This is a genomic window from Citrobacter sp. Cpa228 (assembly GCF_030333085.1).
GTDB classification, from domain to species: domain Bacteria; phylum Pseudomonadota; class Gammaproteobacteria; order Enterobacterales; family Enterobacteriaceae; genus Citrobacter; species Citrobacter pasteurii.
The window spans coordinates 172239-347922 of the sequence record NZ_JAOWGQ010000042.1; the positions used below are offsets into that span (position 1 = coordinate 172239).

Sequence of the window (175684 nt, forward strand, 5' to 3'; positions counted from 1 at the left end):
ATACTGAGGCACGCTCTGTTGAAGATGGCGTAAACGCAACGTGAACTGGCTGAGTTGTGCATCATTCATCTGCAAGCGTCTGGCGACAGCCCCCCAACCGCCCAGGTTCAGTCGGGCCTGATCGAGTTGCTCCAGAAACCAACGCGGATCTTTGCCTTCTGCCACATGTACGCCTAACAGCAGCAAAATTTCCACCGACGCCTGACGGATGATCCCCAAACAGTGTTCAAATGGCGCACATGTCGCCTGTAACGCGCTATTGGTCATTATCTTCCCTAAAAGAGCCCAGAAAGGTGCAGCCTCACGATGTATTTCGTTATCTTTTTATAAACGTGGCACAGCGCAGAATTGTGCCGCTGTAGACCAGAATACATTCATATAACAAATAAATGCGTTTTACAGTGACAACGGCAAAATCATTGAAATTTATTCTGGAGATAAACCCGTGTCTGTGTGGAAAACAGCGCGACAATCCCCAATGACGAAGGGTGACTGGCTATGTCTGGTAAGACGCAGCAACGTATCGGGAAAAGTGCCTGAGATGACAGGATGTTCAGCCGGTTAAAACGTGAATGCCGCCCCTTAAGTCGTAAGACGTTTATGGCCAAAAATGGCCATATGGCAACTACGTCTGTTGATAATTATCTTTATACTGTTTTTCTTTTAAGAGAAATCATTATGCCGCATTGCGCCGCTCATTTTACCTCCGCCGGTATTGGATTTATCAAGCAATGGCAGGGCCTGTCGCTGGAAAAGTATCAGGATAAAAATGGTGTATGGGTCATTGGCTACGGGCATGAAATTACACCCGATGAAACCTTTGTTACCCCCATTTCAATGGCGCAGGCAGAATCTCTGCTGCTCACGGATCTGGATATCTGCAAAGCATTAATACGCACAAATAAACCTCAGCTTAACGACCCGTTTCAACAAGAAGTCTTTATTGCGTGGATGTTAAGTGTTGGGATAACGCGCTTTTGTCACGCAGAAATGTGGTCGGTTAATATTTCACAGCCAGATAGCGTCTGACCGTGAAATAAATATCAATTATAGAAATTCATTTAACATCATTGCCGCCTGAGTACGGTTTTTAACTTCCAGGCGCTGATAAAGTGACTCAAGGTGGGCTTTTACCGTTCCGGTACTGATATTTAACAGCCGACCAATTTGTTTATTTGACTCACCAGCCGCCAGCATGGTCAGGATCTCTCGCTGGCGGGCGCTTAATGTTTTTATATTTTGCCTGCTGCTATCGTTTGTCGCTAAGTGATCCCTGGGAAGAAACATCATGCCCATCGCAACGCTGTTAAGCGCCAGAATAAAGGTTTCTGCATCAGAGTCACGTGGTACAATGGCCAGCACGTTTAATTGCATCACATCCTGCAGCCATTTCTTACTGCAATCAGTGGCTGAGATCAGCACCTTCACCGTTGAAAAAGAGTGTGCAATCTGTTGCAACAAGCTGCAGCAAAACTCACCGTCGAGATCACCGTCCAGCATAAGTAGCGCATCCGGGGTGTTTTCCAGTTTTTGCCAAAGGTCATCTGCCTGACTGACACCCTGAACATTCACTCCTGGAATTCGTTGCTGCAAACTTACATTCATTCCATGAATAAATATTGACTGCCTGTCAAACATTATTACCTGCATTATTAACTCTCCGTCTAAAAAAATAGTAGCCTTGAGACGCGAAAGGGTATTCTTCATAAGGAAAAATAAGAACTCACCATTTGGCAGGGGTCATTCTACCGATAAGCAAAGAATAGAAAAGCAAGAGTTATGAATAGTTACAGCTCAAGAAAAAGGATTACACAAAGCGGGCAGAACAGGATAGATTTCTGAGACATTCCTCATTTATCGAGGGTCAGAATTCCTTATTAATATTATTTTTCAGAGAATACATTTTTAGCTTAAAATAAGACATCCTGAACAAATAATAAATATGTTACAAATTACAATATAGCATTAAGTGCTTATTCAACAGCTACCGCAGTCTATTGAATAAGCACGTTGCCGCATTACAGGAACATCCCGCCAGATACCTCAATACGCTGTGCAGTCATCCAGGCGAGTTCATCGCTGAGCAACGCGGCGATGGCATCACCGATGTCATCCGGTAGCCCGACGCGTCCCAGCGCCGTTTGCGAGGCAATATACGCATTCAGTTGCGCGTTATCACGCACATTCCCACCGCCGAAATCAGTTTCAATCGCGCCCGGCGCAATAATATTCGCCGTAATACCGCGTTCCCCCAACTCTTTAGCCTGATACCGGGTAAGCACTTCCATCGCCCCTTTCATGGCGGCATAGGCGCTGTAGCCCGGTAGGGCAAAACGCGCCAGACCGGTCGAGACATTGAGGATCCTTCCCCCTTTGTTCATCAGCGGAAGAAGACTCTGCGTCAGGAAAAATGGCCCCTTAAACTGGATGCTCAGCAGTTGGTCAAATTGCGCTTCGGTGAATGCAGAGTACGGCGCAGTAATGCCGATTCCGGCGTTGTTCAATAAATAATCAAACCCTTCGTTTTGCCACTGCGTCTTTAAGGTTTGCTTCATCTGTTCAACGAAGGATGGGAAAGTTGAAATATCTCCGACATTTAACGGTAATGCCGCTGCTTTTCCACCAGATTGCCGAATTTCATCCACAACCTGCTGCGCCTCTTTTTCATTACTGTTCCACGTCAGGACGATACCCATTCCTTTGTTCGCCAGCTTAAGTGCCGCGTTTTTACCGAGCCCACGACCGCCACCGGTCACTAATGCGATACGTTGCGTCATAAGAAACCTCATTTCAGGTGTTGTGATGATTGAGACAAAGCTTATTAGGTGGTAGAAGAACAATAAATATCGCTAATTGCGCATTACTGTTTCATTCAGAACAACAATAGGGCATGGAAATGGATAAAATTCACGCAATGCAGTTGTTCATCCGCGTCGCAGAACTGGAGAGTTTTTCGCGTGCGGCAGACACCCTTGGACTTCCTAAAGGTAGCGTATCGCGCCAAATTCAGGCCCTGGAAAATCACCTGGGCACGCAGCTTCTGCACCGCACCACCCGGCGCGTTCAGCTGACGCAGGACGGCATGATCTATTACGAGCGTGCAAAAGATCTGTTGAGCAATCTGGATGAACTGGATGGGTTATTCCATCACGATCCAGCCAGTATCAGCGGTAAGCTGCGCGTCGATATGCCGGTTGGCGTGGCGAGAAATCTGGTCATGCCCCGCCTGCCCGCCTTTTTGCATCAATATCCCGGGCTGGAGCTCGAACTCAGCAGCAGTGACCGCCTGGTAGACTTAATTCGTGAGGGTTTCGACTGCGTTGTCCGCGTTGGCACGCTGAAAGATTCAGGCCTGATTGCGCGTCCGCTGGGAAAACTCACGCAGGTCAACTGCGCCAGCCCGCAGTATCTCGCCAGATTTGGGTATCCAGAAAGCCTGGAGGATTTAGCCTCGCACGCGGTGGTGCACTATTCGGTCAATTTGGGAACGCGTGCGCAAGGCTTCGAAGTGGCAACAGACAGCGGCGCTAAATGGGTCAAAACCGGCGGCATGCTGACGGTGAACAGCACCGAAACCTATCATGCCGCATGCCTTGCCGGGCTGGGCATTATTCAGGTACCACGCGTCGGGGTGCGTGAAGCCCTTCGCGCCGGTACGCTGGTTGAAGTGTTGCCGCAATATCGGGCCGAACCCATGCCCGTTTCTTTGCTCTATCCACATCGCCGTAACCTTTCCCGCCGGGTACATCTGTTCATGGAATGGTTGACCGGTGTGATGAAAGACTATGTGGATTAGCCCATTTTTCGGGAAGTGGGTGTGAGCGGCTATAATGTCATGAGTAAACAAAATAAGGACTACCGATCGGATGACGCAGGAACACGACGCAAAGCACCCTACGCCTGAACAACAGCAAACCACCACAACGCCGGTGAAAAACGCCACAGCGAACCAGGCGCTGAAAACGGCCATAACCTTCGCAGATAAAATTCAACGTCAACCTGTTATCGCCCACCTGATCCGCGCAGCAGAGCGTTTTAATGACCGAATGGGGAATCAGTTTGGCGCAGCCATCACGTATTTCTCGTTCCTGTCGATGATCCCTATCCTGATGGTGTCGTTTGCGGCGGCCGGTTTTATTCTCGCCTCACACCCCACGTTATTACAGGATATCTTCAGCAAAATATTGCTCAACGTTAGCGATCCGACGCTGGCCTCGACGCTGAAAAACACCATCAATACTGCCGTTCAGCAACGTACCACCGTGGGTCTGGTGGGACTTGGCATCGCCCTCTACTCTGGTATTAACTGGATGGGAAACCTGCGTGAAGCTATTCGTGCACAGTCGCGGGACGTCTGGGAACGCACACCGCAGGATCAGGAAAAAATATGGGTTAAATACCTGCGTGATTTTGTCTCATTGATTGGATTACTGATTGCGCTGATCGTTACGCTGTCGATTACCTCCATTGCCGGTTCTGCCCAGCAAATGATCATCTCGGCACTATATCTCGACGGTATTGAATGGCTGAAACCCGCGTGGCGATTGATTGGCCTGACGATCTCCATTTTCGCCAACTATTTGCTGTTCTTCTGGATTTTCTGGCGTCTGCCGCGCCATCGTCCACGCAAGAGAGCGTTGATTCGTGGCACATTTATCGCCGCGCTGGGCTTTGAAGCGATCAAAATGATTATGACGTATACGCTGCCATCGTTGGTGCAATCACCGTCGGGCGCAGCATTTGGCTCTGTACTTGGGCTGATGGCATTTTTCTACTTCTTCGCCCGTCTGACCTTGTTCTGCGCAGCCTGGATTGCCACCGCTGAATACAAAGATGACCCGCGCATGCCGGGGAAAACGCAATAGCCACCGCCGGATGAGTTGTGAATTGCCGGATGGCGACGCATGCGTCTTATCCGGCCTACGGGTGAGTTTTGTAGGCCGGATAAGCGCAGCGCCATCCGGCAATTATAATGCCGCCTGCTTTCACCGATTTAGTGAATAAATCCAACCTGTAACTTTTATTTAACTCAAAACCAGTTTTATCATCCAGGTTTTAAATTATGTGAAGCATTTCATAGAAGTGAAAACGCCAGCATAAAAATTATCCCCTTTTTGACTTTATTTTGACCAGACTCAGCGTTTGTTACAGATTGAAATGTCTCTTTTGCTGTGCGTAATATGACCTTTCGTTCGACCCAAAATAAGAAAATATTATGCAAGCAACCGCCACAACACTCGATAACGAACAGGAACACGCCCCGGTCAATTCGCGCAATAAAGTCGTCGTCGCTTCACTCATCGGCACTGCCATTGAGTTCTTCGACTTCTATATTTACGCGACCGCGGCGGTGATCGTGTTCCCCCACATCTTCTTCCCGCAGGGTGACCCCGCGGCGGCAACGTTACAGTCGCTGGCTACCTTTGCTATCGCCTTCGTGGCTCGCCCGATCGGCTCCGCCGTATTCGGCCATTTCGGCGATCGTGTTGGACGTAAAGTCACGCTGGTTGCTTCACTGCTTACCATGGGGATTTCAACGGTCGTCATCGGTCTGCTACCGGGTTATGAAACCATCGGCATTTTCGCCCCGTTGCTGCTGGCGCTGGCGCGTTTTGGCCAGGGTTTAGGCCTGGGAGGTGAATGGGGCGGTGCTGCACTGCTGGCGACGGAAAACGCGCCACCGCGTAAACGCGCGCTGTACGGTTCATTCCCGCAGTTGGGTGCGCCTATCGGTTTCTTCTTCGCTAACGGCACGTTCCTGCTGCTCTCCTGGCTGTTGACCGATGAGCAATTTATGAGCTGGGGATGGCGCGTACCTTTCATCTTCTCTGCCGTACTGGTCATTATCGGTCTGTACGTCCGTGTTTCGCTCCACGAATCGCCGGTATTTGCCAAAGTCGCCGCAGCGAAAAAGCAGGTAAAAATCCCGCTGGGCACTCTGCTGACAAAGCATGTTCGCGTAACCATCCTCGGCACGTTCATCATGCTGGCGACCTATACGCTGTTCTATATTATGACCGTCTACTCGATGACGTTCAGCACCGCCGCAGCCCCCGTAGGGCTTGGCCTGCCGCGTAATGAAGTGTTGTGGATGCTGATGATGGCGGTGATTGGCTTCGGCGTTATGGTACCGGTGGCAGGTCTGCTGGCCGATGCGTTTGGTCGTCGCAAAAGCATGCTCATCATCACCACGCTTATCATTTTGTTTGCACTGTTTGCCTTTAAGCCGTTGCTGGGTTCCGGTAACCCGGTGCTGGTGTTCGCTTTCCTGTTGTTGGGATTGAGCCTGATGGGGCTGACATTCGGCCCGATGGGGGCACTGCTGCCGGAGTTGTTCCCGACCGAAGTTCGCTACACGGGCGCATCATTCTCGTATAACGTCTCGTCGATTCTCGGTGCCTCTGTTGCCCCTTATATTGCCGCATGGCTGCAGGGGAACTACGGTCTGGCGGCGGTAGGAACCTATCTGGCATCAATGGCAGCGTTAACCCTGGTCGCCCTGCTGTTAACCCATGAGACACGGCATCAATCGCTGTAATTTGATTGCCTGATGGCGCTATGCTTATCAGGCCTACAGACTGCAATCCCCCGTAGGCCGGATAAGGTGTTTACACCGCATCCGGCGCTCTCATCACTTCTTCATCTGCGACAGGATCGTCCGGCACTGATTCGCATCCCCCTCTGACGGAGAAATTAGCGCCAGCAGCGCCGCCGCTGGCGTAACCAGCGTTGCCAGCGCGGCAGCCACCGCACCGCGTGCAATCAACGGCCCAGCTTTTACCCCGGCCTGTGGGTTCTTAAATGTCCCGCGAACATACAGCGGTGAACGCAGGGTAATAATACGAATACCCTTGCTCTCCGGGTCGATGGTTAAATCCAGTTGCTCCGATGCAAAGCTTGCCGTACCGGTGACATTGATGACCGCGTTTTCGGTGTCGAAAGCAAAAATTTGTGGACGCGCAACCCCGTTAACAATATCCAGATTCGCTGCCGCGCAGTTTACCCGCACCTCATCATCACCAAATATCTGTCCGACGATATAGTTGCCCAGATTCAGCCCAACGATCTCCATCAGATTGCGACTGACCAATCCATCATTCATCAACAACTTCAGGTTACCGTTGCTGTTACCCAGCAGCGCAGCCACTGAATTTCCGCTACCGCTCAACCTGGCGTCACCGTTCATCTCACCGAGCGTTTTCTGCATCAGCGCCACATCCGGCATCAGCGCTTTTAGCTTCAGGCGGCGAGCCTGAATGTCCGCCTGCCCCCGCATCGGCTTTTTGTCCCCTTCCAGGTGGATGCTGGAGACAATGCTGCCCCCCGCGAGGCCAAATTTCAGCGGCTGTAGGCGCAGGTCGGCATTTTTCAGGATGATATGAGTGGAGAGATCGCTAATCGGCAGACTACTGCCGTGTTCGATACGCCGCCCTTTGAAACGTACGTCGGCGTCCATCACGTTCCATTTGTCGGTTTCAAATCGGTCATACGGCAAGACCTTGTCCGCTGGCTGGACGTTCTTCTCGCCTTTACGCTGCTCAGCGCGTTTTACCCGCTCCGCCCCTTTGCCTGAATCCACACCGATCAGCGGCCCCAAATCTGCCAGCCTCAGTTGGCGCGACTCAACGTCCCCCTTCAGCATGGGTCGCGGTTTACCGGTGGTATAGGTCAACGTTCCGTGAATATCGCTGTCGCCAATGCGGCCATTGAAATCGCGATAATCAAAAACAGAGGATTTTTCCGGATCAATTTTCGCAATCAGACGCCCGTCAGTTTCAAACGGTGGTGTATCCGGGAGCAGCACGCCGGTCAAATCGTATAAATCCCCAAGTGAATCCCCAGAGAATTTAAGCCGTAGATCGACACCGCCCATATTCATCGGGTCATTTATCGTGCCGCTAAATACCACGCGCGTGTTGCCCGAGCGAAAGTCTGCCTGTATCGGAAAAGGGGTACCTTCGCCACGTAACGCCAACATCCCGCCAATTTTTCCCGTTCCGGTTAGCGGCTCACCGTTGTAGCGGCCCTGGGCTTTCAGACCAAAAATGTAATCCTCAACGCTGGTGCCCCCTTCTTTGCTGTTGGTGCCTGTCACTTCGCTAAACGGTAGCGGCTTGCCTAGTGGATCGACCAGGATCTCAAGCTCCGACTTCGTCACCTTATCGTTAATGGCGATCCGCCCTTGATCGAACAAAATGTTATCCAGCCGGAAAGACCACGCGGATGGCGGCGCATTGGGGTCGCGGTTTTCATCCCCAGCAAAGTTAAAGGTCCAGTTGTTGTTTTCCTCCGACAGCCGAATGAGCCGCGCATCGGGTTTCACCAGCTTGGCCCACGGTAACCAGATGGTTTTTGTCAGCAGCGCCAACGGGGCAAGCGTCGCTTCAACACGGGGGAGATGTACCATTGTGACGTCGGGAATATCTGGCGGGTTGCCGAGGATAATATCTTCAGCATGAACATGCGGCCACGGAACCCAACTGCGCCAGCCGGTTTCCTGCTTCTGGCGTTCCCAGACGACGCCCAGATCACCGCGTATGGCGAATGGACGGTTGAGTTCAGTAGAGACTTTCTGGTTGATGGTCGGTTTGAGCCGGTTCCAGTCAAATGTCGCAATCACAATGATGAGCACGACGATCAGCAACAAGAAAAACCCTACTGTAGATATAGCTATTTTGCTTGTTTTTGTCATGTTTTCCTCCTGACTTCCTCCCTTGCCAGTCCTAAAGATAGTCCAGCAGGGCGAAAAGGAGGCACGCTACATCCGCATCAAAGCGACAGAATCACCTCTTCAAGGGTACTCAGCGGTACCGGACGAGAGAGGAAATAGCCCTGAGCAGCAAAAGCCGGTGAGTTTTGCACATCGCGCCACTCTTCCAGGGTTTCAACACCTTCGACAATCACGCCACGGCAATAGCGGTTCATAAGCTGGAGCAGCAAAGTGAAGAGGTTACGGCCTTCCGGCGTCTGACGCAGCATGACAAACAGATCCCGCGCCACTTTAATGTAGTCGTAGCTCACTTCGCTAAGGGCCGAGAAATTGGCCATCCCGGTACCAAAATCATCCAGCCAGAGCGGGCCGAACTCGCACATCGAGGCAAATGACGATCCCTTCGGTAAGCGGATATGCTCTACCAACTCAAAGCGTAACCAGGGCAGGCATTCAATGATTTTCAGGATCTCGGGGTCCTGGCGCATCGCAATGAGCGTCGGGCCATCGACATTGACGGAGGCCAGCAGATCGTGGGCTCTGAAAAAACCACTTTTCAATTCAAGTTGTTCAAGCTGCTCTTTCACTACCTCAACGCGATGCCGAACAGCAACTTCAGCAAAATAACGGTCTGGCGCAATGCGTTGAGCAGGGTTATCAGGATGACTCACGACGGTTAGCAGCTCTACGGCCATCAGCCGACCATTGGTCTGGTAAATGGGCTGATAAGTGTAAGCACGCTCGCACTGCAGCCAATAGCGTCGCTCCTGCAAGCATTCGATACTCGCATCTGGCGTAATTAGCTGCTGGGTGACCTGCTTTATCATCTGAGGTGTCCTGTAAATAAGAGTGTGACTGACCGGACTCGTCAAAGGTTATCGGCGCTCAGGCGCAGAACTTTACGTTCAGCAGTACGCAAAATAAAAACAGCGGTAAAAACGACACAGAACACGTTCTGGCTCAAAAAAATAATGGAACGTTGTTTTAATATAGTTGACCACTTAACACCCACAGCGCACACTAACGCTAATTTTTTTCAGAGCAGGTTACGACTATGTCCAGGAAGATTGCCGTGATTGGCGAATGCATGATTGAGCTGTCACAGAAAGGCGCCGACGTTCAGCGCGGATTCGGTGGCGACACGTTGAATACATCCGTTTATATTGCCCGTCAGGTCGATTCTGCGGCCCTTTCCGTACATTACGTCACGGCGCTGGGCACTGACAGTTTCAGCCAGCAAATGCTGGAATCCTGGCAGGGAGAAAACGTCGATACGTCATTAACCCAGCGTATGGAAAACCGTCTGCCGGGTCTCTATTACATTGAGACTGACAGTACTGGCGAGCGCACCTTCTATTACTGGCGTAATGAAGCGGCGGCAAAATTCTGGCTGGAGAGCGAACAATCCGACGCCATTTGCAAAACACTGGCGACATTCGATTACCTGTACCTGAGCGGAATCAGCCTGGCGATTTTAAGCCCGGCCAGCCGTGACAAACTGCTGTCGCTGCTGCGCGAGTGTCGCGCCAACGGCGGCAAGGTCATTTTTGACAACAACTACCGCCCGCGTCTGTGGAGCAGCAAAGAAGAAACTCAGCAGGTGTATCAGCAGATGCTGGAGTGCACCAATATTGCGTTCCTGACGCTGGACGATGAAGACGCGCTGTGGGGTGAAAAACCCGTAGAGGACGTAATTGCCCGGACTCACGCAGCTGGCGTACAGGAAGTGGTTGTGAAGCGCGGCGCAGACTCTTGCCTGGTGTCCATCGAGGGTGAAGGACTTATCGATGTACCGGCTGTAAAATTACCGAAAGAAAAAGTGATCGATACCACGGCGGCAGGAGACTCCTTCAGTGCCGGGTATCTGGCAGTGCGTTTAACCGGTGGCGATGCCGCTGAAGCCGCAAAACGCGGCCACCTGACAGCAAGCACCGTTATTCAGCATCGCGGGGCGATTATCCCACGCGATGCCATGCCGCAGTAACGTCGATTATCCGGTCTGCATACCGTAGGCCGGACAAGCGAAGCGCCCCCGGCATCTCCAATGCCGGATGGCGGCGTAACCGCCTTATCTGGCCTACAGATTATTGTACCGGCGGGATATCCGTCACTTCAGGATGTGATTCATCCGTTTCAACCGACGTTGCCGCTGCGGTAACCGGCACCATAATGCTATCCCATGTCGCCTGCAGATCCTTCATATTGAATTCAGGCTCACCCTTCGGTTGCAGCAGAATTAACGCCATATCTTGCGACAGTTGTTGACGCAGATCCTGGTTCAGCATCTCAACGCTCAGGCCATTAAGGAAGTTCTGCCGTAAACGCTGATACTGTTCCGGCGCAATATCCACAACCTGGTTTTGCAACGAACGCAAACGCTGGCTGATCAAGATATCGGTGTCGGTGCGGCCATAGGTGGCAAACAGCTTTTGCAGCTCCAGATTCTTTTGCGCTACCAGCGCATTGAACTCTTCCTCCGGCAAGCCCTTATCGCGCACTTTGGCCAGCTCACGCGCAATCGTACCGAGGTTCGCGTTCAGCTTATCGTTCGGCGACTCAACGTTGATGGCGCACTGCGCACGCAGGAATAGCACCCGACAATCAAAGCCAAGACCAATGTCTTTGGTATTATTTTTACTCAGCTCCTGCTGAATGTGCCAGAACAGCGCCTCACGGGCTAAATCCGCGCGCCAGTAACGTAACAGCGCGGCAGATTCACGGATGGGCTGCCACGGCGTATCCCACATAATGGAAAGGCGATCCTGGCGTACCGCATCGGTCATAATGCTCACGGCTTCTGCACGCAGCGGCGAAAGCGTCGGTACTGGCGCAGGCGTTTCACGTTTTCCTTTTAACTCACCGAAGGTTTTATTGATTTGCTCAGCCACGCTACGCGCGTCAACGTTACCGACGATAATTAGCGTCATTGCGTCCGGGGTATACCATTTCTGGTAGAACGACTGAATTTTTGCTGCATCAATCGGCTTTTTCAGCGGATCGGCGGGATCGTGCCCTAACAGCGTGGAGCCTTTCAGACGATAACGCCACCACCCTTCTTTGGTATCCGTCGGCCATGTTGCCACCATATCTTCGCTGCTCAGCGCATGGTTAACCGTTTCAGGGGTAATGGTCAGCTTGCCGGAGATATTCGCCAGATATGAGAGCGACTCTTTCAGCAGGTCATTCCGGCTATTGGGCAAGCTAAGGTTATACAGCGTGGAATCATAGGAAACGATAACGGGCGGCATGGGGCGTTTAGGATCAAACCCCTGCTGCCACAGAGAACGGGCTTGCGTGGCATCAAGGCCACCGCTTTGCGTCAGCGCGATACGTGGGATCGCATGGCTAAAACCACTCTGTTGCGTACTTTCGGTGAGTGAACCGGTATTTACCAGCAGGCGAACCTCAATACGGTCGCTGGGGCGCTGGGGGGTGGCTAACACTTGCCACTGGAGACCATTCGCCAGCGTGCCCTGTTGCCACGCCGGGTCAGGCTGGAGCGCATCTGCCTGCACATAGCCGGCAGAGGCCATCATCAGCAAGCCGCCCGCTAAAAGTCGAATTTTTGTGCCCTGCATGTGAACCCCTGATCAACTATCCTGGTAATAAAAAGACAGCCCTGAGAAGGACCCTCTGAATATGACGTTAAAAACACTTCGTGTTAGACCGCAAGAACATAAAAATGTCACGGAAGAAGTGAAAAAATCCCGAAACCGTCGAACAGACAGTTTCAGGCACAGGGGGTAATTATGCGCAAACGCCCGCAGTCCTGGAAGGGACTACGGGCATAAGTGACGAGATTAAGAGGATAAATCGTGCGTTTTGCCATCCGGCGCACGATTATTCAGCACATCATCAAGCTTTTTGTGGTCCAGTTCTTTCACCCACTTAGCCACAACGACCGTTGCCACACCGTTACCGACCAGGTTAGTCAGCGCACGCGCTTCAGACATAAAGCGGTCAATACCCAGGATGAGCGCCAGACCCGCTACCGGCAGATGCCCTACTGCGGAAATTGTCGCTGCCAGCACGATAAAACCACTTCCGGTCACGCCCGCTGCACCTTTCGAGGAGAGCAGCAGCACCACCAACAGGGTTATCTGATGGAAGATATCCATATGACTATTGGTGGCCTGCGCGATAAACACCGCCGCCATCGTCAGATATATCGATGTTCCATCAAGGTTAAACGAGTAGCCGGTGGGAATAACCAGACCAACGACGGACTTCCGGCAGCCCAGTTTTTCCATCTTATCAAGCATACGCGGCAGCGCTGACTCGGAAGAAGAGGTCCCCAGAACGATCAGCAGTTCTTCACGGATATAGCGTATAAACTTAAAGATGCTGAAGCCGGTTGCGCGGGCAATCGAGCCCAGCACCACGACCACAAACAGGATACAGGTGATGTAGAAGCAGATAATCAACTGACCCAGTTGCACCAGCGTTCCGACGCCATACTTACCGATGGTAAAGGCCATAGCGCCGAAAGCACCGATCGGCGCAAGGCGCATGATCATGTTGATAATGCCGAAAATAACTTGCGAGAAACTTTCAATTACGTTGAAAATCATCTGGCCTTTGCTGCCCAGACGATGCAGAGCAAAACCAAACATCACCGCGAACAACAATACCTGCAGGATGTTGCCGCTGGCGAACGCGCCGATGACGCTACCCGGGATAATATCCATCAGGAAGCCCACGATCCCCTGGTCTTTTGCCTGCTCGGCGTAAATCGCCACCGCTTTGGCATCCAGCGTTGCCGGATCGACGTTCATCCCCGCACCGGGTTGCACCACGTTGACAATGATAAGACCAATGATCAGCGCAATCGTACTAACCACTTCAAAATAAAGCAGTGCAACCGCACCTGTGCGGCCTACTGCTTTCATACTTTCCATACCTGCAATGCCGGTAACGACAGTACAGAAGATAACAGGTGCGATGACCATCTTAATGAGCTTAACGAACGCGTCGCCAAGCGGTTTCATTTGGGCGCCTAATTCAGGGTAGTAATGGCCAAGGAGGATACCAATGGCAATTGCTGTCAGGACCTGAAAGTAAAGGCTTTTGAAGATAGAGGGTTTCATAGGGTGTCCTTAAAGTAAAAACCACAGGTCTTGTAAGGTTTTGTTTAACCTGCGGCCTTAAAGTAACACCCACACAACATGACAGAAATGCACCCGGATCATAATTGATACAAATTTGTTAAAAATTTTGAACTGGCTCGCACAAGCGCTACCTTTTTTAACTTTTGTAATCAGCTGATTCCTTCGCTAAATAGCGTTCTTCGAAGATATCTGCCGGAACCGGACGTGCAAACAGGAATCCTTGCGCGACTTCTACCCCTGCCTGTGATAACCAGTCGCGTTGCGCTTCGGTTTCAACGCCTTCCGCAATCATTTGCAAATTGAGACTATGAGCCAGCTGAATAATGGCAGAAATCATACTGCTATCTTCTGGCAGGCCTTCAACAAACATCTTATCGATTTTGAGCACATCAACTGGCAGTGACTTCATGTGCTGCAACTGCCGCAGACCCGCATAGCCCATACCAAAATCATCCAACGCAATGCGTACCCCCGCATTGCGCAGCGGACGCAGGATAGCGACAGCGGCGTTTGGATCATCTATATGCCGGCTTTCGGTAACTTCCAGAATCAACGTGCCGGGCTTAATACGATAGCGGTTTAGCAATTCCAGCAGATCCGACACCATACTGGGGTGCATCAGCTGTAGCGCAGACAGATTCACCGACAGCGGTAACATCAGACCACGTTCCTGCCAGGCCGCAAGCTGGCGACAAGACTCCTCCAGCACCCAATATCCAACCGTCACCATCAGACCACAGGATTCAATCCTGTCGATTAACCCTTCAGGTAATTCCCAGCTTCCGTCTGCCTGCTGCATCCGCAATAAAGCTTCGGCACTCAACATCTTGCCGCTGGCGATCTCTACCTGCGGTTGCATCCACAGCGCAAATTGCTGGTGATCAAGCGCGGTCAGAATGTCGTTCTCTTCGGTCAAACGCTGCTGTGCTTCTTCCATTTGCTGCGGATCAAAGAATTGGATCTGGTTTTTACCCTTGCGACGCGAGGTTAGCACTGCTGATAGCGCGCGACTGTATAGCTGTTCCGCCGTCAAATCGCCGTAGAACATTGCCACCCCAATATTGCAGCTCGGGCGTAGCTGAATACCCTGAATGGGCAACCGTTCATTCATGATAGTGAGTACTTGCTGACCTAATGTGATTGCATGCCAGGGTTCCTTCACACCGTGCGCGATAATCGCGAAGTCATAACCGCTTACCTGAGTAAGCACCATTCTGGGTGCCAGCACCGATCTCAGTTTCTCAACCAGCGTCAACAGCAGGATTTCCCGCTGGGTCTCGGTCAATACGCCGGCGGTATCACGCAGGGTTTCACAGGTGACAATCATCAGCGCAGTTGTTTGCGGGCCAGTAACAATCTGCTCAAGTAGCCCCATTAAGAACGTCTTATTTGGCAGTTCAGAGACCGGAAAGCGCATCGAATTGTCGTTCTGCTCTTCACTGTGGCGCAGGACCAGTTGCTGATTCAGGTTGTAGCTACGCACCAGCATCCCAATCTCATCATCCTGATGCATAGGCGGCAATGCCAGTTGATAGCCGATCAGATCCTGCTGCGGAATATCGTTCAGTTCGCGAGCAATTTTACGTAACGGGTGCACAATCAGGCGGTTAATGCACCAGGAAATGGCTACCGACAGGATTAACGACAAAAGTAAGTAAATGGTCACTAACGTTGAAAGCGTGCTCGTCACGAATTTGTACATGCGGTATGAATCCGCCTGTAACACCAGATACGCCAGCGGCTGTGGGTTGGCAGAGCGCTCAAGAGAATAGACCGGGAGCGAAATCTGCACCGGCAGTTCAAACAGTCGGGTCACCGGAACCGGAACGGGGCGTTCAGGGATAAAGCTCATCCGCAATGCCTGAAACTGGTTGGGCAGTACCACATCCGCGCGGCTGACCACGCCAGCGGGCTGGATACGGCTTAAAATCATTTCCGCTTCGGGGATATCCCCCTTCAGGATGGCGGCCGACAGAGGTTCACGGACGGAGCGAGCGATGCTTTCCAGTTGCGTAGCCGTGTTATAGCGGTTCTGCTGAACCAAATGGAACAACAAAACGGTGCAAAAAATAAAAACAAACACCATGACAACGGCCGCAACCATCGCCATCTGCTTAATTGTTAACGAGCGACTGACACGCAAACTGACTCTCCACGGATAGACAAAAACTGCCGTCAGAGTATACCCCATCGTAGCGGTATTAAGAGAGGCGGTATCTGAAAACTTCCCAGCGTGCATTATCGCGACAGGATAGGCACCTGGCGACGAGATTTATCTGCATTTAACGCGAAAAAGGCCGCAAGATTAAATCCTGCGGCCTGGTTCGGGCGCATGTTGCCATTACGGCAGGCAGACACCCATGAAGCACATTACTTCCGGTTATGTAGCCAGTTCACAATCAGGCTGGCGATAATGCCAGCGATGATCGGTGCTGCCAGATCGTGCCAGAAGGCTGTGCCCAGTTGCATGAGCGTCATATAGCCGCCTGTGTTGCAATGGCAACTGTTCGCGGCTATTCTTGAGTTGTTGAGGTTCAAGTTAGCCCCCGTTTTGTTGCCAGGTTTATACCGAACAACGTGCGGGGGTTTTCTCTTTCCAGCAACCTATGCCGCCGGGGATCAAGCCCCCGCAACATCGCGCCTCACCGGGTAAACCCGGCTTGCTGCTGATTCTACGGTAACCTTTTCGCCCTGGCACCCCGGCGCCATCCACTCTGCGTGAAGCCTCGCAATTACGGCGCTACAAATTCGATATGACTGGAAAGATTGTTGCCAGTTGGCAACTTTCCTGACGCTCCTCTGAAACAAAAACCATCTAATTCATTGATATTTAAATCTTAATTTTCTGGCACAGCAATTGCTATTTGAGTGTGAGCTGTTCTGTTCCGAATTAAAGGAGATATCATGTCTGACTGTCGTACTTACGGATTCAATACCCAGATCGTTCACGCGGGGCAACAACCCGACCCCTCAACCGGCGCGCTCAGTACGCCTATCTTCCAGACTTCAACGTTTGTTTTTGACAGCGCCGAACAGGGTGCCGCCCGCTTTGCGCTCGAAGAGTCCGGGTACATTTATACCCGTTTGGGTAACCCCACCACCGATGCGCTGGAGAAAAAACTGGCAGTACTGGAAAGGGGTGAAGCCGCGCTGGCAACGGCATCCGGCATTTCCGCCATCACCACAACGCTGCTGACGTTGTGCCAACAGGGCGACCATATCGTTTCCGCCAGCGCGATTTATGGCTGTACTCACGCATTTCTGTCGCACAGCATGCCGAAGTTCGGCATTAACGTGAGTTTTGTCGACGCCGCGAAACCGGAAGAAATCCGCGCCGCGATGCGCCCGGAAACTAAAGTTGTGTATATCGAAACGCCCGCCAACCCGACGCTCTCATTGGTTGATATCGAAACAGTGGCGGGTATTGCCCACCAGCAAGGCGCTTTGCTGGTCGTGGATAACACCTTTATGTCGCCATATTGTCAGCAGCCTCTGCAATTGGGCGCAGACATCGTGGTTCACAGTGTAACCAAGTACATTAACGGACACGGTGATGTGATTGGCGGCATCATTGTCGGGAAACAGGAGTTTATCGACCAGGCGCGGTTTGTCGGTTTGAAGGATATTACCGGTGGCTGTATGAGCCCTTTCAACGCCTGGCTAACCCTACGCGGCGTTAAAACATTGGGCATTCGTATGGAACGTCACTGTGAAAACGCGCTAAAAATTGCCCGTTTCCTGGAAGGACATCCCTCCATTACCCGCGTGTATTATCCAGGTCTGACTTCGCACCCACAGTATGCGCTGGGCCAACGGCAGATGAGCCTGCCAGGGGGAATTATCAGCTTTGAAATTGCCGGCGGCCTCGATGCTGGCAGACGGATGATCAATTCTGTAGAATTGTGCCTCCTCGCGGTCAGTCTCGGTGATACCGAAACCCTCATTCAGCACCCAGCGTCTATGACACATTCGCCCGTTGCGCCTGAGGAACGGCTTAAAGCAGGTATTACCGACGGACTTATCCGTCTTTCTGTCGGTCTTGAAGATCCAGAAGATATTATTAACGACCTTGAACACGCCATCAGAAAGGCAACATTCTGACCATTACGACCTGAACCGACGACGCTCGGTTCAGGTCGTTGAGCATCAAGGCACAACAGTCTGGCTATACGCGCACTCCTTTTTTGGGGAGAACGGGTATTTTGGGCAGGGGGTTCTATGCAGGACAACACAATACAATTAAGCAACAATACAGCAACCGCCGTACCATTCTCAAAGAAAATACCGTTTACAAAATACGATTTTGGCTGGGTATTACTCTGCATCGGCATGGCAATTGGTGCTGGTACAGTTCTGATGCCGGTACAAATTGGCTTAACCGGCATTTGGGTTTTTATTGTCGCCTTTATTATCGCTTACCCGGCAACGTATATTGTGCAGGACATTTATTTAAAAACATTATCCGAAAGTGAAACCTGCAATGACTACACCGATATTATAAGTCATTACCTTGGAAAAAACTGGGGTGTATTCCTCGGTGTAATTTACTTTTTGATGATTATTCATGGAATATTCATCTATTCATTATCGGTTGTTTTTGACAGTGCCTCATATATAAAAACCTTCGGGCTAACCGATACCGACCTTTCGCAATCAATCATCTATAAAGTCGCTATTTTTGCGGTACTGGTCGCCATTGCTTCCGGTGGAGAAAAACTACTGTTCAAAATCTCCGGTCCGATGGTGGTGGTAAAAGTCGGCATTATCATCATCTTCGGCTTTGCGATGGTCCCTCACTGGAACTTCAGCAATATCAGCGCCTTTCCTGAAGCATCGGTCTTCTTTCGCGATGTGCTGTTGACTATCCCATTCTGCTTCTTCTCGGCGGTGTTTATTCAGGTGCTGAACCCCATGAACATTGCCTACCGCAAACGGGTGGCTGACCGGGTGCTGGCAACGCGCATGGCCATTCGTACCCACCGCATCAGCTACATTACGTTGATTGCAGTAATCCTTTTTTTCTCATTCTCATTTACCTTTTCGATTAGCCACGAAGAGGCCGTTTCAGCCTTCGAACAGAATATTTCTGCACTGGCTCTGGCGGCGCAGGTCATTCCTGGTCAGATTATTCACATCACCTCAACGATATTGAATATCTTTGCTGTTCTGACCGCATTCTTCGGTATTTACCTGGGCTTCCATGAAGCGATTAAAGGGATTATCCTTAACGTACTTAGCCGTGTAATTGATGTTGAGAAAATAAACCCACTAGTACTTACATTGGGTATTTGCACGTTCATCGTTATTACGCTGGTGATTTGGGTATCGTTTCGCGTATCGGTACTGGTGTTCTTCCAGTTAGGCAGCCCGCTATATGGAATTGTGTCGTGTATTATTCCGTTTTTCTTGATCTATAAAGTGGCGCAACTGGAAAAACTGCGCGGGCTAAAAACCTGGCTAATCCTGATCTACGGAGTTTTACTGTGCCTGTCACCACTGTTGAAGTTGATTGAATAATCCGATGACAGCGCCGTCAATGTCTGGCGGCGCTTAACTCACGCTCTCAAGCTGGTAGCTACGAATTTTGTTCAATACCGTGGTATGCGATACGCCCAGCGCCTTAGCAATATGCCGCGACGACACATTCTCTTCCACCATCTGCTCAATTAACTGACGCTCGGCGTACTGGACCTGTTCTTTAAACGGACGTTGGGTGTGGCGCAATTCGCCTGACGACAGATTCGCCATCCCCAGGTCTTCCCGGGTTATAACATCAGATTCGGCCATCAGCATCAGACGAATAATCGTGTTTTCAAGCTCGCGTACGTTACCCGGCCAACTGTGCTGATGCAAAGCGTCAAAACAGGCTTTATCCAGAATAATTCGCCGTTGGAACTCCTTCGCGTATTTCTGCACAAAGTGGCGGATCAGCAGACTGATATCCTGCGGGCGCTCGCGTAAAGGTGGAATGGTGAGTGATAGTATGTTGATGCGGTAATAGAGATCGGCGCGCAGCAGACGTTGCTCCACCATCTCTTCCAGATTCGCGTTAGTCGCCACAATAATACGCGCATTAACCGGAATGGTTTGTGCCCCGCCAACGCGACGGATCCCCCCATCCTGAAGGACACGCAACAATTTGGCCTGTAAGCTCAGCGACATTTCACCAAACTCATCCAGAAAAAGGGTGCCTTTATCAGCCATTTCAAACAGCCCTTTTTTGCCTTTACAGTCCGCACCACTGAAGGCTCCTTTCTCATAGCCAAAAAATTCACTTTCCATTAGCGACTCGGGAAGCGCTGAACAGTTAACCGGAATAAACGGATAAAAACGCCGTGGCCCGGAATTATGGATGGCCCGGGCAAGCAGTTCCTTACCAGTTCCGGTTTCACCACGAACCAAAACGGTATATTTGCTATCCGCGATTCTGATCGCTTTTTCTATCAGCAGTTGCATGCTCTGGCTGCTGCAAATAATGTCAGAAAAATAACGCGGACGTTCCGGTTCAGACATCGACAGTTCGCTTATCTCTTCGCACAGATAAGCAACGTTAATAATATCAGCGCGCTGGCTTAAGCAGGATTGTACGCAGGAAATATCCTGCAACTGGCGACACCAGGATTTAATCAGAATGCGTCCAGGCGTAACTTTCATGGAGATGATATTGATATCACAGCAGGAAAATTCCTTCAGGACATCCTCAACCATCGACAGACGATCAATTGTTTTAATATCCCAGCGTATCGTGACCACATTTGCTCCTGGTAGTTAGCAACTGCGAAGTAGATATTTCTGTGACGAAAGCCAACCTGACTACATTCTAGACACTATGGAATAATGTTCTGCCAATGGACTCACATTGTGGGAGTAAAAACGAATTATAAAAAAACCGGAGCACAAGGCTCCGGTTATTGGGTCATAACCCACGTTTATTGCTGCGGGTTTTCATCCTGGTCAACGGCAAAGCACGCCACCAGTTGACCGCCGTAGTCTTTCAGCTGTGGCTGTAGTTGGGTACAAGGGCCAAAGCGACGGCGGCAACGGGCGTTAAACGCACATCCCGGTGGCGGATTCAGCGGGCTTGGCAGCTCGCCGGTCAGCTTAATACGCTCGCGGCGGTCATCCGGATTCAGGCGCGGTGTCGCAGAAAGCAGCGCCTGCGTATACGGATGGCGTGGATTATTGAAGATCTGATCCTTGGTGCCCTTCTCCACACAACGGCCCAGGTACATCACCATCACTTCATCCGCAATATGTTCCACTACCGACAGGTCGTGCGAGATAAAGACGTAGGACAGCCCCAGCTCCTGCTGCAGATCCATCATCAGGTTCAAAACCTGCGCGCGTACGGATACATCCAGCGCGGAAACGGGTTCATCGGCAATCACCACGTCCGGGTCAAGCATCAGGCCACGGGCAATCGCAATACGCTGACGCTGACCGCCGGAGAACATATGCGGATAGCGGTCGTAGTGCTCGGTTTTCAGTCCCACTTTCGCCATCATCGCCAGCGCTTTTTCACGACGCTCCTCTTTGCTGAGCGTGGAGTTGATCAGCAACGGCTCTTCCAGAATCTGCCCAACTTTCTTACGTGGGTTCAGGGAACCGTAGGGGTTCTGGAATACTATCTGGATTTTCTGCCGACGCAGCTTCTGCGCATGCGGGTCGTGCTTGAGTAAATCCTGTCCCTGGTAATACAGCTCACCGCCGGTCGGGATTTCAATCATCGTCAGCAGACGGCCAAGGGTGGATTTCCCACAGCCCGACTCACCTACCACCGCCAGCGTTTTACCGCGATCCAGAGTAAAGGAAACACCATCCAGCGCTTTCACCAGGCGTTCCGGGGCGAACATGCCCTTCTTCACTGGGTAGTGTTTTTTCAGATCAATAGCCTGCAACAGCGGCTGTTGCGCGGCGGCCTTTTGCGTACTCATAGCCCAGGCCTCCCGGCATCATCAAGTGGGTAGTGGCATTTCGACTGACGACCGCCTTCCAGCAGGTTCAGTTCAGGTTCTTCAGCGCGGCATTTGTCGGTCGCATAGGGGCAACGCGGGTTCAGCAAACAGCCGTTCGGGCGATCATATTTACCTGGCACCACGCCCGGCAACGAGGCCAGACGCGCTTTGTCCTGAGCAAACTCCGGCAACGCGCGCAGCAGCGCCTGGGTATAGGGATGGCGCGGCGCGCGGAAAATATCCTGTGCGGCCCCGGTTTCCACGACTTGCCCAGCGTACATCACGATGATTTTGTGCGCCGCTTCGGCCACCAGCGCCAGATCGTGAGTGATCAAGACCAACGCCATGTTCTCTTTTTGCTGCAGTTCCAACAGCAGCTCGATAATCTGTGCCTGAATGGTCACATCCAGCGCCGTTGTCGGTTCGTCGGCAATCAGCAGCTTCGGACGACAGGCAATCGCCATCGCGATCATCACACGCTGGCTCATCCCACCGGACAACTGGTGCGGATAGACATCCAGGCGCGAGGCCGGATCGGGGATCCCCACCAGCGTCAGCAGGTCAATCGCCCGCTGAATACGCGTTTTTTTGTTGCCACCCTGGTGCACCTTGATGGCTTCCATAATCTGGTAGCCGACGGTGTAGCACGGGTTAAGGCTGGTCATCGGGTCCTGGAAGATCATTGCTACTTCCGCACCCACCAGTTGGCGACGCTCTTTCTCAGAGATGCGCTTCAGGTCGCGACCATTAAACTCCAGATTTTCGGCCATCACGCGGCCTGGGTAGTCAATCAACCCCATAATCGCCAGCGAGCTGACGGACTTACCAGAACCAGATTCCCCAACAATGCCAACCACTTCACCCTGGTTCACACTGTAGCTAATGCGGTCCACGGCGCGGAATTCGGAACCCACATCACCAAAGTGCACCGATAATTTATCTACATTTAATAACGCCATCTCGAACCTCTTACTGCTTCAGTTTGGGATCGAGCGCGTCACGCAGACCGTCACCCATCAGGTTAAATGCCAGCACCGTCAGCAGGATCGCCAGACCCGGGAAGGTCACGACCCACCAGGCGCTTTGCGCAAACTGCAACACGTCAGAGAGCATGGTGCCCCACTCCGGCGTCGGCGGCTGCGCGCCCATCCCCAGGAAGCCGAGGGCAGCCATATCGAGAATGGCGTTCGAGAAACCAAGCGACGCCTGAACAATCAGCGGCGCAAGGCAGTTTGGAAGAATGTTGACGAACATCTGACGCATCGCACCGGCGCCCGCCACGCGGGATGCGGTGACATAGTCGCGGTTCACCTCCACCAGTACGGCAGCGCGCGTCAGACGCACATAGTGCGGCAATGCCACGAACGTCAGCGCCAGCGCGGCGTTGCCAATCGAGGGACCAAATACCGCCACCAGCACCAGCGCCAGCAACAGGCTCGGCAGCGCCAGCATGATATCAACCACGCGCATGATGACGTTATCGACAATCCCGCCAAAATAACCAGCGATAAGCCCGAGAACCACGCCCATCAGCAGAGAGAGCACCACCACCAGACAGCCAACCAGCAGCGACAGACGCGCCCCGTACATCAGGCGGGACAGCACATCGCGGCCCACATCATCGGTACCCAACAGATGCGCCATGGAACCGCCTTCCTGCCATGCCGGAGGAGCCAACAGCGTATCGCGGAACTGGTCTGCCGGGTTGTACGGCGCGAGAACGTTGGCAAAGACCGCAATCAGGATCATCACCACCACGTACACCAGCCCAACAACTGCGCCTTTGTTGCGTTTAAAATAGTGCCAGAACTCCTGCAGCGGGGTCATGGGCACCGGTGCTGCAATAACTTTATTTTCAGTAACCTGTGACATGATGGCCCCTTACTTCTTATGCCGAATACGCGGGTTCACCACGCCGTACAGCAGGTCTACCAGCAGGTTGACGAGGATAATCATCGTCGCGACCAGTAATACCCCGCCCTGCACTACCGGATAATCGCGGCGTTGCAGCGCATCGATCAGCCAGCGTCCCAGACCCGGCCACGAGAAGATGGTCTCAGTCAGGATCGCCCCAGCCAGCAATGTACCGACCTGCAGGCCGATAACGGTCACAACGGGCAGCATGGCGTTGCGCAGAGCATGAATGATGATGACACGCATCCGGGTCAGGCCCTTGGCGCGCGCGGTACGGATGTAATCCTCACCCAACACTTCCAGCATCGATGAACGGGTCATACGCACAATGACCGCCAGAGGGATAGTGCCCAGCACCATTGCCGGCAGGACCATATGCGCCAGCGCATCAATAAAGTTGCCCTCTTCACCCCAGATAGCGGTGTCGATTAGCATAAAGCCGGTCAGGGGGTTGGAATCATCAAGGAACACCATGTCGCTCACCCGACCGGAAACCGGCGTCAGGTTCCACTGCACGGAGACCAGCATGATCAGCATCATGCCCCACCAGAAGATCGGCATGGAGTAACCGGTCAGCGCCAGGCCAACGGCGGTGTGATCGAAAATAGAGCCGCGCTTAACGGCAGCAAGAACACCCACCGGGATACCTACTGCGACGGCGAAAATCATCGCGCAGACGCCGAGTTCCAGTGTCGCTTTGAAGCGAGGCACGAACTCTTCCCACACCGGTAAGCGGCTTTTCAGCGAGATACCTAAATCACCATGCATAACCCCCCAGATATAGTGGAGGTACTGCTGCCACATCGGTTTATCCAGACCGAGTTCAGCCAGCAATTGAGCGTGGCGCTCAGGGGAGATCCCACGTTCACCCGCCATGATCATGACCGGATCGCCGGGGATCATATGGACGAAGGCAAAGGTGAGAAGAGTGATACCGATAAACGTGGGGATGACGAGTCCCAAACGTCGGAGAATGAACTGCAACATAACCCGGATTCTCTCTAATGACGCACGGCCTGGAACCGTGAGTCTGTATTGCTCACAAATCTTATCCCACGCAAACTGCATCGTGGGTAAAGCATTACGCCGGATGGCGCTGCGCTTATCCGGCCTACACAATACCGGGGCGCAGCGCTTCCTTGATTGCTTTTAATTATTCGACAGAGACGTTTTCGAAGTGGTGTTTGCCTAATGGATCAACCACATAGCCTTTTACTTCTTTACGCACTGGTTCATACACGGTGGAGTGAGCAACAATCAGAGCCGGGGCCTGATCGTGCATAACAACCTGTGCTTGCTTGTACAGTTCAATACGTTTGTTGTGATCGTCGGTCGCTCGCGCCGGTTGGATCAGGTCTTCAAACGGCTTGTAGCACCAGCGAGAGTAGTTGGAACCGTCTTTCGCTGCCGCACAGCTGAACAGGGTGGCGAAGAAGTTGTCCGGATCCCCGTTGTCACCGGTCCAGCCCATCATCACAGCCTGATGCTCACCCGCTTTGGCGCGTTTCAGGTACTCGCCCCACTCGTAGGTCACAATCTTGGCCTGAACGCCAATTTTCGCCCAGTCAGCCTGAACCATTTCCGCCATACGGCGCGCGTTCGGGTTGTAAGGACGTTGTACCGGCATAGCCCACAGTTCAACGGTAAAGCCTTTGTCCTGACCGGCTTCCTTCAACAGCGCTTTGGCTTTCTCAGGATCGTAGGTGTAGTCTTTAACGTCGTCGTTATAGCCCCACATGGTTGGTGGGATCAGGTTTTTCGCGGCGACGCCAGCGCCCTGATAAACCGCTTTAATGATCGCTTCTTTGTTCACCGCGTAGGTCAGCGCCTGACGAACTTTCACGTCATCAAACGGTTTCTTCTCGGTGTTGAAAGAGAGGTAGCCAACGTTCAGACCGGCCTGCTCCATCAGGTTGATATTTTTATCCTGCTTCATGCGCGCGATATCAGCCGGGTTCGGGTACGGCATCACCTGGCACTCGTTCTTCTGCAGTTTGGCATAACGCACGGAAGCGTCAGGCGTAATGGAGAAGACCAGACGGTCGATTTTAGGCTTAGTGCCCCAGTAACCTTCGAATGCTTTATACAGAATACGGGAGTCTTTCTGGTACTGCTGCAGCTGGAACGGACCGGTACCGATTGGGTTCAGATCCACTTTCTCCGGGGAACCGGCTTTCAGCATGTTGTCTGCATATTCTTTGGAAAGAATAGAAGCGAAGTCCATCGCCAGGTCAGCCAGGAACGGTGCTTCCGGGCGAGTCAGCACGAACTGAACAGTTTTATCATCCACTTTTTTCACTTCGGCGATCAGGTCTGGCAGACCCATCCCTTCGAAGTATTCATAGCTGCCGCCAGACACTTTGTGGTACGGGTTCTGGGCATTTTTCTGACGATCGAAAGAGAACACCACGTCATCGGCGTTTAAATCGCGCGTCGGTTTGAAATCTTTGTTGTCCTGCCACTTCACGCCAGGGCGAAGGTGGAAGGTATAGGTTTTACCGTCTTCGCTGATTTCCCACTTCTCAGCAAGGCCCGGGATCACTTCAGTTGTACCGGTTTTGAACTCGACCAGGCGGTTATAGATCGGCACGGAGCTGGCATCATAGGTGGTACCAGAGGTGAAAAGCTGTGGGTTAAAGCCTTCAGGAGATCCTTCTGAACAATAAACCAGAGTTTTAGCCTGTACGCTTGCTGCGACGGTCATAGCCACCAGGCTCAGACCAAGCTTCAGCATCCCTGACTTCTTCAAGGAAATACTCATTCTTCTGCTCCAAATGTGATGTTTGTTGTTTTACCCTTTGCAGTGGGTTTGCACCGCCTGGCCTTTTTTGTTTTTTACCCGGCCGGGTCGGCGTTAAGAGGATGGGGATTCCGTTCACATAAGCGACTGAGTTGCAGTGCGGATTCTCCATGAAATGCCCCTCATGCCCTACAATCTGTCAACAGAATGTGAAAACGTCAATACAGGTAACCACGATTTACATCAACGGTGAGAATTGGCAAACAAAGATTAAAAAAAGTGCAAGCGGGTATTTTCAGCAGGGAAATTTGTGCTACGCGCACTATGCCAGAATAAACATCTTCATATTCAGAAACATTTAGTGATTAACATTTATGCAAATTATGAAAATTTTCTCAACACATGCTGCATATCTGAGCGATTAATACCATGAACGTTAAAACGCACAGCGGAAAATGCTGGGTTCAGCCATAAGTAACGCAAAAAAAGATTCAAGCAAATATAAAAAAAGGCAATGGAATATGTCACAGAATCGTTAACAGTCAGTGGGAAGTGGTGCACAATTTTTGCAGATAAAATGAAGGTCAAAGGTGGGGTTGGAATAACACCATACACGCCGGGATGAAACTGAGCCTGTAGGCCGGATAAGGCGTCCACGCCGCCATCCGGCAATGTCTCCAATATTGCCTGATGGCGCTGCGCTTATCAGGCCTACAAAGCAAAAAACCCTGCTCGCTGAGCAGGGTTTTGAATTTGGTCGGTGATAGAGGATTACTCGCCACTGCGGGCCGTTGCTGGCGCAACGTTCTCTCGCTCCGCTCGAGTCGAACCTCTTGCCCCCGGAGGTTCTCATCCTCGTGGATTCCGGAAAGCAAAAAGCCCGCTCAAAGAGCGGGCTTTTCTAATTTGGTCGGTGATAGAGGATTCGAACCTCCGACCCCTTCGTCCCGAACGAAGTGCGCTACCAGGCTGCGCCAATCACCGAATGCGGGGCGCATCTTACTGCTCAGCTGCACGCCCGTCAATCCCTTAGTATCAAAATGCCATTCGATCGGCGAGAAAGTCAGCAGCCCACTACTGGACTACAGCCTTCTTGTCGTCCGGGACATGACACCAGTTGTTATTCTCATTTATACCGCCATTTGGCGAGGTATAACCGAGGCAACCGAGAATAGTGTCGTACAGTTCAACATGGCGACGCGGAACCTTCATATCAGCCTCCTGCTTAAGGTGGGCGAAGGCTTTCGCATGATCGGGGTCTTCCAGATACTTATCAGACATCCACACCATCATAGGAACGCGGAACTGCTCTGGCGGTGCCATTTTACGTGGCGTACCGTGCAGGTGCTCCCGTTCGTTAATCGACTCACCGTGATCGGCAGCATAGAACACAATCGCTTTCTTATCGCGCAGCTGGTCAAACACTTTGGTGATAAAGTGGTCAACATAGGTCACCGAGTTATCAAATGAGTTAATCATCTGCGCTTTCGAACAACCGCTGTCAACATTGACACACTCCGGCTTCCACTGGGCGTACTCACGGGTATAGCGCTGCGTGTAGTTAAAGTGCGAGCCTTTGGTATGCAGGATAATCAGGTGCTTACCATTATCGTCCGGTTTGATTGATTGCTGCATCTCAGAGATCAGCAGCATATCGTCAACCGTTTTGCCACGGTTACGCGGCTCAGCGCCAATCTGCTCACGATATGCGATGTTCTCAGCCATCGTGTTGCTGTAAAACCACATCTCACTTTGCATCGCGTAGAGATCGGTATTAAAACCTAGCTGGCTGAGTACGGAAAAGACGTTTTGTTCTTTCAGCGTACGCTGCGGGTTTTCCTCTGCTCCGCCTTCACGAACAAACATACAGCGTAGCGAAAGTTTGGTTGCCGTATCACACGAATATCCGCGGAAAGCGGCCAGGTTTTTTTCCTGAGCCAGCCTTGGCGTAGTATTTCTCTCGTAGCCAAAAATACCCATATGATCCCAGCGGGTCGTTTCGCCGATAATAAAGACCACGTAGGTGTCGTCGAGGTTTTTGGGCGCAACATAGGTAAACTTCTTCGCCGGGTTCATCAGCGATTTGTTGTCTGAAGATTCATCCACCTGCGCCCAGGCATACAGACCCAGCGCGGACAGCCAGTTTGAAGGCAAATATGAATTTGCCACTACGCCACCGTAGCTGGGCAAATCAATACCGGTTTCCCGTTCTACTGATCTCTGCTGTATTCCAAGTAAACGAATCGGCGCCCACACCATCAAACCAGCCAACAGAACAACGGCCACACTACGCCATCTCATACCTGGCGTACGTATTTGTTTTAGCAGGGTATAGCGGCAGCGGTTACTCCAGATAAGCAGCAACGGCAAAATGCTGACCGACACCAACCACACGATAAAATGCCAGCCGACAACTTCTTTTGATAAATCAATATCGGTTGTCATGACCGAGGCAATAATGCCGTAGCCAATGACCACATTCAGGAAGGTCATGTAATAGCTGGCACCAGCGGAACACAGCACCACAAAGGTAGCCAGTACGCGCCATGCCCGCCGACCAAACAGAGACAAAAGACGAAGTAAAAAGAAGGTAACCAGCACGGTGCCGGCCAATTCAACAACCGCAGAGATTCCTTTCAACGCGGTAAATTCCTGCACATAGCTGCCGAAGCGGCGATAAAAAACTGCGCAGTTCATAAACAGACCGATATAGATCGCAAGCAAGAAGCTAAGCTTTTGCTGCGTCATCGATTTAATGTATCTCATGCAAAAAAACCCTGGGAATCGGGATAAAAACACCCTGTGAAGTGGTCAATCGACCAAACAGGGGAAAATGCGACAACAGCAGAGATGAAATGTCTACGGGCGCGGCTAAGTAGACCACAGGAGAGGAGAAAAGTGCTTATGGTGAATGCAAACAGCGCATATATTTTTGTAAATATATGCGCCGGGTATAAATAAGACCGCTAATAGATTCAGGCGTGAGCCTCGGTATAGACGCTACGCTGCGGCTGACGAATGGTGGTAGAAAGCGCCAGCGAGATGATTAACAGCGCAAAGATAACGCAGAAGGTGACATAGAAACCGCCGAACAGCGAGGCGATAATTGACCCGCAGATGCTGCCAATGCCGAAGCCCAGGTAGATGACCCCATAGTTTTTCGCCAGGTTATTCAGGCCGAAGAACTCACTCACCAGTGACGGGAAGACCGTAATGGTGCCACCGAAGTTGAAGGCGACACAGGCAATGGCTGCGAAGAATGTCACTTCATTCAGCGGAGCAAAAAGCAGCGCCGCCATACCCACCAGCGAAACGACCTGACCGATGGTGATCACGCGAATACGGGAGATTTTATCGGACAGAATCCCCAGAACCAGACGACCTGACAGGTTCGCGATAGAAATAACGGTTACCGCATTCGCCGCTGTTGCCACATCCATTTTTGCCAGGCTTTGGGCGATATCTTTCGCGACACCAATCACGTAAAGCCCGCTCATGCACGCCGTCAGGAACATCACTGCCAGCATCCAGTACTGTGGTTTACGCATGGATTGCGCCAGCGTGTAGTCATTCTCTACCACGCCATTTACGGCTTTAACTTCCTGGTTTGGCGCATCTTTCATCAGCGTGGAGCCAAAGACAATCATCACCAGTACAATCGCGCCCCAAATCATAAAGGTCTTTTCCAGACCCACAGTGCTCAGCAGTTGGCTGTCGATAAATTTAAAACCGAGGCTACCCAGGCCGTAAGAACCGATGGCGAAGGCGGAAATCAGCCCCTTACGCTCAGGGAACCATTTCACGCAGTTGGACAGGGTTAACAGGTACCCTGCACCGTCAGCCAGGCCAACCAGTACACCGGCACTCAGCCACAGCATAATCAGGCTGTCAGAATGCGCAGTTAAGAAGAAGCCCACACCCAGTAAGATACCCGATGCCATGGTGACGCGTTTCACACCGAAACGTTCCTGAAGCTTCCCGGCGATGGAAGAAGATATCGCCAGACCCAGACTCAGCAAACCAAAGGAAAATGCAACCTGACTCACCGGTGCATCGAGCTTTGAAGAGAGTGCGCCATTGAACAGGCTCCAGGTATAAACAGAACCTAATGCAAATTGGGTAATGATGGTGCCGATCAGTGTCAGCCACCGGGTACGCTGATAATCAGAAGTTTTCATGGCAGTCTTCCTGCATATACAAAATGGGAAATTCTCTGCCGACAACCATACCGAAACGCTTTTATGACCTGGGGAAAACGGCATGAAATGCCATCAGGACGGAATGAAATGCCTGGATTGCGGAATGAATGACGAGACAAAAAGTCGGGTTACTGAATTTTATTGCCGGAGTTAGTGCACGCTATCGCTGTAATGCGTGTGATTATTGATCCCAACATGTAACAGAGATGTTTTATCCAGGCTTTTTTTCGTTAAAATTTGGCGTTCACTCCCATCGTGTACCGATAATCGCTGTCATTCGTACTGTTTTCTGCCTGAGAAAGTGCCGCATAGGCAGCCATATGCTGATTCAGCAGCATATCTGCACCCACAGTAACATCGACCCAGTTACCATCCTGACTCGCCGCCGTCATGCGGCTGAGACCCGATTGCGCCTTCCAGATATTCTCGCCAAATTGCTGGTTATAACTGATTTGCGCCCATGGCCGTACATCGCCAAACTGCGAGTCGACCCGCCAGCCCAGGGTACTGACGCTGGCATGCCACATCGGATCGGTCAGCGTTAGCGAAGTCACACTGTCGCCAAATTCGTTGTAGGTAGAGGTGGCTGAACCATCATAATGCAGGGCTGCGACGGGTCCCGTCGTCACCTTACGGGAAAGGGGAAAATTCCAGCCCACGCTCATACCGCTGGTCGCATCCAGAGCCGTTTGGTCCGCCAGATTCACCACCGGCCCCGCCACGTTCTGGGTGGAGCGAATGCGCTCTTCCAGAATGTCGTTATAACGTGGTTGGTGATCGCTGTCCCATGTATAGCGTTCCGACGTATGACCGGACAGCGCATCAACGATATATTCTTGTTGCCAGCCATATGCCGTATTGGCAAACAGCGCACAGACGATGACGTTCGCCAGAGTTAACCTCTGACGACCACTACTGTTTCTTATAATCATCAACGCGACTCCAGAAAAGAGCCGAATTCGGCGATATTATTGTCATTGTTTAAAGGATATCGGGCACATGAGACCCTGTATTAAATATTGTCTTTTTAGCGGGCGCGTCAAGGCGGGCCGAATGAAATTTTTACGCCAGTAAAAACAGCGAGGAAGAGTATGCAGCGTTGCGGCTGGGTCAGTCAGGATCCACTATACATTGCCTATCATGACAAGGAATGGGGCGTCCCGGAAACCGATGGTAAAAAGCTGTTCGAAATGATCTGCCTTGAAGGCCAGCAGGCTGGGCTGTCGTGGATAACGGTGCTGAAGAAACGGGAAAACTATCGCCTGGCATTTCACCACTTCGATCCTGTAACCGTTGCGGCGATGACCGAAGAGGATGTAGAAAGGCTGGTACTGGATGCCGGTATTATCCGCCATCGCGGAAAAATTCAGGCCATTATCGGTAACGCTCGCGCTTACCAGACGATGGCGCAAAATGGAGAGTCATTTAGCGAGTTCGTCTGGTCATTTGTTGATAACCAACCGCAACTGACCCGCGCCGCTAACCTGAGCGATATCCCCACCTCAACGCCTGCGTCAGATGCGCTGTCTAAGGCGTTAAAAAAACGTGGGTTTAAGTTTGTCGGCACCACCATCTGTTACTCCTTTATGCAGGCGTGCGGGCTGGTCAACGATCATGTCACCAGCTGCATCTGTTACCCAGGAGAACGACATGATTCGTGAATCAAAGGCTGACGATCTACCGTCGATTCTGGCGCTGTGGATGGAAAGCACGATCCATGCCCATCCGTTTATCGAAAAACGCTACTGGCGTGAGAGTGAGCCTATCGTACGTGATGTCTACCTGCCCGCCGCGCAAACCTGGGTGTGGGAAGAAAACGGTGTGCTCAAAGGTTTTGCCAGCGTGATGGAAGAGCGCTTTTTAGGCGCGCTGTTTGTCAAGCCTGCCGCCATCAGAAGCGGTATCGGTAAAGCGCTGGTGCAACATGTGCAGCAGCGCTTTTCGTTGCTCAGCCTGGAGGTCTACCAGAAGAACCAATCAGCGGTAAACTTTTACCACGCACTGGGCTTTCGCATTGAAGACAGCGCATGGCAGGAAGAGACTCACCATCCAACCTGGATTATGGGCTGGCAGGTGGATCAAACGCGGTAAGTGTCAGAGTAGGCCCACTGTACTTCTCCAGCCACGCCAACGCAGTGTTGCCCGCGCAGCCATTCCCCAGCTTCGAGCTGGGGAGATCTTTGGTCAGCACGTTGACGGCGCCATTTTTACAAATACCGTCAGCTGTCGGTTCCAAATCAGGCCAGGCGCCTTCATGAATACAGATGACGCCAGGTTTGATGCCTTCCGTCACCACGGCACCCGCCAGGATATGCCCGCGGTGGTTCCACACCCTGACCGTATCGCCATCTGCAATCCCCCGCGCTTGCGCATCCTGCGGGTGAATCGTCACTGGCTCCCGATCCGCCACCGCATACTGTTCGCGTAACGCACTGTAGTTGAGCTGGCTGTGCAAACGGTGAGCCGGATGGGCAGAGAGCACCTGCAGTTGGTCGGGTTCGGCATTGCCGAACCACTCATCAGGCTCCAGCCACATCGGGTGTCCTGCACAATCTGCATAGCCGTAACCTGCAATTTTTGCAGAATAGATTTCAATTTTTCCACTGTCCGTTTTCAGCGGATGCGCCTGTGGATCGCGGCGAAAATCCGCAAAACGGATAAACTGCGCGCTGGCGGCGTTTTCCGGCATTTCGATCAGTGCATTCTTTTGCCAGAACTCAGCGAAGGGCGGCAGTGTAACCTGCTGGCTGGCACCACGCTGCGCAGCAATGTCGTAAAAAGTTTCCAGCCACGCCAGTTCGCTTTTCCCCTCAGTGAATCGGGCATAACCGCCCTGTTCCCAGCGCTCGCTAAGCTCGGCAAAAACATCAAAATCGTTGCGCGCTTCAGCCTGTGGCGGCACGACCTGCTTCATCGGCACCAGATGCTGGTTGCTGTAGTCTCCGGTCATGGTCAAATCGTTACGTTCAAAAGAGGTGGTCGCGGGTAACACGATATCGGCATGCTTCGCCGCAGCAGTCCAGAAACACTCTGAGATAACCACCAACTCCGGCTTTTGCCAGGCGCGGATCAAACGGTTGGTATCCTGATGATGGGTGAAGTTGGCGCCGCCTGCCCACCACAGCATGCGGATGTCCGGGAAATGCCGATCCATACCGTTGTGCTGATAGAAACCGCCGGGGTTTTCCAGCGCCTCAACGATACGCGCCACCGGGATTTTATCCACCGCGTCGGTGCCGCCTTTAACGCTACCCTGCATTGAAGCCAGCACCGCAGCACGGCGCGTCGGGTTCCCGCCGTTGGCAAAATGATACGACAGTCCAAAGCCACCGCCGGGCGTCCCAATCTGCCCAAGCATGGCGGCCAGGGTAACGATCATCCAGTGTTTCTGCTCGCCATACTGCTGACGCTGCATACCCCAGCCGGCCATCAGCATGGTGGTATTTTGGTGAAATATTGCCGCAAGTTCGCGTATTTTCGCTGCCGGAATACTACAAATTTCAGCAGCCCATTCTGCAGTTTTCGCTATTCCATCGGATTTACCCAGCAGGTAGTCAGCGAACGAATCATATCCGGTTGTACAACGGGCGAGAAAATCCTCGTCGTGCCAGTCGTTTTCCACCAGCGTATGCGCGATGCCCAGCATCAGCGCCACGTCGGTCCCCATATGCGGGGCAATCCATTCCATCTTTTCGCCAAAGAATTCGACACTTTCCGATCGCATCGGATCGATGCAGATCAGTCGCTTGCCGCTGTCGCGCAAAGCCTCAAAGTAAGCGAGCCCCTGCTCGTCGGAGGCATTCCAGGCAATCTTCAGTGTATTCAGTGGATTAGCGCTCCATAACACCACCACCTCGCTGTTCTCCAACACCACAGGCCAGCTGGTCTGCTGCTGGTAAACTTCATTGCCGCCGACCACGTAAGGCATGATCGCCTGCGCAGCCCCTGTCGAATAATCCCCCAGATGCCCGGTATAACCGCCTGCCAGCGCCATATAGCGCTGTAGCAGGGTCGCCGCTTTGTGTAACACGCCGTTAGAGCGCCAGCCGTAGGAACCGGCAAAAATCGAGGCCGGGCCGTAGCTGTCACGGATGCGTTTATGCTGCGTATGGATAAGATTCAGCGCGTCGTCCCAACTGACGCGAACAAATTCATCCTGCCCACGCACGCCCTGGGGATTCTCCGGCGAGGCGAGAAAGCCTTTACGCACCATTGGAAAACGTACCCGCGTTTTACTGTGCACCTGGTCGCGCACCACGGTTTGCAAAGAGTTGGGATGGGCGGTGGGCAGCGCGCCACGCGAAGAGAAAACCGTCTCTCCATCGGTGTCGACGAGAACAGGTCCCCAGTGGGCGGCGGTTAACACCGGGTAATGTGCGGGTGAATTAGCCAAGATGGCGCTCCTGAATGCGATGTGACGGCTTATTGTTATGCCGTTCAATGTTACTTACAAATTTCAGAGTCTTCCCTGGAATTTTCTTCATGTTCACACGTCATAATCAACCGCCACGGTCGCTGTGGTAAAGAAGAAAAAAGTCATTAAGGAATTAAGATGAAGAAACGTGTTTTTGTTATTGCTGCCATCGTGAGCGGCGCCCTGGCGGTTTCTGGCTGCACAACAAACCCTTACACCGGCGAGCGAGAAGCAGGGAAATCCGGCATCGGCGCGGGTATCGGTTCCCTGGTTGGTGCGGGTATTGGCGCACTCTCGTCTTCGAAGAAAGATCGCGGTAAAGGCGCACTGATTGGCGCAGCGGCGGGTGCGGCCGTTGGCGGCGGTGTCGGTTATTACATGGACGTGCAGGAAGCCAAACTGCGCGACAAAATGCAGGGAACGGGCGTCAGCGTGACGCGTAGTGGCGATAACATCATTCTGAATATGCCGAATAACGTCACCTTCGACAGCAGCAGCGCCAACATGAAACCTGCTGGTGCCAACACCCTGACCGGCGTGGCAATGGTACTGAAAGAGTACAATAAAACCGCCGTCAACGTGCTGGGCTTCACCGACAGCACTGGCAGCCAGGATTTGAACATGCGTCTGTCTCAACAACGCGCGGACTCCGTGGCCAGCGCCTTGATCACGCAAGGGGTTGCCGCTAACCGTATCCGCACTCAGGGCATGGGTCCGGCAAATCCGATCGCCAGCAACAGCACGGCGGAAGGTAAAGCGCAGAACCGTCGCGTAGAGATTACGTTGAGTCCTGTGCAGTAATCGTTGAGCCGGGTGGCGGCTTCGCCTTACCCGGTCTACGTTCGACATGTAGGCCCGGTAAGCGCAGCGCCACCGGGCAAATTACTTGCTTCGTCAGATTTTCCCGCTAAGGTATTCACACGAAATTCAGGGAAATCAGCGATGAGCAAATCAACACGGGCAACCATCAGCGATGTGGCGAAGGCCGCAAAAACCGGCAAGACCAGCATTTCACGCTATCTCAACGGTGAAAAGCATCTGCTTTCCGACGCGCTATTGGCCCGCATTGAACAAGCCATTGCCGATCTCGACTACCGTCCCAGTCTGATGGCAAGAGGCCTGAAACATGGGCGTACCCGCCTGATTGGCCTGATTATCGCTGATATAACCAACCCCTACTCCGTCAACGTGTTAAGCGGTATTGAAGCCGCCTGCCGTGACAAAGGCTTTACTCCACTGGTGTGCAACACCAACAACGAAGTGGATCAGGAGCTGCATTATCTCGACCTACTGCGCAGCTACCAGGTCGAAGGGATTGTGGTCAACGCCGTAGGGATGCGCGAAGAGGGACTAAATCGGCTGCAGCAGTCTGCGCTGCCGATGGTGCTGATTGACCGTAAAATTCCCGATTTCGCCTGTGATATGGTCGGGCTGGATAACACCCAGGCGGCAACGGTTGCCACGGAACATCTGGTCGAACAAGGTTTTGAAGCCATTCTGTTCCTCAGCGAACCACTCGGCATGGTGAATACCCGCCGCGAGCGCCTGAGCGCTTTTCGCGCCACCCTCGCACAGTACCCCGGCGTTATCGCGCAAAATGCCGAAGTCCCGCTCACGGACAATACGCAACTGGACGACACCCTGCGCCAGTTCCACCAGCAGCACCGGGGAATGCGCAAAGCCGTTATCTCAGCTAATGGTGCTCTCACACTGCAGGTTGCCCGCGCCCTGAAACGCATTGGCCTTAACTGGGGCAGCGATATCGGCCTGCTCGGTTTTGACGAACTGGAATGGGCCGAGCTGGCGGGCGTTGGTATTACCACGTTAAAACAACCTACCTGGCAGATTGGCTACACCGCCGTTGAGCAGGTTGTACGCAGGATCGATGGCGGCTCTGCTGCCATTCAGGAACAGGTCTTCTCCGGCGAACTGATCGTTCGCGGCTCTACCGCTCGTTAAATTTCCTTCGTGATGGTGATCATAAATTCAAAATCATAAGCTTTTCTTTGGAACCGGTTCCATCTAGCGTTATAGCAAGAACGCTAGTCTGGAGTTTCCATGAAAAGAAAAATTATGGTGGTCACCGCCGCTTACGGCCACGACCAGGTACGGGCCGCTGGCGGGCAAACGGCAATGCTGCCCATTATCGCTGAAGCCGGTGCTGACGGCGTCGAAATCCGCCGCGAATTGCTGACCGACGCCGAGCTGCACACGCTGTCTACGGTGGCATCTGCTATCGAAATCTTCGGCCTGCTGGCCTGTTACTCAGCGCCTGAGCCGTTGTTCCTTGAGGACGGTAGCCTCAATCCCCGACTTCCTGCACTACTTGAAGAAGCACAGGCCCTGCAGGCGCTGTGGCTAAAAGTCTCCCTCGGCCATTTCTCCCATACCGAACAGTTCAACGTGTTACGTGAATGGCTGGACAACAGCGGAATGGAACTGGTTGTCGAAAACGATCAGACCGCCTGCGGACGCCTGAAGCCGATGCAGCGCTTTAACGAAGCCTGCCAGACGCAAAATCTGCCGATATCTCTGACCTTCGATATGGGCAACTGGCTGTGGGTGGGCGACTCCCCGGAACAGGCGGCGCAGAAACTGGCGTCAACCGTTGGGTATATCCATGTCAAAGCCGCCGTTGTGCATCGCGACAGCTACCGCGCCGTACCGCCTGATGCAGCCGATCCGCGCTGGCTGGCGCTTCTAAAAACGCTGCCCGGCGATGTTCCACGCGGCATTGAGTTTCCCCTGGAAGGGCAGGATTTGACGGCGGTTACCCGCCGTTACGTCGAGTTGTTACGCGAGGAGTAACGCATGAAAAAGTCACTGGATGTGGTCACGATTGGTGAAGCGATGGCGATGTTTGTCGCCACGCAAACCGGCGAACTGGCAGATGTGGAGCAGTTTATCAAGCGCGTTGCTGGCGCTGAACTTAATGTGGCAACCGGACTTGCTCGCCTGGGTCTGAACGTAGGCTGGGTAAGCCGCGTAGGTAACGACAGTTTTGGCCGTTTTATTATTAAGTCGCTGGAGAAAGAAGGGATTGATGCGCAGGGAGTCACTCTGGACGGGCGCTACGCTACCGGCTTTCAGCTTAAATCTAAAGTCGAAAATGGAACCGATCCCATTGTGGAATATTTCCGCAAAGGTTCTGCTGCCAGCCACCTCAGCGTTGAGGATTTTCACGAAGCCTACTTCGCCAGCGCGCGCCACCTGCACCTGAGCGGCGTCGCGGCGGCGCTTTCGGCCAGCTCTTATGAACTGCTGGCCCATACCGCCCGCACGCTGAAAGTGCAAGGGAAGACCATCTCGTTCGACCCGAATTTACGCCCGGTACTGTGGAAAAGCGAAGGCGAGATGGTGGAAAAACTCAACCGACTGGCATTCCAGGCTGACTGGGTACTGCCGGGGTTAAAAGAGGGCATGATTTTAACCGGTCAGCAGACGCCTGAAGCCATCGCCGACTTTTATCTGCGCCACGGGGTGAAGGCCGTGATCATCAAAACCGGGGCTGATGGCGCCTGGTACAAAACCGCCAGCGGTGAACAAGGCTGCGTCGCACCGGTAAAAGTCGACAACGTGGTCGATACGGTCGGCGCAGGCGATGGCTTTGCCGTGGGCGTTATCAGCGCCCTGCTGGAAGGGCGCTCGCTGCATCAGGCGGTGACTCGTGGCAATAAAATTGGCGCACTGGCCATTCAGGTTCAGGGCGACAGCGAAGGATTACCCACACGTGAACAATTAGGGGAATAAATTCCCGGCCAACTCTGTCTCTGTATCCTACATTCAGAGGCGGCGTATCAGCATAACCAGAGGGCAGTCTATGAATAGCTCAACCAATGCAGCAAAACGCTGGTGGTACATCATGCCAATCGTGTTTATCACGTACAGCCTGGCGTACCTTGATCGCGCGAACTTCAGCTTCGCTTCCGCAGCCGGTATCAACGAGGACCTCGGTATTACCAAAGGGATCTCCTCCCTGCTGGGGGCTCTGTTTTTTCTTGGCTATTTCTTCTTCCAGATCCCAGGCGCAATTTACGCCGAACGCCGCAGCGTACGTAAACTGATTTTTATCTGCCTGATTCTGTGGGGCGCCTGCGCGTCACTGACCGGGATGGTCAGCAATATTCCAATGCTTGCCGCCATCCGCTTTATTCTTGGCGTCGTTGAAGCCGCCGTGATGCCCGCAATGCTGATTTATATCAGTAACTGGTTTACGAAGTCCGAGCGTTCGCGTGCTAATACCTTTCTGATCCTCGGTAACCCAGTCACCGTCCTGTGGATGTCCGTGGTTTCCGGGTATCTGATCCAGGCGCTGGGCTGGCGTGAAATGTTCATCATTGAAGGTTTTCCGGCCATCATCTGGGCGTTCTGCTGGTGGGTACTGGTAAAAGATAAACCGTCGCAGGTAGGCTGGTTGTCAGAATCCGAAAAAGCCGCGCTGCAGGCCCAGTTAGAAAAAGAACAGCAGGGTATCAAAGCCGTGCGTAACTACGGCGAAGCGTTCCGTTCACGTAACGTTATTCTGCTGTGCATGCAGTACTTTGCCTGGAGTATTGGCGTCTACGGTTTTGTTCTGTGGTTGCCGTCAATTATCCGCAGTGGCGGTGCCAACCTGGGTATGGTAGAGGTCGGTTGGCTTTCGTCTGTTCCGTATCTGGCGGCGACGGCGGCGATGATCCTCGTTTCCTGGGCTTCCGATAAACTGCAAAATCGTAAGCTGTTTGTCTGGCCACTGCTGCTGATTGCCGCTTTCGCCTTTATTGGCTCCTGGGCCGTTGGCGCAGACCATTTCTGGATTTCTTACACACTGCTGGTTATCGCCGGTGCGGCCATGTATGCCCCTTATGGCCCCTTCTTCGCCATCATTCCTGAGATGTTACCGCGCAACGTCGCTGGGGGAGCAATGGCATTGATCAACAGCATGGGCGCATTAGGCTCATTCTTTGGCTCCTGGTTTGTCGGCTACCTCAATGGCACCACCGGCAGCCCGTCCGCCTCATACATTTTTATGGGGGTAGCGCTTTTTGTCTCAGTATGGCTAACTCTGATCGTTAAGCCTGCTAATAATCAACAGCTACCTATTGGCGCACGCCACGCTTAAATTTTAACTTACGGAGATTCGCATGAAGCCGTCCATTATTCTCTATAAAGCGTTACCTGACGATTTACTGCATCGCCTGGAAGAGCATTTTACTGTCACTCAGGTGCCTAACCTGCGTTCAGAAACCGTAGCACAGCACGCCGAAGCCTTTGCCAGCGCGGAAGGTCTGCTGGGCTCCAGTGAAGCCGTCAATACCGCCCTGCTGGAGAAAATGCCGAAACTGCGCGCGACCTCCACCATTTCCGTAGGCTATGACAACTTCGATGTTGAGGCCTTAAACGCACGTAAGGTGCTGCTGATGCACACGCCAACGGTGCTGACAGAAACCGTGGCGGACACGGTAATGGCACTGGTGTTAAGCACCGCTCGCCGCGTGGTGGAAGTCGCTGAACGCGTGAAGGCAGGCGAATGGACAAAAAGCATCGGGGCCGACTGGTTTGGTACCGATGTTCACCACAAGACGCTGGGCATTGTCGGCATGGGACGCATTGGACTGGCGCTGGCGCAACGCGCGCATTTCGGCTTTAGCATGCCGATTCTCTACAACGCACGCCGCCATCATCAGGAAGCGGAAGAGCGTTTCAACGCGCGCTACTGTGACCTGGATACGCTGCTGCAGGAATCGGATTTTGTTTGCCTGATTCTGCCGTTAACGGACGAAACCCACCATCTGTTCAGTACCGAACAGTTTGCCAAAATGAAGTCTTCTGCCATTTTCATTAACGCCGGGCGTGGCCCGGTGGTGGATGAAAACGCACTGATCGCCGCCCTGCAAAGCGGGGAGATTCATGCCGCGGGCCTGGATGTGTTTGAACAAGAGCCGTTGCCGTCAGACTCACCGCTGCTGTCGCTGCCGAATGTGGTGGCGGTACCGCATATTGGTTCAGCCACGCATGAAACGCGCTATAACATGGCGGCTTGTGCTGTGGATAACTTAATTGACGCACTGCAGGGGAAAGTTGAGAAGAACTGCGTGAATCCGCAAGTGGCCAAATAACACAAAAGGCCGGGTAGCATTGATGCTCACCCGGCCTTTAATTTGTCTTACCGTACGACGATTACTGCGCGGCATTCACCGCAGCAGTCCATGCCTGATTAAATGCCTGATGCTGCGCCGCCAGCGGGCCAATCAGCGTATTGTACTGACTGGCCTGTTGTGAGGTTGGGAACTGGATGCCGTTCGCAACAAAGCTCACTTGTGTATCCTGCTGCGCGATGAAATCGCCCACCTGCACCAACTGCTGCGTGAAAACTTGCGCGGCTGGGATCAGTGGCTGTAACGCCTCTGCAGGTACAGTGACGACTTTATTGTAAACCTGGTCAAAGACCGGCTTCAGATCCTCACCCTGCTTCAGCGCGCCATGGGCAGCATCTGCCTGTAGCTTCGCATTCTGCAACTGTTGTCCTAACACGCCCAGCGCGCCATTTGCCTGACGCAGCGGTTCACGCTGAGTCATATAATCCTGAGGAACACGGATTGCGTTTACGCTATCAACAACCGGGCGCAGACCGGAGTCCATTGCCTGATTAACCTGCTGTGAATAGCCATAAAGAATCGCGTAATCGGACACAAACGGGCCAAACTGTTTTTTCTGATCGGCAGTCAGCGTCGGTAAACGCTCTCCGCTACGCATTGCAGTATTCTGCAGAAAATCGATAAACGCTTTGCGTTGATCGCCTTCTTTATCAAAACACCCACTCAGGCCAACTACCATTAAGAGCGCCAAAACAGGCGCAAACCAGCGAGAGCAGGACTTACCTGTCGCCATTTTAATACTCCTTTCACCCAAAAATGCGCACAACGACACCCGCGTGCCTGACGTTGACAAGGATAGTCCAGGTCAGCCCCGCAAGATACCCTTTCCGCGTAATCTTGTGGGGGAAAATAACCGTTCTCACCACCCTGCATTTTGCGAAACAATGCTCCATTCACATAACGGCGCTCTATTTTAGTCATCTTTACAATCGGGATCGATCGTTCGAGATCCCGACCTTTATCAGTTTGTTAGCCTGCGAAATATTGTTGCCCACCGTTTGCTGAAACGAATCCATCTCTCAAACCCCAAATCCGACTTCATTTTTTGCGACTACTCTTAATGAGCTTCGAGAAAATTCACGATCCCGCTGTGTGATTAATAGGAGTTCTCAATGGAATACAAAGATCCTATGTTTGAACTGCTAAGCAGTCTGGAGCAGATTGTTTTTAAAGATGTATCGCAGACCGTCACTCTGACGCAAAAAACCAACCCTTTCACCGAATTTGAACAGCTACGACGAGGGACAGGTTTAAAAACAGATGATTTTGCCCGGGTAATGGGCGTGACGGTCGCGATGGTTCACGAATGGGAGTCTAAACGCGTAAAGCCTTCCAGTACCGAATTGAAGCTGATGCGTCTGATTCAGGCAGACCCGAGATTAAGTAAACAATTGATGGATTGAGCTATTTTTTAATTTTACTTCATAACGGTCCTGTAAAAGGGCCGTTCCCATACCGAGGTTATCCACAAAAAAGAAAATAGTAGTTGCATCCACATGCGTAAAATGAGTTAATGCCCTCAACGGTTTGACGTACAGACCATTACAGCAGTTAGTAAGGCAAGTCCCTTCAAGAGTTATCGTTGATACCCTCGTAGTGAGCATTTCCTTTACTGTTAAAAAATCTGTAAAGCACGCCATATCGCCGAAAGGCACACTTATTTTTTAAAAGGTAATACACTATGTCCGGTAAAATGACTGGTATCGTAAAATGGTTCAACGCTGACAAAGGTTTCGGCTTCATCACTCCTGACGATGGCTCTAAAGACGTGTTCGTACACTTCTCTGCTATCCAGAACGATGGCTACAAATCTCTGGACGAAGGTCAGAAAGTTTCCTTCACTATCGAAAGCGGCGCTAAAGGCCCGGCAGCTGGCAACGTAACCAGCCTGTAAGCTTAAAAAGCTCAAAATTCTGAATCCCTGCCCAACGGCGGGGATTTTTTTTATCTGTACTTCCTAAAATACCTCGCCCACACGCGTCTTTGCATTACTTTACCCGTCGCCCCTTTGACCTTTCCCTAAGGGCAAGCTTTATAGTGAGCCAGTCTGTATTCCACAATGTTCACAAGGAATTGAAGCTATGTCGAAATCCTCATTGCTGCTGGTTTTAGGTTTACTCACCACCGGTAGCGCGTTCGCCGCAACCCCTGAAGCCACTTTTTTGGCGGAACACGGGCTCAGCGGGAAATCCGTCGAGCAAATCGTCGAGGCGATTGACCAATCTCCCCAGAGCCGACCACTGCCCTACTCGGCATCCATCACCAGCACTGAACTAAAGCTCTCTTCGGGCGATCAGATCTATACCCTGCCGCTCGGCGATAAGTTCTATCTGTCGTTTGCCCCCTATGAGTGGCAAACACATCCTTGCTTCAACCACAGTCTTTCTGGCTGCCAGGGCGAAATGCCGGAGCAGACATTCAATGTCAAAGTCACGGATAACAAGGGTGATGTAGTGCTACAAAAAGAGATGAAGAGCGGTCGAAATGGCTTCGTCGGGGTTTGGCTACCGCGCAATATGGCAGGCACCATCGCAGTAAGCTACAACGGTAAAACAGCGGAGTATCCTATTAAGACCATGGAAGACAGCCAGACCTGTCTGACTAAATTACAGCTGCGCTAACAACATAAAAAAATGCCGGATGGCGCAATGCTTATCCGGCCTACTGGTGTTTATCTCGTAGGCCGGATAAGGCGAAGCCGCCATCCGGCATTTTCTAAGTCAGCTCAGGACCGTTACTGCAGCAGCGAAATATCCGCCACGCGCAGGAACAGTTCGCGCAGTTTTTCGAGCATGGAGAGACGGTTGATACGCAGATCTTTATCTTCTACGTTGACCATCACTTTCTCGAAGAACGCATCAACCGGCTCACGCAGTTCCGCTAACTCAACCAGCGCTTCCTGGTAATGGCCAGCGGCGAAAACAGGCTCCAGCTTATCGCGCAGCACCACAACCTGCATCGCCAGCGCAATTTCTTCCGGCTCTTTCAGCGTTGCCGCATTCACACGGTCATTCAGCGTTTCTTCAGACTTCGCCAGAATATTTGATACGCGCTTGTTGGCTGCAGCCAGCGCGGACGCGGCCTCCAGCGTACGGAAGTGCGAAACCGCCTTCATACGTGCGTCGAAATCAGCCGGACGAGTTGGACGACGCGCCAGCACAGCCTGAATGGTATCGACGGTGTAACCTTCGTCCTGATACCAGGCGCGGAAGCGACCGAGCATAAAGTCGATAACGTCATCAACCACTTTCGCGTTGGTCAGCTTGTCGCCATACAGACGAACAGCCTCTTCCGTCAGCGTTTGCAGATCCAGATTCAGGTTCTTCTCAACGATGATACGCAGCACGCCCAGCGCGGCACGACGCAGCGCAAACGGATCTTTGTCGCCTTTCGGATGCTGACCAATACCGAAGATACCCGCCAGGGTGTCCATCTTATCGGCAATCGCCACGGCACAAGCCACCGGGTTAGACGGCAGGTCATCACCGGCAAAGCGCGGCTGATACTGCTCGTTCAGCGCCACAGCAACATCTTCCGCTTCACCATCGTGACGCGCGTAATGCATCCCCATCACACCCTGGGTGTCGGTGAACTCGAAGACCATGTTGGTCATCAGGTCACACTTGGACAGCAGGCCAGCACGCGTTGCGTGGTTAACGTCAGCGCCAATTTGACCAGCAATCCAGCCCGCCAGCGCCTGGATACGGTCAGTCTTGTCGCGCAGCGTACCTAGTTGCTGTTGGAACAGCACGGTTTGCAGACGCGGCAGATTGTCTTCCAGACGTTTTTTACGGTCGGTATTGAAGAAGAATTCGGCATCCGCCAGACGCGGACGAACCACCTTCTCGTTACCGGAGATAATCTGGGTCGGATCTTTCGATTCGATGTTGGCAACGAAGATAAAGTTAGGCAGCAGTTTGCCGTCGTTTGCGTAAACCGGGAAGTACTTCTGGTCACCTTTCATGGTGTGTACCAGCGCTTCAGACGGAACCGCAAGGAATTTCTCTTCGAACTTCGCGGTCAGCACGACCGGCCATTCAACCAGCGAGGTGACCTCTTCCAGCAGGCTTTCGCTCAGATCGGCGTTGCCGCCAATTTTGCGTGCCGCCTCTTCAGCATCGGCTTTGATTTTCGCTTTACGCTCAGCGTAATCGGCAATCACTTTGCCGCGCTCACGCAGAATTTCCGGATACTGATCGGCAGAATCGATGGTGAATTCCGGTTCGCCCATAAAGCGATGGCCGCGGATCACGCGATCGGACTGGATACCCAGAATCGTTGCCGGAATGACTTTGTCGCCCAGCAGCAGGGTCACGGTGTGAACCGGACGCACGAAGTGAACGTCAGACGCGCCCCAGCGCATCAGTTTCGGGATCGGCAGCTTCGCAAGCGAAGTGGTAATCATGTTCGGCAGCAGCGTTTCTGCGCTTTCGCCTTTCACGTGCGCGCGATACAGCAGCCACTCGCCTTTGTCGGTGGTCAGACGCTCAGCCTGATCAACCGTGATACCGCAACCGCGCGCCCAACCTTCTGCCGCTTTACTCGGTTTACCTTCAGCATCAAACGCCTGGGCAATGGCCGGGCCGCGTTTTTCAACTTCACGATCGGGTTGAGATTCTGCCAGGGCAGCGACTTTCAGCGCCAGACGACGTGGAGCGGCAAACCACTCAACATTGCCGTGCGCGAGGCCAGCGTTGTCCAGCTCCGCGGTAACGTTCGCAGCAAAGGACTCAGCCAGGCTGCGCAGTGCTTTTGGTGGCAGCTCTTCAGTGCCGATTTCCACCAGAAAAGTTTTCTCAGACATGGCCGCCTCTTATTTGTCTTTGTTGCACATCGGGAAGCCAAGGGCTTCACGGGAAGCGTAGTAAGCTTCTGCCACTGCTTTGGTCAGGGTGCGAATGCGCAGGATATAGCGCTGGCGCTCGGTGACGGAGATGGCTTTACGCGCATCCAGCAGGTTGAAGCTATGGGCGGCTTTCAGAATACGTTCATACGCAGGCAGCGGCAGCGGGTTTTCCAGCGCCAGCAGCTGCTGGGCCTCTTTTTCGTACTGCTCGAAGCAGGTGAACAGGAAGTCCACGTCGGCGTATTCGAAGTTGTAAGTGGATTGCTCCACTTCGTTCTGATGGAACACGTCGCCGTATGTGGTTTTACCCAGCGGGCCGTCGCTCCAGACCAGGTCGTAAACGCTGTCTACGCCCTGAATGTACATGGCCAGACGTTCCAGACCGTAGGTGATTTCCCCGGTTACTGGTTTACATTCCAGACCACCAACCTGCTGGAAGTAGGTGAACTGCGTCACTTCCATGCCGTTCAGCCACACTTCCCAACCCAGACCCCAGGCACCCAGCGTCGGGTTTTCCCAGTTATCTTCCACGAAACGAATATCGTGAATGGTCGGGTCCATACCCAGCTCTTTCAGAGAACCCAGGTACAGCTCCTGAATGTTGTCCGGTGACGGCTTAATCACTACCTGGAACTGATAGTAGTGCTGTAAGCGGTTCGGGTTTTCGCCATAGCGGCCATCGGTCGGACGACGGGAAGGCTGCACATAAGCAGTCGCCATCGGTTCCGGCCCCAGCGCACGCAGGCAGGTCATTGGGTGAGATGTCCCCGCGCCGACTTCCATGTCCAATGGTTGAACAATGGTGCAGCCCTGGCGAGCCCAGTAATCCTGTAAGGTCAGGATCAAGCCCTGGAAGGTCCTGGTATCAAACTTTTGCATATTATTTCGTGCTGGATACGTGTGGATTTAAAGGAAGCGGTCAGTATACCCGCTGGCTGCAAGATATACAGTACGAAACGGGAAAAAGGGGGAACTTAGCGCATGGAAAGGTGCAAAAACTGCCCGTCTGCGTCAAATGAGCAGACAAAACTCTCTTTGCGGAAGGTAGAACCGCGCATCTCATAGCTACCCTGAAATTGCTCAAGACCGGTGATAGCAATTTTCTGGACGCCCGTATTATAAAGCTCCGATGCTTCACTTTTGCACAATGACTCCATATCCAGCGAACGCGTGGCAGTAATTTTGCCCTTTTGCGCTTTCTGCACGGGTGTTGACGATTGTGGATCGGCGCACCCCACCAGCAGCAGCGTGAGGATTGCTGGAAAGAAATACTTCATCATCATTTTATTACCGCCTGGTTTGCTGGTCAGTCTTATTATTAGTGTCTGGGAACGGATCCTATTGTGAGAATCTCCCCAGGTCATCACAAGCTTTAGCGTAATAACTCGGATTAATCCAGTGAGCGATGTCCGCAAATACTGGTCAGACTTTTTTTAATGAAAACAGAGGAACTGATGCAGCCCAAAATTTACTGGATTGATAATCTGCGCGGGATCGCCTGTTTAATGGTCGTGATGATCCACACCACGACCTGGTATATCACCAATGCGCAAAGCGTCAGCCCGGTAAATTGGGATCTGGCCAACGTGCTCAATTCCGCCTCTCGCGTCAGCGTCCCGCTGTTTTTTATGATCTCGGGTTATCTCTTTTTCGGCGAACGCAGCGCCAAACCGCGCCATTTCACGCGCATCGCGCTCTGCATTCTGTTTTACAGTAGCGTGGCGCTGGCCTACATCCTGCTGTTTACCTCGATCAACGCTGAGCTGTCGCTGAAGAACCTGCTGCAAAAGCCGGTGTTCTACCACCTGTGGTTTTTCTTCGCTATTGCCGTTATCTACCTGGTATCCCCGCTTATTCAGGTGAAAAATGTCAGCGGAAAAATGCTGCTGGCATTGATGGTGGTGATAGGCGTGATTGCCAATCCCAATACCGTCTCGCAAAAAATTGGCGGCTTTGAGTGGCTTCCCATCAACCTGTACATCAGTGGCGATACGTTCTACTACATTCTGTACGGCATGCTGGGCCGGGCGATTGGTATGATGGACACGCAAAAGCGCTCACTCACCTGGCTCTGCGCAGCGTTGTGTCTCGTCGCCGTGTTTGTTATTTCCCGCGGGACGCTACATGAGCTCCAGTGGCGAGGCAATTTTGCCGATACCTGGTATCTCTACTGCGGACCAGCGGTGTTTATTTGTGCCGCCTCACTTCTGACGCTGATCAAAAACACGCTCAGCACGCGCACACTGCCGGTACTGGGCCTTATTTCCCGCCACTCATTAGGAATTTATGGCTTTCATGCGCTGATCATTCACGCGCTGCGCACCAACGGCATTGAGCTCAAAAACTGGCCACCGCTGGATATACTGTGGATTTTTAGCGCCACGCTGGCAGGAAGTTTACTGTTGTCCATATTGTTGCAGCGCATCGATACGCGCAGGCTGGTAAGTTAATCCCCCGTATTTTGCAGGCGCAACAATAAAATTTGCCCCCATAAACAAACAAAGAACGCCGCCGGGTAAAGCCCCTTTTCGAGGGGCGCTAATGGAGCGTTCCACACCCCCACCAGCAGCAATCCTACCGTGATAAGAGCCACCATCTGACATACAGAGACGAAGCGTTCGTCGTCCTGATCGAGATTTTCAGCACGCTGATAAACATATGTCACAAACATTCCCGTCATCAGCACGCCGAAAAAATAGCCTTTGCCACTCAGCAACGGGCATGCCCGCCATAAGCCAATAACATAAATCAGTGCGCCAGAAAGGAATAATATCCATAGCAACAGCCTTGTTGTCTTCATTGGGATCTCCTTATCCATCATGGATACAATATGAATAACCCGCTAAAGACAACACAGAAAAATGCCACTGCGCAGGACTTTCAGAATAAATTCATGCGCGTTAATTATTTATTGGATTGAAATATATATTTGATAAATCCCCTCTGTTTACCAGAGGGGATTTAGGGTCAGGACATCAGCGGTTGTAATTGCTGATAGATTCGGCGGAAGGTTTCTCGACGCTGTTGGTAAAGAGCATGACGCCCGGCGTCAGGATAATGCGCCTGCTCCAGCGTAAGCTGAGGCAACAGGTCAGATAATGGTCGTTGCGGATTGATGGCAATTTGCGCCAGGCGCGCCGCACCGAGTGCAGGGCCAACGTCACCGCCGGTACGGTAATCCAGCTGCAATCCGCTAATGTCAGACAGCATTTGACGCCAGTATTCACTGCGCGCCCCGCCGCCAATCAGCGTAATACTGGCGGGCTGCACGCCACAGGCATGTACCACATCCATCCCATCAGCTAAAGCAAATCCCACACCTTCCAGTACCGCTCGCGCCAGTTCTGCCGGGCCATGCTGATGCGTCAGGCCAAAAAGGACGCCCTTCGCCTGCGGGTTATTGTGCGGCGTACGTTCACCTGAGAGATAGGGCAAGAACCAGACCGGTTCAGCCTGCTCATTTGCCTGCTGTGCGGCATCAATCAGCGCAGGTACGCTTGCCATCCCGGTTAATTTTGCCGCCCAGTCGAGACAGGATGCGGCGCTCAGCATCACTGACATCAGATGCCACCGTTCAGGCAGTGCGTGGCAGAAGCTGTGTACCGCACTTTCTGGTTTACTGAGAAAACCGTCGCTTACAGCAAAGTAGACACCGGACGTGCCCAATGACAGCATTGCCTGGCCTGCATTCATCATCCCTACGCCAACCGCACCCGCCGCGTTATCGCCACCACCCGCCACAACCGCAACCTCTGACATGCCCCAGGATTGCGCGACACCAGGCAACAGCGTTCCGGTAATCGCACTGCCCTCGTACAAGGTCGGCATATGTGCGCGAGTCAGTTGACACGCAGACAACATGACGTCACTCCAGTCACGTTTCGCGACATCCAGCCACATCGTACCTGCGGCATCCGACATATCGCTGGCAAACTCTCCGGTCATACGCAGACGCAGGTAATCCTTCGGCAGCAGGACTTTATCAACCTGGCCGAAAATGTCCGGTTCATGGCGCTGAACCCACAGCAATTTAGGGGCGGTAAAGCCAGGCATCATCAGATTGCCGGTAATCATACGAGATTGCGGCACCTGATTTTCCAGCATCACGCATTCTTCGGCGCAGCGACCGTCATTCCACAGGATTGCCGGACGCAGAACCTTCTGCTGCTTATCAAGCAGCGTCGCGCCGTGCATCTGCCCGGCAAGACCTAACGCCTTTACCTCGCAGAGTGAATGCTGCTGACCCAACGTTTTTACAGCACGATCCGTCGCCAGCCACCACTGTTCAGGATCCTGCTCCGACCATAATGGATGAGGCCGAGAGACGGTGAGTTTCTCCGTGTGCGAAGCGACCACATCGCCCTGCTCGTTGAGCAGGATGGCCTTTACGCCTGATGTACCAAGATCTATCCCGATATACATAGGGTATCGTTCCTTAAAGAAAGGCCCGGTAGCGAATCGCTATCCGGGCTTACGGACGTACTCAGCAGTCCATTATTTGTCAAACAAATAATGGTTTACCAGATTTTCCAACTGTTCCTGATGGCCGCTCTGATGCACCGGTGCCAGGTTATGTTGTTCAGCGTACTGCGCAATTTCCGTCAGCGTCATCTGACCTTTCAGAATTTGCTGACCCAGCTCACCATTCCAACCGGCATAACGTTTTGCCACGCGCTGATCCAGGCCACCGTCTTCAATCATACGGGCCGCAATTTTCAGCGACAGCGCCATGGTATCCATCGCACCAATATGACCATAGAACAGATCGTATTTATCAGTACTCTGACGACGGACTTTGGCATCAAAGTTCAGGCCACCAGTGGTAAAACCGCCCGCTTTCAGGATTTCGTACATCACCAGCGCATTCTCTTCTACGCTGTTCGGGAATTGATCGGTATCCCAGCCCAGTTGTGCGTCGCCACGGTTCGCGTCGACGGAACCAAATAGCCCCAGAGCAATCGCCGTAGCGATTTCGTGGTGGAACGAATGGCCTGCCAGCGTGGCATGGTTGGCTTCAATATTCAGTTTGATCTCTTTTTCCAGACCGAACTGCTTCAGGAATCCGTAAACGGTCGCGGCATCGTAATCGTACTGGTGCTTGGTCGGTTCCTGCGGCTTCGGTTCGATCAGTAAGGTGCCCTGAAAACCTGTTTTGTGTTTATGCTCGACCACCAGTTGCATAAAGCGGCCAATCTGCTCACGTTCCTGACGCAGATCGGTATTCAGCAGTGTTTCATAACCTTCACGACCGCCCCACAGAACGTAGTTTTCGCCACCTAACTTATGCGTGGCATCCATAGCCGTAACCACCTGCGTGGCCGCCCAGCTGAAGACTTCCGGATCCGGGTTTGTTGCCGCACCCGCGCCGTAGCGTGGGTTGGTAAAGCAGTTTGCCGTTCCCCACAGCAGCTTCACGCCGCTCTGTTCCTGTTTTGCCGCCAGCACATCAACCATCTGCGCAAAGTTGTTTTTGTACTCTTTCAGTGACGCGCCTTCAGGCGAGACGTCAACATCATGGAAGCAGTAGTAAGGCACGTTCAGCTTGTGGAAGAACTCAAATGCCACATCCGCTTTGCGTTTCGCCAGCGCCAGTGCTTCACCCGGCTGCTGCCACGGACGATCGAAAGCGCCCATACCGAACATATCCGCGCCGTTCCAGCAGAAAGTGTGCCAGTAGCAGGCGGCAAAGCGCAGATGTTCTTCCATGCGCTTACCCAGCACAATTTCATCAGGGTTGTAATGGCGAAATGCGAGTGGGTTAGTGGATTTTGTACCTTCAAAACGAACGCGATCGAGTTGGTCAAAATAAGCCTGCATAATAAGCTCCATAATCAGGTAATACGGCAAGTAAACTGCGATACAGTCATACTGGAATTTCCTGATTTATTGCTCAATTACGTTATTTCACACCGCCATTAAGAGAATACCCAAATGTGCGCTGGCTCCCAAAAATGCACACTGAATAAGCAATTAAAAAAGCGATCTCGCTCGGCTCTTCATCAATAAACAAAAAACCGTAATACACAGATAAGAAATGACAATTGTCTTCCTGGTCGTGGTGTGTGAATTTTGCGTAGCGTTACGCAAATAAGAAATTTGTCACGCTTCATCAAGTAGTCGCACCTGCGGTTTTGGTAGTATCGACAGGCCACGTTAACCTTTCAGGATAGGCTCTTATGTTTGATAAACGACACCGCATCACTCTATTATTTAATGCTAATAAAGCCTATGACCGCCAGGTGGTAGAGGGCGTAGGTGAATATTTACAGGCATCACAATCCGAGTGGGATATATTCATTGAGGAAGATTTCCGTGCCCGTATTGATAATATCAAAGACTGGTTAGGCGACGGTGTTATTGCTGATTATGACGATGATGACATTGCGCAATTACTTGCCGATGTCGATGTTCCCATCATCGGCGTTGGGGGTTCCTACCATCTTGAAAGCGATTATCCACCCGTCCATTACATTGCGACCGATAACCATGCGCTGGTGGAAAGCGCTTTTCTGCATCTGAAAGAAAAAGGGGTCAACCGATTCGCATTTTATGGTCTGCCCTCTTCCAGCGGCAAGCGCTGGGCTGCCGAGCGTGAATATGCCTTTTGCCAGTTGGTCGCCAAAGAGAAGTACCGTGGCGTTGTCTATCAGGGGCTGGAAACCGCACCAGAAAACTGGCAACACGCGCAAAATCGACTGGCAGACTGGCTGCAAACTTTACCCCCGCAAACCGGTATTATCGCCGTGACTGATGCGCGTGCGCGGCATGTTCTGCAGGCCTGCGAGCATTTGCATATCCCGGTGCCGGAAAAACTGTGTGTTATTGGGATAGATAACGAAGAACTCACCCGCTACCTGTCCCGCGTCGCGCTGTCATCCGTTGCTCAGGGCGCACGACAGATGGGCTATCAGGCAGCAAAACTTCTGCACCGCTTACTGGCGAATGAAGAACTGCCGCTGCAACGCATTCTGGTGCCTCCGGTACGCGTCGTTAATCGTCGTTCAACCGACTATCGCTCACTGACCGATCCCGCTGTCATTCAGGCAATGCACTTTATCCGCAACCATGCCTGTAAAGGCATCAAAGTCGAGCAAGTGCTGGATGCTGTCGGGATTTCACGTTCGAATCTCGAGAAGCGCTTTAAAGACGAGGTCGGGGAGACCATCCACGCCGTGATTCATGCCGAAAAACTGGAAAAAGCGCGTAGCCTGTTGATCTCCACGACGCTCGCGATAAACGAAATATCACAAATGTGCGGCTACCCGTCGTTGCAGTATTTCTATTCCGTTTTCAAAAAAGAATACGACACGACGCCAAAAGAGTACCGTGACATGAACAGTGAGGTATTGCTGTAGGGGGAATTGGCCGGATGGCGGTTTCGCCTAATCCGGCCTACAGAGCGGCTCACAGGCCTGATAAGCGTCGCGCCATCAGGCCTGTGGAATTACATATGCGCGGCAATTAAACGCTGGTTATCCTGATACATGGCGAACAGATAGTTGTTGTAGCTCTGTCCTTTCGTGGAATAACCCTTCAACTTATGGATCATCGCGGTGGCGGTGACTTCCTGATCGGCCTTTCGCAGCTGCACGCGTGACTTACGGAAAGAAGAGTAAGCCGGATGCGTGTTCAGGTTAATGACATAGGCATTCACCGACTCTTTTACCGATTCAAACTGTGAGTAGCCTTTCACCTTACCGGGTGCATTGTTGCAGCGGCCTTTGACACATTTCATGCCAAACAGGTTGTTATTGCTACGCGCCAGTTTCGATGTGCCCCAACCGCTTTCAGCCGCAGCCATAGTCGCCACCATACTGGTAGGAATGATGTCTACGCGCTCAAGCAGCGTATTCCATGGAATTTTACGCGTGTTACCAGACCAGCTCACCTTGTAGCGTTTCGCGATATCTTTCATACGCGTACGCTCAGTTGGTGACCAGCGATTCTGGTACTGCTTTGAGATCAGCCAGTTACGGTCCGCCGTAATGGCAGCATTTTGACTGGTAATATAAGGCATAACCGTCCGGAGAAACGCTTTTTTCCTTGGTGTTCCGGAAGGGTATTTTCGCAAATCAGGAAGTGAACTACTCTTTGCACTATTGCGAGAATACTCTTGTTTACTGCTTACCTGTGTATTACTTGCCTTGATTACCTGGGGCTTATGATTCGTTGTCGCCGTGTGTGTCTTTGCCAGCACCTCACCCGAAAATGCAACGGTGAGTAACATAAGAATCATTGCCCCATATCGTCGAATGGGAGTCAATATCATTAGGTCTCCTGGTCGGATTTAAACATTCCAACACCTTATATTTTTCACAAAAATGAGAGATGAATCTCAAATCATATCAAAAATAGCCGTCAAGAGCACCCAAAGGAATAGTCCAATTCTGAAACTATGTCACGTACAAACCGTTCCGGGTGCGGTTAATTCGAAGAAAATGTGGAGGTTATCGCAAAACCAGGTCGTTTTTTGCGCGCGATCGCTCACCCTCATCTCTCATCCGGGCAGAATCGACGCTAAGGATGAGTTTCCGCTCTGATTTCACTGGCAAACTGGCGTAAATCGCAGCATCAAGGACAGCATTATGAAACTTGTCGCCGTTGCGCTGGTATTACTGCCCGGCATTGCCATCGCCTCATCATGGACTTCTCAGGAATTTCCTACCTTCGAAGCGGAAGGTACGGGTAAATTCGTCAGCCATGCAGCGTTGACGAAGGGTACTCGCCCTTTGACCCTGAATTTTGACCAACAGTGCTGGCAGCCTACAAATGCCATTAAACTCAATCAGATGCTGTCGCTAAAACCCTGTGAAGGCACACCGCCACAGTGGCGTTTATTTAAAGACGGCGATTACACATTGGAAGTCGATACCCGCTCCGGTACACCGACGCTAATGCTGTCAGTAAAAAACGAGGCTGATCCCGTCACCGCCCAAATCCGCCAGTGCCCAAAATGGGATGGCTCGCCGCTGACGCTGGATGTGAGCCAGACATTCCCGGAAGGCGCCGTGGTACGCGATTACTATAGCCAGCAAACGGCAACGGTGAAAAACGGGTCGATTACCTTACAGCCCGCCGCAACCAGTAACGGGCTGTTGCTGCTGGAACGGGCAGAAACCGATGCCCCTGCCGCCTTCGACTGGCATAACGCCACGGTATATTTCGTCCTGACGGACCGCTTTGAAAACGGCGATCCGACTAATGATCACAGCTATGGACGTCGCAATGACGGTATGCAGGAAATTGGTACCTTTCACGGAGGAGATTTACGCGGGCTGACCAACAAACTCGACTACCTGCAACAATTGGGCGTCAACGCCTTGTGGATCAGCGCGCCGTTTGAACAAATCCACGGCTGGGTTGGCGGTGGTACTAAAGGCGATTTTCCCCACTACGCCTATCACGGTTACTACACCCAGGACTGGACCACGCTCGACGCCAATATGGGTAACGAGGCCGACCTGCGCGCGCTGGTTGATGGCGCGCATCAACGCGGCATCCGCATTCTGTTTGATGTGGTGATGAATCATACCGGCTACGCCACGTTGGCGGATATGCAGGAGTATCAGTTTGGGGCGTTGTACTTGTCAGGTGAGGAACTAAAAAAAACGCTCGGTGAACACTGGACGAACTGGAAACCCGTGTCCGGGCAGAGCTGGCACAGTTTTAATGATTACATCAACTTCAGCGATAAAGCCGGCTGGGAAAAATGGTGGGGGAAAAAGTGGATCCGTACCGATATTGGCGACTACGATAATCCTGGCTTTGATGACCTGACCATGTCGCTGGCGTTCCTGCCCGATCTGAAAACCGAATCCACCACACCTTCCGGGCTGCCAAACTTTTATCAGCACAAGCCGGATACGCACGCCAAAGCCATTGCCGGTTACACGCCCCGGGATTATCTGACGCACTGGCTCAGTCAGTGGGTCCGTGATTACGGGATTGACGGTTTTCGGGTCGATACCGCCAAACACGTCGAACTTGCTGCCTGGCAGCAGCTAAAAACACAGGCCAGCGCGGCGTTAGTCGAATGGAAGAAAGCCAACCCGGACAAAGCGCTGGATGATAAACCCTTCTGGATGACCGGCGAAGCCTGGGGTCACGGCGTAATGCAAAGCGATTATTACCGTCACGGCTTCGACGCGATGATCAATTTCGACTATCAGGAGCAGGCGGCAAGGGTCGTCGATTGTCTGGCAAATATGGATCTCACCTGGCAACAAATGGCGGAGAAACTGCAGGACTTCAACGTCCTGAGCTATCTCTCCTCGCACGATACGCGTTTGTTCCGCGAAGGTGGAGACAAAGCCGCCGAGTTGTTGTTGCTGGCACCTGGTGCGGTACAACTTTTTTACGGTGACGAGTCGGCACGACCTTTCGGCCCAACCGGTTCAGACCCGTTACAGGGTACACGCTCGCAGATGAACTGGCAGGATGTGACCGGGAAATCTGCCACCAGTGTCACGCACTGGCAGCGTATTAGCCAGTTCAGGGCTCGTCATCCCGCAATCGGAGCGGGTAAACAAACCACGCTGTCATTAAAACAGGGATACGGATTTATCCGCGAACACGGCGACGATAAAGTCATGGTCGTGTGGGCCGGTCAACCCTGAACCCAACAGGCTTCTCATGCCCAACGGCGCGGGAAGCCAGATTCAATATAAAAAACTATCCAGAAAAAAATCTGCAGCACAAAACATCAATTCAGCTCTGTAGGCCTGATTTGCACCCCGCCATAGGTAGCGCTATGGTTAGCCACTTTAATACTGAGTTCGACAGACCACCTGCTATGACATTCTCACTTTTTGGCGACAAATTTACCCGCCATTCAGGCATCACACGCCTGATGGAGGACCTCAACGACGGTTTACGCACCCCAGGCGCCATCATGCTCGGCGGCGGTAATCCGGCACAAATTCCAGAGATGCAAAATTACTTTCAATCTCTGCTGGCAGATATGCTGGAAAACGGCAAAGCCACTGATGCGCTTTGTAATTATGACGGTCCACAAGGTAAAACCGAGCTACTGTCTGAGTTGGCGAAACTACTACGTGAGAAGTTGGGTTGGGATATAGAGCCACAAAATATTGCACTGACAAATGGTAGTCAAAGCGCGTTTTTCTACTTATTCAATCTGTTCGCCGGACGCCGCGCTGACGGAACAACACAAAAAGTGTTATTCCCATTAGCCCCGGAATACATTGGCTATGCCGATTCCGGGCTGGAAGAAGATCTTTTCGTCTCCGCACGTCCGAACATCGAACTGTTACCGGAAGGTCAGTTTAAGTATCACGTTGATTTTGAACACCTGCACATCGGTGAAGAGACGGGCATGATCTGCGTGTCACGTCCGACCAACCCGACAGGCAACGTGATCACCGATGAAGAGCTGATGAAGCTGGACCGGCTGGCCAACCAGCATGGGATCCCGTTGGTGATTGATAATGCCTATGGCGTACCGTTCCCCGGCATCATCTTTAGCGAAGCACGCCCGTTGTGGAACCCTAACATTGTGCTGTGCATGAGCCTTTCGAAGCTGGGTCTGCCCGGTTCACGCTGCGGCATCATTATCGCCAATGAAAAAATCATCACCGCCATTACCAATATGAACGGCATCATCAGCCTTGCACCTGGCGGAATGGGCCCGGCAATCATGTGTGAAATGATTAAGCGTAACGACCTGCTACGTCTGTCCGAGACGGTGATCAAACCGTTTTATTACCAGCGCGTTCAGGAGACAATTGCGATCATTCGCCGCTATTTATCTGAAGATCGCTGCCTGATCCATAAACCAGAGGGCGCGATTTTCCTGTGGCTGTGGTTCAAAGATTTGCCCATCACGACTGAACTACTGTATCAGCGCCTGAAAGCGCGCGGCGTACTGATGGTTCCCGGAGATTACTTCTTCCCAGGGCTGGATAAACCCTGGCCGCATACGCATCAGTGCATGCGCATGAACTACGTGCCAGAGCCGGAGAAAATCGAAGCGGGAGTGAAAATTCTGGCTGAAGAGATCGAACGCGCCTGGCTGGAAGGCTGATGATAAACCCGACCCTACCACGGGTCGGGCTCATTTCACAGCGGCTGGGAACGTAGACGCTGTTTCTGGACGCTGACCGCATCTATACACTGCAACGCGCTGGTCGGGCAGGCTTCGACACACGCGGGTCCCGCCTCACGGTGCCAGCACAAATCGCATTTTATCGCCTGCACCCGCGACGAGCGGGCGACGACATTCATTGCCCCAAACGGGCAAGCCAGCATACAGCTTTTACAGCCAATACAACGCGCCTGTTCAACGAAGATATGCCCATGTTCACGACGAATAGCATACGTTGGGCACACGTTAGCGCAGGGAGCATCTTCGCATTGATGACAAGCGACCGCCGTCGTAAAAGCGTCATCTTTGATCACGCGGATCCGCGGAGTAAACGCAGTGGAAGAGACCGATGCGCAGTCCTGGTTTTGCTGATGCGCGACGACACAGGCCACCTCGCAGGTGCGACACCCAATACATTTTGCCGCATCCGCCATAATAAACGCGTTCATTGCCCCCCTCCCTCTGCGTGAAAACCACAGAGTGCCAGAGAGGTTGCCCCTGTCGCTTTGATCGGACAGGGGAAATGGTTAAATTTTGTCAGGTGACTGAACGACGCCAGGCATACGCCTAATCGCGAACGCTAAAACCCAGCTCATTGGAAATGGCCTGCGCGGTTTCCCGCAGCGGCTTGAGTAAATTCTTTTCTCCGACCTGCTTCAGGCGCGAGGTAGAGAGTGAAATCGATACCGAGTACGGCACCCGCCCATGAATATCAAACACCGGCACGGCAATGCAGGAAACGCCCAGCTCGTTCTCTTCCCGATCCATTGCCATGCTGCTTTCGCGGATCTGCGCCAGCTCATCGTACATGGCCGGTAAACCAGTAATCGTATTGCGGGTCAGCGGCTGAATCAGATCCTGATGGCTCTGCCAGTAAGATTCCACATAGTCCGGATGACCAAATGCCATATAAATTTTGCCCATCGCCGAGCAATACAGCGGCATATGCTGACCGATATAAGCGCGGGTACGCAGCATGCCCGTCGTCGGCTCCAGCTTATAAATCAAAATCGCATGGTCGTCTTCACGACTGGAGAAGTTGATAGTTTCACCGGTGGCGATATTCAGCGCTTCAAGGTGCGGCGCAGCAACATGGATGATGTTCAGTGACGACAACGCCTTCTGACCCACGGCAATAAATTTGGTGGTCAGGCGATAACTCCCTGCCGCTGGCGCGGGGGTGACATACCCACAGGATTGCAGCCCTTGCAGCAGTCGATGCACGGTACTTTTGTTCAGCCCTGCCAGTTCAGACAAATGCGCCAACGGGCAACCATTCGGATAGTTGCTCAAAATCTCAATCAACATCAAACCACGGAACAGGCTCTGACTTCCGGCTGGCCTCTCTTTGTCTTGCGTCATCTCACTCTCTTTTGTGCCCATCATTTCCGCTCCCCTTTTCGTCGCGCTCTGATGGTAGCGCAAAGTGTGTTTCAGTTCACGATCTGAACCGAAAAAATACAACCATTTGATTTTAATGATTTTAAAAAACATGGCACCCCGTTGATCTGTCAAAACTTGATCGCTATATTTGAAATCAGATTTCGCATAGTGAAATTTAGAGATAAAAAAGCGATCAAATTTAAACAAGGAAACAGGAATGAAAGTCACTTTTGAGCAGTTGAAAGAAGCGTTCAATCGGGTACTGCTGGCACGCGGTATCGCCGCTGAAACCGCCGATGCCTGTGCCGAAATGTTTGCCCGTACCACCGAGTCCGGTGTGTATTCGCACGGCGTCAACCGTTTTCCCCGTTTCATTCAGCAACTGGATAACGGTGACATCATTCCTGAGGCCAAACCGCAGCGCATTACCAGCCTGGGGGCAATTGAGCAGTGGGATGCCCAACGTTCGATCGGCAATTTGACGGCGAAAAAGATGATGGATCGTGCCATTGAACTGGCCTCCGATCACGGTATTGGCCTGGTCGCGCTGCGTAACGCCAACCACTGGATGCGCGGCGGCAGCTATGGCTGGCAGGCGGCGGAGAAAGGCTACATCGGTATCTGCTGGACCAACTCCATTGCCGTGATGCCTGCATGGGGTTCTAAAGAGTGCTGCATCGGTACTAACCCGCTGATTGTTGCCATCCCCTCCACGCCGATCACCATGGTCGATATGTCGATGTCGATGTTCTCCTACGGCATGCTGGAAGTTAACCGTCTGGCGGGCCGTGAACTGCCGGTGGACGGCGGGTTCGACGATAAAGGTAATCTCACCAGAGAACCTGGCGTTATCGAGAAAAATCGCCGTATCTTGCCAATGGGTTACTGGAAAGGTTCAGGTCTGTCGATTGTGCTGGATATGATCGCCACCCTGCTTTCAGACGGTTCTTCCGTGGCTGAGGTCACCCAGGACAACAGCGATGAATATGGCGTTTCACAGATTTTCATCGCCATTGAAGTAGACAAGTTGATCGACGGCGCCACCCGCGACGCCAAACTGCAGCGCATTATGGATTTCATCACCGCCGCTGAACGCGCAGATGAAAACACGCCTGTCCGCCTGCCGGGCCACGAGTTTACCAAGCTGCTGGAAGAAAACCGCCGCAACGGTATCACCGTTGATGACAGCGTCTGGGCCAAAATTCAGGCGTTGTAAGGAGTCAGAGTATGATCTTTGGACATATCGCTCAGCCTAACCCGTGTCGTTTACCCGCGGCGATTGAAAGGGCGCTCGACTTTCTGCGTAGCACAGACTTCCGCAAACTGGAACCGGGCGTGGTGGAAATCGACGGTAAAAATATCTTCGCGCAGATTATCGATTTAACCACGCGTGATGTTGCCGAAAATCGCCCGGAAGTGCATCGCCGCTACCTGGATATTCAGTTTCTGGCCTGGGGTGAAGAAAAAATCGGTATCGCGATTGATACCGGGAATAACCCAATCAGCGAATCGTTATTAGAACAGCGCGATATTATTTTTTATCACGCCAGCGAACATGAATCATTCATCGAAATGGTTCCGGGAAGCTACGCCATATTTTTCCCGCAGGATGTTCACCGCCCTGCATGTCATAAAACTGTCGCCACGGCGATCCGCAAAATAGTTGTGAAGGTTGCTATTTCAGTTTTATAAAAGGAGCACAACATGAGCGTTAATAATGCCGGTTATATTATCGGTGCGTACCCCTGTGCACCCTCATTTCACCAAAAGAGTGAAGAGGAAGAGAAGGAATTCTGGCGGCTGCTCGCCGATACCCCGGATATTCGCGGTCTGGAGCAGCCCTGCCTTGAACATCTTCACCCGTTAGGCGACGAATGGTTATTGCGTCATACGCCGGGCGACTGGCAAATCGTGGTCACCGCCATTATGGAAACCATGCGCCGTCGCGGCGCAAACAGCGCTTTTGGTCTGGCTTCCAGCGACGAAGAACAACGTACAGCCTGCGTAGCGTATTACCGTCATCTGCAGCAGAAAATCAACCATATCAATGCAATCCACGCCGGAAAAGTGATTGCGCTGGAGTTGCATGCCGCACCCAATGCCAGCAATCCAAATGTTGCGCAGGCCACCGACGCGTTTGCCCGTTCGCTGAAAGAGATTACCTCCTGGGACTGGTCCTGCGATCTGGTGCTGGAACATTGCGATGCCATGACCGGCATTGCGCCGCGCAAAGGCTTTCTGCCGTTAGACAATGTGCTGGAGGTCATTGCCGGGTATGACATCAGCGTGTGCATTAACTGGGCGCGATCGGCCATTGAAGGACAGAACCCCGCTCTGGCGCTGACCCACACACAGCAGGCCAAACGGGCTGGAAAACTGGGCGCGTTGATGTTCTCCGGCACCACAATAACGGGAGACTACGGCGAGTGGCAGGACTTACATGCCCCATTTGCCCCGTTCTGCCCACAAAGCCTGATGACCACCGACCATGCCCGCGAATTATTCGCCTGCGCAGAAGCCGAACCATTGCAATTTGCCGGTATAAAATTGCTGGAAATAAACGCCAATGCAGATGTGAACCATCGCGTAGCAATATTGCGCGACGGTATCGCCGCATTAAATAAAGCAAAACTATAAAAATAAAATACTACTCTACGAGAATATTAATATGAACATGACCTCTCGCCCTACACTCAAAGATATACCCCGTCAGCGCTGGCTGCGGATTATTCCACCTATTCTCATCGCCTGTATTATTTCTTATATGGACCGCGTCAATATCGCTTTCGCGATGCCGGGCGGAATGGATGAGGAATTAGGTATTTCCGCCACCATGGCAGGACTGGCGGGCGGTATTTTCTTTATCGGTTATCTGTTTTTACAGGTTCCCGGTGGAAAAATTGCCGTTCACGGCAGCGGCAAGAAATTTATCGGCTGGTCGCTGGTTGCCTGGGCGGTGATTTCCGTCCTCACGGGGTTAATCACTAATCAGTACCAACTGCTGGTTCTGCGCTTTTTACTCGGCGTTGCCGAAGGCGGCATGTTGCCGGTGGTGCTGACGATGATCAGTAACTGGTTCCCCGACGCCGAGCGTGGTCGCGCCAATGCGATCGTGATTATGTTTGTGCCGATTGCCGGGATCATTACCGCCCCGCTCTCAGGCTGGATAATCACCGTTCTCGACTGGCGCTGGCTGTTCATTATTGAAGGTTTGCTTTCCGTCGTTGTACTGGTGTTGTGGGCCTATACCGTTTACGACCGTCCACAGGAGGCGCGCTGGATCTCTGAGGCCGAGAAAAATTATCTGGTCGAAACGCTGGCCGCCGAACAAAAAGCCATTGCCGGAACCGAAGTCAAAAATGCCTCTCTGGGCGCGGTGCTTTCCGATAAAACCATGTGGCAGCTCATCGCGCTGAACTTCTTCTATCAGACCGGGATTTACGGTTACACCCTGTGGCTGCCGACCATCCTCAAAGAGTTGACGCACAGCAGCATGGGACAGGTCGGTATGCTCGCCATTCTGCCGTACGTCGGGGCCATTGCCGGGATGTTCCTGTTCTCTTCTCTTTCTGACCGCACCGGCAAACGCAAGCTGTTCGTCTGCCTGCCATTGATTGGCTTTGCCCTGTGCATGTTCCTCTCCGTGGCGCTGAAAAATAACGTCTGGCTGGCTTATGCCGCGCTGGTCGGCTGCGGCTTCTTCCTGCAATCGGCAGCGGGCGTGTTCTGGACCATTCCGGCACGTTTATTCAGTGCGGAAATGGCCGGTGGCGCACGCGGGGTCATCAACGCGCTGGGTAACCTCGGTGGCTTCTGCGGTCCTTACGCGGTCGGCGTACTCATCACCCTGTATAGCAAAGATGCGGGAGTTTACTGCCTGGCTATCTCACTGGCTCTGGCCGCGCTGATGGCGCTGCTGCTGCCAGCCAAATGCGACGCCGGTGCCGCTCCGCTAAAGACACTGAATCCACATAAACGTACAGCGTAAAACAATGCCCGGTGGCGCTTCGCTTACCGGGCCTACAAGCTGCAACCGTCATAGGCCGGATAAGCGCAGCGCCATCCGGCAAAAATGAGATAACAAGATGAGTGAGAAAGAGACCTTCTGGCTGGGCATTGATTGTGGTGGTACGTATCTGAAAGCCGGGTTGTATGACGCCAAAGGTCATGAGCATGGTATTAACCGGCAATCGTTGCAGACCGCATCGCCATTGCCCGGTTACGCCGAACGCGATATGCACCAGCTGTGGCAACAGTGTGTAGCCACGATCGCCGGGCTGTTAGCACGCACCGGCGTCTGCGGCGATCAAATCAAAGGTGTCGGTATTTCCGCTCAGGGCAAAGGCCTGTTCCTTCTCGATAAGCAGGATAAACCGCTGGGCAATGCCATCCTCTCTTCCGACCGCCGGGCGATGGAAATCGTCCAGCGCTGGCAGCAGGATGGAATTCCCGAGCAGCTCTACCCGGTCACCCGCCAGACGTTATGGACCGGGCACCCGGCATCATTGCTGCGCTGGGTGAAAGAGAATCAACCCCAACGTTACGCGCAAATTGGCTGCATCATGATGGGCCATGACTATCTGCGCTGGTGCTTAACCGGCGTCAAAGGCTGCGAAGAAAGCAATATCTCCGAGTCGAACCTCTACAACATGACTTCGGGTCAGTACGACTCGCGCCTGACCCAGTGGCTGGGCATCAGTGAGATCGACAATGCGCTGCCGCCGATTGTCGGCTCAGCAGAAATATGCGGGGAAATCACCGCTCAGACAGCCGCCATAACCGGTCTGGCGGCGGGCACGCCCGTCGTCGGCGGACTGTTTGATGTGGTTTCCACCGCACTCTGCGCCGGTATCGAAGATGAATACACCCTCAACGCGGTGATGGGTACCTGGGCCGTCACCAGCGGGATCGCTCACGGCCTGCGCGACCACGAGGCCCATCCCTATGTCTATGGGCGCTATGTCAACGACGGGCAGTACATTGTTCACGAAGCCAGTCCGACCTCTTCCGGCAATCTGGAATGGTTTACCGCCCAGTGGGGCGAACTCTCTTTTGCTGAGATCAATCAGGCCGTTGCCAGCTTACCGAAAGCCGGTAGCGAGCTTTTCTTCCTGCCCTTTTTGTACGGCAGCAACGCCGGGCTGGAGATGACCAGCGGCTTTTATGGCATGCAGGCGATACACACTCGCGCCCACTTATTGCAGGCTATCTACGAAGGCGTGGTTTTCAGCCACATGACCCACCTCAACCGCATGCGCGAACGCTTTACGAAGGCACATACCCTGCGCGTCACCGGCGGCCCGGCGCACTCCGACATCTGGATGCAGATGCTGGCAGACGTCAGCGGTTTACGTATCGAATTGCCGCAGATTGAAGAGACCGGTTGCTTTGGCGCTGCGCTCGCCGCCCGCGTCGGCACCGGCGTTTATTCCAACTTCAGCGACGCCCAGCGCAGCCTACAGCACCCGGTGCGCACGCTATTGCCGGACACCGCCGCGCAGGCGAGCTACCAGCGTAAATACCGCCAATATCTGGATTTAATTACCGCACTACAGGGCTACCACGCCCGCATTAAGGAGCACGAATGATGAGTCGACCATTACTACAACTGGCGCTCGACCACACCAGCCTTGAAGCCGCACAACGCGACGTCGCTCTGCTACACGAAAGCGTCGATATCGTTGAGGCGGGGACGATTCTCTGCTTAACCGAAGGGCTGCGCGCCGTGAAAGCCCTGCGCGCTCAGTGCCCGAATAAAATCATCGTCGCCGACTGGAAAGTGGCCGATGCGGGCGAAACCCTCGCGCAGCAAGCCTTTGGCGCAGGTGCCAACTGGATGACCATCATCTGCGCTGCGCCGCTGGCGACGGTAGAGAAAGGTCATGGCATCGCGCAGTCCTGCGGCGGCGAAATTCAGATGGAGCTGTTCGGTAACTGGACGCTGGATGATGCCCGCGACTGGTATCGCGTTGGCGTTCGCCAGGCGATTTACCATCGCGGGCGCGATGCTCAGGCCAGCGGACAACAGTGGGGAGAAGCGGATCTGGCGCGCATGAAGGCGCTTTCCGATATCGGCCTGGAACTGTCGATTACCGGTGGGATCACCCCCGCCGATCTGCCGTTGTTCCGCGATATTAACGTCAAAGCTTTTATTGCCGGGCGCGCGCTGGCGGGAGCGCAAAACCCAGCGCAAGTTGCTGGTGAGTTTCATGCGCAAATCGACGCTATCTGGGGAACACAGCATGCGTAATCATCCATTAGGTATCTATGAGAAAGCACTCGCCAAAGACCTCAGCTGGCCAGAACGGCTGGTGCTGGCAAAAAGCTGCGGTTTTGATTTTGTCGAAATGTCGGTGGATGAAACCGATGAGCGCCTGTCACGTCTCGACTGGAGCGCAACACAGCGCGCATCGTTAGTCAGCGCGATACTGGAAACAGGCGTGGCGATCCCGTCAATGTGCCTGTCAGCCCACCGTCGTTTTCCCTTTGGCAGCCGCGATAAAACCGTGCGTGAGCGGGCGCGAGAAATAATGAGCAAAGCCATTCGCCTGGCGCGCGATTTAGGTATTCGCACCATTCAACTCGCAGGTTACGACGTCTATTACGAAGAACATGACGCAGGCACGCAGCAGCGCTTTGCCGAAGGACTGGCATGGGCAGTGGAGCAGGCCGCCGCCGCGCAGGTGATGCTGGCGGTAGAAATCATGGATACCGCGTTTATGAACTCGATCAGCAAGTGGAAAAAGTGGGACCAGATGTTGTCCTCGCCGTGGTTCACCGTCTATCCGGACGTCGGTAACCTCAGCGCCTGGGGGAATGACGTCACGGCCGAATTGACGCTGGGTATTGACCGCATCGCTGCTATCCACCTGAAAGACACGTTGCCGGTAACCGAAACCCATCCGGGCCAGTTTCGCGATGTGCCGTTTGGCGAAGGGTGCGTGGACTTTGTTGGCATCTTCAAAACGCTGCATCAGCTGAACTATCGCGGGTCGTTTCTGATTGAAATGTGGACTGAAAAAGCGAAAGAGCCGGTACTGGAAATTATCCAGGCACGGCGCTGGATAGAAGCACGCATGCAGGAAGGAGGATTTCCATGTTAGAACAACTGAGAGCCGAGGTGCTGGCGGCCAACCTGGCGCTCCCGGCACATGGTTTAGTGACCTTTACCTGGGGCAACGTCAGCGCAGTGGATGAAACACGTAAACTGATGGTGATTAAGCCATCCGGCGTGGAATATGAGGTGATGACTGCCGACGATATGGTGGTGGTGGATATTGCCAGCGGCAACGTGGTGGAAGGCAGTAAAAAACCGTCGTCCGACACGCCAACCCATCTGGCGCTGTACCGTCGTTATCCACAGATCGGCGGGATCGTCCATACCCATTCTCGCCACGCGACGATCTGGTCGCAGGCGGGTCTGGATCTCCCGGCATGGGGCACCACCCATGCCGATTATTTCTATGGTTCTATTCCATGTACGCGTCTGATGACCACTGAAGAGATCAACGGCGAATATGAATATCAAACCGGAGAGGTGATCATTCAGACCTTCGAGCAGCGCGATCTCAATCCACTGCAGGTTCCGGCGGTATTGGTGCACTCCCACGGACCGTTCGCCTGGGGTAAAAACGCGGCAGACGCGGTGCATAACGCCGTGGTGCTCGAAGAGTGCGCCTACATGGGGCTGTTCTCTCGCCAGTTGGCCCCGCAGTTGCCGGATATGCAGTCTGAGCTGCTGGATAAACATTATCTGCGCAAACACGGGGCGAATGCGTATTACGGGCAATAACGGGTCAGGCGCTATTGATATGTTCTTTGCAATAGCGCCGTTTCCACGCCGCGGGCGTCAGGCTGGTGTGTTTGCGGAAGATTTTGCGAAACTAGCCCACGTCATTAAACCCACATTTCATCGCCACTTCGGTAAGCGACAACAAATCACTGATCAACAGTTTTTCTGCCGCTCTCACCCGCTGGCGATGCAACGCTTCGATTAACGTCAGCCGGAAAGCGCCACGAAAAACACGCTGTAAATCAAAATGTACGTGGGTAATAGCATGGAAGTTCCCGTTGAGAACAGGACGCGCAAATTACGCATTAGCGGCGATTATCCGTGGCATGAGCAGGTAAAAATCACCATCGACTCAGCCGAGCCTGGCAGGAAGGCGTGAAGCAAAGTAGCGCCGACGCTTCGCGCTTTATCTGGCCTGGCGTACTGAAAAGATTGCCCTCCTCCCTGAGGACAAACGGGTGAGAATCAGAAACGCCAGCTCACCCCTGACAGGAAAGTGAAGCTGTCGTCGCGATCGACCATCGGGCTATTTTTAATATCATCCGGTAGCACGCTATAGTTGGCGCTGGCCAGCAACGTCAGGTTAGCGGTTAACGGATATTTCGCGGTCAGCGCAACATAGGGTGTCCAGCTGTCCCCTGGGGAATAACTTGATAACCCGCTACGGCGGGATTCATTGCCAGAGATGCCGTAATAATATTCGTTAAAGTTTTCGTCATAGTAGAGCACGCCAACCGCCGGGGTTAACATCAGTTTGCCCATCGGCATTTGACGGAACAGAGACATTTCTCCAACCCAGCCGTTGCTGTTATCCAGAACATCTGCAGCTGCGGATACTTTTAAGCTGCCCCATTGTTCATGATGATACCAGGCAGCGCCGACCATTGCGGTACTGTCACGCTTATCGAGCTGTTTCATCGCATGATCGTCGTTATCGGCAGGGTCAAATTGAAGCGGCATCCAGGACGCAGTTACGCTAAATTCATTGCTTTTACTTTTTGACAATATATACCCTAAGGTTGTTTGTCTAAAATAAAAAGATTCACTTTCATAACTGACCAGCGGTGCGGCATGAACATTATCATTATATCCGCGATAAGGTGATTCGTTATATACAGCCCCAGCGCCAAGAGAAAATTCTGCGGCTGATGCACTCGCCATAAAAGAAAAAGCAATTAGCGCCACAACATTGCGTTTAGTTAACATGCCAACTTTCCATTTTAAAATAAGCTACAAAGCGCGTGCATAATAATGCTTACAATTTCATCGATGCAACATTCATATTTATATAGTAATATATAAAATCATATATATATTGGGCTTTGCGATGAATAAATTACAACTCAAACACCGGGAATTGAAGATTATCTCGGTAATCGCTGCCAGTGAAAACATCAGCCACGCAGCGACTATCCTCGGCATTGCGCAAGCCAACGTCAGTAAATATCTTGCTGACTTTGAATCAAAAGTAGGGTTAAAGGTTTTCGACAGAACCACCCGACAACTCACCCTTACTCCGTTTGGCACGGCACTGCTTCCCTATATCAATGACATGCTGGACAGGAACAACCAACTTAATAATTTCATAGCTGATTATAAGCATGAAAAACGTGGTCGTGTCACGGTATATGCTCCAACGGGCATCATTGCTTATTTATCGCAACATGTGATCGCAAAAATTCAGGATATCGGCGATATTAGTCTCTCGCTAAAAACATCTAATCTGGAACGTAAAGCCTTTTATGAAGGAGTCGAATTTCCTGATGACTGTGATGTTTTAATTACCTATGCACATCCAAAAGATGAATCTTTGGTCGCCAGTTTTATTACCAAATATGTGGTTACCGCTTTCGCCAGTAATCAATACCTGGCCCAACATCCCATCAGCACTCCTGAAGAACTTGAGCATCACTCCTGTATTCTGATTGATTCCATGATGATTGATGATGCCAACATTTGGCGATTCTCTTCCTCCGATGGCAAACAAATGCATGACTATCGCGTAACGGGTAATTATGTTTGCGACAATACGCAATCTGCGCTGTCGTTGGCGCGAAACCATCTGGGCATTGTGTTTGCGCCAAATGAAAGTGTAAAAGCCGATATCCAATCTGGGCTGCTGAAGCCGTGCTTTTCTGAACAGCATGAATGGTGGCTGGATCTGGTGGCTATTTTCCGCAAACGTGAATATCAGCCCTGGCGAGTGCAGTACATACTGGATGAAATGTTAAATGAGATTCGCCAGCAGCTTACTCAGGCGCGATATCTGCAGCCTGAGTAAACGAGACCTGGGGATATTTAGTGGTCAAGATACAGATAATGTACCCAACTGGTCATTCGCAACAAGACTTTGCGCATGACGGACACATGTTCGAAGTGGTCTGAATAAACGGCGACCTGCGCGTAAATCCCATCAGGTAACGCGCTAACCTCCGCATTATCATTCAGCTCAATCGTGGCGATCACCCCTTCCGAACCGGGCGTGGAATTTAAAGATTGCAGCGCCCCATTAGACTGGTATGTACCACCCGGCACAGCCGGACTAATCGCAGCCAGTTTACCGCGAAATACCTTACCCGGCAGCGCGTTAAATACCACTTCAGCTTCATCGCCAGGTTCCAGACGCAGCAGCGAGTTTTGACGGAACTGGGCGATAATTTGCCGTTTTTGATCCGGGATAAACACCATCACCGGACGCATAGGCAGCGCGGCGGCATAGGTTCCCGGGCGCATCAGCACCTGCGTAACATAGCCATCGCTGGGCGCGCGAACCACGGTCTGGTCCAGGTTGAACTCCGCTTCGGCTAACTGCGCTTTCAGACTGGCAATTTGCGAATTCTCGCCCAGTATCAGGCTGTCTAACTGGCTCTGTATTTGCTGCTGCTCCGCGACAGAGGATTTCACCGATGCTTCCTGCGCCAGATAGTTTTGCCGCGCCGCATCGATATCGTGTTCAGAAAAAGGATTCACCTTCGCCTGACTCCCCTGCGCATAACGCTGGTAATCTTTCGCCAGCTTGTCACGGGTAGCCTTTGCCCGCTGCGTGTTAGCTTTCATTTCGTCCAGCCGCGCCACCAGCGCCTGCTCTTTGTGTTGTGCGGTGACAATATCGGCTTTCAGGCGATCAACCCGCGCCTGATAACGCCCCGGATTAAGTTTAAACAGCACCTCGCCTTTGTTGATCAGCGTATTCTTCTTATCCGTCACTTCCGTCACGACCCCCGTCACCTGCGGTACTACGGGAATAGAAATGACCGCCTTTTGCGCCTTAAAGGTATACGGATGGTTATAATTCATCAGTAATATCAGTCCGCACACAATAAATATACCGCCCAATGCTGCTGTCGGTACTGTCCATTTGTTGACAGGTATTTTAAAAATTTTAAATATTGACCATGCACACGCCACATAGGTCAAAACGATCAGTAAATCCATCAATATTACTCCGCCGGATAGGTCTTAACCTCACCCAGTTTCTTTTCCAGATCGGCTACCCGTTCCTGCAGTTGAATAAGAGAAGAGTCCGCACTCTGCATACCCCAGCCGCGCTCCGGGCGATACAGTGTTGCCCAGATCCACAAAAAGGGCCAAATAACATGTAAGGTAAACAAACTCACCCAACCCGCGACATGTATTGCGTCGGCATGAGGATGATTACGTTTTTTTGCAATCAGATAGGGAATATCATGCAGAATAATAACCCCATAAAAAATGACCAGGAATACAAAAACAAGCACTCCTAATGCAAAATAATCAAGAAACATATTTGCCTCAGAGATTGAAATAACAAATAAGAACTCTATTTAGATTAACAAATAGATTGAATGATAGTAGATGAGTATGTATATGGAATGCAATTATCTTATTTATATAACGACATATGGGTTTATATATAACTGCAGAATAAAGATATGCCCGGCGCAAAACCGGGCAATAAGTGACGAGAAATTAAAACAGTCCCAGAGGTTTATCCGAGTAGCTCACCAGCAGGCACTTGGTTTGCTGATAATGCTCAAGCATCATCTTATGCGTCTCGCGTCCGATGCCCGATTGCTTATAGCCGCCGAACGCCGCATGTGCCGGGTAAGCATGGTAGCAGTTGGTCCATACACGCCCCGCCTGAATCCCACGGCCCATCTTGTACGCCAAATTACCGTTACGGCTCCAGACGCCAGCGCCTAGTCCATATTGAGTGTCATTGGCGATTTCCAGCGCCTCTTCCATGGTTTTGAAGGTCGTGACGGCCAGCACCGGGCCGAAGATCTCTTCCTGGAAAACCCGCATGTTGTTCTTGCCAAACAGAATGGTCGGCTCAAGGTAATAACCCTCTTTTAACTCGCCATCCAGCTGCTTGCGCCGCCCGCCGGTGAGAACATCCGCTCCTTCTTTCTTACCGATATCAATGTAATTCAGAATGGTTTCCAGTTGACCATGCGACACCTGCGCTCCCATCTGCGTTACGCTATCGAGCGGGTTACCGCTGCGGATACTCTCCACGCGGCGAATGGCTCGCTCCATAAAACGTTCGTAAATGGACTCCTGCACCAGCGCACGGCTCGGGCAGGTACAGACTTCACCCTGGTTGAAGGCAAACAACGCAAAGCCTTCCAGCGCTTTATCAAAGAACGCATCTTCTTCATCCATAACGTCGGCAAAGAAGATATTTGGCGACTTGCCGCCGAGCTCCAGCGTGACAGGAATAATATTCTGCGTAGCGTACTGCATGATCTGCTGGCCGACTTCCGTTGAGCCGGTAAACGCCACTTTCGCAATACGTTTTGACGTCGCCAGATACTCACCGATCTCCCCACCCGCGCCGTTTACCACGTTCACCACGCCAGGCGGGAGCAGATCGCCGATGACTTCCATCAGCAACAGTACGGACAGCGGCGTCAGGCGCGCAGGTTTAAGCACCACGCAGTTACCCGCCGCCAGCGCGGGTGCCATCTTCCAGCTGGCCATCAGCAGCGGGAAGTTCCACGGGATAATTTGCCCTACCACGCCAAGAGGTTCATGGAAGTGATAAGCCACGGTTTCGCTATCAACCTCGCTGATTCCCCCTTCCTGCGCACGAATACAGGAGGCAAAATAGCGGAAATGGTCAATTGCCAGCGGCACATCTGCCGCGCTGGTTTCGCGGATGGGTTTACCGTTATCCCAGGTTTCTGCCGTCGCCAGCAGTTCCAGGTTTTGCTCCATACGGTCGGCGATTTTGAACAGAATCGCCGCCCTGTCCTGCACGGATGTCTGTGCCCACTTGTCTTTTACTTTGTGCGCGGCATCCAGTGCCAGATCGATATCCTTTTTGCCGGAAGAGGCCACTTCGCACAGTAATTGCCCGGTAACCGGCGTCAGGTTTTGGTAATACTCGCCGTCCACCGGGGCGACCCAGTCACCGCCGATAAAGTTATCGTATCGGGCTTTTAACTTCAGAGGGTAACCATACTCGCCGGGATAAATACGCGTTGAAGGGGGGTTGTTGGTCATGACCGTCTCCTTGCTGTAGGGGTACTACAAGGGTAGACGGGGCTGGCGAATTATTCGCCAGCCATTTACTGCTTTACGACAGGTATCACGAATTACATGGCAGCGCGATAAATCGCCATGATTTCTTCATGAGTCGCCTGAATCGGGTTAGTGAAACCGCAGGCATCTTTCAGGGCATTGGTCGCCAGTACGGCAATATCCTCGTCCTTCACGTTCAGCTCACGCAGACCGGCCGGAATATTCACTTTCTGCGCCAGCTCGCGGATCGCCGTGATGCAGGCTTCCGCCCCTTGCTCTGCGCTCAAACCCGCAACGTTCACGCCCATTGCCGCCGCGCAATCGCGCAGGCGGGCAGCAGCAACTTTACTATTAAATACCTGTACATGCGGCAGCAGTACGGCATTACATACGCCGTGCGGCAGATCGTAGAAGCCACCCAACTGGTGCGCCATGGCGTGTACGTAACCCAGAGAGGCGTTGTTAAAGGCCATGCCCGCGAGGAACTGCGCATAGGCCATGGCTTCGCGCGCCTGAGCATTGCTGCCCTCTTCAACGGCGACCGGCAGGTTTTGCGCAATCATGGTGACCGCTTTCAGCGCACACGCATCGGTAATCGGCGTGGCAGCAATCGACACGTAGGCTTCAATCGCGTGGGTCAACGCATCCATACCGGTTGCCGCCGTCAGCGACTTCGGCATGCCGACCATCAGCGAGGAGTCATTAACCGACAGCAGCGGCGTAACGTGCTTATCGACAATCGCCATTTTAATGTGGCGTACTTCATCAGTAATGATGCAGAAACGGGTCATCTCTGATGCCGTGCCCGCGGTGGTGTTAATGGCGATCATCGGCAACTGCGGTTTTGCAGAACGGTCTACGCCTTCGTAATCGCGAATATCGCCGCCGTTAGCCGCCACCAGCGCAATGCCTTTCGCACAATCGTGTGGGGAACCGCCGCCAAGGGAAATTACGCTATCACAGTCGTGTTCTTTCAACATTTGCAGACCTGCGGCAACGTTGCTGGTTGTCGGATTAGGATGCGTACCATCGTAAATTACGCTGAAAATATCACGTTCCTGCAGCGCTTTTTGAATTTCACTCGCCATACCTAATTTCGCCAGCATGGCATCCGTGACAATTAACGTACGACGAAAACCATATTCCGCCATTGTATTCATTGCGTCTTTTAATGAACCAGCGCCAATTACATTCACGGAAGGAATAAAAAATGTTGAAGCAGCCATTGTACGATCCTTAATTACTCAAAAGAGGCAGGAAGCATACGAGTGATAATCCCAACAAAATATGATCGTGGTTGTTATTTTAATAACATTAGAAATTAAAAAGCACATTAGGTTCATAATCTAATGTGCTTATTTCAATCAATATCTATTTTGTATTAATTCATTTATTTTCTGAATTAATTGTTTCATTACTTTTCGGGAAACAGTAATGCATCGCGTAATAAATGATCATTTCCCCGACGACGCGTAAAACCAATACGGTCAAAATATTCCAGAATCTGAATAGCCAATTTACGCCCAACGTTAAGCCTGTCGCGGAAATCGGCAGCGCAGGTCGATCCTCGCTCCTGATCCAGTTCGCGGATCATATTGGCAAAGGCCACAATCCGATCGTTACGGTAATAGCGATCTTTAACGATCGCGGTGATGATGCCTTGCTGCGCCGCTTGCCGTAACGCCATACGCATTATCTGCTCATCCGTACCGGTCTGTTTTGCCAGATCGCGTACCCACCATGGCTCATCGCCAAAAAGCGGTTCTGCTTTTTGCCAGATAGCCTGCTGCTCATCGCTAAAACCGGCCTTATGATCGGGCAAATGCAGCCAGCCATGATGACTATGGATGACGCCGCTCTCACGCATCTTTTCAATCAGCAGCAGAACCAGTGCTTCGTCTTCCATTGGCAAAGCCATCCGGCGCAGGCGTTCGCGCCCGGGCCCTGGCTCATCACGGTGCTGGTCGTGGTAAGTCGCCAGCGTATCAAGGATTTTGCGCTGCCAGAGAGCGGCAACGGTGGCATTCAACAGACTGTATCCCGCCTGAATAAAGCCATGCTGCTCAATCAACGGACGCATGCCGTTACCGTTGAGCTGACGCGCCCAGGCGAAGTCAGGAATATTCACCGCTCCGCGCGTCAGATGCAGCGCCAGGGCGTCGCCGTCATTTTGCGCCTTCTCCAGCGCCGCCAGCCATTGTAAATACTCCGGCTTACGCTTCCCGCGACGCGGCGGATTGAGCGTTACCACGCGCGCACCGGCCAGCGTCGTGCGAGCTGAAATATCACGCAGCACCAGACGGTCGTTATCGGCGAGCCACAGTGGTGTATCAAACACCAGCTCTGCCAGCGTCCCTTCGAGCAGGGAAATACGCCCGGTGACGTGGCTGGCCGCGTGGTGAATATGCAGCGGTTGCCACTGCATCAGCGGTGCAGCGTGTTCTAAAGAGACAATGACGCGTGAGAAGGCCTCCGGCGGCGCATCAGCAAGCAGCCAGTCACCGCGGTTAAGGTCTTCTTTTTGCGCATCACCGGCAATATTCAGGGCAATACGTTGTCCCGCCTGTGCGCGATCGGTGGCGTGATTTTGCGCATGCAGGCTACGTACGCGCATCGGTTTGTTGACGCCCGTGAGCCACAACGTATCACCGACATTCACTTCACCGCTGAGCGCCGTCCCGGTCACCACCAGTCCCGCGCCTTTGACCGTAAAAGCCCGGTCAATCGCAAGGCGAAAGCTGCGATCGCGGGCATGCTCACGCGACGTTAATTGCAGCAAATGTTCGCGCAGTTCTTCGATTCCACGGCCTTCACTGGCGGCCGTCACAAACAGAACCGCATCGGCGAAACCATAGTTCTCAAGCGTAGTGTGCACCTCAGCACGCACCGCGTTGATGCGAGCTTCATCCACGCGATCGGCTTTGGTGAGCGCCACGGTGATCTGCGGATTGCCCGTCAACTGCAGAATTTGCAAATGCTCACGCGTTTGCGCCATCACGCCGTCATCACACGCCACCACCAGCAGCGCGTGATCGATACCGCCGACACCCGCCAGCATGTTGGAAAGAAACTTTTCGTGTCCGGGAACATCGATAAATCCCAGTATCCGCCCGTCCGGCTGCGGCCAGTAGGCATAGCCGAGATCGATGGTCATGCCGCGCTTTTTTTCTTCCGGCAGACGGTCGGCGTTCACGCCGGTAATCGCCTGTAATAACGTTGTTTTTCCGTGGTCAACGTGTCCGGCGGTTGCAATAATCATTTCAGCATCATCTCCATAAACCGGGTCTCGTCTTCAAGGCAGCGCAGGTCCAGCCACATGCGGCCATCATAAATCCGGCCAATGATCGGCACGGGTAGCGCACGCCAGCGGGAGGCCAGGGCTTCGAGGCGGCTACCGCGCCCGTCATGGGGAGTAAACGTTAATGCCGCGCTGGGCAGCCTATCAACCGGTAGCGAGCCGCTGCCAATTTGCGACAGGCAAGGCATGACGTTCAGGGCGAATTCGTCGCCGTAATGCTCGGCAAGCCGTGCCTGTAAGTGTTGCGCCTGTTCGCGGATCGCCTCTGCCGTGCGGGTCAGCTGGCGTAACGTCGGCAACTTCTGCGCCAGCGCTTCCGGGTGAAGGTAGAGCCGCAGCGTCGCTTCCAGCGCAGCCAACGTCATTTTATCAGCCCGTAATGCGCGTTTCAGCGGGTGGCTCTGCAAACGCGCGATCATCTCTTTTTTACCGACGATAATCCCGGCCTGCGGCCCGCCCAGTAACTTATCCCCTGAGAAGCTCACCAGGCTGACGCCCGCGGCAATCAGCTGTTGCGGCATCGGTTCCTGCGGTAATCCATACTGGCTGAGATCGACCAGCGAGCCGCTGCCGAGATCCGCCACCACTGGCACATCCAACGCCTTGCCAATAGCAGCCAGCTCAACCTCATCCACCGAGCTGGTAAAGCCTTCAATGCTGTAATTACTGGTATGGACTTTCATCAGCAGACCAGTGTTTTCATTCACCGCCTGACGGTAATCTTTCGCATGGGTCCGGTTGGTAGTACCTACTTCACGCAGAACACATCCGGCCTGGCACATCACGTCCGGAATACGAAACGCGCCGCCAATTTCCACCAGCTCACCGCGTGAAACAACCACCTCTTTGCCATTAGCGGTTGCAGCCAGCATCAGCAGCACCGCTGCCGCATTGTTATTGACGATACAGGCATCCTCCGCCCCCGTCAGACGGCAGAGTAAATCCGCCAGCGCCCGATCCCGATGCCCACGTCCGGCATCATCCAGGCTGTATTCCAGCGTCACCGGCGTGCGCATTGCTTGCACCACCGCCTCGATCGCTTCTTCGGCCTGCGACGCGCGCCCAAGATTGGTATGCAGCACCGTTCCGGTCAGGTTAATCACCGGACGCAGCGCGCTTTGCGATTCTCGTTCCAGCCGGGCACTGGCTTCTTGCGCCCAGTCCTCACACCATGCCGGGAGCGCGTGCGTGTCGCGAATCGCTTCTCTGGCTTCGTCGAGCATATGACGCAGCAGGTCAACCACCCGGGTATGACCGTGAGACTCACGTAAGGCTGGGAAGGCGCTATCGCGCAATAAACGATCGATAGCGGGAAGCTGGCTGTAGAGTGAACGCATGTCGGTTGTCATGAAAGGGCCTGGCTGTTGGTGGCCCTCTCCACCGTGGAGAGGGCTATCGATATAGGAAGGATTGTACCGTGACTTTGCTCAGGCAGACATACATACACATCAAGCCTTAAGCCTTTGGCGGTTCCGTACGGGCAAAACTTTCACGTTGAAAGAGCGTTTCCACCAGTTTGACCAGACGCGGGCGGTCAACACACCAGCCGGGCGCGACCCGACGGAAATTGAGATAACCGACGGCGCAGGCAATCGCAATGGTAGCCAGGTTAACCGTATCCGTTTTCAGCGTACCGTCCGCCAGATAGCCTTCCAGCATATCCAGGCTACGGGTTATCTTCTCCCGCTGGCGTAACAGTTCAGTTTCTGACTGCTGCGCGGCGGGGCGAGCCTGCTCGCGCACCGAGACTAATCCCGCATCCATAATACCGTCGGCCAGCGCTTCCAGTTGACGAACTTTGAGTGCTGCCAACGGTTCACGCGGCAGCATGGCTGGCGCAATATCCAGCAGCTCTATGTATTCTGCGATGATTGGGGAGTCGTACCAGTACTCACCCTCATCAGTGACCAACGCGGGCACTTTTCCTAATGGATTGTAACGCGCCACGCCGCTATCCGCGTTATAGGGGAGTTCATTCACAAATTCGAAGATGATGCCCTTTTCCAGTAACAGAATAGAAATTTTACGCACAAAAGGGCTGGTATAGCTGCCAATGAGTTTCATGCCGGGTCCTTTTTGCCAACAAAAATATCAGTATGGCTCAGGTCACCATAAATGGCAGGTGATGACGGTCTCAATGATCCAAATAAAGGTAATGCATCCAACTGGTCATACGCAGCAGTACCTTACGCATCACCGACACGTGGGCAAAATGGTCGGAGTAAACCGCCACCTGGGCATAAATACCGTCCGGTAGCGCATCCACATCAGCATTGGGAGCCAGCTCAATTGTGGCCAGCACGCCATCGGTACCCGGCACCACCGTCAGAGACTGCAATGCTCCTTGAGCCTGATAAGAACCTCCCGGCACAACCGGCAGAATGCTGGTGAGCTTGCCGGGGAATACCTGGCCTGGCAGCGCGTTGAAGACAACTTCCGCTTCATCACCCGGTTTAAGACGCAGCAATGAGTTCTGGCGGAATTGCGCCACGATTTGCCGTTTTTGTTCCGGAATAAACACCATCACCGGGCGCAGAGGCAGCGCGGCGGCGTAGGTTCCGGGCCGAATAAGCACCTGCGTAACATAGCCGTTGCTGGGGGCGCGGACGATAGTCTGCTCAAGATTGTATTTGGCTTCAGCGAGCTGAGCGCGCAGGGAGGCAACCTGAGATTGCTCCCCGTTGACCATACTGTCTAACTGACTCTGAATCTGCGTCTGTTCGGCAACGGAACCTTTTACCAGCGCGTCCTGTGCCAGATAGTTCTGCCGCGCGTTGTCGATATCGCTTTCAGAGAAGGGATTAACCTTCGCCTGGCTGCCCTTCAAATAGCGTTGATAATCTTTATACAGACGATCGCGTTCCGCGGAAACGCGGGTAGTATTGGCGACAGCTTCAGAAAGTTGGGCTTTCAGATTGTCGATATTGTGCGTGGCGGTAACAAGATCGGCTTGCAGTCGGTCCACTCGCGCCTGATAACGCACAGGATCGAGTTTAAATAACACCTCGCCTTTTTTAATTAGCTGATTATTTTTATCTGTCACCTCACTCACAATTCCCGTGACCTGCGGGGTTACAGGAATTGAAATAACCGCCTTTTGCGCCGTAAAGGTATACGGATGGTTATAGTTCATTAATAAGATGAGTCCCGCCACAATAAACACCCCACCTAATGCGGCGGTGGCAAGCGTCCATTGGTTTACCGGAATACGGAATATTTTAAAGATGGCCCAGGCAAATGCCACGTAAGTCAGGACAATCAACAAATCCATGATCAAATCTCCGGAAAGGTGGAGTTATCGTCTTTTTTCTCCCCATCCAGTCTTTTTTCCAACTGGGTTATGCGCGTAGCCAGCGCGGCAATGTCAGGGTCAGGTTCCTTCCCGGTCGGCGTAATGTGTGACTGCATCCCCCAGCCTCGTTCTGGCTGATAGAGCGTGGCCCAGATCCACAGGAACGGCCAGATGACGTGCAGCGTAAATAAGCTCACCCAACCCGCAGTATGGATGGCATCGGCATGGGGATGGTTGCGCTTCTTAGCCATGTTATAGGGAATATCATGGATGGCGATGATTCCGTAAAACAGAACCAGAAAAACGAAGATCAGCACACCTAACGCGAAATAGTTTAGAAACATACCCGCCTCGTATTCACGCTAATCAGAGCTTTCAATTGCAGGCAGCCGAAAGGAGTCATGACTGGTAATTTGAACATAATTGCAGTTAGTCATTTCCGCCATACCACCAGGGTATAAATTTGCAGGTTAACGGCTCGCGGGGTAGCAACAAGAAATGGGGGATGAAACAGAATCCGCGCCAGATCACATCAGGAGAAATCCCGACAAATATTTATTGCGAAGTAGATCACAAATACTCAACAAACAGCCAAAGCAAAAACGTGAACAACTTCACATTTAAGTACCTTTTTCAGCCCACTCTCGCGTAATGATGTTTTTTTATACCGGGATTTTGTGATCAAAATCACATTAAGTAATACCGTAAACCCTATATTTACGTGATATTGATCACACTAAAAGTCATCGACTGGACAGTTGAACGATTCAGTGCCAGATTTCGCAGTATCTACAGGGTCCGGCTACCTCCTGCCGCTACATTAACAAACCTCGGGCTTTCAGCCTGCGCGATAGCAAACATAAGAAGGGGTGTTTTTATGTCATCCGATATTAAGATCAAGGTGCAAAGCTTTGGTCGATTCCTCAGCAACATGGTGATGCCAAATATCGGCGCGTTTATCGCGTGGGGTATTATCACCGCATTATTCATTCCGACAGGGTGGTTGCCAAACGAAACGCTGGCGAAGCTGGTCGGCCCAATGATCACCTATCTGCTGCCGCTGTTGATCGGTTATACCGGTGGTAAGCTGGTTGGCGGCGAGCGTGGCGGCGTGGTCGGTGCTATCACCACCATGGGCGTTATCGTCGGCGCCGATATGCCGATGTTCCTCGGCGCGATGATCGCAGGTCCGCTGGGCGGCTGGGCTATCAAACATTTCGACGGCTGGGTAGACGGTAAGATCAAGTCCGGTTTTGAGATGCTGGTGAATAACTTCTCCGCTGGCATCATCGGGATGATCCTCGCCATTCTGGCATTCCTTGGCATTGGCCCATTGGTTGAAGCACTTTCCAAAATCCTGGCGGCAGGCGTTAACTTCATGGTTGTCCATGACATGCTGCCGCTGGCGTCTATCTTCGTTGAACCGGCGAAAATCCTGTTCCTCAACAACGCCATCAACCACGGTATTTTCTCACCGCTGGGTATTCAGCAGTCCCATGAGATGGGCAAATCCATCTTCTTCCTGATTGAAGCTAACCCGGGTCCGGGTATGGGCGTCCTGCTGGCATACATGTTCTTCGGTCGCGGCAGCGCTAAACAGTCTGCAGGCGGCGCGGCTATCATCCACTTCCTGGGTGGTATCCACGAAATTTACTTCCCGTACGTGCTGATGAACCCGCGTCTGATCCTGGCCGTCATCCTCGGCGGTATGACTGGCGTATTTACCCTGACTATCCTGAACGGCGGCCTGGTTTCTCCGGCCTCTCCGGGTTCTATTCTGGCCGTACTGGCAATGACGCCGAAGGGTGCTTACTTCGCCAACATCGCGGCAATTTGTGCGGCAATGGCGGTCTCCTTTGTGGTCTCGGCCATTCTGCTGAAAACCAGCAAAGTGAAAGAAGAAGATGACATTGAAGCCGCAACCCGTCGTATGAACGACATGAAAGCGGAATCCAAAGGCGCATCTCCGCTGGCGGCGGGCGACGTGACCAACGACCTGAGCCATGTGCGTAAAATCATTGTTGCCTGCGATGCCGGCATGGGTTCCAGCGCCATGGGTGCGGGCGTACTGCGTAAGAAAGTGCAGGATGCCGGTCTGTCGCAGATTTCCGTCACCAACAGCGCGATCAACAATCTGCCGCCGGATGTGGATTTGGTCATTACCCACCGTGACCTGACCGAACGCGCTATGCGCCAGGTTCCGCAGGCACAGCACATTTCGCTGACCAACTTCCTCGACAGCGGTCTGTACTCCAACCTGACCGAACGTCTGGTCGCTGCGCAGCGCCACAACGTGAACGAAGAGAAAGTCCGCGATCACCTGCAAGACAGCTTTGAAGAGGGTGATACCCATCTGTTCAAACTGGGTGCGGAGAATATCTTCCTGGGCCGTAAAGCCACCAACAAAGAAGAAGCGATTCGCTTTGCCGGTGAGCAACTGGTGAAAGGCGGCTATGTTGAGCCGGAATACGTCGAGGCGATGCTGGACCGCGAAAAACTGACCCCGACTTACCTCGGCGAGTCCATCGCTGTACCGCACGGTACGGTTGAAGCCAAAGACCGCGTGCTGAAAACCGGCGTGGTGTTCTGCCAGTACCCGGAAGGCGTACGTTTCGGTGAAGAAGAAGACGATATCGCCCGCCTGGTCATTGGTATCGCTGCGCGTAACAACGAGCACATCCAGGTGATCACCAGTCTGACCAACGCGCTGGATGACGAATCCGTGATCGAACGTCTGGCCCATACCACCAGCGTGGATGAAGTTCTGGCGCTGCTGGCGGGTCGTAAGTAAACCCCGTTGCCCGATAGCGCTACGCTAATCGGGCCTACGGTTTCCTCTCCCGCAAGGGAGAGGGTTTGGGTGAGGGGAAATCTATGCAGTCCCTCACCCCAGCCCTCTTGGGTAAAAACATTAATGAAGGTTAATACTATGAAAGCATTACATTTTGGCGCAGGTAATATCGGTCGTGGCTTTATCGGCAAACTGCTGGCGGACGCGGGGATACAGCTGACGTTCGCGGATGTAAATCAGGTCGTGCTCGATGCCCTGAATGCCCGTCATAGCTATCAGGTTCATGTGGTCGGTGAAAACGAGCAGGTTGATACCGTTTCCGGCGTCAACGCCGTGAGCAGCATCGGCGATGATGTCGTTGAACTGATTGCCCACGTAGATTTAGTCACCACCGCCGTCGGTCCGGTCGTGCTTGAGCGTATCGCTCCGGCCATCGCCAAAGGGCTGGTTAAACGCAAAGCGCAGGGTATCGTGACTCCGCTGAACATCATCGCCTGTGAAAACATGGTGCGCGGCACGACCCAGTTGAAAGGCCACGTAATGAACGCGCTGGCAGATGAAGACAAAGCCTGGGTTGAAGAACATGTTGGCTTCGTCGATTCCGCCGTAGACCGCATCGTTCCCCCTTCCGCTTCTGCGACCAACGACCCGCTGGAAGTCACCGTCGAAACCTTCAGTGAGTGGATTGTCGACAAAACGCAATTCAAAGGCGAACTGCCAAACATCCCGGGAATGGAATTAACTGATAACCTGATGGCATTTGTCGAACGTAAACTCTTCACGCTGAACACCGGGCATGCTATAACCGCGTACCTCGGAAAATTGACCGGTCATCAGACCATCCGTGACGCGATTCTCGACGAGAAAATCCGTGCAGTGGTAAAAGGTGCGATGGAAGAGAGCGGCGCGGTACTGATCAAACGCTATGGCTTTGATGCGGCAAAACATGCAGCATATATTCAGAAAATCCTCGGTCGCTTTGAAAACCCGTATCTGAAAGATGACGTTGAGCGCGTTGGCCGTCAGCCACTGCGTAAACTGAGCGCGGGCGACCGTCTGATTAAACCGCTACTGGGCACGCTGGAGTACGGCCTGCCGCACGCGAATCTGGTCACCGGTATTGCAGCAGCGATGCACTATCGCAGTGAAGAAGATCCGCAGGCACAGGAGCTGGCCGCGCTGATTGACGAAAAAGGTCCGCAGGCCGCGCTGGCGCAGGTTTCCGGTCTGGATGCCAATAGTGATGTGGTGGCGGAGGCGGTTAACGCATATAACGCGACCAAATGATTGAGAATGTGGCGCAGGTCAGCCTGCGCCCAAATGACAGATTGTCAGATATGCAGGCAATAATGGAACAAACGCAGGCCTTTGAAAATCGTGTGCTTGAGCGTCTGAATGCTGGCAAAACCGTACGCAGCTTCCTCATCACCGCCGTAGAACTGCTCACCGAGGCGGTGAATATCCTTGTGCTTCAGGTATTTCGCAAAGATGACTATGCGGTAAAATATGCCGTAGAACCGTTGCTCGACGGTGACGGTCCGCTGGGCGATCTTTCCGTTCGTCTCAAACTCATCTATGGTCTGGGCGTACTCAGCCGCCCGGAATATGAAGATGCGGAACTGCTGATGGCGCTGCGGGAAGAGTTAAACCATGACGGCAATGAATACGCGTTCACCGACGACGAGATTCTTGGCCCGTTTGGCGAACTTCACTGCGTGACGGCACTCCCGCCGCCACCGCAGTTTGATACCTCAGACTCAGGTTTGCACGCTATGCAGATCCAGCGCTACCAGCAGATGGTGCGCTCCACGATGGTACTTTCCCTGACCGAGCTGATTTCTAAAATCAGCTTAAAAAAAGCCTTTCAAAAATAAGACCCTGCAGGCTTACTTCTCTTCCTGCTGCGGTCGATACAGTTGCCGATAGTACGCCAGACGTTGCAGATACAGCTGCGCGTTCTCCTGTGGTATTTCAGAAGGGACTACGTCGCGCGGCGGTGTTTTATTCAGATATTCGCGAAAAGCCTGGCTGGAAGCCATAAAATCGACGGTCTTATCAATCAGAACCGAAACGTTATCACCTATTTTCGCCATAATCTTCCCTCCTCCATGTATTAACCGCGCTCAGCCTGTGCGGTTGCTCTTTTAAGTTTAGGATCGGTTGGGCGATTATATTAAGGAAAACGTGCTTCGCTATAAACCCGCCAATAAAAAGCGCCATGGCCAATCTTATCGCTTAAAGTCCCTTATGAATCAAAACAGTAGCATTACCATTAGCTTAATAATACTTGCGGCATTTGATTATTTATCTTCGATGAGTTGTGAATAATCCCGCTCTGCGCGCATACTATAGGATATTCATCCTATTTTTATCAGAAGCTATCCTATGAAAGAAGTCGAAAAAAACGAAATTAAACGCCTGAGCGATCGTCTTGACGCTATCCGCCACCAACAGGCTGACCTGTCCCTGGTTGAAGCCGCCGACAAATATGCCGAGCTGGAGCAAGAGAAAGAAACTCTGGAAACTGAGATCGCACGACTGCGTGAAGTACACGGCCAAAAGCTGAGTAAAGAAGCACAGAAGCTCAGCAAACTCCCGTTCAGCCGTGCCATCACCAAAAAAGAACAGGCCGACATGGGCAAGCTGAAGAAGAGCGTGCGCGGCCTGATCGTCGTCCACCCGATGACCGAGCTTGGCCGTGAAATGGGCCTGAAAGAGATGACGGGCTTCGCGAAAAGCGAGTTCTAATCTGCCACCGGGCAACACTCGCTTGCCCGGTCCTTCTCTTCCCCTCGCAATTGGCCCTACCAATTTCAGTCAGATCCTACCAGCACCTCACATTTCATTAAAATGTGCGTACAATACCGTTGCCAATAAATAACATTTGATTAACCATTCATTGTCATTACCCCTACACAACAATATTGGCAGGGCCACTTTTACACATAGTGTGACGAAGAGATGAGCACAGACTCATTGCATTATGTCAGCGGCCCCCAGGAGACCTGCAATGAATCTCTGGCAACAAAACTACGACCCGGCCGGTAACATCTGGCTTTCAAGCCTGATTGCCTCGCTACCTATTCTGTTCTTTTTCTTCGCGCTGATTAAGCTCAAGCTGAAAGGCTATATTGCGGCATCGTGGACGGTGGTCATTGCCCTGTCGGTCGCCTTATTGTTCTACAAAATGCCGGTCGATCACGCGCTGGCATCCGTGGTGTACGGTTTCTTCTATGGTCTGTGGCCGATTGCCTGGATCATTATTGCGGCGGTATTCGTCTATAAAATCTCGGTCAAGACCGGGCAGTTCGACATTATCCGTTCGTCGATTCTCTCCATCACCCCTGACCAGCGTCTGCAAATGATCATCGTGGGCTTCTGTTTTGGGGCGTTTCTGGAAGGTGCCGCTGGTTTTGGTGCGCCCGTCGCGATTACCGCTGCGCTGCTGGTTGGCCTCGGCTTTAACCCGCTGTATGCAGCAGGTTTGTGCCTGATCGTAAACACCGCGCCAGTCGCTTTTGGGGCAATGGGCATTCCGATTCTGGTTGCCGGTCAGGTCACCGGGCTGGACAGTTTTGAAATCGGCCAGATGGTGGGCCGCCAGTTGCCGTTCCTGACGATTATCGTACTGTTCTGGATCATGGCGATTATGGACGGCTGGCGCGGCGTGAAAGAGACCTGGCCTGCGGTGATGGTCGCTGGCGGCTCGTTTGCTATCGCGCAGTACCTCAGCTCTAACTTTATCGGGCCGGAACTGCCGGACATCATCTCTTCTCTGGTTTCTCTGGTCTGCCTGACGCTGTTCCTGAAACGCTGGCAGCCGGTGCGCATCTTCCGCTTTGGCGACATGGGCGCTTCCCAGGTCGATCAGACGCTGGCTCGCACCCGTTATACCGTTGGACAGGTGGTCCGCGCCTGGTCGCCATTCCTGTTCCTGACGGCAACGGTCACGCTGTGGAGCATCCCGCCGTTTAAAGCGCTGTTTGCCCCTGGCGGCGCGATGTACCACTGGGTGGTCAATATTCCGGTTCCGTTCCTCGACAAACTGGTAGCCCGCATGCCGCCGGTGGTACACGAAGCCACAGCCTACGCGGCGGTGTACAAGTTCGACTGGTTCTCGGCAACCGGTACCGCCATTCTGTTTGCCGCGCTGCTGTCTATCGTCTGGCTGAAAATGAAGCCGTCTGCCGCTCTGCAAACCTTTGGCAGCACGCTAAAAGAGCTGGCGCTGCCCATCTATTCCATCGGAATGGTGCTGGCATTCGCGTTTATCTCTAACTACTCCGGTCTTTCATCAACCCTGGCATTGGCTCTGGCGCACACCGGTAACGCCTTTACCTTCTTCTCGCCGTTCCTCGGCTGGCTGGGGGTATTCCTGACCGGTTCAGACACCTCATCAAACGCACTGTTCGCAGCCCTGCAGGCAACGGCAGCTCAGCAGATTGGCGTCTCCGATGTCCTGCTGGTTGCGGCGAATACCACCGGCGGCGTGACCGGTAAGATGATCTCCCCGCAGTCAATCGCCATCGCCTGTGCGGCCGTGGGGCTGGTGGGTAAAGAATCTGACCTGTTCCGCTTTACCGTGAAACACAGCCTGATTTTCACCTGTATGGTCGGTGTGATTACCACGCTGCAGGCCTATGTCTTAACCTGGATGATTCCATGATTGTGATGCCCAGACGCCTGTCAGACGAGGTCGCATCTCGTGTGCGGGCGCTGATTGAAGAACAACAGCTGGAGGCGGGCATGAAATTGCCCGCCGAGCGCCAGCTGGCCGTACAGCTCGGCGTATCCCGTAACTCACTGCGCGAGGCGTTAGCCAAGCTGGTAAGTGAAGGTGTGCTGATTAGCCGTCGTGGCGGCGGGACGTTTATCCGCTGGCAGCATGAAGCGTGGTCCGAACAAAACATTGTTCAGCCACTGAAAAGTCTGATGGCGGACGACCCTGATTACAGCTTCGATATTCTCGAAGCCCGCCACGCCATTGAGGCCAGCACTGCCTGGCACGCCGCCATGCGCGCCACAGCCGCCGACAAAGAGAAAATCAGGCTCTGTTTCGAGGCCACACAAAGTGAAGATCCGGATCTCGCTTCACAAGCAGACGTTCGCTTTCACCTTGCCATCGCTGAAGCCTCACACAACGTGGTGCTGCTACAGACCATGCGTGGTTTCTTCGACGTATTGCAGTCTTCGGTAAAACAGAGTCGCCAGCGTATGTACCTGGTGCCACCGGTGTTTTCACAGCTCACAGAACAACACCTTGCTGTGCTGGACGCGATTGTCTCCGGAGACGCCGATGGCGCGCGGAAGGCGATGATGGCGCACCTCAGTTTTGTCCATACCACCATTAAACGCTTTGATGAAGACCAGGCCCGCCAGGCGCGTATCACCCGTCTGCCCGGTGACCATAATGAAATTAGCAGGGAGAACAACACATGATTATTTCAGCAGCCAGCGATTATCGCGCCGCAGCCCAGCGCATTCTGCCCCCTTTCCTGTTCCACTACATTGACGGTGGCGCGTACGCGGAGCATACCCTGCGCCGTAACGTGGAAGATTTATCAGAGGTGGCACTCCGCCAGCGCGTGCTGAAGAACATGTCAGATCTCAGTCTGGAAACCACCCTGTTTAACGAAAAACTGTCGATGCCGGTGGCCCTCGCGCCTGTCGGTTTATGCGGCATGTATGCACGCCGGGGCGAAGTTCAGGCCGCCGCCGCCGCTGATGCTAAAGGCATTCCGTTTACGCTTTCGACGGTATCCGTCTGCCCAATTGAAGAAGTCGCCCCGACCATCAAGCGTCCAATGTGGTTCCAGCTGTATGTCCTGCGCGATCGCGGCTTTATGCGTAACGCCCTGGAGCGTGCCAAAGCGGCAGGCTGCTCCACGCTGGTCTTTACTGTCGATATGCCCACGCCAGGCGCCCGCTACCGTGATGCCCATTCCGGTATGAGTGGTCCAAATGCGGCACTGCGTCGCTACTGGCAGGCCGTCACCCATCCACAATGGGCATGGGACGTTGGTCTGAACGGTCGGCCGCATGATTTAGGCAATATCTCGACCTATCTTGGCAAACCCACCGGCCTTGAGGATTACATCGGTTGGCTGGCGAATAACTTCGATCCGTCTATTTCCTGGAAAGACCTCGAGTGGATCCGTGAATTCTGGGATGGTCCGATGGTGATCAAAGGGATCCTCGATCCAGAAGATGCCCGAGACGCCGTGCGCTTTGGCGCCGACGGGATTGTGGTGTCAAACCACGGTGGGCGCCAGTTAGATGGCGTGCTTTCTTCCGCCCGCGCGCTGCCCGCCATTGCCGACGCGGTAAAAGGCGATATTGCGATTCTGGCCGACAGCGGGATCCGCAACGGCCTGGACGTGGTGCGCATGATTGCACTGGGTGCGGATAGCGTGCTGCTGGGCCGTGCTTATCTGTACGCGCTGGCAACCCACGGTCAGGCCGGTGTGGCGAATCTGCTGAACCTGATCGAGAAAGAGATGAAGGTGGCGATGACACTGACCGGTGCGAAAACCATTAGCGAAATCAACCGCGACTCGCTGGTACAGGAACTGGGCAAGAGCCTGCCTGCCGCATTGGCTCCTCTGGTCCAGGGTAGCGCAGCGTAACAATCCCCCCGTAAACCCCCTTTTTCTCAATGGTCGGCCTGTTTTCAGCCCGACCATTTTTTATTCGAAAAATAACGATTGGTTAACATTTACAACCAATATATTTGACAATTATTTTTCCACCTGCCAAATGTATATACAAGCTAATACAACAGCATTTTATACATGTACCCTAAATAATTCGAGCTGCAGGAAGGCGGCGACGCAGCGAATCTCAGGAGCGTACATAAGTACGTGACTGGGGTGAGCGAGTAAAGCCAACGCACATGCAGCTTGAAGTATGACGGGTAGATAACAACCATCATAACGGGCGAGGGTGACATGGCTTATTCCGGAAAAGTGAATATCCAGCAGGCGATAGATGACAGTCCTTTTTCACGCTTTCATTGGGTAATAATCGTCCTGGGATTTCTGGTCCTGGCCATTGACGGCTTCGATACGGCGGCGATGGGCTATATTGCGCCCACGCTCTCAGCCGACTGGGGCATCAAAAAGCAGGATCTTGGACCGGTGTTAAGCGCCGCGCTACTGGGCCTCTCATTTGGCGCCCTGCTGGCGGGACCGATTTCCGATCGTATGGGCCGTAAACGCGTGCTGGTCTTTTCCTGTCTGTTCTTTGGCCTCGCCAGTCTGGGTACAGCGTATGCCGAGACGCTGAATATGCTCACATTTTGGCGCTTTCTCACCGGGCTGGGTCTTGGCGCAGCAATGCCCAATGCCATCACCCTGGTCTCAGAATTTGCCCCTAAACGCTGCCGTTCAATGGCCATTAACACCATGTACTGCGGCTTCCCTCTTGGTGCTGCGGGTGGCGGAGTTATCTCCTCCTGGCTCATTCCCAACTACGGCTGGCATAGCGTACTGCTGGCCGGCGCGATCGCCCCGCTGGCCCTCACCGTACTGTTGGTGCTGTTCCTGCCGGAGTCGGTTAAGTATCTGGTTCATCGGGGTAAAGGGGTTGCACAGGTTAAACGCATTGCTCAACGCTTTATATCGGGAAGTCTGGAACAGGTTACCCAGTTTTATCTGGAAGAAGATCGGGTGGCGGTCAAAAAAGGCAGCGTGGCACAGCTATTCAGTATGCCCTGGCTGCCGGGCACGCTGATGCTGTGGATGACCTACTTTATGGGGTTGGTTATCTATTACGTACTGCTCAGCTGGATGCCTACGCTGATGCTGGGAATGGGCTATCCGCTGGCTGAATCCGCCTGGCTGACGTCACTGTTTACCTTCGGCGGTACTGCGGGGATCCTGCTGGCCGGTTGGTTAATGGATCGCTGGGAAGCACATAAAGTGGTGTCACTCGGCTTTATTCTGACGATGCTGTTTGCCCTCGCTCTCGGGTTTGAACATAACCATATCATCCTGTTCGGCGCACTGATCTTCCTGATGGGGATTACCATGAACGGCGCGCAGTCCGGGCTGCAGACGCTGGCCGCCACGTTTTATCCAACCCACTGCCGCGCAACGGGCATTGCCTGGATGCAGGGCGTGGGCCGCTTCGGTGGCGTAGCCGGAACGATGATGAGCGCCCAGTTGCTTTCCCTGCAATGGCAGGCAGACAGTATATTAATGTTCCTCAGCCTTCCGGCGCTGGTTGCGGCTGCCGCAACGATTTACAAACTGCAACGCTATAAACCGCACGCGCTGACCGTCGCATAGTACCCGCTCTTTCTGCTATTCTGCCCCCCGTTATCAAGGGGGCAGTATGCTTAACATCGTTTTATTCGAACCAGAAATCCCGCCAAATACCGGCAATATTATCCGTCTTTGCGCCAACACCGGCTTTCGTCTGCATATTGTTGAGCCAATGGGCTTTACCTGGGACGACAAGCGCCTGCGTCGCGCGGGGCTGGATTACCATGAGTTTACCGCCGTGCTGCGCCACCCTGATTACGCCAGCTTCGTCGCCGCAGAAAATCCGCAACGTCTGTTTGCCCTGACCACCAAAGGTACGCCAGCGCATAGCGCGGTAAGCTATCAGGACGGGGATTATCTGATGTTTGGCCCGGAAACACGCGGTCTGCCTGCCAGCATTCTCGACGCGTTGCCTGCCGAACAAAAAATTCGTATTCCGATGATGCCGGACAGCCGCAGCATGAACCTGTCTAACGCGGTGTCAGTAGTGGTGTATGAGGCCTGGCGCCAGCTAGGTTATCCTGGCGCGGTATTGCGTAGTTGATTTTTGTCGGATGGCGGCTGACGCCTTATCCGACCTACGGGGTTTGTAGGCCCGGTAAGCACTGCGCCACCGGGCATAGCTCGAAATCAGATGCCATCGCCGTATTCGAAAGTATGATGTATCCCGTTGAAATGCTGATCCATATCCATAGATGGCTTATCGCTGTCAGGCTTGCCGACGATGCGCGCCGGAACGCCTGCGGCGGTTGTATGCGGGGGTACCGGCTGTAAAACGACGGAACCTGCGCCAATTTTCGCGCCACGCCCGACTTCAATGTTGCCGAGAATTTTTGCTCCCGCGCCAATCATCACGCCTTCACGAATTTTCGGATGACGGTCGCCGCCTGCTTTACCGGTCCCGCCAAGCGTGACGGATTGCAGAATAGAGACGTCGTTTTCAATTACCGCCGTTTCGCCCACTACAATACCTGTAGCGTGGTCGAGCATAATACCGCGACCAATTTTTGCCGCCGGATGGATGTCCACCTGGAAGGTAACAGAGACCTGATTTTGCAGGAAGATCGCCAATGCCTGACGCCCCTGATGCCATAGCCAGTGGCCGATGCGGTAGGCCTGAAGCGCGTGAAAGCCCTTCAGATAAAGAAGTGGGGTGGAATATTTATCGACGGCCGGGTCACGCGTGCGTACCGCCTGAATATCGCAAGCCGCCGAGGCAATCATTTCAGGATCGGCCGCGTAGGCCTCTTCCACGACTTCGCGAATCGCAATAGCAGGCATGATCGGAGAAGCGAGTTTATTCGCCAGCATATAGCTCAGCGCACTGCCGAGGTTTTCATGCTTGAGCAGCGTTGCGTGGTAAAAACTGGCCAGCATTGGCTCACATTCCGCCAGTGCCCGGGCTTCCGCTTTAATGTTTTTCCAGACGATATCCAGTTCTTCACACGGCATTGCGTACTCCAGAAGGTAGCAAAACGACCAACCCGTTCTACGCGGGTCGGGTCGTTAGATTGAAACGGTTCCTTACGGCTAGTGGCTGCTTCGCTCGTCCTTGCGCGCACGACCTAATAACGTCAATGCTGCCTCGCGCGCATTTTTTCCGCAATACAATACTTGATAAATTTCCTCGGTTATTGGCATCTCGACACCAAAACGGTGCGCCAATTCACGAACTTCTTTCGTATTGCGGTAGCCTTCAACCACCTGGCCAATCTTGTCCTGCGCACCCTGCACGTCCATACCCTGGCCGAGCATCATGCCAAAACGACGGTTACGCGACTGGTTGTCGGTACAGGTCAGCACCAGATCGCCTAAACCCGCCATCCCCATAAAGGTGGCAGGATCGGCACCCAGCGCCGCGCCAAGGCGAGACATTTCGGTCAGTCCGCGAGTGATCAATGCGGTTCGCGCATTCGCGCCGAAGCCGATGCCGTCAGACATCCCCGCGCCAATCGCAATGACGTTTTTCACCGCGCCGCCAAGCTGCACGCCAATGAAATCCGGGTTGCTGTAGACGCGGAAGCTTTTGCCGCAGTGCAGCAACTGCTGGAGATCGTCAGCAAAGGCGTCGTCCGTCGAGGCCAGAGAAATCGCCGTCGGCATGCCCGCCGCCAGCTCTTTGGCGAACGTCGGACCGGAGATAACCGCCAGCGGGATAGAATCACCCAGCGCTTCGCGCGCGACGTCCTGCAGCAGACGCCCCGTTTCCGCTTCCAGACCTTTTGTCGCCCAGACCAGCCGCGCGTCAGGACGCATCAGCGGTTTGATGTTACGCAGCACTTCGCCAAAGACGTGGCTCGGTACCACCACCAGAATATTACGACTGGCGGCCAGCGCAGTGGCTAAATCACTTTCCAGGCGCAGCGTTTCGGGAAAAGGCACATCAGGGAGGAATGCGACGTTGCAGCGATCGTGCTCAAGGGTCGCGATATGTTTCGGATCATGGCCCCACAGGACAACCTGATGGCCATTTCTTGCCAGGGTGATGGCAAGAGCGGTGCCGTACGAGCCGGCACCAATCACAGTCATTGAAGCATTACTTTGGTTCATCAGGCATCCTGATGTTCTTCAGTACCTTCGCCAGCCTGCTGCTGTAAATAGTTCATGAACAGCGCATCAAAGTTGACCGGCGCAAGGTTCAGTTGCGGGAATGTACCGCGTGAAACCAGGCTGGTGATGCATTCGCGGGCATACGGGAACAGAATGTTCGGGCAGTATGCGCCAAGGCAATGCGCCATCTGAGTCCCTTCGATACCACTGATGGAGAAAATACCGCCCTGCTGAACTTCGCACAGGAACGCAGTTTCTTCACCCAGAGAAGCCGTTACGGTGACACGCAGCACTACTTCATACACGTCATCTGCCAGTTGGGTAGATGCGGTATCAAGATCAAGTTTAACCTCTGGCTGCCAATCTTTCTGGAAAACATGCGGTGCATTTGGCGCTTCGAAAGACACATCCTTGGTATAAATACGTTGGATCTGGAAAGCCATTTCAGTGTTATTTTGTTCTGACATGTTGAGAAAACCCTTTAGTGTTGTCCTTTAAATACTATCCGTACGCCTTAACGCAGCAGGGGATCCAGTCCACCACGCGCATCCAACGCATACAAGTCGTCACAACCACCAATGTGCTGTGCATCAATAAAAATCTGCGGAACCGTTGTACGGCCACTGCGTTTGATCATCTCTTCACGCTTCACGGCATCGCCGTCAATCGGAAGTTCCTGGAAACTCACGCCCTTGCTGTTCAACAGCGCTTTTGCGCGATGGCAAAACGGGCAGGTTGCTTTGGTATAGATCTCAATATTGGCCATGACTTATCTCCAGTGTTCTTTTGCCCTGCAGGATAAAAGACGACGGGTAAATTACTTGCCGCGAACCAGTGGCAGATTCTCACCACTCCAGCCCGCTACGCCGTCTTTCAGTACAGATACCTGCTCAAAACCGGCTTTAATCAGCGCAGTTGCTGAATCCTGGCACTGCATACCAGAGCCATCAACCACAATAACAGGTTTGTTTTTGTGTTTTTCCAGCTCACCAAAGTTGTTGGCTTTGATTTCGCTCGGCAGCAGGTTAGTGGAGCCTGCGATATGGCCTTTGCGGAAGTCGTCGCGCTGACGTAAATCGACGATAACGGCGTCTTCTTTATTGATGAGACGTGTAGCTTCGCCGCGCGTAATCACCTTCACTTTTGAGGTCAGGCTCTTAAACGTGGTAAATAATACAGCCGCCAGTAACGCAATCCAGGCGATACTCAAGACAGGGTGGCGACTAACAAATTGCATAATTTCTTGCATGGGGGGTAACAACTCCCGACTCAGTGATTAAAAAAACCAGGAAAGGAGTATACCTGCGCGTTGGCGCAAATACAGCCAGAGCGTGCATTGGATTGCATTTTTGCGGGGCGCTACGGAAAAAAAAATGTAAATCGGTGTTCCCCCTGGCACGCGATCCCCCATTATTTGATCTTCGGGGGCTACTTTATCGATTCAGCTGTAGTAAAATTACGCAATTATTTTTTATCTCTTGAGTGTGAGGTTGTCGCAATGTCGGTTTCTAAAAAACCTATGGTACTGGTGATTCTGGATGGCTACGGCTATCGCGAAGACAGCCAGGATAACGCCATTTTTAGTGCTAAAACCCCGGTAATGGATGTGCTGTGGGCAAAACGTCCGCATACCCTGATTGATGCGTCCGGTCTGGAAGTCGGCCTGCCCGATCGCCAGATGGGCAACTCCGAAGTGGGTCACGTCAACCTGGGCGCGGGCCGCATCGTGTATCAGGACCTGACCCGTCTGGACGTTGAAATCAAAGAACGTACTTTCTTCGCTAACCCGGTGCTGACCGATGCGGTCGACCAGGCAAAAAATAGCGGCAAAGCGGTACACATCATGGGTCTGCTCTCTGCTGGCGGCGTTCACAGCCACGAAGATCACATCATGGCGATGGTAGAAATGGCCGCTGAACGCGGTGCTGAGAAAATCTATCTGCACGCTTTCCTTGATGGCCGTGATACCCCGCCGCGCAGCGCTGAACATTCACTGCAGAAATTCGAAGAGAAATTTGCCGCGCTGGGCAAAGGCCGCGTGGCGTCCATCATCGGCCGTTACTACGCCATGGACCGCGACAACCGTTGGGATCGCGTGGAACAGGCTTATGACCTGATGACGCTGGCAAAAGGCGAGTTCCAGTTCGCTACGGCGGTTGAAGGTCTGCAGGCCGCTTATGCCCGTGACGAAAACGACGAATTCGTTAAAGCCACCGTGATCCGTGCTGAAGGCCAGGCTGAAGCCGCCATGGAAGACGGCGATACGCTGATTTTCATGAACTTCCGTGCTGACCGTGCGCGTGAAATCACCCGTGCGTTTGTTAACGCTGACTTCGACGGCTTCGCCCGTAAGAAAGTCGTTAACCTCAACTTTGTGATGCTGACCGAATATGCGGCCGACATCAAAACTGCGGTTGCTTACCCACCAGCATCTCTGGCCAACACCCTTGGCGAGTGGATGGCGAAGAACGACAAAACGCAGTTGCGTATTTCCGAAACCGAAAAATATGCACACGTAACCTTTTTCTTTAACGGCGGCGTAGAAGAGCCGTTCAAAGGCGAAGACCGTATTCTGATCAACTCACCGAAAGTCGCAACCTACGATCTGCAGCCGGAAATGAGCTCTGCTGAACTGACCGAAAAACTGGTTGCTGCGATTGAGAGCGGGAAGTACGACACCATCATCTGTAACTACCCGAACGGCGACATGGTTGGTCACACCGGGGTGATGGAAGCAGCGGTTAAAGCGGTTGAAGCGCTGGATCACTGCGTTGAGCAGGTGACTAAAGCGGTTGAGTCCGTTGGCGGCCAGTTGCTGATCACCGCGGACCACGGTAACGCAGAGCAGATGCGTGATCCGTCCACCGGTCAGGCACATACTGCACATACCAACCTGCCCGTTCCGCTGATTTATGTCGGTGGTAAGAACGTCAAAGCAGTCGAAGGCGGCAAACTTTCTGATATCGCCCCGACGATGCTGACGCTGATGGGTATGGAAATCCCGCAAGAGATGACTGGTAAGCCGCTGTTCATCGTGGAATAATCCCTCCCCATGAGGGGAAAGGCGATTAATACCATCACTCGGGCCGTGAAACCGCGTAAGTTTTCAGTCAGGCCCTTGTTCTACGCCAGCGCGCTTAGCGCTGGCGTATTGCTGTGCGCCTTTTCCGCCCACGCGGACGAACGCGACCAGCTCAAATCTATTCAGGCCGATATCGCGGCAAAAGAACGCGCGGTACGCCAACAACAACAACAACGCGCCACCCTCCTCGCACAACTTAAAGCTCAGGAACAAGCCATCGCCGTTGCCGCAAGGCAGCTGCGCGAAACGCAAAACTCACTGGCACAGCTGAACGCGCAAATCGCAGAGATGAACGCCGCGCTCGCGAAGCTGGAAAAGCAACGAGCAGCGCAAGAGCGCAGTCTGGCAGCCCAGTTAGACGCCGCGTTTCGCCAGGGTGAACACACCGGTATTCAGCTCATCCTTAGCGGTGAAGAAAGCCAGCGCGGGCAACGCCTGCAGGCCTATTTCGGCTATCTGAACCAGGCGCGCCAGGAGACTATCGCACAGCTGAAGCAAACCCGCGAAGAGGTTGATTCGCAGAAAGCCGAGCTGGAAGATAAACAGAGCGAACAACAGACGCTGCTGTACGAACAGCGCGCTCAGCAGGCTAAGCTGGAGCAGGCGCGTAATGAACGCCAGAAGACGCTCGCGAGTCTGGAGTCGTCGATTCAACAAGGTCAGCAGCAGCTGGGCGAAATGCGCGCCAACGAATCACGCCTGCGCAATAGCATTGCTCGCGCCGAAGCCGCCGCAAAAGCCCGCGCAGAGCGTGAAGCGCGTGAGGCGCAGGCCGTACGTGATAAGCAGCAGGAAGCATCACGCAAAGGTTCAACCTACAAGCCAACCGAAAGCGAAAAATCACTGATGTCGCGTACCGGTGGTTTAGGTTCGCCGCGCGGCCAGGCGTTCTGGCCCGTTCGTGGTCCAACGCTACATCGCTATGGCGAGCAGCTGCAAGGTGAGCTACGTTGGAAAGGGATGGTTATTGGTGCCTCCGAAGGTACCGAAGTTAAAGCCATCGCCGATGGTCGCGTCATTCTGGCGGACTGGCTGCAGGGCTATGGACTGGTCGTCGTGGTTGAACACGGTAAAGGCGATATGAGCCTGTACGGTTACAACCAAAGCGCATTGGTCAGCGTGGGTACACAGGTTCGCGCCGGGCAGCCAATTGCACTTGTGGGTAGCAGCGGCGGTCAGGGCAGGCCGGCACTCTATTTCGAAATTCGTCGCCAGGGTCAGGCGGTCAATCCACAGCCGTGGTTGGGAAGATAAGTTTTGCCTCAGTTTCGTCGTACTTTGCTCTCACTCGCCAGCCTGCTGGCATTCGCAACACCTGTTTTCGCCGGCAAACTTGCTATCGTCATTGATGATTTCGGTTATCGTCCGCAAACAGAAAACCAGGTGCTGGCAATGCCTTCCACTGTCTCTGTTGCCGTCCTGCCAAACGCGCCACATGCACGTGAAATGGCGACTAAAGCGCATAACAGTGGACATGAAGTGTTAATCCATCTGCCGATGGCTCCGCTGAGCAAGCAACCGCTGGAGAAAGACACGTTACGCCCGGAGATGAGCAGCGAAGAAATTGAACGGATTATTCGCGACGCGGTAAGCAAAGTGCCGTATGCAGTGGGACTGAACAACCACATGGGTAGTGCGATGACGTCCAGCCTGTTCGGCATGCAGAAGGTGATGCAAGCTCTGGAGCGCTACGACCTCTACTTCCTCGACAGTATGACCATCGGCAACAGCCAGGCCATGCGCGCGGCGGCAGGAACCGGGGTGAAGGTCATCAAACGCAAAGTCTTCCTCGACGATACACAAAACGAAGCGGATATTCGCCGTCAGTTTAATCGTGCCGTCGAACTTGCGCGTCGTAACGGGTCAGCGATTGCCATCGGGCACCCCCACCCTTCTACGGTACGCGTATTGCAGCAGATGCTGTATAGCCTGCCAGCCGATATTACGCTGGTTCGTCCGAGCAACCTGCTTAATGAGCCGCAGATCGATACCTCCAGACCTAACCTCACTCCACCGAGAAACGGTACGCCAGATGCGCCGCGTAATCCTTTCCGTGGGGTGAAACTGTGCAAACCGAAACAACCTCTGGAGCCGGTTTACGCCAACCGATTCTTTAGCGTGCTAGAGGAAAGCATCACACAAAGCACGCTGGTGCAATATATGAGACTGCAGTGGCAGGGCTGGGGGAACACATCCTCACCCAGCACAATGAACGCTAACGCAGATTAAGCGCTTTTCGGGCAATACGCGAAGGCGATGATGTTTTATCGCGCCATTTCCATAGACGGAATGACCATAGCAGCGCCTGGTACAATACTTTGGCACTGCGTACGTTAGTTATCATGCGCTTATACATACCAGAGACAAAAATCTCTGCGATCATGCGCTGACGAATATGCACATCCTGTTCTTTACGGACTGCATGGCATACGCGCAATGCTTCATAGGTGACTTGCTGATGAAATTCCGGATAAATAGTAATCCGATCGGCATATTTACGGTTCAACCTATCCAATAACCGCGTAATTTTAATATAATGCCGCTGGTAGTTGAGATTTTTTAAACCTTGTCGTTTAAGACGGCTGATTGATTGATCATGTAAGAAGTATTTATATAAAGATTGCTCGGTATATCGCACGCGTACAGCGTTAAACATAAACTCCGTCGTCCAGACAATATCCTGGTGATGTAACCCCGGAATAAATGTTATTTTATTTCTCTCAATAACATCCCGGCGATAAATTCCCATCCAGACCACATGTGTCCAGCGGCGTGAAGCCAACGCCATACGTAACCAGTCAGGGCCGGTCAACACCCCCGTAGACCGAAGACGATCCGTCGGTATTGATTGCCAGGTCTGTCCCGTTTCAAGAATGCACCAGTCGGAATTACACTGTGCTAAATCCAGGTCATCCTGAATTGCCATGTTCATCAGGGTTTCGTACATATTGGGATAAACCAGGTCATCGGCATCGACAAATGCAACGTAATCCCCTTTGGCCGCTTCCAGGCCACGGTTACGCGCTACGGATGCCCCTGCGTTAGCCTGATGCAACAACCGTACGTGGGGATAGTTGTCCGCATAATGTTGTGCAATATCAACAGAGTTATCCGTTGAACCATCATTCACAATGATGATCTCTAGCGCAGTCCATGTCTGTGCGATCAAAGATTCCATGCAATCCCGAAAACTATCACCCACGTTATACAACGGAATAATAACACTCAACATATTTGTGCAGTTTCTCATCAGCTAACCCAGGTTTGTCATTACACTGATGACTTTTACTACGGTTTCATTAAGGAATTATTAAGGTTAGAATGTATTTATGGGCAGAAACGCTGCAGTGAAAGTGTCTGGTTTGAGAAAGATGCCCTGCTACGCCTGCGTTCAGCAGGTTGATGAGAGCTCAGATCGTCTACATATCGGGGTACACAACCTGTATACTCTATCCCTATGAATTAATGTACTCTACAGGCTGATATTGAGGGAAAAGATGGCCATCAGTAAGACACACGAAAAAGGTTATACGGTCTATTGCAAAGAGACCAGAAAAGACCTTAAGTCACTGATGAATAAATACATCAAAAAAGAAATCAGTGGCAAACCGCTGAGCAGTGGTAACGCATTACGCAGCGTGGAGTTGGTCGAGTACAACTCGCAGAAATTTATCATCAAAAACGACCGTGAAGTTGATCCACGATTTGAGAAAAAATTACAGAACTTTACCTCCGGCCCTTTCTATTCCCGGCTGATCAGGAAGCTGGACAGGCTCCCGCCGGAAATGCGCATCTGTACTGCCGATCTCTACTATGCTGCTGAGAAAACACGTTTTCGCCAGTGCCATGATGTTTATACTATTCATGAATATATTGAAGGTGATCCTTTAAGAGAAATTAACCAGCAGAATGCTGACGAGGTAAAGCAATGCGTGCTGCGTCTTCACAAGGCCGGACTGGCATCAAATGATATTCACCCTGGGAATTTCATTCGCACGCCTACGGGTGAGTTAAGGATTATTGACCTGTCCTGTAAGGGAAATATGAAGGTCTGTCAGGCAAATGACATTCTGGCGTTACAACGAAAATATAATATTAATGTTAAAGGCAGAGGGTTAATTTATAAACTCATCCTGCTTAAAGAAAATATAAGAGCGTTATCCAGAAAGATCCGCGGAAAATAAAATCTATGGTTTATACGGCCAGATAGCGATATCTGGCCGTAATTAACATTGAATGCACGCTGCGCATTCAATCCCAGCTCAGGATCACTTTCCCGGACTGGCCTGAACGCATGGCATCAAAGCCCTGCTGGAACTCATCAATAGAGAATCGATGGGTGATGATCGGCGACAGATCAAGGCCGGACTGGATCAGTGCAGCCATCTTGTACCAGGTTTCAAACATTTCGCGACCATAGATACCTTTAATAAACAGACCTTTAAAGATAACTTTCGTCCAGTCTATCGACATGTCTGATGGCGGGATCCCCAGCATGGCAATACGGCCACCGTGATTCATGGTGTCCAGCATGGTACGGAACGCTGGCGGCGCACCAGACATTTCCAGACCCACATCGAATCCTTCGGTCATCCCCAGTTCGGCCATCACGTCGGTCAGGTTCTCTTTCGAGACGTTGACTGCGCGGGTAATACCCATTTTACGTGCCAGCTCCAGACGATACTCATTAACATCTGTAATCACTACGTGGCGTGCACCAACGTGCTTCGCTACCGCGGCAGCCATAATGCCAATCGGCCCCGCACCGGAAACCAGCACATCCTCGCCAACCAGATCAAACGACAACGCCGTGTGTACCGCGTTACCAAATGGATCGAAGATAGACGCCAGGTCGTCGGAGATGTTGTCCGGAATTTTAAAGGCGTTAAACGCAGGGATCACCAGATATTGTGCAAAACAGCCAGGACGGTTTACGCCGACACCAGTCGTATTGCGGCACAAGTGAGTACGACCACCGCGGCAGTTACGGCAATGTCCGCAAGTGATATGGCCTTCACCAGAAACGCGATCGCCGATTTTGAAGCCTTTAACTTCCTGGCCGATACCAACAACTTCACCGACATATTCATGCCCTACAACCATTGGAACCGGGATGGTTTTTTGCGACCATTCATCCCAGTTATAAATGTGAACGTCAGTCCCGCAGATGGCTGTTTTACGGATTTTAATCAGCAAATCGTTATGGCCGACTTCCGGTTCAGGAACGTCGGTCATCCAAATGCCTTCTTCCGCTTTCAGTTTGGATAACGCTTTCATTTCACATCCTCAGGCAATTACGCCCAGTTGTTTACCAATGCGTGTGAACGCGTCGACTGCACGCGTAATCTGCTCAGGGGTATGTGCCGCTGACATCTGGGTACGAATACGCGCCTGGCCTTTTGGAACCACTGGATAAAAGAATCCAGTTACGTAAATCCCCTCTTTTTGCAGTTCGCGGGCAAACGCCTGCGCAACAACCGCATCACCCAGCATTACCGGAATAATCGCGTGATCGGCTCCTGCCAGCGTGAAGCCTGCGGCGGACATTTGCTCACGGAATTGACGCGCATTCGCCCACAGACGATCGCGCAGGTCGCTACCCGCCTCAACCATCTCCAGCACCTTAATGGAAGCAGCAACAATTGCCGGAGCCAGTGAATTAGAGAACAAATACGGACGGGAACGTTGACGCAGCCACTCAACAACTTCTTTACGTGCCGCAGTGTAACCACCTGATGCGCCGCCGAGTGCTTTGCCCAGCGTGCCGGTGATGATGTCCACACGGCCCATCACGTCACAATACTCATGAGAGCCACGGCCGTTCTCACCCACAAAGCCTACCGCGTGGGAATCATCTACCATCACCAGCGCATCATATTTGTCTGCCAGATCGCATACGCCTCTCAGGTTAGCGATGACGCCATCCATAGAGAACACGCCATCGGTGGCGATCAATACATGGCGGGCGCCTGCCTCACGCGCTTCTTTCAGACGCGCTTCCAGTTCCTGCATATCGTTGTTGGCGTAGCGGAAACGCTTCGCTTTGCACAGACGAACGCCATCGATAATAGAGGCGTGGTTCAGGGCGTCAGAGATAATGGCATCTTCTGCTCCCAGCAGCGTTTCGAACAGGCCGCCGTTGGCGTCAAAGCAAGAAGAGTAAAGAATGGCATCTTCCATACCCAGGAACGCCGCCAGTTTTTGCTCCAGTTGCTTATGGGTGTCCTGAGTGCCGCAAATAAAGCGCACCGAGGCCATACCAAATCCGTGAGAATCCATACCCGCTTTTGCCGCTGCAATCAGTTCCGGGTGGTTAGCCAGCCCTAAGTAGTTGTTAGCACAAAAGTTAATAACATGGCTTCCGTCAGCCACGGTGATATCAGCCTGCTGAGCAGACGTAATAATGCGCTCTTCTTTAAACAACCCTTCCGCGCGTGCGGTTTCCAGATCGTTCGTTAACTGCTTATAAAAATTCCCACGCATTGCAATTCTCCAGACTGGGCAAATTTCAGCACATATTACCCAATGCTATTGGTTTGTACGAGATGACTCATCATGACTTGTCTAAAATGCAGCATAAATCACGTGTACCCACATAACCTTTCAGGAATGACAGACCTGGCATCACAACCTGGCTTACGTTGTCGCGTCATCAATGACCTGAGACACTGATGACGGTGCTATAGTAAATCCTGCCATAGCAAAGGCCTTATTAACCTTAATGATATAGTTGTCTTCGTAGAATTCCTCAATCGCCTGCTGAATCTGTTCGCCGGCAGGCAACGCTTTTCCATCAACAATTCCCTGTAGCAAGGAAACAAATTTTTCCGGTTCATCAGTAGGGTATAAATTACCGTTTATCCCTTCTTTGATAATGTCTGCAGGCCCCGTTTCACAATCAGAGCTAATGGCATAAACGCCGTGAGCGCTGGCTTCAACCAGAACCATAACGAAACCTTCAAAATGAGAAGTTAACAGCAGGCAGGTGATATTTTTTAGCGTATTTTGAATATATTCCCATGGTGATTTCTGCCAACCATGCCAGTGAATATTTCCACTAATCCCCAACGTTTCAGCTAATGCCGTTAAGGTATCAACATCCGGGCCGGTGCCGATAATATCTAAGGACCACTTCCCTTTTAGTTTAGCCAACCCGTTGAAAAGACTGCGTACATTTTTCTGTCCATCTGCCACAACCCTGCCTACATACACAAACCGGGCATGCTTCTCAGGGGTAGGGATACGGATATCGCATCGCGCAACGGGATTATAAATCGTTGCAATAGTGCTTTTTTCTATTCCCATCTCAATGAGCTGCTGAGTTATCCCTGAGCTAATTGAAAGATGATAGTCAGCTTTATTAATGTACTTGATTTTTTTCTTATAATTATTTTTGTAGAAGTTAAAAATAGAGAAGTGAAACCATGAAAATATTTTCACCTGCTTGCTTGTATATTTTCTTGCAACGTGACTGATGTAACATGAAAGCGTATCCAGGGAAATAATTATATCTGGACTTTCCTGAAGAATAATTTTTCGCAAACCATAAGCAAAACTTAGTCTTCTTAATTTAGTTATTTTTATATTAGAAGATAGATGACAATAGCGCTGCCCTGTGAGCCAGTCATTATTGACATTGCTATTATTATTTTTCTTAAAAAAAACAAAAGAGACATCAATATCAGGGTCTTGCGTCCGCAGCAGCCTCACCAAATTAATACATACCGTCTCCATACCTCCGAGGCCACTGGTTTCATAACCTGTAATAATTATCTTCTTAAGTTGCATATATTTTTTTCATTCCAACGACTATTGTCAGCCCCAACACAGTGCTTTACCTTGCTTATTCATTCGTTGATGGCTCCGAAAAAGCCAGCACCGCGCGCCTGAACATCCATTTACGACGTGAATCATACACCACCAGACCCTAACTATTTCAATTAAGAATGACTGAAGCAATAATCAGTACACATGTCACACGCCACATGACGCGACGTACTGCTGAAGCCGAAGCCATGTAGTGATATGATTAGAGGTATTCGTGTCTGAGATTGTCTCTGACTCCATAATTCGAAGGTTACATTTATGATCATCGTTACCGGCGGCGCGGGCTTTATCGGCAGCAACATCGTTAAGTCCCTGAATGACAAAGGCATCACCGATATTCTGGTGGTGGACAACCTGAAAGACGGCACCAAGTTTGTGAATCTGGTGGATCTGAATATTGCTGACTATATGGATAAGGAAGACTTCCTGATCCAGATTATGGCTGGAGAAGATTTCGGCGATATCGAGGCAATTTTCCACGAAGGCGCGTGCTCTTCCACGACCGAGTGGGATGGCAAGTATATGATGGACAACAACTATCAATACTCCAAAGAGCTGCTGCACTACTGTCTGGAGCGTGAAATTCCTTTCCTGTATGCCTCTTCTGCAGCAACGTACGGCGGTCGTACCTCTGACTTCATCGAATCTCGTGAATATGAGAAGCCGCTGAACGTCTATGGCTACTCAAAATTCCTGTTCGACGAATATGTACGCCAGATCCTGCCAGAAGCAAATTCTCAGATCGTTGGCTTCCGTTATTTCAACGTCTACGGGCCGCGTGAAGGTCACAAAGGCAGCATGGCGAGCGTCGCTTTCCACCTCAATACTCAACTCAACAATGGCGAAACGCCAAAATTGTTCGAAGGCAGTGAAAACTTCAAACGTGATTTCGTCTATGTCGGCGATGTTGCAGCAGTAAACCTGTGGTTCCTGGAAAACGGGGTTTCTGGCATCTTTAACCTCGGTACTGGTCGCGCAGAGTCTTTCCAGGCCGTCGCGGATGCCACGCTGGCATACCACAAAAAAGGCAGCATTGAGTACATTCCGTTCCCGGAAAAACTGAAGGGCCGCTATCAGGCATTTACTCAGGCGGATCTGACTAACCTGCGCGCTGCGGGCTATGACAAACCGTTCAAGACCGTTGCCGAAGGCGTAACGGAATATATGGCCTGGCTGAACCGCGACGCATAAGGCAGGCAATCAATGAGGATTCTGGTGGTTGGCCCGTCCTGGGTGGGCGACATGATGATGTCGCAAAGTCTCTATCGCACGCTCAAGGCGCGCTATCCCCAGGCGATAATCGACGTGATGGCACCTGCATGGTGCCGTCCGCTGCTGTCGCGTATGCCTGAAGTCAACGACGCCATCGCCATGCCGCTGGGACACGGCGCGCTGGAGATTGGCGAGCGCCGCAAACTGGGCCACAGTTTGCGTGATAAACGCTACGATCGCGCGTATGTCCTGCCGAACTCGTTTAAATCCGCACTGGTACCCTTCTTCGCGGGTATTCCTCATCGTACCGGCTGGCGTGGCGAGATGCGCTATGGTCTGCTGAACGATGCACGTGTACTGGATAAGGAAGCCTGGCCGCTGATGGTCGAGCGCTATGTCGCGTTAGCGTACGATAAAGGCGTGATGCTCACAGCCAAAGATTTACCACAGCCGCTGCTGTGGCCACAATTACAGGTCAGTGAAGGTGAAAAGTCACTTACCTGTAGCCAATTTTCCCTCTCGGCTGAACGTCCAGTCATCGGTTTCTGCCCTGGTGCAGAATTTGGTCCAGCGAAACGTTGGCCACATTACCACTATGCAGAACTGGCAAAGCAGTTGATTGACGAAGGTCATCAGATTGTCCTGTTTGGCTCGGCTAAGGATCATGAAGCTGGCAATGAAATTCTGGCTGCACTGAGCGTTGAACAGCAGGCATGGTGTCGGAACCTGGCTGGTGAAACGCAGCTGGAGCAGGCCGTTATTCTTCTCGCCGCCTGCAAAGCCGTGGTCACCAATGACTCCGGTTTGATGCACGTGGCTGCCGCACTAAATCGTCCGCTGGTCGCTCTGTATGGCCCTAGCAGCCCGGATTTCACTCCACCACTCTCTCACAAAGCACGCGTGATTCGCCTGATTACGGGCTATCATAAGGTGCGTAAGGGAGATGCTGCACAAGGGTATCACCAGAGCCTGATTGACATCACACCTCAGCGCGTACTGGAAGAACTGAATAACCTGTTGTTACAAGAGGAAGTCTGACGGATGCAGGTTCTGATCGTTAAAACATCGTCAATGGGCGATGTGCTGCATACGTTGCCCGCATTAACAGATGCGCAGCAGGCCATTGCGGATATTCAGTTTGATTGGGTAGTGGAAGAAGGGTTTGCTCAAATCCCCTCCTGGCATCCGGCCGTAGACCGTGTGATCCCGGTGGCGATTCGCCGCTGGCGTAAAGCCTGGTTTTCCGCCCCCATTAAAGCTGAGCGCAAGGCTTTTCGCGATGCGGTACGTTTACAGAACTATGACGTGGTTATCGATGCGCAGGGGTTGGTAAAAAGCGCCGCGCTGGTCACTCGTCTGGCGCATGGCATTAAGCATGGTATGGACTGGAGTACCGCGCGCGAACCGCTGGCGAGTCTGTTTTATAACCGTAAGCATCATATCGCCAAACAACAGCATGCTGTTGAACGTACTCGTGAGCTGTTCGCGAAAAGTCTGGGATATACCAAACCCCAGTCGCAGGGTGATTACGCTATTGCACAGCATTTTCTGAATGAACGCAATGCCGATGCAGGGCAGTATGCCGTCTTCCTGCACGCCACCACTCGTGATGACAAGCACTGGCCGGAAGCGAAGTGGCGGGAGCTCATTGGCTTATTAAATCACGCAGAAATACGTATTAAGCTCCCCTGGGGCGCTCCGCATGAAGAAGCGCGAGCCAGACGACTGGCAGAAGGATTTGATTACGTAGACGTTTTACCGCGAATGAGTCTTGGGGATGTAGCCCGGATATTAGCCGGCGCTAAGTTTGTAGTATCCGTTGATACCGGATTAAGCCACTTGACCGCCGCACTGGATCGGCCGAATGTTACGCTATATGGCCCTACGGATCCGGGGTTGATTGGGGGATACGGGAAGAATCAGGTCACATGTCGTGCCCCGGAAGGAAAGCTTGCTTTGCTTGAACCCACTCAGGTTTATTCTCACATAGCGCTGCTGTAATTATTCAGGTATCGCAGATATGTTAAATTCGTTCTTATACAATCGCTTTGCTATTTAACATATCTGCAGCTGACCAAAACTATGCACTATATCGTCTTTCATCCACGATTAAGCATTGTTGCATTCATCTACTTCCACCAACATAACCCAAGAATAATTCGTCGGCCATACCAGTATGAGGATGAAATTTTACGTCTGAAAAGTGATTTTTGCTTTTTCTTGTGACTCTTTATCTCTTTACGTTCTTTCTCTAACCAGCTCCCGGACAACTCTTCAGGGTGATGGACAAAGTTTGCCAGGTATATATCAGAAAAATAACCCTGACGCATCAGATATGCCCATTCATCTATGATGAAAAAGTTATTTTCAAAACGGGAAACAAGTTTTTGAGCGGTTACAGAATTCATCAAATAACCGCAGGCTCGCAAAACATATCCATGACCAAATATAACTTTGCCGAAGGTCTGGCCACCAATTTTCTTGAGTTTAAGCAAATTTAAGACAACTTTATTTTTATACCTTAAACCATCCTGCCCACCAAGTAGGTATAACGCATCTTTATTGAGAACACTTTCATCGACTGTCGATATAAATTCCTTAAAATTCTGATCGATTATTGCATCATCCTCAAGAATACAAACCCAATCTTGTCCACTCTGCCCAAACTGTTTAAATGCCTTCATATGGCTTAGTGAGCAACCCAGTTCACCATCAGTAGGCGTATGGTTTTCCCTGTGCTGAAAGTCAGTTAACGGTATCTTGCGCTTTTCTTCGGCGGACAAATTTTTCCCATAGATAGCATCAACGAACGAATACTCGATCTTTAATTCATTCATTATATCTGATACGCGTTTTCGTCGGGCATCGTCAAAAGGAAGCGAAATGACCAGCACGTACATGAGTTCAAACCCTCTAATATAATTAAGCCAGCACCGTCATCGTGAACTAAAGATTAACAATCACTGGCCAGCTGAATAAACTTAATTAACTATTCTATGTAGCTATACAAAGTCTATCATTTCATATTTATAGTTTATTCTTTGATGTATGATTAATAATTTTATCAGTTTTTTTTGCATAAGTTGCAAAGAGATCGGACTCATCACGAATAATTTTATTAATGTCTTTTTTAAAGTATATCTTCAAAAATCTGAAGTAGTCTCTTTGCGTTAACCCGATGTTTAACGAGGAGAAGTACAAACCAATCAGATCTTTATTGCGCCAACGAACAGGAACCGCATTTCTTATCTGAGCCCGGTGCAGATCAATAACCGACAGTTTGAACGTATTATCCTCAAAATTGGCCGGTTGGTGCAATAAGAAGTGACAGAGATAGCAATCACGGTGATTAACGCCTCCCTGATGCATCCTTCTGACCATAATGGCAAGACGCTCAATTAATGCCATTTTAATTTTTCGCGCAGGTGGATTCACCAACCAATCTGCGCAATAGTCTTCCAGGCTAACCGCCGGGCTCAGATCTTCAGTTATAATAAATGAGATACGGTTGAGCGGATTTATACCTTGCTGCCCGAAACCAACACCGTGCATTGTATCAACATCCAGTTCCTGCAAACGGTGTATAGCATTCCATTCCCTATCAGCTCCGAGTACCGGCAAACGTAAAGAGAACAAGTTTTTGATAACTTCCTTCAGTTTAGTTCCCTGGTGCCATTTCAGGAAATAGCTTTTACCTGCAATCTCAAACCTTATCGTTCTACGCGTTTCGAGCTGTCTAAATGTTTCTCCCTGCAGCTTCTGCACTTCAGAAAAAGCATCTTTCCCTTTCCACAAGGATAAAAATGGTTCTTTTAACTCAACCATGGGCACCACCTATAATAATATCCGCTGCTTTCTCAGGTAGACTATAAAGGTCTTGAGTATCAGCAAAGTGTTGTGCATTCTCTTTCCAGGCATTTCTCTGCTCTGAGTCAGTTAAAGAAAAATAAACAGCTTCATTTAATAATTTTTGTTCAAACGGTTCATCAATAACAATGCCGCACTCAGCATCTTTAACATAATGAGCATATCCGCAAACTGCCGTTGTTATGACAGGTAAACCTGCTGCAATTGCTTCAACCAGCACGATCCCTGCGGCTTCCTGGTATGCCGGATGAATCAATAGATCGGCCGCTGCCATTAACTCTGAGACATCATTACGGCCAGGGAAGAACTTGATATTGTCAGCAACACCATACTCTGTTGCCAGCTTTATATAGCGATCAGGCTTATCCTGACCCACAACAAACAGAATCGTTTGTTTGCGGACAGCTTCCGGTAAGGAAGCAATCGCCCTGATAGTTCTGTCGACACCCTTACGGGTAAAATCAGAACCGATTTGTATAATTAAATACTGGAAACCACTGATATCATTTTCTTTCCTGAAGCTAGCTCTACAATTTGCTGCCTGAGAGCTATATTTTCTGTCAGGATAAATCCCCGGCGGAAGAATATGGAAACGCGCTGGCTCGGTATGATAGTGCTTCTGAAAATCCGCAATTTGCTTATCTGTTAACATCAACAGCTGTGTTGATTTTCCCTCAGCAAATGTTGCTTTCTCAAAGGCAGCATAATGCCGGTATCGTGGTGTCAGACGATAGAGCAAACCTTTTTCTTGCGCGACTTTTTCTGCGTAGCAGACATCAGCAGCATAATAAACATCTAATCCAGGCATTTTATTGAACCCAACGACCCGGTCTGCTGGATTACTCTCAAGATGTTTACTTACCCACCGATGATACTCAGCATTTTTCCCGTTGTTGGAGCATGACCTCACAGGAACAATGATGATCTCCAGGCTGTCTGGAATATTTCCTTGCCATGATTGCGTGTAAACCCGAACATGATATCCACGTGATGCGACTGTCGACGCTATACGCAAAAAATCACGCTGTAACCCACCAAAAGGGAAATATTTATACAAACAGAAAGCAATAACCATTTTATATATCCGGATGCTTTATTAATCGAGTTTAGGTAACCGTGACGCTATGGCTGCAATCACGTCTTCCGCAGGTATAGCAGATAAATATTTCTTACTTCGATCAAGTTTTTCACGCACAGGCATTGGTTGGTAATCACCAGCCCAAAATTGAACCACATCATCAGACCATGGTCGCCAGGCGATATGATCGGTGGCGCCGAAAAGACAAATGATGGGGGTTTTAACAGCTGCAGCAATATGCATCGGGGCAGAGTCAACACCAATAAAAAGTACGGCATGATCAATTAATGCAGCAAGCTCAGGGAATGTTGTCTTCCCGGCAATTTCAGTTAAAGGTTTGGTTTCACATGCCCTGGCAATCTCATCGACGCAGGCAATATCGCTGGCACCGGGTCCAGAAGTCAGTACAACCTGATACCCCAAATGATGTATCGCATCAATCACCAGGGAGAATCTATCATTCTCCCACGACTTGAATTCTTGTCTCGCCGTAGGCTGTATAACAACATACTTCTGGGTATCAACCTGAGGAAGTTTTTTCCGGACAGATTGCCAGACTTGCTCACCATAAACCATTTTCAGTATCGGGACTGATTCTTTTAGATTTAATGGCGTCAACACAGACAAATTACGTTCAACCCAATGATCGCCACTTAGAGGAACGTGATGAGTAAAACTGTCGCGCCAGAATTTCTTATTTCTGTGCGAGAAATCATGTGTCAACTTTATTGGGCAATCCAAACAACGACACAGTAAGGCAACTATCCACTGATCGGTAAGATTGACCACTAAATCATAATGATTACCACGTAGTACCTTGGTTAGCGCTAAGAAATTTTTTGCTTTCTCAAAAGCAGAGCTCTTTTTATTTTTTATGCCATACAAAGCATGGATATCGGGGTTTTCAGATAAAATAGGAATGGTGTCTTCGTAGAGTAAAACATCAATATCAGCATCAGGATAATTTTTTTTAAGCGTGCTGATGACCGGTGTGGTTAGCAACATATCGCCGTGAAAGCGCATTTTTATTACCAGGATCTTTTTCACACTATACCCTTTCAGGTTATTGTTAATTTTCAAATCACGCTACCGCCCCAGGCTCAACAGCTACCTGTGTACTGCAGATCACACCATCTTATTTTATCGCTTATATTATACCACTATTCACTTGACAATTCGATATCTATGGGAATTTTCTATGTGAATTAGAGAAAAATGAATACTTACAATATATGAGACTATTTATCATATTATGAAAATTGAGCCTATATTCTCAACTACGTTACATAGGCTCATTTTAATGTTAATTCGTTAATTTTCCTGACTCATTTTTGTCATACAACATCAGGATAGCTATGCTGTATAATAAAAAGACATTTATGAACATCTTTTCAAATAGACAATATACCAGAATATAGCCAACAAGAGAGCACAGTAATGAAATGCTAAAAATATCTTTTTGGCTTCTGGCTCGAATATATATGTCTTTAAATGTAATGAAAAAAGCCGCAGTAAATAAGAAGAGACCAATTGTCCCAACATTATAAAGAATTATTATAAAAAATGGTTCATCTATATTATAGCCTTTGTTCCGCTCAGAATATACCCCGCCATTTTTCGGCGCATTATGGTCCTCTAAATATTGATTGTATGTAGAATTTCCATATCCAATACCAAAGGCGGCATTGTTTATATTTTCCATTACTAAAGGGAAACGGTCTAAGATGATTTCATCACGACTGGATGTGACGTTATTCATTTGCAGAGTTTGATCGACTTTCATTTTTACCTGACCCACAGTGTTGTAGGCCCCGACAAGCAAAGCAACCATTATAAATAGCAAGCCACAGGTAGCAGCCATAAATCTCTTGATAGTTTTACTCACCAGAAATGAAATCAGGAAAATCTCTACAACAACTGCTAAGATCCCTGCCCGACTCCCGGTGTATGATAAAAAGACAAACGCAAGCGCAGAAATGATATATAATACTGTTTTCAGGAAGTGATTCTTGAATAAGATCGCCCCTGTTAATACAAAAGGAAATAGCATAACAACATAGAATGCGAAACCATAGCGAAGCTGTAGATACAGTTCCTGCGGGTTATTTTTTATAATTCTTAAAATCGGCACTACTAAGACAATATAGGATAGAGTAAGTATCGCCCCAATGACAAAGACCCGTCTCAGTGAGGTTATATGCTTACTGAATGCTCCAAAAAATAACATCATCACTAACGGGTAACGCCAGTCTTTTATCAATATAATAAAGGCATCAAGAGATTTATCTTCATAGGTGAAAAACACAATACAAAAAACACACCACAACGTGAAGAGTAACAATAACTTTCTCTTCTGTATGAGATCAAGCACAATATTTTTAATATCTATTTTATTGGCTTTAATATAGTAAATAGATAAAACTACAGCGAGCACAGAGGTCATATTTAGCACCCCTTGATTATCTATCGTAAATAACCCAAAAATCATTAAAACCAATACAACTTTGCTTAAAATCAAGATATTACTATTTTGACTGTATCTTACTTGATTCATAAAATTCAAATCTCACTTCTTCAAATTGCCTTGTTAATCAATAACAAACACTCGCTCGCACGATTTATGGGGCATATCTTATTATATAACATCGTAAAAATCCCCCATTAATTTTAGTCTCTTCCTCTCACGGTGTACCTTCATTCTAATCACAAAAATATTTTCACATAACACAATGATTAATAAAGAAAATTTAGTCACCAAGTATCTCTTTCCTTCCTTTACAGTTTGTTCTATTCTATGCCGACAGGAGAGCCATTTTGTCTTACATAAACACGCGTGCGCTCTGAAAGAATCAAAAGGAAAAGGATGTGAAAGAAAATATAGTAAAATATATTAAAAATGCACATATTGGAAATGACGATAAAAAAAGTACATGCATCAATATTACCTATGGCGCTGACAGACCCTTTCTTTACGGTACGGGCGTTTCAATTACATCGGTACTTTTAAATAATCGGGATCTGAACCTCCATTTCCATATTTTCACTAATTATCTTGATGAACATCAACTTCATCTTTTTTCTGTCCTGGCAAGCCAATACAATACCCGCATTACGTTTTATGTACTGGATGATAATGAATTAAAAAATCTACCTACTGCATCTAAGGCATGGAATTATTCGATCTACTTCAGACTTATTGCAATCGATTATTTTGCCGATAAACTCAGCAGCATTATATATCTTGACTCTGATATTATATGTAAAGGAAGCCTTACCTCGTTACTCACGGAAGAATTTAATGGCAATGTATTAATGGCTGTCCATGATAGCTTTGTCGATACGTCTGCTGTTGCCGGTATCAATCCAGACCTGTACTTCAACTCAGGCTTCATGTATTTTAATCTTCCAGAATTAAAAGATACTAATTTGACTCTACAGGTCATTTCAAAGGTCAATGAAAACCGTTTCTCACATCCCGATCAGGATGCGTTGAACGTCCTCTTCAATGATCGCGTAAAAATTCTTGACCATAAATTCAATTCATTCTTTAACATTGATACGTTAGCCAGGAAAGGGGGGGATGCCTTTAAAATCACATCACAAACGGTATTCATTCACTATGTCGGCGTCACTAAACCCTGGCATGACTGGGCGCAATATTATGCTGAAGTCAAATACTTCAAAATCGCCAGAGATAATTCACCGTGGAAAGATATTCCTTTATTGGCACCCACTACGTATAAACAGCTATCGCGAAAAAGCACACATTTAAAACACAATGGTCATCTCCTCGGTGCTTTTATTTTCTATGTTAAGTATTTAGTTAACAAATACCAAACACAGAAAAAACGCTAATGTATTGATATTATTGTCTTTTCAGGAATGGCTATGTTTCTGGCATATTCTATAAAGAGATCGGTTTTTATGACCATAACCATTCCGTTTTTAGCCTTCCACTGCAGAGATTACCAAGCGGGGCAACACAACTCAGGCCCCCTTTCTCGTGATCCGTACAGTTTCCTCAAAAAATCAGCAAAAATGATGGTAAAGCCATAGTTAAATACATAGAATCCCCAGCACATCCATAAGCCAGCTACTATTATGCTTGAATTGCTTTACACCGCCCTTTTCTACCTTATTCAGCCTCTAATCTGGATACGGCTTTGGGTGCGCGGACGTAAAGCTCCGGCGTACCGTAAACGCTGGGGTGAACGTTACGGTTTTTATCGCCGCCCACTGAAACCAGGCGGCATCATGCTCCATTCAGTTTCCGTAGGTGAAACGCTGGCAGCAATCCCCTTAGTCCGCGCTCTGCGACATCGTTACCCGGATTTGCCGATCACGGTAACCACCATGACGCCAACCGGTTCTGAGCGCGTGCAATCTGCTTTTGGCACAGACGTTCAACATATCTATCTTCCCTATGATTTACCGGATGCGTTGAACCGTTTCCTGAATAAAGTTGACCCCAAACTGGTGTTAATTATGGAAACCGAGCTCTGGCCAAATCTGATCGCTGCACTGCATAAGCGCCACATCCCGTTGGTCATAGCCAACGCGCGCCTTTCTGCTCGTTCAGCCGCTGGCTACGCTAAATTAGGGAAATTTGTTAGCAGGCTATTACGCCGCATTACGCTGATTGCTGCACAAAACGAAGAAGATGGTGCTCGCTTCATTACATTGGGTGCCAGAAGCAATCAGGTCACCGTCACCGGCAGCCTGAAGTTTGATATTTCTGTCACCCCACAGCTGGCCGCTAAAGCGGTTACGTTGCGACGCCAGTGGGCACCGCATCGCCCGGTATGGATTGCGACCAGCACGCATGACGGGGAAGAAAGCATTATCATCGCTGCTCATCAGGCGCTGTTACACCAGTTCCCGAATCTTTTATTGATTCTGGTTCCCAGACATCCTGAGCGCTTCCCGGATGCCATCAACCTCGTACGCCAGGCTGGTCTAAGCTTTACCACACGTTCTTCAGGCGAAGTGCCGTCCTCAAGTACCCAGGTGGTTATCGGCGACACGATGGGTGAGCTGATGCTGCTGTACGGAATTGCCGATCTTGCTTTTGTCGGTGGCTCTCTGGTTGAGCGTGGTGGACACAACCCACTGGAAGCAGCGGCACATGCCATTCCCGTATTGATGGGCCCGCATACCTTTAACTTCAAAGACATTTGCGCCCGACTGGAACAGGCAAGCGGGTTGATCACCGTCGCTGACGTCACCACGCTGGTGAAAGAGGTTTCGTCCCTTCTGACCGATGAAGATTATCGTAATTTTTATGGTCGCCATGCTGTTGAAGTACTGTATCAAAATCAGGGCGCGCTACAGCGTCTGCTGCAGCTGCTGGAACCTTACCTGCCACCCAAAACGCATTGAGGGCTGTCATGCAAAAACGGGCGATTTATCCAGGAACCTTTGATCCCATTACTAACGGCCACCTCGATATCGTGACGCGTGCGACAAGCATGTTTGATCACGTGATCCTGGCAATTGCCGCAAGCCCCAGTAAAAAACCGATGTTCACACTGGAAGAACGCGTTCAGCTGGCACAGCAGGCAACGGCGCATCTTGGTAATGTAGACGTCATGGGATTTAGCGATTTAATGGCAAACTTTGCCCGCGATAATCAGGCTAATATCCTGATTCGCGGTCTGCGTGCCGTGGCTGATTTTGAATATGAAATGCAGTTGGCGCACATGAACCGCCACTTAATGCCTCAACTGGAAAGCGTCTTTTTGATGCCTTCTAAAGAGTGGTCGTTTATTTCATCATCGCTGGTTAAAGAAGTCGCCCGCCACCAGGGTGACGTGACCCACTTCCTGCCAAAAAATGTTCATCAGGCGCTGATGGATAAGCTGAAGTAGCGCTTTAGCCGGGTAAGCCGACAATGTTTATCCGGCCTGCAATGAATGTTATTTCTGACAGCGACGGCAGTAGAACGTCGTTCGCTGAGCGTGCTTAGTTGCAACGATTGGCGCTCCGCATACGCGGCAAGGCTCACCTTCACGTCCATAAACCTGTAATTCCTGAGCAAAATAGCCTGGCTTACCGTCACTTTGCAGAAAATCTTTCAGCGTCGTTCCACCCTGCTCGATAGAGCGCAGCAATACAGCCTTAATAACGCGTACCAGCAGCCCACACTCATCTTTCGACAGCGATGATGCCAGGCGGTCAGGATGAATGCCAGCCGCAAAGAGAGACTCACTGGCGTAGATATTTCCCACCCCCACCACCAGCTTGTTATCCATCAGCCAGGGTTTTATCGCCGTTTTCTTCTTCGCGCATTTCTGCTGGAGATAAGCGGCGTTGAAATCGTCGCTCAGCGGCTCAGGGCCAAGATGGGCGAGGACATTATGTCCATCCAGTTCTTTCGTCCACAGCCAGGCGCCAAAACGCCGGGGATCGGTATACCGTAGGACTTTGCCATTACTCATCACTAAGTCGACGTGATCATGCTTTTCTGCGGGAAGTTCTTCAGGAAGAATACGCAGACTACCCGACATCCCCAGATGAATGATAATCCAGCCATCCGCCAGTTCCAGCAGCAGGTATTTCGCGCGGCGCTGTACGCTCAGTACAGGTTTATCGCTCAGGCGATAGATTTCCTCAGATACTGGCCAGCGCAAACGACCATTACGCACAGTGGCGTGTAGAATCGTCGCCCCTACCAGATGCGGCTCAATACCACGGCGACTGGTTTCGACTTCAGGTAATTCAGGCATAGCATCTCCGGCGCTGTATCAGGTCTCATTAATATGGGGACGGCCAGAAAACAAAAAACCCCGCCGAAGCGAGGTTTTTTGCTACATCGAAACTAAAATTATTTGATTTTAGCTTCTTTGTACAGTACGTGCTGGCGTACAACTGGATCGAATTTTTTCAGTTCCAGTTTTTCCGGCTTAGTACGTTTGTTCTTCGTGGTGGTGTAGAAGTGACCTGTACCAGCAGAAGAAACCAGCTTGATTTTCTCGCGAATACCTTTAGCCATGATTTATTTCCTCTTTAAGTACTTAGTACTTTTCGCCACGGGCACGCAGTTCAGACAGAACTGTATCGATGCCTTTCTTATCGATTACACGCATACCTTTAGCAGATACGCGCAGGGTGACAAAACGCTTCTCGCTCTCAACCCAGAAACGGTGAGAGTGCAGGTTCGGCAGGAAACGGCGTTTAGTCGCGTTCAGTGCGTGGGAACGGTTGTTACCGGTCACCGGACGCTTGCCAGTAACTTGGCAGACTCGGGACATGTCTATTCTCCAAAAATCAAATTAGCTCGAGCTTCGTATGGGGTATCGGCGCCTCGTCAGGCTTTACAGCCCGGTCATCGCATAGTTCTAAGTGAACTCTCGATTGCCAGGCCCAAATGCCAAACCCGAGATTCTCAAAGGTGGCGTAGTATACGCTGACCCGGCGTTATGCTCAAGTCCCGAACAGACAAAGATCCCGATGGATCGCGTAAAGTGCGTTAAATCCAACCGCGTTCCGCAAAAGAAACGTACTCTCCGCGCCCAATGACCAGATGATCAAGCACCCGGATATCCATGAACTGACAGCATTTCACAACACGCTCGGTGATGAGTTTATCTGCTTTGCTCGGCTCTGCACAGCCTGAAGGGTGATTATGCGCAAGGATCACTGCGGAAGCATTCATTTTTATCGCTTCGCGGACAATTTCTCGCGGATGTACCTCGACGTGGCTAATCGTACCGGAAAAAAGTTTACTGTGTTTAATCACGCGATGTTGAGAATCCATAAAGATCACAAAAAAGATCTCGCGTTCCTCTTGCGAGAGCTGGCTTTGCAAAAATTCACGCGCCATTTCCGGGCTAAGTATCGCGCGCTCCTCAATCACCCGTACGTTGTAGTAACGCCTTGCCAGTTCCGCTATCCCCTTCAGCTGCGCATACTTCGCGATACCGATACCCGGAACATAGCTGAATTCCATGTAATCAGCAGACAACAGGCCATACAGCGAATCAAAATGCTGCAGCATCTCTTTCGCCAGCGTCAGCACATCTTTACCCAGCATCCCGGTGCGTAAAAAAAGAGCCAGTAGCTCAACGTCGGTCAGCGAGCTGGCTCCCTGCGCCAACAGCTTTTCCCGAGGCATTATACGTCCTGTATTTTCCATGCTTTTCCCCTCCTTTCGCGTCCGCATAGTGGCATAACGCCAACGGTGAATCGACGCTCTGTTATCAGTTCTTCGTAGCGCCTCGCAAACTGGATCGCGGGCAAAAGCACGACACATTGCGGATTGTGATAAAATATCCGCCTTCTGGTGAAACCCAACAGGAAAGATCATGATGAGCCTGGCCGGTAAAAAAATCGTACTTGGCGTCAGTGGCGGTATTGCTGCGTACAAAACCCCTGAGCTGGTGCGTCGTTTACGGGAACGCGGCGCTGATGTTCGCGTGGCAATGACTGAGGCGGCAAAAGCGTTTATTACTCCTCTGAGCTTACAGGCAGTTTCGGGTTACCCCGTTTCCGACAGCCTGCTTGACCCCGCTGCCGAAGCCGCGATGGGTCACATTGAGCTGGGGAAATGGGCCGATTTGGTTATCCTGGCCCCTGCGACGGCAGACCTGATTGCTCGCGTTGCCGCCGGGATGGCCAACGATCTGGTCTCTACGATTTGTCTGGCAACACCCGCGTCTGTTGCCGTGCTGCCGGCCATGAACCAGCAGATGTACCGCGCTGCCGCTACCCAGCACAATCTGGGCATTCTTGCCTCGCGCGGTTTGCTCATTTGGGGCCCTGACAGCGGTAGCCAGGCATGTGGCGATGTCGGTCCTGGCCGTATGCTGGATCCCTTAACAATTGTGGATATGGCGGCAGAACATTTTTCACCTGTCAAAGATCTGCAACATCTCAACATCATGATTACGGCGGGTCCGACGCGTGAACCACTTGATCCCGTGCGATATATTTCCAACCATAGCTCCGGGAAGATGGGATTTGCTATCGCGGCCGCTGCAGCAAAACGCGGGGCAAACGTCACGCTGGTATCAGGTCCGGTTTCGTTGCCCACGCCGCCATTTGTCCAGCGCGTTGATGTGATGACCGCGCTGGAAATGGAAGCCGCCGTGCAATCTGCGGTGCAACAACAGCATATTTTTATCGGCTGCGCCGCAGTCGCTGATTACCGCGCTGAAACTGTCGCCCATGAGAAAATCAAAAAGCAGGCGACGCAGGGCGATGAATTAACAGTAAAAATGGTCAAAAACCCGGATATTATTGCCGGCGTTGCCGCACTGGATGCTAACCGGCCTTTTGTCGTTGGGTTTGCCGCCGAAACAAATAATGTGGAAGAATATGCCCGACAAAAACGCCTCCGCAAAAACCTTGATGTGATTTGTGCGAACGACGTTTCGCTGTCTACTCAAGGATTTAACAGTGACAGCAACGCATTACACCTTTTTTGGCAGGATGGAGATAAAGTCTTACCGCTTGAGCGCAAAGAACTCCTGGGCCAATTATTACTCGACGAGATCGTGACCCGTTATGATGAAAAAAATCGACGTTAAGATTCTGGACCCGCGCGTAGGGCAACAATTTCCGCTCCCGACGTACGCCACCTCTGGTTCTGCCGGACTTGACCTGCGTGCTTGTCTTGAGGATGCCGTAGAACTGGCGCCAGGCGCAACAACGCTGGTGCCTACCGGGTTAGCCATCCATATCGCCGATCCTTCTCTGGCGGCGGTGATGCTCCCGCGCTCCGGGTTGGGCCATAAGCACGGTATCGTACTGGGCAATCTGGTCGGTTTGATTGATTCCGACTACCAGGGCCAACTGATGGTATCCATCTGGAACCGTGGTCAGGACAGCTTCACTATTGAGCCAGGCGAACGTATCGCGCAGATGGTATTTGTACCGGTCGTGCAGGCTGAATTTAATCTGGTGGAAGAGTTTGAAGCCACCGATCGTGGCGAAGGTGGCTTCGGCCATTCCGGGCGCAAGTAACCCGCAGAAAAGTATCCCACAGCGTAATAACGCAATAACATACCGCAAACAGTCGTTTGCGGTCGCTGTGTGGATGCCTGCCTGGCAAGAGCTTATTTTCAGGGGTATTTTGTAACATGGTAGAAAAGCAAACTGCGAAAAGGAATCGTCGCGAAGAAATACTTCAGTCTCTGGCGCTGATGCTGGAATCCAGTGATGGAAGCCAGCGTATCACGACAGCAAAACTGGCAGCCTCTGTGGGCGTATCCGAAGCGGCATTGTATCGCCATTTTCCCAGCAAGACTCGCATGTTCGATAGCCTGATTGAGTTTATCGAAGATAGTCTGATTACCCGTATCAATCTGATTTTGAAAGATGAAAAGGACACTAACGCGCGCTTGCGTCTAATCGTTCTGTTGATTTTAGGGTTCGGTGAACGTAATCCCGGCCTGACGCGAATTCTGACCGGACACGCGTTGATGTTCGAGCAAGACCGTCTGCAAGGCCGCATTAACCAACTTTTTGAGCGCATTGAAGCGCAGTTGCGCCAGGTTCTACGAGAAAAAAGAATGCGTGAAGGTGAAGGCTACACCGTGGATGAAACGCTGCTGGCCAGCCAGTTACTGGCTTTCTGCGAAGGTATGCTATCCCGGTTTGTACGTAGCGAATTTAAATACCGCCCAACGGATGATTTTGACACCCGCTGGCCGTTAGTTGCCGCTCAATTGCAGTAACACAGCCGTCCACCTTATCAGGCCTGCGCAACCCGTAGGCCCGGTAAGCTTAGCGCCACCGGGCAATTCAAAAGCGATTAAACCCCAAACTCTTCGCGATACGCCCGTACTGCGGCCAGGTGTTCTGCCATTTCAGGTTTTTCTTCCAGATAGGCAATCAGATCTTTCAGGGTAATGATAGAAATCACCTTGCAACCATAATCGCGTTCCACTTCCTGAATCGCTGAAATCTCGCCGCGACCGCGTTCCTGACGATCGAGAGAAATGAGTACCCCTGCCAACGTCGCGCCATTTGCCTGGATTATCTCCATGGATTCACGAATCGCAGTACCGGCAGTGATCACGTCATCCACCAGCATGACACGCCCCTCAAGTGCGCTACCGACCAGATTGCCACCTTCACCGTGGGTCTTCGCCTCTTTACGGTTAAAGCAGTACGGCAAATCTTTATCGTGGTGTTCAGCCAGCGCAACGGCCGTTGTAGTCGCAATCGGAATACCTTTGTACGCTGGGCCAAACAGCAAATCGAACTCAATACCGGAATCCACCAGCGCTTCGGCGTAAAAACGGCCTAACAGAGCCAGGTCGCGCCCGGTATTAAACAGTCCGGCGTTGAAGAAATAGGGGCTTTTACGCCCGGATTTCAGCGTAAACTGGCCAAACTTTAGTACCTGCTTGCTAAGCGCAAACTCAATAAACTGGCGCTGATACGGTTTCATGGATTCGCTCCTCATCTCACTTTATTACAGACAAAAAAAAGGCGACTCATCAGTCGCCTTTAAAATCAATTTTCTAACGCCGCCTTCTGCGTCGCTACAATGGATTCGATTCCCCCTCGGGCCAATGCCAGTAGGGTGAGTAGCTCTTCGTGGCTGAACGGCTCACCTTCTGCCGTACCTTGCACTTCAATAATGCGACCGTCTTCGGTCATCACCACGTTCATGTCGGTCTCTGCGGCAGAATCTTCAACGTATTCGAGGTCGCAAAGTGCTTCGCCATTCACAATACCTACGGAGACCGCCGCGACCATCCCTTTCATCGGGTTAGTTTTCAGTTTACCGCTCGCGACCAGCTTGTTCAGCGCATCAGCTAACGCAACACATGCACCGGTAATTGATGCGGTGCGCGTACCACCGTCTGCCTGGATAACATCGCAGTCCAGCGTAATGGTGAACTCGCCTAGCGTCTTCAGATCAACAGCGGCGCGCAACGCGCGAGCGATCAGACGCTGGATTTCCATAGTACGACCGCCCTGCTTACCTTTTGCCGCTTCACGCGCGTTACGGGTGTGTGTGGCGCGTGGCAGCATGCCATATTCTGCGGTGATCCAACCCTGGCCCTGACCTTTCAGGAAACGCGGAACACCTTCATCAATAGACGCGGTGCACAACACTTTGGTATCACCAAATTCGACCAGCACGGAGCCTTCAGCGTGTTTTGTATAATTACGGGTCAGGGTGACGGGACGCACCTGATTGGCACTACGACCTGCTGGACGCATGATAAAATCTCCGGCTTGAAACGAATGTGGCTGCGCATTATACGGACTTCCGACTGTTATTCCTATCCTGACAAGACGTGGATGGCTATAATCCTCCCATCTCATCTTTAAAAACAGGAACGTCTATGATCCGCAGCATGACCGCTTACGCCCGGCGTGAAATCAAGGGTGAATGGGGTAGCGCTACCTGGGAAATGCGCTCGGTAAACCAGCGTTATCTGGAAACTTATTTTCGCCTGCCGGAGCAGTTCCGTAGTCTCGAACCCGTGGTTCGCGAGCGTATTCGCACGCGTCTGACGCGCGGTAAAGTCGAATGTACGCTGCGTTTTGAGCCTGATGCCAGTGCACAAGGCGAGCTGATTCTGAATGAAAAACTCGCTAAACAGCTCGTTAGCGCTGCTAACTGGGTCAAAATGCAGAGTGATGAAGGTGAAATTAACCCGGTTGATATCCTGCGTTGGCCTGGCGTAATGGCAGCCCAGGAGCAAGATCTGGACTCCATTGCCGCCGAAATCCTCGCCGCGCTTGACGGTACGCTGGATGACTTCGTCGTCGCGCGTGAAACCGAAGGTCAGGCGCTAAAAGCGCTGATCGAGCAGCGTCTGGAAGGCGTCAGCGCTGAAGTCACCAAAGTGCGCGCACATATGCCGGAAATCCTGCAATGGCAGCGCGAGCGTCTGGTCGCCAAACTGGAAGATGCTCAGGTGCAGCTGGAAAATAACCGCCTTGAGCAAGAGCTGGTGCTGATGGCACAGCGTATCGACGTGGCTGAAGAACTGGATCGCCTGGAAGCTCACGTCAAAGAAACCTACAACATTCTGAAGAAAAAAGAGGCGGTTGGCCGTCGTCTGGACTTCATGATGCAGGAATTCAACCGTGAGTCGAATACTCTGGCATCGAAGTCTATCAATGCCGAGGTGACTAATTCCGCGATTGAACTGAAGGTATTGATCGAGCAAATGCGCGAGCAAATTCAGAATATCGAGTAATTTTGAATATCATCCCTATGCTATCGTAACGTACTAGATAGCCTGCTCAATGCAGGCTATCCGTACCGCCAGTAAGTGCTGACTTATATAAAATTGAATACTTATTTATCTGGCATATATTTGTCGTTATAAATACTCTTCAGAATATCAATCCGAACAGCATTACTGCTGTTCATATTCACGACTGTCAGTACTTCATCGGAGCCCCTGAGACGCCAGCATTCCGCCTCAACATCGCATTTTACCTGTTTTTCATAGCCCGCCATTGAGAGATATTTACTAATCCTCCCCGTATTACTGGTATCATGGAACGTCACACTCCATACATCAGCCTTAGGACCAGAAATGTTCGTATAATTAAAGTCATACACTTGGGATATTCTCGGCATTTTTTTTAAAACTTGAGGAGTATAATAATCATATTTGTCTTTATCAAACTCTGTATATTGTGCGTTACCAGCAAGTCTCATTTTAATATTAGGACAGAAATAAGAACTGCATATAGCTATTATCATCAGCACTATTATGACTGCCTGTTTCATATGTTTCCCTTTTTTACCAGTTAACGACCGTTCCATCTCTGGAAACTATTTTAACGTTACCAGAACTAAAGTCGCTGTAAGGTATCACTGTTCTCATGAATGAGGGTAAAACACCTTTTACAGGAAGAGCTAAAGCTGATTTCATCGGATCGGGAAATAAAATCGGTTGGAATGAGGTGTTTTTAAAAGAACCGATTGGACCATAATAATCCCAACGTCTGAGGGCTTCCTCTTTGCTGACGGGCTGCAATAGCGGGAATGGGTTACTATATGAGACTACGCGGTAGAACCCCAGCAAATCGGATACTAAATCCTCACCACTGAAACCGCTGTCGGTGTAAAGATAAAAGGGGAAATTTGACTGTAAACCTTCAAAACGATGAGCAAGCGCCATCATCATGGAAAGCGCTATACTATATCGTTCAAATAAACTTCGCCCTTTTCTAATTCTCCATCTGATGAACTTCCCAATTGTGAGCCCTCCTCTTCCCATACTTTGAGTGTATTTTACATCGTAATAATCCTTTCCTGAATGCTCGCCTTGGTGCATATCCGAGAGTAACTTTCTGACATCATCTCCTCGAGCATGTCCCATATCTATCCACCCCAAAACTTCGGTGTAGGTTATCCCACTTCTTAAATTTCCAGCCTCTCTGCCATCCTGAATTTCCTCTCTTACGCTCATGTCTATCACTCCGACTGACTAAATGCTGAAGATTTTGCTGTAAATGTGTCTACACGCATAGAAGCGATAGCTGAGGGGGGCATTTTTCAGAATAGAGGCCGCTGAATATCAGAGTTTACTTAGGATGACTTCTCTAATGGCTTCTGGAGTGTCAACTTGTCCAATGGTCGGGGGGATAGTTTTGTTGAAATATCATACGCGGCTCGCCAGTAAACGGCGGCGCTACGTGCTTTTCCGATGGGCATGTTTATAACCTCTCACTACGCATTATATTTTCTCATCACTTATCACCATCACTAATATCGTTATGCGCACAACATATGGCATTTTCTTCAAACAAGCATTAGCTGTAGTTATTAGAATCACTTCACCTTAGAAAATCTCAATCGTGACAGTGCGCACAAATCGTTAACCTTAGCCCCCAGCAAATCAGGGGGAATACATGCTGTTACACGTTTTATACTTAATTGGTATTACTGCCGAAGCCATGACGGGTGCACTTGCGGCAGGTCGTCGTCGTATGGATACATTTGGCGTCATTATTATTGCTACCGCGACGGCCATTGGCGGTGGTTCGGTACGCGATATTCTTCTCGGGCATTATCCGCTCGGCTGGGTAAAGCACCCTGAATACGTCATTATCGTGGCGACTGCTGCGGTACTGACCACCATTATTGCCCCCGTCATGCCCTATCTGCGTAAAATATTCCTCGTACTGGATGCGCTGGGCCTGGTGGTCTTTTCTATTATTGGCGCTCAGGTGGCGCTGGATATGGGACACGGGCCAATTATTGCCGTGGTCGCTGCGGTTACCACTGGTGTCTTTGGCGGTGTATTACGCGATATGTTCTGCAAACGCATCCCGCTGGTGTTCCAGAAAGAATTGTATGCCGGCGTATCATTTGCCGCTGCCGTGCTGTACATCGTGCTACAGCATTATGTCTCCAGCCACGATGTCGTAGTTATCTCCACCCTGCTTTTCGGCTTTACAGCACGTTTACTGGCACTGCGCCTGAAGTTAGGACTGCCGGTATTTTACTATCGCCATGAAGGGCATTAAGGCATAAAGCCCGTGATCCTCTGAGCAGCTAACCAGTTGCTCAGCACTGTGACCTCTCGCTCCTCCAGCCACTGCATCACCTGCCGAGCCCGCCGCTCCCCCATAAAAGGAAGCTGCCGCCAGCTTTGTTCACTACGCTCGTGTAACTGCAGCCATGAACCATCCCGACTGGCATTCAACGTAGCCTGTGTTATCGGTATTCCCATAGCAATCAGCCAGCGCGTGAACGGAAGATCGCGTGACAGGTTGAACTGATGCCATAACTTCTCCCCTTTGCTTACACCAAATGTGGACTGTAGTTGTTCCTGAGTTAGCCCAAGCCAGGAAAAGATATGCTCAAAGCGATACGCCTGATGGAGCTCCCGCCATCCCGCCTCGCCGATGCCCTCCAGCCCCAATACCTCTTTGGCGCCCAGCCAGACCAGCCTTGCGACAAACTGCTCATAACACTCCGGGGTAGCATAAAAACAGGTTAATGAATTGAAGCGCCCCTCAGGTGGCGTTGGCTTAATACGCTGGGTACTGCGCCACACCACCTCATCTATACGGGGGATCCCTTGTCCGGCGAGGCTTATCAGAATCTGATCGCCAGGCGCGATATCCCATTCATTCCAGCGTCGGACAGAGCCAATATTGACGCGCTGCACCCGCTTATCATCCAGCATGACGGGCTTCAACATAGCAACAACGGCAATTTTCCCACTTTTACCAACTGAAAACTGAATATCTGTAACCTCTGATACCTGAGCCACCGGAGGATATTTCCACGCTGCCAGCCAGTCTCCCTGTCCAGGGAGCCAGTATCGCGCCTGCGGTTCTTTCCCCGATCGCACCACGACACCATCCGTCACAAAAGGGAGCGCCGAAGTCCACCACCTGGCACGGGCCTGCTCTACGTCGTCCGCATTCTTCACGGCCTGAGTATAGCGCTGCGCAAAACTGAACCCGGCAGCAGTGAGTTGCTCCAACCTTTCCGACATGACCGCCGGACCATCAGGCCAGGCCCAGATAAATATGTTCAGAGAGCGTAATAACTCCGGCGTGTTCTGCCGCATCATCATTCCAGCAACCTTTGAACGGGCGTTCATTCCCCCTCTCTGCTGTTGGATATGCCCTTCCTGCTGCAAAAATATCTCACCCTGCAGAGTACTGTTAGCGAGCTGTCCCTCGGTAATATGGGGTACGGAAGGGATCTGAAGAACCTTTTGCGTCCAGTCTTCACCTTTCAGGCCGTTACCACGGCTAATCGCCTGTATCAGATTGCCGTTGCGATAAACCAGCGTGACCGCCACGCCGTCCACCTTCGGCTGCACCCAGAGATCGCTACGGGCCTGCATCCATTGCTGGAGCGCTTGCTTATCGGCAAGTTTTCGAACTCCCGTGTGGGGAACAGGGTGCGAAACTGTGCCACTTATTGGGGGCGCAGACAGATCGGGTGGGGCTTCATCGACAAAACAACGTTGCCATTGGATGAGTTGCGCATTGAGTTGGTCATAAACGCCGTCGTCTACGGCACTTTCACCCTGTTTCCAGTAACTGTCATTCCACTGTGTTATCTGCTGCTGTAGTCGCGAAATTTCCTCATTTGCCCGGGCAGGCGACCAGACGGGGCAAACCGCCCAGGCGGGTAGATATCCCATTAGCAAAATCACCCCTATGCCTTTCCATAACCTCATGCTACCTCCGCTGAACACTGTGTTTCCCGGCAGATATAGCGCGAAGTGAAAAGGAAACAGAGCGGTAAAAACTCATCCTGCGAGCACCATTCCTGACATTTGCACAAATTGCTGCAAATCGTGGATAAAACAGGAAACTGGTACGCAAAACGCAATAAACATGCGCAAAAAGTGTGACAAAGGCTACGTAGCAAAGCGGCTACGTGTATAATAAGCCCGTATGTAGGCTCTCTTTCGACAATCACATACATTAAGATACTCATGGCTCAAGGCACGCTTTATATTGTTTCTGCCCCCAGTGGCGCGGGTAAATCCAGCCTGATTCAGGCTTTATTAAAGACCCAACCGTTGTATGACACCCAGGTTTCTGTTTCGCACACCACGCGCGCGCCGCGCCCGGGGGAAGTGCACGGTGAACACTATTTCTTTGTGAACCATGATGAATTCAGAACCATGATTGGCAGAGATGCGTTCCTGGAACACGCTGAGGTATTTGGCAATTACTACGGCACCTCGCGTGAGGCAATTGAGCAAGTACTGGCATCGGGCGTCGATGTCTTTTTAGATATCGACTGGCAAGGTGCGCAGCAAATTCGTGAAAAAATGCCGCATGCACGCAGTATTTTTATTTTGCCACCTTCTAAGATTGAGCTGGACCGCCGCCTGCGTGGCCGTGGTCAGGATAGCGAAGAAGTTATCGCAAAACGTATGGCGCAAGCTGTTGCAGAAATGAGCCATTACGCCGAATATGATTATCTGATTGTGAATGATGACTTCGATACTGCCCTGGGCGATTTGAAAACGATCATTCGCGCCGAACGTCTGCGCATGAGCCGCCAAAAGCAGCGTCATGACGCTTTAATCAGCAAACTGTTGGCAGACTGAACCCACATTCAGTATCATGCCCAGTCATTTCTTCACCTGTGGAGCATTTTAAGTATGGCACGCGTAACTGTTCAGGACGCTGTAGAGAAAATTGGTAACCGTTTTGACCTGGTACTGGTCGCCGCGCGTCGCGCTCGTCAGATGCAGGTAGGCGGAAAGGATCCGCTCGTACCGGAAGAAAACGATAAAACTACCGTTATCGCGCTGCGCGAAATCGAAGAAGGTCTGATCAACAACCAGATCCTCGACGTGCGTGAGCGCCAGGAACAGCAAGAGCAGGAAGCCGCTGAATTACAAGCTGTTACCGCTATTGCTGAAGGTCGTCGTTAATCACAAAGCGGGTCGCCCTTGTATCTGTTTGAAAGCCTGAATCAACTGATTCAACACTACCTGCCGGAAGACCAGATTAAGCGTCTTCGGCAGGCGTATCTCGTTGCACGTGACGCTCACGAGGGCCAGACACGTTCAAGCGGTGAACCCTATATCACGCACCCGGTAGCGGTAGCCTGCATTCTGGCCGAGATGAAACTCGACTATGAAACGCTGATGGCTGCGCTGCTGCATGACGTGATTGAAGATACCCCAGCCACCTATCAGGACATGGAACAGCTTTTTGGTAAAAGCGTTGCAGAGCTGGTAGAAGGGGTATCGAAGCTTGATAAGCTTAAGTTTCGCGATAAGAAAGAGGCGCAAGCCGAAAACTTTCGCAAGATGATTATGGCGATGGTGCAGGATATCCGCGTCATTCTCATCAAACTAGCTGACCGTACCCATAATATGCGCACGCTGGGCTCATTACGCCCGGACAAGCGTCGCCGCATCGCCCGTGAAACCCTCGAAATCTATAGTCCGCTGGCACACCGTTTAGGTATTCATCACATTAAAACCGAGCTGGAAGAGCTGGGCTTTGAAGCGCTGTACCCGAACCGCTATCGCGTGATTAAAGAAGTGGTTAAAGCCGCTCGCGGCAACCGCAAAGAGATGATCCAAAAAATCCTCTCGGAAATCGAAGGGCGTTTGCAGGAGGCAGGCATTCCGTGTCGCGTGAGCGGGCGCGAGAAGCACCTGTACTCTATCTACTGCAAAATGGTGCTCAAAGAGCAGCGTTTTCACTCCATCATGGATATCTACGCTTTTCGCGTCATTGTTCATGATTCCGATACCTGCTATCGCGTACTCGGCCAGATGCATAGCCTGTACAAACCGCGTCCTGGTCGCGTGAAAGACTATATCGCCATTCCAAAAGCGAACGGATATCAGTCTTTGCACACCTCAATGATCGGCCCTCATGGCGTTCCGGTTGAAGTACAAATTCGTACTGAAGACATGGATCAGATGGCAGAAATGGGTGTGGCGGCGCACTGGGCTTACAAAGAGCACGGCGGCGAAAGCAGCACCACCGCACAAATCCGCGCTCAGCGCTGGATGCAAAGCCTGCTGGAACTGCAGCAGAGCGCCGGTAGCTCGTTTGAATTTATTGAAAGCGTCAAATCTGATCTCTTCCCGGATGAGATTTATGTTTTCACACCGGAAGGGCGCATTGTCGAACTGCCCGCCGGTGCAACGCCTGTCGACTTCGCCTACGCCGTGCATACCGATATCGGTCACGCCTGCGTCGGCGCACGTGTCGACAGACAGCCTTACCCGCTTTCACAACCGCTGTTTAGCGGTCAGACCGTTGAAATCATTACCGCGCCGGGCGCACGTCCGAATGCGGCATGGCTTAACTTCGTCGTCAGTTCGAAAGCGCGCGCCAAGATTCGCCAACTGCTGAAAAACCTCAAGCGCGATGATTCCGTCAGTCTGGGTCGTCGACTGCTCAACCATGCCCTGGGCGGTAGCCGTAAACTGGCTGAGATCCCGCCAGAGAGCATCCAGCGTGAGCTTGAGCGCATGAAGCTCGCCACGCTTGACGATCTGCTCGCAGAAATCGGTCTGGGTAACGCCATGAGCGTGGTGGTAGCGAAAAACCTCCAGCAGGGCGAAGCAACAGCGAACGTACCGGCACAATCTGGCCATGGTCATCTGCCGATCAAAGGCGCAGACGGTGTGCTGATCACCTTCGCGAAATGCTGTCGTCCGATTCCAGGCGATCCCATCATTGCCCACGTCAGCCCGGGTAAAGGTCTGGTGATTCACCATGAATCCTGCCGTAACATTCGTGGCTACCAGAAAGAGCCTGAGAAGTTTATGGCGGTGGAATGGGATAAAGAGACGGAGCAGGAGTTCATCACCGAGATTAAGGTGGATATGTTTAACCACCAGGGTGCTCTGGCGAACCTGACGGCGGCAATTAACACGACTACCTCCAATATTCAAAGTCTGAATACGGAAGAGAAAGATGGCCGCGTCTATAGCGCCTTTATTCGCCTGACCGCCCGCGACCGTGTGCACCTGGCGAATATCATGCGCAAAATCCGCGTCATGCCGGACGTGATCAAAGTCACCCGTAACCGTAACTAGAACAAGTTTTATGAATGAACAGCGCTATGCACGTATCCGCGAAATGCTCGCACGTCGTCAGCCCGATCTGACCGTCTGCATGGAAGAGGTCCACAAGCCTCATAACGTTTCCGCTATCATTCGTACTGCAGATGCGGTCGGCGTGCATGAAGTCCACGCCGTCTGGCCGGGTAGCCGTATGCGCACCATGGCCTCTTCTGCCGCAGGCAGTAACAGTTGGGTACAGGTTAAAACTCACCGCACCATTAGCGATGCGGTCACACATTTAAAAAACCGGGGCATGCAGGTGCTGGCAACCCATCTGTCAGATAAAGCCGTGGATTTTCGCGAGATTGATTACACTCGCCCCACCTGCATCCTGATGGGTCAGGAAAAAACCGGCATTACTCAGGAAGCGTTGGCTCTGGCGGATCAGGACATCATCATTCCCATGACTGGCATGGTGCAATCGCTGAACGTTTCGGTCGCCTCGGCGCTGATTCTGTACGAGGCACAGCGCCAGCGGCAAAACGCCGGCATGTACCGCCGAGAAAACAGTATGCTGCCGCAAGATGAGCAGCAGCGTTTGCTGTTTGAAGGCGGTTATCCGGTGCTGGCGAATGTCGCTAAGCGCAAAGGCCTTTCCTACCCTCACGTAAACACGCAGGGCGAAATCGAAGCCGATGCAACGTGGTGGGCCACTATGCAATCTGCGAGATAAACGCGATGAAAGGCCGTTTACTGGATGCCATCCCACTCAACTCTCTGACCGGCGTTGGCGCAGCGCAAAGCAGTAAACTGGCGAAAATTGGCCTGCACACCGTGCAGGACCTCCTGCTCCACCTCCCTCTGCGTTACGAAGACCGTACCCATCTGTACCCAATTGGCGAACTGCTGCCGGGCGTCTATGCCACCGTTGAAGGCGAAGTGCTGAATTGCAATATCACCTTCGGCGGTCGCCGGATGATGACCTGTCAGATCAGCGATGGCTCCGGCATTCTCACCATGCGCTTTTTCAATTTCAGCGCAGCGATGAAAAACAGTCTCGCCACCGGTCGCCGGGTGCTGGCCTACGGTGAAGCCAAACGCGGGAAATACGGTGCAGAGATGATCCACCCGGAATACCGTGTGCAGGGCGATCTCAGCACGCCGGAATTACAGGAAACGCTTACCCCTGTTTATCCGACTACCGAAGGCGTGAAGCAGGCCACGCTGCGCAAGCTGACCGATCAGGCGCTGGACCTGCTCGATACCTGTGCCATTGCCGAACTGCTGCCGCCAGAGCTGTTGCAGGGCATGATGAGCCTGCCGGAAGCCCTGCGCACGTTGCACCGCCCACCGCCGTCACTGCAGTTGAGCGATCTGGAAACCGGCCAGCATCCGGCGCAGCGACGTCTCATTCTGGAAGAACTGCTGGCGCATAACCTCAGCATGCTGGCGTTACGCGCCGGAGCCCAGCGTTTTCATGCCCAGCCGCTGAGCGCAAACAATGCGCTGAAAGATAAGCTGCTGGCGGCGCTACCGTTTAAACCGACCGGCGCACAGGCCCGCGTTACCGCTGAGATCGAACATGATATGGCGCTGGATGTCCCGATGATGCGCCTCGTGCAGGGCGATGTCGGCTCCGGTAAAACGCTGGTTGCAGCACTTGCTGCTCTACGGGCAATTGCACATGGCAAGCAAGTTGCGCTGATGGCCCCCACCGAACTACTGGCTGAGCAGCATGCGAATAACTTCCGTAACTGGTTCGCGCCGCTGGGCGTTGAAGTGGGCTGGCTGGCAGGTAAACAGAAAGGCAAAGCGCGCCAGGCGCAGCAGGAAGCTATCGCCAGCGGTCAGGTGCAGATGATTGTCGGCACGCACGCGATTTTCCAGGAACAGGTACAGTTCAACGGCCTGGCGCTGGTTATCATTGATGAACAGCATCGTTTTGGCGTGCATCAGCGCCTGGCGCTGTGGGAGAAAGGCCAACAGCAGGGTTTCCATCCGCACCAGCTCATCATGACTGCCACGCCCATCCCGCGCACGCTGGCGATGACCGCCTATGCCGACCTCGACACATCAGTCATTGACGAACTGCCTCCGGGGCGTACGCCGGTCACTACGGTGGCGATTCCGGATACCCGCCGCAGCGACATCATTGATCGCGTGCGCAACGCCTGTACCCACGAAGCGCGCCAGGCATACTGGGTCTGTACGCTGATTGAAGAGTCTGATCTGTTAGAAGCTCAGGCAGCAGAAGCAACGTGGGAAGAGCTTAAAATTGCGCTGCCAGAACTCAATATTGGCCTGGTACACGGCCGTATGAAGCCCGCCGAGAAGCAGTCAGTAATGGCGGCCTTTAAGCAGGGTGAACTGCATCTGCTGGTTGCCACCACGGTAATTGAAGTGGGTGTGGACGTGCCAAACGCCAGCCTGATGATTATTGAAAACCCGGAGCGTTTGGGTTTAGCACAGTTACACCAGTTGCGCGGCCGCGTCGGTCGTGGCGCGGTAGCCTCCCACTGCGTCCTGTTGTACAAATCACCACTGTCAAAAACAGCGCAAAAACGCCTGCAGGTTCTGCGCGACAGCAACGACGGGTTTGTGATTGCACAAAAAGATTTGGAGATCCGCGGCCCCGGCGAGCTGTTAGGTACTCGCCAGACCGGAACGGCGGAATTCAAAGTAGCGGATCTGTTGCGCGATCAGGCAATTATTCCGGAAGTTCAGCGCATTGCCCGCCATATTCACGAACGTTACCCGCAACAGGCGGTGGCGCTGATTGAGCGCTGGATGCCGGAAACCGAGCGCTATTCCAACGCATAGTGAATTAATCGCGGCGGACATGACTCCGCCGCACAGCCGTTATTGCGCGAAAATCGGCAACAGCAGATACAGCTTAATCACCAGCGCGTTGACGATATCGATAAAGAACGCCCCCACCATCGGCACCACCAGAAACGCCATATGGGATGGCCCAAAGCGTTCGGTAATCGCCTGCATGTTGGCAATCGCCGTCGGCGTCGCGCCGAGGCCAAACCCGCAATGCCCGGCTGCCAGTACGGCGGCATCGTAGTTCTTACCCATCATGCGCCAGGTGACGAATATCGCGTACAGCGCCATGAAAATAGTCTGCACAACCAGAATTGCCAGCATCGGCAGAGCCAGAGAAGCCAGCTCCCACAACTTCAGGCTCATCAGCGCCATCGCCAGGAACAACGACAAACTCACGTTACCCAGCACCGAAACCGCACGCTCGAACACCCGGTAAAAGCCCAGTAATGCCAGACCGTTACTGAGGATCACCCCAACAAACAGCACGCAGACAAAGGTCGGCAGTTCCAGCACCGTTCCGACCAGCATTTGCGCAACGATTTTCCCCACCGTCAGGCAGATAGCGATCAGCGCAATAGTTTCAATCAGCACCAGCGACGTGATCATGCGCCCGACGTCCGGCTTTTCAAACGCGGTCGGCACGGCCTGATCGTCCGGCATACCGTCCGGCGTGGTGGAGTGTTTAACCAGATAGCGCGCTACCGGGCCGCCAATTAGTCCGCCCAGCACCAAACCAAACGTTGCGCAAGCCATCGCCACTTCAGTCGCATTGGTGAAGCCATAACGTTCAATAAACAGCTTGCTCCACGCGGCCCCGGTTCCGTGTCCGCCAGAGAGGGTTATTGAACCGGCGATCAGACCCATCAGCGGATCCAGGCCCAGCAAGGTTGCCATACCGATCCCGATGGCGTTTTGCATCAGCAGCAGGCCAACAACCACAATCAGAAAAATACCCACCACGCGGCCACCGGCGCGCAGGCTGGCGATATTGGCGTTCAGGCCGATGGTGGCGAAGAATGCCAGCATCAACGGATCGCGCAGGGTCATGTCGAAGTTCACTTCCCAGCCCATGCTTTTTTTCAGCACCAGCAGCGCAATCGCCACCAGCAATCCGCCAGCGACAGGTTCAGGAATCGTGTATTTTTTCAGGAAGGAAACAGACTGGATGAGCTTACGTCCCAGCAGCAACACAAGGGTTGCCGCAACCAGTGTTGATAACGTATCGAGATAAAACATTTACAGCTCCATTAGTGCGTTTAGCACAATCACGCACGATGCTTTCCAGACCGATTTTTAGCTCTTATTGAGTTTTCGGGGTGGATTTTAAGCAGAAAATGATGAAAGGTTATATAAAAATGTTTGTTTATCCGTTTTAAATATTAAGAATACCTACTGGCAAACGTTTGCTTTTCTGCCCTGGTCAGATAAAATCACCGCTTTTCCACCATGGGATTGCCTCTGATGTCCGTTAACGCCGTAGAGTCAACAAATGCGCAACCGGTTGCGCAGACTCACAACAGTGAACTGATTTACCGTCTTGAAGATCGCCCCCCGCTAGCCCAGACCCTGTTTGCCGCCTGTCAACACCTGCTGGCCATGTTCGTCGCGGTAATCACCCCTGCTCTGTTAATTTGCCAGGCGCTCGGCTTACCGGCTCAGGATACTCAACACATTATCAGTATGTCGCTGTTCGCTTCCGGCGTGGCTTCTATCATTCAGATCAAAGCCTGGGGGCCGGTCGGCTCAGGGCTGTTATCCATTCAGGGCACCAGCTTTAACTTTGTTGCGCCACTGATTATGGGTGGTACGGCGCTAAAAACCGGTGGCGCAGATGTTCCAACCATGATGGCGGCGCTGTTCGGTACGCTGATGCTGGCCAGCTGCACTGAGATGGTTATCTCACGCGTACTGCATCTGGCGCGGCGGATCATTACCCCATTGGTCTCAGGCGTGGTGGTGATGATTATCGGCCTGTCGCTGATTCAGGTGGGTTTGACATCGATTGGCGGCGGCTATGCCGCAATGAGCGACAACACCTTTGGCGCACCGAAGAATTTAATGCTGGCAGGCGTCGTACTGGCGCTGATTATCCTGCTTAACCGCCAGCGCAACCCGTACCTGCGCGTTGCGTCACTGGTGATTGCAATGGCGGCGGGTTACCTGCTGGCCTGGTTTATGGATATGCTGCCGCAAAATACCGCGCCGGTAAGTCAGGACCTGCTGATGGTGCCAACGCCGCTGTATTATGGCCTGGGTATTGACTGGAGCTTACTGTTACCGCTGATGCTGGTCTTTATGATCACCTCGCTGGAAACCATCGGTGATATTACCGCTACTTCCGATGTCTCCGAGCAACCCGTCTCTGGCCCGCTGTATATGAAACGTCTGAAAGGCGGCGTGCTGGCGAACGGTCTGAACTCATTTGTTTCTGCCGTGTTCAATACCTTCCCTAACTCCTGTTTTGGTCAGAACAACGGGGTTATTCAGTTAACCGGCGTTGCCAGCCGCTATGTTGGTTTTGTGGTGGCGCTGATGCTGATTGCGCTGGGTCTGTTCCCGGCGGTCAGCGGTTTCGTACAGCATATTCCTGAGCCGGTACTGGGCGGGGCAACGCTGGTAATGTTCGGTACTATCGCCGCATCCGGTGTGCGTATTGTGTCCCGTGAGCCGCTGAACCGTCGCGCGATTCTGATTATCGCGCTGTCGCTGGCTGTTGGTCTCGGCGTCTCCCAGCAGCCGTTGATCCTGCAGTTCGCCCCGGACTGGGTGAAAAACCTGCTCTCTTCCGGCATTGCTGCTGGCGGTATTACCGCTATTGTTCTGAACCTGATTTTCCCGCCAGAGAAAGCGTAAGCGAAATGCGGCGTTGATTCTGAATCAACGCCGCTGTAACGCTCTTTCACCATTCCCGCCTTGAGCATTGCGCGTAAATCGTGCATAACTTGACTATGTGCACTTCGCGGGATGGAAGACCATGAAATTTATTGGAAAGCTGCTTCTTTACGTGCTGATCGCCTGTGCAGTGGCGATCCTCGGCCTTTATTTTCTACTGCAAACCCGCTGGGGCGCAGAGCACGTCAGCGCCTGGGTTTCACAGAACAGCAGCTACCATCTGGCCTTTGATGCCATCGATCACCGGTTTTCTTCCCCTTCCCATATTCTGCTGGAAAACGTCACCTTTGGCCGGGATGGTCAGCCCGCGACGCTGGTCGCTAAAACGGTCGATATTGGACTCAGCAGCCGCCAAATCACCGACCCGCTGCATGTTGACACCATTTTGTTGCAAAACGGTACGCTGAATTTGTCGCAGCAAACCGCGCCGTTGCCTTTCCAGGCCGATCGCCTGCAGTTGCAGGATATGGCGCTTAACAGCCCCGGCAGCGAATGGGCCCTGAGCGCGCAGCGCGTTAACGGCGGCGTCATGCCCTGGAGCCCTGAGGCGGGCAAAATTCTCGGCAGCAAAGCGCAAATTCAGCTCAGCGCCAGTTCGTTGACGCTGAACGATGTCCCGACCACCAACGTATTGATTGAAGGCAGCATCGACCATGACCGGGTGACGCTAAGCAATATTGGCGCGGACGTGGCGCGTGGGGCATTAACCGGTGTAGCGCAGCGCAATGCCGACGGTAGCTGGGTGGTGGAGAATCTGCGCCTGAACGATATTCGGCTGCAAAGCGACAAATCGTTGGCCGATTTTTTTGCCCCGTTAAGTACCATTCCTTCCCTGCAAATTGGTCGTCTGGAAGTGACGGATGCCCGTCTGCAAGGCCCTGACTGGGCGGTTACGGATCTCGATCTGAGCTTGCGCAACATGACCTTCAGCAAGGATGACTGGCAAACTCAGGAAGGAAAATTGTCGATGAACGCCAGCGAGTTTATCTACGGCTCGCTGCACTTCTTCGATCCGATTCTGAACGCTGAATTCTCACCGCAGGGCATTGCGCTACGCCAGTTCACCACTCGCTGGGAAGGCGGTATGGTCAGAACGTCGGGTAACTGGCTGCGCAACAACAAAGCGCTGGTCCTCGATGATGCCGCCATCGCCGGCCTGGAATATACGCTGCCAGAAAACTGGAAACAGCTGTGGATGAAACCCCTGCCCACCTGGCTAAACAGCCTGACGCTGAAGAAATTCAGCGCCAGCCGCAATCTGGTAATTGATATCGATCCGGACTTCCCATGGCAGCTCACCGCGCTGGACGGCTACGGTGCCAACCTCGGGTTGGTGCAAAACAATCAGTGGGGGATCTGGAGCGGTAGCGCCACCCTCAACGCCGCTGCCGCCACGTTCAACCGCACCGACGTGCGTCGCCCTTCGTTGGCGCTGACGGCGAACAACAGCACCATCAATATCAGCGAACTGAGTGCCTATACGGAAAAAGGACTGCTGGAGGCCACCGCCAGCATTTCGCAGTTGCCTCAGCGCCAGGCTCAGATCAGCCTGAACGGGCGCGGCGTGCCAATGACGATTCTGCAACAATGGGGATGGCCCGCACTGCCGCTTTCCGGCGACGGTAATATTCAGCTTACCGCCAGCGGCAATATTCAGGCCGATGCGCCGCTCAAGCCAACGGTCAGAGGCCAACTGCATGCGGTGAACGCGGAGAAACAGCAGGTCACGCAGACCATGCAGGCGGGCGTGGTTTCGGGGAGTGAAGTCACAACACCACCACCTGCGCAATGATTTATTGCCCGGTGGCGCTTCGCTTACCGGGCCTACTCACGCTCATAATGAATATATTCGCTGCACAACAGCCACTTCACCGGCTCGTCCTCTTCTATCGCCGGAAAGCGACCGCCCGGTTCAAGGAAATGGTTGTCATGCAGGTCGTCATTGACCATCGAGATTTCCCAGCCCAGCACGAATGCTTTCTCCGCCCAAAAGCGATGATACAGCCGCGGCGGCAGGCACACCCCCTGCCCCGGTTTCAACACCAGCGTCTCACCGGGTTTCACGCTATGCCGCTGACCATCGACGCTAACTTCAACAATACGCCGTGCGTCATACCCGTCATCAGGCGTGGCCCATGCCAACTGCATACATAAGTCACCGCCGCCGCGATTCACGATATCTTCCATTTTATGGCGATGAAAATGCCATGGCGTTTGCTGATCCTGCTGAATTTGCAGCATCTTTTCGGCATACGGTTTGGGATAACCCGCTGACCCTGGCTGACCATTGCGCAACGTCAGTAACGTCAGTCCCGTTTGCGCAAAATCTCCACGCCCAAAGTCGGTAATGTCCCAGCCCAGCCGGAGATCGAACACTTCACCCCACAGAGTTTGATCCTGTTGCCGCCAGACGTCAGCCGTAAAATACGCAAAATCAGGCAGACAGACCCGAAAAGTCTCGGCTATGGCATGCGCTTTATCGACGGCATAATTAATGTGTGAACGCTTCATTCCACTTTTCCTTGTTGCGAAAAAGGCGGGTCACCCCGCCTGCATGCCGTTAGTAAAGTGATGCTTTGCCGGTTGAACCGAACAATTTCATTTTGTGGCGGATCACGTCACGCGCGGCGCTAATCGCTTCCGGGTAAATCACGTTCGGATCCCACCAGGTTTCTTTCGCCAGGATTTCGCGGACTTTCTGGAAATAGGCGTATTTCATATCGCTGGAAATATTGATTTTACCCACGCCCAGCGTAACGGATTCGGCAATTTCCGCATCCGGGTTCGCGGACCCACCATGCAGCACCAGCGGAATGTCCACACGTCCGGCGATATCGCGCAGGATGTTCATTTGCAGCTCTGGCTGCATCCCTTTCGGGTAGATCCCGTGCGCGGTTCCAATCGCCACCGCCAGCGTGTCTGCGCCGGTACGGGCGATAAAATCCTGTGCCTGAGCTGGATCGGTATAGGTAACCTTCGATACGCCGCCTTCCACTGACGTTCCGGTCTGGCCAATTGTACCCAGCTCACCTTCAACCGAGACGCCTACCGCATGCGCCAGTTTGACCACTTCGCGGGTTAGCGCCACGTTTTCTTCATACGGCAGTAGCGATCCATCAATCATCACCGAGGTAAACCCACACTGAATCGCCCTCAGGACATGCTCAACCGAAGCGCCGTGGTCCAGATGCAGAGTAAAGGGAACCGGGCTGCGCAGAGTGATATCGCGGACGTAGCTAAAAAACGCATCGCCGACAAAATCATGTTCGCTGGGGTGAATCGAGATAATCGCCGGGGTGTTAGTCGCTTCCGCTTCTTCCACGACTGCACGTACAAAGCAGCTGTCCGCCACGTTGAATGCGCCGATGGCAAAACCGTGCTGACGGGTAGGTTGCAGTAATTCTTTCATCGAAACTAACATGTTAATTCTCCAGTTTCAGGGTGTAGAAAGCCCTGCCAGTGCGTTATCGCAGAGGCATAGAAGGCGTTACAGAAAACGAATCAGGCTTTGTTGATAGCGCCGCTGGCCTGTAGATACGGAATAATGGCTTCCTCGCAGGCCTGCTCCATCAGGGCCAGGGCATCAACGAGCTCACCGGATGTGTCGTGACACAGGGTGTGCAGCAGCGCGGCCTTTCCGGCTTCAAAGACCGCCGCGCCAACGTTTATCTTGGCGACGCCAAACGCCGGACAGCGCTGTAGCTGATCAAACGGTGTCCCGCTGCCGCCATGCAGCGCCAGAGGTACCGTTGATAACCGGGCAATTTCCTCCAGCCGCTGGAAATCAATCGCTGGCGTGACGCCTGGTGCGTACATGCCGTGCGCCGTACCGACCGATACCGCCAGTAAATCGATCCCGGTTTGTTGGATAAAGGGTTCCACATCAGCGGCTTGAGTCATCAAATCCGCGTTAGCGGCGTGGTCATAGCGCGGAGCATCGGCCAGATGACCCAGCTCGCCTTCCACGCACAGAGAAACGCTGGCTGCGAGGTCGACCACTGCCCGGGTCTGGCGAATATTCTCCTCCAGGGCAAAGGCGGAGGCGTCGATCATTAACCCGCTGAATCCGGCGCGAAAAGCCTGATGAATGCGTACAGGATCCTTTCCATGATCCAACGCCAGCGCGACCGGTACCGAGGCTTCTTCCGCCAACGTTTTGACGATCGCTACTGCTAGCGGCGCAGGAAAATGGTCCAGATGCCCCTGATACAGATTCAGAATGATGGGCGCACGGTGTTTCTCAGCGACCCGAACCGCCGCGCGGGCGCTTTCCAGGTTCATGCAGTTGATAGCCAGCAGCGCGTACTGCTCACGCCAGGCTTTTGTCACCATGCTTTTCATATCGGCAAACATACGGCCTCCGGTTATTCCAGGGTGAAGGTGATGTCTTCGTCTTTCAGCTTTTGATCGCTGAGTTCGTCAAACTCTTCGTCACGCTCGGTCACCGGTTTCTTCCACAGCGACAGCATGACGCCGCAAATCACCGTGCCGATTCCCAGCGCCAGACAAAACAGCAGCGGATGCGTAAAGAGCGGAACCACAAACATGCCACCGTGCGGTACCGGGCTTTCGACGCCCCACACCATAATCAGGCCGCCCGCTACCGCCGAAGCCACCACACAGGACCCCACTACGCGCAGCAGGTCGCGCGCCGCAATCGGAATGACCCCTTCGGTAATCATGCAGATCCCCATCGGAAATGCTGCTTTCAGCGCCTCGCGCTCCGCACGGGTGTACTTGTGACGCGTCAGCAGGAAGGAGAGCGTAATGCCGAACGGCGGGATCATCGAACCAACAAACTTCACCGCTTCCGGGCCATATACGCCGCTGACCAGCATGCCGTCTGCAAACAGCGACATCGTTTTATTCACCGGTCCGCCGAAGTCGAATGTCGCCATTGCGCCAAGGATCGCCCCCATCAGAAAACGTGACCCTCCCTGCATGGACTCCAGCAGGTGAATTAACGCATCCTGCAGCCAGGCAATCGGCTTGCCAATCAGCGTCATCATCAACAGGCCGCCAATAACGGTGCTCAGTACCGGCAGCACCATGATGGGCATCAGACCCTGCATCGACTGCGGCAAACGGATGTAACGCTTGAGCAACAGGACGGTATAACCGACCAGAAACCCGCCCAGCATCCCGCCAATAAAACCGGTATGAATTTCGCCGCAAACAAAGCCGACAATCAGACCCGGCGCGAATCCGGGACGGTCGGCAATGGAGTACGCAATCGCCGCGCTAATCAGCGGCACAATTAACCCCATTCCCCAACCGCCAATCTGGTTGAGCATCCAGGGGATGGTTCCAGTTTTTTCACCCACGTTAGTGCCGCCAAGTATTTGCCCGAGAGCAATACAGATCCCGGCGGCAACAATTAACGGGATCATCCACGAAATCCCCGTTAATAAATGTCTTTTTATTTCCTGAGATAGCGGAATTTTATTTTCACTCATGTGAAATCCCTCCAGAATGAGGATCGCTACTGGTTGGTATTAACTAATGATTTTTCGACCTTTTCAAGAAACTGAATCGGCGATTTTATGACGATTTCGGTTTTCACTCGCACAATACGTTTATTTGAAAATCGCTCCTCCCCTTTTATTTTTACATCGACGGCGAGAATCACGACATCAGCCGCAGAAATATCCTCTGTGAGTAATTCGTTTTCCGTGCCGATGGTCCCCTGGGTTTCAACTTTTATATTATGACCAAGCGCTTTAGCACCTTTAATTAACTTTTCACGGGCAATATAGGTGTGCGCAATACCCGCCGTACAGGCGGCAACACAAACAATATTCATAACATGCTCCACATTTTAATTAGCAGACATTGGATTCAGCATATTGGCTAAAAAGCTCAATAATTTTCTGTGGACTACTTTCGACTAATAGCTGTTCAATAATATCGTCATCTGCCAACGCGCCAGCAACCTGCGAGAGCAAACGAATATGGGTGGTGTTTTGATCTTCAAGGCGTACAGCAAACAGAATAATGCAGCGCACATTACTGCCGTCCAGGGTTTCCCAGGGAATGTCCTGGCGGGTACGACCAATTGCCAGCGTGGTATTGACCACCGCCGAGGATTTGCCGTGCGGAATAGCAATATGGTTTTCGAAACCGGTCGAGCCTTCTGATTCACGCTGCCAGACATCCTGAATAAACGTTTCCCGACAGCTAATTGCCCCATCTTTTTGCAGAATATCCGTCAGTTCCTCAATAGCCTCCGTTTTGTTCGTGGCCTTCATGTCCAAAATAACGCGATTTGTATTGAGTATTTTCGTGATGTCCATCAATCATACCTCATGGAGTTCAGACATTAATTTTCAACGACCAGCGACGTCGCCCGATGTAATTTTTCCGTAATAACCGTTTCTGTTACTCGCTTAATATCCGCATCATTGAAAAAGGCGGTGACATACACAACCGGCATGGCAACAGCGGGTAAATTAATTGTCGATACCACCAGTTCAATATCGTCCGTCAGTACGGAAGGCAAGCTACCAGCCGACACCACGCCAACGATGGTCCAGTCCGGAAAAGTGCGTAGAATGCGGCTTTTGAGTAAGTGGGAAGTACCGATACCGGTTGAGCAGACCAGCAGCACGCGCTTACGCGCGATCTGCCGCTCCATTGCGGCCTGAAAATGTACGGTTAGATACCCCACCTCATCTTCCGACACGGCCCGCTCGCCCCAGCCGCTAAACACCCGATTTACCGCGCACTGGGTCAGACGCCACACGTCCTGCAACTCGCCTTTAATGTCCTCCAGCAGCGGATTACGGATGCGGATTTGGTAGTTCAGGCGGTTAATCAGCGGCTTAATATGGATCAGTAATCCGTCATACAGCGCAGTATCCTGGCTAAGATCGCTGTCGACCATTTCAGCGAAGGTGGCAATCAGCCGCTGGGTAATCAAGCGCGCTTCATCGCTGGAGTGCATATGGCCAATCACGCTCACGTCGTTATGCTCTTCAATTACCACGCCGGAAGAGATAATGTATTGATAAATAAACCAGACTTCGTCTTCCGGCAGCGGGTGGGCAATGCGTTTTTCAATATGTTGAATCATACGACTGGCAATGGAAAAGATGTTCTCATCACAGGTAGTGATGCTCTCTTCTTTTCTCGGTAGCGCGTTGCCCCGCGTGATGCGGTACATCATGATCAGAATATGGGTAAAAATATTGACGTAATAAGGCTCGCCCAACGACCAACACAGATCGTTCTCCATTTCCTGCAATAACGTCTGGACAAATAAAACATCTTCTTCACCAAAGTAATGCACTAAGGCTTTATAACTGCCCGGGTCAAGGCGTGAATAAACCACGTTACCAGGTTCATTATGGTTAATCACGCCGTTAATCAGTGACGCCATCGCCTGGCGTACACCGCTCTCGCTGCCTTCGATATGCGTGCCGCTCTGACTGCGAATCAACGACAGGCCCAGTGGGGTAATCCAGGATTCAATTACTTTCAGATCGTTAACAATCGATGCGCTACTAATGAAATAACGTTCGGATAATTTACTGATCGACGTTTCATGCGGCGTTTCGCTTAATAACTGTGAGGCTATCTTGACTCGCCGTGAATTATTCATCATGCCGTCAGTATCATCACCTTCCGATCCTAATAACTGATCCAGATATAAAAGGTCAGTAATATTATCAGCACTTAATATCACCCCAGCACCAGCACGTTTATCGATGGTTATTTTCCATTCTGATAACCAGGGTTCCAGTAAGCGCAGATCGCGCTGCACAGTTTTCTCTGAAACAGATAAATACTCGGCAATTTTCAGCAGCGTGACATATTCCTTCTTAGACAGAAGAAACTTTAATAATCTGTTTTGTCGCGAGGTAATCATTTGCATTATTTACCCTTATTACATACCAGATTAAATATCTAAAGAAGCGCTTATGCTCCACGTGTAATCCGTGATGATAAATATAAGAGGACTACGATGCGCCAACAATACTAAATCGTGTCCAGCAATCCGGACAGAAATAAGACAAAAAGAGGAAATAGTGAGATATTTACGGCGCAGATCACATTTTTCGCGGGAATCAGAGTGATACCGCTCGCAAATATGCAGAGATAAAAATTTAATTCAGGATGTTTTGGATTTTCAGATCTGGAATGCTGCTCGCAGCGTGGGCCGGATAAAACGCATCCGGCACCACGTCGACACATGCTTACAAGGTAATCGTCAGCTCACTGCCCTGTGGAGTAATAACTACACCCAGCTCGCTGCCCATATGCGACCCGCATTTAATGCCGCCAATTTTCTGAATATTTCGCAGGCACAGCGTCCAGTTACGTGCCTCACCATTCCCTTTCACAGTGATGGTATTACCTACACGCGTCGCCTTCAGCGTGAAGATAACCGAGCCGTCCATCGCAGACACTTCACACACCGCTTCCCGTCCCTCCTGCAAATGGAACAGCTGGAACGCGGTTCCTTCATGCCAGGCGTAGTCCGGCTTCTGGTTATTGCTGCCCAGCGCCAGCAGGGTGTTCTCACGCACGTAGACTGGCAGGCTCAGGAAGTCATGCCGCTGCTTATGCCAGCGGCTGCCAGACACCTCGTCGTTAAGCCACAGATGCGTCCAGCGTCCTTCCGGCAGGTAGAACTGCACATCGCCGGCCTCGCTAAACACCGGTGCGACCATTACGCTATCGCCCAGCATGTACTGGCGGTCGAGGTAATCACACGCCGGATCGTCCGGGAACTCCAGCATCATCGCGCGCATCATCGGTGTGCCTTGCTCATGGGCACGGGCCGCTTCGCGATACAGATACGGCATCATGCGGCATTTCTGCTCGGTGAAGTAGCGCACCACATCGCAGGATTCATTATCGTACGCCCACGGCACACGGTAGGATTTGCTCCCGTGCAGACGACTATGGCTGGAGAGCAGCCCGAACGCACACCAGCGCTTGTAGACGTGCGCCGGGGCGGTATTCTCAAAGCCGCCAATATCGTGACTCCAGAAGCCAAAGCCGGACAGACCAATGGACAACCCGCCGCGCAGGCTTTCCGCCATCGATTCATAGTTGGCATAGCAATCGCCGCCCCAATGCACCGGAAACTTCTGCGCGCCCACTGAAGCTGAACGGGCAAACAGGACAGCGTCTTCTTCACCGACGGTTTCTTTCAGCACGTTCCACACCAGTTTGTTGTAGATGTACGCATAATGGTTGTGCATTTTCTGTGGATCGGAACCGTCAAACCACTGCACATCCGTGGGAATGCGTTCGCCAAAGTCGGTTTTGAAGCAATCAACGCCGATATCCACCAGACCTTTCAGCTTGTTGGCATACCACTCACAGGCTTGCGGATTAGTGAAGTCATAAATCGCCAGGCCCGGCTGCCATTTATCCCATTGCCACAGGGAACCATCCGGTCGCTTGAGCAGATAGCCCTTCTCTTTCAGCTCGTTGAAAATCGGTGATTTTTGCCCGATGTACGGGTTGATCCACACGCACACCTTCAGCCCTTTCTCTTTCAGGCGGCGGATCATGCCTTCCGGGTCCGGGAAGGTCAGCGGGTCCCACTCAAAGTCGCACCACTGGAAGGCTTTCATCCAGAAGCAGTCGAAGTGAAAAACGTGCAGCGGCAGATTGCGCTCGGCCATGCCGTCGATAAAGCTGTTAACCGTCGCTTCATCGTAATTGGTGGTGAATGACGTGGTCAGCCACAGGCCGAACGACCAGGCGGGCGGCAGCGCGGGACGGCCAGTGAATTGGGTATAACGGTTCAACACGTCCTTCGGCGTTGGGCCGTCAATAACGAAGTATTCCAGATACTCGCTTTCCACGCTGAACTGCACTTTCGACACTTTCTCAGAGCCGATTTCAAACGACACGCACTGCGGATGATTCACCAGCACGCCGTAGCCGCGGTTGGTGAGATAAAACGGGATGTTCTTGTAAGATTGCTCGGTACTGGTGCCGCCGTCACGGTTCCAGGTTTCTACCGTTTGCCCGTTACGCACCAGCGCGGTAAAGCGTTCGCCCAGGCCGTATACCGTTTCGCCGACACCCAGATCCAGGCGCTCAAACATATAGTTACGCCCGCTGTGGGTCTCCTGCACGTAGCCGTTGTTTTTCAGCTGACTGCCGGTAATACGCTCGCCATTACGCAGGAAATCCAGCGACCAGAACTCACCTTTGGTAACGCGCACGCTGAGATTGCCGCTCTTCAGTTCGGCAATCTCAGCGGTGTTGCGCATCTCGACCTTCACATCCTGCAGCACATTTAGCGGGTAATGCGGACCGGTATCCAGCGCACCCTGGAAATGCTCCATACGCACGCCCACCACGCCTTCCTGCGGCGAGAAGAAGCGCAGGGTAAACAATGGGGTATCCAGTTGCCAGGTACGTTCACGCACGTCTCGCGGCGCAACGTAGACAATCATCTCATTGCCCTGCTGTTCAACCTCGAACACCTGAATCGGGTTAATCACGTTCAGACCGGGCTGAATCAGCCAGTTTCCATCGCTTATTTTCATCATCGGTTCCTTAGTTCTGTAATTCTTTCGTCGTAAAATCTTGCTGATTGCGACGCGCGCCCTGCGCCAGTTGGCTCATGATTTCAGTCAGATACGGCGTTTTCAGGGTATAGAAGCGTTTGGCAATCACGGCGCTCAGCAGGTAGCAAATAGCCGGGACAATGGTGAACAGCCCGATGATGATGCTAATGGTGGCGCCGTTCTGGGTTTTCGCTGCGGCGTCGTAGCCCCCACCTGCCAGCATCCAGCCAATCAGCGCCCCACCGAGCGCCAGGCCCAGCTTGAGCACGAACAACGTGCCGGCAAAGCTGATCCCCGTCAGACGTTTTCCGTTGCACCACTCGCCGTAATCCACGGTGTCGGACATCATTACCCACTGAATTGGCGTCACGAGCTGATGCAGTACGCCAATCACGAAGATGAAGACGAACATAGTGATGTTGGCGTGCATCGGTACGAAGAACATCGCCAGACTGACGACCGCCAGCGCGGCGTTGGTCCACCAGAAGACGCTGACTTTGCATTTCCAGTCGGTGAGAGGCTTCGCCAGTGCAGAGCCGATCAGGTTGCCGACACAATAGGTGGTAAGGAAGGCAACAAATACTTCTGGCGTACCCAGGATCCAGGTGACGTAATACATCATCGCCCCACCGCGAACGCAGACGGCCAGGATATTGAGGATGGTCAACAGGCCGACAATGCGCCATTGATCGTTCTGCCAGATGTCGCGCAGGTCTTCACGCATCGAGGTGGTGCTCGGCGGCGCTTCCACGCGTTCTTTGGTGGTGAAAAAGCAAAACGCCAGCATCAGGAACGCCACCACCGAGAGCACGGCAATCCCGCCCTGAAAGCCGAACGCTTTATCCTCGCCGCCAATCAGATCCACCAGCGGCATCATCAGCACGGTGGAGAGCATGCCGCCCGCCGTCGCCAGCACGAAGCGCCATGATTGCAGGGAGATACGCTGCGCGGGGTCATTGGTGATGACACCGCCCAACGCACAGTAGGGGATGTTCACTACGGTGTAGAGCAGGGTCAGCAGCGTGTAAGTAATTGCAGCATAAATCATTTTGCCGTGCAGGCTGAGATCTGGCGTACTGTAGGCCAGCACGCAAACCAGACCAAACGGCAGTGCGCCAAACAGCACCCACGGGCGGAATTTCCCCCAGCGCGACCGGGTACGGTCGGCCAGCAGCCCCATGCAAGGGTCTGAGATGGCATCCAGCGCACGCGCCAGTAAGAACATGGTGCCGACAAATCCGGCCGGAATACCAAAAATATCGGTATAGAAGAACATCATATATAACATGACGTTATCGAAGATAATGTGGCTCGCCGCATCGCCCATTCCGTAGCCAATCTTCTCTTTAACAGACAGAATCTCACTTTTCATTACGCATCCTTGTTAGCACTTTCACACGCCCTGATACCGGTTACAGTTCTTGTAAACCATCCCTGTGAGCGCGGGTATTCCGATATCTCGTTATCAAATTACGATTCTTGTTTTCTGTGATCAGAGTTGCGTCGAAAAATGTGATGAAATGTAACTACCGGATTTATTGAGGATTTATATGAAACCGATCATGGCAAGACAAAAGGGAAGTTAAAAAAGTGAGTGAGGGGGTGTGGAAACCCCAGGAAGTAGCTATAATGCGCCCCGCCTCCATGTAGCAATCGAGGCGCGGAAGATCGTCATCTCCGGTGAGGTGGCTGGACTTCAAATCCAGTTGGGGACGCCAGCGTTCCCGGGCAGGTTCGACTCCTGTGATCTTCCGCCAGTTTGCCTCTCCTAAACTCCACTCTCATCAATTAATCCCTTATACTACCTGTTATTGCAATCGATCATGCCCTACCGAGGTCAACCCATGTCTACCAGAATCAAGTACATTCTGGGGGCACAATGGGGGGCATAAAAGATGCCCCCTTTCCGAGGTGCCCCCAATGAAGCTAACAGCCCGACAAGTCGATACAGCCAAACCCAAAGACAAGCCGTACAAGTTATCTGATGGTGGTGGCCTCTATCTTGAGGTAACAACCAACGGTTCACGTTACTGGCGTTTGAAGTATCGTTATGCAGGCAAAGAAAAGCGGTTAGCCTTCGGCGTTTATCCAGAGGTTTCGCTCGCCGAAGCACGTGAAAAACGTGATGCTGCTAAGAAAGTATTATCAACTGGAAGTGACCCTGGTGAAGTCAAAAAAGCGGAGAAAATCGCTCAGAGACTAAACTTTGGAAATACTTTCGAAGCGATTGCCCGTGAATGGCATCAGCACAAAGCAGACCGTTGGTCATTACGGTATCGTGACGAAATCATTGATACCTTTGAAAAAGATATATTCCCTTATATTGGCAAGCGGCCAATTATCGAAATCAAGCCAATGGACTTGCTTGAAGTCCTTCGCCGAATGGAAAAACGAGGCGCACTAGAAAAGATGCGTAAAGTCCGTCAGCGCTGCGGGGAGGTTTTTCGTTATGCCATAGTTACGGGGCGGGCTGAATATAACCCAGCCCCCGATCTTGCCAGCGCTTTAGCGACGCCGAAAAAGGAGCATTTCCCCTTCCTTACTGCTAATGAACTTCCTCATTTTCTCAACGACCTAGCGGGTTATACAGGCAGTATCATCACTAAAAACGCAACTCAGATTATTATGTTAACAGGGGTGCGTACACAGGAACTCCGCTTTGCCCGTTGGGAAAATATCGATTTTGAAAAACGGCTCTGGGAAATTCCTGCGGAGGTAATGAAGATGAAACGCCCTCACATTGTGCCACTCTCTGAACAAGTCATTACATTGTTTAAGCAGCTTGAACCGATCTCCAGACATCATCCACTCGTGTTTATTGGCAGGAACGATCCGCGTAAACCTATCAGTAAGGAGAGTGTTAATCAGGTTATTGAGTTACTGGGATATAAGGGCAGGCTCACAGGGCACGGTTTCCGCCACACGATGAGTACCATTCTGCACGAACAAGGCTTTAACTCAGCATGGATCGAAACACAACTTGCCCATGTAGACAAGAACGCGATTCGCGGTACGTATAACCATGCACAGTATCTGGAAGGCAGGAAAGAAATGATGCAGTGGTATGCGACTTATATTGAGTCCTTGGCAGAAAGAACCGTTATACAGGGAACATTCGGTAAGTCTGCGTAGCTACTGCTAATTTATCTCATATAAACAGACTTAAACCGGTGAGCCACCTTGATTTAACTTAAGTTAATACGTAACAACGTTCCATCCATTGCTTTGCAACAGGCCGGGTCAATCCCGGCCTGTTGCTATAACTTACTGTTCTACCTGCCCATTAAATATTTCCCTTCCCATTATGATCTGTAAAAACGATCAGTTACCAAATTTTGATAGTCAAAACAAATCAATTATTAATTATTGATCGTTTTTTATGATTGATTATAACGATCGATAACTAGTAATTGATCTGAATTACCGATTTTACAGTTATACCTGTTCTTGAAAGGATCTCGTAGTTTCGGGCCGTAAGGCACTAAACAATAAATAATTTTAAGGGGGATTAACGCCTGAATCTTCGGCGTTTTTTGCGAATTTTAAAACCGTAATCTGACTGGTCACAAAGGTGGACTACATGATGAAAGATGAAGGGAACTCAAGGCATAACCCGGTTAAAGATGCGCTGGAGATTTTGCCTGAAAATATCAGGGAGAGTATTTCAAGACGCATTAACGAAGTCATTAACTATGAGCCAGTGATTGGCATTATGGGTAAGACCGGGGCGGGTAAATCCAGCCTCTGTAATGCGATCTTCAAAGGAGATATTTGTGCTATCAGTGATGTGGAATCCTGTACGCGGGAAGCGCAGGAAGTACGAATTCAGTTTGGCAAGCGCTCAATCAGGCTGATTGATATTCCGGGGGTAGGTGAAAGCACAGCACGTGACAGTGAGTATGAGCAACTCTACCGGGAATTGCTGCCAAAGTTGGATCTCGTTCTCTGGGTCATTAAAGGGGATGACCGGGCATTCTCAGCGGATGAACATTTCTACAAGAACGTTCTGCAACCTGCTGGAGGTGAAGAAAAGACGCTGTTTGTGCTTAATCAGGTAGACAAGATTGAGCCATTCCGTGAATGGGATGTACAGAATGCTCAACCCTCGCCAGCTCAGATAAAAAACATCATCGATAAGAAAACCTACATTACTCACCGACTCGGTTTTACTGATCATCCTGTCATCGCTGTTGCTGCCAGCGAGGGCTATAACGTCACTCAACTAGTTGAGGCAATGGTGCGGGCACTCCCAAAGCACGCACAAAGCGGCGTAGCGTCGCAGGTAAAGGAAGAGCACAAAACAAAAAGCGTAATAGAAGAAGCAACAGAAGGGTTCGGAGACACCGTTGATCGTGTGATTGATGAATTCATTGATGCCTCTCTTCCTAAGCCAGTGGCAAATGTGGTGAAAGCAGCCAAAACAATGGTTGTCAGTGGGTTAAAGAAAGCCTGGAATTTCTTCTTCGGTTAAAAGCCTGTTCAGCCTCCTGAATCTCAGGAGGCATTTCTCATTGAAGGATTACATATGAAAAGATTACTCGGCAGTGCCATGCTATTAAGTGTAGGAATGTTCTCTGTGCCTGTTTATGCAAACCCGGCTGATTCCTGTGATGGTGAACAAACTATCTTTGATGCATATGCCATTAAGGGCGGTAAGCACGTTGGTGTGTGTCATGTCGCTGGAAATGTTCGTTATGTGTACGGTAAGGATTCAGGAAAGCCGGATATTTTATTAAATGTACCTGCGGATAAAGTTAAATTCACTATATCCGGGAATGGCGATCAGAGCGTAACCATTCCTAATGGTGACTACAGCTACACTGTGGGTGAATCCCTGCGTGGTGGCTCATCTATTCAGGTATGGAAACAGCAGAAACTTATTAGTGAAATTGAATTGAGTGGAGATACGCTGGAAAATCACATAGAGAAATTCTCAAATAACGCTAATGCTAATGCTAATGCTAATGCTAATGACACTATTACACTTAATGTGTCATCTAAATACAAAGATGTCCCGGCAGGGAGATATTACTTCTGGAAATATCAATTAATTAGTAACGTGGATAATCTTACAATTAATAAAATCACTGTCAACAGTGGACATTGCCTGATAAATGAAAAGAAACGAGTCTTTATGACCAAAGCACGTGAGCACAATATGCTTGATCGGTTGCATAATGGTGGACGGAATCAGATTTCAGAAGACAATGAAATGCCCCGTACAGACTGGGATCTTAACACTGGTGGCGTCTATTACTTTACGGTTTCTTCTGACAGTGATTATGGCAAGTGCAGACCTCGTGAAGCCCTTATTGAAACCAATAAAGGTATTTCAACCTTCCGCTGGAAAAATTAACTATGAACGATATAAATTTATTAAAGAGAAGCATTGATACTAAGGTATTAAATTTTGTTCTGTTGACCGCTGTTACGGGGGGTATTTACCCATTAATGTGGTTATTTCTCAATCAGAGGAAATTAACCGAAGCAATGAGGGATAACTTTGTCGATAGCAACTACCCGCTATGGATAGCCGTTGCTACGGGTCTGGGGTGGTTTTTGTCGGATTTCAGCTATGAAATCAGTGACAAAGATACCATTCTGGACTACCTCGCCGCGCTGCTGTCATTCGTATCCGTTGTTATGTATATCATCTGGGGTTTTAAGGCTAAGACCTCATTACAGGCTTACGCTTTGAAAGAGTTCAAGTTTGAACTCAAAATGAACGTATTTTACACATTCCTTTTCAACGTCTATTACATCGTTTACTGCGTTAACAGTATGGAATCTGAGTACCAGAAACACAAAATCATTTTCAGCCAACACCAAGGTTAGTTGTTTTACATATAAATAAGAGCACCATTAATGGCGCTCTTATTTTTTTACTTTTTATAGCGTGCCGCGCTAAGGAAAAGCTCATTTCTTCTGAGACGAACTCCCATCTGGTCAAGCTGATACCCATGATGCTCCATCACCTGACGGGCCATTTTCCTATCTGTTAAAGATTTTGCTTACTTTTGAACTCGTTATCATAATATCTCCGTTTCTGACCTAAAAACGTCGTAACCACGCCGTTCGGGATACAGGCAAAACCATCCTGATTAAAAAAGTAGTCTTGGCGTGGTTTATTTTCCGTTTCCAGGCCCCTAAAAATACTCAATGTATATTTAGAAGTTCAGCGGCTCTTTTTTGTGTCCATTCGGACTGACAATTGAACATCTTTATAGTCATTGAGTCAGTGGCTTGCATATCAACTTTTCCACAAGTCATATCTTTGTTTTTCAACCACTGCCTCTGTTCATTAAGAAGATTTTTTTTAGCGGTTGGATCCAACGCTCGCCAATTTTTATTGAGCTCCTGATCTGAAATAATAAATTTACTTTTTGCAGTACTAACCGTTTCTTCTTTAGGTGGTGTAGGGGCTACTTCCTGACCACCTGTTGGCTGCTGCTGTTGTGCCTGCTCAACCTCCCGCTGTGCTTGCTCAGCTTCCCGCAGAGCCTGATCGGCTTGCAACTGTTCTTTATAAACCCTTTCATTTTCTTGTTGTTGTGCCTGCTCGGCTTGCAATTGCTCTTTATAAACTCGTTCTCTTTCCTGTTGTTGTGCCTGTCGCTCAGCCTCCCGTTGTGCTTGCTGCTCTGCCTGCACCTTCTGAATTCTTTCTTGTTCAGCTATTTTTTCTTCTAATTTCTTTTCTGCTATTTGAAGAAAAGAAATAAACCCAGAGACATATGAAAGACGGTCACTTTCTGTAACGGTAACGTATACATTTTCTTTATCATCTGTTGGCTTCACTGTATAATATACAGTGGTAGATATAATCCCGGAGTTATTTTTTAATCCATTGCGACCTATTAACGAATCAAGATCTCCATTAGAAAAATAATTTCTGTACTCTAGTTTTAATTTATTAAATTCCGAAGGCGAAACATTTATACTTACAACCGCCTCACACTCTCTAATGTTACTGTTAGGGTCTTTCTTAATTGTAGTTACTTCTGAAACATCAAAATCAAGATCATCCAAGGTTGATTTTTTTAACTTATCGCTAAAATCATTAATGATGTTATTTCGTTTAAAAAAACCATTTAGATTATTGGTAGATGAATCTCTGATTATATCAATGACTGTATCTTTGCTGACATCAGAAGAACACTCAATGTTTTTTTCCCCACATCCAGCAAGAATGATAGCCATGGGGAGAATCAATGTTATTTTTTTCATACAATCCACTTAATGACAATTAATGAAATTATTATTTGTTTTTTCTAAAAAAGCATTGCAACTTACATTCATGTTAATCCACGATCATCCTTTGTGGTAAAGATTCTAGAACAATGATTACGATTGGCCTACTACCTTCTTCACAATTAACCATGCCAGTAAGTCCATCTTTTCTTTCCCAAATTAACTGAGTTTGTGAGCTATGTCGAATAATATCAAGTTTGGTAAAAGAGTCATAAGTGAAATTATTCATCGTCCATTTAGCAATGTCCATAACCTCATTTTATCTAAAGACGAAGGGAATTCCAGATTGTAGGTACGGGCACTTTCCTCGCGGGCCTGTAAACACTGGCCATATTCAGACCATCCCTGGTTAATGGCTCGCTAATTCCTTTCACTGGCCTTGTCGCACCGGGGGCAGCTACGGCCTAAGCCGTAATTGGATATGACTTCTTTGTCATTCGCACAGGTCTGGTTGATCTTACCCACCATTAGTGGATACGCGACTCAGTGAGTAAACTCTCAATCAGAGGTGACTCATGACAAAACCAGTATCAACGACCAAAAGCCCCGCAAACAACATCAGAAATGCAGATGCACAGATGGCTGATACTCAGTCCGGGTGCGGTCGACATGGTGAAGATCATGGCATTACTGACCATGGTTATCGATCACGTGAATACCGTAGCTGCTATAATCTGGTGAGAGATATTTGTTAGTTTTCTACTAATTGAACAACTACCAGCCTGCCACCTTCCTCTTTTGACAAAACAAATTGAGCGTTATTCGTCAGTTCTATTTTTTCCCCAACCATAATCTGCCGCTTATCCGGTAATGACATTAGTCCTGATATGCCTTCATTTACCAACCACCATTGATCGTTATGGTAAACAAAATAACCAACCCGTTTCCTTTGTGCATCCGTTGTACGTTCATTTGGCGCGATAAGACGATTCACATGCCACGCATAGATAGACTGCCCGCTCCAGACCATCAACCGGTGATCGTCAGGACGATAGCTGCCTTCTTTTCGCGAAGAATAAAAATTAAGCACTGGCAATTTACCTTTATACGGCGTACCGCAGTAAGGACAGACCGGCTTTGTCTTACCCGAGAAAACATACCATTTCTGTTCACAGCCCTTGTTTTGGCACGGCTGTATCAGATCCACTGTTTTTACCAGAGCGCTTTCCCATTCATCTGCGGTAGGGCGTTTAGTGGCATCATGTAAGCCATCAATAAAGGCTCGTTCAAACAACGGTGTCAGATAGGGGCCCATGATGGTGTATGGAATTTTATCTGGGTCAGCCCAAGGTAGTGAAAAGGGGGATAACTGACTGAGTTTGACTGCATTACTTTTGTCTGTCGGATGTTCAATGAAGAGTGCCTTCTCACCCATTGATAAGGTCTCATCACGTACTTCATCCAACATGTCATGTATTTTTCCGCCACGTAGAGGGTGACGGAAAAACAGGTACATGTAGATAAGCACCGACAGCGCATGGCGGTCAGTAGTAATGCTTGGCAGTAAGCGGTTAGGATCTTCTTTAGAAAGATGGCTGGTTTTCACCACCTCCGGAGCGATAAAATCCGGAGTGCCCACCACATCGGGAGGATACTTTCCTGGAACGACAAGACCGTCTACGTCAATGATGCAGGCATGGCCCATTTCTGGATCAATCAGCACGTTTTTATAGCTGAGATCGCTGTGACAGAGGCCCGCTGCATGCATCCTCCTGACAGCTCTTGTCAGCAGCAGACAGACTTTGAGATAGGTAAGCGTATTGCCTCGTTCACGCGGATCGAGGAATTTATTCTGGTTGCTGGCGCTGGCAAACCATTTGCCTTCTTTCTCCCGGCCTTTAATGTCCAGGAAATCATCGTTTTTGGAACCATATTTAAAGAAAAAATGGTTCTGGTAGGTTGGAACCACGATACCGATTTTATTCCCATGCTCAACAACGTGGGTCGGCCAACAAAACAGATCCTTCCAGTATTCGCCACCGGATTGGCCAAAAATGTTTTGCCTGTAGCGGCCGGTGATCATATCAATACGATCCCGGGCCTGCTCATTCTGCGGTTTATGATAAAAAGCGACGACGTAAGATTTATCAGGGGAAAAGTAAACATCCTTCATCGAGCCTGAACCAATCACCTCGTCAACATACTGGACTGTTTCGCCGTCCTTTGTTTTGCACGTAACGATATTTGCCATATTGATCACCGAAAAAGCGTATCCCTTACCACAACACCGCAATAGTGCGGTCATCATGGTTCCCAGTGGAGAAAAAGTTTAGCCAATCGCCTAACCTCTCAGACGCAATACTGGCGTCTGCGAGGACAGGGGAGAGCTCATTAATGAGGCGGGTCCATTTTTCGTCACTGCGAAGCCCGTTATCCGTCTCAAACAGAGGGTCTGAAACGCCGTCGGTCATGAGGATCAAGTGAGATACGTCATTCCATTTACCCACGCTGATGCGGCCGGTAAATAGTGGGTCTGCGATAATGCTCTGGTCAAGGAAGCGGGTTTGTCCTGCGTATTCTCCGCTATCGGGATTTCCCAGTATCCTGACTTTACCTGAAGGGCTGTATGCACCTATCGCACCATCGCCAAGCCAGAAAGCAGCTGCAAACAGGTCCGTATCAGTTCGCAGTGCTACAGTTGCCAGAAGGGTTGTTGAATAGGATTTCACCGGTTGTTCTGCACAAATGGCTTCGTTCTGGATGCTATTGACCGCGAGCGTAGCTGCCTGTTTAAAATGATGAAGCATCGCGTTTATGGTTGCCTGCCGATCGCTCCCTTCCCACGTCGAGATATGCTCTTTTAAATAGACGCCTTTTACTCCACTGAGCTGATTGAAAAGGTAATCGCCAGCCGTCCTGACGGCAATTCGCGATCCTTCTCTGGAATTTACTGCACTACCGGCCCCGTCTGCGACCAGCATGACAGACCATCCTGTTTCCTGGCAGTGGTTGATATAGAAGTCATCATCTCTGAAGCTCCCGGCATGCTCGTGAGAGCGCCCCCGGCGACTGGCGGCAGCAATACGTATGTTATCCCTGACCAGGCTAGCAGCGTCCAGATGGGACTTAGGGTAGGGAGCGTCTGCTGGTGGTTCTATTACCTTCCACAGGCTTCTCGGATCCGGGTTTACTACAAAAAGTAACTTTGTTTCGCATTCGTCGTGCGAAGTGCATGACCACAGTACTGAAAGCTCAATATCGCCACTTTCAGTGGGGATGCCAGTGAGCAACCCTTGTTCTTTTTTATACGAAAGGCCAATGTCCCGGGGAAAGACGACGTCTCTTATCGTCGCCAGCCCACCCTCATCCAGTATGATGGCAACCGGCGAAGAGAAACGTTCGCCTGCGCGGGCGTTGGGTATGGTTATTCTCGCTTTCGGGGGCATTACAAATTGCACTTCTGACCCGGTCCGCTGCTGGCCTGCCGGTACCTGCCCAGGTTTTAGTATCGGAGAAGCCAGGTTTGCAGTTTCATTTTTAGCTGGTTTCTGAAGTTCGTAAAAAGGCATCAATTTCCAGAAGGTAGGGCTGATTTCATTATCTGTGACTGTTTGCGTCTCTGGTTTAGTGGTAGTGTCGTTGTCCGGGTGATCAGCATCAGCTCCGACCTTCTGTTGCTGATCGGAAAGGCCGGGAGCAGACGAGACGGCAGCCGCTGATTCGTTCTCACCTTCGTTAACCCGGGCAGATGAACCCTGTGCAAGGTTCTCAATCCGCTTTATAAGCTGCATAACCTCGCCGGAGAGGGTTGGATCCTGCGATGGATGGAAAAGCCGCTCCGCTTCTACAGCGTGGCCCAACTCAGACAGTACTAAGCGGATAATCTTCTGTTCAAGTGAAGTATCTTGCGACATCAACCTCTCCCTCTGTTTACGTCGAAGTTAGTGTTTCCGCCATCATTGCTGAATGAAAGGCCTTTTTCACACCATGGACAGATCACGTCATCAGGGCCGTCAATGCACAGCAGCTTCCCGCATGAACACATGGCAAACGCACTGGCATTACCACAGTGGGGGCAACCCGGTACGCCATGCAGTTCGCTGGTGTTTACCTGCAAACCGGTAGCGGTGGCATCTGACCACGCAAAATAGTCCTCATCGATGGGATAGCATCCGGCAATATTAAAGCTGTTCAGGTTCAGGTTGAAATCGAGTCCGGAAACCCTTGCTGGTGGCCGTTCATATTTCATCAGGTACGGTCGACGGGTCTTGCTGCAACGGCCGGTGAGCGTAACGCAGTTTTCGTCGTACGCTTTTACATATTCGTCTTTGGACAGGCGAACTATGTATTCAGTCTGGCTGAGCTCCGGTTGTTTTTCGTCCCCGACGCTGCGGCTGTGGGCGGTAACCGAGGCCGTGATCCATTTGATGAAACGGGTAAAGTCACCTTCCTGTGATTCTGTGAATAGCATGACATTCTCTGTCAGCTGTCGCAGGATATTCAGGTCCGCTGATAGGCCCAGGCCAACGGCAATGAGATTCACCTTACTCGCGTAGTGATTTTTCCAGCGTTTCACTTCTGCGGTTGTGTCGTCAGTAGGGCGTCCGTCGGTAAGGAGATACACTACGGGTTTCCAGTCGCCTTTAGTCTCATGAGTGGTTTTTCTTACCTGGGTATCAATTTGCACGGTCAACTCACGCAATGCAGCCCCAAGGCTCGTGCCGCCGCCAACGGGAAGGCGTGGAGGGTAGAACGATGCAATTTCGTGCAGAGGTACAATCGTGCGGGCTATTCCGGCAAAGGCGATTACCGAGACCCAAGCTGTTTCAAGTGCGTGTGGATCTTTTCTTAAATCTCCGACGATCATTTGCAGACCATCAGTCATTTTTTTCAGGTTTTCACCGATCATGGACTCTGAACAGTCCAAAACAAAAAAAACGGGAAGGCGTCTCATAATATTCCTCGTACGGCTGGTAACAGCCAGCAGAAAACGGTTCTGTACAGGAAGGCGCCGCCGGGTAAAGTAGCACCTTCCTGTCTGTCAGAGCACCAGCTGTATTTCTGGTGGAGGAGGTGGGAGGGTATCTGTTCCGGTATTGATCCCCGCGCTTGTGCTGCCGGAAGAAACGCTGGCCGAAACCCATTTAAAGAAACCTGCAAATGCGGTTGAATCGAGAGTCTCCAGAGACACAACCTTATCGGTGAGCTGTTTTAAGTGCTCGTGGCCTGCTTTAGGACCAACGGCGCAGGCAATGATGGAGCCGAATCCTCGCCCGCGAATAGCTTTTACTGCTTCACCGTACGCCAGGGCATCAGAAGGCGTACCATCAGTCATCAGGAATACCAGGGGACGCCAGTCTCCTTTTGTATCGCCATCCGAGCGACGCACATCACGGTTTACACACTGCATCAGACATTCAAGGGCAGCACCGGTGAACGTCCCGCCAGCGCTTGGCACTACGATGTCAGAAAACTGGAAGTCTTCCAGCGGCGTGAGAGGAATAAACTCACGTGCCTCATTGTCATAGGTGATAATGGAGACATGAACGCTTTCGAGGGCGTATGGATCCTGGCGGAGAGCGTTAAGCATCGCCTGAATTCCAACGTTAACGGAATGGATGGACTCACCGCGCATTGAGCCGGATGTGTCGATAACAAGGTAAACAGGCAGGCGACGCATCAGATGTAATTCCTCAGGTGTGAGACAAACGAATCTGATTCTGAAGGCTCACCAATTGCCCTGAGTTTCCAGCCTGTAGGTTCGCGTATCAGCTCGGCAAAAACCATGGAACGTTGGCTGGCGAAGGCGGGTCCGCCAGAAAGATCGAATCGTGCCATTTCAATATTACGGGCATCAACTGCCCGGATGAAGGCATTCTGAACCTTGCCAAAGTGCTGCTGTAGTTTTTCTCCATTGTAGATCTGAACGATAAACACAATTTTCTCGTACTGAGCATCAAGGGAATTCAGGCGAACGATAATTTGCTCATCGTCACCATCACCGGCTCCAGTTCGGTTGTCGCCCGTCAGCCAGATATTGCCTGACTTATGGCGAAGGCTATTGAAAAAGATAATATCGCCATTCACCAGCGTAGGTTTACCATTTTCCACATTGCCGAGATCGGTCACTTTTCCGGCTGAATTACACAGGAAAGCGATCACATCAAGGTCGTATTCTTCTTCTTTCTTGCCAAAGATCCCACCAAGGAAACCTTTCTTTTCCTCATTAATATCCCAACCGAGGCCGATAGTAACGGACGAGAGATCGTATTCATTTTTTTTCAGGCTTACGCCCTGACCTTTGCTCAGACTGACAGACATAACATCCCCTTAATCAATAAAATTATAAAACCACATTCACTTCAGGTGGTGGTGGTGGCAAGTCTTCAAGACCGATTACTTCTTTTTTATTGGACTCAACTTTCTGACTGCCTACCGAAATGCTCGCACTTACCCATTTAAAGAAAGCTTTAATTGTCGAACTGTCAGCCGTATCCAGCTGAAGCACGATTTCAGTGATTTCTTTGAGAACGTTGGTATCAGCATCATGCCCGGCTGCACATGCCACAACAACGCCAGTTCTGGCCGCTTTAAACTCATTTAGACCTTTACGCCAGTCATCATTCGGACTCCCATCCGTCATCAGGAATACCAGGGGACGCCAGTCACCTTTTGTGTCAGCAGTCGTTTTCTGTACTTCAGTGGCAATGGCGCTGGCCGTGAGAGAAAGCGCTTCGCCAAGAGACGTGGTACCGCTGGCTGTTAGTGCTGGCAACTGGAAACTCAGGAGGTCTGTCAGGGGGACTGCCTGTCGGGCAGAAGAGTCAAAGGTGATAACTGATACAAAGGCCGTTTCAAGTGCATACGGATCCTGTTTCAGCGTGGTAAGCAGCGTCTGAACGCCGTTCTTGACCGCCTCGATAGGCTCTCCGTGCATAGAGCCGGACGTGTCGAGTAGCAGATATACGGGTAAGCGTCTCAAATGTAATTCCTTCTTAAGAGATCGGAAGAGGAAAGTAGTTTCAGGATGATGCTAGAGTTTGTTGATTTGATAAAACGGGACGGCATCAGTCGGGGGGGGGGAGGGGGGTATATACTCAGGCGTTGGCTCAGAAGCCACTTTAGAGTAATTGGTTAACCACCATTTAATTACCGACATCTGAATGGCCTCTTATCAACAGAAAATAATTCAGACCGGACAGAAATATAAGGTTTCTGAAAAAACTCCGGCAAAAATAAACTGTCATGTGCATGAAAATCATCATACATCACAGATCTGCATGTATGGAGTGTAAATCGCGCAAAGATTGATGTGTAGCACAAGTGGCTGTCAAGACACCAGGTTTTGTAGGCAGAAAGGAGCAGTTGCCTTGCTGACAAGATATTCGACGAAAACTATGTCATATCAAGACAGATGTGAAAAATGAGACAACCGGGGTTTCCGCCCCGGTTTGAGATTTAGCGTCAGGACTTTTTTACGTTATATTCTTTTATCAGTTCGTCAACGGCGCGCAAAGCCAGTTTCTCAACCGCTTCACTTCGGGTGGTTCCACTGAGTGCTGCCAGGCGGTCAATTTTTCTTAAAATCCGCATTCGTAGTGATAATGACACGGACGTTTTTTTATCCTTGTCCAGAACGACCTTTCCTACAGACTCACTGGTTTTCAGTTCAGCATTCTGTGCGAGCGCTTCATTCATCCGGCGTAGGGCCTTTTTATCCAGTTGACCCGGATTAACGAGATGGTAGGAATGACCAGCCTTGCTGTATTTGATTTCCGCAGAATATGACTCGCGTAGCTCTTTTAGTGCCCGGGTTAACGTCGGCTCTGAGCATTCCAGACTGGTTATAATGTCGGCAGCGGAAACAGGCTTGCCGGTGCCCAGTAAGTTGGCAAGCTTAAAAATCCGGGCCTGTCTGGTATTTAATTGCATCGTTAGATTTAGCCTGCTTAAAGGGTTAGTGGTTCAATAGGCTGAAAAATGAATGTACTGCTCATCTTTCGAATAACCGTGAGATTGCCTAATGCTTCAACCGGATCAACGTGTTCTATGCCCTCAAAATTCACCGATGACATCTGGCTGCGAGTGCATTTGCAGGACAGAATATACTCATCCTCCAGGTAGCCGGTCCGCTTACTTACCCGTTGAGTAAAGCCTGACACAATCACGTTGTCGAACGGTAGCGTATGTAAAACGATACCGACCAGGCGGAACAAGCATCCATGAACGTGGCGGGCATAGTTTTCGCGTACGGTTTTTTGCGTCATGGCTTTTTCCGTCAGCTCCGTGCCCCGGGCATTGACGCCGTAAATCTTATCAGGGAAATCTTCAATCTCAGCTAAATCAACATCCAGCAGGACAGTCGATTGATCGGGTTTTACTTCAAATGCTACAAGCGTTTCACGCGGCCATTCAGTTTCTGCAAGCACTCCCGCCAGGTATGATTCAAAAAACGCGGCATCTGTCCGGAACTGTTGTCGGGCATCTGCCTGAGCCGTGGCGAGCCGTTTTTCATGTTCTTCAGCATCAAACTTCCAGTTTGCATACTGTTCGGCCCAGGCCGTCCGTTGTTGCTGGTATCGATGCTGTCGGAGGGTATTATCACGCTCCACATCAATCAGCTCCTGCTGCCACCGGCGAAGATTCTCGGCATGGCGCTCAGCCTTAGCTGATTCCGATTCAAACCATTTACCCAGAAAACTAATGCCTTCGTTCCCGGCAGGCTCTTCCGGCAATGAAAGGTATTCTGGCTTTTCAGGCCGAACTGGTGCCGGGACCTGAAAAGGCGACGCTCTGTTTTGCAGGTATACTGCCTCCAGTTCCGTCCGGCTGATGCCTGTTTTTGGGTCTGGCGTCAGTTCATGAATATTACGGATTGCGGTCACAGCTGACATGAGTTCAGCTGCTTCCTGCTCAAGAGATTGTCTGAGCCCCGGGTCGGTTGCCGACCGGTTCCTTCCTCCGGAACGCGCTGCCCGGTCAAGTCGGGTACGGTAACTCAGCCCGGTACCGGGCAAGCCCAGATTGGCATAGGTCCCCCGGCTACCAAAAGAAACGGAAGCACCTCTCGGCCCGACGCTCAGGCTCGGTGTTCCGTTACTCAGGTTGAGGCGAACACCCGGAATAATATTGATCGATTTTCTGAACCTGAACCCCATTATGATTTCCTTAATGATGCTGGGTCACGGTAAGTAATCTGATTCCATCAGCGCTTTGCTCATTCTGTAATCCGTAAAAACGAGCTCTGTCCAGAATATCCGCCGCCCAGCGGCGATGTGTAGCGGGTTCACACATTGCTCCCTGCGACTTAAACACAGCCTGGGTAGAGTTCAGGATCCGCAGAGCGTCAGAGTGCTCACCTTGGGTGACCATCAGCGCGTTTTGAATGACCTCTATCTGACGCGGATGAATGGCTGTTTTACCCACGAGCCCATGCGCCATATCAAGAGCCAACTCTCTGGCCATAACGGCATGATCGTCAATATGCTCACACACGGGTGCGGTCAGGGCAAAATCACGCGGCCCGAAGACCGAAACGAGCATTTTGATGACGTAACCCATCGGGCTGTCATACAGCGTCAGATCCCGGGGACGGCGAAGCGACACAACGTTCATAAGATCGTTGCCGCCGATTCGGAGTGCAATAATGCGTTCGTGGCAGGGATGTTCCATGAGGCGGGTGGCCAGCACGCGCATCTGAACCACGTCAAAGACGTCTTCTGTTTCCAGTGTTGGCATCATGCACAGGTGAGTCCCGCCCATGATATCCCACCATTCAGTTAACGAACTGAGGGTAAATTTAGGCAACACAAATCCATCGACAGCAGAAAGATCATAATGCTCTTTTAACCATTTGCCCATTTCGGCATGCCGGGGACGAATAAACACCAGAGGCCAGTCATTTTTACCCCGGCTACGCATGCTGTTACTGAGCTCGTGCAGCAACTGCTCAAGGTTTTTGAGGGCAACGGGGATGTCTGCTTCACTGACAGCATCCTCAAGGCAAATGACCAGAGATCGTAAGCCTGGGATTTTCCCGTGCAGAACGGCATCAGCAATATTTTCCCGGGTTGCAGGCATGTATAGCGTTGCCCCCAGATTCCAGGGAGAAAGACGATTTTTCATCAGTGTACCTTCTTGATAATGGTTACAGCCCGATACTGGCCGAGGGTTCCCCCCATTTCTGTAACAACTATTCCCTTTTCACGAGCAAGCCCTACAAGCAGTGCAACGTCCGGGTCATCAATTGAACGCACAAAAACATGATCCGGTACCCGACGTAAAACGGCCCGGGTTGCTTCAGCAATGCCTGGCTTAATACGATTGACGCTGTCCACTTTAAATTCATCGGCCAGGAACGCGATAACGTCACGACTCGTCTGCCATAAGGCCCGGGCTGATTCCATATTCCAGTTCAGAGGTGCGAGGGATGACGGTGCTAACTTCTTACGGAAATGAGCGATGGTATCAACAAGCATACGGCTGCATTCGTATTCGCTGAGATGCTCGCAAACCATGCAACCATGTAACCCTTCGGAGGACCATACTGATCGGGAGATCAAGCCTGACACCGGCGCACCCATGATGCCAAAAGGGATGAGCCAGTCGTCATCACTGGCAGCAAGCCAGGAGCAGCCACAGGGATCCGCCAGGACAACCAGTCGCGGCTGCTCAGGATAGCCTGGGCGATCTTTCAGTGCGCGTACAAGTTCTCCGGTAATTGCACCTTTACCTGTCCATCCGTCAACAAAAACAATACCGCTGGTACCATGTCGCTCTTCAATGACGTCGAGTGCTGTACTGTCAATTCCGCGATCCCGGATGATGCTGATGCCGTAATGCCATGAGGTTTTCCCCATATCACGCAGGGCCTGGTGCAGCATAACGCCGAGGGGCACGCCAGCCCTGACAAGACTGGCCAGAACGATGGGCTCATCACCGAAGCGTTCGGCCAGAGCAATAGCGAGCTGCGTGACTTCTTTTGCAAGCCTGTCTGCACCCCGATCCAGCGCCCGGTGAAACAAATCAAGATGCCATTTTGTTGGCGCTGGCTCCTTGCTGAGCATGTCCGAATAATGTTTCTTTCCGGACTGAATCAGCTCTTCTTTTTGCTCAACCGGCGTCATCTCAATGACTACCGGCTTTAGCAGAAACTCCACGTCACCGGGCTGGTATGAGCCAGCGAATGTTTCATGTAGCTGCATTTTATTCTTCTCCAAAAATTCGCTGTGAAATGGCCTCTGCAAACTGACTCTGTCGCGGAAGGCCAAACCAGCTGCACAGTTTCATAAAACGGTGATCGCTCAGGCTGTCACCCAGACCTATTACGGGGAAAACACCTCGCTCAGCGCGAAGCTTTTCGAGCAGCCAGCTGACAGCTCGCCCCTTCTCAACCGGCGTGGGGAGCCAGGCTACGTTATTACTGTTTCGATGGATGTAGAAACCTTCCGTTGAGAACACCTTTTCAATTTCATCAGCAATAGCAGTGAGCTCATCGAGGCGTGTGCTGTCCCGGTGTTTCATGACCATATAAACCGGAGTTTCATCATATTCATAGTTAAGCCTTGCCCAGGCCTTGATACCCTTTGCGTCCATCATTTCAGTGATCAGACGTTGCATAGACTCTAACCTTTCCTGGTAGGGCGCTAACTGGTCGAGCATAAGGGCCTTCCATTCCTCGTTGGGCGTTCCCTCTGGCGTTAGAATGACGGCCCCGTGCGTTGTGATTGCCCAGGAGCGGAAAGGGATCCTGACGCGGCTTATTTCTTCAGTTCCCCGTGCGGTAACAGGAATGAGCTCAGCCTGCTCAAGGAGCCAGTCCACCAGCATGGACTGTTCTTCTGTCATAAAACTTCGTGGATTCAGGGTGCGATCAACGGCACCGGTACGAAATGGTTCCAGGGCCAGCTCGTCTACCATTTTACGACGGGTCTGAAACAGCGTGTCGTCAAGGTCGCTCAGAACAACGGGTTTATTCATAGGTAACAATCTCAACGACGGGGGCAACATCAGCCAGCGCGTTCATAAGCTGACTATCAATACTTTCTGCGGAAGTCTCAGTACAAACAAGAATACGGTCAAACTGCTGGTGGGCTACGTTATAGACAAAATTGGGGATGCCCAGCCCGTAGTTATCAGTAAATGAAATCGCGGACTCAATGGCATAACCAACAGCGATAGGGGAGCGGGTGGTCGAGCCGTAAAATGCCTGTGCCCCGGCAGCTTCGAGCCGTTCAGCGAGCAGGAACGGTTCCCAGACGAATTCCCCGGTCCCGAGAACCAGAATACGTTCTCCCCGGCGGACTGATACCCCATGACCGAGATCGGCCGCTGGTGCGAGCATCCCCAGTCGCCCCCAGGACTGTTTTCCCTGAATGTCCCATTCTCCGCGCGAAGTTACGTTGACCTTCGGCATGTCTGGCACAGGTGCATCAGGTAATGGGGTCCATCCCCACCGACCGCTTACAAGAGAAACTGAACGGACAGGCAAGGGGCTACGCTCCGGCAGGGCATTGCTACTCCAGTCGGTAAGTGTTACGGCGATAACCTGTTCGATATGTTGGAGTTTGCCGGTATTACGCAGGGCAGAAAGCAAGTTAACAAAGGTATTACCGGTCGTTGCTTCGTCATCAATCAAAACCAGCGTTCGCGCATCGGTAACCCGGCGTCTTTTCTCTTCATCATCTGGCAGAAAAATCAGATGATCGGTGGCATGGCTGTGTTCTTCCTTGAACTCGCAAAGCAACGAGCCATCAACCGGGTGCCGGGTAGACGTCAGATAGACAGATTCATGATGCTGATGGCGTACTTCATCAAACACACCTGCACCAAGCCCAACGGCCGTTTCAGCCATGCCGATGAACAGCACGGGCCCTGCCAGTGTTGATGGAAACTGGTTGGCAAGCTGCCTGTAGGCCTGCCGCATGACTGAGGGTGGAACGGGAATATGCCTGCCGAGAACTTTGCTGACAAACAGAAAGGCCCGTTTCGGGTTGCGTCTTTCAGCGATATCAAACAGGTCATCGAGCGGGATTTCACCCCGGTCCCGGGTAACCTGGATAGTGCCGCTTGAGAGTTTACGGCGATAAATCATATCTTCGAGGGATTCAGACATAAATTCGCCTTAATTCAGTCGGTTAGAGAGTAATTCCGGGTATGCGATTACATCCGTGATGGATCTGACTGCAACCGGAGAAAAGGTGTTTGTAGCGCTCTGGATCACCGCATCTTTAGACATCAGACCAAGCTTAAAGGCAGCAAACAGCCCGGGAAGGTTTACCCCGCTGTGAAGCGTGTAACCGACCCCTCCTGACGGACGCATGTTTGTTTCAAGTAGCACTGCGTTGCCATGTACATCGTTTCGCGTCTGAACATTCACCAGCCCGTCCGCTTTCATAATTCGGGCACAGGCGCACGCCAGCTCCCAGGCGCATCCTTCGTTCACCAGATACTGGATAGCCCCCTCTTTACGACGCCCCACAGCTGCGAGAATTTCACCTTTAGCTGCGAGGATATCAACGGAAAATTCCGGGCCTGGCAGGTATGGCATCAAAACAAGGGGTTTAAACGACTCAGAGGCCGATGCTGCTGCAATATACTGTTGCGGACTGACCAGGCGATGTTCTGGATGATTAAAGACGGCCATGGGCGATGCACTGTCATCAAAGCGCCAGAATCCCATGCCATAAATACCCGTCACCGGCTTCACGCATACCGGACTGTCAGAAAACGGTGGGGCCACGAGGTGCGCCTTTAATTCAGCAAGGGTATTCACGCGCCAGGAGGGCACGACCGGGAGGCCGTTTTGCTCCATGAACTGAGCAAAAGTAACTTTTTCGTCTGCCAGGGTAAGCCAGTCGGCTCCGGTTGCACCGGTAGTAAGGGTGGCACCTGTCGACTCAATGGCTGTGCGGTGTTCCTCAAACCACTGGGTATTACGGCCCGTGTGAATATGGTGGATGCCATGGTTCTGGATGGTTTCCTGAATAAACTGAAGGCGTTTTTGCGGGTCTTCAGGTTCAGTCAACGAATAATCGGCAACGGAAAGAATTTCATTTCTTTCGTTACGGTGGGAGGCAAAAACGGTAATTCCAAAGTTATTTTTTTGTGCAAATGACTTTACCCCCTGAATAATATCTCGTTGTGAGGACAAGCCTTCCATAAACCAAATTTTTTTGTTCATAGTTTTTTATTATCCAGAACGCCATGCAGTATTGTGATTGAGAAATGAGTCTATGGGTGACCTTGCTACATGTCAATCATAATATGATTTATCAATCTTCTAAAAATTGAGTGTTGAGATTTTACTTAATTTTGCATAATGTTGAATTTAAAGGTTTTTATTTGATTAAAACAAGGATTGGAGCATCTTTTATTCGTGTTTTTTCAGAAACCTACCAAAATTTCCCTTGTCAGTGAACTTCATCATGATATGATTTTTTCGTCAGTTAATAAACATACCTTTGATTGTCTCGGTCATTACCATTTTAAGGAATAATATATGGTTTCATTAAGTAAGAACCAGACGGTATCACTCAGCAAACAATCTTCTGCGTTAAGCCAGCTTCAATTCGGTCTCGGTTGGGATCCGATTAAGAAAAAAGGTTTTCTTGGCGGATTGTTAGGTGGCAACGGCTCAATCGATCTCGATGCTGGCTGCGTATTAATGGACAGCACCGGTAAAAAAATTGACACCATCTGGTTCCGCAAACTGAAATCCACCTGCGGCTCTGTGGTGCACAGTGGCGATAATCTGACTGGTGAGGGTGATGGCGATGATGAAGTGATTAATGTCACCCTGTCCCGCTTGCCTGCAAATGCTGAATACCTGGCGTTTACGGTTAACAGCTTCCGTGGTCAGTCGTTCAATGACGTCGAAAATGCCTTCTGCCGTGTGGTCGATCAAACCGGCAAAGAGCTGGCTAACTACAAGCTGACTGAGCAGGGCTCACATACCGGGATCGTTATTGCTTCGCTGCGTCGTAATAACGGCAACTGGGACTTTACTGCCCTTGGCCATGCCTGTCGCGGCCGCACAATCGACGATATGCACTCCGATATCGTTTCAGTGGTAATCCGCTAATGAATCTGACGCCGGGGGGCAATGCCCCCGTTCCAGCCCAGGAATTGCGGGTCCGGATCACCTCGGGTGGCCAGGTGGATGCTTCTGCGTTTCGACTGTTCGCAGACGGGAAGGTGCAGGGTGATGCGGACATGGTGTTCTATGGCCAGCCACGTAACGATGATGGTACCGTCAGCCTGGTCAGTGAAGGCCAGTACTCAACGTTTACTGTCGCGCTCAACCGGCTGAAATCTGATGTTCAGAAAATTGCGTTCACCGTGACCTGTGATGGTGGGCAGACGGTATCTGGTCTTCGTAATCTTTCCATCGACGTGGAGCAGGGGGCTACCGGCCTGGTTAGCGGCATTGTCGACCTGAGCGGCCGTCAGGAAGCAGCCTTAATTCTGGGTGAATTTTACCGTCGTAATAATGACTGGAAATTTCGCTTTGTTGCGCAAGGGTTCAACGGTGGACTCAAACCACTGGCAGAACATTTCGGCGTAAATATTGCCGATGATCCAGCCCCCGCAGCCCCGACTCCGCCAGTTGCAACCCCTCCACCCGCTGAGACAAAAATCAGCCTGAGTAAGGTATCTCTGACAAAAGAGAAGCCTGCAATCAGCCTGACCAAGCGGGATAACTTCGGTGAAATCCGGATTAATCTGAACTGGCACCGGGGTAGCAGTAAATCCGGGCTTGCAGGCATGTTCGGCTCCAAAGGAATCGACCTGGACCTGGGGGCGTTTGTTGAGCTTCAGGATGGTTATAAGTCGGTCATTCAGGCGTTGGGTAATGCTTTCGGTGATTATCGTGATGAGCCTTATGTTCAGCTCAAGGGCGATGATCGTACGGGGGATGTGTCAGACGGCGAGTGGCTGCATATCAATGGCCGTGAATGGAAGCATATCCGTGAAGTGCTGATTTACGCTTTTATCTACGAAGGAGTTCCCAGCTGGGATAAGACAGATGGTGTGGTCACCATTCACGTTCCGGATCAGCCCCCGATTGAGACCCGCCTGACAGAAGGTGAAAACCGTCGCACATTGTGCGCCATTGCCAGACTCGTAAACGAAAACGGCGCGATTAAGGTCGAGCGTATCAACCAGTACTTCAAAGGCCAGGACGAAATGGACCGGGCATTTGGCTGGGGATTTCGCTGGAGCGCCGGTTCTAAATAACACAGCAACAAAGGAAGCAAGTATGAGTTTTTTCGACAAAGTTAAAGGTGCCATTAACTCCGGCCGGGACGAACTGACCCGCCAGGTTGGCTGTTTCAAAAACAAAAAATTTATGCAGGGCACCGTTGCTGTCTGCGCCCGTATTGCCGTATCCAGTGACGGCGTGAGCTCAGAAGAAAAGCAGAAAATGATGGGCTTTCTGCGCTCTTCAGAAGAGCTGAAGGTCTTCGATACCAATGAGGTGATCGAGTTTTTCAATAAACTGGTTTCAAGCTTCGATTTCGATGTGGAAATCGGCAAGGGCGAAACAATGAAATACATCCTGGCGCTGAAGGATCAGCCTGAGGCCGCTCAGCTGGCCTTACGTGTTGGTATTGCTGTTGCGAAGAGCGACGGTAACTTCGATCAGGATGAGAAACTGGCCTCCCGCGAGATCGCTATCGCGTTGGGCTTCGACCCGGCTGAATTTGGCCTCTGATCTACATCCCTAAGGGTAAAATATGGTTTCAACACACATCGGCTTCCCGACTGAAACGGTCATTGTTTTCATTGCACTTTCAGTCGGTGCCATCTTTATTGACCTGTTTATGCACCGTGATGATAAGCCCATCTCCCTGAAGAGTGCGGCACTCTGGTCCGTATTCTGGGTTGTGGTTGCGATGGCATTTGCCGGTTTCCTCTACATCCACCACGGTGCTGAGGTTGCCAGCCTGTTTGTTACGGGTTATGCGCTGGAGAAAGTGCTGTCGGTTGACAACCTGTTTGTCATGATGGCCATTTTCTCCTGGTTCGCCGTACCGGATCGTTATCGCCATCGCGTTCTGTACTGGGGGATCATTGGTGCCATTGTCTTCAGGGGCATTTTTGTCGCCATCGGTACGAGCCTGCTGAGCCTGGGGCCGTACGTTGAAGTCATCTTTGCTATCATCGTTGCCTGGACGGCGGTCATGATGCTTAAAAGTGGTGATGATGATGATGAAATTGAGGATTATTCTCAGCATCTGGCTTACCGCATGGTTAAACGCTTCTTCCCCATCTGGCCGAAGCTCAGAGGTCATGCTTTCCTGCTTAATCAGAAGGAAGTGGATGCCGAGCTGGCGAAGCCAGAAAACAGCGATGTGACCATTGGCCGTGGTAAAAAGGCGGCGCTGTATGCCACTCCGCTGTTCCTGTGTGTGGCCGTGGTTGAACTTTCGGATGTTATGTTTGCGTTTGACTCGGTACCGGCAATTATTGCCGTCAGCCGTGAACCGCTAATCGTCTATAGTGCCATGATGTTTGCTATCCTGGGCCTGCGTACCCTGTACTTTGTCCTTGAGGCATTGAAACAGTATCTGGTTCATCTGGAGAAGGCCGTTATCGTGCTGCTGTTCTTCATTGCGGCAAAACTTGGGCTGAATGCGACCGATCACATCTGGCATCATGGTTACAGCATCGCGGCCACAACCAGCCTGTATGTTGTATTGGGTGTTCTGGCGCTGGGTATCATTGCAAGCGTCATGTTCCCGGGCAAACCTGAATCTGAGGAAAAGGGGAGCTAATCCCCTTAAGTGTTAACCTAAACAATTACTAATCGAAGAGGTTATTTTATGAGTGTTTCTCTTTCAAAAGGCGGGAACGTCTCCCTGAGTAAAGCAGCTCCTACAATGAAAAACGTCCTGGTGGGCCTTGGCTGGGATGCGCGTTCAACTGACGGTCAGGACTTTGACCTTGATGCATCAGCATTCCTGCTGGCCGCTAACGGTAAAGTCCGGGGTGACGCTGATTTCATTTTCTACAACAACCTGACGTCTTCTGATGGTTCCGTAACGCATACTGGTGATAACCGTACCGGTGAAGGTGATGGTGATGATGAGTCGCTGAAAATTAAACTGGACGCCGTCCCCTCTGATGTTGACAAGGTTATCTTCGTTGTGACGATCCATGATGCTCAGGCTCGTCGCCAGAGTTTTGGTCAGGTATCGGGTGCATTTATTCGTCTGGTCAATGACGATAACCAGACTGAAGTCGCTCGCTATGATTTGACCGAAGATGCATCGACTGAAACCGCCATGCTGTTTGGCGAGCTGTATCGCAACAACAGTGAGTGGAAATTCCGCGCAGTCGGCCAGGGTTATGCTGGTGGTCTGGCATCTGTTTGTGCTCAGTACGGCATTAACGCGTCCTGATCGAAAAGTTACTTTTCTTATCCGGGGCTGTTTATTCAGCCCTAATTCAACTGTTTGCAGGAGCTTAAAATGGCAGTTTCTCTCGTAAAAGGCGGCAACGTATCTCTGACCAAAGAAGCACCAACCATGAATGTCGCTATGGTTGGCCTGGGCTGGGATGCCCGTGTAACCGACGGTCAGGGTTTTGACCTGGACGCTTCCGTATTTGCAGTAGGCGAAGACGGTAAAGTGCTGTCAGATGCCCATTTCATTTTCTTCAATAACAAAACCAGTCCTGATGGCGCAGTAGAGCACCAGGGTGACAACCGTACCGGTGAAGGCGACGGCGACGATGAGCAGGTCAAAATCGATCTGACCAAAGTCTCAGCAGACATCAAAAAACTGGTGTTTGCCGTTACCATCTATGATGCAGAAGCGCGTAAACAAAACTTCGGCATGGTGAGTAACAGCTTCATGCGCGTGTACAACAACGACAACGGCGCGGAAATTGCTCGTTTCGATCTGTCTGAAGACGCTTCAACCGAAACCGCAATGGTCTTTGGCGAACTGTACCGCCATGGCGCTGAATGGAAGTTTAAAGCTGTCGGTCAGGGCTTTGCTGGCGGGTTATCTGCACTGGCAACCCAGCACGGCGTGAATATTTAATAATAAAAATAAACTCAACCCCGGTGCTGTCACCGGGGTTTTTTATAGGTGTTAGCACATGGCAAAGAAAAAAGATGATGGTTCAGCTGTAATGCTACTTTTTGTTGTGGCTTTTTTTGTGTTTCTACCGTTCCTGATATTCGGGATATTTTTCTACCGGAAACTAAAAAGAAAATATTCAGCAATCCCTAACATTCAGCGTGTATATGATATTGGCGTCCTGTTTAAAACATTGGGTGCCTCCATCGTTGTTATTGTGGTTTCAGCAGTGCTCGTTCTACAATTTTGTGGGCTTCTTGCGAAAAATTTATCCCCGGAAACATCACGTAATATTGCAGGAGTTATATTAGTTCTCTATCCGATTGTAATGATCTGGCCGATGAAAAAAATGGCAGAACGCATCGCCATCGAATATTTCGGCATAATTTTTAACGACAATGACAGGACGATGATTCTTCCTGCTGATATAGGTAATATGGGATTGGGTGACCGGCTTCGCCTCAAGTTTCTGAGCAGAATGGGCGAGCAGGACAGCATTGAGATTCGAAAAATATCGAATATCACACGCGAGAAAGGTGTCAACTTCTATATTCATGGTGATTTTGGATCCCGACGCATCAACTTTTCGAACAAGCAAAAGCGCGATGAGTGTATTTCAGCACTTCAGGCCAGAACCCGGGTAAAGGGTGGCAGAGACTACGGTTACTAAACAAGGAACAGAGTCATGCAATTACAGTCAGGTCAAAATATCCTTCTATCTTCATCATCAGTCACTCTTAATCTGCGATACCCGGTACGTCCCGGTTTTAACGGCGAACCCGACACCTGCGTTTTCATGCTCAACGCACAAGGTAAGGTGAGCGGTGATAACGATTTCATCTTTTTCAATAACCTGAGTTCACCGGAGGGGGCTTTAAAACTGACGGCAGGGACGCAGCAATCAAGCGTACATATTGAACTTAACCGCGTTTCCTCGGCTGTTCAGAAAATCGCCATAACCCTCGTGATCGACGGAAGCGATACTATTACAGGCTTGCAGAATCTGAATTTGCAGGCCTCCGGTATCGCATCGTTTGATCCCGAAACAGCAGGGCGCAGCGAGAAAGCTATTATCGTGGCGGAGGTGTATCGCCATAACGGCAGCTGGAAGCTACGGGCACTTGGCCTCGGTTTCAATGGTGGGCTTGAGCCCCTGGCGATGAGTTATGGTGTTGATGTCGCACAGACAGCTCCGCAGCCAGCACAACCTGCTCGTATCAGTCTGGAAAAGAAACTCGAAACAAAATCTCCGCGACTTGTAAGTCTCGCTAAAAAGGCCTCAGTCAGCCTCACTAAAAATAAGCTGGACACCCTGGAGGCAGCAGTTGCGTTTGTTCTTGACGCGTCCGGTTCAATGAGTGGCCAGTTCAGTAAGGGCAACGTTCAGTCCGTGCTGGATCGCATAGTGAATCGCCACGGGTTTAACAGACACCTCAGAGTCATTTAAGATGGCTTAAAGAGAGGTGCCCATGAGCGGTAAGCGTTATCCCGAAGAGTTTAAAACTGAAGCAGTCAAACAGGTTGTTGATCGCGGTTATTCTGTTGCCAGCGTTGCAACACGTCTCGATATCACCACCCACAGCCTTTACGCCTGGATAAAGAAGTACGGTCCGGATTCTTCCACAAATAAAGAACAGTCAGATGCTCAGGCCGAGATCCGCCGTCTCCAGAAAGAGCTGAAGCGGGTTACCGACGAACGGGACATATTAAAAAAAGCCGCGGCGTACTTCGCAAAGCTGTCCGACTGAGGTACGCCTTTATCCGTGACAACACCTGTTGCTGGCCTGTTCGCCTGCTCTGTCGGGTGCTGGATGTTCATCCCAGTGGTTTTTACGCCTGGCTTCAGCAGCCGCATTCACAACGCCATCAGGCAGACCTGAGACTGACAGGACAGATTAAACAGTTCTGGCTGGAATCGGGATGCGTCTATGGTTATCGCAAAATCCATCTGGATCTGCGTGACAGCGGGCAACCGTGCGGAGTGAACAGGGTCTGGCGACTGATGAAACGTGTCGGGATAAAGGCTCAGGTCGGATACCGGAGCCCGCGGGCACGTAAAGGCGAGGCCAGTATCGTGTCACCCAACAGGCTCCAGAGACAGTTCAATCCGGATGCTCCGGATGAGCGTTGGGTAACGGACATAACCTACATCAGGACCCACGAAGGCTGGCTGTATCTTGCCGTGGTTGTTGATCTGTTCTCACGCAAAATTATCGGCTGGTCCATGCAATCCCGGATGACAAAGGACATTGTCCTGAACGCACTGCTGATGGCTGTATGGCGGCGTAATCCCCAAAAACAGGTGCTGGTTCATTCGGATCAGGGCAGTCAGTACACAAGCCATGAGTGGCAGTCGTTCCTGAAATCACACGGCCTGGAAGGCAGCATGAGCCGTCGCGGTAACTGCCATGATAATGCGGTTGCAGAAAGCTTTTTCCAGTTGTTGAAACGCGAACGGATAAAGAAAAAGATCTACGGAACGCGGGAAGAAGCCCGCAGTGATATTTTTGATTACATCGAAATGTTTTATAACAGTAAGCGTCGGCATGGTTCCAGCGATGATATGTCACCGACAGAATATGAAAACCAGTATTATCAACGGCTCGGAAGTGTCTAGATTATCCGTGGCGATTCA

Annotated in this window: 163 protein-coding genes, 2 tRNA genes, 1 other RNA gene and 3 pseudogenes (1 of these 169 running past the window's edge); 77 read left to right on the plus strand and 92 right to left on the minus strand. The window is 51.5% G+C overall.

Annotated elements, in window-relative coordinates:
* On the minus strand, positions 1-267 hold the beginning of the coding sequence (locus tag OGX91_RS08430) for an STY4199 family HEPN domain-containing protein (protein WP_199947394.1). Its footprint begins 1323 nt before the window's first position; the window shows 267 of its 1590 coding nt (coding positions 1-267); it begins with the start codon at positions 265-267; its stop codon lies beyond the left edge, outside the window.
* Positions 268-678: 411 nt separating this feature from the next.
* On the opposite strand from OGX91_RS08430, the gene OGX91_RS08435 reads away from it, so the two are divergent.
* On the plus strand, positions 679-1029 hold the full coding sequence (locus OGX91_RS08435) for a glycoside hydrolase family protein (protein ID WP_040231649.1): 351 nt from the start codon (positions 679-681) through the stop codon (positions 1027-1029).
* 18 nt (positions 1030-1047) lie between these two features.
* On the opposite strand, the gene OGX91_RS08440 is transcribed toward OGX91_RS08435, so the two are convergent.
* Together OGX91_RS08440 and OGX91_RS08445 are read right to left on the minus strand one after the other, a co-directional pair.
* Positions 1048-1650, minus strand: a complete 603-nt coding sequence (locus OGX91_RS08440) for a helix-turn-helix transcriptional regulator (RefSeq protein WP_005122485.1) — start codon at positions 1648-1650, stop codon at positions 1048-1050.
* Between the two features lie 368 nt (positions 1651-2018).
* Complete coding sequence (locus OGX91_RS08445) at positions 2019-2777, minus strand: SDR family NAD(P)-dependent oxidoreductase (RefSeq protein WP_040231646.1); 759 nt, start codon at positions 2775-2777, stop codon at positions 2019-2021.
* 119 nt (positions 2778-2896) lie between these two features.
* Here OGX91_RS08445 and OGX91_RS08450 point away from each other — a divergent pair, with 119 nt between their 5' ends.
* The 3 genes from OGX91_RS08450 (at position 2897) to OGX91_RS08460 (ending at position 6538) form a co-directional block, all read left to right on the plus strand.
* On the plus strand, positions 2897-3796 hold the full coding sequence (locus OGX91_RS08450) for a LysR family transcriptional regulator (RefSeq protein ID WP_199947393.1): 900 nt from the start codon (positions 2897-2899) through the stop codon (positions 3794-3796).
* Between the two features lie 70 nt (positions 3797-3866).
* Positions 3867-4865 (plus strand): inner membrane protein YhjD, encoded by a 999-nt coding sequence (gene yhjD / locus OGX91_RS08455; RefSeq protein WP_040231645.1) that lies wholly within the window; start codon positions 3867-3869, stop codon positions 4863-4865.
* A gap of 350 nt (positions 4866-5215) precedes the next feature.
* Positions 5216-6538: an MFS transporter gene (locus OGX91_RS08460; protein WP_005133855.1), complete on the plus strand. Its 1323-nt coding sequence runs from the start codon at positions 5216-5218 to the stop codon at positions 6536-6538.
* Positions 6539-6631: 93 nt separating this feature from the next.
* Here the strand turns inward: OGX91_RS08460 and OGX91_RS08465 are convergent, their stop codons facing one another.
* Both OGX91_RS08465 and pdeH read right to left on the minus strand, forming a co-directional pair.
* Positions 6632-8692 (minus strand): AsmA family protein, encoded by a 2061-nt coding sequence (locus tag OGX91_RS08465; RefSeq protein ID WP_286625955.1) that lies wholly within the window; start codon positions 8690-8692, stop codon positions 6632-6634.
* A gap of 77 nt (positions 8693-8769) precedes the next feature.
* Positions 8770-9537, minus strand: coding sequence for a cyclic-guanylate-specific phosphodiesterase (gene pdeH, locus OGX91_RS08470; RefSeq protein ID WP_199947391.1), 768 nt, complete (start codon positions 9535-9537; stop codon positions 8770-8772).
* Positions 9538-9764: 227 nt separating this feature from the next.
* Between pdeH and kdgK the strand changes: the two genes are divergently transcribed.
* Complete coding sequence (gene kdgK, locus OGX91_RS08475; RefSeq protein WP_199947390.1) at positions 9765-10694, plus strand: 2-dehydro-3-deoxygluconokinase; 930 nt, start codon at positions 9765-9767, stop codon at positions 10692-10694.
* Positions 10695-10794: 100 nt separating this feature from the next.
* Here kdgK and OGX91_RS08480 read toward each other — a convergent pair whose 3' ends face one another.
* The 4 genes from OGX91_RS08480 to OGX91_RS08495 all read right to left on the minus strand — a co-directional run bounded on the left by OGX91_RS08480 (position 10795) and on the right by OGX91_RS08495 (position 16296).
* Positions 10795-12288 (minus strand): M16 family metallopeptidase, encoded by a 1494-nt coding sequence (locus tag OGX91_RS08480; RefSeq protein WP_005133848.1) that lies wholly within the window; start codon positions 12286-12288, stop codon positions 10795-10797.
* Positions 12289-12510: 222 nt separating this feature from the next.
* Entirely contained in the window at positions 12511-13797 is a 1287-nt protein-coding gene (gene dctA / locus OGX91_RS08485) for a C4-dicarboxylate transporter DctC (protein WP_005133846.1), read from the minus strand.
* 157 nt (positions 13798-13954) lie between these two features.
* Positions 13955-15961 (minus strand): biofilm formation regulator HmsP, encoded by a 2007-nt coding sequence (gene hmsP / locus OGX91_RS08490; RefSeq protein WP_040231638.1) that lies wholly within the window; start codon positions 15959-15961, stop codon positions 13955-13957.
* A gap of 227 nt (positions 15962-16188) precedes the next feature.
* The gene (locus tag OGX91_RS08495; protein ID WP_040231637.1) at positions 16189-16296 is read right to left on the minus strand and encodes a type I toxin-antitoxin system toxin Ldr family protein; all 108 of its coding nucleotides are present in this window, start codon (positions 16294-16296) and stop codon (positions 16189-16191) included.
* A 426-nt stretch (positions 16297-16722) separates the two neighbouring features.
* Here OGX91_RS08495 and megL point away from each other — a divergent pair, with 426 nt between their 5' ends.
* On the plus strand, positions 16723-17919 hold the full coding sequence (gene megL, locus OGX91_RS08500) for a methionine gamma-lyase (RefSeq protein ID WP_149691851.1): 1197 nt from the start codon (positions 16723-16725) through the stop codon (positions 17917-17919).
* Between the two features lie 117 nt (positions 17920-18036).
* Positions 18037-19335, plus strand: a complete 1299-nt coding sequence (locus OGX91_RS08505; protein WP_040231636.1) for an SLC5/6 family protein — start codon at positions 18037-18039, stop codon at positions 19333-19335.
* 33 nt (positions 19336-19368) lie between these two features.
* On the opposite strand, the gene OGX91_RS08510 is transcribed toward OGX91_RS08505, so the two are convergent.
* The 13 genes from OGX91_RS08510 to OGX91_RS08570 all read right to left on the minus strand — a co-directional run bounded on the left by OGX91_RS08510 (position 19369) and on the right by OGX91_RS08570 (position 31558).
* The gene (locus tag OGX91_RS08510; protein ID WP_286625961.1) at positions 19369-20571 is read right to left on the minus strand and encodes a sigma-54 interaction domain-containing protein; all 1203 of its coding nucleotides are present in this window, start codon (positions 20569-20571) and stop codon (positions 19369-19371) included.
* A 176-nt stretch (positions 20572-20747) separates the two neighbouring features.
* Positions 20748-21752 carry a dipeptide ABC transporter ATP-binding subunit DppF gene (gene dppF, locus OGX91_RS08515; protein ID WP_005133838.1) on the minus strand — a complete coding sequence of 335 codons (1005 nt, stop codon included), beginning with the start codon at positions 21750-21752 and terminating at the stop codon, positions 20748-20750.
* Positions 21749-22732: a dipeptide ABC transporter ATP-binding protein gene (gene dppD, locus OGX91_RS08520; RefSeq protein WP_005133837.1), complete on the minus strand. Its 984-nt coding sequence runs from the start codon at positions 22730-22732 to the stop codon at positions 21749-21751. Before dppD ends, dppF begins: the two co-directional genes overlap by 4 nt.
* Positions 22733-22742: 10 nt before the next feature.
* A complete protein-coding gene (gene dppC, locus OGX91_RS08525; protein WP_061066786.1) occupies positions 22743-23645 on the minus strand; it encodes a dipeptide ABC transporter permease DppC in 903 nt (300 codons plus the stop codon).
* A 9-nt stretch (positions 23646-23654) separates the two neighbouring features.
* Entirely contained in the window at positions 23655-24674 is a 1020-nt protein-coding gene (gene dppB, locus OGX91_RS08530) for a dipeptide ABC transporter permease DppB (RefSeq protein ID WP_003837733.1), read from the minus strand.
* A 166-nt stretch (positions 24675-24840) separates the two neighbouring features.
* A complete protein-coding gene (dppA, locus tag OGX91_RS08535; RefSeq protein WP_040231632.1) occupies positions 24841-26448 on the minus strand; it encodes a dipeptide ABC transporter periplasmic-binding protein DppA in 1608 nt (535 codons plus the stop codon).
* Positions 26363-26599, minus strand: coding sequence for a hypothetical protein (locus tag OGX91_RS08540; RefSeq protein WP_162604169.1), 237 nt, complete (start codon positions 26597-26599; stop codon positions 26363-26365). The genes dppA and OGX91_RS08540 overlap by 86 nt, the downstream gene beginning before the upstream one ends.
* A gap of 209 nt (positions 26600-26808) precedes the next feature.
* Positions 26809-27084 (minus strand): hypothetical protein, encoded by a 276-nt coding sequence (locus OGX91_RS08545; RefSeq protein ID WP_286625963.1) that lies wholly within the window; start codon positions 27082-27084, stop codon positions 26809-26811.
* A 97-nt stretch (positions 27085-27181) separates the two neighbouring features.
* A non-coding RNA gene (locus OGX91_RS08550) (RtT sRNA) lies at positions 27182-27300 on the minus strand.
* Between the two features lie 34 nt (positions 27301-27334).
* A tRNA-Pro gene (locus OGX91_RS08555) sits at positions 27335-27411 on the minus strand.
* A gap of 90 nt (positions 27412-27501) precedes the next feature.
* Positions 27502-29193, minus strand: coding sequence for a kdo(2)-lipid A phosphoethanolamine 7''-transferase (eptB, locus tag OGX91_RS08560; RefSeq protein ID WP_005133834.1), 1692 nt, complete (start codon positions 29191-29193; stop codon positions 27502-27504).
* 209 nt (positions 29194-29402) lie between these two features.
* On the minus strand, positions 29403-30605 hold the full coding sequence (locus OGX91_RS08565) for an L-lactate MFS transporter (protein ID WP_149691853.1): 1203 nt from the start codon (positions 30603-30605) through the stop codon (positions 29403-29405).
* A 251-nt stretch (positions 30606-30856) separates the two neighbouring features.
* Positions 30857-31558, minus strand: coding sequence for an autotransporter outer membrane beta-barrel domain-containing protein (locus OGX91_RS08570; protein ID WP_040231628.1), 702 nt, complete (start codon positions 31556-31558; stop codon positions 30857-30859).
* 159 nt (positions 31559-31717) lie between these two features.
* On the opposite strand from OGX91_RS08570, the gene tag reads away from it, so the two are divergent.
* Together tag and OGX91_RS08580 are read left to right on the plus strand one after the other, a co-directional pair.
* Positions 31718-32287 carry a DNA-3-methyladenine glycosylase I gene (gene tag / locus OGX91_RS08575; RefSeq protein WP_040231626.1) on the plus strand — a complete coding sequence of 190 codons (570 nt, stop codon included), beginning with the start codon at positions 31718-31720 and terminating at the stop codon, positions 32285-32287.
* Positions 32277-32717, plus strand: a complete 441-nt coding sequence (locus OGX91_RS08580; protein ID WP_286625966.1) for an N-acetyltransferase — start codon at positions 32277-32279, stop codon at positions 32715-32717. Before tag ends, OGX91_RS08580 begins: the two co-directional genes overlap by 11 nt.
* Here OGX91_RS08580 and OGX91_RS08585 read toward each other — a convergent pair.
* Positions 32686-35019, minus strand: coding sequence for a molybdopterin guanine dinucleotide-containing S/N-oxide reductase (locus OGX91_RS08585; protein ID WP_286625968.1), 2334 nt, complete (start codon positions 35017-35019; stop codon positions 32686-32688). The genes OGX91_RS08580 and OGX91_RS08585 overlap by 32 nt on opposite strands.
* Positions 35020-35178: 159 nt before the next feature.
* Between OGX91_RS08585 and OGX91_RS08590 the strand changes: the two genes are divergently transcribed.
* The 6 genes from OGX91_RS08590 (at position 35179) to ghrB (ending at position 41138) form a co-directional block, all read left to right on the plus strand.
* The gene (locus OGX91_RS08590) at positions 35179-35841 is read left to right on the plus strand and encodes an OmpA family lipoprotein (RefSeq protein WP_286625970.1); all 663 of its coding nucleotides are present in this window, start codon (positions 35179-35181) and stop codon (positions 35839-35841) included.
* A 141-nt stretch (positions 35842-35982) separates the two neighbouring features.
* Positions 35983-36999: a LacI family DNA-binding transcriptional regulator gene (locus OGX91_RS08595; protein WP_005133828.1), complete on the plus strand. Its 1017-nt coding sequence runs from the start codon at positions 35983-35985 to the stop codon at positions 36997-36999.
* Between the two features lie 99 nt (positions 37000-37098).
* Positions 37099-37848: a sugar phosphate isomerase/epimerase family protein gene (locus tag OGX91_RS08600; RefSeq protein WP_286625972.1), complete on the plus strand. Its 750-nt coding sequence runs from the start codon at positions 37099-37101 to the stop codon at positions 37846-37848.
* Positions 37849-37851: 3 nt separating this feature from the next.
* Complete coding sequence (locus OGX91_RS08605) at positions 37852-38790, plus strand: sugar kinase (protein ID WP_101742804.1); 939 nt, start codon at positions 37852-37854, stop codon at positions 38788-38790.
* A gap of 70 nt (positions 38791-38860) precedes the next feature.
* Positions 38861-40141, plus strand: a complete 1281-nt coding sequence (locus OGX91_RS08610) for an MFS transporter (RefSeq protein ID WP_040231622.1) — start codon at positions 38861-38863, stop codon at positions 40139-40141.
* Positions 40142-40163: 22 nt separating this feature from the next.
* The gene (ghrB, locus tag OGX91_RS08615; protein ID WP_005133822.1) at positions 40164-41138 is read left to right on the plus strand and encodes a glyoxylate/hydroxypyruvate reductase GhrB; all 975 of its coding nucleotides are present in this window, start codon (positions 40164-40166) and stop codon (positions 41136-41138) included.
* 61 nt (positions 41139-41199) lie between these two features.
* On the opposite strand, the gene OGX91_RS08620 is transcribed toward ghrB, so the two are convergent.
* On the minus strand, positions 41200-41910 hold the full coding sequence (locus OGX91_RS08620; RefSeq protein ID WP_040231621.1) for a DUF3053 domain-containing protein: 711 nt from the start codon (positions 41908-41910) through the stop codon (positions 41200-41202).
* Between the two features lie 379 nt (positions 41911-42289).
* On the opposite strand from OGX91_RS08620, the gene OGX91_RS08625 reads away from it, so the two are divergent.
* The 3 genes from OGX91_RS08625 (at position 42290) to cueP (ending at position 43798) form a co-directional block, all read left to right on the plus strand.
* Entirely contained in the window at positions 42290-42580 is a 291-nt protein-coding gene (locus OGX91_RS08625; protein WP_005133819.1) for an HTH-type transcriptional regulator, read from the plus strand.
* A 278-nt stretch (positions 42581-42858) separates the two neighbouring features.
* The gene (gene cspE, locus OGX91_RS08630) at positions 42859-43071 is read left to right on the plus strand and encodes a transcription antiterminator/RNA stability regulator CspE (RefSeq protein ID WP_000014594.1); all 213 of its coding nucleotides are present in this window, start codon (positions 42859-42861) and stop codon (positions 43069-43071) included.
* 187 nt (positions 43072-43258) lie between these two features.
* Positions 43259-43798 carry a copper-binding periplasmic metallochaperone CueP gene (gene cueP, locus OGX91_RS08635; protein ID WP_005133818.1) on the plus strand — a complete coding sequence of 180 codons (540 nt, stop codon included), beginning with the start codon at positions 43259-43261 and terminating at the stop codon, positions 43796-43798.
* A gap of 113 nt (positions 43799-43911) precedes the next feature.
* On the opposite strand, the gene glyS is transcribed toward cueP, so the two are convergent.
* From glyS to OGX91_RS08650, 3 genes are all read right to left on the minus strand, one after another.
* Complete coding sequence (gene glyS / locus OGX91_RS08640; RefSeq protein ID WP_149691858.1) at positions 43912-45981, minus strand: glycine--tRNA ligase subunit beta; 2070 nt, start codon at positions 45979-45981, stop codon at positions 43912-43914.
* A 9-nt stretch (positions 45982-45990) separates the two neighbouring features.
* The gene (glyQ, locus tag OGX91_RS08645; protein WP_001168551.1) at positions 45991-46902 is read right to left on the minus strand and encodes a glycine--tRNA ligase subunit alpha; all 912 of its coding nucleotides are present in this window, start codon (positions 46900-46902) and stop codon (positions 45991-45993) included.
* Positions 46903-46997: 95 nt separating this feature from the next.
* Positions 46998-47306 (minus strand): YsaB family lipoprotein, encoded by a 309-nt coding sequence (locus OGX91_RS08650; protein ID WP_005133815.1) that lies wholly within the window; start codon positions 47304-47306, stop codon positions 46998-47000.
* Between the two features lie 171 nt (positions 47307-47477).
* Between OGX91_RS08650 and OGX91_RS08655 the strand changes: the two genes are divergently transcribed.
* Entirely contained in the window at positions 47478-48473 is a 996-nt protein-coding gene (locus tag OGX91_RS08655) for an acyltransferase (protein ID WP_040231778.1), read from the plus strand.
* On the opposite strand, the gene yiaB is transcribed toward OGX91_RS08655, so the two are convergent.
* The 3 genes from yiaB to xylA form a co-directional block, all read right to left on the minus strand.
* Positions 48470-48823 carry an inner membrane protein YiaB gene (yiaB, locus tag OGX91_RS08660; RefSeq protein WP_137378631.1) on the minus strand — a complete coding sequence of 118 codons (354 nt, stop codon included), beginning with the start codon at positions 48821-48823 and terminating at the stop codon, positions 48470-48472. The two genes, OGX91_RS08655 and yiaB, sit on opposite strands and share 4 nt — an antisense overlap.
* Positions 48824-48990: 167 nt before the next feature.
* Entirely contained in the window at positions 48991-50445 is a 1455-nt protein-coding gene (xylB, locus tag OGX91_RS08665) for a xylulokinase (protein ID WP_005120527.1), read from the minus strand.
* Between the two features lie 72 nt (positions 50446-50517).
* On the minus strand, positions 50518-51840 hold the full coding sequence (gene xylA / locus OGX91_RS08670) for a xylose isomerase (RefSeq protein WP_005120526.1): 1323 nt from the start codon (positions 51838-51840) through the stop codon (positions 50518-50520).
* A gap of 359 nt (positions 51841-52199) precedes the next feature.
* On the opposite strand from xylA, the gene xylR reads away from it, so the two are divergent.
* Complete coding sequence (gene xylR / locus OGX91_RS08675) at positions 52200-53378, plus strand: D-xylose utilization transcriptional activator XylR (protein WP_048213671.1); 1179 nt, start codon at positions 52200-52202, stop codon at positions 53376-53378.
* Positions 53379-53467: 89 nt separating this feature from the next.
* Here xylR and OGX91_RS08680 read toward each other — a convergent pair whose 3' ends face one another.
* Complete coding sequence (locus OGX91_RS08680) at positions 53468-54292, minus strand: protein bax (protein ID WP_040231614.1); 825 nt, start codon at positions 54290-54292, stop codon at positions 53468-53470.
* Positions 54293-54608: 316 nt separating this feature from the next.
* On the opposite strand from OGX91_RS08680, the gene malS reads away from it, so the two are divergent.
* Both malS and avtA read left to right on the plus strand, forming a co-directional pair.
* Positions 54609-56639, plus strand: coding sequence for an alpha-amylase (gene malS / locus OGX91_RS08685; protein ID WP_286625981.1), 2031 nt, complete (start codon positions 54609-54611; stop codon positions 56637-56639).
* A 176-nt stretch (positions 56640-56815) separates the two neighbouring features.
* Positions 56816-58066, plus strand: a complete 1251-nt coding sequence (gene avtA, locus OGX91_RS08690; RefSeq protein WP_005120517.1) for a valine--pyruvate transaminase — start codon at positions 56816-56818, stop codon at positions 58064-58066.
* Positions 58067-58101: 35 nt separating this feature from the next.
* Here the strand turns inward: avtA and OGX91_RS08695 are convergent, their stop codons facing one another.
* Entirely contained in the window at positions 58102-58575 is a 474-nt protein-coding gene (locus OGX91_RS08695) for a 4Fe-4S dicluster domain-containing protein (protein WP_040231611.1), read from the minus strand.
* Between the two features lie 118 nt (positions 58576-58693).
* Positions 58694-59509, minus strand: a complete 816-nt coding sequence (yiaJ, locus tag OGX91_RS08700) for an IclR family transcriptional regulator YiaJ (protein WP_040231776.1) — start codon at positions 59507-59509, stop codon at positions 58694-58696.
* 217 nt (positions 59510-59726) lie between these two features.
* Between yiaJ and yiaK the strand changes: the two genes are divergently transcribed.
* The 8 genes from yiaK to araD all read left to right on the plus strand — a co-directional run bounded on the left by yiaK (position 59727) and on the right by araD (position 67301).
* Positions 59727-60725: a 3-dehydro-L-gulonate 2-dehydrogenase gene (yiaK, locus tag OGX91_RS08705; RefSeq protein WP_040231609.1), complete on the plus strand. Its 999-nt coding sequence runs from the start codon at positions 59727-59729 to the stop codon at positions 60723-60725.
* An 11-nt stretch (positions 60726-60736) separates the two neighbouring features.
* A complete protein-coding gene (locus OGX91_RS08710) occupies positions 60737-61201 on the plus strand; it encodes a YhcH/YjgK/YiaL family protein (protein ID WP_155021706.1) in 465 nt (154 codons plus the stop codon).
* A 12-nt stretch (positions 61202-61213) separates the two neighbouring features.
* The gene (locus tag OGX91_RS08715) at positions 61214-62146 is read left to right on the plus strand and encodes a DUF4862 family protein (RefSeq protein WP_286625983.1); all 933 of its coding nucleotides are present in this window, start codon (positions 61214-61216) and stop codon (positions 62144-62146) included.
* 31 nt (positions 62147-62177) lie between these two features.
* Positions 62178-63497 (plus strand): MFS transporter, encoded by a 1320-nt coding sequence (locus OGX91_RS08720; RefSeq protein WP_003837687.1) that lies wholly within the window; start codon positions 62178-62180, stop codon positions 63495-63497.
* Between the two features lie 97 nt (positions 63498-63594).
* Complete coding sequence (locus OGX91_RS08725; protein ID WP_005120508.1) at positions 63595-65097, plus strand: FGGY-family carbohydrate kinase; 1503 nt, start codon at positions 63595-63597, stop codon at positions 65095-65097.
* Positions 65097-65759, plus strand: a complete 663-nt coding sequence (gene ulaD / locus OGX91_RS08730) for a 3-keto-L-gulonate-6-phosphate decarboxylase UlaD (protein WP_149691913.1) — start codon at positions 65097-65099, stop codon at positions 65757-65759. Before OGX91_RS08725 ends, ulaD begins: the two co-directional genes overlap by 1 nt.
* On the plus strand, positions 65752-66612 hold the full coding sequence (locus tag OGX91_RS08735) for an L-ribulose-5-phosphate 3-epimerase (protein ID WP_005120506.1): 861 nt from the start codon (positions 65752-65754) through the stop codon (positions 66610-66612). Before ulaD ends, OGX91_RS08735 begins: the two co-directional genes overlap by 8 nt.
* Positions 66606-67301, plus strand: coding sequence for an L-ribulose-5-phosphate 4-epimerase (gene araD, locus OGX91_RS08740; RefSeq protein WP_005120504.1), 696 nt, complete (start codon positions 66606-66608; stop codon positions 67299-67301). The genes OGX91_RS08735 and araD overlap by 7 nt, the downstream gene beginning before the upstream one ends.
* Positions 67302-67305: 4 nt before the next feature.
* On the opposite strand, the pseudogene OGX91_RS08745 reads toward araD, so the two are convergent.
* Positions 67306-67542, minus strand: a pseudogene (locus tag OGX91_RS08745) (helix-turn-helix domain-containing protein); the annotation flags it as partial.
* Here OGX91_RS08745 and OGX91_RS24200 point away from each other — a divergent pair.
* Positions 67543-67671 (plus strand): annotated as a pseudogene (locus OGX91_RS24200) (hypothetical protein); the annotation flags it as partial.
* A gap of 95 nt (positions 67672-67766) precedes the next feature.
* On the opposite strand, the gene OGX91_RS08750 reads toward OGX91_RS24200, so the two are convergent.
* Complete coding sequence (locus OGX91_RS08750) at positions 67767-68507, minus strand: MipA/OmpV family protein (RefSeq protein WP_040231602.1); 741 nt, start codon at positions 68505-68507, stop codon at positions 67767-67769.
* Between the two features lie 121 nt (positions 68508-68628).
* On the opposite strand from OGX91_RS08750, the gene OGX91_RS08755 reads away from it, so the two are divergent.
* Entirely contained in the window at positions 68629-69582 is a 954-nt protein-coding gene (locus OGX91_RS08755; protein WP_005120500.1) for a LysR family transcriptional regulator, read from the plus strand.
* Between the two features lie 17 nt (positions 69583-69599).
* Here OGX91_RS08755 and OGX91_RS08760 read toward each other — a convergent pair whose 3' ends face one another.
* The 9 genes from OGX91_RS08760 to OGX91_RS08800 all read right to left on the minus strand — a co-directional run bounded on the left by OGX91_RS08760 (position 69600) and on the right by OGX91_RS08800 (position 79740).
* Positions 69600-70736: an HlyD family secretion protein gene (locus tag OGX91_RS08760; RefSeq protein ID WP_005120499.1), complete on the minus strand. Its 1137-nt coding sequence runs from the start codon at positions 70734-70736 to the stop codon at positions 69600-69602.
* Positions 70737-70741: 5 nt separating this feature from the next.
* Complete coding sequence (locus OGX91_RS08765; protein WP_005120498.1) at positions 70742-71065, minus strand: DUF3302 domain-containing protein; 324 nt, start codon at positions 71063-71065, stop codon at positions 70742-70744.
* A 184-nt stretch (positions 71066-71249) separates the two neighbouring features.
* A complete protein-coding gene (aldB, locus tag OGX91_RS08770; protein ID WP_003837670.1) occupies positions 71250-72788 on the minus strand; it encodes an aldehyde dehydrogenase AldB in 1539 nt (512 codons plus the stop codon).
* Between the two features lie 92 nt (positions 72789-72880).
* Positions 72881-74032 carry an L-threonine dehydrogenase gene (gene yiaY, locus OGX91_RS08775; RefSeq protein WP_005120495.1) on the minus strand — a complete coding sequence of 384 codons (1152 nt, stop codon included), beginning with the start codon at positions 74030-74032 and terminating at the stop codon, positions 72881-72883.
* A gap of 188 nt (positions 74033-74220) precedes the next feature.
* Entirely contained in the window at positions 74221-76065 is a 1845-nt protein-coding gene (gene selB, locus OGX91_RS08780) for a selenocysteine-specific translation elongation factor (protein ID WP_040231599.1), read from the minus strand.
* Complete coding sequence (gene selA / locus OGX91_RS08785) at positions 76062-77453, minus strand: L-seryl-tRNA(Sec) selenium transferase (RefSeq protein WP_286625988.1); 1392 nt, start codon at positions 77451-77453, stop codon at positions 76062-76064. Before selA ends, selB begins: the two co-directional genes overlap by 4 nt.
* Before the next feature lie 106 nt (positions 77454-77559).
* Positions 77560-78168, minus strand: a complete 609-nt coding sequence (locus OGX91_RS08790; protein ID WP_005120492.1) for a glutathione S-transferase — start codon at positions 78166-78168, stop codon at positions 77560-77562.
* Positions 78169-78238: 70 nt separating this feature from the next.
* Positions 78239-79375, minus strand: a complete 1137-nt coding sequence (locus OGX91_RS08795; protein WP_101742499.1) for an HlyD family secretion protein — start codon at positions 79373-79375, stop codon at positions 78239-78241.
* A 2-nt stretch (positions 79376-79377) separates the two neighbouring features.
* On the minus strand, positions 79378-79740 hold the full coding sequence (locus OGX91_RS08800) for a DUF3302 domain-containing protein (RefSeq protein ID WP_040231593.1): 363 nt from the start codon (positions 79738-79740) through the stop codon (positions 79378-79380).
* A gap of 533 nt (positions 79741-80273) precedes the next feature.
* On the opposite strand from OGX91_RS08800, the gene mtlA reads away from it, so the two are divergent.
* From mtlA to mtlR, 3 genes are all read left to right on the plus strand, one after another.
* On the plus strand, positions 80274-82187 hold the full coding sequence (mtlA, locus tag OGX91_RS08805) for a PTS mannitol transporter subunit IICBA (protein WP_005120488.1): 1914 nt from the start codon (positions 80274-80276) through the stop codon (positions 82185-82187).
* 138 nt (positions 82188-82325) lie between these two features.
* Entirely contained in the window at positions 82326-83474 is a 1149-nt protein-coding gene (gene mtlD / locus OGX91_RS08810; protein ID WP_005120487.1) for a mannitol-1-phosphate 5-dehydrogenase, read from the plus strand.
* Positions 83471-84061, plus strand: a complete 591-nt coding sequence (mtlR, locus tag OGX91_RS08815) for a mannitol operon repressor MtlR (RefSeq protein WP_005120486.1) — start codon at positions 83471-83473, stop codon at positions 84059-84061. The genes mtlD and mtlR overlap by 4 nt, the downstream gene beginning before the upstream one ends.
* Before the next feature lie 12 nt (positions 84062-84073).
* Here mtlR and OGX91_RS08820 read toward each other — a convergent pair whose 3' ends face one another.
* Complete coding sequence (locus tag OGX91_RS08820) at positions 84074-84280, minus strand: hypothetical protein (protein WP_005120484.1); 207 nt, start codon at positions 84278-84280, stop codon at positions 84074-84076.
* A gap of 292 nt (positions 84281-84572) precedes the next feature.
* Here OGX91_RS08820 and OGX91_RS08825 point away from each other — a divergent pair, with 292 nt between their 5' ends.
* From OGX91_RS08825 to trmL, 6 genes are all read left to right on the plus strand, one after another.
* Positions 84573-84935, plus strand: coding sequence for a YibL family ribosome-associated protein (locus OGX91_RS08825; RefSeq protein ID WP_005120482.1), 363 nt, complete (start codon positions 84573-84575; stop codon positions 84933-84935).
* Positions 84936-85197: 262 nt separating this feature from the next.
* Complete coding sequence (lldP, locus tag OGX91_RS08830) at positions 85198-86853, plus strand: L-lactate permease (RefSeq protein ID WP_005120481.1); 1656 nt, start codon at positions 85198-85200, stop codon at positions 86851-86853.
* The gene (lldR, locus tag OGX91_RS08835; RefSeq protein WP_005120480.1) at positions 86850-87626 is read left to right on the plus strand and encodes a transcriptional regulator LldR; all 777 of its coding nucleotides are present in this window, start codon (positions 86850-86852) and stop codon (positions 87624-87626) included. The genes lldP and lldR overlap by 4 nt, the downstream gene beginning before the upstream one ends.
* Entirely contained in the window at positions 87623-88813 is a 1191-nt protein-coding gene (lldD, locus tag OGX91_RS08840) for an FMN-dependent L-lactate dehydrogenase LldD (RefSeq protein ID WP_149691868.1), read from the plus strand. Before lldR ends, lldD begins: the two co-directional genes overlap by 4 nt.
* A gap of 321 nt (positions 88814-89134) precedes the next feature.
* Positions 89135-90475, plus strand: coding sequence for an MFS transporter (locus OGX91_RS08845; RefSeq protein WP_286625991.1), 1341 nt, complete (start codon positions 89135-89137; stop codon positions 90473-90475).
* 46 nt (positions 90476-90521) lie between these two features.
* Positions 90522-90995: a tRNA (uridine(34)/cytosine(34)/5-carboxymethylaminomethyluridine(34)-2'-O)-methyltransferase TrmL gene (gene trmL, locus OGX91_RS08850; protein ID WP_155021713.1), complete on the plus strand. Its 474-nt coding sequence runs from the start codon at positions 90522-90524 to the stop codon at positions 90993-90995.
* An 86-nt stretch (positions 90996-91081) separates the two neighbouring features.
* On the opposite strand, the gene cysE is transcribed toward trmL, so the two are convergent.
* The 5 genes from cysE to OGX91_RS08875 form a co-directional block, all read right to left on the minus strand.
* Positions 91082-91903: a serine O-acetyltransferase gene (gene cysE, locus OGX91_RS08855; protein ID WP_003024160.1), complete on the minus strand. Its 822-nt coding sequence runs from the start codon at positions 91901-91903 to the stop codon at positions 91082-91084.
* A gap of 78 nt (positions 91904-91981) precedes the next feature.
* Complete coding sequence (gene gpsA / locus OGX91_RS08860) at positions 91982-93001, minus strand: NAD(P)H-dependent glycerol-3-phosphate dehydrogenase (protein WP_003024157.1); 1020 nt, start codon at positions 92999-93001, stop codon at positions 91982-91984.
* On the minus strand, positions 93001-93468 hold the full coding sequence (gene secB / locus OGX91_RS08865) for a protein-export chaperone SecB (protein WP_003024155.1): 468 nt from the start codon (positions 93466-93468) through the stop codon (positions 93001-93003). Before secB ends, gpsA begins: the two co-directional genes overlap by 1 nt.
* A 47-nt stretch (positions 93469-93515) precedes the next feature.
* On the minus strand, positions 93516-93767 hold the full coding sequence (grxC, locus tag OGX91_RS08870) for a glutaredoxin 3 (RefSeq protein ID WP_003024152.1): 252 nt from the start codon (positions 93765-93767) through the stop codon (positions 93516-93518).
* Positions 93768-93818: 51 nt separating this feature from the next.
* Positions 93819-94250 (minus strand): rhodanese-like domain-containing protein, encoded by a 432-nt coding sequence (locus tag OGX91_RS08875; protein WP_005120473.1) that lies wholly within the window; start codon positions 94248-94250, stop codon positions 93819-93821.
* 249 nt (positions 94251-94499) lie between these two features.
* Here OGX91_RS08875 and gpmM point away from each other — a divergent pair, with 249 nt between their 5' ends.
* Genes gpmM through OGX91_RS08890 form a run of 3 tightly spaced genes read left to right on the plus strand, consistent with a single transcriptional unit; the run spans position 94500 to position 98312 of the window.
* Positions 94500-96044, plus strand: a complete 1545-nt coding sequence (gene gpmM / locus OGX91_RS08880) for a 2,3-bisphosphoglycerate-independent phosphoglycerate mutase (RefSeq protein ID WP_286625992.1) — start codon at positions 94500-94502, stop codon at positions 96042-96044.
* A 33-nt stretch (positions 96045-96077) separates the two neighbouring features.
* Positions 96078-97337: a murein hydrolase activator EnvC gene (gene envC / locus OGX91_RS08885; protein WP_246803261.1), complete on the plus strand. Its 1260-nt coding sequence runs from the start codon at positions 96078-96080 to the stop codon at positions 97335-97337.
* 3 nt (positions 97338-97340) lie between these two features.
* Complete coding sequence (locus tag OGX91_RS08890; protein ID WP_155021715.1) at positions 97341-98312, plus strand: divergent polysaccharide deacetylase family protein; 972 nt, start codon at positions 97341-97343, stop codon at positions 98310-98312.
* On the opposite strand, the gene OGX91_RS08895 is transcribed toward OGX91_RS08890, so the two are convergent.
* On the minus strand, positions 98299-99333 hold the full coding sequence (locus OGX91_RS08895) for a glycosyltransferase (protein WP_286625995.1): 1035 nt from the start codon (positions 99331-99333) through the stop codon (positions 98299-98301). The genes OGX91_RS08890 and OGX91_RS08895 overlap by 14 nt on opposite strands.
* A 247-nt stretch (positions 99334-99580) precedes the next feature.
* On the opposite strand from OGX91_RS08895, the gene rfaY reads away from it, so the two are divergent.
* Positions 99581-100267 carry a lipopolysaccharide core heptose(II) kinase RfaY gene (gene rfaY / locus OGX91_RS08900; protein ID WP_005120465.1) on the plus strand — a complete coding sequence of 229 codons (687 nt, stop codon included), beginning with the start codon at positions 99581-99583 and terminating at the stop codon, positions 100265-100267.
* A 67-nt stretch (positions 100268-100334) separates the two neighbouring features.
* On the opposite strand, the gene tdh is transcribed toward rfaY, so the two are convergent.
* The 3 genes from tdh to OGX91_RS08915 all read right to left on the minus strand — a co-directional run bounded on the left by tdh (position 100335) and on the right by OGX91_RS08915 (position 103871).
* On the minus strand, positions 100335-101360 hold the full coding sequence (tdh, locus tag OGX91_RS08905) for an L-threonine 3-dehydrogenase (RefSeq protein WP_005120462.1): 1026 nt from the start codon (positions 101358-101360) through the stop codon (positions 100335-100337).
* Between the two features lie 9 nt (positions 101361-101369).
* Positions 101370-102566, minus strand: coding sequence for a glycine C-acetyltransferase (kbl, locus tag OGX91_RS08910; protein WP_005120460.1), 1197 nt, complete (start codon positions 102564-102566; stop codon positions 101370-101372).
* A gap of 153 nt (positions 102567-102719) precedes the next feature.
* On the minus strand, positions 102720-103871 hold the full coding sequence (locus OGX91_RS08915; RefSeq protein WP_040231583.1) for a glycosyltransferase: 1152 nt from the start codon (positions 103869-103871) through the stop codon (positions 102720-102722).
* A gap of 297 nt (positions 103872-104168) precedes the next feature.
* Here OGX91_RS08915 and rfaD point away from each other — a divergent pair, with 297 nt between their 5' ends.
* Genes rfaD through rfaC form a run of 3 tightly spaced genes read left to right on the plus strand, consistent with a single transcriptional unit; the run spans position 104169 to position 107123 of the window.
* Complete coding sequence (gene rfaD, locus OGX91_RS08920; RefSeq protein WP_003827312.1) at positions 104169-105101, plus strand: ADP-glyceromanno-heptose 6-epimerase; 933 nt, start codon at positions 104169-104171, stop codon at positions 105099-105101.
* Positions 105102-105113: 12 nt separating this feature from the next.
* Complete coding sequence (rfaF, locus tag OGX91_RS08925; RefSeq protein ID WP_040231582.1) at positions 105114-106160, plus strand: ADP-heptose--LPS heptosyltransferase RfaF; 1047 nt, start codon at positions 105114-105116, stop codon at positions 106158-106160.
* Positions 106161-106163: 3 nt separating this feature from the next.
* Complete coding sequence (gene rfaC, locus OGX91_RS08930) at positions 106164-107123, plus strand: lipopolysaccharide heptosyltransferase RfaC (protein WP_040231581.1); 960 nt, start codon at positions 106164-106166, stop codon at positions 107121-107123.
* 128 nt (positions 107124-107251) lie between these two features.
* Here rfaC and OGX91_RS08935 read toward each other — a convergent pair whose 3' ends face one another.
* From OGX91_RS08935 to OGX91_RS08955, 5 genes are all read right to left on the minus strand, one after another.
* A complete protein-coding gene (locus OGX91_RS08935; RefSeq protein WP_040231579.1) occupies positions 107252-108022 on the minus strand; it encodes a glycosyltransferase family 25 protein in 771 nt (256 codons plus the stop codon).
* Between the two features lie 127 nt (positions 108023-108149).
* On the minus strand, positions 108150-108947 hold the full coding sequence (gene rfaP / locus OGX91_RS08940; RefSeq protein WP_040231577.1) for a lipopolysaccharide core heptose(I) kinase RfaP: 798 nt from the start codon (positions 108945-108947) through the stop codon (positions 108150-108152).
* On the minus strand, positions 108940-110064 hold the full coding sequence (locus OGX91_RS08945) for a glycosyltransferase family 4 protein (RefSeq protein WP_199947373.1): 1125 nt from the start codon (positions 110062-110064) through the stop codon (positions 108940-108942). The genes rfaP and OGX91_RS08945 overlap by 8 nt, the downstream gene beginning before the upstream one ends.
* A gap of 21 nt (positions 110065-110085) precedes the next feature.
* Complete coding sequence (rfaQ, locus tag OGX91_RS08950; RefSeq protein ID WP_233614660.1) at positions 110086-111090, minus strand: lipopolysaccharide core heptosyltransferase RfaQ; 1005 nt, start codon at positions 111088-111090, stop codon at positions 110086-110088.
* Positions 111091-111370: 280 nt separating this feature from the next.
* Positions 111371-112621: an O-antigen ligase family protein gene (locus tag OGX91_RS08955; protein ID WP_199947372.1), complete on the minus strand. Its 1251-nt coding sequence runs from the start codon at positions 112619-112621 to the stop codon at positions 111371-111373.
* Between the two features lie 311 nt (positions 112622-112932).
* Here OGX91_RS08955 and OGX91_RS08960 point away from each other — a divergent pair, with 311 nt between their 5' ends.
* The 3 genes from OGX91_RS08960 (at position 112933) to coaD (ending at position 115934) form a co-directional block, all read left to right on the plus strand.
* Positions 112933-113922, plus strand: a complete 990-nt coding sequence (locus OGX91_RS08960; protein ID WP_286626000.1) for a glycosyltransferase — start codon at positions 112933-112935, stop codon at positions 113920-113922.
* A gap of 246 nt (positions 113923-114168) precedes the next feature.
* The gene (waaA, locus tag OGX91_RS08965; protein ID WP_199947370.1) at positions 114169-115446 is read left to right on the plus strand and encodes a lipid IV(A) 3-deoxy-D-manno-octulosonic acid transferase; all 1278 of its coding nucleotides are present in this window, start codon (positions 114169-114171) and stop codon (positions 115444-115446) included.
* Between the two features lie 8 nt (positions 115447-115454).
* Positions 115455-115934 carry a pantetheine-phosphate adenylyltransferase gene (gene coaD / locus OGX91_RS08970; RefSeq protein ID WP_005122615.1) on the plus strand — a complete coding sequence of 160 codons (480 nt, stop codon included), beginning with the start codon at positions 115455-115457 and terminating at the stop codon, positions 115932-115934.
* A gap of 48 nt (positions 115935-115982) precedes the next feature.
* Here coaD and mutM read toward each other — a convergent pair whose 3' ends face one another.
* The 4 genes from mutM to radC all read right to left on the minus strand — a co-directional run bounded on the left by mutM (position 115983) and on the right by radC (position 118201).
* The gene (gene mutM, locus OGX91_RS08975) at positions 115983-116792 is read right to left on the minus strand and encodes a bifunctional DNA-formamidopyrimidine glycosylase/DNA-(apurinic or apyrimidinic site) lyase (protein ID WP_005122614.1); all 810 of its coding nucleotides are present in this window, start codon (positions 116790-116792) and stop codon (positions 115983-115985) included.
* Positions 116793-116890: 98 nt separating this feature from the next.
* Positions 116891-117058 (minus strand): 50S ribosomal protein L33, encoded by a 168-nt coding sequence (gene rpmG, locus OGX91_RS08980; protein ID WP_003024094.1) that lies wholly within the window; start codon positions 117056-117058, stop codon positions 116891-116893.
* A 22-nt stretch (positions 117059-117080) separates the two neighbouring features.
* Positions 117081-117317 (minus strand): 50S ribosomal protein L28, encoded by a 237-nt coding sequence (gene rpmB / locus OGX91_RS08985; RefSeq protein ID WP_002436699.1) that lies wholly within the window; start codon positions 117315-117317, stop codon positions 117081-117083.
* A 218-nt stretch (positions 117318-117535) separates the two neighbouring features.
* Complete coding sequence (gene radC, locus OGX91_RS08990; protein ID WP_005122612.1) at positions 117536-118201, minus strand: RadC family protein; 666 nt, start codon at positions 118199-118201, stop codon at positions 117536-117538.
* Between the two features lie 172 nt (positions 118202-118373).
* Between radC and coaBC the strand changes: the two genes are divergently transcribed.
* From coaBC to slmA, 3 genes are all read left to right on the plus strand, one after another.
* Positions 118374-119594, plus strand: a complete 1221-nt coding sequence (coaBC, locus tag OGX91_RS08995; RefSeq protein ID WP_286626044.1) for a bifunctional phosphopantothenoylcysteine decarboxylase/phosphopantothenate--cysteine ligase CoaBC — start codon at positions 118374-118376, stop codon at positions 119592-119594.
* Entirely contained in the window at positions 119572-120030 is a 459-nt protein-coding gene (gene dut / locus OGX91_RS09000; RefSeq protein WP_040231570.1) for a dUTP diphosphatase, read from the plus strand. Before coaBC ends, dut begins: the two co-directional genes overlap by 23 nt.
* Positions 120031-120146: 116 nt before the next feature.
* The gene (gene slmA / locus OGX91_RS09005) at positions 120147-120743 is read left to right on the plus strand and encodes a nucleoid occlusion factor SlmA (RefSeq protein WP_003827257.1); all 597 of its coding nucleotides are present in this window, start codon (positions 120147-120149) and stop codon (positions 120741-120743) included.
* Positions 120744-120820: 77 nt separating this feature from the next.
* Here the strand turns inward: slmA and pyrE are convergent, their stop codons facing one another.
* Together pyrE and rph are read right to left on the minus strand one after the other, a co-directional pair.
* The gene (pyrE, locus tag OGX91_RS09010) at positions 120821-121462 is read right to left on the minus strand and encodes an orotate phosphoribosyltransferase (RefSeq protein ID WP_149691877.1); all 642 of its coding nucleotides are present in this window, start codon (positions 121460-121462) and stop codon (positions 120821-120823) included.
* A gap of 65 nt (positions 121463-121527) precedes the next feature.
* Positions 121528-122244: a ribonuclease PH gene (gene rph / locus OGX91_RS09015; RefSeq protein ID WP_003024054.1), complete on the minus strand. Its 717-nt coding sequence runs from the start codon at positions 122242-122244 to the stop codon at positions 121528-121530.
* 125 nt (positions 122245-122369) lie between these two features.
* Between rph and OGX91_RS09020 the strand changes: the two genes are divergently transcribed.
* Complete coding sequence (locus OGX91_RS09020; RefSeq protein ID WP_286626006.1) at positions 122370-123233, plus strand: YicC/YloC family endoribonuclease; 864 nt, start codon at positions 122370-122372, stop codon at positions 123231-123233.
* A 101-nt stretch (positions 123234-123334) separates the two neighbouring features.
* Here OGX91_RS09020 and OGX91_RS09025 read toward each other — a convergent pair whose 3' ends face one another.
* A complete protein-coding gene (locus tag OGX91_RS09025) occupies positions 123335-123775 on the minus strand; it encodes a hypothetical protein (RefSeq protein ID WP_040231568.1) in 441 nt (146 codons plus the stop codon).
* A 13-nt stretch (positions 123776-123788) separates the two neighbouring features.
* On the minus strand, positions 123789-124460 hold the full coding sequence (locus OGX91_RS09030; protein ID WP_286626008.1) for a hypothetical protein: 672 nt from the start codon (positions 124458-124460) through the stop codon (positions 123789-123791).
* A 442-nt stretch (positions 124461-124902) separates the two neighbouring features.
* Between OGX91_RS09030 and OGX91_RS09035 the strand changes: the two genes are divergently transcribed.
* On the plus strand, positions 124903-125520 hold the full coding sequence (locus OGX91_RS09035; protein ID WP_003024049.1) for a trimeric intracellular cation channel family protein: 618 nt from the start codon (positions 124903-124905) through the stop codon (positions 125518-125520).
* On the opposite strand, the gene ligB is transcribed toward OGX91_RS09035, so the two are convergent.
* Complete coding sequence (ligB, locus tag OGX91_RS09040) at positions 125517-127196, minus strand: NAD-dependent DNA ligase LigB (protein WP_149691880.1); 1680 nt, start codon at positions 127194-127196, stop codon at positions 125517-125519. The genes OGX91_RS09035 and ligB overlap by 4 nt on opposite strands.
* A 261-nt stretch (positions 127197-127457) precedes the next feature.
* Between ligB and gmk the strand changes: the two genes are divergently transcribed.
* Genes gmk through recG form a run of 5 tightly spaced genes read left to right on the plus strand, consistent with a single transcriptional unit; the run spans position 127458 to position 133331 of the window.
* A complete protein-coding gene (gmk, locus tag OGX91_RS09045) occupies positions 127458-128081 on the plus strand; it encodes a guanylate kinase (protein WP_005122601.1) in 624 nt (207 codons plus the stop codon).
* Between the two features lie 54 nt (positions 128082-128135).
* Positions 128136-128411: a DNA-directed RNA polymerase subunit omega gene (gene rpoZ / locus OGX91_RS09050; protein ID WP_000135058.1), complete on the plus strand. Its 276-nt coding sequence runs from the start codon at positions 128136-128138 to the stop codon at positions 128409-128411.
* Between the two features lie 18 nt (positions 128412-128429).
* Positions 128430-130544 carry a bifunctional GTP diphosphokinase/guanosine-3',5'-bis pyrophosphate 3'-pyrophosphohydrolase gene (gene spoT / locus OGX91_RS09055; RefSeq protein ID WP_005122599.1) on the plus strand — a complete coding sequence of 705 codons (2115 nt, stop codon included), beginning with the start codon at positions 128430-128432 and terminating at the stop codon, positions 130542-130544.
* A gap of 10 nt (positions 130545-130554) precedes the next feature.
* The gene (gene trmH / locus OGX91_RS09060; RefSeq protein WP_005122597.1) at positions 130555-131244 is read left to right on the plus strand and encodes a tRNA (guanosine(18)-2'-O)-methyltransferase TrmH; all 690 of its coding nucleotides are present in this window, start codon (positions 130555-130557) and stop codon (positions 131242-131244) included.
* Between the two features lie 5 nt (positions 131245-131249).
* Positions 131250-133331 (plus strand): ATP-dependent DNA helicase RecG, encoded by a 2082-nt coding sequence (recG, locus tag OGX91_RS09065; protein ID WP_040231563.1) that lies wholly within the window; start codon positions 131250-131252, stop codon positions 133329-133331.
* 39 nt (positions 133332-133370) lie between these two features.
* Here the strand turns inward: recG and gltS are convergent, their stop codons facing one another.
* The gene (gene gltS / locus OGX91_RS09070; protein WP_005122595.1) at positions 133371-134576 is read right to left on the minus strand and encodes a sodium/glutamate symporter; all 1206 of its coding nucleotides are present in this window, start codon (positions 134574-134576) and stop codon (positions 133371-133373) included.
* A gap of 225 nt (positions 134577-134801) precedes the next feature.
* Between gltS and xanP the strand changes: the two genes are divergently transcribed.
* Together xanP and OGX91_RS09080 are read left to right on the plus strand one after the other, a co-directional pair.
* A complete protein-coding gene (gene xanP, locus OGX91_RS09075) occupies positions 134802-136193 on the plus strand; it encodes a xanthine/proton symporter XanP (protein WP_005122594.1) in 1392 nt (463 codons plus the stop codon).
* A 121-nt stretch (positions 136194-136314) separates the two neighbouring features.
* Entirely contained in the window at positions 136315-138024 is a 1710-nt protein-coding gene (locus OGX91_RS09080) for an AsmA family protein (protein ID WP_286626016.1), read from the plus strand.
* A 32-nt stretch (positions 138025-138056) separates the two neighbouring features.
* Here the strand turns inward: OGX91_RS09080 and OGX91_RS09085 are convergent, their stop codons facing one another.
* The 9 genes from OGX91_RS09085 to OGX91_RS09125 all read right to left on the minus strand — a co-directional run bounded on the left by OGX91_RS09085 (position 138057) and on the right by OGX91_RS09125 (position 148139).
* The gene (locus OGX91_RS09085; protein ID WP_286626018.1) at positions 138057-138743 is read right to left on the minus strand and encodes a D-lyxose/D-mannose family sugar isomerase; all 687 of its coding nucleotides are present in this window, start codon (positions 138741-138743) and stop codon (positions 138057-138059) included.
* 49 nt (positions 138744-138792) lie between these two features.
* Positions 138793-139653 (minus strand): ketose-bisphosphate aldolase, encoded by an 861-nt coding sequence (locus OGX91_RS09090; RefSeq protein WP_040231557.1) that lies wholly within the window; start codon positions 139651-139653, stop codon positions 138793-138795.
* A gap of 80 nt (positions 139654-139733) precedes the next feature.
* A complete protein-coding gene (locus OGX91_RS09095; RefSeq protein WP_199947357.1) occupies positions 139734-140585 on the minus strand; it encodes a class II fructose-bisphosphate aldolase in 852 nt (283 codons plus the stop codon).
* Positions 140586-140596: 11 nt separating this feature from the next.
* A complete protein-coding gene (locus OGX91_RS09100) occupies positions 140597-141688 on the minus strand; it encodes a PTS fructose transporter subunit IIC (RefSeq protein ID WP_005122586.1) in 1092 nt (363 codons plus the stop codon).
* Positions 141689-141714: 26 nt separating this feature from the next.
* Positions 141715-142035 (minus strand): PTS fructose transporter subunit IIB, encoded by a 321-nt coding sequence (locus OGX91_RS09105; RefSeq protein ID WP_137382126.1) that lies wholly within the window; start codon positions 142033-142035, stop codon positions 141715-141717.
* Positions 142036-142054: 19 nt separating this feature from the next.
* Positions 142055-142525, minus strand: coding sequence for a PTS sugar transporter subunit IIA (locus OGX91_RS09110; RefSeq protein ID WP_003024008.1), 471 nt, complete (start codon positions 142523-142525; stop codon positions 142055-142057).
* Positions 142526-142551: 26 nt separating this feature from the next.
* Positions 142552-144105: a BglG family transcription antiterminator gene (locus OGX91_RS09115; protein WP_199947356.1), complete on the minus strand. Its 1554-nt coding sequence runs from the start codon at positions 144103-144105 to the stop codon at positions 142552-142554.
* A gap of 322 nt (positions 144106-144427) precedes the next feature.
* A complete protein-coding gene (gene yicI, locus OGX91_RS09120) occupies positions 144428-146746 on the minus strand; it encodes an alpha-xylosidase (RefSeq protein ID WP_199947426.1) in 2319 nt (772 codons plus the stop codon).
* Positions 146747-146756: 10 nt separating this feature from the next.
* Complete coding sequence (locus OGX91_RS09125; protein WP_040231552.1) at positions 146757-148139, minus strand: glycoside-pentoside-hexuronide family transporter; 1383 nt, start codon at positions 148137-148139, stop codon at positions 146757-146759.
* Positions 148140-148429: 290 nt separating this feature from the next.
* Here OGX91_RS09125 and OGX91_RS09130 point away from each other — a divergent pair.
* From OGX91_RS09130 to OGX91_RS09150, 5 genes are all read left to right on the plus strand, one after another.
* Positions 148430-148524: transfer RNA gene (locus OGX91_RS09130), tRNA-Sec, on the plus strand.
* 163 nt (positions 148525-148687) lie between these two features.
* On the plus strand, positions 148688-149899 hold the full coding sequence (locus tag OGX91_RS09135; RefSeq protein ID WP_075847997.1) for a tyrosine-type recombinase/integrase: 1212 nt from the start codon (positions 148688-148690) through the stop codon (positions 149897-149899).
* A 451-nt stretch (positions 149900-150350) separates the two neighbouring features.
* On the plus strand, positions 150351-151238 hold the full coding sequence (locus OGX91_RS09140; RefSeq protein WP_193146035.1) for a GTPase family protein: 888 nt from the start codon (positions 150351-150353) through the stop codon (positions 151236-151238).
* A 54-nt stretch (positions 151239-151292) separates the two neighbouring features.
* On the plus strand, positions 151293-152123 hold the full coding sequence (locus OGX91_RS09145; RefSeq protein ID WP_193145708.1) for a hypothetical protein: 831 nt from the start codon (positions 151293-151295) through the stop codon (positions 152121-152123).
* Between the two features lie 134 nt (positions 152124-152257).
* Complete coding sequence (locus OGX91_RS09150) at positions 152258-152602, plus strand: hypothetical protein (RefSeq protein ID WP_223307988.1); 345 nt, start codon at positions 152258-152260, stop codon at positions 152600-152602.
* Between the two features lie 321 nt (positions 152603-152923).
* Here OGX91_RS09150 and OGX91_RS09155 read toward each other — a convergent pair whose 3' ends face one another.
* From OGX91_RS09155 to OGX91_RS09220, 14 genes are all read right to left on the minus strand, one after another.
* A complete protein-coding gene (locus OGX91_RS09155; protein ID WP_123651088.1) occupies positions 152924-153994 on the minus strand; it encodes a lysozyme inhibitor LprI family protein in 1071 nt (356 codons plus the stop codon).
* A gap of 715 nt (positions 153995-154709) precedes the next feature.
* Positions 154710-156209 carry a helix-hairpin-helix domain-containing protein gene (locus tag OGX91_RS09160; protein ID WP_075849284.1) on the minus strand — a complete coding sequence of 500 codons (1500 nt, stop codon included), beginning with the start codon at positions 156207-156209 and terminating at the stop codon, positions 154710-154712.
* A 25-nt stretch (positions 156210-156234) separates the two neighbouring features.
* Positions 156235-157872: a PP2C family serine/threonine-protein phosphatase gene (locus tag OGX91_RS09165; RefSeq protein ID WP_050875520.1), complete on the minus strand. Its 1638-nt coding sequence runs from the start codon at positions 157870-157872 to the stop codon at positions 156235-156237.
* Entirely contained in the window at positions 157872-158912 is a 1041-nt protein-coding gene (locus OGX91_RS09170) for a TerY-C metal binding domain-containing protein (protein WP_050875521.1), read from the minus strand. The genes OGX91_RS09165 and OGX91_RS09170 overlap by 1 nt, the downstream gene beginning before the upstream one ends.
* An 87-nt stretch (positions 158913-158999) precedes the next feature.
* Positions 159000-159638, minus strand: a complete 639-nt coding sequence (locus tag OGX91_RS09175; protein ID WP_050875522.1) for a vWA domain-containing protein — start codon at positions 159636-159638, stop codon at positions 159000-159002.
* Positions 159638-160279 (minus strand): TerD family protein, encoded by a 642-nt coding sequence (locus OGX91_RS09180; protein WP_075849286.1) that lies wholly within the window; start codon positions 160277-160279, stop codon positions 159638-159640. Before OGX91_RS09180 ends, OGX91_RS09175 begins: the two co-directional genes overlap by 1 nt.
* Before the next feature lie 22 nt (positions 160280-160301).
* On the minus strand, positions 160302-160940 hold the full coding sequence (locus OGX91_RS09185) for a vWA domain-containing protein (RefSeq protein WP_075849288.1): 639 nt from the start codon (positions 160938-160940) through the stop codon (positions 160302-160304).
* 482 nt (positions 160941-161422) lie between these two features.
* A complete protein-coding gene (gene terW / locus OGX91_RS09190) occupies positions 161423-161890 on the minus strand; it encodes a tellurium resistance protein TerW (RefSeq protein WP_075849290.1) in 468 nt (155 codons plus the stop codon).
* A 17-nt stretch (positions 161891-161907) separates the two neighbouring features.
* Positions 161908-163116: a DUF4236 domain-containing protein gene (locus OGX91_RS09195; protein ID WP_075849292.1), complete on the minus strand. Its 1209-nt coding sequence runs from the start codon at positions 163114-163116 to the stop codon at positions 161908-161910.
* 10 nt (positions 163117-163126) lie between these two features.
* Complete coding sequence (locus OGX91_RS09200) at positions 163127-164083, minus strand: HpcH/HpaI aldolase/citrate lyase family protein (RefSeq protein ID WP_075849294.1); 957 nt, start codon at positions 164081-164083, stop codon at positions 163127-163129.
* Positions 164083-165162, minus strand: a complete 1080-nt coding sequence (locus tag OGX91_RS09205; RefSeq protein WP_182928529.1) for a cysteine protease StiP family protein — start codon at positions 165160-165162, stop codon at positions 164083-164085. The genes OGX91_RS09200 and OGX91_RS09205 overlap by 1 nt, the downstream gene beginning before the upstream one ends.
* 1 nt (position 165163) lies before the next feature.
* On the minus strand, positions 165164-165937 hold the full coding sequence (locus OGX91_RS09210; RefSeq protein ID WP_075849298.1) for a hypothetical protein: 774 nt from the start codon (positions 165935-165937) through the stop codon (positions 165164-165166).
* A complete protein-coding gene (locus OGX91_RS09215; protein ID WP_075849300.1) occupies positions 165930-167072 on the minus strand; it encodes a phosphoribosyltransferase domain-containing protein in 1143 nt (380 codons plus the stop codon). The genes OGX91_RS09210 and OGX91_RS09215 overlap by 8 nt, the downstream gene beginning before the upstream one ends.
* A gap of 9 nt (positions 167073-167081) precedes the next feature.
* Positions 167082-168140 (minus strand): ATP-grasp domain-containing protein, encoded by a 1059-nt coding sequence (locus tag OGX91_RS09220; protein WP_123651083.1) that lies wholly within the window; start codon positions 168138-168140, stop codon positions 167082-167084.
* A gap of 318 nt (positions 168141-168458) precedes the next feature.
* Here OGX91_RS09220 and OGX91_RS09225 point away from each other — a divergent pair, with 318 nt between their 5' ends.
* The 9 genes and pseudogenes from OGX91_RS09225 (at position 168459) to OGX91_RS09265 (ending at position 175666) form a co-directional block, all read left to right on the plus strand.
* Positions 168459-169040, plus strand: a complete 582-nt coding sequence (locus OGX91_RS09225) for a TerD family protein (RefSeq protein ID WP_075849304.1) — start codon at positions 168459-168461, stop codon at positions 169038-169040.
* Complete coding sequence (locus OGX91_RS09230) at positions 169040-170197, plus strand: TerD family protein (RefSeq protein WP_075849306.1); 1158 nt, start codon at positions 169040-169042, stop codon at positions 170195-170197. The genes OGX91_RS09225 and OGX91_RS09230 overlap by 1 nt, the downstream gene beginning before the upstream one ends.
* Positions 170198-170219: 22 nt before the next feature.
* On the plus strand, positions 170220-170675 hold the full coding sequence (locus OGX91_RS09235; protein WP_075849308.1) for a tellurite resistance TerB family protein: 456 nt from the start codon (positions 170220-170222) through the stop codon (positions 170673-170675).
* 22 nt (positions 170676-170697) lie between these two features.
* The gene (gene terC, locus OGX91_RS09240; RefSeq protein ID WP_075849310.1) at positions 170698-171738 is read left to right on the plus strand and encodes a tellurium resistance membrane protein TerC; all 1041 of its coding nucleotides are present in this window, start codon (positions 170698-170700) and stop codon (positions 171736-171738) included.
* Positions 171739-171786: 48 nt separating this feature from the next.
* Positions 171787-172365, plus strand: coding sequence for a tellurium resistance membrane protein TerD (gene terD / locus OGX91_RS09245; RefSeq protein WP_075849312.1), 579 nt, complete (start codon positions 171787-171789; stop codon positions 172363-172365).
* 69 nt (positions 172366-172434) lie between these two features.
* On the plus strand, positions 172435-173010 hold the full coding sequence (locus OGX91_RS09250; RefSeq protein WP_015062975.1) for a TerD family protein: 576 nt from the start codon (positions 172435-172437) through the stop codon (positions 173008-173010).
* Positions 173011-173068: 58 nt separating this feature from the next.
* Positions 173069-173719 carry a hypothetical protein gene (locus OGX91_RS09255; protein WP_123651082.1) on the plus strand — a complete coding sequence of 217 codons (651 nt, stop codon included), beginning with the start codon at positions 173069-173071 and terminating at the stop codon, positions 173717-173719.
* Between the two features lie 15 nt (positions 173720-173734).
* Positions 173735-174454 (plus strand): annotated as a pseudogene (locus OGX91_RS09260) (TerD family protein); the annotation flags it as partial.
* A gap of 64 nt (positions 174455-174518) precedes the next feature.
* Positions 174519-175666 (plus strand): IS3 family transposase gene (locus tag OGX91_RS09265; protein ID WP_123652889.1). Its coding sequence is split into 2 segments (ribosomal slippage): positions 174519-174756 and positions 174756-175666, totalling 1149 coding nucleotides; the frame shifts between segments, so codons are not numbered across the junction.
* Positions 175667-175684 lie beyond the last annotated feature (18 nt).

Bases quoted from the DNA above. Each gene is read 5' to 3' on its own strand.
- OGX91_RS08755 (WP_005120500.1), top strand. From the start codon at position 68,629: ATGAATAAATTACAACTCAAACACCGGGAATTGAAGATTATCTCGGTA.
- selA (WP_286625988.1), bottom strand. From the start codon at position 77,453: ATGACAACCGACATGCGTTCACTCTACAGCCAGCTTCCCGCTATCGAT.
- gpsA (WP_003024157.1), bottom strand. From the start codon at position 93,001: ATGAACCAAAGTAATGCTTCAATGACTGTGATTGGTGCCGGCTCGTAC.
- OGX91_RS08915 (WP_040231583.1), bottom strand. From the start codon at position 103,871: ATGCAACTTAAGAAGATAATTATTACAGGTTATGAAACCAGTGGCCTC.
- OGX91_RS08460 (WP_005133855.1), top strand. From the start codon at position 5,216: ATGCAAGCAACCGCCACAACACTCGATAACGAACAGGAACACGCCCCG.
- coaD (WP_005122615.1), top strand. From the start codon at position 115,455: ATGCAAAAACGGGCGATTTATCCAGGAACCTTTGATCCCATTACTAAC.
- OGX91_RS08760 (WP_005120499.1), bottom strand. From the start codon at position 70,736: ATGGATTTACTGATCGTTTTGACCTATGTGGCGTGTGCATGGTCAATA.
- OGX91_RS09025 (WP_040231568.1), bottom strand. From the start codon at position 123,775: ATGAAACAGGCAGTCATAATAGTGCTGATGATAATAGCTATATGCAGT.
- rpmG (WP_003024094.1), bottom strand. From the start codon at position 117,058: ATGGCTAAAGGTATTCGCGAGAAAATCAAGCTGGTTTCTTCTGCTGGT.
- OGX91_RS08505 (WP_040231636.1), top strand. From the start codon at position 18,037: ATGCAGGACAACACAATACAATTAAGCAACAATACAGCAACCGCCGTA.
- rfaC (WP_040231581.1), top strand. From the start codon at position 106,164: ATGCAGGTTCTGATCGTTAAAACATCGTCAATGGGCGATGTGCTGCAT.
- lldP (WP_005120481.1), top strand. From the start codon at position 85,198: ATGAATCTCTGGCAACAAAACTACGACCCGGCCGGTAACATCTGGCTT.
- terW (WP_075849290.1), bottom strand. From the start codon at position 161,890: ATGCAATTAAATACCAGACAGGCCCGGATTTTTAAGCTTGCCAACTTA.
- OGX91_RS09170 (WP_050875521.1), bottom strand. From the start codon at position 158,912: ATGAGACGCCTTCCCGTTTTTTTTGTTTTGGACTGTTCAGAGTCCATG.
- OGX91_RS09235 (WP_075849308.1), top strand. From the start codon at position 170,220: ATGAGTTTTTTCGACAAAGTTAAAGGTGCCATTAACTCCGGCCGGGAC.
- waaA (WP_199947370.1), top strand. From the start codon at position 114,169: ATGCTTGAATTGCTTTACACCGCCCTTTTCTACCTTATTCAGCCTCTA.
- OGX91_RS08435 (WP_040231649.1), top strand. From the start codon at position 679: ATGCCGCATTGCGCCGCTCATTTTACCTCCGCCGGTATTGGATTTATC.
- OGX91_RS09250 (WP_015062975.1), top strand. From the start codon at position 172,435: ATGGCAGTTTCTCTCGTAAAAGGCGGCAACGTATCTCTGACCAAAGAA.
- OGX91_RS08825 (WP_005120482.1), top strand. From the start codon at position 84,573: ATGAAAGAAGTCGAAAAAAACGAAATTAAACGCCTGAGCGATCGTCTT.
- OGX91_RS08440 (WP_005122485.1), bottom strand. From the start codon at position 1,650: ATGCAGGTAATAATGTTTGACAGGCAGTCAATATTTATTCATGGAATG.
- OGX91_RS09225 (WP_075849304.1), top strand. From the start codon at position 168,459: ATGGTTTCATTAAGTAAGAACCAGACGGTATCACTCAGCAAACAATCT.
- OGX91_RS09020 (WP_286626006.1), top strand. From the start codon at position 122,370: ATGATCCGCAGCATGACCGCTTACGCCCGGCGTGAAATCAAGGGTGAA.
- OGX91_RS08445 (WP_040231646.1), bottom strand. From the start codon at position 2,777: ATGACGCAACGTATCGCATTAGTGACCGGTGGCGGTCGTGGGCTCGGT.
- OGX91_RS09080 (WP_286626016.1), top strand. From the start codon at position 136,315: ATGAAATTTATTGGAAAGCTGCTTCTTTACGTGCTGATCGCCTGTGCA.
- OGX91_RS09160 (WP_075849284.1), bottom strand. From the start codon at position 156,209: ATGGCAAATATCGTTACGTGCAAAACAAAGGACGGCGAAACAGTCCAG.
- OGX91_RS08735 (WP_005120506.1), top strand. From the start codon at position 65,752: ATGCGTAATCATCCATTAGGTATCTATGAGAAAGCACTCGCCAAAGAC.
- mutM (WP_005122614.1), bottom strand. From the start codon at position 116,792: ATGCCTGAATTACCTGAAGTCGAAACCAGTCGCCGTGGTATTGAGCCG.
- grxC (WP_003024152.1), bottom strand. From the start codon at position 93,767: ATGGCCAATATTGAGATCTATACCAAAGCAACCTGCCCGTTTTGCCAT.
- trmH (WP_005122597.1), top strand. From the start codon at position 130,555: ATGAATGAACAGCGCTATGCACGTATCCGCGAAATGCTCGCACGTCGT.
- xylR (WP_048213671.1), top strand. From the start codon at position 52,200: ATGTTTGATAAACGACACCGCATCACTCTATTATTTAATGCTAATAAA.
- rpmB (WP_002436699.1), bottom strand. From the start codon at position 117,317: ATGTCCCGAGTCTGCCAAGTTACTGGCAAGCGTCCGGTGACCGGTAAC.
- lldD (WP_149691868.1), top strand. From the start codon at position 87,623: ATGATTATTTCAGCAGCCAGCGATTATCGCGCCGCAGCCCAGCGCATT.
- pyrE (WP_149691877.1), bottom strand. From the start codon at position 121,462: ATGAAACCGTATCAGCGCCAGTTTATTGAGTTTGCGCTTAGCAAGCAG.
- OGX91_RS08540 (WP_162604169.1), bottom strand. From the start codon at position 26,599: ATGGAGAATCCGCACTGCAACTCAGTCGCTTATGTGAACGGAATCCCC.
- OGX91_RS09110 (WP_003024008.1), bottom strand. From the start codon at position 142,525: ATGGACATCACGAAAATACTCAATACAAATCGCGTTATTTTGGACATG.
- OGX91_RS09030 (WP_286626008.1), bottom strand. From the start codon at position 124,460: ATGAGCGTAAGAGAGGAAATTCAGGATGGCAGAGAGGCTGGAAATTTA.
- rph (WP_003024054.1), bottom strand. From the start codon at position 122,244: ATGCGTCCAGCAGGTCGTAGTGCCAATCAGGTGCGTCCCGTCACCCTG.
- tdh (WP_005120462.1), bottom strand. From the start codon at position 101,360: ATGAAAGCGTTATCCAAACTGAAAGCGGAAGAAGGCATTTGGATGACC.
- eptB (WP_005133834.1), bottom strand. From the start codon at position 29,193: ATGAGATACATTAAATCGATGACGCAGCAAAAGCTTAGCTTCTTGCTT.
- lldR (WP_005120480.1), top strand. From the start codon at position 86,850: ATGATTGTGATGCCCAGACGCCTGTCAGACGAGGTCGCATCTCGTGTG.
- aldB (WP_003837670.1), bottom strand. From the start codon at position 72,788: ATGACCAACAACCCCCCTTCAACGCGTATTTATCCCGGCGAGTATGGT.
- OGX91_RS08650 (WP_005133815.1), bottom strand. From the start codon at position 47,306: ATGATGATGAAGTATTTCTTTCCAGCAATCCTCACGCTGCTGCTGGTG.
- cueP (WP_005133818.1), top strand. From the start codon at position 43,259: ATGTCGAAATCCTCATTGCTGCTGGTTTTAGGTTTACTCACCACCGGT.
- mtlD (WP_005120487.1), top strand. From the start codon at position 82,326: ATGAAAGCATTACATTTTGGCGCAGGTAATATCGGTCGTGGCTTTATC.
- radC (WP_005122612.1), bottom strand. From the start codon at position 118,201: ATGGAAAATACAGGACGTATAATGCCTCGGGAAAAGCTGTTGGCGCAG.
- OGX91_RS08580 (WP_286625966.1), top strand. From the start codon at position 32,277: ATGATTCGTGAATCAAAGGCTGACGATCTACCGTCGATTCTGGCGCTG.
- OGX91_RS09220 (WP_123651083.1), bottom strand. From the start codon at position 168,140: ATGAACAAAAAAATTTGGTTTATGGAAGGCTTGTCCTCACAACGAGAT.
- OGX91_RS08495 (WP_040231637.1), bottom strand. From the start codon at position 16,296: ATGACGCTCATGCAACTGGGCACAGCCTTCTGGCACGATCTGGCAGCA.
- pdeH (WP_199947391.1), bottom strand. From the start codon at position 9,537: ATGATAAAGCAGGTCACCCAGCAGCTAATTACGCCAGATGCGAGTATC.
- dppB (WP_003837733.1), bottom strand. From the start codon at position 24,674: ATGTTGCAGTTCATTCTCCGACGTTTGGGACTCGTCATCCCCACGTTT.
- OGX91_RS08605 (WP_101742804.1), top strand. From the start codon at position 37,852: ATGAAAAAGTCACTGGATGTGGTCACGATTGGTGAAGCGATGGCGATG.
- OGX91_RS09200 (WP_075849294.1), bottom strand. From the start codon at position 164,083: ATGAAAAATCGTCTTTCTCCCTGGAATCTGGGGGCAACGCTATACATG.
- ligB (WP_149691880.1), bottom strand. From the start codon at position 127,196: ATGAGGTTATGGAAAGGCATAGGGGTGATTTTGCTAATGGGATATCTA.
- OGX91_RS08790 (WP_005120492.1), bottom strand. From the start codon at position 78,168: ATGAAACTCATTGGCAGCTATACCAGCCCTTTTGTGCGTAAAATTTCT.
- OGX91_RS09205 (WP_182928529.1), bottom strand. From the start codon at position 165,162: ATGCAGCTACATGAAACATTCGCTGGCTCATACCAGCCCGGTGACGTG.
- yiaY (WP_005120495.1), bottom strand. From the start codon at position 74,032: ATGGCTGCTTCAACATTTTTTATTCCTTCCGTGAATGTAATTGGCGCT.
- OGX91_RS08680 (WP_040231614.1), bottom strand. From the start codon at position 54,292: ATGATATTGACTCCCATTCGACGATATGGGGCAATGATTCTTATGTTA.
- terC (WP_075849310.1), top strand. From the start codon at position 170,698: ATGGTTTCAACACACATCGGCTTCCCGACTGAAACGGTCATTGTTTTC.
- OGX91_RS09150 (WP_223307988.1), top strand. From the start codon at position 152,258: ATGAGGGATAACTTTGTCGATAGCAACTACCCGCTATGGATAGCCGTT.
- yhjD (WP_040231645.1), top strand. From the start codon at position 3,867: ATGACGCAGGAACACGACGCAAAGCACCCTACGCCTGAACAACAGCAA.
- OGX91_RS08590 (WP_286625970.1), top strand. From the start codon at position 35,179: ATGAAGAAACGTGTTTTTGTTATTGCTGCCATCGTGAGCGGCGCCCTG.
- OGX91_RS09135 (WP_075847997.1), top strand. From the start codon at position 148,688: ATGAAGCTAACAGCCCGACAAGTCGATACAGCCAAACCCAAAGACAAG.
- gpmM (WP_286625992.1), top strand. From the start codon at position 94,500: ATGTCGGTTTCTAAAAAACCTATGGTACTGGTGATTCTGGATGGCTAC.
- OGX91_RS09165 (WP_050875520.1), bottom strand. From the start codon at position 157,872: ATGTCGCAAGATACTTCACTTGAACAGAAGATTATCCGCTTAGTACTG.
- OGX91_RS08715 (WP_286625983.1), top strand. From the start codon at position 61,214: ATGAGCGTTAATAATGCCGGTTATATTATCGGTGCGTACCCCTGTGCA.
- OGX91_RS08465 (WP_286625955.1), bottom strand. From the start codon at position 8,692: ATGACAAAAACAAGCAAAATAGCTATATCTACAGTAGGGTTTTTCTTG.
- slmA (WP_003827257.1), top strand. From the start codon at position 120,147: ATGGTAGAAAAGCAAACTGCGAAAAGGAATCGTCGCGAAGAAATACTT.
- terD (WP_075849312.1), top strand. From the start codon at position 171,787: ATGAGTGTTTCTCTTTCAAAAGGCGGGAACGTCTCCCTGAGTAAAGCA.
- cysE (WP_003024160.1), bottom strand. From the start codon at position 91,903: ATGCCGTGTGAAGAACTGGATATCGTCTGGAAAAACATTAAAGCGGAA.
- OGX91_RS09095 (WP_199947357.1), bottom strand. From the start codon at position 140,585: ATGTTTGCCGATATGAAAAGCATGGTGACAAAAGCCTGGCGTGAGCAG.
- OGX91_RS08955 (WP_199947372.1), bottom strand. From the start codon at position 112,621: ATGAATCAAGTAAGATACAGTCAAAATAGTAATATCTTGATTTTAAGC.
- avtA (WP_005120517.1), top strand. From the start codon at position 56,816: ATGACATTCTCACTTTTTGGCGACAAATTTACCCGCCATTCAGGCATC.
- OGX91_RS08695 (WP_040231611.1), bottom strand. From the start codon at position 58,575: ATGAACGCGTTTATTATGGCGGATGCGGCAAAATGTATTGGGTGTCGC.
- OGX91_RS09230 (WP_075849306.1), top strand. From the start codon at position 169,040: ATGAATCTGACGCCGGGGGGCAATGCCCCCGTTCCAGCCCAGGAATTG.
- OGX91_RS09210 (WP_075849298.1), bottom strand. From the start codon at position 165,937: ATGAATAAACCCGTTGTTCTGAGCGACCTTGACGACACGCTGTTTCAG.
- OGX91_RS09085 (WP_286626018.1), bottom strand. From the start codon at position 138,743: ATGAAGCGTTCACACATTAATTATGCCGTCGATAAAGCGCATGCCATA.
- malS (WP_286625981.1), top strand. From the start codon at position 54,609: ATGAAACTTGTCGCCGTTGCGCTGGTATTACTGCCCGGCATTGCCATC.
- OGX91_RS08845 (WP_286625991.1), top strand. From the start codon at position 89,135: ATGGCTTATTCCGGAAAAGTGAATATCCAGCAGGCGATAGATGACAGT.
- selB (WP_040231599.1), bottom strand. From the start codon at position 76,065: ATGATTATTGCAACCGCCGGACACGTTGACCACGGAAAAACAACGTTA.
- OGX91_RS09215 (WP_075849300.1), bottom strand. From the start codon at position 167,072: ATGTCTGAATCCCTCGAAGATATGATTTATCGCCGTAAACTCTCAAGC.
- OGX91_RS08625 (WP_005133819.1), top strand. From the start codon at position 42,290: ATGGAATACAAAGATCCTATGTTTGAACTGCTAAGCAGTCTGGAGCAG.
- OGX91_RS09155 (WP_123651088.1), bottom strand. From the start codon at position 153,994: ATGAAAAAAATAACATTGATTCTCCCCATGGCTATCATTCTTGCTGGA.
- OGX91_RS08450 (WP_199947393.1), top strand. From the start codon at position 2,897: ATGGATAAAATTCACGCAATGCAGTTGTTCATCCGCGTCGCAGAACTG.
- recG (WP_040231563.1), top strand. From the start codon at position 131,250: ATGAAAGGCCGTTTACTGGATGCCATCCCACTCAACTCTCTGACCGGC.
- gmk (WP_005122601.1), top strand. From the start codon at position 127,458: ATGGCTCAAGGCACGCTTTATATTGTTTCTGCCCCCAGTGGCGCGGGT.
- dut (WP_040231570.1), top strand. From the start codon at position 119,572: ATGATGAAAAAAATCGACGTTAAGATTCTGGACCCGCGCGTAGGGCAA.
- OGX91_RS08750 (WP_040231602.1), bottom strand. From the start codon at position 68,507: ATGTTAACTAAACGCAATGTTGTGGCGCTAATTGCTTTTTCTTTTATG.
- kdgK (WP_199947390.1), top strand. From the start codon at position 9,765: ATGTCCAGGAAGATTGCCGTGATTGGCGAATGCATGATTGAGCTGTCA.
- OGX91_RS08720 (WP_003837687.1), top strand. From the start codon at position 62,178: ATGAACATGACCTCTCGCCCTACACTCAAAGATATACCCCGTCAGCGC.
- OGX91_RS08875 (WP_005120473.1), bottom strand. From the start codon at position 94,250: ATGCAAGAAATTATGCAATTTGTTAGTCGCCACCCTGTCTTGAGTATC.
- mtlR (WP_005120486.1), top strand. From the start codon at position 83,471: ATGATTGAGAATGTGGCGCAGGTCAGCCTGCGCCCAAATGACAGATTG.
- rfaD (WP_003827312.1), top strand. From the start codon at position 104,169: ATGATCATCGTTACCGGCGGCGCGGGCTTTATCGGCAGCAACATCGTT.
- coaBC (WP_286626044.1), top strand. From the start codon at position 118,374: ATGAGCCTGGCCGGTAAAAAAATCGTACTTGGCGTCAGTGGCGGTATT.
- tag (WP_040231626.1), top strand. From the start codon at position 31,718: ATGCAGCGTTGCGGCTGGGTCAGTCAGGATCCACTATACATTGCCTAT.
- OGX91_RS09140 (WP_193146035.1), top strand. From the start codon at position 150,351: ATGAAAGATGAAGGGAACTCAAGGCATAACCCGGTTAAAGATGCGCTG.
- rfaF (WP_040231582.1), top strand. From the start codon at position 105,114: ATGAGGATTCTGGTGGTTGGCCCGTCCTGGGTGGGCGACATGATGATG.
- OGX91_RS08820 (WP_005120484.1), bottom strand. From the start codon at position 84,280: ATGGCGAAAATAGGTGATAACGTTTCGGTTCTGATTGATAAGACCGTC.
- OGX91_RS08795 (WP_101742499.1), bottom strand. From the start codon at position 79,375: ATGGATTTGTTGATTGTCCTGACTTACGTGGCATTTGCCTGGGCCATC.
- OGX91_RS08765 (WP_005120498.1), bottom strand. From the start codon at position 71,065: ATGTTTCTTGATTATTTTGCATTAGGAGTGCTTGTTTTTGTATTCCTG.
- OGX91_RS09255 (WP_123651082.1), top strand. From the start codon at position 173,069: ATGGCAAAGAAAAAAGATGATGGTTCAGCTGTAATGCTACTTTTTGTT.
- araD (WP_005120504.1), top strand. From the start codon at position 66,606: ATGTTAGAACAACTGAGAGCCGAGGTGCTGGCGGCCAACCTGGCGCTC.
- rfaY (WP_005120465.1), top strand. From the start codon at position 99,581: ATGGCCATCAGTAAGACACACGAAAAAGGTTATACGGTCTATTGCAAA.
- OGX91_RS08895 (WP_286625995.1), bottom strand. From the start codon at position 99,333: ATGAGAAACTGCACAAATATGTTGAGTGTTATTATTCCGTTGTATAAC.
- OGX91_RS09175 (WP_050875522.1), bottom strand. From the start codon at position 159,638: ATGCGTCGCCTGCCTGTTTACCTTGTTATCGACACATCCGGCTCAATG.
- OGX91_RS08570 (WP_040231628.1), bottom strand. From the start codon at position 31,558: ATGATTATAAGAAACAGTAGTGGTCGTCAGAGGTTAACTCTGGCGAAC.
- megL (WP_149691851.1), top strand. From the start codon at position 16,723: ATGTCTGACTGTCGTACTTACGGATTCAATACCCAGATCGTTCACGCG.
- OGX91_RS08800 (WP_040231593.1), bottom strand. From the start codon at position 79,740: ATGTTTCTAAACTATTTCGCGTTAGGTGTGCTGATCTTCGTTTTTCTG.
- yiaB (WP_137378631.1), bottom strand. From the start codon at position 48,823: ATGAAGACAACAAGGCTGTTGCTATGGATATTATTCCTTTCTGGCGCA.
- OGX91_RS09090 (WP_040231557.1), bottom strand. From the start codon at position 139,653: ATGTTAGTTTCGATGAAAGAATTACTGCAACCTACCCGTCAGCACGGT.
- ulaD (WP_149691913.1), top strand. From the start codon at position 65,097: ATGAGTCGACCATTACTACAACTGGCGCTCGACCACACCAGCCTTGAA.
- mtlA (WP_005120488.1), top strand. From the start codon at position 80,274: ATGTCATCCGATATTAAGATCAAGGTGCAAAGCTTTGGTCGATTCCTC.
- cspE (WP_000014594.1), top strand. From the start codon at position 42,859: ATGTCCGGTAAAATGACTGGTATCGTAAAATGGTTCAACGCTGACAAA.
- OGX91_RS09145 (WP_193145708.1), top strand. From the start codon at position 151,293: ATGAAAAGATTACTCGGCAGTGCCATGCTATTAAGTGTAGGAATGTTC.
- OGX91_RS09180 (WP_075849286.1), bottom strand. From the start codon at position 160,279: ATGTCTGTCAGTCTGAGCAAAGGTCAGGGCGTAAGCCTGAAAAAAAAT.
- OGX91_RS08935 (WP_040231579.1), bottom strand. From the start codon at position 108,022: ATGTACGTGCTGGTCATTTCGCTTCCTTTTGACGATGCCCGACGAAAA.
- rfaP (WP_040231577.1), bottom strand. From the start codon at position 108,947: ATGGTTGAGTTAAAAGAACCATTTTTATCCTTGTGGAAAGGGAAAGAT.
- OGX91_RS08480 (WP_005133848.1), bottom strand. From the start codon at position 12,288: ATGCAGGGCACAAAAATTCGACTTTTAGCGGGCGGCTTGCTGATGATG.
- yiaK (WP_040231609.1), top strand. From the start codon at position 59,727: ATGAAAGTCACTTTTGAGCAGTTGAAAGAAGCGTTCAATCGGGTACTG.
- kbl (WP_005120460.1), bottom strand. From the start codon at position 102,566: ATGCGTGGGAATTTTTATAAGCAGTTAACGAACGATCTGGAAACCGCA.
- OGX91_RS09105 (WP_137382126.1), bottom strand. From the start codon at position 142,035: ATGAATATTGTTTGTGTTGCCGCCTGTACGGCGGGTATTGCGCACACC.
- OGX91_RS08565 (WP_149691853.1), bottom strand. From the start codon at position 30,605: ATGAAAACTTCTGATTATCAGCGTACCCGGTGGCTGACACTGATCGGC.
- OGX91_RS08620 (WP_040231621.1), bottom strand. From the start codon at position 41,910: ATGGCGACAGGTAAGTCCTGCTCTCGCTGGTTTGCGCCTGTTTTGGCG.
- OGX91_RS08600 (WP_286625972.1), top strand. From the start codon at position 37,099: ATGAAAAGAAAAATTATGGTGGTCACCGCCGCTTACGGCCACGACCAG.
- rfaQ (WP_233614660.1), bottom strand. From the start codon at position 111,090: ATGCGCTTTCACGGCGATATGTTGCTAACCACACCGGTCATCAGCACG.
- glyS (WP_149691858.1), bottom strand. From the start codon at position 45,981: ATGTCTGAGAAAACTTTTCTGGTGGAAATCGGCACTGAAGAGCTGCCA.
- OGX91_RS08655 (WP_040231778.1), top strand. From the start codon at position 47,478: ATGCAGCCCAAAATTTACTGGATTGATAATCTGCGCGGGATCGCCTGT.
- dppA (WP_040231632.1), bottom strand. From the start codon at position 26,448: ATGAGTATTTCCTTGAAGAAGTCAGGGATGCTGAAGCTTGGTCTGAGC.
- dppF (WP_005133838.1), bottom strand. From the start codon at position 21,752: ATGAGTACGCAAAAGGCCGCCGCGCAACAGCCGCTGTTGCAGGCTATT.
- OGX91_RS09035 (WP_003024049.1), top strand. From the start codon at position 124,903: ATGCTGTTACACGTTTTATACTTAATTGGTATTACTGCCGAAGCCATG.
- OGX91_RS09195 (WP_075849292.1), bottom strand. From the start codon at position 163,116: ATGGGGTTCAGGTTCAGAAAATCGATCAATATTATTCCGGGTGTTCGC.
- xylA (WP_005120526.1), bottom strand. From the start codon at position 51,840: ATGCAGGCTTATTTTGACCAACTCGATCGCGTTCGTTTTGAAGGTACA.
- secB (WP_003024155.1), bottom strand. From the start codon at position 93,468: ATGTCAGAACAAAATAACACTGAAATGGCTTTCCAGATCCAACGTATT.
- OGX91_RS09125 (WP_040231552.1), bottom strand. From the start codon at position 148,139: ATGAAAAGTGAGATTCTGTCTGTTAAAGAGAAGATTGGCTACGGAATG.
- OGX91_RS08725 (WP_005120508.1), top strand. From the start codon at position 63,595: ATGAGTGAGAAAGAGACCTTCTGGCTGGGCATTGATTGTGGTGGTACG.
- rpoZ (WP_000135058.1), top strand. From the start codon at position 128,136: ATGGCACGCGTAACTGTTCAGGACGCTGTAGAGAAAATTGGTAACCGT.
- xanP (WP_005122594.1), top strand. From the start codon at position 134,802: ATGTCCGTTAACGCCGTAGAGTCAACAAATGCGCAACCGGTTGCGCAG.
- dctA (WP_005133846.1), bottom strand. From the start codon at position 13,797: ATGAAACCCTCTATCTTCAAAAGCCTTTACTTTCAGGTCCTGACAGCA.
- OGX91_RS08610 (WP_040231622.1), top strand. From the start codon at position 38,861: ATGAATAGCTCAACCAATGCAGCAAAACGCTGGTGGTACATCATGCCA.
- OGX91_RS08945 (WP_199947373.1), bottom strand. From the start codon at position 110,064: ATGGTTATTGCTTTCTGTTTGTATAAATATTTCCCTTTTGGTGGGTTA.
- OGX91_RS09115 (WP_199947356.1), bottom strand. From the start codon at position 144,105: ATGCAAATGATTACCTCGCGACAAAACAGATTATTAAAGTTTCTTCTG.
- dppD (WP_005133837.1), bottom strand. From the start codon at position 22,732: ATGGCGTTATTAAATGTAGATAAATTATCGGTGCACTTTGGTGATGTG.
- ghrB (WP_005133822.1), top strand. From the start codon at position 40,164: ATGAAGCCGTCCATTATTCTCTATAAAGCGTTACCTGACGATTTACTG.
- OGX91_RS08595 (WP_005133828.1), top strand. From the start codon at position 35,983: ATGAGCAAATCAACACGGGCAACCATCAGCGATGTGGCGAAGGCCGCA.
- yicI (WP_199947426.1), bottom strand. From the start codon at position 146,746: ATGAAAATAAGCGATGGAAACTGGCTGATTCAGCCCGGTCTGAACGTG.
- dppC (WP_061066786.1), bottom strand. From the start codon at position 23,645: ATGTCACAGGTTACTGAAAATAAAGTTATTGCAGCACCGGTGCCCATG.
- xylB (WP_005120527.1), bottom strand. From the start codon at position 50,445: ATGTATATCGGGATAGATCTTGGTACATCAGGCGTAAAGGCCATCCTG.
- gltS (WP_005122595.1), bottom strand. From the start codon at position 134,576: ATGTTTTATCTCGATACGTTATCAACACTGGTTGCGGCAACCCTTGTG.
- glyQ (WP_001168551.1), bottom strand. From the start codon at position 46,902: ATGCAAAAGTTTGATACCAGGACCTTCCAGGGCTTGATCCTGACCTTA.
- trmL (WP_155021713.1), top strand. From the start codon at position 90,522: ATGCTTAACATCGTTTTATTCGAACCAGAAATCCCGCCAAATACCGGC.
- OGX91_RS09100 (WP_005122586.1), bottom strand. From the start codon at position 141,688: ATGAGTGAAAATAAAATTCCGCTATCTCAGGAAATAAAAAGACATTTA.
- OGX91_RS08710 (WP_155021706.1), top strand. From the start codon at position 60,737: ATGATCTTTGGACATATCGCTCAGCCTAACCCGTGTCGTTTACCCGCG.
- yiaJ (WP_040231776.1), bottom strand. From the start codon at position 59,509: ATGGGCACAAAAGAGAGTGAGATGACGCAAGACAAAGAGAGGCCAGCC.